Here is a 220,013-nt window from a genome sequence, read left to right as displayed (position 1 = left end):
GGCCAGCCGCGAGATGGAGGCGGACTATACCCCCGCCGAGGCGCCCGTCTTCGACGCCGACCCGATGAACATCACCCTGGTGGTCGAGACCGGCGACCACCACGTCAGCGTGCTCGACGGCGACACGCTGGACGTGCTCGACCGCTTTCCTACCCCCTATGCGGTGCATGGCGGGCCGAAGTTCTCGCCCGACGGGCGCTATGTCTTCATCATGTCGCGCGACGGCTGGGTGCAGAAATACGACATCTGGTCGCTGAAAGAGGTCGGGCGGGTGCGCGCCGGGCTCAACAGCCGTAACATCGCCATGAGCCATGACGGCAAATGGCTGGCGGTCGCCAACTACCTGCCGCACACGCTGACCATCCTGTCGACCGAGGACCTGACCCCGGTGAAGGTGCTGGAGGTCAAGGCCCGCGACGGCAGCGAATCCCGCGTCTCGGCCGTCTATCAGGCGCCGCAGCGGCGGTCCTTCATCCTGGCGCTGAAGGACGCCCCGGAAATCTGGGAAGTCGCGACCGACCCCGAGGCCGGGCCGTTCCACGACGGTTTCGTCCACAGCCACGAGAAGGGGATGGAGGAATCGGTCGGCGCCCAGAAGGGCCTGTTTGCCCGCCGCCGCATCGTCATCGAAGAGCCGCTGGACGATTTCTTCTTCGACCCCGACTATCGCCACCTGATCGGCACCAACCGCGAGGGCACCAAGGGCGTGGTCGTCAACCTCGACGTCGGCCGCGAGATCGCCGAGCTGCCGCTGCCGGGAATGCCGCATCTGGGATCGGGCATCACCTGGGACCGCAACGGCCACAAGGTCATGGCCACCCCGCACCTGAACGAAGGCGTGCTGTCGGTGATCGACATGACCGACTGGTCGCTGGTCAAGGCGATCAAGACCAACGGCCCCGGCTTCTTCCTGCGCAGCCACGAGACCAGCCCCCATGTCTGGGCCGACGTGTTCTTCGGCCCGCACAGGGACGAGGTGCATATCATCGACAAGCAGACGCTGGAAATCGTCAAGACGCTGAACCCGGCGCCGGGCAAGACCGTGGCCCATACCGAGTTCACCCGCGACGGCAAATACGCGCTGGTGTCGATCTGGGAAGACGACGGGGCGGTGGTCGTCTATGATGCCGCCACGCTCGAGGAGGTCAGGCGCCTGCCGATGCGCAAGCCTTCGGGGAAATACAATGTCTGGAACAAGATCACCTTCTCGGACGGGACCAGCCACTGAGGCGGCCCGACCGCAGCCGCGCAGCCGCCTGCGGCTGGCGCTGATCCTCGCGCCCTTCGTCTGGGGGGCGGTGGCGATCAACCTGTTCATGCTGGCGCTGATCGGGCGGGCGCTCGGCTGGCCCAGCCTGTCGCCGGTGGCGACGATCCTGGTGGCGCTGCCGCTGACGTTGCCGGCGACCTGGCTAGCCACGCGCTGGATCGGCGGGCTGATCGACGAGGCCGAGCGCGACAGCTGACCGCTGCCGCTCTCACGCTCTCACGCTCTCACGCTCTCACGCTCTCACGCTCTCACGCTCTCACGCTCTCACGCTCAGACGGCCATGCATCGCCGCTGCCCGGCAAGCCCGGAAGCGGCAGCGGCTTTCTTCCTTGCAGAAATATCCTCGGGGGCGTGGGGGAGCGGAAAGCCCCCCGGCTCCGGGGTCGCGCAAACGGCGCGGCGGATTATGCCTTGGGCCGGCGCACCAGCGGCCGGGCCAGCGACTGCGCGGTATAGACCAGGATCGCGATCCCCACCGCGCCCATCGCCGCCACCCCCAGCAGCGCGATCACGTCGATCGGCCCGCCGATGTCGCGCAGCCCCGAGCGGGTGATCCACAGCACGAACGCGACCGCCGCCACCGCGCCGAAGGGCATCGAAATCTGCGCCCACAGGAACTTGTGCATCGACATCGCGCGGTCGCGGACCAGCACATACAGATAGGCCGCAGTCACCAGCAGCGCCGCCGCGACCATTGCCCAGAACAGCCCGCGGCCGAACATTTCCTCGAACACCGCGATCAGCGTGCCCAGCGTCATCTCTTGCATGGCGCGTTCCTCCTCAGGCCTTGCCGCGCAGCATGGCGTTATAGGTGGCCTTCAGCGCCACCTCCTTCATCAGCCAGCTGATCCACAGCTCTTCCAGCGGCGCAATCAGGCCGGGGAACGAGGGGACCAGGTTGTTGTCATAGTCGAACTCGACCAGCATCGCGCGGCCGACGCGGGTGATCATCGGGCACGAGGTATAGCCGCCATAGACCGCCGTCCCCTCGCGCCCCTGGATCGCGGCGACCAGATGGTCCTCGACCACCGGCACCTGCCATTTCACGCTGGCGGCGGTCTTGCCCTTGGGCACACCGGCGATGTCGCCCAGCGCGAAGATCTCGGGGTAGCGCAGGTGGCGCAGGGTCTTCATGTCGCATTCGACCCAGCCCTGATCGGTCCATTTGTCGGCCCAGCTCAGCCCGGACTCGCGGATCACCTGCGGGGCGCGCTGCGGCGGGATGACGTGCAGGTAGTCGTAGGGCATCTCGACCGTGGATTTCGTGACCTCGCCGGTCGCGGCGTCGGTGGCCGAGGTCTCGAACCGGGCGATGCGGCGGCCCGGCTCGATCCCCTTCAGCGTGTGGCCGTAATGGGTGGCGATGCCGCGTTCGCCGAACAGCATCCGCACCTTTTCCGACACGATCGGCACCGAGAACAGCACCGGCTGCGGGCAGACGTAATGCGCCTCGTACCTTCCCGCGGCGCCGTTGCGGCTGGCGATGTCGTCGATCAGAAAAGTGTGTTTCAGCGGCGCGCCGGCACATTTCATCTCGGTCGCCGGGCGGGTGAAGATGCCGACCCCGCCGGTTTCGGTGAACTGCGAGGCCGCCTGCCAGGTCCGCTGCGCGTAGTCCGGCCCGGCGTAAAGCGCGCCAAGCCCGTCCCTGCCGACCAGATCCAGCGAGAACCCCTCAATCGCGTCGTGGTCCAGCACCAGCCCCGGCGCGACGATCAGGAAATCATAGTCCAGCCGCTGCCCGCCCGCGGTGGTGACGGTCTTCGCCTCGGGGTCGATTTCCGCGGCCTGTTCGGTCACAAGCGAGATGCCGCGCGGCAGCCAGTCGGCGGTGCGCGACACCACATAGCCCGGCGGCTTCAGCCCCGCCGCCACCAGCGACAGCCCGGGCTGGTAAAGATGTTCGGCCCGCGCATCGACCACGGTGATCTGCGCCCCGTCCAGCCGCTGCACCAGCCGGTTGGCAAATGCGGTTCCCGCCGCGCCCGCGCCGATGATCACGATCCGGGCGCTGGTCTGGACCCTGGCGGCCTGCGCCGGGGCGGCGCCCAGCCCGGCCGCGGCGGCACCGGCCAGCGCCATGCCCAGCACCCCGCGGCGCGAGGTCATCAGTTCCACCCTTCGGTTCATCGCGCCATTCCTCCGTGCATTCATTTTCGCCTGTCCCGGACGGCAGGGATTCCCCGTCGCCGATGCATTGAGCATACATATCACTTACTTTCGATGTTATGAAGATACAGGATTGCGGCCATTTGTCCCACAGACCCGGATTCTCGCAACAAATCCTTGTCGTTAGCACAGCCGCCGGCGCTTTGCCGGCCGCGCCCGCCCCGGCGAATTGACACTCCTCAAATACGCGGGTCCGCCGGTCTGCTAAGTCCGGCCGGAAACAGCCGGATTGCCAGCCATGAACATTCTTCGCCTGATCGTCCTTCTTTGTGCCTGGCTGGCGATAACCGGCCCGGCACATGCCGAATCGGTGCTGGCGCAGTTCCTGCCCGAGCAATCCGCGGGTGAGCTGGTCGAGGGCGCCGACGGCTTCGGCCCGATCCGCGACGACCTGCCGGTCGCGCCGGTACTGCGCGGCGGCGAACGGGTGGCGTGGGCCTTCATCACCACGGATTTCGTCGGCACCACCGGCTATTCCGGCAAGCCGATCCACACGATGGTCGCCGTCGACGACGAGGCCAGGATCGCCGGCGTGCAGCTGGTGCACCATTCGGAACCCATCGTGCTGATCGGCATCCCCGAGGCGAAGGTGCAGACCATGGTCGAGGGCTACCGCGGGCTGGACCTGATCGCCGAGGCCAAGGCCGGCGGCACCGGCCATGATGTCGAGATCATCTCGGGCGCCACGGTGACGGTGATGGTGATCGACGATTCCATCGTCCGCTCGGGGCTCAAGGTGGCGCGCACGCTGGGGCTGGGCGGGCTGGCCGCGCCGGTGGCGCAGGCCGGTCCCAGCTTCGAGATCAACCCCGAGGCCCCCGCCCCGTCGAGCTGGACCGAGATGGAGGGCGACGGCACCCTGCGCCGGATGGTGATCGAGGTGGGCCAGGTCAACGAGGCCTTCGCCACCAACGCCGACCCCCGCGCCGTCCGCCGCGCCCTGACCGAACCGCCGGAAACCACCTTCATCGAGATGCAGGTGGCGCTGGCCTCGGTCCCCTCGATCGGGCAGGCGCTGCTGGGCGAGGCGCAGAACACCAACCTGCAAAGCTGGCTGAAACCCGGCGAACAGGCGATCGCGGTGGTCGGGCGCGGGCTCTACAGCTTCAAGGGCTCGGGCTATGTGCGCGGCGGCATCTTCGACCGGATCGTGCTGATCCAGGACGACGTGTCGGTGCGTTTCCACGATCGCGACCACCGGCGGATCAACGGGCTGGCCCCCGAGGACGCGCCGGATTTCCCGGAAATGGACCTGTTCAAGATCCCGGCCGAGTCGGGCTTCGACCCCGGCAAGCCGTTCCGCATCCAGCTGCTGGTGCACCGCGATGTCGGGCCGGTGGAAAAGGTCTTCACCACCTTCGACCTGGGCTATCAGCTGCCGCAGCAATACCTGCGCGCCGTCGCACCCCCGCCCGCCCCGCCCGAGGCCGTGGCCGCGGCGGATGCCGCAGCCGCCATCGCCGAGCCCTCGGAAAGCCGGGCCCAAGCCGAGCTGTGGAAGCGGATCTGGATGGATTCCGAGGTCAAGATCGCCATTCTCGGTGCGATGCTGGCCGTGCTGACGCTGGTGTTCTTCTTCCAGCATTTCGCGGTCAGGAACGAGCGGCGCTTCTACATCTTCCGCATGGCCTATCTGACCGTCACGCTGGTGGTGCTGGGCTGGATGTTCAACGCGCAGCTGTCGGTGGTGAACATCATGGCGCTGACCGGCAGCTTGGTGTCCGGCTTCAGCTGGCAGGCGTTCCTGTTGGACCCGCTGACCTTCATCCTGTGGTTCGCGGTGGCGGCGGCGCTGCTGTTCTGGGGCCGCGGCGCCTATTGCGGCTGGCTGTGCCCGTTCGGCGCGCTGCAGGAACTGACCAACCAGATCGCCCGCAAGCTGCGCATCCCGCAATGGACCCTGCCCTGGGGGCTGCACGAGCGGCTGTGGCCGATCAAATACATGATCTTCCTGGGGCTGTTCGGGGTGTCGCTGGCCTCGATCGAGCAGGCCGAGCGCCTGGCCGAGGTCGAGCCGTTCAAGACCGCGATCATCCTGAACTTTGTCCGCGCCTGGCCCTTCGTCGCCTATGCGGTGGCGCTGCTGGTGGCGGGGCTGTTCGTCGAACGCTTCTACTGCCGCTACCTGTGCCCGCTGGGTGCGGGGCTGGCGATCCCGGCGCGGCTGCGGATGTTCGACTGGCTCAAGCGCTATCGCGAATGCGGCAACCCCTGCCAGACCTGCGCCAATGAATGCCCGGTGCAGTCGATCCACCCGACCGGAGAGATCAACCCCAACGAGTGCATCAACTGCCTGCACTGCCAGGTGCTCTACCAGTCCGAAACGAAATGCCCGGTGGTGATCCGGCGGCTCAAGCGGCGGGAATCCGTCGCCGCCAGCCCCGCGCCGCGGCTGGGGCCGGCCCCTGCGGGCCATCCCAACGCAACCCCCCGACTCAAGACCTGAAACAGAGGAGGTCGAACATGGAAACCAACGACAAGAAGGGCGTCAGTCGCCGCGCGCTGCTGGGCGCTACCGCCGGCGGCGCCGCCGTCGCGGGCGCTTTCGGCGGCAGGCTGGCGCTGGGGCCGGCCGCACTGGGGCTGGGCACGGCCGCGGCCGTGACCGGCGGCACCGCCGGTGCGGCGGGCGCTGCGGAAATCAACGTCGCCCCCGGGCAGCTCGACCAGTACTACGGCTTCTGGTCCTCGGGGCAGACCGGCGAGGTGCGCATCCTCGGCATCCCCTCGATGCGCGAGCTGATGCGGATCCCGGTGTTCAACCGCTGCTCGGCCACCGGCTGGGGCCAGACCAACGAGTCGCTGCGGATCCTCGAGCGCTCGATGACCGAAAAGACCCGCAAGCATCTGGCGGCCAACGGCAAGCGCATCCACGACAACGGCGACCTGCACCACCTGCACATGTCCTATACCGAGGGCAAGTACGACGGTAAGTACCTGTTCATGCAGGACAAGGCGAACACCCGCGTCGCCCGGGTCCGCTGCGACGTGATGAAATGCGACGCCATCCTGGAAATCCCGAACGCCAAGGCGATCCACGGGATGCGGCCGCGGAAGTTCCCCAGCTCGAACTATATCTTCTGCAACGGTGAGGACGAGGCGCCGCTGATCAACGACGGCACCACGATGGAAGATATCTCGACCTACGTGAACGTGTTCAGCGCCGTCGACACCGAGGCGATGGAAGTGGCGTGGCAGGTGCTGGTGTCGGGCAACCTCGACAACACCGACTGCGACTACGAAGGGAAATGGGCGTTCTCGACCTCGTACAACTCGGAAATGGGGATGAACCTCGCCGAGATGAGCGAGTCCGAGATGGACCACGTGGTCGTCTTCAACATCGCCGAGATCGAAAAGGCGATCGAGGCCGGCCAGTACGAGGAAATCAACGGCTGCAAGGTGCTGGACGGCCGCAAGGACGCCAACAGCCAGTTCACCCGCTACATCCCGATCGCCAACAACCCCCATGGTTGCAACATGGCGCCGGACAAGAAGCACCTGGTGCTGAACGGCAAGCTGTCGCCCACCGTCACGGTGATCGACGTGACCAAGCTGGACGCGATCTTCTACGAAGGCGCCGAGCTGCGCAGCGCCGTGGTGGCGGAACCGGAACTGGGGCTGGGCCCGCTGCACACCGCCTTTGACGGGCGCGGCAACGCCTATACCTCGACCTTCATCGACAGCCAGGTCGTCAAGTGGAACATCGAGGACGCGATCCGCGCCTATGCCGGCGAGGACGTGGACCCGATCAAGCAAAAGCTGGACGTGCACTACCAGCCCGGCCACCTGAAGACCACGATGGGCGAGACGCTGGACGCGCAGAACGACTGGCTGGTCGTGCTGTGCAAGTTCTCGAAGGACCGCTTCCTGAACGTCGGCCCGCTGAAGCCGGAAAACGATCAGCTGATCGACATTTCCGGCGACCAGATGGTGCTGGTCCACGACGGCCCCACCTTTGCCGAGCCCCACGACGCCATCGCCGTCGATCCGGCGATCCTGTCGGGCGTCATCAAGTCGGTGTGGGACCGCAACGACCCGATGTGGGCCGAGACCCGCAAGCAGGCCGAGGCGGACGGCGTCGACATCGACGAATGGACCGACACGATCGTCCGTGACGGCAACAAGGTCCGCGTCTATATGTCCAGCGTCGCCCCCAGCTTCTCGATCGAGAGCTTCACGGTGACCGAGGGCGACGAGGTGACGGTGATCATCACCAACCTGGACGAGATCGACGACCTGACCCACGGCTTCACCCTGGGCAACCACGGCGTCGCCATGGAGATCGGGCCGCAGATGACCGCGTCGGTGACCTTCGTCGCGGCCAATCCGGGCGTCTACTGGTACTATTGCCAGTGGTTCTGCCACGCGCTGCACATGGAAATGCGCGGCCGGATGCTGGTCGAGCCGAAGGCGGCCTGATCCGATGCGCTGGCTGTCCCTGATCCTTGCCCTGGCCCTTGCCCCGGCCGCCACCCTGGCGGCCGAGCATGAGGTCGCGCCGGGTGCGGGCAGCCTTGCGCGCGCCATTGCCGGGGCTGCCCCCGGCGACGTGCTGAAACTGGCGGACGGGGTCCATGCGGGCCCCGTCACCATCGACCGCCCCCTGACCATCACCGGCAGCCGCGATGCCGTCGTGGACGGCCAGGGCCAGGGCACCGTCATCACCATCGAGGCGCCCGACGTGCGGCTGGAAGGGTTTTCCGTCACCGGCTCGGGGATGGTGAACCAGGACCTCGATTCAGGGATCAAGATCCGCAAGGGCGCCGACCGGGCGCAGGTGCTGCGGCTGGCCCTGACCGGCAACATGCACGGCGTCGACGTCCACGGCGGCCACGACGCGCAGGTGATCGGCAACGAGATCACCGGCACGCAGGTGCTGCACATGAACGAGCGCGGCAATGGCGTCTATGTCTGGAACAGCCCCGGCACGGTGGTCGAGGGCAACACCATCCGCTATGGCCGCGACGGCATCTTCTCCAACACCAGCGCCGACAGTTTCTATCGCAACAACCTGTTCCTGGACCTGCGCTTCGCGGTGCATTTCATGTACACCCGCAACACCGAGGTGTCGGGCAACATCTCGGTCGGGAACCACCTGGGCTATGCGATCATGTTCTCGGACCGGCCGGTGATCCGGGGCAACCTCAGCCTGGGCGACCGCGAACACGGGATCATGCTGAACTATGCCAACAGCGGCGATGTCAGCGGCAACCTGGTCCGCGGCGGCGCCCGCAAGTGCCTGTTCATCTACAACGCCCACAAGAACCTGATCTACGACAACCGCTTCCAGGACTGCGGCATCGGCATCCACTTCACCGCCGGGTCCGAGCGCAACGTGCTGACCGGCAACGCCTTTCTGGGCAACCGCGAGCAGGTGAAATACGTCGGCACCAAGCACATGGAGTGGAGCCTCGAGGGCCGCGGCAACTACTGGTCCGACCACCCCGCCTTCGACCTGAACGGCGACGGCATCGCCGACGGCAGCTATCGCCCCAACGACCTGATGGACCATATCCTGTGGTCGCAGCCCGCCGCGGCGCTGCTGACCGGGTCGCCCGCCGTCCAGCTGATCCGCTGGAGCCAGAGCAACTTTCCCGCCACCCTGCCCGGCGGCGTGCGCGATTCCGCGCCGCTGATGCAGCCGCTGGCCATTCCTGTCCCCGATGACGTCGCCGCCATGGAGGCCGCCGTCGCCGGGCGCTGGGACAAAGGTAACTTCGATGACTTCGACGCTGAAAATCTCACATCTCACTAAACGCTACGAATCGGTCGAGGCGCTGCGGGATGTGTCGCTGACCCTGGAACCGGGGATGCGCATGGCACTGCTGGGCCACAACGGCGCCGGCAAGTCGACGATGATGAAGATCATCCTGGGGCTGATCCCCTTTGACGGGGGCGAGGTCTCGGTCTGCGGCGGCGCCCCCGGCTCGGCCGCGGCGCGGGCGCAGGTGGCCTATCTGCCCGAAAACGCGGCCTTCCACCCGGCCCTGACCGGCGAGGAACAGATCCGCCATTACCTGGCGCTGCGCGGCGAGGATGCCGGGCGCGCGGGCGAGCTGCTGGAACGGGTCGGGCTGGGCCACGCCAAGCGCCGCCGCATCGGCACCTATTCCAAGGGGATGCGCCAGCGCGTCGGGCTGGCGCAGACGCTGATCGGGCGGCCGCGGCTCTTGGTGCTGGACGAACCCACCTCGGGGCTGGACCCGGTGTCGCGGCGCGATTTCTATGCGCTGCTGGACGGGCTGGCAGCCGAGGGCGCCTCGATCCTGCTCTCCAGCCACGCGCTGACCGAGGTCGAGGCCCGCACCGACCGCATCCTGATCCTGGCGCGCGGCCGACTGGTGGCCGAAGGCACCCTGCCCAGCCTGCGCCACGAAGCGGCGCTGCCGGTGACGCTGCTGGTCACCCCCGCCGCCGGCGCGGCCGAGCCGCTGGCCGCCGCCCTGCCCGGCGCCGAGCCCACCGCCGACGGGCGCCTGCGGCTGGATTGCACGCAGGCCGACAAGCTGCCGCTGCTGGCGCGGATCACCGCGCAGGGCGAGCGCGTGGCCGACCTGGACGTGATCCCGCCCAGCCTGGAAGACATCTACACCCATTTCGGTCACGGAGAGGCGGCATGAACCGCATTCTTGCCACCGCGGCGTCCGAGTTCCGCATCGCCTTCCGCAACCGCTGGGTGCTGATCGCCACCGCGCTGATGGTGCTGTTCTCGCTGGTGCTGGCCGCCGCCGGGGCCGCGCCCACCGGCGACGTCGGCGTGGACCGGCTGTCGATCACCGTCGCGTCTCTGACCTCGCTGGCGGTCTATCTGGTGCCGCTGCTGGCGCTGCTGATGAGCTTTGACGCCATCGCCGGCGAGGTCGAGCGCGGCACCCTGCCCTTGCTGCTGACCTATCCGGTGTCGCGGCTGCAGATCCTGCTGGGCAAGCTTCTGGCGCATCTGGCGATCTTGGCCTTGGCGCTGGTGCTGGGCTACGGCGCCGCCGGCGTCATGGCCTTTGTCACCGATCCCGCCTCGATCACGGCGCTGCCGTCGCTGTGGCGGCTGATCTGGACCTCGGTCCTGCTGGGCGCGGCCTTCCTGGGGCTGGGCTACACGCTGTCGTCGCTGTCGCGGCGGCCCTCGGGGGCGGCGGGGCTGGCGATGGGGCTGTGGCTGCTGTTCGTGGTGCTTTACGATCTGGGCCTGCTGGCGCTGGTCGTGACCGACAGCGGCGGCGCGCTGACCACCCATGTGCTGCCGGTGGCGCTGCTGGCCAACCCGGCCGATGCGTTCCGCCTGTTCAACCTGTCCGCAGCCAGCGCCGTGGCCGAGGCCGGCGGCATCGGCGGCGCCGCAAGCGCCATCGCGCTGTGGAAATCCGCGGCCTCGCTGGTGCTGTGGCCGGTGGCGGCGCTGCTGCTGGCCTGGGCCGCTTTCCGCAAGGTGACGCCATGAAGCTGCTGCCGCTTGCCCTGCTGCTGGCCGCCCTGACGCTTTCCGCCTGCAAGGAGGAGGTGGCGCAGGACATCGGCCCGCAGGAGTTCACCGCCGAATCGCTGGGGCATTACTGCCAGATGAACCTGCTGGAACACCCCGGCCCCAAGGCGCAGGTGGTGCTGGAAGGCATGCCGACGCTGTTCTTCAGCCAGGTCCGCGACGCTATCGCCTATACCCGCGCGCCCGAGCAGATGGCCCCGATCCTGGCGGTCTATGTCAACGACATGGGCGCGCCCGGCGCCACCTGGGACGTGCCCGGAGAGGGCAACTGGATCGACGCCAAGACCGCGTTCTATGTCGTGGGCTCGGGCCGCGAAGGCGGCATGGGCGCCCCTGAAACGGTGCCGTTTTCCACGCGCGAGGCCGCGCAAGGCTTTGCCGATGCCGAGGGCGGCACCGTGCTGCAGCTGGACGCGATCCGCGACGACATGGTGCTGGCCCCCGTCGACATGGGCGACGAGGACGAAGACGATTACCTGCGGCGCCTGCGCGCCCTTTCCCAACCCGCCGGAGGTTGAACATGCTGACCCGCCGCCGCCTGCTGACGATTTCCGCCGCGCTGGCCCTGACCCCCGCGGCCCTGCGCGCGGGCACCCCGCCGCCCGCCGCGCGACTGTGGTCCGGGCAGGCGCTGGGCGCGCGCGCCTCGATCCGGCTGGCCCATCCCGACGCCGAGGCGATCTCGGGGCGGGTGCTGGCCGAGATCGACCGGCTCGAGGATATCCTCAGCCTCTATCGCGAGGACAGCGCGCTGGCGCGGCTGAACCGCGACGGGCAGCTGGACGCCCCGCCCTTCGAGCTGCTGGAATGCCTGTCGCTGGCCGGTGCCGTGCATGGCGCGAGCGGCGGGCGTTTCGACCCCACGGTGCAGCCGCTGTGGGCGCTGTGGGCCGAAGCGGCCGCGGCCGGACACCAGCCCGCCCCTGCCGAGATCGCGGCGCGGCGCGCCGTCGTCGGGTGGGAGGGGGTGACGCTCGACAGCGACCGCATCAGCCTGCGCCCCGGTGCCGCGCTGACCCTGAACGGCATCGGACAGGGCTATGTCGCCGACCGCGTGGCGGCGCTGCTGACCGCCGAGGGGCTGAGCGAGATCCTGATCGACACCGGCGAGTTCCGCGCCCTTGGCGGCCAGCCCGGCGGCGGCCCCTGGCAGATCACCCTGGCCGCCGGCGGCCAGCTGGGGCTGTCGGGGCGGGCGCTGGCAAGCTCGTCCCCGCTGGGCACCACCTTCGACCAGGCGGGGCGCAACGGGCATATCCTCGAGCCCGCCAGCGGCCGCCCCAGCGCCGCGGCGTGGCGCGAGATCGCGATCTCGGCCCCCTCGGCCGCGCTCGCCGATGCGCTGAGCACCGCCGCCTGCATGATCCCCGACCGCGAGGAAATCGCGGCGATGGTCGCGCAATTCCCCGGCGCGCGGGTCGAGGCTGCGGTCTGAGCGCCGGGGCTAGCCCCCCACCGGCTCGAAGGCGCCGAAGCGGCCGGCGGCAAAGACCAGCGGGTGATCGTCCGGTCCGGCGATGGTCACCTGCGCCACCCGCCCGACCAGGATCGAGTGGTCGCCGCCGTCATGCACCGCATGGGCGTGGCAGTCGAACCGCGCCGCCACCCCCGGGATCTCGGGCGTGCCCAGCAGGGTCCGGCCCAGCGCGATGCCCTGGAACCCTGCCCCGCCGCGGGTAAAGCGCAGGCAGATGTCCAGCTGCTCGGCGCCCAGCACGTGGATGGACCACGCCGGCGCCTGCGCAAAGATCTCGTGCCGCCCCGAGGCCCGCGCCGGGCACCACAGCACCAGCGGCGGGTCCAGCGACACGCTGGTGAAGCTGTTCACCGTCATCCCCTGCGGCCCGTCCGGGCCCTCGGCGGTGACGATGGTGACGCCGGTCGCGAACCGGCCCAGCGCCTCGCGGAACAGGCGGGCGGCCTCGGTGTCGGGGCGAAAGCTGATGGCGTCGGCCAGCCGGTCCAGCGTCTCGGGGGTCAGTCTCGTCATTCGGCGGTCCCTTCATTCCGGCCGGGCGGCAGCACCACCAGCGCGCCCAGGATTTCCGCGTGCAGCGCCGGCGCCGCCACGATCAGCCCGTCGCCCAGCGGCGGCGCCTGGTTGAAGCGGAAGCGCTGCCCGCGCCGGTCGGTCACCACGCAGCCCGCGCATTCCGCGATCAGCGAGGCCGCCGCCACGTCCCATTCCCACACCGGCCGCATCGACAGCACCGCATCGAACTGCCCGTCCGCCACCATGCAGAACCGCGAGGCGAGCGAGGGGCGGAAGCCCCGCTTGACCGCAGGCACCACGCCGTCGCGCCAGAACCCCGGGTCCAGAGAGGATTTTGCAGTCAGCACCCGGGCGCCTGCCAGCGGCACGGCGGCGGCGTGAATGGGTTCGTCGTTGCGGGTGGCCGGGCCGCCCGCGGCGGCGGCATAGGTGACGCCGCGCGCCGGCTGGTGGACCACCCCGGCGATGGGACGGCCGTTTTCCACCACCGCCACGGCGACGGCGAAACCGTCCTGCCCCTCGATAAAGGCGCGGGTGCCGTCGATCGGGTCGATGATGAACACGCGGGCGGCGGTGGCGCGGGCGGGGTCCTCGGGGCTTTCCTCGGACAGCCAGCCGTAGTCCGGGCGGGCGGCGCGCAGCACCCGCTCAAGCTCGGTGTTCACGGCCAGGTCGGCCTCGGACACCGGTCCCGCGCCCTGCGGCTTTTCCCAATGCCGGAAGCGGCCGCGCCAATGGGCCAGCGCGATCTCGCCGGCGTCCACGGCCGCCTGCCGGATCAGGGCAAGGTCACTCTCCGGCAACGGTCATGCCCTCGACAAGCAGGCTGGGCACCCGCAGGCTGCGCCAGTCGGGCAGGTCGTTGGCGGCGACCATCAGCATCAGCATCTCGCGCAGGTTCCCGGCAATGGTGCATTCGTTGACCGGATAGGCGATCTGGCCGTCTTCCACCCAGAACCCGGCGGCGCCGCGTGAATAATCGCCGGTGGTCGCGTTGATCGAGGCGCCCAGCATCGAGGTCACCACCAGCCCGCGCCCCATCTCGCGGATCAGTTCCTCGGGCGTGGCCTCACCTGCGGACAGCGTCACGTTGCTGGTCCCCGCCGACGGCGGCGACGAGGTGCCGCGCATGGCGCTGGCGGTCGAGGCCATGCCCAGCTTGCGCGCGGTGGCCAGGTCCAGCGTCCAGCCCTGCAATTCGCCCGCCTCGACGATCAGCCGCGGCGCGGTGCGCAGCCCCTCGCCGTCGAAGGGGCGCGAGGCGGCATGGCGGGGGCGGCGCGGATCCTCGGTCAGGTTCATGCCCGCGGGCAGTACCTGCTGGCCCAGGTCGTTGCGCAGCCAGCTGGACCCGCGCGCGACCGCGCTGCCGTTCACCGCCCCCAGCAGGTGCGAAATCAGCGTGCCCGCGACGCGTTCGTCGTAAAGGATCGGAAAGGCGCCGGTCGGCGGCTTGCGCGCGCCCTGCCGCGCCACGGTGCGTTCGCCGGCCAGCCGCCCGATCTCTTCGGGGGTAGGCAAGTCCTCGGCCCAGACCCGCGATTCGCCGGCCCAGTCGCGTTCCATCCCCAGCCCCTCGCCGGTGATGGCAACGGCGGAAATCCCGTGGCTGCTGCGCCCGTAGCCGGCCGAAAACCCGTTGCTGGCCGCCAGCCAGATGCGGCGCTGCACCGCCGAGGCGCTGGCCGATTCGGCCATGCTGACCCCCTTGACCGCCAGCGCCGCCGCCTCGGCCCGCAGCGCAAGTTCCAGCAGCGCGGGCGGTTCGGGCAGCGGCTGCCCGTCGTCCAGCTGCAACGGGCCCGCGTCGGTATCGCCGTCGCTGGCCAGCTGGTCGGGATGGGCCAGCCCGACATGATCGTCCACCGGCGCCTCGCGCGCCATGGCGACGGCGCGTTCCGCCATCTCGGCCAGGGTGCGATCCGAGGTATCGCTGGCCGAGACGCAAGCCTGCCGCCCGCCCAGGATCACGCGCAGGCCGATCTCGATCCCCTCGGCGCGCTCGGCGTGTTCCAGCGCCCCCTGCCGCACCTCGACCGACAGCGCGGTGCCTGAGGTGGCGATGGCGTCGGCCTCGTCCGCGCCGGCGGCGCGCGCGGCCGCGATCAGCGCATCGGTCAGCCGGGCAAGATCAGAGGCAGAATCGGATCTGGTCATGAGAGGGCGCCTTCCTTCCGAAGCGAAAGGGCCGGACACGCGCCCGGCCCCCGCAATTTTCGCCATGATGGCGCGGTGTTATTTCACCTGCTGCCCGTTGGCAAAGATTTCGCCGCCTTCGCGGAACTCGAACTCGCTGACCAGCGCGTCGCCGCCTTCGGGCGCGGGGCGGGCGAACATCGCCAGCATCATGCGATAGCCGGCCACCTCATCGCTGTTCAGCACACCCAGCTGCACCAGCCGGTCGATCAGCCCGTTCACCCCCTCGATGCGGGCATTCAGCGTGCCCACCGGCTGGGTCATGTCGCCGCTCTCGGGGACCCGCAGCTCGCCCGAGCTGTCGAAGCTGGCCCCGACCGCCGACAGCGCGATCTTGTTCAGCGAGATCTCGGTCGGCTCGAAGGGGTTGGGCGTGGCGTCATCGCCGGTCGCGTCCATGCCGTCGCTGCCCGCCGCGTCGTCGCCCGCGGCCTCGGCCGCCTTTGCCAGCGCCGGGTCGAACAGGTCCATGGTCAGCCGCATCAGCCCGGTGATGTCGATGTCCAGGCTGGCGGGGTCGCGGGGCAGCACCTTCTGGGGGTCGAACATGTCCCAGATGCCGTCGGCCAGGGACAGCCCGCCGATCGAATAGGCCAGCTTGAAGGGCGCCGGCTCGTCCGATTTCAGCACCGGCATCTGCACGTCAAAGGTGGTCTCGGCCATGGAATAGCTGATCGGCGCGGGCAGCCCGGTCACGGTGAACTCGGCCGCGGTCGAATCGATGGCGCCCTGATATTTCAGCCCGTCGGCGCCAAAGCCGAAGGAGACGTCGGTCCCCTCGACCGTGTAGTGCCCGGCAACGTTTTCGGGCTGGCCCTCGGCGTCGGTGCCGGCCACGTCCAGTTCGAACCTTCCCGCACCGGCGGCAAGGTTGCCGCTGACGTCCAGACCGGCGCGCAGCGCCGCCGCCATGTCCGTGCCCGGGTCGGCATCCAGCGGCATCACCCCGGTCGAGGCGCCGCGCAGGTCGTTCACCACCCCCGACAGCTTGACGCGGGTCGGCCCGTCGCTGCCCTCGCTGCCGTCATCGCCGGTGCCGGCATCGCCCGTGCCGGCGTCGTCGAGGTCGGCCAGGTCGGCCTCCAGATTCAGCCGCTCGGCCGCCATCTCGACGTCGAAGCGCATCGCGTCGGTGCGGGTCACGTTCTGGCGGCTGGTCAGGTTGGCGATGGTCAGCGTCACCGGCAGGTCGCGGGTGGTGGCGCCGGTCTGCATGGTCTGCAACGCCAGGCTGACCTCGCCCATGCGGCTGTCGTGGGTCATGTCCTCGGCCGAGCCGCTGGTGACGATCTCGCTGTCGCGCAGGGTCAGCGCGCCGGTCAGGGTGACGTCCTCGCCATCCTCGGTGAAGCGGACGCTCATCGGGATGGTGTCCGCCAGCGTGGTGCGCACCCGCCCGTCGCCGGTGGCCAGCAGCGAGATCTCGGGCGCGACGAAGCGCAGGTCCAGTTCGTCGCCGGGGGCGGCATAGGTGATCGCGACATCGCGCAGGATCAGCGTATCGCCGGCTTCCTCGCGCGTGCCCTCGGTGACGTTGTATCCGTTCGCCTGGTAATATTCGATCCAGTTCTGCCACACTTCCGCGGGCGACACGTCGCCGAATGCAGGCACCGTCAGCGCAAGGACGGCAAGGGTCGAGGTGGCGGTCCGCAAAAACATGAATCCTATCCTTTGGAATGTGTGGCGTTGCGACGCGGGGCGAACATCGCATAATCCGGCGCCGTGACCAAGGGAGGCAGTCTTGATTCAAACACACGGCCCGCAGGATGGGTTCACCACGATCACGCTGGACCGCGCGGACAAGGCCAATGCGCTGACCGCAGCGATGATCGCCGATCTGACCGAGGCGTTTCGCGCCGCCATCGCGCAGGGCGCGCGCGCGATCATGCTGACCGGCCGCGGGCGGGTGTTTTCGGCCGGCGCCGATCTTGAGGCGGCGCGGGCCGGGCTGGCGACCTCGCCCCTGTGGGAGGAGCTGTCGGCCACCATTGCCGAGGCCCCGGCGCTGACCATCGCGGCGCTGAACGGCACCGCGGCGGGGGGCGCGCTGGGGATGGTGCTGGCCTGCGACCTGCGCATCGCGGTGCCGGGGGCGAAGATCTTCTACCCGGTGATGAAGCTGGGGTTCCTGCCGCAGCCCTCGGACCCGGCGCGGCTGCGGGCGCTGGTCGGTCCGTCGCGGGCGGCGATGATCCTGATGGCCGGGCAGCGGATCGAGGCGGAAACCGCGCTGTCCTGGGGGCTGCTCGACCGCATCGTCCCCGAGGACGGGCTGGAGGCCGCGGCCCGCGAGCTGGCGGCGGATGCGCTGGCGGCGTCCAGCACGCATGTCGCGGGGATCAAGCGGCTGATCCGGGGGCGTTGAGCGCGCTGCGGTTCTTTGGAGGGGGCGGGTTGCGCCGTCCCCTGCCCATGCGGGCGCGGCGTAGATGGCGCGGCCGCATGGGTATTTGGGCCAGAAAGAAGTCCCTGCCGGGGTTTAAGCGGGTGGCGCGTTGCGGCGCCCGCGCGGGACTACATCGCCGGCGGGGGGTTGGCGCGGGTCAGCACGAATGCGGCCGCCACCGCCAGGATCGACAACTGGATCGTCCAGTAGAAGGGCGGCAGGATGAACCAGCTGATGCTGAGCCCGACCACCATGCTGGCCACCGCGATCAGCTTGACCCGCGGGTCGATGGCGCGGTGTTCCTGCCATTCGCGAATCTGCGGGCCGAGGATGCGGTGGCGCATCAGCATGTTGTGGAAGCGCGGCGACGAGCGGTTGAAGCTGAAGGCCGCCAGCAGCGCAAAGGGCACGGTGGGCAGCACCGGCAGCACCATCCCGGCAAAGGCCAGGATGACGCCCAGAACTCCGACCGTGCCCCAGAAGATCCGCATCAGTAGCGGTAATGCTCCGACTTGAAGGGGCCCGCGACCGGAACCCCGATGTAATCCGCCTGCTCTGGCCGCAGCTCGGTCAGCCGCACCCCGATCTTGTCGAGATGCAGCCGCGCCACTTTCTCGTCCAGCGCCTTGGGCAGGATATAGACGCCCGGGCGGTATTCGTCACCCTTGGTCCACAGCTCGATCTGCGCCAGTACCTGATTTGTGAAGCTGGCTGACATCACGAAGCTGGGGTGGCCGGTGGCGTTGCCGAGATTCAGCAGCCGGCCCTGGCTCAGCAGGATGATGCGGTTGCCCGAGGGCATCTCGATCAGGTCCACCTGGTCCTTGATGTTGGTCCATTTATGGTTCTTGAGCGCGGCGACCTGGATCTCGTTGTCGAAATGGCCGATGTTGCCGACGATCGCCATGTGCTTCATCTCGCGCATGTGCTCGATGCGGATCACGTCGCGGTTGCCGGTGGTGGTGACGAAGATGTCGGCGGTGGCGGCCACGTCTTCCAGCCGCACCACCTCGAACCCGTCCATCGCCGCCTGCAGCGCGCAGATCGGGTCGATTTCGGTGACTTTCACCCGCGCACCCGCGCCTTGCAGCGAGGCGGCCGAGCCCTTGCCGACGTCGCCGTAGCCGCAGACCACCGCCACCTTGCCGGCCAGCATCACGTCGGTGGCGCGGCGAATGCCGTCGACCAGCGATTCCTTGCAGCCGTATTTGTTGTCGAACTTGGACTTGGTGACGGAATCGTTGACGTTGATCGCCGGGAACGGCAGCTGCCCCTGCTTGTGCAGCTCATACAGGCGATGCACGCCGGTGGTGGTTTCCTCGGACACGCCGCGGATGGCGTCGCGCTGGCGGGCGAACCAGCCGGGAGTTTCGGCCAGGCGCTTGCGGATCTGGGCGAACAGCGCCTCTTCCTCTTCCGAGGTGGGGGTGGCGATCAGGGCGGTCTCGCCGGCCTCGACACGGGCACCCAGCAGCACATACATGGTGGCGTCGCCGCCGTCGTCGAGGATCATGTTCGCGGTGCCTTCCGCGAACTGGAAGATGCGGTCGGTATAGGACCAGTATTCCTCCAGCGTTTCGCCCTTGATGGCGAACACCGGCACCCCCGATTCCGCGATGGCGGCGGCCGCATGGTCCTGGGTCGAATAGATGTTGCAGGAGGCCCAGCGCACATCCGCGCCCAGCGCCACCAGCGTCTCGATCAGCACGCCGGTCTGGATGGTCATGTGCAGGCTGCCGGCGATGCGCGCGCCTGCCAGCGGCTTTGCCGTGCCGTATTCCTCGCGCAGCGCCATCAGCCCCGGCATCTCGGTTTCGGCGATGTCCAGCTCCTTGCGGCCGAACGCGGCAAGCGACAGATCGCGGACGATGTGATCTTGGGGGGCAGCCTGGCTCATCTGGACCTCGCACAATGGAACTGCGGCGGCATTGTCACAGACGGGCTGCGAAAGCAACGCGGCTGCGCTCAGCCCAGCCCCACCCTTGCGTAAAGCGCGCCCGGGTCCACCCCGTCGCGATAGCCGATCCCCGAGGCGATGACGCATTGCGTGGCGTCGGCCCGTTCCAGCAGCACCGTCCAGGTGCCCATGGTGTCCGAGCCCCACAGCTGCGTGCCGTCGGCGCGGCGGGCGACCATCGCTTCCTCGAACTCGGCGCTCAGCGCGGATTGCACCACCGGCGCGGCGTCGCACCAAGGCTTGTCGCCAGCGGGGTCGGTCTCGACCGGCAGGTGGCGGGCCAGCTGGACCACCTCGGGGCCGCTCATCCCGGCGACGGCGGTCCAGCCGCGCACCAGCGCGGTCTCGGCCGGGGCGGCCAGCAGCGCCGCGCGGGCTTCGGGGACCGTCAGAACTACCGCCGGCAGCGCTGCTGCGGCGGCGATCAGGGCGAGGGCGGGGCGCAGCAGGGGGCGCATGGGACAGGTCCTTCCTTGGGCGGTGCGGCCAGGGGGGCGCAGGATCGCGCCCGGCGGCCGCATGGCTTGCAATGGGTTACCGGGAAAACGCCTCGCCCGCCGCAGGGTTCCGCCCCGCCCCGACAACGCGGTCTGACAGCCGCGTGAGGGAGCGGCGCTGCGGTCGCCCGGTCACAGCCGCGCGCTATCGCCAAAAGTTAACCCGGCCGAGGGTGGAAATCCTTGCGCCACCCTGCAACACTCGCGCAAAACCCCGGCGCGCGGCGACGGCACGGAAGACCAAAGGGGGGGCAGGAGATGGCCGGTTTCGTGAACAGGGCGGTCGCGGCCGCAACGGCGGGCATCCTGCTGGCCGGCCCCGCCCTGGCGCAGACCACGGGCAGCGGCTCCTCGGCCTCGTCGCCGTTCTCGGGGCTGTTTTCCGGGGCGGACCCTGTGAAAAATTCCCCCGTCGACCTGCAATTCCGCGTCAGCAACGGCGATGCCGGGCTGGAGCGGCGGCTGAGGAACGCCTCGCGCATCACCGGGGCGCTGGCCGAGGGGCGCTATACCGCGCAGGACGTGCTGGCAGCGGCGCGGGCGGATTATTCGCGGCTGCTGGGGCTGCTTTACGACGAAGGCTATTACGATTCGGTCATCGACATAAGGCTGGACGGGGTCGAGGCGGCTGGGATCGCGCCGCTGGACGCGCCGCAGATCGTGCGGCAGGTGGTGGTCACCGTGAACCCGGGCAATGCCTTTCGCTATTCGCGCGCCGATATCGCCCCGATTGCCCCCGATACCGAGCTGCCCGAGGATTACCGCGTGGGCGAGATCGCCCGCACCTCGGACATGCGCAATGCGGCGCGGCGCGGGGTGGACGGCTGGCGCGAGCACGGCCACGCCAAGGCCGATGTCGCCGCGACCGAGATCATCGCCGACCATGCGGCGCGGCGCATCGACAGCCGCATCGCGCTGACCCCCGGCCCGATGGTCCGCTTTGGCCAGCTGCACGCCACCGGCAACCAGCGGCTGAGCACGCGGCGGCTTTACAAGATCGCCGGCTTCCCCGAGGGTCAGCGCTTCGACCCCGAAAAGATCGAGACCGTCCGCCGCCGCCTGCGCCGCTCGGGCGTGTTCTCGGCGATCACCCTGGAAGAGGCCGAGGCGCTTGGCCCCGGCAACACGCTGGACGTGAACCTGACCGTGGTCGAACAGAAGCTGCGCCGCGCCGGCGCCGGGTTCGAGATCAGCAGCAACGACGGCGCCATGATCTCGGGCTACTGGATGCACCGCAACCTGCTGGGCGGGGGCGAGCGGCTGCGGGTGGATACCGAGTTGAAGGACATCGGCTCGGGCACGTCAGAGCGCGACTTCAAGGCCGGGGTGCGTATCGACCGCCCGGCGACGCTGAACCCCGACATCACCGCCTCGGTCGAGGCGCGGGGCGAAAGGCTGCGCGAAGAGGATTACGACCTGGACCTGGGGGTGTTCGGCTTTGGCCTGACCTGGCTGCCCAGCGAGCGGCTGACCGGGGAAACCAAGCTGGAATACCGCCGCTCGCGCGTGCGCGACGACAGCGGCACCACCAACTTTGAAATCCTCGCGCTGCCGACCACTGTGACCTGGGACCGCCGCGACGTGCCGACCAACGCCAAGCGCGGCTTCTGGCTGTCGGGGACGGCGACCCCGTTCACCGGGCTGGACGACACCGGCTCCGGCCTGCGGGTGGTGACCGAGGGCCGCGGCTATCGCAGCTTTGGCGAGGACGAGCGGGTGACGCTGGCCGCCCGCGCCCGCGTCGGCACCATCTGGGGCCCCGAGATCGAGGAAACCCCGCGCGACTATCTGTTCTGGTCGGGGGGCGGCGGCTCGGTCCGCGGACAGCCGTTCGAATCGCTGGGGGTGCGCGCCATCGCCGGCGGCCCCGAGGGCACGATCCGCACCGGCGGGATGAGCGTGGCCAACGTGACCGGAGAGGTCCGCTTTCAGGTCCGCCCCCGCATCGGGGTGGTGGCCTTTGCCGACGCCGGCCGGGTCTGGGCCGACAGCGGCTTTGGCGGCGACACCGACTGGCACGCGGGCGCCGGGCTGGGGGTGCGCTACGACACCCCGGTCGGGCCGCTGCGGCTGGACGTGGCCGGGCCGGTCGGCGGCGACACCGGCGAAGGGGTGCAGCTTTACCTTGGTCTGGGGCAGGCGTTCTGATGCGTAAGCTGTTTGCCGCCGCCGCTCTGGCGCTGTTGCTGCCCGCCGCCCCCCTGCCGCTGGCCGCGCAGGATGCCGCGCCGCCGCCCCCTGCCGCCGAGCAGCCCGCCGATCAGGACATCGCCGCCGCCGCCGCCGAAATCTCGGCCGAGGTCGAGGATGACCGCGGCTTCATCACCCGTTTCCTGGAACGCAACCTCTCGGACGCCGGGCGGCAGGTGGTGATCCGCGGCTTTCAGGGGGCGCTGTCCTCGCGCGCGACCTTCGAAGAACTGACCATCGCCGACGACAAGGGCGTCTGGATCACCCTGCGCAACGGCGCGATCCAGTGGGACCGCTCGGCGCTGTTCGCCCGCCGCATCCAGATCCGCGAGCTGTCAGCCAGCGAGATCCTGCTGCCGCGCCTGCCGGGGGATCAGGGCGACGACGGCCCCACCCCCGAGGTGCGCGAATTCGCGCTGCCCACCCTGCCGGTCGCGGTCGACATCGCCCGCATCGCCGCCGAGCGCGTCGAGATCGGCGAGGCGGTGATCGGCGAGGCCGCGGCCGTGCGGCTGGACGGCGCCATGAACCTAGCCGGGGGCGAGGGCACCGCCAAGCTTTCGGTCGAGCGGCTGGACGGCAAGCGCGGCCTGTTCACCGTCGATACGGGCTATTCCAACGCCACCACCAATCTGGACCTGGACCTGACGCTGGACGAGGACCGCGACGGGCTGTTCGCCAATCTGGTCGGGCTGTACGGCCGACCCTCGGTGCGCGCGGAAATCCAGGGCAGCGGCCCCTTGCGGGATTTCGCGGCCCAGTTCCGGCTGGCGACCGACGGGCAGGACCGGGTGACCGGCCTGGCCTCGGCCCATGCCGAGCCGGGCGAGGACGGCGCCCCCGGCACCGGCTTCCGGCTGGAGCTCAGCGGCGACGTGGCCAGCCTGCTGCCGCCGGACAACCGCGCCTTTTTCGGGCCGGAATCGCTGCTGCTGGCGCAGGGCTGGCGCGGCGAGGACGGGCGGCTGTCGCTGCCGGCGCTGATGATCGACACCCAGGCGCTGAAGCTGACCGGCTCGGCCCGGATCAGCGACGAGGGCGCGCCGCAATCGCTGGTGCTGCTGATGACGCTGGGCGCGGACGCGGGCGCCACCACCCTGCCTGTGCGCCTGCCGCTGCAGGGCGACCCCGAGGTCCGCTCGGGCAGCCTGCAGATCAGCTATGACGCGGAAAAGGGCGACGAATGGACCCTGCGCGGCCGCATCGAGGAGCTGGCGACCGGCGGCAACCGCATCGGTGCGCTGCTGCTGGACGGCGGCGGCAGCGTGGAGCTGGCGGGCGACGAGTTGCGCGAGGTGCTGGGCCGCATCAGCTTCGGCGCCGAGGGGCTGGCGCTGGCCGATCCCGGGCTGCAGGCCGCGCTGGGGCAGGACATCCACGGCGACACCGGCTTTGAGTTCGCGCCGGGCAATGCGCTGGAACTGGCCGGTTTCAGCCTGTCGGGCCGCGATTTCGGGCTGTTCGGCGACATCCGCGCCGACGGGCTGCGGTCCGGGATCACCATCTCGGGGGCGCTGGATGCGGCCTATGAGGATGCCTCGCATCTGTCCACCCTGGCCGGGCGGCCGCTGAGCGGGCAAATTTCGGCCGAGATTTCCGGGCTGTACACGGTGCTGTCGCGCGGCTTCGACGCAGAGCTGGCCGTGAACGGGCTGGACGTGACCGTCGATCAGGAGCAGCTGGACCGGCTGCTGGCCGGCGAAACCACCATCACCGCCAGCGCCCGCCGCGACGAGACCGGAATCGAGCTGCGCGAGCTGTCGGTCGATGCGCAGCGGCTGGTGGCGCAGGCGCAGGGGACGATCAGCTCCACCGCCACCGACCTGCGGGCCTCGCTGCGGCTGGCCAGCCTGACCGACGCCGACCCCGCCATGGCCGGCTCGCTGACCGCCGAGGCCGCGGTGACCGGCGCCCCGGGCACCCGCCGCGTGACTCTGACCGGCGAGGCAGCGGATCTGGTGCTGGGCATCGCCGAACTGGACCGCGCCCTGCAGGGCCGCACCGACCTGGACCTTGCCGCGCAGGAACGCGAAGACGGCTTCGTGGTCGAGCGTTTCCGGCTGGGCAACCCGCAGCTCACCGCCGAGGGCCAGGGCAGTTTCGGCACCGAGCTTGACGCCGCGTTCACGCTGGACATCCCCAGGCTGACCGCGCTGCGCCCCGAGTTTTCCGGCGCCCTGCACGCCACCGCCCGCGCCACCGGGCAGGCGGGCGAGCGCCGCATCGAGGTCACGGGCAGCGGCGAGGACCTGCGGCTGGGCCAGCAGGATCTGGACGGCGCGCTGACCGGCACCACCGATTTCCGCCTTGCCGCCCTGCAAAAGGGCGATGTGATCACAATCGACGAGCTGCGACTGACCAATGCGCAGATGGCGGCGAATGTCGCCGGGGTCTGGGGCGAGAACGTCGCGGACCTTGCCGGCCATGCCGAGATCCGCTCGCTCGCCGCCTTCGGGCGCGGCTGGCGCGGGGCGCTGGAACTGGACGGCAGCCTGCGCGACGACGGCACCGGGCAGCGGCTGTTCCAGCTGGACGGCACTGGCCAGGACCTGTCGCTGGGGCAGGACGCCGTGGACGGCGCATTGGCGGGCGAGACGCGGCTGTCGGTGCGGGGCAGCCAACGCGGCGAGGTCGTCACCATCGAGCGCGCGGTGCTGGACAACGCCAGCGCCTCGGCCGATGTCGCGGGCAGCATCGGCAACGGCCAGACCAATATTTCCGGCAAGATGGACCTGCGCGACCTGTCGGCCTTTGGCATGGGCTGGCGCGGGTCCTTTGCCGCGACCGGCAGCTTTGCCGACGATGGCACCGGGGTGCGGCGGCTGGTGGTGGACGGGCGGGGCCGCGACCTGTCGCTGGGCCAGGCGCAGGCCGACGCCGCGCTGGCGGGCGAGACCCGGCTGACCCTGCGCGGGTCCGAGCGTGCGGGCGTGCTGACGCTGGAGCAGGCGGTGCTGGACAACCCCAGGCTGCACGCCACCGCGCAGGGGACGGTGGGCGGCGGCGGCACCGATGTGACGGCCGATCTGCGCGCCGACAGCCTGGCGTTCCTGGGCAACGGCATCGGCGGCTCGGTCACCGCCACGGGGCGGCTGACCGACACGCAAGGGGGGCGGCGGATCACCGCGAACGGGCAGGCCGACGGTCTGCGCGTCGGCAATCCTCAGGCCGACCTCCTGCTGGCCGGGACCACGATCTTTGACCTGGCCGCGCTGCTGCCCGAGCGCGGGCCGGTCGCGATCGAGCGGCTGAACGCCCGCAACGGCCAGCTGAGCATCCGCGCCGAGGGCTCGGCCCAGGCGCTGAACCTGGACGCCTCGCTGGCCAATCTGGCGCTGCTGGTGCCGGGGCTGCCGGGCGCGGCCACGGTGACCGGCAGCGTGCGGCAGGGGACCGGCGGCTATGCGCTGGACCTGGCGGCGACCGCGCCGGGCGGCACCCGCGCCACCATCGCGGGCACGGCGGCGGCGGACCTGTCCACCGCCGATATCCGCGTGGCCGGGGTCAGCGACGCGGCGCTGGTCAACCCGATGCTGCGCACCCGCTCGGTCGAGGGGCCGGTGAATTTCGACCTGCGGCTGAACGGGCGCCCGGCGCTGGAAAACCTGTCGGGGCAGGTGCGGCTGCCGGGGGCACGGCTGGCCGACCCCAACCTGGGGCTGCGGGTGGAAAACCTGACCGGCATCGCCGATATCGCCGGGGGCGTGGTGTCCATCGACGCGACCGCGGCGGTGGCGGCGGGGGGCACGCTGCGGGTCACCGGCCCGGTGGACCTGCGCGGGGGGGCGATTTCGCTGGACCTGCGCGCGGTGCTGCAGCGGGTGGTGCTGCGCGACCCGAATCTTTACGAAACCATCGTGGACGGCGCGGTCTCGATCACCGGCAACCCCGCCGACGGGCCGCTGGTCACGGGCGAGGTCAACCTGGGCCCGACCGAGTTCCGCATTCCGACCAGCAGCCTGGGCGGCCACCCGATCCCCGACATGGTGCATCTGAACGACGGCGCCGAGGTGCGGGCGACGCGGGCCAAGGCCGGGCTGTTGCCCTTTGCCAGCGCCGACGCCCGCATCGCCGGGATGGTGGCCCCCGCCGCCACCCCGCCCGCCAACCCGGCGCGGCTGGACCTGACCATCAACGCGCCGAACCAGGTGTTCGTCCGCGGCCGCGGCGTCGATGCCGAGCTGGGCGGCCAGATCCGCCTGACCGGCACCGCCCGCAACATGGTTCCCATCGGCCAGCTGGAACTCATCCGCGGCCGCGTCGACCTGCTGGGCCGCCGCTTCACCCTGACCGAGGGGCTGATCGAGCTGCAGGGCTCGATGGTGCCGGTGCTGCGGCTGGTGGCCGAGACCACCCGCGACGCGATCACCACCCGCATCATCATCGACGGCGACCTGCGCGACCCGGAAATCCGCTTTGAATCCGTTCCCGGGATGCCCGAGGAAGAGGTGCTGTCGCAGCTGCTGTTCGGGCGCGGCCTGGACAGCATCTCGGCCCTGCAGGCGGCGCAGCTGGCCAATGCGGTGGCGGTGCTGGCCGGCCGCGGCGGCGAGGGGCTGGTCGGCAACCTGCGCAACGCCGCCGGTCTGGACGACCTCGACCTGACCACCGACGAGGACGGGCAGATCTCGGTCCGGGCCGGGCGCTACCTGTCGCGCAACCTCTACACCGACGTCGAGGTCGACGCCGAGGGCAAGTCGCGCATCAACCTGAACCTTGACGTGAACGACGCGGTGACCGCCCGCGGCTCGGTCAGCAGCGAGGGCGAAAGCACCATCGGCATCTTCTACGAGCGCGACTATTGAAAAACCCCGCCCCGGCGGCAGCCGGGACGGGGGGTGAGGGAGGCCGAGAGGGAAGCAGCCGCCCCCGCCGGGCGGTTCAGAAATCCATCTTCACGCCCAGGGTCACGGTCCGCCCGGGGGCGTAAACAGGCTGCACGCCGCGCGGGTCGAACTGGACGTAGCTGGACCGCTCGTAATAGGTCTCGTCCAGCAGGTTATCGACATTCAGGTGAACCGCGATGTTCTGGTAGTTCTGCGGTCGCCATTCGCCATACACATTGACCACAGTATAGGAGTCGTGGTCCTCGAACCCGGCTGCCCGCATCTCGGCAGTGGACAGCTTTCCGGCCCACTCGAGCGTGGCCCCGACCTTGAGATTGTACTGCGGGATCTCCTGGTCGACGAACAGCGTCGCCAGCTTGCCGACCGGCACCACGGTCCCGCCCTGCGGCAGGATGCCGTTGCCGTCATAGCTCACGTCCGCCTTGGTGAAGCTGGCGCCGACACGCCCGGTCCCCCAGCTGTAGTTCCCTTGCAGGGTAAAGCCCTTGCTGCGGTATTCCTCGGCATTTTCCAGCCGGTAGTCGCCCGGCGTCGGGCTGGTCGGGCGGGCTGTGTCATAGATGCCCAGCCCCCGCAGCCTGGTGTCGAAGAAGGTCAAGTTCCCGGTCCAGTCGCCTTGGTTGACGTTCAGCCCGACCTTGGCGTTGGTAGCCGTGGCCGGCTCGAAATCGGGATCCACGCCGAAATCCGCCTCACGCGCGTGCAGCAGCCCGTATTCGCCGATGCTGTAGCCCAGCCAGGTCCGCGACGCGCCGCCGAAGACCTCGTATCCTTCAGCGAACTCATAGGCCACGGTGCCGTTCACGCTAGCGCCGCTGTCGGTGTGGCGCGCGCCGTTCCAGTCAGTGAAACGGTGGTGGTCCAGCCGCAGGCCGGTGGACAGGTCGATGCCGTTATCGAACTCGAAACGACCTTGGACGAAGGCGCCGATCTGCATGGTCTCGATCGACCACAGCCGGCGGTTGGTGGCACCGTAGTTGTCGATGTCGTAATCGTCATAGGCCCAGTCCAGCCCGGCGGTGATCTTGCCCTGGCCCATGGTGTAGGTGTTCTTCAGCACCCCGCCGACGGAATGCGAATCCAGGATCATGTCGCCGTTGAAGCCCGTGGCATAGTCGTTACGCCAGTATTCGTTGCGGGCGAAATACAGCATCGCTTCGGGGTCCCAGACATCGGTGGGCGCGGTCGAGCTGTATCTCAGCGACACGGTACTGCGCGTCACCTTCAGCGGATAGACATTGCGATCGACCGGCCGCTCGGGGCTGGTCGGATACAGGTCCATGTTCATCTTGATGACGCGATCGGCGTCGTCCTTGCTGTATTCATAGGCCAGCTCGACGCGATGGCTGTCGACCTCGTAGCCCAGCTTGGCCACGGCGCCCTGGGTCGCCGGCTCGCTGCCCAGAACCTCGTAGCCGTCGCCGTTCTCGTAGTTCTTGCCGTTGGCGGCGTGGAGCATCACGAACCAGTCGAAGCCGGCATGAATCCCGTAACCGGCAAGTGAGCCCGCGACGCCGCGCCCGTTCGAGCCGTAGGAGAGGCCCGCCCGGCCACCTTGGGTGCGGCCATCGGTCAGCATGTCGCGCGCGCCGACGGTTTCATAGCGCAACGCCCCTGCCGCCGCGGCGAAACCGGCATCGGCAGCGGCGGCCCCTGCCTCGACCTCGACCGACCTCAGGAACGCCGGGTCGATCACGTTCGAGCCGGTATGGTGCCAACTGGTGACGCCCTGCGGTACCCCGTCCACGGTCACGGCGAGGTTCGACTGTTCCATCCCGAACACGTGGATGCGCTTGGACGGGCCGGCGCCGCCGGACACCGTCACCGCCGATTCGCGGGCGAACAGCTCGGACGGGTCGGCGGGTTGCAGCGCCTCGATGTCCTCGCGGGTGACGACCACGCCGCCGGTGGCCTCGATGTTTTCCTCGCCATCCGCGACCAGCGTGATCGGGGCCAGGACGATCGGCGCGCCGGTGGCGGGCTCTTGCGCGAGCGCCGCGCTTTGGACCAGCGCCAGGGTCGAAACCCCCGCCAGCGGCAACAGTCGGTGAATCAGCATGACTTCCCTCGTCGTTGTGATGGAAGGCGTGGCTGGAAACCCGTAGCTGCGTATTCCTGATTGATTGTGTCAGATACAGATGCAAGGGACGCGGCGCAAGAAATTCCTGCAGGCGCGGAACCCGGCTGATTTCCGCCGGTTAGGGCTGCGTGCGGCGGCGTTTCGTTGCCGTCCGGCGCCGGACTCAGCGGCAATCTTGCGGCCATGGGGGGCATTCACTAATGGTCGCGGGCGGTTGTGAAATTGCAGGCAGGATTCGGGTGAAGCGGCGTTATTTCCTGGGCAGCATGACAGCGGCGTTTGCGGGCGCCGCCCTGTCGCCGCAACTGGCGGCGGCGCAGGATGCGGCGCTGGACGCCGCACCCGCCCCGGCCCCCGACCCCTTCGGCTTCGAAGAGGTGGCGCGGATCGCCGGCGACCTGGCGCGCGCGCCTTATGTCGAACCGCCCTCGACCCTCGCCGCGCCCTTTGCCGATCTGGGCTATGACGCCTATCGCGGCATCCGCTTTCGCCGCGACGCCGACCCCTGGGCCGGGATCCCCGGCTTTGGTCTGGACCTGCTGCCGCCGGGGATGCTGTTCACCCGTCCGGTGCGCATCAACCTTGTGGACAAGGGCGTGGCGCGGCCGCTGCCCTTCGACCCCTCGGTCTTCGACTTCGACGCCAACAGCTTTCCGCCCGACGCCGCGCAGATGCCGGCCGGCGACATGGGCTGGTCGGGGTTCCGGCTGCGTTCGGCGCTGAACCGGCCGGGCTATCTGGACGAGCTCGCGGTGTTCCAGGGCGCCAGCTATTTCCGCGTGCTGGGCCGGGGCAACCGCTACGGGCTGTCGGGGCGCGGGCTGGCCCTTGGCACCGCCAGCCCCGAGGGCGAAGAGTTTCCCGCCTTTGACGAGTTCTGGATCCACACCCCCGACACCGATGCGGGCACCGTCACCGTGCACGCGCTGCTCAACAGCCGCTCGGTCGCCGGCGCGTTCGAGTTCGTGATCCAGGGCGGCACCGACACGCTGGTCGCCACCCGCGCCGCGCTGATTCCGCGCCGGGACCTGACCGAGGTGGGGATCGCGCCGCTGACCTCGATGTTCTGGTTCGGGCCGGGCGACCGCGGCAATTTCGACGACTATCGCCCGGCGGTCCACGACAGCGACGGGTTGCAGATGCTGACCGGCACCGGGCAGCAGCTGTGGCGAGTGCTGGCCAACCCCGCGACATTGCAGATGTCGGCCTTTGCCGACCGCGATCCGCATGGGTTCGGGCTGATGCAGCGCGGCCGCGACTTTGCCCTCTATCAGGACGCCGAGGCGCGGTATGAGCTGCGCCCCTCGGCCTGGATCGAGCCCTTGGGCGGCTGGGGCGAAGGCTCGGTGGTGCTGGTCGAGATCCCGCTGCATTCCGAGTTCCACGACAACATCGTGTCCTTCTGGCGCCCCGCGCAGCCGCTGGCCGCCGGGGTGCGCCATGATTTCGCCTATGTGCAGCATTTCGGCGCCGCCCCGGGCGAAGGTCCGCCGGTGGCGCGGGTGGTGCAGACCCGCTCGGGCCGGGCGATCAACGCCGAAGGCGCGCGCAGCTTCATCATCGACTTCGAACTGGCAGCGTTCGAGGGGCAGCCCGATCCGGTGGCGGTGGTCAGCGCCTCGGCCGGCACGGTGGAACATCCCTATGTGATCCGCCTGCCCGAACAGGGGCTGATGCGGCTGGCCTTCGAGTTCCGCCCCGAGCGTGCCAACCTGGCCGAGCTGAGCGCCCGGCTCGAGGTCGACGACTACGCGGTCAGCGAAAGCTGGCTGTTCCGCTGGACGAGGGAATGACGCGGTGGCGCGCCTGCCGCCCGACAGACCGGCCGCGCCGGCCGGCCGGGCCCGCCCGACGGGGCCGGGGCAGGACGGGTCCGGCCCGGATGGCGCCGCCCGCCGCGCGGGGGCGATGATGTCCGCAATGCCGCTCAACCCGGCGCCCCTGCCGGGGGCGCCGCTGCCGACGATGCTGCCGCCGGTGCCGCCGGAATCGCCGCTGCCGATGCCGGTGCAGGATTTCCGCGCCCTGCCCCCGCCCGGGGCCGGCCCCGCCGGCACCATCGGCCGCGCCCCCCCGCGCCCCGAGGTGCTGGCCGCCCGCACCATCGTCTTTGGCGGCACCGCGCTGATCTCGGCCATCGGCTGCTGGCAGATGCTGGTGGTCTTCGGCAGCGAGATCCAGCCGCTGCAATGGCTGCTGCTGGTCCTGTTCACCCTGACCTTCGGCTGGATCGGCTTCAGCTTCTGCTCGCTTCTGTCCGGACTGGTGGCGCGGCCCCCGGTCACGCCCGCGGACCCCGGCGCCGCCCGCATCGCCATCGTGATGCCGGTCTATCACGAGGACCCCGCCGACAGCCTCGCGCTGCTGGGGGCCCTGGCCGATGAGCTGGCGGCCGAGGGCATGGCTGGCCGCGCCGAGATCTTCGTGCTGTCCGACAGCCACGACCCCGAGGTGTTCGCCGCCGAGACGCTGGCGGTTGCGACGTTGCGCGAGACCTGCCCGCTGCCGGTCTGGTATCGCCGCCGCCCGGTCAACACCGGCCGCAAGCCCGGCAATATCGCCGATTTCATCCGCCGCTGGGGCGGGCGCTACGACCAGATGGTGGTGCTGGACGCCGACAGCGTGGTCAGCGGCCGCATGGTCGCGGAAATGAGCGCGCGGATGTCGGCCGACCCGGCGCTGGCGCTGATCCAGACCATCCCGATGCTGGTCGGCGGGCAGACGCTGTTTTCGCGGGTGATCCAGTTCGCCGGCCGCGTCTACGGCCCGCCCATCGCCCGCGGCGTCGCCGCCTGGTCGGGCGACAACGGCAATTTCTGGGGCCATAACGCGATGATCCGCGTGGATGCGTTCGCCGCCTGCTGCGGCCTGCCCGACCTGCCGGGCGCGCCCCCGTTCGGCGGATCCATCCTGTCGCATGATTTCGTCGAGGCCGCGCTGCTGCGCCGCGCCGGGTGGAAGGTGCGGCTGGACTGGGACCTGCGCGCCAGCTTTGAGGGCAGCCCCCCCACCCTGCTGGACATGGCGCTGCGCGAGCGCCGCTGGGCGCAGGGCAACCTGCAGCACCTGCGGCTGCTGGGCGCGCGCGGCTTTACCGCCGTCAGCCGGGTGCATTTCATCGTCGGCATCCTCGGGTTCCTGATGAGCCCGATCTGGCTGGCCATGATCCTGGTCGGGCTGGCGCTGACCGCCAACGTGATCCTGTCGCGGCCGGAATATTTCCCGCACAGCTACCAGCTGTTCCCCGACTGGCCAACCTTCGATTCCCGGCGGATGATCTGGATCTTTGCCGCCTCGATGACGCTGCTGCTGCTGCCCAAGCTGGTCGCGGTGATCCGGGCCTGGAGCAGGCCGCTCGCCTCGAACGCCGGCGGCCGCTCGCGCGTGCTGGCCAGCGCGCTGTTCGAAACCGTGATGTCGGCGTTGATCGCCCCGGTGCAGATGCTGATCCAGACCCGCCAGATCGCCGAGATCCTGCAGGGGCGCAACTCGGGTTGGGAAAGCCAGGTGCGCAAGGGGGTGATGCCGCCTTGGGGGCTGGTGCTGCGCCGCCATGCCATCCACGTCCTGTCGGGGCTGGCTACGCTGGTGGTGGTGGCGATGCTGTCGCCGGGGTTGGGGATCTGGCTGTCGCCGATCCTGGCCGGGCTGATCCTGTCGCCCGCGATCTCGCGCTGGACGGCCTCGCCGGTGTTCGGCCGCTGGGCGCGGATGGCCGGGCTGCTGGTCACGCCCGAGGAACGCACCCCGCCCGAGGTGATGGCCGCCGCCGTCGCCCATGCGCGGCGGCTGCGCCAGGCCGAGGGCTCGACCGCGCTGCTGGGCCGCGACCCGCAGGCGATGGCGCGCCATGTCGCGATGCTGCCGCCGGTCCCCGAGCTGCCGCCGGCCGAGCGGCTGCCCGCGATCTCGGCCGCCGCCAAGATCGCCGCGGCGGATTCGCAGGCACAGGCGCTTGGCTTTCTTGACCGCAGCGAACGCGCAGCGCTGCTGTCGGACCCGGAACTGCTGCAACGCTGGGCGGCCCTGCCGGCATGAAGCGGGTTCTGGCGCTGGATATGCTGCGCGGCTACGCGCTGGTCTGCATCATGCTGGACCACATGCCGCTGGGCTATCTGCGGCAGGTGACGCTGACCAATTTCGCGCTTTACGACGCGGCCGAGCTGTTCGTGCTGCTGTCGGGGTTCCTGGTCGGGCTGGTCTGGATCAAGGTCGAGGCCGAATCCGGCCTGCGCACCGCGCAGTGGCGGTTTGTCCGCCGCGCCGGGCAGGTGTGGCTGGCGCTGGTCCTGGGCGGCATCCTGCTCGCGCTGGTGTCGCGCGGGCTGCTCGAGGCCGGGCTGCCGCACAAGGCGATCTGGAACCGCTATGCCGAATGGGTGATCGAGGCGCCGCTGAACTATGCTGCGGTGCTGGCAGTGATGTGGCTGCAGCCCAACCTGCTGGATGTGCTGGCGCTTTACGTGGTGCTGCTGGCCTCGGCGCCGGTGCTGGTGCCGCTGCTGCTGCGCTGGCCCTGGGCGTTTGCCACCGGATCGCTGGCGCTGTGGTGGGTGGCAGTGCCGCTGAACGCCATGCTGCCCAACCACCGGGTGCAGGGCGGGCTGCTGTTCAACCCCTTCGGCTGGCAGCTGCTGTTCTATAGCGGGGTGGCGATGGGGGCGTTCCGCCACCGCTTCATGCCGGTGCTGCGCCGCCATTCCGGCTGGCTGACCGCGGTGTCCGCGGTGATCACCCTGTGGTCGCTGGCCATGGTGGCGCTGTGGCGGCTGGGCCCCGAGGGCAAGCAGCTGGCCGACACGATGTGGGAGATGGTCGGGCGGGTCGACAAATGGTCGCTGGCCGGGGCCCGCTTTGTGGCGATCATGGCGGCCAGCTGGCTGGTGGCAGTGCCGCTGGCGGGAATCTTCGCCTGGATGGCGGCGAGCCCGCCGGGGCGGGCGCTGGCCCGGATCGGCCGCGGCGGGCTGCTGGCCTTTGTCGCCTGCGTGATGCTGTCGGTGCTGGGCGATGCGGTGGCGGGCGCCCTGCCCCGGACCATTCCCGCGCGGCTGGCGGTCGACCTGTGGACGATCGCGATCCTGTGGCTGTGCGCGGATCTGTGGCTGACGCTGCGCGAACGCCGCGCGTGCCGGGTAAGGCCCGGGAACCCAGGGACGCGGGACTCGATGTCGCGGGGGTCCGCCTCTTAAAGCCCCGGGCCGCGAGGGCCCGGATCCTCCGGATCAGCGCCTAGTGTTCCCGGAACGGCTTCCGCCCGGCCATAGACGCCCGGGCCAGCTGCGGGCTTTGCTTTCCCACGCTTGGGCCGCCCGCCGGCACCGGCCGGGATCGCAGGAACCAACTGAGTGTCGCGACGCCCAGACAGGCCACGGCGCCGCCCAGCCCATATGCCACCAGCACCCAGAACCACCCCGCCCCCAGAAGCCAGGCGACGAGGGCGGACAGGATTCCGACGGGGATACTGGCCAGCAAGGCAGCCATCAGCGTCTCCGATTCATTCAAGCTCTGGAACAAGACTAGGCAACTGGAGGATGGCTTTACAACTGCTGCTTGAGTAGGATATTAAATATATTGCGCAATTTATCATTCTGACTGTTGCAGTGGTGATACATACGCAAAAACGGCCCGGTAACACCGAGCCGAAACCATCCGAAATCTTGCGATCTGGTGGAGCCGAGGGGAATCGAACCCCTGACCTCATCATTGCGAACGATGCGCTCTACCAACTGAGCTACGGCCCCACAGGCGCGCTATGTGGCGCAAGCCGGTGCCCATGTCAAGCGCCTGTCTTTCGTCGCGATGCGGGGGCTTTCCGCCCCCCACCCCCGAGGATATTTCCCCACCAAAGACGCCCCGCCGTTAACCGGACGTCAAGGAATCGCTGCTAGAGAGGAAGGGCGGTACAGGCGGGGACGCCGATGACCGCCACCGAAGACGCCACTGTCCGCGGGAACGCGTGCCCGCGCGGACAGTGTGCGACTCCGGCCCGTCTTTGGTGCCCCAAATATCCCCGCCGGAGGCATCGCCGGAACGGCGATATCCTCGCGCCGGGACGGTGGTCAGCCCTGCTGGCGCACCCACTCGACCAACTGGCCCGCGGGGCCGGCGCCGGACAGGCGGGCGCGCTCTCGCCCCTCGCGAAACAGGATGAAGGCGGGGATGCCGCGGATGTTCCAGCGTACCGTAGCATCCGGGTTGCGTTCGGTGTCGATCTTGGCCAGCCGCGCCTGGCCCTTGAGCAGGCCGGCGGCCTTTTCGAACTCGGGCGCCATCATCCGGCAGGGGCCGCACCACGGCGCCCAGTAATCCACCAGCAGCGGCAACTCATCGGATTTCGCCGCCTTTTCCAGCGTCTGAAAGTCGACGGAAACCGGTTTTTCCGGGATCAGCGGCGCACCGCAGACCCCGCATTTCGGCCCGGCGGCCAGCCGCTCTTCGGGCAGGCGGTTCATCTGACCGCAGCTCAGGCAGGTGAGTTTCAAATTACCCTCAGAAAATACCGACCAGGTAAAGAAGAATGATCACGACGATCGGAACGCCGAGAAGCCAGGCGATGATCCCCTTCATGTCCGCTATCCTTTTGTTTTCCCATGTCACTCAGGCGCAACGCGGGACCGGACCGGCGGTTCCGCGGGGATCACTCGGCACCCTCTGCATAGGCCTCGACCGGCGGGCAGGTGCAGATCAGGTTGCGGTCGCCATAGGCATTGTCCACCCGCCCGACCGGGGGCCAGTATTTGTCCACCCGGAACGCCCCGGGCGGGAAACAGCCCTGTTCGCGCGAATAGGCGCGGTCCCAGTCGGCGACCAGATCCTCGACCGTGTGCGGGGCATGGCGCAGTGGGCTGTCCTCGGCGGTGATGCGGCCGTCGGCGACCTCGGCGATCTCGTCGCGAATCGCCAGCATCGCGGTGATGAAGCGGTCCAGCTCGGCCTTGGTTTCCGATTCGGTGGGCTCGACCATCAGCGTGCCGGGCACGGGCCAGCTCATCGTGGGGGCGTGAAAGCCGTTGTCGATCAGGCGCTTGGCAATATCATCGACGGTGACGCCATGGTCCGCGAACACCCGCGTGTCCACGATGCATTCATGCGCGACCCGGCCGCGATTGCCCATGAACAGGATCGGGTAAGCATTGCTTAACCGGCTGGCGATATAGTTGGCGTTGAGAATCGCCACCCGCGTCGCCTGGGTCAGCCCGGCCCCGCCCATCATCAGGATATACGCCCATGAAATCAGCAGGATCGAGGCAGAGCCCCAAGGCGCCGCCGACACCGCGCCCTCACCCAGCCGCGGGTCCGCCGGCAGATAGGGCGCCAGATGCGCCTTGACCCCGATCGGCCCCATGCCGGGCCCGCCGCCGCCGTGCGGAATCGCAAAGGTCTTGTGCAGGTTCAGGTGGCTGACGTCGCCGCCGATCTCGCCCGGCTTCACCAGCCCGACCAGCGCGTTCATGTTGGCGCCGTCGATATAGACCTGCCCGCCATGGTCATGGGTGATGCGGCAGACCTCGCGCACCGTGTCCTCGAACACCCCATGGGTCGAGGGGTAGGTGATCATCACCGCCGCCAGCCGCTCGCCGGCCTTGGCCGCCTTGTCGGTGAAATCCTCAAGGTCGATGTCGCCGTTCGGGGCGGATTTCACCACCACCACCTTCATCCCCGCCATCTGCGCGCTGGCCGGGTTGGTGCCATGGGCGCTGGTCGGGATCAGGCAGATGTCGCGGTCCTCGCCGCGGGCCTTGTGATAGGCGGCGATGGTCAGCAGCCCGGCATATTCGCCCTGCGCGCCGCTGTTAGGTTGCAGGGAAAACGCGTCATAGCCGGTGATCTCGCACAGTTTCGCGGTCAGGTCGGCGAACATGCGGTGATAGCCCGCCGCCTGCGATTCGGGCGCAAAGGGATGCAGCGCGCCGAACTCGGGCCAGGTCAGCGGCATCATCTCGGCCGCCGCATTCAGCTTCATCGTGCAGGAGCCGAGCGGGATCATCGCCCGGTCCAGCGCCAGGTCGCGGTCGGACAGGCGGCGCATATAGCGCATCATCTCGGATTCCGCCCGGTTCATCTGGAACACCGGATGGGTCAGGAAATCGCTGTCCCGCAGCAGCTCATCGGGAATCGCGGGCGCAGTGGCGGGCGTGGCCGGGTCCGAGATCCCGAACGCATCCAGCACAAGCGCGATCACCCCCGCGTCGGTGGTCTCGTCGACGCTGATTCCCACGCGGTCGCGGCCGACGCGGCGCAGGTTGATCCCGCGCTGCTCGGCGGCGGCAAGGATGCCAGCCTGCCCCACCCCCACGCGCACGGTGATGGTGTCGAAGAACGCCTCGGGCGCAACCTCGGCCCCCGCCTCGCGCAGCGCATGGGCCAGCGTGACCGCGTTCAGATGCACCCGCTGCGCGATGGCCCGCAGCCCCACAGGCCCGTGGAACACCGCATAGAAGGACGCCATCACCGCCAGCAGCGCCTGCGCCGTGCAGACGTTCGAGGTCGCCTTCTCGCGGCGGATATGCTGCTCGCGCGTCTGCAGCGCCAGCCGATAGGCCTGCCGGCCCGCCGAATCGATGGACACGCCCACGATCCGCCCGGGCATCGCCCGCTTCATCTCGTCGCGGCAGGACATGAAGCCGGCGTGCGGACCGCCATAGCCCATCGGCACCCCGAACCGCTGGGCCGAGCCCACGCAGATATCCGCCCCCATCGCGCCCGGTTCCTTCAGCAGGCACAGCGCCAGCAGGTCGGTCGCCACCACCGCCACCGCGCCTGCATCATGCAGCGCCGCGCAATCGGCGGTCAGGTCGCGGACATGGCCGAAGGTGCCGGGATACTGGAAGATCGCGCCGAACACCGCAGAGGGGTCGCAGTCGCCGGGCTGGCCGCGGATGATCTGAATCCCCAAGGGCGCGGCGCGGGTCTCGATCACGCTGATGGTCTGCGGGTGCAGATGCTCGCTGACGAAGAACGCACGCGCCTTGGATTTCGCGACCCGCTGCGCCATCGCCATCGCCTCGGCCGCCGCGGTGGCTTCGTCCAGCAGGCTGGCATTGGCCACCGGCAGCCCGGTCAGATCCGCGACCATGGTCTGGTAGTTCAGCAGCGCCTCGAGCCGGCCTTGCGCGATTTCCGGCTGATAGGGGGTGTAGGCCGTGTACCAGGCCGGGTTTTCCAGAATGTTGCGCTGGATCGCGGGCGGCGTGACGGTGCCGTAATACCCCTGCCCGATCAGGCTGGTCATCACCTTGTTCTGCGCGGCCACCTCGCGCATCAGTGCCAGCAACTCGCGCTCCGACAGCGCCGGCCAGTCCAGCCGCGCCTGCTGCCGGATCGAGCCGGGCACCGTCTGCTCGATCAGCTGGTCGAGGCTGTCGGCCCCCACCACCTTCAGCATCTCGGCCATCTCGGCGGGCGAGGGGCCGATGTGGCGGCGGTTGGCGAAATCGTCGGGGTCGTAAGAGGTGGGGTTCCAGCGGCTCATGTTTCACTCGCGCAGACAGGCCAGCGGCCGGTTCGATCACGACGGGCACCTGGTCGCGCCCGCCCCTTCTTCCTTGCCGAAATCTCCCGGGGCTGGTGAGCGCCCGGAATAGCAGGCGGATCGGAAAACAGTCCACGAGGCTGTTTTCCCGCCGAACGGTCCGGTGGACTGTTCCCAGCGAACCAGGCGACGGCAGCGCCCGGTCCGGCGGCCCGCTCAGCCGATCAGCGCCTGATAGGCGGCCTCGTCCATGAAGCCGTCCAGCGTCACGCCATCGGCCGGCTTGATACGGAAGAACCAGGCGGCCAGCGCGTCCTCGTTCACCTCGCCCGGCGCATCGGCCAGCGCGTCGTTGACCGCGGTGATCACCCCGGCGATCGGGGCCGCGATGTCGGATGCGGCCTTGACCGATTCGATCACCACGATCTCTTCGCCCGCCTCGACCTCGCGCCCGACCTCGGGCAGCTCGATGAACACCACGTCGCCCAGCTGCTCGCTGGCATGGGGGGTGATGCCGACGACGATCTCGTCGCCCTCGGCGCGCAGCCATTCGTGGTCTTCGGTGTATTTCAGCATGTCTCGCCTCGGGTTGGATCAGCGTTTGTAGGTGGTCTTGACGAAGGGCATGGGCACGACACGCAGCTTCTGCCGCTTGCCGCGCAGCTCGGCGTAAAGCACGGCGCCGTCGGGGATCCCGGAGGGCAGCGTCGCCATCGCGACCGGCCCGCCGACCGAGGGGCCGAAGCCGCCCGAGGTGACATGGCCCAGGGGCTCGCCGCCCTCGGCCCCGGCAAAGATCGCCACCCCCTCGCGGATGGGGGCGCGGCCCTCGGGCATCACCCCGCGGCGGGAATGGGCGGCCGCGCCCAGCTCCGGCAGGATCACATCGGCGCCGGGGAACCCGCCCGCCCGCACCCCGCCCGCCCGGCGGGCCTTGGGGATGGCAAAGCTCACCCCCGCCTGCGCCGGCGTCACATCCTCGCCCATGTCGTTGCCGTAAAGCGGCAGCCCGGCCTCGAGCCGCAGCGAATCGCGCGCCCCCAGCCCCACCGGCGCCACCTCGTCCAAGGCCAGCAGCGCGCGGGCGAAATCGACGGCGCGATCCTCGCGCAGGCTGATCTCGAACCCGTCCTCGCCGGTATAGCCCGAGCGGCTGACCCACAGCCGCGCCCCGTCCCATTCCAGATCCGCCACGTCCATGAAGCGCATCTCGGCCACCCCCGCCACCAGCGAGGCCAGCGCCGATTCCGCCGCCGGCCCCTGCAGGGCCAGCAGCGCGCGGTCGCCAACCACCTCGGGGTGCAACCCGTGGGCGGCCAGATGCGCGATGTCCTTGTCGGCGCAGGCCGCGTTCACCACCAGCAACAGGTGGTCGCCCTTGTTGGCGATCATCAGGTCGTCGATGATCCCGCCGCGGTCGTTGGTGAACAGTCCGTAACGCTGCCGCCCGGGGGCGAGGCCCACGATATCGGCGGGCACCAGCCGCTCCAGCGCCTCGGCCACGCCGGGGCCGCGCAGGATCAGCTGGCCCATGTGACTGACGTCGAACAGCCCGGCGGCGGCGCGGGTGTGCTGGTGCTCGCCCAGAACGCCCAGCGGATACTGCACCGGCATTTCCCAGCCGGCATAGGGCACCATGCGGGCGCCCAGTTCGATATGCAGGTCGTAAAGCGGCGTCCGGCGCAGCTCGGTCATGGCATCCCCCTTGGCGGCCAGCGGCCGCGTGTCGATGCCCCCTCTGTCCCTGCCCCGGTCAAGGACCGCGGGGCGCCTGAGATCGTTATCCCTTCGGCGGGCCGGACGGCCGCTCTTCAGAGTTCTATGCGGAAACGGTCTTTTTGCCTGAGAGTTTACCGGGGCGGTTGCTCCTTCGGCCCTGGCCTGCGCCAGCGTCTCCCGATTTCCACGACTTTGGTATCAGCCGAACTGCCGCTGTGGCAAGGTTTTTTTAGGCGCCCCGCGCCAAGCAGAGCCTGCGGCGCGCCCCCGCCGCAGGGCTTCTTTCTGGTCCAAATACCCAACTTGGGCACCCCCGGGGCCGGCCGCACCGCGGCGGCACCCCGGGCAGGATGGTCACGGATAGATCACGATCGGGACCCCGACCCGCACCATCGAGAAGATCTCTTCGATCTCGTCGTCGTTCACGGCGATGCAGCCGGCGGTCCAGTCGCGCGCCTTTTGCTGGCGCCCCCAGGGGCCACGGCCGTGAATCATGATGTCGCCGCCCGGCGGCTGGCCCAGCAGCATGGCGCGGTCGCGGTCGTCCTGCTGCGGATAGGAAACCCCCAGCGACAGGTGATACTGGCTGTTGGGGTTCTGGCGGTCGATGAAATAGACCCCCTCGGGGGTGCGGCCATCGCCCTCGCGCTGCTTGTGCCCGACCGGCTGGAACCCCAGCCCGATGTCGTACTGCTTGATCGCCTTGCTGCCGCTGAGCAGATACATCTTTCGCTCGCCCTTCTTGACCGTGATCTGCGTCACGGGCGGGCCGTCATAGCTGCGGAACTTGCCCTGCGGCTGCGACTTGGAGGAACAGGCCGCCAGCCCGCCAAGCGCCGCCAGCGCAATAAAACTGCGTCGTGTGGTTCTCATCACTGCCCCAGATTCGCTTTATGCGAGTTATTGGTTCAGGGAATACCACGACCGGCGGTTTTTCGCCAACGACAACTCGTCGCAATTTTCACTATCTCGACGGGCGCTGTCGCATGAAGGCCGCAGTCAGCTCGACATGCGGCGACCAGCGGAACTGGTCCACCACCCCCACCGGGCCGATCGCATAGCCGCCCTCGATCATCCGCCGCGCGTCGCGGGCGAATGTCACCGGGTCGCAGCTGACCCAGGCGACCAGCGGCACCAAGGATTCGGCCAGTGCTGCCGCCTGCGCCGCCGCCCCGGTCCGCGGCGGGTCGATCACCACCGCGTCGAACCGGGCCAGTTCGTCGGGCAGCAGCGGGCGGCGGGCAAGATCGCGGGTCTCGGTCGTCACCCGCCGCAGCCCCGGCGCCGCGCGCCAGCCCGCATCCAGCGCAGACAGCGGCGCGGCCAGCCCCTCGACCGCATGGACCTCGGCCCGCTCGGCCAGTGGCAGGGTGAACGTGCCCGCCCCGGCGAACAGGTCGGCGATTCGCGCCGCATCGCCGACGATGGCGCGCACCGCGGCCAGCAGCGCCGCCTCGCCCTCGGCGGTCGCCTGCAGGAACCCGCCCGGCGGCAGCACCACCCTTGCCCGGCCGAACTGGACCTCGGGCGGGCGCAGCAGCAACGGTTCATCCCCCCAGACCAGCCGCGCCCAGCCGGCCTCGCGCGCGAGCGCCGCCAGCTGCGCAAACAGCCCCGGCTCCATGGGTTTGCCGCCCTGGACCGCCACGTCCAGCCCAGCCAGCGTCTCGGTCACCGTCAGCGCCAGCTCGGCCGAGCGCGAGCCGCCCATCACCACCAGCCGCCGCAGATCCGGCAGCGCCGCGATTATCGCCGGCCGCAGCACCATGCAGTCGGCCAGATCGACCACCACATCCGAAAAACGCCGGTGAAACCCCAGCAGAGCGCCCTTTTTCGTGCGCCGTCCCGACAGCACCGCCCGCCGGCGCGAGCGCGGGGGCGAGACATGGGCCAGCGCGACCGGCGCCGCGATCCCCTGCGCCGCCAGCGCAGCCTGAACCACCCCAACCTTCCAGCTCGCCACGAAATCGTTGCTGCCGTGCATCAGCGCGCAGCCGCCGCAGGCGCGGTAATGTGGACAGGCCGCCGCCACCCGCTGGGCCGAGGGCGCCACGGTCCGCGGCGCCGCGATGCGGCCGTCCTCGGCCTCGCCCTCGATCTCTTCGCCGGGCAGGGTCAGCGGCGCCAGCGCCCGCGCCTCCCCCGCGACCGCGACCGCGACGCCATCGCCGCGCCTTCCCAGCCGCTCGATCCGCCAGCGGGTCATTCGGCGGCCCGGCTGTCCGCCTCGGCCGCAGCAGCATCCTCGTCCGGCTCGGTCCCCAGGAACCCGCCCGACTGCCGGTTCCAATAGCGCGCGTAAAGCCCGCCCAGCGCCAGCAATTCCTCGTGCGTGCCCTGCTCGGCGATGCGGCCCTCGTCCATCACCACGATCCGGTCCATCTCGGCGATGGTGGACAGGCGGTGGGCGATGGCCAGCACGGTCTTGCCGCGCATGACGCGGGCCAGCGAATCCTGCACCTGCGCCTCGACCTCGCTGTCCAGCGCGCTGGTCGCCTCGTCCAGCACCAGGATCGGCGCATCCTTGAGGAAGGCGCGGGCCAGCGCGATCCGCTGCCGCTGCCCGCCCGAGAGCTTGACCCCGCGTTCGCCCAGATGCGCGTCATAGCCCTGGCGTCCGGCCGAATCCTGCAACCGCAGGATGAAGTCATGCGCCTCGGCCGCGCGGGCGGCGGCGATCATCTCGTCCTCGGTGGCGCCGGGGCGGCCGTACAGGATGTTGTCGCGGGCCGAGCGGTTGAACATCGCGGTTTCCTGGGTGACCATGGCGATGTTGCGGCGCAGGGATTCCTGGGTGACCTCGCGCACATCGGCGCCGTCCACCCGCACCGCGCCACTTTCCACGTCATGCAGCCGCAGCAGCAGCGATACCAGCGTCGATTTCCCCGCCCCCGAGGCGCCGACGATGCCGATCCGCTCGCCCGGCGCGACATGCAGCGACAGATCGTCGATCCCGCCAGAGCCGCGGCCATAGGCAAAGCTGACGTGATCGTAGACCACATCCCCACGCAGCCGGTCCAGCCCGACGGCATCGGGGGCATCGACCAGCGTATGCGGGGGCGACAGGGTCTGCATCCCGTCCTCGACCTCGCCGATCGAACCCCAGATCCCCATCAGCGCCATGCTGACCCAGCCGGTCATCTGCGCCAGCCGCATGGCAATGGCGCCCGAGGCCGCGACGTCGCCCGGCGTCGCCAGCCCCTGCCGCCACATCAGCACCGTGCCGCCGACCAGCAGCACCGGCAGGAACCCCGCCACCACGGTCAGCGACAGGCGGAACCAAGTGTTCAGCCGGCCAAAGTCGATGGCGCGGTCGCGGAACGTCTCCATCGCGCCCAGCGCCACCTGATCCTCATAGTCGGCGCTGGCGAACAGCTTGACGGTCTTGATGTTGGTGATGGTGTCGACGACCTGCCCGGTGATCATCGCCCGCGCGCTGGCCCGCCCCTTGGACTGCGCCCGCACCCGCGGCAGGAAGAACCGGATCAGCGCCAGATAGGCCAGCAGCCACACCACCAGCAGCAGCGCGCCCCAGCTGTCCACCGACACCAGATAGATCGCCGAGCCCAGCACCGCCGACAGCGCAAAGGTGGCGGTGTTGACCATCTCGCTGGCCACGTCGGTCACCGCGCGAGCGGTCTGCATCTGCTTTTGCGCGATGCGTCCGGCAAAGTCGTTGTCAAAGAAGGTGACCGAATGGCCCATCGTCCAGCGATGCAGCCGCGACAGCACCAGCGGCAGCACGTTCGGCCCGATGATCACGTTCGAGGTCGCAGAGGAAAACCCCATGATCGCCGGGCGCACCACCAGGAAGAACCCGGCAAAGGCGGCCATGATCCAGAAATGCCGGGCGCCCAGCGCCCCGCCCGCCTGCGCCACCGAATCGACGACCAGCCCCAGCAGCATAGCCGAGGCGACCTCGGCCGCCCCCGACAGCGCCGAGGCCAGCGCCGCCACCCCCAGCCCCGGCCAGGCCCCCGACAGCGCCCAGCGAAAGAACGCCAGCAGCGTGCGCGGCGGCGGGCCGTCGGCGGGACGGAAGGCGTCGATCAGCCGCTCAAAGGTGGCGTGCAGCTTCATGTCCCGTCTCCTGCCTGCAAGGCCACATCCACCAGCGCCGCGGCGGGCAGCCGGAACCCCGAGCCGATCCACGCCACCTCGGCAGCCTTGAGCCCGCGCCCCAGCGCCGGCCCCGACAACCGCCCCGCAAGATCGGCGGCCGAGATCGGCAGCACCTGCGCCGCGGCAAAACCGATGCGCTCGCGCCAGTCCGCGGGCAAGCCCTCGCCGCGCGACGCGCGCAGCAGCGCCAGTTGCACCGCCCGCGCCTCGCCCAGCCGATAGGCGGCCTCATCCAGCGGCAGGGTCGAGTGCAATTCTTCCTGCACCCGCGCCTCGGCCCGCGACAGCCGCAGGGCGCCGGCCGCGTCCTCTGCCCCCAGCGCCGCCAGCCGCAGCTGCCAGTCCATCTTCTGTCCGGAAATATCCCGGGGCTTCCGAGCGCCAGGAAAACAGTCCGGTGGACTGTTTTCAGGGAGGAAGGCCGCGGCAGCGGCCCGAGGGCAGCGCCCCGGTCCGGCGGCGCCGTCAAGCGCCACCGCCTCCAACGCGGAAAGCCTCGCGGCGTCCGCCCCCGGCAGCAGCTGCGCCAGCACCCCGGCCGCCTGCATCAGTGCCACCGCCTCGACCGGATCCGGTGCCGACAGCAGCTTGCGCATCTCGGCCCCGATCCGCTCGCGCGAGATCCTTGCCAGACCCGCCGCGTGGCGGGCGCAGGCGGCCAGCGCCGCCGGGTCGGCGCCGCCCTTGCGCCCATACCAGGCGTGGAAGCGGAAGAAGCGCAGGATGCGCAGGTAATCCTCGGCGATGCGCTGGTCGGGGTCGCCGACAAAGCGCAGCCGGCGCGCGGCCAGATCGGCGAGCCCGCCCACGGGGTCGATCACCTCGCCCTCGGCATCAGCGTAAAGCGCGTTGATGGTGAAGTCGCGGCGCGAGGCGTCGTCCTCGAGCCGGTCGGAAAACGCCACTTCGGCACGGCGGCCATCGGTCGCCACATCGCGGCGAAAGCTGGTGACCTCGAAGCCGCGGCCGTCCGCCACCACCGTGACGGTGCCGTGGTCGATGCCGGTCGGCACCGGCTTCAGCCCGGCGGCGGCGGCGCGTTCCATCACCAGTTCGGGGCGGGCATCGGTGGCGATGTCGATGTCGCTGACCGGCTCGCCCAGCAGCGCGTTGCGCACGGCGCCGCCGACGATCAGCGCCCGCGCGGGCGCCAGCGCCGCCAGCACCCGGCGCAGCGCCGGATCGCCGGTGATCGCCTCGGGCAGCGTCGTGCCAGCCGGGGTCGCGCCCGCAGTCGTCATGCCCGCAGCCTTCGCGCCAGCGCCAGCAGCACCCGCGCCGTCGCGCCCCAGATGTAATGCGGGCCATAGGCGGCGACGTGGTAGGAGCGCCAGTCGCCCCGCCACTGCCGCCGTTCCAGCCGATAGCGCGCGGGGTCGGCAACGTGGTCGAAGGGAACGGTGAACACCTCGTCGACCTCGCCCGCCTCGGGGATGGGGGTGAAGGGGCCGCGGATCATCGCCAGCACCGGGAACATGGCGAATCCGGTGACGGTGCGGTGGGGGGACAGCACACCCAGCACCTCGACCTGCGCCGGGTCCAGCCCGACCTCTTCCCGCGCCTCGCGCAGGGCGGCGGCGACCACATCGGCGTCGCCGGGATCGACCTTGCCGCCGGGCAGCGCGATCTGGCCGGGGTGGTGGCGCAGGCCGCTGGCGCGCTTGGTCAGCACCAGCCGCCCGTCGTCATGGAACGCCGCCAGCACCCCCGCCGGGCGCTCGCCCAGATCCGCGGGGATCGGCCAGTCGGTATCGAAATCCGAGGTCGGCCCCACCGCCGACGAGGCCGCCGTGGACAGCGCCGTCAGCAGCCTGTCGCGGACCGCCGGCGGCCGGAAAGCGGGCGGACTGGCAGGCGGCGACATCAATCCCGCCCCTCCTCCTGCATCGCGGGCAGGGGGTTGCCGTCGGCGTCCACCGTCGCCTCGAACCCCAGCGAGGCCGGGTCGAATTCGTAATGCGCGCCGCAGAACTGGCAGTCGGCGGTGACGGTGCCGGCGTCGGTGGTCATGTGGGCGATGTCCTTGGCCGAATAGATCGACAGCGTGCCGCGCACCCGGTCGGCGGAGCAGGAACATCCGAATTCGACCCGTTGCGGGTCGAAGACGCGCGGGGTTTCCTCGTGGAACAGCCGCACCAGCAGATCGGTGGGCGCGACGGTGGGGCCGATCAGCTCCATCGGCTCGACGGTGGCCAGCAGGTGGTTGGCGCGGTTCCAGTCCTCGGATTCCGCGCCCTGCAGGATGTCGGCGGCCTCGATCAGCCCGCCCTCGCCCGAGCCGCCCTCGCCCGCCGGCATCGGCTGCGCCGGCAGCGTCTGCAGCATCACCCCGCCCGCACGCCACTGCGTCGATACATCCCCCGCCATCCGGCTTTCCCCATAAGCCAGCGTGAAGGTCGAGGGCAGCTGCTCGGACTGCGCGAAATAGCTGGCCGCGCAGGCCGAAAGCGAGCCCCCGGCCAGCGGCGTGATCCCCTGATAGGGCAGATTGCCCGCGCCCTGGTCGATCAGGATGGCGAAATACCCCTCGCCGATCTGTTCAAAGGGCGGGCGGCCGTCCAGCCGCTCGGCGTCGAAGCTGGCCCAGCCGCGGATGCGCGCGGGCTCGCCCTCGCCCGTGGGGGCGTAGTAGTCGGCGGCCAGCGTGCGGATCGCGCCATTGCCCCGCACCTGGATCGACAGTTTCCAGCGCAGCTTGATGGTCGGGCCGATCAGCGCGGTCAGCAGCGCGACCTCGGCCACCAGCGCCGCCACCTGCGGCGGATAGTCGTGGCGGGTCAGCACATGGTCCAGCACCCCGTCGAGCCGGGCCACCCGGCCCCGCACCCCCGAACGGTCGAGCTGGAACGGCAGGACGGTATCGTCCCAGGCGATCTGGTTGATGCTGCTCATTCTGGCCTTTCGGAAATCCTGCGCGCCCGGCGGGCGCGGCGTCGCTGCCCTATATAAGCGACTTGCGCGCGATCCCAAGCCGGGACGTATCCGCAGCCGCGGCCAGACCCGCCGCAGCTGCGTCCGCCCCGGGGCCTACTCCACCCAGCCGGCCAGATTTTCCGCGATGACCTCGGTCAGCACCTGGATATGCGCATCGTCGTCGTTCAGGCAGGGGATATAGGTGAAGCCATGCCCGCCCGCGGCCTCGAACGCCTCGCGGATCTCGCCGTTGATCTCCTCCAGCGTTTCGATGCAGTCGGCGCTGAAGGCGGGCGAGATCACCGCGATGTCGGTGATGCCGCGCCGCGCGAGTTCCGCCACATGCTCGACCGTATAGGGGCGCAGCCATTCCTCGGACCCGAAGACCGACTGGAAAGTAGTGTCGATGGCATCCTCGTCCCAGCCCAGCCGCTCGCGCAGCAGCCGCGTGGTCTTGTGGCACTGGCAGTAATAGGGGTCGCCTTCGTGCAGATAGCGCACCGGCATCCCGTGATAGGACGCTACCAGCTTTTGTGGGCGCCGCCCGGCCAGCGTGCGTTCCACCGATTGCGCCAGCGCCTCGATATAGTCGGGGCGGTCGAAATAGGGCGGGCAGACCCGGGCCGAGGGCTGCCATTTCTGCGTCATCAGCGCCCGGAAGAACTGGTCGTTCGCCGTGGCCCAGGTGGCGCCCGCATATTGCGGATACATCGGCAGGAACACGATGCGGTCGCAGCCTGCCTCGACCATCCGGTCCACCACGGATTGCGTCGAGGGGTTGCCGTAGCGCATGCAGAAATCGACCATCACCCGGTCGCCCCAGCGCGCGGCCGCGGCCTGTTCCAGCTTGGCGACCTTCTGCTTGGTGATGGTCATCAGCGGGCTTTCGTCCGCCTCGTTGTTCCAGATCAGCTTGTAGTTCGCGCCCGAGGTGAAGGGGCGCTTGGTCAGGATGACGGTCTGCAGCAGCGGCTGCCACTTCCACGCGGGATAGTCGATCACCCGCTTGTCGGACAGGAACTCGTTCAGATAGCGGCGCATCGACCAGTAATCATGGCCGTCGGGGGTGCCCAGATTGGCGACGAGGACCCCGATCTTCGGCTGCGGCAGCGCCGGGTGGTCGGGGGGGGCGTGCTCGGGTCGGCGGGCGTCGTGCGGGCGCGATGGCTGGCTCATGTCGTCCTCTTGCTCAGCGCATCGGCAAGGCGGATCTGGGCCGAGCCGGGGCGCAGGGGTTTTTGCTGGTTCTCGGCCGGCGCCCAGCCGGTCAGGAACACCAGATCGAGGCCGAGGCGGATTCGCCCCGGGTTGTCGGGGTCGGGCGCGGTGGTGGCAAGGATCTCGGCCGCGCGCAACATCACCGCGCGCGCGGTCGGGCGGCGCAGGCGGCGGTCCAGCGCGTTGCCCTCGCCCATGGCGCGCAGGTCGCGGGCCAGGTGGAACAGGTCGCGATAGCTGACCGCCTGGGTGATCTGGTCGGCGACCGGTAGCGCCAGCCCGCTGCGCTGGACCAGCGCGCCCAGATCGCGGATCTCGCCAAAGGGGGCGATGCGCGGCGACAGCCCGCCGGTGACCTCGACCTCGGCCTGCGCCAGTGCGGCGCGCAGCGGCGCCAGCGTCTGCCCGCCCGGCAGCACCGCCAGGAACAGCCCGTCGGGACGCAGCGCCCGCGCCGCCTGCACGATCTGCCCCACCGGGTCGTCGGCCCAGTGCAGGGCCAGCGCATGGATCACAAGGTCGTGCGCGGCAGGGTCAAGGTCGAGTTCCGGCCCATCCGCCACCACCCGCGCCCCCGGCATCGCTGCGTGCCAGAAATCCGGATTTCCGGTCACCACGGCGGCGGCGGTAAACCTTCTGTTAATGTCTGCGAGTCTATCCTGCACCTCGGCCAGGGCCAGCTCGTGCAGCCAGTCCTCGCGCCCGGCACGGTCGGCGCGGGCGCGGTTGCGCAGCAGCGCGGCGCGGTCGGTCAGGCGCGGCGGGGCCGTGGGTTGTGAGGGGTACGACGCAGACATGAGGCTGGACATTAAGGCGCTTCGCCCGGCGATGAAAGCCACGGTCGCGACAGTGTTTCCACCGCAATGCCTTGATTGCGGCGGGCCGGTGGCCGATTCGGGGGCGCTTTGCCCGACCTGCTGGGGCGAGGCCGATTTCATCGGCGGCTGCATCTGCGACCGCTGCGGGGCGCCGCTGCCCGGTCTCGCGGCCGAGGGGGAGGAGCCGCTGGCCTGCGACGAATGCCTGGCGACGCCGCGGCCCTGGGCGCAGGGCCGGGCGTCGCTGGTCTATGCCGGCACCGGCCGGCGGCTGGCGCTGGCGCTGAAACACGCGGACCGCCCCGACCTGGCCCCGGCCCTGGGGCGCTGGCTGGCGGTGGCAGCCGCGCCGCTGGTCGGGCCCGAGACGCTGGTCGTGCCGGTGCCGATGCATCCGCTGCGGCTGCTGCGGCGCAAATACAACCAGGCCGCGCTGCTGGCCGCCGCGGTGGCGCGGGCACATGGGCTGCGCGTGCTGCCGGCGGCACTGCGCCGCCAGCGCCACACCCCGATGCAGGACCACCGCTCGGTCGCCGACCGCTTCGCCAATGTCAGCGGCGCCATCACCGTGGCGCGACGGGCGCAAGCGGCACTGGCCGGGCGGCCGGTGCTGCTGATCGACGACGTGATGGCCTCGGGCGCAACACTCGCCGCGGCGGCAGAGGCGCTGGAGGCCGCAGGCGCCGGGCCGGTCGCGGTCGCAGTGCTGGCGCGGGCGGTGAAGGACGGCGCGATGCGCCACGACTCGCTCGGCCATGGCCGAGCGGCCTGAGCATGTGCGCTTGGGAAATCCCGGCTTTTCCGGCGCCGTCCGTACTCGCGCCGCCCGGCTCTGCAGCCGCCGCATGGCCGCCCCTGCGCCGCGGCCTTTCCGGATCGCCACCGCTGGGCCTACACCGCGCGCCCGGCCCGGGGGCTGCCGATGTCCCTCTCGCACATCCCCGCCCGACCCGACCTTCCAGAACCGTTCGCCGGCATGCGCCCACGCTCTCCCCCATGTCCGTCGCACTTCAGACCCCCGGCACCACACCGGCTCCACGCCGCTCCCGGCGCCCTGCCGCCCGCTGCGCCCGCCCGGCCGCAGGCGCACAGATTGCCGCCCGCCTGCCCAGCCCGCACAATATTCCCCGCCGCGCCCCTTTCCATTGTCACGGCGCGCCCGCATCTTGCCTCCATGCTGCGCATCAACGACACCATCACCCTTGCCGATTGGGAGCTTTCCGAGCAGTTCACCCGTGCCCAGGGGCCGGGCGGGCAGAACGTGAACAAGGTCTCGACCGCCGTCGAGCTGCGGTTCGAGGCCGAGCGCTCGCCGCATCTGCCCGCGCCGGTCAAGGCGCGGCTGCGGCGGCTGGCCGGGCGGCGCTGGACCTCGGACGGGGCGATCGTGATCGCGGTGCAGGACACCCGCAGCCAGGCCCGCAACCGCGAGATCGCGCGCGAAAGGCTGGCCGAGCTGATCCGCAAGGCGCTGGTCGCGCCCCGCCCGCGCATCCCCACCCGGCCGACGCTGGGCAGCCAGCGCCGCCGGCTGGCCGCCAAGACGATCCGCGGCACCATCAAGTCGCTGCGCGGCCCGGTCGAAAGGGACGGCGAATGAAGTCCTGGGGGCGCCGTCTGCGGCGGCTGCTGGCGGGGCGCGACCGCGCCCTGCAGGTCGGCGCGATCTGCCATGATCCAGAAACCGGACAGGTGCTGATGATCACCAGCCGCGGCACCGGGCGCTGGATCATCCCCAAGGGCTGGACCATGCCCGACCGCAGCCTGGCCGAGGCCGCGCTGCAAGAGGCGTGGGAGGAAGCGGGCGTCCGCGCCGAGGACGCGCAGGAGATCGGCAGCTACCGCTATGACAAGATCCCGGACGACGGCCAGGGGCCGCCGATCCCGGTCGAGGTGCGCAGCTTCCTGGTGCCGGTGCTGGAACTGGCCGAGGACTTTCCGGAACAGGGCCAGCGCACCCGCCGCTGGATGCCGCCCTCCGAGGCCGCGACGCTGGTGGCCGAAGCCGAGCTGGCCGAGTTGCTGCGCAGCCTCGACGCGCCTGGCCCCGAACGCGCGGCCTAGAACGCCCGAAAGGTCATGGTGGTCAGCGTCCGGCTGATGCCGGGAATGTCGAACAGCCGCTCGGACAGGTAGTGGCCGACGTCCTGATCCTCGGGGACATAGACCTTGGCCAGCAGGTCGTATTCACCCGAGGTCGAATAGAGCTCGCTGACGACCTCGCGGTCGTAGATGGCGTCGGCAACCTCATAGGTCTTGCCGGGGGTGCAGCGGAACTGGACGAAGACGGGGCGCATGGGAACCTCGGATGGCGGGACGCGCCCAGTCTAGCGGGGTTGCACGCCCCGGACCAGAGCGGCGGCGCCATCGAGCCGCGGCGCCGCGCGCCAGAACCGCGTCATCAGCAGCACCGCCGCCGCGCTCAGCCCGCACAGCAGCCCCAGCCACAGGCCGGGCGGCCCCATCCCCAGCAGAAACGCCAGCGCCCAGCCCGCGGGCAGCCCGACCAGCCAGTAGCTGAAGATCGCCAGCCACATCGGCACCCGCGTGTCCTGCATCCCGCGCAGGATCCCCAGCGCGATCGCCTGCATCGCATCGACCAGCTGGAACAGCCCCGCATAGACCATCAGCGAGGCTGCCAGCGCCACGATCTGCGGCGCCCGCGGGTCGGACGGGTTCAGGTAAAGCCCGGTCAGCAGCTCGGGGATCGCGAGGAACGCGGTCATCGGCAGCACCGCGAACCCCGCCGACAGGATGATCGCCGCCAGCGCCGCCTGCCGCAGCCCGGCCGCGTCGCCGCCGCCATGCGCCGTTCCCACCCGGATCGTCGCGGCGTTCGAGATGCCCAGATGCACCATGAAGGTCAGCCCGGCGATCTGCAGCGCGATGCCATGGGCGGCCAGCGCCTCGGCCCCGAACCAGCCCATCAGCACATTGGCGCCGGTGAACATGCCGGTTTCCGCCACCAGCGTCAGCCCGATCGGCAGCCCCAGCGCAAGGACGCCCCGGAACGCGGGCCAGTCGGGGCGCCACAGCCGCTGGAACAGATGATATTCGCGCCCCTCGGGCAGCCAGGCGGCACAACCCGCCAGCGCCGCCAGCTGCAGCCAGTTGACCGTCAGGCTGGCCAGGCCAGAGCCGCGCACCCCCAGTTCCGGCAGGCCCCAGTGGCCAAAGATCAGCAGCCAGTTCAGCAGCGCATTGACCGGCAGCCCGATGACGGTGATCGCCAGCACCAGGTTCGGCCGCCCCAGCGCCGCGAGGTAGCTGTTGAACACCATCCCCGCCAGCACCGGAGGCATGGCAAACAGCATTACCCGCAGCCACAGCTGCCCCAGCGCCGCCACCTGCGGTTCCTGCCCCAGCGCGATCAGGATCGGCCCCGACCACCACATCAGCGGCGCGATCACCACGCAATGCAGCACCGACACCCACAGCGCCATGCGGGTGGCGCGGCGCAGCTCGGTCGCCTCGCCTTGCGCGCGGGCGCTGGCGATCACCCCCATCACCCCCAGCGCATAGCCCGAGCCGAGCATCACCAGGATGAAGAAATACGAGGTCGCCAGCACCAGCGCCGCCAGCTCGACCACCCCGTAGCGGCCGATCAGCACGGTGTCGGTGACGCCGATCAGCATCCGGCCGACGTGGGTGCCGACCAGCGGCAGGCCAAGCAGGAAGGTGGCGGTCAGATGGGGGCGCAGGCTCATGCCTGCCCGATAGCCCGGAACGCGCGGCGCGGGAAGCCCGCCGCCATCAGTCCAGCCGTCAGTCCAGCCTGGGCGGCAGCGCCATGCCGCGCAGCGCCTCGGCAGCGGGGACGGCGCGCCGCCCCTCGCGCTGAACCTCGGTAATGTCGACCGCGCCCTCGCCGCAGGCGACGGTGAAGCCGCCCAGAACCTCGCCCGGCGCGCCCGACCCCGCCACCACGCGCGAACGCAGCAGCTTCAGCCGCTCGCCCGCCGCCAGGCACCAGGCGCCGGGAAAGGGCGACAGGCCGCGGATCAGCCGGTCCACCTCGGCGGCCGGGCGGGTCCAGTCGACCCTGGCCTCGGCCTTGTCGATCTTGGCAGCATAGGTCACGCCCTCGGCCGGCTGCGGCAGCGCGGGCAAGGGCAGCCGGTCCAGCACGTCGACGATCAGCGCCGCCCCCATCGCCGCCAGCCGGTCGTGCAGATCGGCGGTGGTTTCCTCGGCCCCGATGGCGGTGCGTGCCTCGGCCAGCACCGGGCCGGTGTCCAGCCCGGCCTCCATCTGCATGATGGCGACGCCGGTTTCGGCATCGCCCGCCATTACCGCGCGATGGATCGGCGCCGCCCCCCGCCAGCGCGGCAACAGCGAGGCGTGGATGTTCAGGCACCCCAGCCGCGGCGCGTCCAGCACCGGCTGCGGCAGGATCAGCCCGTAGGCCACCACCACCGCCACATCGGCGCCCAGTGCCGCAAACTCCTCCTGCGCCTCGGCGTCCTTCAGCCGCAGCGGCGTGCGCACCGCGATCCCCAGCGTCTCGGCCGCCGCCTGCACCGGCGAGGGCCGCGGCTTCTGCCCGCGCCCGGCCGCCCGCGGCGGCTGCGAATAGACGCAGACCACCTGATGCCGCGCGGCGATCGCACGCAGGGCGGGGACGGAAAACTCCGGCGTTCCCATGAACACGACGCGCATCGCCCGCTCCTTCTTCATCATGAAAATATCCCGGGGTCCGGGGCAGCGCCCCGGTCCGACAGCACCTATCCGCGCGAAAACTTCGCCGATTTCGCGACCAGCATCCGCCGGCGCAGCGGCGACAGGTGGTCCACGAACATCCGCCCGTCCAGATGGTCGATCTGGTGCTGCACGCTGGTCGCCCACAGCCCGACGAAATCGCGTTCCTCGACCTCGCCCTCTGCGTTCAGGAACCGCACCGTCACCGCCCGCGGCCGCTCGATTGTCGCCGAGACGCCGGGCAGGTTGGGCGAGGCTTCCTCATGCGCGCGCAGCTTGACCGATTCGTGCAGCACCTGCGGATTGGCCATGCGCACCGCCTGCCCGCGCTCGGCCGAGGCATCGACCACCGCCAGCCGCAGCATCACCCCGATCTGCGGCGCGGCAAGGCCCACGCCCGGCATCGCTTCCATCGTGTCGATCATGTCGGCCCAGATGGCGCGGATCTCGTCCGTCACCGCCTCGACCGGCGCGGCCGGGCGGTGCAGGCGCCGGTCGGCATAGGGGATGCAGGCGCGGACGCTCATCAGGCGCGCGCCAGTTCGCGCTTCATCTTGGTCATGCGGCGCGAGATCATCTGCCGCTTCATCGGGCCGATATGGTCGATGAACAGCCGCCCGTTCAGGTGGTCGAGCTCGTGCTGGGCGCAGGTCGCCCACAGCCCGTCAAAGTCGCGCTCATGCGTCTTGCCGTCGAGCCCGGTCCAGCGCATCCGCACCTCGGCCGGGCGGGTGACCTCGGCATATTGATCGGGGAAGGACAGGCAGCCCTCCTCATAGGCGTTCAGCGCCTCGGATGCCGAAACCACCTCGGGGTCCACCATCACCACCGGCGCGCGCGGCGCCTCTGGGTCCTTGTTGCAGTCCATGACGAACAGCCGGCTCAGCACGCCAACCTGCGGCGCGGCCAGCCCGACGCCGGGCGCGGCATACATCGTCGCCAGCATGTCGGCGGCAAGGGTTTCGATCTCGGGCGTGATCCGGCCCACGGGGGCACAGGGCTTGCGCAGGCGGGGGTCGGGGAACAGAAGAATGGGGCGCGTCATGCGTGGCAGATAGGCCATGGCTTCCGGCCGCGCAACAACCCGCTATGCTCGGACCGCGACAGGAGAAGCCGATGACCCCCCAGAACCGCCCCGTTCACGCCGAATCCGATTTCCCCGCCCCCGATTTCGACACGCCGATCGAGCGCCGCGGCACCATGTCGAACAAATGGGACGACATGGCCCATGTCTTTGGGCTGGACACGCCCGACGCGCTGCCGATGTGGGTGGCCGACATGGATTTCGCCGCACCTGCCGGCGTGCGCCGGGCGCTGGAACGCACCGTCGCCCATGGGGTCTACGGCTATCCGGGCGAGAATGCGCCCTATCTGGACGCGATCCGCTGGTGGATGCGGACCCGCCACCACTGGCAGATCGGGCGCGAGGACATCCTGACCGTGCACGGGCTGGTCAACGGCACCGCCCTGGCCGTCGACGCCTTCACCCAGCCGGGCGAGGCGGTGGCGCTGATGACGCCGGTCTATCATGCCTTTGCCCGCGTCATCAAAGCCGCGGGGCGGCAAGTGACGGAACTGCCGCTGGCGCTGCGGGACGGGCAATATGCGCTGGACTGGCAGGGCTGGGCCGCGCGGCTGAGCGGCCGTGAAAAGATGCTGATCCTGTGTTCGCCGCACAACCCCGGCGGGCGGGTCTGGTCCGCGGATGAGCTGCGCGAGATCGCGGATTTCTGCCGCGAGCGCGACCTGATCCTGGTCTCGGACGAGATCCACCACGACCTGGTGTTGCCCGGCGCGCCGCGCCACACGGTGACCGCGCTGGCCGCGCCGGGGGTCGCGGACCGGCTGGTGACGCTGACCGCGGCCACCAAGACCTTCAACATCGCGGGCGCGCATACCGGCAATGCCATCATCACCGATCCCGGTCTGCGGCAGCGATACGTGGCGCGGATGATGGCGCTGGGGATTTCTCCGGGGTTGTTCGGGCTGCCGATGGTCACCGCGGCCTATTCGCCCGAGGGCGCGGCCTGGGTCGATGCGCTGACGGGCTATATCGCCGGAAACGCCGAGATTTTCGACCGCGGGCTGGCCGGGATTCCGGGGGTGCGGCCGATGCAGTTGCAGGCGACCTATCTGTCCTGGGTCGATTTCACCGCCACCGGCATGCCCCCCACTGAGCTGCATCGCCGCATCGAGCAGGGCGCGCGCATCGCCGCCAACCACGGCGAAAGCTTCGGTCTGGGCGGCGCGGGGCACATGCGCTTCAACCTCGCCACGCCGCGGGCACGGGTGGTCGAGGCGGTCGAGCGGCTGCAGGCGGCATTCGCCGATCTGCAATAGCGGTCACGTCCCCCGCGGCTTGGCGCGCAGCGTCGGGTCGGCGGCGGTCGGGTCCTCGGGCCAGGGGTGGCGCGGATAGCGGCCGCGCATGTCCTTGCGCACGTCGCCATAGCCGCCGCGCCAGAACCCCGGCAGGTCGGTGGTCACCGCCACCGGCTTGCCGCCCGGCGACAGCAGCTGGATGCGCAGCGGACGGCTGCCGGCCATGGGGTGGGTGGTGACGCCGAACAGCTCTTGCAGCCGCGCCTCGATGGTGGGCGTCTCGGCGTCATAGTCGATGGGGATGCGCCGGCCCAGCGGCGTGGTAAAGGCAGCGGGCGCGGCGTGGTCCAGCAGGCGCTGGCCATCCCAGCCGATCAGCGCCTTCAGGGCGTCGGTCAGGTCCAGCGCCCGCAGATCGGCGGCGCTGCGCATCCGCCCCAGCCACGGCAGCAGCCAGCCGGGGTCGGCCAGCAGCGCGGCGTCAGAGACATCCGCCAGCCCCTCGACCAGCGCGATCCGCGCCCGCAGCCGCGCGGCCGGGCGGGTCCAGGGCAGGCCGAGGTCAACCAGCCCCTGCCACGCCGCCAGCGCCACCGCATCCGGGTCGGGGTCGTCCAGGGCGCGGTCCGACAGCACCAGCGCACCGAAAACCTCCTGCCGGCGGGCGAGGATGCGGCCCTCGCGCCGCGACCAGCTGACCGATTCGACGGTCTCGATCCGGTCGCCGTAAAGCGCGCGCAGGTCGGATTCCGCCAGCGCCACCCCGCCCCGCACCCGCGATTCGCGGGGATCTCCATCAAGGTCGGTGGCGACGATCAGCCGCTCGGCCCCCAGCGGGTCGCCCTCGGCCAGCACCGCGCCCTTGCCGCCCGACAGCACGTAGCGCGGCGCCTCGCCCTTGCGGCGCAGGCCGATGCGGTCGGGATAGGCCAGCGCCGCCATGGCGCCCGCGGGCATCGGGGGGCGGTCGGGAACCAGCCGGCGCAGCCGTGCAGCCTCGGCCCGGATACGCTCCAGCACGCTGCGATCCAGCGGCCAGGGGTGGCGGTCGGCATAGGCGCGCGGGTCGCGCAAGGCTGCCAGCCGCAGCGCCAGATCGGCGGGCGCTCCGCGCAGCGGGTCACGCTCGGCCAGCAGCGCGGCCAGATCGGCGGCGCGACGGCCCGCGCGCAGCAGCATATGCACCAGCCGCGGATGCACCGGCAGCGCCACCAGCGCCCGCCCGTGGCCGGTGATCCGCCCGTCCCGCAGTGCGCCCAGCCCGGTCAGCAGCGCCCGCGCCTCGGCCAGCGCGGCGGCGGGCGGCGGGGTCAGGAACGCCAGCCCGCTGTCGGAACCCCAGGCCGCCAGCTCCAGCGCCAGGGCGGCCAGATCGGCGGTGGCGATCTCGGGCGGCGCGAAGGCAGGCAAGACGCCCTCTTCGGCCTGCGCCCACATGCGATAGCAGATGCCCGGCGCCACCCGCCCGGCGCGGCCGCGGCGCTGTTCGGCCTCGGCCCGGCTAACCCGCTCGGTCACCAGCCGCGTCATGCCGGATCCCGGATCGAACCGCGCCCGCCGCGCCCGCCCGGCATCGACCACCACCGTCACCCCCGGAATGGTCAGCGAGGTTTCCGCAATCGCCGTCGCCAGCACGATCCGCCGCGCCTTTGCAGGGGCCAGCGCCGCCCGCTGCGCCGCCAGCTCCATCGCGCCATAAAGCGGCACCACCTCGGCCGGCACGTCCAGCATGGCGGCGACACGGCGGATTTCGCCCTCGCCGGGCAGGAAGGCGAGGATGCTGCCGCCAAGCGCGCGGGTCTCGGCCTCGGCCTGCGCGATCAGCCGCGCCGCCTCCGGCACCAGCCGGGCGCCAGCGGGCAACGGGCGGGGCAGAAAGCGGGTTTCCACCGGAAACGCCCGCCCGTCGGATCGCACCACCGGCGCCCCGTCCAGCAGCGCAGCGACCGGCGCGGCATCCAGCGTCGCGGACATCACCAGCAGCGCCAGATCGGGGCGCAGTGCCGCGCGGGATTCCCAGACCAGCGCCAGCCCCAGATCGGCGTTCAGGCTGCGCTCGTGGAACTCGTCAAAGATCACGCAGCCGATGCCCGAGAGTTCAGGGTCGGACTGGATCATCCGGGTCAGGATGCCCTCGGTCACCACCTCGATGCGGCTGCCCGGCACCGATTCGCCGCGGATGCGATAGCCGACGCGCCCGCCCACCGCTTCGCCCAGGGTCGCGGCCATCCGCTCAGCCGCCGCCCGCGCCGCCAGCCGCCGCGGCTCCAGCATGACGATGCGGCCGGGGATCATGTCCAGCAGCGCCAGCGGCACCCGCGTGGTCTTGCCCGCACCCGGCGGCGCCACCAGCACCGCCCGCCCCTGCGCGGACAGCGCCGCCCGCAGCGCGGGGATCACCTCGTCAATGGGCAGTCTCTCGTCCATCCGCCTCTGGTGACGGAAATCGCCCGCGGCTGCAAACCGGCGAGCATCTTCTGTCTGTAAATATCCCGGGCTCCCGAGCGCCCGGGAAATGGTCCGGCGGACCATTTCCAGCGAGGAAGGGGCAAAGCCCCCGGGGCAGCGCCCCGGTCGCACCGTCGCAACCCGCCGCGGCATCTGGCCGTTACCCCCGCGACCGCCTATCTGAAACCCATTGATTTGACCGGAGCACCGCATGGCCCTGACCGATACCGCCGGCAATCTGATGCGCGGCCTCGGCCTGTCCGACCCGGTGATCCGGCTGGGGGTCACCGGGCTGTCGCGCGCGGGCAAGACTGTGTTCATCACCTCGCTGGTCGCCAATCTGCTGGACCGCGGCCGGATGCCGGGGCTGCGGGCGGCGGCAGATGGCTCGATCACGGCGGCCTGGCTGCAGCCGCAGCCCGACGACACCGTGCCCCGCTTCGACTTTGAACGCCACCTGGCCGCGCTGACCGGCCCCGACCCCCACTGGCCCGAGGGCACCCGCCATGTCAGCGAGCTGCGGCTGTCGTTGCGCCTGCAACCACGCGGCGTGCTGTCGGGGTTGAAGCGCACGCGGAACCTGCATCTGGATATCGTGGACTATCCCGGCGAATGGCTGCTGGACCTGCGGCTGATGGACCGCAGCTTTGCGCAATGGTCGGCCGAAGTGCTGGAACGGATGCAGGGCCGGCCCGGCGCCGACGCCTTCCTTGCTGAAATTGCCCGCATCGACCCGGCCGCGCGGTTCGACGAACCGGCCGCCCAGCAGCTGAACCGCGCCTATGTCGCCCATCTCGCCGCCGCCCGCGACGCCGGGTTTTCCGACACCACCCCCGGCCGCTTCCTGCTGCCCGGAGAGATGGAGGGCTCGCCCGCGCTGACCTTTGCCCCCTTGCCCGAGCAACCCGATTCGCCCCTGTGGCGCGAGTTCCGCCGCCGGTTCGAGGCGTATAAGTCCCGCGTCGTGCGCCCGTTCTTCCGCGACCATTTCGCCCGCATCGACCGGCAGGTGGTGCTGGTCGACGTGCTGGGCGCCGTCCACGCCGGCCCCCGCGCGGTCGAGGACATGCGCCGCGCCATGGCCGACATCCTGTCCGCGTTTCGCCCGGGCCGGGCGGGCTGGCTGGCGCAGCTGCTGGGCACGCGGCGGGTGGAACGCATCCTGTTTGCGGCGACCAAGGCCGACCACCTGCACCACACCCAACACCCGCGGCTGGCCGCGATCCTGACCGCGATGCTGCGCGAGGCCCGCGACCGCGCCGATTTCCAGGGCGCCCGGACCGAGGCGCTGGCCATCGCCGCCCTGCGCAGCACGACTGAGGAGATCCTCCACCAAGACGGCCAGGATTTCCCGGCGGTCCGCGGCACGCTGATGGACGGGCGGCAGGCCGCGCTCTACCCCGGGGAACTGCCCGACAACCCCGCCGAGCTGCTGCGCCCGGCGGCCGAGGGCGCCAGCCACTGGCTGGACGCGGATTACGAGGTGATGAACTTCGCCCCCGCCCCCGACACGCTGCGCCCCGGCGCCGGGCCGCCGCATATCCGCATGGACCGCGCCGCCGAGTTCCTGATCGGCGACCGGCTGTAGAGGGGAGCAACTCACATGGAAATGATTTCCGTATCCGGCATCGACAAGGCAGGACGGCGCGCCCATGGCTGAGCCCTCCGCCCCCCGCCGCGGCCCGCTGCTGGTCGAGTACACCCCCGGGGCTGCCCCCGACGCCGGCCACGGCGGCGCCCCAGGTGCGGCCCCCGGCGCCAGCCCAGCTGCACCGGATTCTGCGCGACATCCGGCTCCACATGACAGCGATGCGCCCCCGGCCGGCTCGCCCAACTCCCCGGCCGGCGCAGCGCCCGCACCCTCCGCACAGCCCCCTCTTCTGTCCCCAAATATCCCCGCCGGAGGCTCCGGCCGCACCACAGAAAACCCCGGCGCAGACCCTGCCACCACCGCCCCGCAACGCGCCCGCAACGCGCGCGCGCCGCGTCTCAAGGATGCGCCGCCCGGCCCCTCCCCCGCCGATGCGCCCGCGATCGACGACGGGCCACTGCCCCTGCCCGATCCAAGGGCGATGCAGGTTATGATGCGGATCGCCGGCACCCGCTCCTCGGCGGTGACGCGGTTCTTCCTCAACAGCCTCGCCGCACTGCTGACCTTCGTGCTGTCGATGGCGGCGCTGCGGTTCTTCGACGGGCTGCTGGCGCGCTCGCCCATCCTGGGCTGGATCGGGGTAGGGCTGTTCGCCGCCTTCACCGTTGCCACGCTGATGGTGGCGGTGCGCGAATATGCTGCCTGGGCGCGGTTCGGCCGCATCGACGCCATCGCCCGCGACGCAGGCGCGGCGCTGGCCGCGGCCGATCTGGCACAGGCGAATGCGGTGGTGGACCGGCTCGACGCGCTCTATGCCCGCCGCCCGGAACTCTCCCGCGCCCGCGAAACCCTCGCCGCCCACCGCGCCGAGCCGGTCGATGCCGAGCTGGTGCTGGCCCAGGCCGAGGCCGCGCTGCTCGCCCCCCTCGACCAACAGGCGCGGCGCGAGATCGAGGCCGCCGCCCGCACCGTCGCCGCCGCCACCGCGCTGATTCCGCTGGCGCTGGTCGACATCCTCGCCGCGCTGGCCGCCAATCTGCGGATGATCCGGCGGATGGCGGAAATCTATGGCGGCCGCGCCGGGGCGGTGGGCGGCTGGCGGCTGGCCCGCACCGTCATCGCGCATCTGGTCGCGACCGGCGCGGTGGCCGCGGGCGACGACCTGATCCACACCGTCGCCGGCGGCGGCATCCTCGCCAAGGTCAGCCGCCGCTTTGGCGAGGGCGTGGTCAATGGGGCGCTGACCGCCCGCGTCGGCATCGCCGCGATGGAGGTCTGCCGCCCCCTGCCCTTCATCCGCCAGCCCCGCCCCCGGGTCGGCAATCTGATCGCCCGCGGGCTCAAGGGGCTGTTCGGGGACGACGATGTCGCGACGAAGAAGTGATCGAGGGGACTTTCGTCCCCGCCGCCAAGGCACTAGCCTGTCGCCATGAGATGGACCGTACCCAATATCCTGACCCTGCTGAGGCTGCTCGCAGCCCCGGGCGTGCCGCTGATGTTCTTGTACTTCAGCCGTCCCTTTGCCGATTTCGCGGCGCTGGCGCTGTTCGTGGTCGCCGCGATCACCGACTGGATCGACGGGCATCTGGCGCGCAGCTGGCAGCAGGAAAGCCGCTTCGGCGCCGCCATGGACCCGATCGCCGACAAGGCGATGGTGGTGATCGCGCTGGTTGTGATCACAGGCTATTCCGGCATGAACCCCTGGCTGATCCTGCCCGCCACGGTGATCCTGTTCCGCGAGGTCTTCGTCGCCGGGCTGCGCGAGTTCCTCGGCTCGGATTCCCGGCATCTTGCGGTCACCCGGCTTGCGAAGTGGAAGACCACCGCCCAGATGATCGCCATCGCCACCATGTTCATGGGCACGGGGCTGGACTACTATGAAACCGGGCACCCGCCGCGGGTCGGCGAACGCAGCCTGCCCTGGTCGACCGACTGGTCCGACCTCGCGACCCAGGCCGGGCTGCTGCTGATGTGGATCGCGGCGATCCTGACCGCGATCACCGGGTGGGATTATTTCCGCAAGGCCCTCCCCTGGTTGAAGGACGCGAAATGACGCTGGATATTCTTTACTTCGCATGGCTGCGCGAACGGATCGGCGCCCCGCGTGAGCGGGTCGAGACCTCGGCCGAAACCGTCCGTGAGCTGGTGGCCGAGCTGATCGCCCGGGGCGAGCGCCACGCTGCGGCGCTGTCCGACCTGGGCGCGGTGCGGGTGGCGGTGGACCAGGTGCTGTCCGACCTCGACGCCCCCCTGGGGGGCGCGCGCGAGGTGGCGTTCTTCCCGCCGATGACGGGGGGCTGATGCGGATCCTCGTGCAGACCGAGCCCTTCGACGCCGCAGCGCTGACGCAGGGCTTTGGCGCCGGCGCCGGCGCGGTCGTCACCTTCACCGGGCTGGTGCGCGGCGATGACGGGCTCAAGGCGCTGGAAATCGAGCATTATCCGGGCATGACCGAGGCCTCGCTGGCCCGCCACGCCCAGGCGGCGGTCGAACGCTTCGGCCTCAGCGACGTGCTGATCGTGCACCGCCACGGCCGCATGGCGGTGGGCGAGCCGATCATGATGGTGGCCACCGCCGCCCGCCACCGGCGCGCCGCATTCGACGCAGCGGATTTCCTGATGGACTGGCTGAAATCCCGCGCCCCGTTCTGGAAACAGGAAATCAGCCCCGACGGCCCGCGCGGCTGGGTTGCCGCCCAGGAAGCGGACGAAGCTGCGCTGGACCGCTGGGCCGACGCCAGATGACCCGCCGGCCGGGACCTGCCCCCTAGAGCGCCCGCGCGCCCGATTGCCGCGTGCCCGGCGATGCCGGGCTCTTGCGTTGCAATCCGCGCCCGGGGCCATCATAAAACCAGCCGACCACCGAGAGGCGCGACGATGACCTATCTGGAGTTCGAACGGCCGCTGGCCGATCTCGAAGGCAAGGCCGAAGAGCTGCGTGCGCTGGCCCGCAAGGGCGAGGGCGTGGACCTGGAAAAAGAGGCCGCGGCCCTCGACCTCAAGGCCGAGGACATGCTGCGCAGCCTGTACCGCAACCTGGATCCCTGGCGCAAAACCCTGGTCGCGCGCCACCCCGACCGGCCGCATTGCATCGACTATATCAAGGCGCTGATCACCGAATGGACACCGCTTGCCGGCGACCGCGCCTTTGGCGACGACCATGCGGTGATGGGCGGGCTGGGGCGGTTCCGCGACCAGGCGGTGGTGGTGATCGGGCATGAAAAGGGCAACGACACCCGCTCGCGCATCCACCGCAACTTCGGGATGGCGCGCCCCGAGGGCTATCGCAAGGCGATCCGGCTGATGGATCTGGCCGACCGTTTCGGCCTGCCGGTGATCACGCTGGTCGACACGCCCGGCGCCTATCCGGGCAAGGGTGCCGAGGAGCGCGGCCAATCCGAAGCGATCGCCCGCTCGACGGAAAAATGCCTGCAGATCGGGGTGCCGCTGGTCAGCATCATCATCGGCGAGGGCGGGTCCGGCGGCGCGGTCGCCTTTGCCACCGCCGACCGCGTGGGAATGCTGGAGCATTCGATCTATTCGGTGATCTCGCCCGAGGGCTGCGCCTCGATCCTGTGGAAGGACGCCGACAAGATGCGCGAGGCGGCCGAGGCGCTGAAGCTGACGGCGCAGGACCTGCGCAAGCTGGGCGTGGTCGATTCGGTGATCCCGGAGCCGACGGGCGGCGCGCAGCGCGACCCGGAGGAGGCGATCAGGCAGGTCGGCGACGAGATCGCGCGGCTGCTGGGCGACCTGCGCAAGCTCAAGCGCCCCGAGTTGATCCGCAAGCGGCGGCAGAAATACCTCGAGATGGGGGCGCGCGGCCTGGCCGCCTGAGGCCGGCGCCATCACCCGCCCCCCTGATAGCCGCGGACCAGCGCCGCGGCGATCAGCCCCCAGCCGTCGACCGCCACGAAAAACGCCAGCTTGAACGGCAGCGACACCACCACCGGCGGCACCATCATCATCCCCATCGACATCAGGATCGCCGACACCACCAGGTCGATGATCAGGAACGGCAGCGACACCAGAAACCCGATCGCAAAGGCGCGCTCGATCTCGGTCAGCATGAAGGACGGCACCAGCAGCGACAGCGGCGCCGTTTCGGGGTCAAGGCTGGCCGGCTGGCCTGCGGCGGGCCGCGGCGCGACCTCGGCCAGCGCCAGCATGGTGTCGGGGTCGATGCGCTCGGCCATGAAGCGGCGAAAGGGCTCGATCCCGCGCTCGAAAGCCGCGTCCAGTGCGATTTCGCCGCGCTGCAGCGGCGCCCCGGCCAGCTGCCAGGCATCGCGCAGCACCGGGTCCATGACGTACCAGCTGAGAAACATCGCCAAGCTGACGATCAGCATGTTCGGCGGCGACTGCTGAAGCCCGATCGACTGGCGCAGGATCGACAGCACCGTCACGATGAAGGGAAAGCAGGTCACCATGATCGCCAGTCCTGGCGCCAGCGACAGCAGCGTCAGACCGGCCAGCAGCAGCACGGCGTTCTGACCGATCCCGTTAGCGGCGCCGGCGGCGAAATTGCCGAACTCCTGCGCCGCCGCGGGTGCAGCCGCCAACAGCAGCATCGTCAGCAGGGCCGGAACACGCAGCCGGGCCCGAGGGCTCATGGCTCGACCGGGCCGAGGATCCGCACCCCCAGCCGGCCCTCGCCGCCGTGGTCGACCAACTCGCCGCGCGCGACCACGCGGTCGCCGACGCAGATCTCGACCCCGTCCATCGCGTCCTGGTCCAGCGGCAGCACGTCGTCGGCCTGCAGCCGGGCGAGCTCGGCCACCGACAGCCTTGTGCGGCCGATGCGGATCGCGATCTCGACCTGGATCTGATGCGTGGGGATGAGCGTGTGTCCAAGGTCCATGTCAGTCCGTCTCCATCATGTCTTCGATCAGCCGGCGCAATTGCCCGGCCAGCGCGGCCTCGTCCCACAGGATCTCTCCGCCGGTCATCTCGGCCTCGACGCTGCCGTCGGTGCTGGTGTCGTCGACCTGCACGGCGGATAGCCCCAGCCGCGCCAGGTTCGCCGACAGGAAGGCCCCGGTGTCAGGGCCGCAGCGAATCCTGACGCCCAGCGGCGAGACCGTGCCGGCAAGCTCGGCAAGCTGCGCCAGCACCGCATCGCGCAGCCTGATCCGCGCCACTGCCGGCAGCAGCTGGTCGAACAGCGCGTCCAGCAGCGGCGCCAGCGCCCGCATCTGCTCGGCCTGCGATTGCGCCCGCAGCGCCCGGCCGGTGTCGAGGCTGGCGGAAAGCTCGGCCAGCACCTCGCACAGCCGGTCGGCGCGCTGCGATTCCGCGCGGCGCAGCCCCTCGGCCACGCCCTCGGCAAAGGCCGCGTCCAGTTCGGCCTGCCGAAAGACCGGGGTCGCCATCGCATCCCGGTCGAATCGTTCGAGTTGCAGGACGGCGCCCATCACGCTTCTTCCTTCTGCCGGATCCAGCCCGAGAGGATGCGGACGCTTTCCTCTTGCCGCTCGCGCATCAGCTCACGCAGCCGCGCCACCGCATCGGCCTGGGCCACGGGGGGCGGCAGCTCGAACTCGGCCGGGGTGATGGCGACGCTGGGGGCCGGCAGCCGGGCCGCGCCGTCGCCAAGCTCCGCAGTTGCGGCGGGCAGCGCCGGCGCCAAGGCCGCGCGCGGGGCGGGGCCCGAATCATCCAGCGCAACCAACGGCGCCCGCGCGCGCAGCACCGGGCGCAGCACCACCAGCGCGACCGCCAGCGCGAACAGCCCGATCAGCGCCAGCCGGGCCAGGTCGTTCAGCGCCAGGCTGGCCAGGATGCCGCGCGGCTCGGCCAGGGTGCCGTCGCCGCCGATCGCCGAGAACGGCAGCGACTTGACGGTGATCACATCCCCCCGCGCCTCGTCGAACCCCACCGCCGAGGCCACCAGCTCGCGCAGCGCCTCCAGCTCGGCCTCGCTGCGCGGGACGATGGCTGCAGTGCCGTCGGCGGCCTTCTGCTCGGTGCCGTTCACCAGCACCGCCACCGTCAGCCGCCGCGTCGCGCCGGGCTGGCGCAGCACCTCGCGGGTGACGCGGCTGACCTCGAAGTTCTGGCGCTGCCGGGTTTCCGAGCTGCTGGTCTTGCTTTGCTCGCCGCCGGCGCCGGTGCCCTCGGGCAGGTTCGAGGACGCGGTCACCGCCCCCTGCTCGGCGTTCGAGGACTGGTCGCTGGTTTCCTCGCTTTCCTGCGAGACCAGCGCGCGCGCATTCGGGTCGAAGGTCTGCTCGGACAGCTGCTCGGTCTCGGTGACCAGCTCCAGATTCAGTTCGACGATGGCATTGCCGGGGCCGACGTGAGGCTCGAGAATCCGCTCGACATTGCGCTTCATCTCGCTGGCGCGGTCGGCGGCCACAGTTTCCTCGCCGGTCGAGACGATGCCGCGGGCGCTGTCGATGACCTTGACCCGCTCGGGGTCGAGCCCCGGCACCCCCGAGGACACCAGGAATTGCAGCGAGCGCGCCTGCCGCGCGTCCAGCGTGCCTGCACCCATGGTCACGGTGACCGAGGCCGCGCCCCCCGCCTGGCTGCGATAGCCGCGCACCGCGGGGGGCGCGATATGCACCCGCGCCGCCTTGACGTTGGGCACGGTCAGGATGGTGCGCGCCAGCTCGCCCTCCTTGGCGCGCCAATAGGCCGCGTCGAACATCTGCGAGGTGGTGCCGAAACCGGACATCCCGTCCAGAATCTCGTAGCCCGCGCCCCCGGCCGAGGGCAGCCCCATTCCCGCCAGCGTCATCCGCATCCGGTCGCGCTGCCCCGCGTCGACCCAGATCGAATCGCCGCGGATCTCGGATTTCACCCCGGTACGGTCCAGTTCGGCCATCACCTCGCCCGCGCGCGCCGAATCGAGCCCGCCGTAAAGCAGCGCCATCGGCGTGCGGTTGGCCAGCCAGGCAAACCCCGACACCGCCAAAAAGGTGATCAGGAACGCAGCGACGATCAGCTGTTTCTGGCTGCCGCTGCGTTCATTCCAGTATTCGGCCAGCTTCTGCATTCCCCGGCGCCCTTTCGAATCGTTTCTCGCTTCGACGGGATGGTGATTGCACGGCGCCGATTAAGAATCGGTTAGTGGGAAGCTGTTATCCGTTCCTCACAGGACGGAGAATCAGATGACCGACATCAGCGAACCGATCGAAGACTCGCCGCCGCGGCCGCTGGGCAGGCGGCTGCTGCCGATACTGCTGCCGGTGCTGGCACTCGCGGCGGGATTCGGCGTCACCTATACGGGGCTGCTGTCGCCCCTGTCCCTGCTGGCCCCCGCAGCGTCGCCCCCGCAGGCCGCGCCGGTCGCGGTGTTCCTGGACGTGCCGCGAATCATCCTGACCATCCCGGGCGAGCGCACGCAGACCTTGGCGCTGGCGGTGGTGGTCGAGATCGACCCCGCCGCAGCCGACACCGCCCGGCTGCTGATGCCGCGAATTGCCGACAGTTTTAACGGCTTTCTTTCCCAGGTCGATCCGGTGGCGTTCAGTCGCCGCGGCATCCTGGAAATCATCCGCGAGGAGCTGGCCACGCGGACCGGCTTCATCCTGGGCGAGGCCGCCGTCCGCGACCTGCTGATCACCGAGTTCCGAATCCAATGACCATGACGCTTTTCATTCAGGCCGCGCTGGTGGTCGCCGGGCTGTCGGTCGCGGGCTTCTGCCATCTTCTCGCGCGCAGGCTGCGCAAGCTCAACGATCTCGAGACCGGGCTGGGCGGGGCCATCGCGGTGATGGCGGCCGAGATTTCCCGGCTGGAAACCGCGCTGGCCGCCGCGCAGGCGGGGGCCACCCACGCCTCGGACGGGCTCGCGCGCGAGATCGAGAAGGCGAAATCCGAACGCGCCTATTGGGCGCTGCAACAGCAATTCATGCCGCCGGCCGCCCAGTCGCGCAGACTGCGCCGCCGCCGCGCAACGGAGGTGGCGGATGCCTAGCCGGCTGTTCTGGACCTGTCTCACCCTGCTGGCCGTCGGCATGACCGCGGCGGCCGGCGGCTGGCTTGCACGCGCGCCGATGGCGCAGGCGGCGCCCGGCGCGCTGCTGGGCGGCTGCACCGACGTACCCGAGGCGGTGGCGCTGTCCGAGACGCTGCGGCTGCGCGGCATCGCCGTGGACCGGGTGCTGGCCGATCTCGACCGCCGCAAGGATGATCTGGCCGCCGCCGAGGAACAGCTGCTGCGCCGCCTGGCGGCGCTGAAACAGGCCAAGGCGTCGATGGGCGATGCCCGCACGGCCCGCGACAGCGGCACCGCCGCTGGAATCGAGCGGCTGATCGCCGTCTATGACGCGATGAAACCCGCCGATGCCGCGCTGATCCTGGCCGCGCTGCCCCCCGATTTCGCCGCCGAGATCCTGGCCCGGGTCCAGCCCGACGCCGGCGCCCGCATCATCGCGCGGATCGAGCCGGCCCATGCCGCGGTGCTGACCGCGCATATGGGCTCTCGCCGCCTGGGCGGGAACTGAGCCATGGCCGGGTTTATCGGAATCGCGCTGACCTTCGCCATGGTCTTCGGCGGCTATATCCTCGCCGGTGGCAAGATGGCGGTGATCACCCACGCGCTGCCCTTCGAGATGATGATCATCGGCGGCGCCGCAATCGGATCCTACCTGCTGTCGAACAGCGGCGGGGTGCTGAAACACACGATCCCCGGGATCATCCGCGCCTTCAAGGGCCCCCGCTGGACGGAATCGGACAACACGCAGATGCTTTGCCTGCTGTTCCGGCTGCTGAGGATCGCCCGCGCCAACCCCATCGAGCTGGAGGAGCATATCGAGGGCCCGGCCGATTCGGCGATCTTCCAGGCCTATCCCTCGATCCTGGCCGACGAAAACGCGGTGACGCTGATCACCGACACGCTGCGCTCGGCCAGCCTCAACTACGACGACCCCTATCAGGTCGAGGACATGCTGAGCCGCCGCCTGAACCTGATGAAGGAAGAGGCGATGCACGTTCCCCATGCGCTGCAGCACATGGCGGATGCGCTGCCCGCGCTGGGAATCGTCGCGGCGGTGCTGGGGGTGATCAAGACCATGGGCTCGATCGACCAGCCGCCCGAGATCCTCGGCGGCATGATCGGCGGCGCCCTGGTGGGCACCTTTCTGGGGGTGTTCCTGGCCTATGGGCTGGTGGCGCCGCTGTCGCAGCGGCTGGCAGCGGTGATGAAGCAGGACCTCGCCTTCTACGACGTCATCAAGTCGGTGCTGATCGCGGGGCTGCACCAGCACGCCACCACGCTGTGCGTCGAGGTCGGCCGGCAGGCCGCGCCGGAACATCTGCGTCCCAGCTTCCTCGAGGTCGAGGATGCGCTGCGCGAACTGAAAAAGGTGGCATGATGCTTCAGGCGCTGGTCCTTGCGGTTGCGCAGGCGCTGAGCCCCGCCACCGCCGAATTCATCGAGGATGCGACCACACGGCTGCTTGCCGGGGAAGAGCTTGCCGCGGACTTCCCGGTCCGGCTGCAGGCGCTGCCGCCCGACCAGCGGCTGCTGGCGATCGTGCATCTGCGCCGCGCGGGCTATCTCTCCGACGTGGTGATGCCGCTCGACTGGATCCTGTCGCCCGCCAGTCCTGCCGAGGTCGCCGAATGACCGCCGTCGCCCCGATCAGCCGCATCCCCGCCTCGGCCCGGCCGCTGGCCATCACCGGCGGGCTGGTGCTGGTGGTGATGTCGATGGTGATCCCGATTCCCGCGGGGCTGCTCGACGTGGGATTTGCCCTGTCCATCGCCACCTCCACGCTGATCCTGGTCATGGCCAGCGTGGTGAACCGGCCGACCGATTTCCTGGCGTTTCCGGTGATGCTGCTGATTTCGCTGCTGATCCGGCTGTCGCTCAACGTCTCTTCCACGCGGCTGATCCTGACCGAGGGCCACACCGGCCCCAACGCTGCCGGAGAGGTGATCCTGGGCTTCTCGCGCTTCGTCGCCGGCGGCTCGCTGATGGTCGGGATCACCGTGTTCGCGGTAATCTCGATCGTGAACTTCATGGTCATCACCAAGGGCTCGGGCCGGATGGCTGAGGTCTCGGCCCGGTTCGCGCTCGATTCGCTGCCCGGCAAACAGCTGGCCATCGACGGCGACCTCAACTCGGGCGCGATCACCCACGAGGAGGCCAAGCGCCGTCGCGCCCAGGACCAGCGCGAGATCAGCTTCTACGGCTCGCTGGACGGTGCCTCGAAATTCGTCAAGGGCGACGCCGTCGCCGGGCTGCTGATCACCGCGGTAAATTTCTTCGTCGGGCTGGGCGTCGGGCTGTTGTCGCACGGGATGCCGATGGCCGAGGCGCTGTCTACATACTCCAAGCTGACCATCGGCGACGGGCTGGTCACGCAGGTGCCGGCGCTGATCACCTCGATGGCGGCGGCGCTGCTGCTGTCTCGGGGCGGGGCGACGGAATCAACCGCCGACATGCTGTCGGGGCAGCTGGCCCAGGGCTGGCATGCGCCGGCGCTGGCCGCAGCGGCGATGGCGGTACTGAGCCTGGTGCCCGGAATGCCGACGCTGGTGTTCCTGGCGATCGCGGCAATTGCCGGGCTGTTTGCGTGGCGCAACGCCACAAGGCGGGCCAGCGAGGTGTCCGAGGGCGACGCGGCGCCGGCCGCACCCCCCGCAGATCCCCGCCCCCGCATCGGCGACGTGATCGACACCGACGAGATCAGCGTCGAGATCGGCACCGAGCTGATCGCCGCGGCGCTCGATCCGGCACGCGGGCTGGGCAGCCGCATCAACAACCTGCGCATCCACATCGCCCGCAGCTACGGGGTGATCCTGCCCGAGGTGCGGATCACCGACGGGCCCGGGCTGGCAGGGGGCGAATATGTCATCCGCATCCACGGCGTGATCCGTGCCCGCGGCCTGCTGGTACCCCACCAGATCCTGGCGCTCGGCAGCGAAGAAACGCTCGCCCCGATCGCGGGCGAGCGGACCCGCGAACCCGTCTACGACAGCCCCGCCCGCTGGATCGACGCCGCGCGCCAGGACGAGGCCGCGATTGCCGGCGCCAGCGTGGTTACCCCGATGGAGGTGCTGTCCACCCATCTGATGGAAACGGTCAAGGCGCAGATGCCGGCGCTGCTGACGCTGGGCTCGATGCAGCGGCTGATGCAGGAGCTGCGCTCGCTCAGCGACGACAGTCGCGCGCAGTCCTATCAGCGCGTCTTCGACAGCCTGATCCCCGACAAGGTCACGCCCGAGCAGCTGCTGTCGGTGCTGCGGCTCCTGCTCGAGGACCGGGTCTCGATCCGCAACCTGCCGCTGATCGTCGAGGCGATCCACGAAAGCCGCGCCCCCGACCCCGGCACGGCGGCCGAGTTCGTCCGCCGCCGCCTGCGCGGGCAGATCACCGAGCAGCTCTCGGACCCGGACGGGCGGCTGGACGTGATGCAGCTGCATCCCGGGTGGGAGGCCGAGTTCCACCGCGCCGAATCCGAGCCCGGCCGTGCGCAGGGGGCCCTGCCGCCGCCGCTGATGCAGAAGCTGGCCGAAAGCCTGCGGCTGGCGGCGGGTGCGCTTTCGCCGGGGGCAATGCCGGCGCTGGTGGTGCCCGACCACCGCCGCCGGCTGGTGCGGGCGGTGATGGCCGGCACCGGGCTGGGCTGGCCGGTGCTGGGCATCGACGAGGTCGATCCGCAGGCGCGGATCCGGCTGGTCGGGACCGTCGAGCCATGACGGACATCCCCCTGCCGGCGGGGCTACCGGACTGGCTTGCCCCGCTTCTGCTGATCTACGCCCGCATCCAGGCCTGTCTGATGACGATGCCGGCCATCGGCGAACGGGTGCTGCCGGTCCGGGTCCGCGTCGCGGCCGCCGTGGCGCTGGTGCCGCTTTACGCGGCGGCGGCCCCGCCCTTGTCCTCGCCCGCGCCGCTGGCCCTGGCGGCGCTGATGGGGGTCGAGATCCTCTCGGGCCTGGTGCTGGGGCTGTTGGTCCGGGTGGTGGCCATGGCGCTTGACGTCGCCACCACCGCGATCGCGCAAAGCGCCTCGCTATCGGCGATGCTGGGGGTGTCGGACGAGATGGCGCCGCATCCGATCGGCAACCTGCTGCACATGGCCGGGATGGCGCTGCTGATGGCGCTGGGCCTGCCGCTGCTCATCTGCCAGGTGCTGACCGACAGCTTCGCGCTCAAGCCCGCCGGGCTGTGGCCGGATATCACGGTGATCTGGCCCGAGTTCTGGCAGCTGGTGATCCATAGCTTCACCCTGTCGATGCTGATCGCGGCGCCCTTCATCCTGGGCGGGCTGCTGTTCCAGATGCTGTCGGGAGTGGTGGCGCGGGTGATGCCGGCGATGCCCATCGTCTTTGTCGCCGCCCCCGCGGCGATCCTGCTGGCGCTGGCGGCGCTGGCGCTGCTGGTCCCCGGGCTGCTGGGCATCTGGGCGCGCGACGTGCTGTCGCTGCAGCCGGCGGTGCTGCGATGAGCGAGCCCGACAAGGACGACCGCCAGCACGAACCGACCGAGCAGAAGCTGCGCAAGGCCCGCGACCAGGGCGACATCCCCCGCTCGACCGAGCTGACGGCGGCATTGTCGTGGCTGGGCTTCCTGCTGGCCTTCATGGGCGGCTCGGCGCTGATCCTGCCGGCCTGGCTGGGACTGGCGCAGCGGCTGATGGGCGGCGAACGCTTGCCAGAAGGCGGCGCGGCGGTGGTCTGGTCGCTGGGGCTGTTGTCCTCGGGCTCGGTGGTGGGGGTGGCGCTGGCTGCGGCCGCGGTGGTGCTGACGGGACTGGTGGCGCAGCGCGGGCTGGTGTTCACGCCGTCGAAACTCGCGCCGGATCTCAAGCGGATCAACCCGGTGAAGAATTTTGGGCAGAAGTTCGGCAAGTCCGGGCTGGTCGCCTTTGCGATCTCGGTCGCAAAGCTGGCGGGGGTCGGTGCCGGGGGGGTGATGCTGTTCACCAGCCTGGGCCGGACCATCGCGCAATCGTCCAGCATGGGCAGCGCCGCCTGGATCACCGCGATCCCGCTGCTGATCCGGCAGGTGCTGGTGCTGGCGCTGGCCGTCGCCGTGGTGTTTGCGGCCGTGGACCTGCTGTGGAAGCATTACGATTTCCGCCGCCGCAACCGCATGACCCGCAAGGAGGTCGAGGACGAGCACAAGGACTCCGAGGGCGATCCCCACATGAAGGCGGCGCGGCGGCAAAAGGCGGTGGATCTCGCGCTCGGCTCGATGCTGGCCGATGTCGAGCGGGCCGACGTGGTGATCGTCAACCCGACGCATTACGCAGTGGCGCTGGAATGGAAGCGCGGCAGCGGCCGGGCGCCGGTCTGCCTGGCCAAGGGCGTGGACGAGATCGCCGCCCGCATCCGCGAGCGGGCGCGCGACCATCGGGTACCGATCTGGTCCGACCCGCCCTGCGCCCGGGCGCTGCACGCCACCACCCGCCTCGGCGAGGAAATCCCGCACGAGCAATTCGGCCCGGTCGCCGCCGCCATCCGCTTTGCCGAGGCCATGCGCGCCAAGGTCCGCCGCGGCTACGAGGGTGGGCTGGAGGGGACGGCGAGATGAGGGGGTTCTGGCGCGGGAGGATGATCGGACCAACGCCGGCGTCGAGGCGGCTGGCTTGTGCGCGCCTGGACTGGGTTCCGCTCCGGCAACATATGGCCTCGCTCTACCGGCACCGGTGGCCGATCCCGGCGTCACAGAGTCCGAGTTGGCTTTGGGAAGGCCGGAACCTGGCCGTAATGCATACGGCTGCGCATGAATCTGCGGCTGTCTGCCGCCGCCTGGCGGCGAACAACGCGCCGCTCACGGGGCGCTTGACATGACCCGTGGCGCAGAGCGGCTGGGGCAGCTTGCCCGGATCGCGCGGGTCAAGGCCGACGGGGAATTGCGGGCCTATTCCGCCCGCCGCGCGCAGGCCGAGGCCATGCAGCGCCAGCTCGATGCCGTTCGCGCCGAGCTGGCGCAGGCGATTGCCGCGCCCACCGCCCCCGACGCGCCGGCTGAGTGGCGGCAGACCGCGGCGCTGGTGGGCTATCGCTCGGAACAGCTGCGGCAGGCGGAAATCGCGCTGGCCCGGATCCGGCCGGGACTCGAGGCGGCGCGGCAGGCCGCGGTGCGGGCCTTCGGCCGCTCCGAGGCGCTGGCGCAGTTGCAGGCGCTGACCCGCGCGCAGGCACAGCTCGACCGGCAGCGGCGCGAGGAACGGTGATGGGTTCAGTCCAGATCGTGGCGCATCACCAGCGCGTCCAGCCCCGGCGCGTAATAGCTGCGCCGCTGCCCGACCTGGCTCCAGCCGGTCGCCCGATACAGCCCGATCGCCGCGGTATTATCCGCCGCAACTTCCAGAAATACGGCCGCCGCCCCCCGGACCGAGCAATCCTTGAGGAAACGGCGCACCAACGCGCGGCCTTCCCCCTGCCCCCGCGCCTCCGGAGCGACGGCGAGGGTCAGCAACTCGGCCTCGTCCCCGGCGATCCGGCCCAGCAGGAAACCCTGCGGGCTTGTATGGAGCATGGTGCCCGAGTCCGGCAGCAGCGAGGCGAATTCGGCGGCGGTCCAAGGGCGGGGCACGGTGAAGCAGCGGCAGTGCAGCGCGGCAAGTTCCTGTGGAGTCACCAAGACGGCCCCCGGGGAACACCGGCCCGGCCGTGGTCCTGCGCGGAAATGCCGCGCCTTGGCGCCCCCGTTTCCGCACGCCTGCTCCAGCCGCGGCAGGAAACAACCGCGCGGCGCTTCGCAGCGACGGCCCGTTCCCGTCCATCACCCAGGAATCGCTCTCCTCTCCTGCCCCCGAGAGTCACGGCAGGATCACCGGCGGCGGATCGCGGGGCGGGGCAGCGTCGGCCGGGCGCAGATACAGCGGGGCCGGCCGCGCGATTTCCGCATCCGCGGAGGCCCCGCGCTCGGCCACAGCGGCCACGCGTCGGGCGGCCAGAAGCGCGATCGCCACCGGCAGGGGATGCGGCGAGCAACAGGGGGCGGGCCCCGGGGGCAGTGCTTCGCGCCGGGCCAGTGCCGGACCTGCCGGGGTCCCGTCCTGCCTTGGATCTAATGCAGCCGGGGCTTTCGCTGGCAGTGCTGGGAAATCTTGCCAGACCACCTCGTCGCCGCGCAGCGCCACGATGGCGCGGCAGGGACGCGGGGCGTCGCAGGCCGCGGCCTCGGTCACCGTCACCCCGACCGCGGGGATGCCCAGCGACAGCGCCAGCCCGCGCGCCGCCGCGACCGAGATGCGGATGCCGGTGAAATTGCCCGGCCCCTCGCCCACGCCGATGGCGTCGAGATCGGACCAACCCAGACCGGCCTGGGCCAGCAGCTCGGCCAGCAGGGGAAACAGCCGCTCGGCTTGGCCCCGCGCCATCGGCTCGATCCGCTGCGCCAGCACCCGGCCGCCGCAAACGACAGCGGCCGCGCAATGCGCGGCCGACGTATCGAACCCGAGGACCCGCAGACTGTCAGGCAACGGGGCGGACCTCGACCACCTCGGGGATATAGTGGCGCAGCAGGTTCTCGATCCCCATCTTCAGCGTCAGCGTGGACGAGGGGCAGCCGGCGCAGGCGCCCTGCATGTGCAGATAGACCACGCCGCGGTCAAAGCCGTGGAAGGTGATGTCGCCGCCGTCCTGCGCCACCGCCGGGCGCACGCGCGTGTCCAGCAGCTCCTTGATCTGGTTGACGATTTCGGCGTCCGGCCCGTCGTGGTCAGCATGGCCGCCACCCGCGGGCTGCGCCTGGCTCATCACCGCGTCGCCGGACTGGTAGTGGTCCATGATGGCGCCCAGGATCGAGGGCTTGATCTGGTCCCAGGCCGCCGCGTCGGTCTTGGTCACCGTCACGAAATCCGAGCCCAGGAACACCCCCGCCACCCCCGGCACCGCAAAGATGCGCCGCGCCAGCGGACTGCCCGCGGCCTGTTCGGCAGCAGGGAAGTCGGCGGTGCCGCTGCCCAGCACGGTTTCCCCGGGCAGAAATTTCAGCGTCGCGGGGTTGGGGGTCGTCTCGGTCTGAATGAACATGGGAGGCTCCTCGGTCCCGGAAGATATGGTTGCGAGGGGGGGCACAAGTCAAGGTCGGCCCGGGTTCCGCCGGCCCGCGGGTCAGGTGATCTGCTCGAGCCGCTCGCGCGAGATGTCGCCCGGCACGATGGTCAGCGGGCAAGGCAGTGAGGTCAGTTCCCGGGTCAGCCGCGTCACCAGCGGCCCCGGCCCGCCGCTGTCGACCGCGGCCGCCAGCACCACCGCGGCGATGTCGGGGTCGGCCGAGATCTGCGCGACCAGCTCGGCCCCCGGGTCGCCCTCGCGCACGACCAGCTCGGGCTCGACCCCGGGGCGGTCGCGCATCCATTTGGCAAAGACCTCGAACTGCGCCTCGATCCGCTCGCGCGCCTCGGCCCGCATCACCTCGGCCACGCCCATGCCGTGCTGGATCTCGCTGGCCGGGATCACCGAGAGCACCTGCACCGTACCGCCGGTCGCGGCCGCCCGCAGCGCGGCAAAGCGAATGGCGTTCAGGCATTCCTTGCTGTCGTCCAGCACCACCAGAAACTTGCGCATCGACTGCTCCTTCTGCGGCGCAGAGGCCGGCCCGTCCGCCAGCGTCGCAAAACCGCCGGGCTGCGACAAGGCCGGAATCTGCCGCGGATTAGCGATTCCTTCATGACTCTGCGTTACGCCGGACAGGAAACGGCGTGGAATCAGGGTGGCGCGGATGGCGATCCATCACGGCTGGCAGGCGGGGGCGGTGCGGGAGCCGCCGGGCATCGGCGTGCGGGCGCCGGACGGCAAGCGGCTGTTCGACATCCTGCTGGCGCTGGCGCTGCTGCTGCCGCTGTCGGCGGTGATGCTGGCGGTGGCCGGGCTGCTGCTGCTGATGCAGGGGCGGCCGCTGCTGTATCTGTCCAGGCGGATGGGGGCGTCGGGGCAATCGTTCCGGCTGCTCAAGTTCCGCACCATGGTCCCGGTCGCCGAGGATGGCGGCGCCACGGGCGGGCATAAATCCTGGCGGATCACGCGGCTCGGCCATCTGTTGCGACGCAGCCGCATCGACGAATTGCCGCAGCTTTTCAACATCCTGGCCGGCGACATGAGCTTTGTCGGCCCGCGCCCGCCGCTGCGCGAATATGTCGAGCGTTTCCCGCACCGCTATGCGCTTGTGCTGCGGATGCGGCCGGGCGTGACGGGGCTCGCGACGCTGGTCTGCCACGCGCATGAGGATCGGATCCTCGCCCGCTGCCTGACGCAAGCCGCCACGCAGGCCGCCTATGACCGGCGCTGCCTGCCGCGCAAGCTGCGGCTGGAGATGGTCTATCAGCAGCACCAGTCGCTGGCGCTGGACCTGTGGATCATCGCCAATACCCTGGCGACGGTCATCCGCCCGGGGTGGCGGTATTGGCGGCGAAGGGGTCGGCCGGGTAATCCGCGCCCAGCAGATACAGCCCATGCGGCGGGCTGACCGGGCCGCAGGCCGCACGGTCGCGCGCCGCCAGCGCCTGGGCCACCCGCTCGGGCGGCCAGGCCCCGGCGCCGACGCGCTCGAGCGTGCCGACGATCGAGCGGACCTGGTTGTGCAGGAACGACCGCGCCGCCAGGTGAAAGCGGTATTCCGCACCATGGGGGACGGCGATTTCCTCGATCTCGATGCGGTCGAGCGTCTTCACCGGGCTTGCCGACTGGCACATGGTCGAGCGGAAGGTGGTGAAATCATGCAGCCCGACCAGCGCCGCGGCGCCGCGGCGCATCGCCTGGGCGTCGAGCGGGTGCACGACCTGCCAGACCCGGCCGCGGTCATGGGTCGCGGGCGCCTGGCGCGACAGCAGCCGGAACAGATAGCGCCGCCCGATGGCCGAGAATCGGGCGTGGAAATCCTCCTCCACCCGCGCCACCGCCAGCACTGCCACCGGCGCCGGTTTCAGGTGCCAGTTCAGGGCGCCCGCCAGCCGGAACGGGTCCCAGTCGCGTTCCAGATCGGCATGGGCGACCTGCCCCAGCGCATGGACGCCGGCGTCGGTGCGCCCGGCGGCCGCGATCCGCGCCCCCGCGGCAAAGCCGGGATCGAGCCGCGACAGCGCCGCCTCGACCGTCGCCTGGACCGAGGGCTGCCCGGCCTGCGCCTGCCAGCCCGCAAAGGGGCCGCCGTCGTATTCGATCTTCAGGGCGAAACGCGGCATTGCCTAGCGGGTGCGCTCTTTGGCCTGCAGCAGCTCGGCGGCGGTGGGCTCGCCGCTGCGGTCCTCGAGCGCGGCGCTGGCGGGCGGGCGCACCCCTTCGCGGGCAAGCCGTTCGCGCAGCACCTCGATCTCGATATCCATATCGGTGCGCACCCCGTCGTGCAGCCGCTGGCTCAGCGCCTGAAAGCTGGTTTCCAGATCCGCCAGCAGCGCCTCGTAATCGCGCTGCGCCGCGGGGTAGGGGCTTTGCGCATAAAGATCGACGAACTTCACCGTCGCGTCGCGGGCGCCGATCAGATAGACGCCCAGATAGCGCCGGGCCGAGGCCAGCGCGCCGGGGTTCTGCTCGACCCGCTCGAACAGCGCCCGGGCGGTGGTCGCAAACGAAGCCACCCGCGCCTGCAGCTTGCGGTCGCGGGTGCGCTGGATCGCGTCGGTCATGCCGCGCAGATGGGTCTCGGCCTCTTCGATCATGCGGGCGGCGCGGTCCTGCTGGAAACTGTCGACACCCTCCATCCCCTTGTCGCGCATCGGGTCGGGGCCGAAGGCCAGCCAGTGCAGCACCGCGCCGGTGAAGCCCAGCACCGCCGCCCCGGCAAAGGCGCCCGGCTCCGAGGCGCCGATCGCGATGCCCAGCCCGGTCAGGATGCCGCCGAACAGCTTGCGCGGGATCGCCGGGCGGCGCGCAACGCGGCGGGCGTCATAGGCGGCCTCGGCCTGCAGCCCCTCGCGCGTCATCCACATGCCGCCGGCAAGGATGCCAAAGCCCAGCAGGCTCGTCGCCATGCCCAGCGGATCGCCCTGGAAGAACGCCCCCAGAAGCAGCGGCGCCCCCATCAGCGTCACCCATTTCGTGCGCGATTCCAGCGGGTGGCGCGCCTGACCCGGCGCGGGACGTCCCATCCCTGCCCCGGCCTCGCCACCTGCCGCGGGCCGCCCGCCGGGCGAATATTTACCGCCGAACCTGATCGCCATCGCCCGCCGCCCCTCAGCCCGCGCCCACCAGCGAGGCATAGAGCGTCACCCCCATCAACAGGAAGAACGACAGGCGCTGCATCGCGGGACGGGACATGGGCAGGGTCTTTCGGTAGCGGTCAACGGGCCTCTTTGCGGTCGCACGGGTCCGGCCGCACGGTCAACCCCCGCAAGCCACAAGTCGTTCCGCAACGGAGAGGGAGGGAGGTGGAGCGGGTGATGGTCACACGCCGGCAAAGACCTTGGAGGTCTATACAGAAGGGGGCGAGCGCCTACCCATGGCGCGAGCCGCCACCTCCGAGATGGAGGCCATGGATTGGCGATGTGTTCCATGGACGTTTCCGGCGCGGGACACATCCGCATCTACGCGATTGCTGCTGCTCGACAGTCTGGAGGATATTGGAGCGGGTGATGGGAATCGAACCCACGTATTCAGCTTGGAAGGCTGCTGCTCTACCATTGAGCTACACCCGCGTTCGGGCAGGATTACCCGACCGCGGATCATGGCGCAAGCGGCGCGCTTGACCGGCGGCGGCGGCGGGGGCACTGAGGCGGCATGATCGACATTCGCCCCGTGGTCCACGCGATCTCGAAACTCTGCGTTGCGATGGGCGTGCTGATGCTGGCGCCCGCGGTGATCGACTGGGCGAATGGCGACCCGAACTGGCGGGCCTTTGCCATGGCCGGCGGCGCCACCATCGTGCTGGGGCTGCTGGTTGCGGTGGCGACGCCGGGCGACGGCAGGCCGCTGGTGGTCGAACAGGCGTTCCTGCTGACCACCGGGCTGTGGGTGGTGCTGCCGCTGCTGGGGGCGATGCCGTTCATGCTGGGCGCCCCGGCGGCGGGCTGGACCGACGCGATGTTCGAATCGATGTCCGGGATGACCACCACCGGCACCACCGCCTTTCCCCGGCTGGACCACCTGCCGCTGGGCACGCATCTGTGGCGCGGCATCCTGCAATGGTCGGGGGGGCTGGGCATCGTGGTGGTGGCGATGGTGTTCCTGCCGGTGATGCGGGTGGGCGGGATGCAGTTCTTCCGCTCCGAGGGGTTCGACACCATGGGCAAGGTCATGCCCCGCGCCGGTCAGATCGCCGCCGAGATGACGCAGCTTTACCTGGGCATCACGCTTGCCTGCGCCGCGACCTATACGGCGCTGGGGATGGGCGGCTTCGACGCGGTGATGCACGCGCTGACCACCTGCTCGACCGGCGGCTTCGGGCGCTATGACGCGAGTTTCGCAGCCTTTCCCGGCTCGATCGAGCTGGCCGCCTCGTTCTTCACCATCCTCGCCTCGATCCCCTTCGTGCGGATGCTGCAGCTGGTGCATGGCGACCCGGCGCCGCTGTGGCGCGACAGCCAGATCCGCGCCTATCTGGGCATCATCGCCGCCGTCTGCCTGGTGATCCTGGTCTATGAGGCACTGTGGCGCTCGGTCCTGCCCTCGGCCGATCTTGCGCGCGAGGTGATCTTCCACGTCGTCACCATCACCTCGGGCACCGGCTTCGCCTCGACCGACGTGACGCAATGGGGGTATCTGCCCTTCGTGCTACTGTTCTTCATCGGGCTGATCGGGGGCTGCACGGGATCCACCGTCTGCTCGATCAAGGTCTTCCGCTACCAGGTGCTGTTCGAGGCGCTGCGCGGGCAGCTGACCCAGATGCAATCGCCCCACCGCGTCCGGCCGCTGCGCCTGCAGGGACGGCGGCTGGACCCCGAGGTGGTGAACTCGGTCATGGCCTTCTTCACCATGTTCGTGCTGAGCTTCGGGGCGCTGATCGTGGCGCTGGCGCTGACCGGGCTGCACCCGCGCACCGCGCTGACCGCCGCCTGGACGGCGATCGCCAACATCGGCCCGATCTGGGGCCCCGAGGTCACCGCCAACGGCAGCGTGGCCGATTTCCCGCCCTCGGCCAAGTGGCTGATGATCGCAGGGATGTATCTGGGCCGGCTGGAGCTGATCACCGTGTTCGTGGTGCTGATGCCGCGGTTCTGGAGGCAATAAGGCGCGGCAGTATCAGCCACTCCGATCGCGGGCAGCGGTGCCGGGTGGGGTGATCCGGCGCGTGGGCGCTGGCCTGCAAGCCGCGGGGCTGGCGGATCAATCCGCAGCGGCGTCTGCGGTGGACCCGGGCGTCTCTTCCGCCGCGCCCCCGTCTGCCGCATCGTCGGCCGAGGCATCGCCTGCGACAGGGGCATAACGCAGGCTGTCCAGCATCTCGGCGGCGATGCGGGGCTGGTCCTCGGCGTCCAGCACCGGCCAGATCAGCACCAGCCCCTCGACATTGCCATCGACGACCCGCGCTTCGGCTTGGCCGATATGGGTGTCGTTGCGGCCGATCAGGCTGGCGCTGCCCTGCGAGACCTGGCGTTCCGGCGAGGGCACCCAGCCCAGTGCCGTCACCAGCCCGGTGAAATCCAGCATCTCCTGCTGGCCGCCGGGGGCGCGATAAAGGATCAGCGCCGCGCCCGATTCATTGCGCGGGCCATAGATCGACAACCCCTGTTCGTTGCGCAGGAACTCAAGCCGGTCCATCGGCGCGGTCAGGCTCAGCCCCGATTGCGGGTCGTGCAGCGTGGTCAGGCCCATCTCGTCGCGCCAGGCCGCCCGGCGCTCGATCAGCGCCTGCATCGCCGAACCCGCGTCGGGGGCGGCGCGCAGCGCCAGCACCTCGGCGGCGATGGCGGCGTTGGTCTGCGGCCCGGCGGTGCCGTCGATCTCTCCGTCATAGCGCCCGGCCCAGCGCAGGGCGCGCTGCACCTCGTCCAGCGGCGGCATCGCGGCCTCGCCCGCGGGGGGCAGCTGCGGATCGGCGCCCTCGTCCAGCACCTCGCCCAACTCGGCCGCGGGCAGCACGGCGGCAAAGCGCCCGACCCGCTCGGCGGCACGGAACGCCTGCAGCCAGGCCTCGCCCACGCCGGACGCCACCGGGCCCAGCGTGATCGCAAACCCGCCGTCGGGCTGCTGCCAGAGCCCCGCCTCGGGGAAATCCGCGCGCCACTCGGCCAGCGCCGCATCGGCCGATTCCCGGGTGTCATAGCGCTGAAGCCGCAGGTAGTCGCCGGCCGGCAGCTCGGCCGGTGCCTCTGCCGCAGGCGGTTCCCCTGCCTGGGATGCGGGCGCAAAGGTCGAGGCGCCGGCCGCCAGTCCCGCCCGCGGGCTGGCATCCTCTACGGCCGCGTCCTCTGCATCGGCCCCGGGTGCTTCCGCATCGGCGCCGCCCGCGGCCGCGGCCACGGGAACCGCTCCGGCCGGCACCGGCACGATGAAACTGTCCCGTGGAATCCGGCCCGCCGCCTTCAGCCGCGCCATCTCGGCCTGCGCGTCCTCGCGTTCCATGGGGCCAAGGCCGATGCCGGTCCAGCCGCCCGACAGCGGGAATGTCATCACCTCGGGGAAGCGTGCGGCCCAGCTTTCGACCACCGCGGCGGTGTCGGGGCCGCGCTTGGCCTCGACCCGCAGCACCACCGGCTCGGCCCAGGCGAGGCCCGGCAGCATGGCGACGATCAGAAACCCAAGCCTGCGCATTGGCGGTCCCCCTGTTCCGGCGGTCTGATTGACCCGGCCCCGGCCGCCCCCTATTAGCGGCCTGCATTCGCGTCAGATATGCGAAAGGACGCAGGGATGACCAGCCCCGACCCGACCCGCAGCGCAACCATCGGCAATTCCGCCCCCCCCCCGGCTGCGGACCGGCCGCGCTGTTTCCAGGACGTGATCCTGCGCCTGCAGGGCTATTGGGCGGCCGCCGGCTGCGCGGTGCTGCAGCCCTATGACATGGAAGTCGGCGCCGGCACCTTCCACCCGGCGACGACGCTGCGATCCCTGGGCGCGCGGCCCTGGGCGGCGGCCTATGTGCAGCCCTCGCGCCGGCCGACCGACGGGCGTTACGGCGAAAACCCCAACCGGCTGCAGCATTACTATCAGTATCAGGTCATCATCAAACCCTCGCCGCCCAACCTGCAAGAGCTGTATCTGGGCAGCCTGCGCGCCATTGGACTGGACCCGCTGCGCCACGACGTGCGCTTTGTCGAGGACGACTGGGAATCGCCCACGCTGGGCGCCTGGGGCCTGGGGTGGGAGGTCTGGTGCGACGGGATGGAGGTCAGCCAGTTCACCTATTTCCAGCAGGTCGGCGGGCATGACTGCCGCCCCGTCTCGGGCGAGCTGACCTACGGGCTGGAGCGGCTGGCGATGTATGTGCTGGGGGTCGAGCATGTGATGGACATGCCCTTCAACGCCCCCGACGCGCCGATCCCGCTGAGCTATGGCGACGTCTTCCGCCAGGCCGAGCGCGAATATTCCCGCTGGAACTTCGAGCAGGCCGACACCGACATGCTGTTCCAGCATTTCAAGGACGCCGAGGCCGAATGCCACCGCATCCTCGATGCCGCCGAAACCGACGCCGCCGGCCGCCGCATCCCGATGGCGCACCCGGCCTATGACCAGGCGATCAAGGCCAGCCATCTCTTCAACCTGCTGGACGCGCGCGGGGTGATCTCGGTCACCGAGCGGCAGGCCTATATCGGCCGGGTGCGGGCGCTGGCCAAGGGCTGCGCCGACCTGTTCCTGACCACCGAGGCCGCCACCGGCGCCGACAAGGAGGATGCGGCATGAGCACCGGCAAGATCATGGTTTCGATGCTGCTGCTGGTCGCGGTGCTGACCGGCGCGGCGATCTGGTATCTGCAGGTCTACGGCTTCTACGAAGAGGTGGACGAGATCACCGGCGCCAGCGAAATGGTGGTGACCCTGCCCGACGGCGTCACCCGCCAGGTCGCGGTCGAGGGATTCCGGGCGATCGACGCGCAGTCCTCTCCGATCCGCTGGCGGGCGTGCTTCACGCTGGACCCGGCGCAGATCACCGACGCCGTGCCCTATGAGGGCGCGACGCCGCTGAACGGCCCCGGCTGGTTCCGCTGCTATTCCGCCCGCGCGCTGACCGCCGATCTGGCCGCCGGCAACGCGGTCGCGGTGCTGGGCCAGTCCGAGATCCGCCCCGACGTGGACCGGGTGATCGTGGTCTATCCCGACGGCCGCGCCTTTGGCTGGCACCAGTTCAACGAAAAGAACCCTCCGCGCGGAGTCATGGACTGATGGACCTGCTGATCGAGCTGTTTTCCGAAGAAATCCCCGCCCGGATGCAGCCCCGCGCGCGCGAGGACCTGAAGCGCCTGGTCACCGACGGGCTGGTCGAGGCCGGGCTGACCTACGTATCGGCCGGGGCGTTTTCGACGCCGCGCCGGCTGGTGCTGGCGGTCGAGGGGCTGACCCCGGAATCGAAACCCGTGCGCGAGGAACGCAAGGGTCCGCGCACCGATGCGCCGCAGCAGGCGATCGAGGGTTTCCTGCGCGCGACCGGCCTGACGCTGGAGCAGCTGGAACGCCGCCCCGAGAAAAAGGGCGAGGCGTATTTCGCCGTCATCAAGCGCCCCGGCCGGGGCGCCCCCGAGATCGTGGCCGAGGTGCTGGACACCGCGATCCGCAACTTTCCCTGGCCCAAATCGATGCGCTGGGGCAGCGGCAGCCTGCGCTGGGTGCGGCCGCTGCATTCGATCCTCTGCATTCTGAGCGACGCGGCGGGCACGCAGCTGGTGCCGCTGACCGTGGACGGCATCACCGCCGGCGACACCACGCGCGGCCACCGCTTCATGGCCCCCGACCCCATCCGCGTATCCAGCTTTGACGATTACGCGGCCAAGCTGCTGCGCGCCAAGGTCATGCTGGACCCCGCCCAGCGCGAGGCCGCGATCCGGCAAGAGGCCGCCAATCTCGCCTTTGCCCGCGGCTGGGAAATCGTCCCGGACGATGGGCTGATGACGGAACTCGCCGGTCTGGTCGAATGGCCCGTGCCGCTGATGGGGGTGATCGAGGACCGTTTCCTCGACCTGCCGCCCGAGGTGCTGCAGACCTCGATGCGCGAGCACCAGAAGTTCCTCTCCGCCCGCAACCCCAAGACGGGGCGGATCGAGGGCTATGTCACCGTCGCCAATATCGAGACCCCCGACCACGGCGCCACCATCCTGCACGGCAACCAGCGGGTGCTGGCCGCCCGCCTGTCGGACGCCGCGTTCTTCTGGGAGAACGACCTGCGGGTCGCAACTAAAGACATAAAATCTTGGCAAGACGGCCTTGCGGCGATGACCTATCATCGCGAGCTTGGCTCGCAGCTTGAGAGAACTGGTCGGGTAACAGCACTTGCGGTTGAAATTGCCAACCGCCTTGGAGCCGACGCCGAAGATGCGCAGCTTGCTGCTGCGTTTTGCAAGTTAGACCTTGTGTCTCAAATGGTCGGAGAATTTCCAGAGCTGCAAGGAATTATGGGCGGGTATTATGCTAAAGCCTATGGTTTAAGTGACGTGGTTTCAAAGGCCGTCGCCGAGCATTACGCACCCAAAGGCGGCTCTGATGCTGTCCCCACCTCTGCAATCAGCAGAATTGTTAGCTTGTCTGATAAGGTCGATAGTTTAGTTGCTCTTTGGGCGGCGGGAGAGAGAGTAAAAGGATCCGGTGATCCATTTGCTCTTCGCCGGCAGGCGCTGGGCATTATTCGCATGATCCTCACCTCCGAATTTCGTTTAGAGCTGAAAAACGCTATATCGATATCCAACAGAAGAGCGTGGGCTTCGATGCTCCGTACTGGTGTTAAGCGCCTCAACCATGTTTTGCCACTTTCGCTACTTCGCAGCCTCAATTTGTTAGCCACAGATACACCTATTGAGAAGGCAGAAGTTGACGCCGCCAAAGCGGCCGATCTATTGGAGAAGGGCTTCGGCTCTGGTGTTCCGTTACAAGAGTGGGAAATTGCCGTAGCGTCGGAGATACTCGCCTTCCTCCACGACCGCCTCAAAGTCCATCTGCGCGACCAGGGCATCCGCCACGACATCATCGACGCGGTGCTGACCATGCCCGGCAGCGACGATCTGGTGCTGGTGGTCAAGCGGGCCGAGGCGCTGGCGGCGTTCCTCAAGACCGAGGACGGCACCAACCTGCTGCAGGGGCTCAAGCGCGCCGCCAACATCCTCGCGCAGGCCGAGGACAAGGACGGCGTCGAATACTCCTTCGGCGCCGACCCGAAATACGCCGACACCGATCAGGAACGCGCCCTCTTCTCCGCGCTCGACGCGGCAGAACCGGCAATCCGCGCCGCCGTTCAGGCCGAGGACTTCCCCGCCGCCATGACCGCCATCGCCGCGCTGCGCACCCCCGTCGATGCGTTCTTCGAGGCCGTGCAGGTCAACAGCGACAATGCGATCCTGCGCCGCAACCGGCTGAACCTGCTGTCGCGCATCCGCGAGACCGGCCGCCTGATCGCCGATTTCGGCCGGATCGAGGGGTAACCCGCAGCTCCGCCGGACGGGGGCCGTCTGCCCCCGCGAGGCCTGCGGCCTCTTCCCCCGAGGATATTTCAAAACCGCCCGAAGCTCCCTTTCGGGCGGTTCTCAAATATCCTGGGGGAGGCCCGGCACGGGCCGGGGGCAAAGCCCCATCTTGCAGCGGCGCCACAGGCTGCTAGCGTCCGGGCAGGAGGAACCGCATGACCGATTTCACCGCCACCCGCCGCGCCTTTCACCTGCCCCCGGGCATCACCTATCTGGACGGCAACTCGCTGGGGCCGATGCCGCGCCACGCGGTGGACCGGGTTGCCGCGATGATGCGGGACGAATGGGCGGAAATGCTGATCACCGGCTGGAACCGCGCCGGCTGGTATGTGCAGCCGCGCCGCGTCGGCGACCGGATCGCGCGGCTGATCGGCGCGGGCGAGGGGCAGCTCGTCATGGGCGACACGCTGTCAGTCAAGGTGTTTCAGGCGGTGTCCGCCGCGCTGCGGCTGCGTCCGGGACGGCGGGTGATCCTGTCGGACAGCGGCAATTTCCCCTCGGATCTCTATGTCGCGCAGGGGTTGGCCGATGCGGTAGGGGCCGAGCTGCGGGTGGTAGCCCCCGAGGATGTCGCGGCGAATATCAACAGCGATCTGGCGGTGCTGATGCTGACCGAGGTCGATTACCGCACCGGCCGGCGCCACGACATGGCCGCACTGACCGCCGCCGCGCATGACGCCGGCGCGCTGGCGGTCTGGGACCTGGCGCATTCGGCGGGGGCGGTCGATGTCGACCTGCTGGGCGCGGACGCGGATTTCGCGGTGGGCTGCACCTATAAATACCTCAACGGCGGGCCGGGGGCGCCTGCCTTCATCTGGGCGCATCCACGCCACGCCGATGCGGCGCAGCCCTGCCTGCAGGGGTGGATGGGACACGCGGCGCCCTTTGCCTTCGACCAGAGCTACGCCCCCGCCCCGGGGATCGAGCGGATGCGGGTCGGCACGCCGCCCGTGATCGCGCTGGCGGCGCTGGACGCGGCGCTGGATGTGTGGGACGGCGTGGCGCTGCCCGACCTGCGCGCCCGCTCGGTCGAGCTGTCCGAGGCGTTCATCCGCGGGGTCGAGGCCGCCTGCCCCGGCGTGACGCTGCATTCCCCGCGCGACCCCGCCCGGCGCGGCAGTCAGGTGGGGTTCCGCCATCCCCATGCCTATGCGGTGATGCAGGCGCTGATCGCGGAAAGGGTGATCGGCGATTTTCGCGCCCCCGACGTGCTGCGCTTTGGCTTCGCGCCGCTTTACAACGATCTGGACGACGTGGCGCGGGCGGTCGACACGCTCGCCGCGATCCTGCGCGACGGGCGCTGGGACCGGCCGGAATACCACCAGCGCGCCGATGTGACCTGATGCGGGGCCGGGCATTGCATATCCGCCGGGCGACGCTGGCGCTGCTGTGGGCCGCCGCGGTCCCGGCCGCCGCGGCGGCGCAGCCCGCGCACCAGCCGGTTGCGGTCGAGTTCGTCGAGGTCCGCCAGCAGCCGCTGGTGCTGGACCTGCGGCTGGTCGGCACCATCGCGGCCAGCGACAGCATCGACCTGTCCTTCCCCGCCGGCGGGCGCATCACCGAGATCACGGTCCGCGCCGGCGACCGGGTGCAGGCGGGCGATCCGCTGGCGCGCACTGACGGGGTGCAGCAGCAGCAGGCGCTGAACCAGGCGCTGGCCGCCGTCGCCGCCGCCGAGGCGACGCTGCAGCAGGCCGAGCAGGCCGCGATCCGCGCCGCCGAGATGCTGCGCCGGGGCGTCGGCACCCGCGCCGAAAGCGACATGGCCAACCAGGCGCTGTCAGCCGCGCAGGGCCAGCTGGCCGCGGCGCGGACCGGCGCCGACCAGGCGCAGCGCGCGGTCGAGGACACGGTGATCCACGCCCCGCAGGCCGCGGTGGTTACCGCCCGCATGGCCGAGCCGGGGCAGGTGGTGGGCGCGGCGCAGCCGATCCTGACGCTGGCGGCGCTGACCGGGTTCGAGGCGGTGTTCAACGTCCCCGATTCGCCGCATCTGGACCAGGCGCACGGGGCGCTGGTGTCGCTGGTGCCGCTGGACCGGCCGGAAACCCGGCTGTCGGCGACGGTCACCGAAATCGCGCCGCTGGTCGATCCGGCCACCGCCGCGGTCACCGTGCGGGCCGAGATCAACCCGCGGCTGATCAACAGCGTGCTCGAGGCCGGGCTGCTGGGCGCCGCGGTCGAGGGGGTGGTCCATCTCAAGGCCGGCACCGGCATCGAAATTCCCTGGACCGCGCTGACTGCAACGGGTGACGGCCCGGCGGTGTGGCGCATCGAGGAGGGCGTGGTGGCGATCACCCCGGTCGAGATCGAACGCTTCGCCAACGGCCGGGTGGTGCTGAGATCCGGGGTCGCCCCGGGCGATACCGTGGTGGGCGAAGGCTCGCAGCTGATGTTCCCCGGGCGCCAGGTCCGGCCCGGCAAGGGACGCTGACCATGCGCAACACCCGCCCTGCCCCTTCCCGGCCCTGCCCGGCCCTGCTTCGTCCGGCGCTGGCGCTGGCGCTCGCCGTTGGGCTGGCCGCCCCCGCCGTGGCGCTGGAGCTGCCCTTCGGCCGCGACGCCGCCCCGGCCGCCGCCCCCGCCCCCCGCCCGGTGGTGACCGAGATCGTGGCCCCGAACGACAGCGCCGCGGGGCGCAGCGTCCCCGGAGTCATCACCGCCGCGACCGAGGTGCAGATGGCGTTCCAGACCCTTGGCCGGATGATCGCGCGGCCGGTGGATGTCGGCGACCGGGTGGACGCCGGGCAGGTGCTGGCGCGGCTCGACCCCGAGGACCTGGCCGGCAACACCCGCGCCGCCGAAGCCTCGCTGGCCGCGGCGCAGGTCAACCTGACCACCGCCCGCAACACCGCCGAACGCGCGCGTTCGCTGTCGGAACGCAACGTCGCCTCGGCCGCGCAGCTGGAACAGGCGGAGCAGGCGCTGTCGGCGGCGCGCTCGGCCGTCGACCAGGCGCAGGCGCGGCTGGAAAGCGCCCGCGACGCCGAGGGCTATGCCGTGATGACCGCGCCGATTTCGGGGGTGGTCAGCGCGGTGCGCGCCACCCCGGGCGCGGTGGTGGCGGCGGGTGACCCGATCCTCACCCTGTCGTCCGAGGATGAGCTCGAGGCCACCATCGACCTGACCGAAGCGCAGTTGCAGGGGATCGAGCGCGGCACCGAATGCCTGATCTTCCGCGACGATCAGGCAGAAGAGCCGGTGCGCGGCCACGTCAGCCGCATCTCTCCGGTCGCGGACCGCCAGACCCGGACCCGGCGGGTCTATATCACCCTGCCCCCCGGCAGCAGCTTCCGGCTGGGCAGCCTGGTGCGGGTGCGCCGCGCCGATGATTCCGCCGCCGCGCTGACCATCCCGGCCGAGGCGCTGGTCGCCGAACCCCCGGGCGGGGTCGCGGTCTGGATCGTGCGCCGCACCGGCCCGGACGCCGCCACCGTGATGCGAAGGCCAGTCACCATCGGCGCCCGCATCGGCGCCCGGATCGAGGTGACCGACGGGCTCGCCCCCGGCGACGAGGTGGTGATCCGCGGCGTCCATTCCCTGGCCGAGGGCCAGCAGGTCGGCAGAAAGGTCGAGCCGTGACAGAACGCCGTTCCTTCAACCTGTCCGACTGGGCGCTGCACCACCGCTCGCTGGTGTGGTTCCTGCTGATCGTGTCGATGGTCGCCGGCACGCTGGCCTATCGCGGCCTGGGCCGCGAGGAAGACCCCAGCTTCACCGTCAAGATCATGGTGATCTCGGCCGCCATGCCCGGCGCCACCACCCCGGAAACGCTGGAACAGGTCACCCACCGCATCGAGACCAAGCTCGAAGAGCTGGACGAGCTGAAGTTCACCCGCTCGGTCACCATGCCGGGGCAGGCGGTGGTCTATGTCGAGCTGCTGCCCACGGTGCGCGGCGACGACGTGGCCCGCACCTGGCAGCAGGTGCGCAACATGATGAACGACCTGCGCCCCGAGTTCCCGCAGGAGTTCGCCGGCTTCCAGTTCAACGACCGCTTCGGGGACGTGTTCGGGAATATCTACGCCTTTACCGCCGACGGCTTCACCCAGCGCGAGCTGCGCGACCGGGTCGAGGCGATCCGCAAGCAGGTGCAGGCCCTGCCCGCCGCCGGCAAGACCGCGCTGCTGGGGGTGCGGGACGAGGAAATCTACCTCGAGTTCTCGTCGGCGCGGCTGGCGGCGATGGGGCTGAACGAACAGCAGGTGCTGCAGACGCTGGCCGCGCAGAACGCCATCGCGCAGTCGGGCATCGTGCAGGCGGGGCCCGAACAGGTGCTGGTGCGGGTCGGCGGCCAGTTCGACACCGCCGAGGCCATCGCCGCCGTCAACCTGCGCGTGGGCGACCGCTTCTTCAACCTGGGCGAGGTGGCGCGGGTGCGGCGCGGCTATGCCGACCCGCCCTCGACCCTGTTCCGCCATAACGGCGCCGAGGCCATCGGGCTGGAAATCGCCATGCGCCAGGGCGAGAACATCCAGAGCTTCGGCGCGGAACTCGACGCGCTGATGGTAGGCATCGCCGCCGACCTGCCGGTGGGCATCGAGATGCACAAGTTCGCCGACCAGCCGAAGGTGGTGGAAAAGGCCGTCGGCACCTTCGTCAAGGCGCTGGCCGAGGCGGTGGCCATCGTGCTGCTGGTCAGCTTCGTCAGCCTGGGGCTGCGGGCCGGGTTCATCGTCACCCTGACCATCCCCTTGGTGCTGGCGATCACCTTCGTCATCATGGAGATCTGGGACATCACCCTGCAGCGGGTGTCGCTGGGGGCGCTGATCATCGCGCTGGGGCTGCTGGTCGACGACGCGATGATTGCCATTGAAACGATGATCTCGCGGCTGGAACAGGGGGCGAGCCTCGAGGACGCGGCCAGCTATGCCTGGACCTCGATCGCCTTCCCGATGCTGACCGGGACGCTGGTGACGGTGGCGGGGTTCATCCCGATCGGGCTGAACAACTCGATGGCGGGCGAGTTCACCTTCTCGCTGTTCGTGGTGATCGCGGTGTCGCTGCTGGTCAGCTGGATCGTCGCGGTGCTGTTCGCGCCGCTGCTGGGCGTCACCCTGCTGCCCGCAAAGTTGAAGCACCACAGCGGCCGCGCCGGCCCGCTGCGGCGCGGCTTTCACGCGCTGCTCAAGCTGGCGATGCGGTTCCGCTGGACCACGGTGCTGGCGACGCTGGCGCTGTTCGTGCTGTCGGTGGTCGGCATGGGCGGGGTCGAGCGGCAGTTCTTCCCGACCTCGGACCGGACCGAGGTGCTGATCGACATTACCGAACGCCACAACGCCTCGATCGCGCGCACCGACGCCTCGATCGCGGCGCTGGACGAGTTCCTGTCGCAGCAGCCCGAGCCGCTGTTCTGGACCAGCTATGTCGGGCGCGGCGCGCCCCGCTTCGTGCTGGCGATGGACGTGCCGACGCCGGGGCCGTTCATGGGGCAGATGGTGGTGCAGACCGCCGACATCGCCGCCCGCGATGCGCTGAAGCTGAAGCTGGCCGAATTCGCCGAGACCTCGCTGGTCGGCACCGACATCTACGTCAAGAACCTGGAAATCGGCCCCCCGGTCGGCAAGCCGGTGCAATACCGGGTCAGCTCGACCGACCCGGATGCGGCCCGCGACGCCGCCCGCGGGCTGGCGGCGGTGCTGGCGACCGAACCGCGGCTGCGCGACATCGCGATGGACTGGAACGAGCCGGCCCGCGTGGTGCGGGTCGAGGTCGACCAGGACCGCGCCCGCCAGCTGGGCCTGTCCAGCCAGGACGTGTCGAACGCGCTGGCGGCGCTGTTTTCCGGCAAGATCGTGACGCAGCTGCGCGACGGCATCTTCCTGATCAACGTGATCGCCCGCGGGGCCGAGGCCGACCGCCAGTCGCTCGAATCGATCCGCAACCTGGAACTGGCGCGCCCCACCGCCTCGCCCATCCCGCTGGGGGCGCTGGCGCGGCTGAGCTACGAGACCGAGCCGCCGCTGGTCATGCAGCGCGACGGCGTGCCCACGGTGACGGTCAAGGCGGCGGTGGCGACCGCCGACCAGCCGGCCACGATCGTGACGGCGCTGGCCCCGCAGGTGGCGGAATACGCCGCCGGGCTGCCGCCCTCGGTCCGCATCGTCGTGGGCGGCACGGTCGAGACCTCGGGCGAAAGCCAGGCCCCCATCGCGGCGGTGGTGCCGATGATGCTGCTGGCCATCGCCACGCTGGTGATGATTCAGATGCAGGGGTTCCGGCTGTCGCTGATCGTCTTTGCGGCGGCACCGCTGGGGCTGATCGGGGTGGTGGCGACGCTGCTGCCCTTTGGCGTGCCGCTGGGGTTCGTGGCGATCCTGGGGATCCTGGCGCTGGTGGGGATCCTGATCCGCAACTCGGTGATCCTGGTGCATGAGATCCAGGTGCTGATCGCCCGCGGCCATTCGCGCTGGGACGCGGTGTTCGAGGCCTCGGACAGCCGCGCCCGCCCGATCCTGCTGACCGCGGCGGCGGCGAGCCTGGCGCTGATCCCGATCTCGCGGCAGGTGTTCTGGGGGCCGATGGCCTATGCGATGATGGGCGGCATCATCGCCGGAACGCTGATCACCCTGCTGTTCGTGCCCGCGCTTTACTGCGTGGTGTTCGGCGTGCGCCCGCCCGCGCCCGATCAGGCACCGCCGGCCTGAACGTCAGCGCCGCAAGCGGGGGTTTTCCACCCCCGCACCCCCGGAGGATATTTCGGACCGCCCGAAATCCTGCGCGTGGTCTTCGGGCGGTTTCAAATATCCCGGGGGTTCGGGGGCTGGCCCCCGATCCCGCGGTGACGTTCACGCCTCAGCGATGAGTTCCGCAAAAGCCGCGCCAAAGCGTTCCAGCGCCGGGGCGTCCAGATAGCGTGCAAGCTCGCGCGGGCGGTCGGTGGCGATGCGGCGCAGTTTCGCGGCGGGCAGCGACAGCGGTTTCTGCGTGCCGTCCTCGCCGCGCACCAGACGTTGCGCGGCCTCGGCCAGACGGTCGTAGAGGGCGCCGGCCTCCTGCCCCGCCAGTGCGCGGCGGGCGGGGTGCATCGGCGCGACCTCTCCGGCGATCACCGACAGGAAGGCCTCGCCATAGCTTTCCAGCTTTTTCGCGCCGACGCCGCTGACGCGGGCCATGTCGTCCAGCGTCTGCGGCCGGGTCTCGGCCATCTCGATCAGGGTGCGGTCGGGAAAGATCACATAGGCGGGCACCCGCTGCGCCTCGGCCAGCGCCCGGCGCTTGGCCTTGAGCGCGGAAAGCAGCGGCGCATCCTCGTCCGAGACCTGGGTGCGGATCACCGCCGCCGGTTTCGCGCGCCGGATCAGGTCGCGGCGCAGCGTCACGGTTTCCTCGCCCCGCAGCACCGGATGCGCGGCGGCGGTGATGCGCAGCCCGCCGTGGCGTTCCGGGTCGGGGCGGATCAGGTCGCGGCCCAGCATCTGGCGCAGGATCGCCTGCCATTCGCCCTTGGGCGTAGCCTTGCCGACGCCAAAGGTCGGCAGCTGGTCGTGGCCGCGCGCGGTCACCTTTTCGGTGGCGTTTCCCAGCAGAACGTCGATGACATGGCCCTGCCCGAACCATTCGCCTGTGCGCAGGATCGCCGACAGCGCCATCCGCACCGGCTGGGTGGCGTCGAAGATATCGGGCGGGGTGTCGCACAGGTCACAATTACCGCAGGGCTCGGCGGTTTCGCCGAAGTACCCTAGCAGGTGCTGGCGGCGGCACGAGATCGCCTCGGCCAGCCCCAGCAGCGCGTTCAGCCGCGCGTGGTCGGCCTCTTTCCGCTCGGGAGGGGCCAGCCCCTCGTCGATCTGGGTGCGGCGCAGGCGGATGTCGTCAGGGCCGTACAGCGTCAGCGTTTCGGCCGGCGCGCCGTCGCGGCCGGCGCGGCCGATTTCCTGGTAATAGGCCTCGATCGACTTGGGCAGGTCGGAATGGGCCACCCAGCGGATGTCGGGCTTGTCGATGCCCATGCCAAAGGCGACGGTGGCGGTGACGATCAGCCCGTCCTCGCGCTGGAACCGCGCCTCGACCTCGCGGCGCTGATCGGCCTCCATCCCGCCGTGATAGGCGACGGCGGCGATGTTTTCGGCGTTCAGCGCGGCCGAAAGGGTCTCGGTGCGGGCGCGGGTGGCGCAATAGACGATGCCGGACTGCCCGCGGCGGGCGCGGGCGAAATCCATGATCTGCCGGCGCGGGCCGTCCTTGGGCTGGAACGCCAGATGGATGTTTGGTCGGTCAAAGCCGCGCAGGAACACCTGCGGCGCCCGCCCGTCGAACAGCCGCGCCACGATCTCGTCGCGCGTCTCGGCGTCGGCGGTGGCGGTGAAGGCTGCCAGCGGCACCCCCAGTGCCCGGCGCAGCTCGCCCACGCGCAGGTAATCGGGGCGGAAATCATGGCCCCACTGGCTGACGCAATGCGCCTCGTCCACGGCAATCGCGGTGACGCCCGCGCGCCTGAGCATCGGGACCGTCGCACTCGAGGCCAGCCGCTCCGGCGCCATGTAGAGCAGCCGCAGGCTGCCGTCGCGCAGGGCGGCGAAGACCTCGTCGCTTTCCTCTTCGGTATTGCCACTGGTCAGCGCGCCCGCCGCCACCCCGGCCTCGCGCAAGCTGCGCACCTGGTCGCGCATCAAGGCGATCAGCGGCGAGATCACCACCGTGACCCCCTCGCGCATCAGCGCCGGCAGCTGGTAGCACAGCGACTTGCCGCCGCCGGTGGGCATGATCGCCAGCACGTCGCGGCCCGCGGCCACGGATTCGACGATTTCCTGCTGGCCGGGGCGGAATCCGTCGAACCCCCAGACTTGCCGCAACAGATCGGCGGGCATCAGTAGCCCAGGAAGAACCCGGCGTTGTTCGCCAGCGCCCGTTGCAGGATGATGATGCCGATGAACACCACCAGCGGCGCCAGATCCAGCCCGCCCATGTTCGGCAGCACGTTGCGGATCGGGCGGTAGATCGGCTCGAGCAGCCGCGACAGCCCGTCCCAGACCTGCGCGACCAGCGGCTGGCGCAGGTTGAGCACGTCGAAATTGATCAGCCACGACATGATGATATGCGCGATCATGATGAACCAGACCACGTCGAGTATCAGCATCAGCGCCTGGAACAGCGTCGTCATTCCTGCCAGCCTTCCCTTGCAACCCGCGCGTCCGAGGTAGGGCAGCGGGCGCGCGTGCGCAAGCGGTCGCGGACGTGCGCCCCGCCGCCCGTGCCCGTTTCCGCAGCGTTGCGGTTGACGCCCCCGGCCCGGTTCACTACCGCCCCAAGGTCAAAGGAGCCGTCATGTATCCCATCCTGCGCTTCATCCACGAGATCCGCTCCGCCCGCCGCGCCACGCCGCTGGGGCCGCTGGACGCGCATGTCTCGACCCACCGGATCTCGCCGCTGGACATCGACCCGTGGCGCGAGCTGAACAACGGCCGCACCCTGACGCTGTACGACTTGGGGCGGATCCCGATGGCGGTGCGGCTGGGCATCATCGACACGCTGAAGCGCAACGGCTGGGGGTTCACCGTCGCCGGCAACACCGTGCGCTATCGCCGCCGCATCCGGGTGTTCCAGCGCATCACCCAGGTGTCGCGGGTGCTGGGCTGGGACAGCCGCTTCGTCTATATGGAACAGTCGATGTGGAGCGGGGGCGACTGCGCCAACCACATACTGCTGCGCGTCGCCATCGTCGGCGGCGCCGCGCGCAAGGGGATGATCCCGCCCGAGGTCTTCATGGAAGCCCTGGGCCACCACGGCCCCAGCCCCGAGCTGCCCGCCTGGGTCGCCGCCTGGATCGAGGCCGACGCCCTGCGCCCCTGGCCCCCGGAACTGCCCGGCGGGATCGCGGGGCAATCGCCCGACCTGCCCGCCACGCAGCCCGGCTGAACGCAGGTCGGCCCCGGCGTCACCACGCGGGGCGCTGCCCCCTAGGGCTCTGCCCCTTTCTCACTGAAAACAGTCCACCGGACTGTTTTCCGGGCGTTCGAAAGCCCGGGGTATTTGGCCCAGAAAGAAGCCATGCCGCCGGCTTGCGGTGCGGGTGTTCTTGCGGTCTTATGTCGCCGGCATTGGCCCGGAGGAGGCATGAACCGCAAACGCATCTGGGGCTGGTGGTTCTTCGACTGGGCGAGCCAGCCCTATGCGACGCTGCTGCTGACCTTCATCTTCTCGATCTATTTCTCGGAGGTCGCGCGCGGGCATTTCATCGCGCAGGGCGCCGATCCGATGCAGGCCGGCGCGCAGGCTCAGGCGCTGTGGGGCTGGGCGCTGGCGGGCGCGGGGGTGATCATCGCCGGGCTTGCGCCGGTGCTGGGGGCGGTGGCCGACCGCTCGGGGCGCCGGCTGCCGTGGATCTGGCTGTTCTCGGGATTCTACGTCGCAGGCTCGGCCGGGCTGTGGGTGCTGCATCCCTCCGGCGCGGGGCTGGTCCCGGCGCTGGTGCTGTTTGGCATCGGGCTGATCGGGATGGAGTTCGCGACCATCTTCACCAATGCGCTGATGCCCTCGCTGGGCAGCCGGGAGGAGATCGGGCGCATCTCGGGCTCTGGCTTCGCCTTTGGCTATCTGGGGGGCGTGGTGGCGCTGGCGATCATGCTGGCGCTGTTTGCCGATGGCGCGGGCGGGCTGACCCTGCTGGGGCGGCCGCCGGCGCTGGGACTGGACGGGGCCGCGCGCGAGGGCACCCGCTTTGTCGGCCCCTTCACCGCGATCTGGTATGCGCTGTTCATGGTGCCGTTCTTCCTGTGGGTGCGCGAACCCGCAGGCGCGCGGCGCGGTGGCGTGCAGCTGGGGGCGGCGCTGCGCGACCTGGGGGCGCTGCTGCGCAGCCTGCCGCGGCGGCGCTCGCTGCTGGCATGGCTGGTATCTTCGATGTTCTCGCGCGATGCGCTGAATGCGCTTTACGGGTTCGGGGGCGTCTATGCCGGCACGGTGCTGGGCTGGCCGGTGATCCTGTCGGGGATCTTCGGCATCGTCACCGCGGTATCGGCCGCGATCATCAGCTGGCTGGGCGGGCGCACCGACCGGCGCTGGGGGCCGCGCCCGGTCATCGCCGCCTGCACGCTGGTGCTGGTCGCGGTCTGCGTGCTGGTGGTGGGGATGAGCCGCGAGCAGATCTTCGGCCTGCCGCTTGCCCCCGGATCGCGCCTGCCCGATGCGCTGTTCTTTGCCTGCGGGGCGGCGATCGGCGGCGCGGGTGGCGTGCTGCAATCGGCCAGCCGCACCATGATGGTGCGCCACACCTCTGCGGCCCGCGCGACCGAGGCCTTCGGCCTTTACGCGCTGTCGGGCAAGGCCACGGCGTTCCTGGCGCCGATGCTGATCGCGCTTGTCACTACGGCCAGCGGCAGCCCCAGGCTGGGCATCTCGCCGCTGATCGTGATGTTCCTTCTGTCGCTGTGGCTGCTAGGGTGGGTAAAACCAGAGGGAGAACCCGAGCAGTGATCCGCAGATTTCTGGCCGCAGTGGCCCTGTCTTTCCTTGCGCTTCCCGCCCAGGCCGAGCCGCTGGCCAAGGATGTGTTCGGCGCCTTCCGCCAGTCGAACGGCGGCCCCGCCGGCGCCTTCGGCGGCTATTCGCGCGGCTGCGCCACCGGCAATGTGCAGCTGCCCGAGACCGGACCCACCTGGCAGGCGATGCGCCTGTCCAGGAACCGCAACTGGGGCAACCCGCAGCTGGTCGATTTCCTGATCGGGCTGTCGCGAACCGCCACCCAGCTGGGCTGGCCGGGGCTGTATATCGGCGACATGAGCCAGCCGATGGGCGGGCCGATGCTGACCGGCCACGCCAGCCACCAGACCGGGCTGGACGCCGATATATGGATGCTGCCCCCGCGCTCGCTGAGCCTGACGCGGGCGCAGCGGGAAAACATCTCGTCGCAGTCGGTGGTGGCCCGGGGCGGGTTGGCGCCCAGCCCGCTGTGGTCGGCCAGCCACCATGCGCTGCTGCGGGCGGCGGCCTCGGACCCGCGGGTGGCGCGGGTGTTCGTCGATCCGGTCGCCAAACTGGTGATGTGCCAGAACGAACGCGGCAACCGCGCCTATCTGCGCAAGATCCGGCCGCTGGGCGGGCACGACTATCACTTCCACGTCCGGCTGGCCTGCACCAACCGCGGCTGCGAGGATCAGGCGCCCCCGCCCCCCGGCGACGGCTGCGAAGAGGCCGCGCAGTGGATCCGCAACCGCATCGACCCGCCGCCTCCCGCCCCCGCCGACCCCAACTATCGCCACCCGCGCAGCTACCGGCTGAGCGAGATGCCCCGCACATGCCAGGCGCTGGCCGGGCGCTGAGCGGCGCTGCAAGAGCGGCGGCGGCAGCGGCGCTGCTGCTGGCCGCCTGCGCGCCGCCGGCCGCGGCGGCGCCGGTGGTGGACTATCTCGGCACCTATGTCTGGGCCGAGGCGGACGAAGATTTCGGCGGCTTCTCGGGGCTGGAGCTGTCGGCCGACGGCAGCGGGTTCTGGGCGCTGTCGGACCGCGGCACTCTGCGCTGGGGCAGCATCCACCGCGACCGGCAGGGGCGCATCGCCGAGCTGACCACCGCCGGCCACGCACGGTTGCAGGACAGCAGCGGCACACCGCTGAAGCCGGGCTATCTGGGCGATGCCGAGGGGCTGGCGATCGACGCGCAGGGCCGGATCTTCGTCAGCTTCGAGGGGCTGGACCGGATCGCGCGCTACGACGATCCCGACGGCCCCGCCACCCGCATCCTCAAGGCGGGCTGGTTTTCCCGGCTGAAGCGCAACCAGGCGCTCGAGGCGCTGGCAATCACCGCGGCGGGCGATCTGCTGACCATTCCTGAATCCTGGCCCGACGAGGGCAAGGGCTTTCCGGTCTGGCGCTTTCGCGACGGGACCTGGAGCAACCCCTTCCATCTGCCCCGCGACAACGCCTGGGCGCCGGTGGGCGCGGACGTCGGCCCGGACGGGCGGCTCTACGTGCTCGAACGGCAGTTCCGCGGCCTGCGCGGCTTTCAAAGCCGGGTGCGGCGCTACGAGTTCGGCGAGGATCACATCAGCCCGCCCGAGACCCTGATCGAGACCAGCCTGCTGCAATTCGACAACCTCGAGGGCATCGCGGTGTGGGAGGACGGCCAGGGCATCCGCATCACCATGATCTCGGACGACAATTTCCTGTTCCTGCAACGCACGGAACTGGTGGAATACCGCATCCGCGACTGACCCCGGCCCGGCTTCATCGCAGCAAGGGGGGCCGTCTGCCCCCGTCGCCTGCGGCGACTCCCCCGAGGATATTTGTGACCGCCCGAAACCCCGGCATGATTCGGGCGGTCACAAATATCCTCCGGGGGTCCGGGGGTGGAAAACCCCCGGTTGCGGCGGCGAAGGACGGGCGGCGTTTCCTTGACTCTGGCCGAGGCGGGCGCTAGCGACCCTGCGTCCCGCATCGAGCGGGGCCGAGTTGTTCCGCCACCTTGTAAAACGGAAAAAATCCATGCGCCCGCTTGTCCCCGCCATTCTGGCGATGGCCGCCACCGTGCTGGCCTCGAACATCCTCGTGCAGTTCCTGCTGGGCGACTGGCTGACCTGGGGGGCACTGACCTATCCGTTTGCGTTCCTGGTCACCGACGTCACCAACCGGGTTCAGGGGCCGGCGGCCGCGCGCAAGGTGGTGATCGCGGGGTTCGTCGTCGGCGTGCTGTGTTCGCTGACCGCGGCCGCGCTGGACGCCACCACGCTGCGGATCGCGGTGGCCTCGGGGACCGCCTTCCTGCTGGCGCAGCTGCTGGACATCAGGATCTTCGACTGGCTGCGGCAGCGCGACTGGTGGCAGGCGCCGTTCCTGTCCTCGCTGCTGGGGTCGGTGCTGGACACGGTGCTGTTCTTCACCATCGCCTTTGCCGCATTCCTGCCCGCCGACGCCAATACCGGCTGGGCGAACGAGGCCGTGCCGATGCTGGGTGCGGGGCCGCTGGCGCCGCTGTGGGCCTCGCTCGCGGTGGCGGATTGGGGGGTCAAGATCGCGCTGGCGCTGCTGGCTCTTGTGCCCTTCCGCCTGATCGTCCGCAAAATCTTGTTATCGCCGCTTCGAAACTGATTGACTTGTGGCCGGCCTGTGGCACCCTCGCCTTACGAGCAACATTGAAAGGAGGTGGTCCAGTGTCGAGAGTGATGTTGGAGAACGGAGCCGGGACAGTCAGGGGGGTCAGCGCCTGAGGGCAGCCCCAAGGGTGCCAAACCCTGTCTGGGACGGATCGAACCATCCCTAACCGGACCATCTTCCTGATCTCGCGGGCCGTCCCCAGGGGGCGGCCCGTTCGAGTTTCCGGGGCTGCGTCAGGATGCAGCGCGCGCCACGGCGATGGCATTCTCGATGGCGCGCCTTGCCTGCGGGCTGTTGGCCCAGCAGGTGGTGCCCAGGCTGGCCGCAACTTGGGCGCAGATCACGCCCGCATCCGCCCGCGCCAGGGTGGCGAGATCCGAAAACCCCGCCTCTTCCAGCCGCTGGACGACCCTGGGACCGACAAAGGGCGCCGCAATCAGCGACGCCCTCTCATTGGCGGGAAAACCCGTCAAAGGTTTTCTCAGATCTTTTCGATCGCCAGCGCGATGCCCTGGCCGCCGCCGATGCACATGGTGATCAGCGCCTTTTTCCCGCCGGTGCGGTCCAGCTCGTACATCGCCTTGACGGTCAGGATGGCGCCGGTGGCGCCGACCGGGTGGCCCAGTGCGATGGCGCCGCCGTTCGGGTTCACCTTGGCGGGGTCGAGCCCCAGTTCCTTGCTGACCGCCAGCGCCTGCGCGGCAAAGGCCTCGTTCGATTCGATGACGTCGAAATCGCCGACCGACAGGCCGGTGTTTTCGCACAGCGCCCGGACCGCCGGGATCGGGCCATAGCCCATCACCCGCGGCGCCACCCCGCCCAGCGCATAGCCCAGCACGCGGAAGCGCGGCGTCAGCCCCGCGGCCTCGGCCGCCGAGGCGGTGGCCAGCACCACCGCCGCCGCGCCGTCGTTGATCCCCGAGGCGTTGCCGGCGGTCACGCTGCCGTCCTTCTGGAAGGCGGGGCGCAGCCCGGCCAGCTTGTCCAGGGTGGTGGCCTTGGGGTGTTCGTCGGTGTCAAAGGTCACCACGCCCTTGCGGGTCTTGATCTCGACCGGAACGATCTGGTCCTTGAAGCGGCCCTCGGCGATGGCGCGGGCGGCGCGCTCCTGGCTTTCCACCGCAAACGCGTCCTGATCCTCGCGCGAGATGCCGCTTTCCGAGGCGACGTTTTCCGCGGTGATCCCCATGTGGCCGGTGCCCATCGGGCAGGTCAGCGCCCCGACCATCATGTCCAGCGCCTGGGTGTCGCCCATGCGCGCGCCGTGGCGCAGCGCGGGAATCGCATAGGGCGCGCGGCTCATCGATTCGGCGCCGCCGCCGATGGCAAATTCCGCGTCGCCCAGCATCAGCATCTGCACCGCCGAGACGATCGCCTGCGCGCCCGAGCCGCACAGCCGGTTCACGTTCATCGCGGTGGCGGTGTCGGGGATGCCGGCGTTCAGCATCGCCACCCGGCCCAGATACATGTCGCGCGGCTCGGTGTTGATGACATGGCCGAACACGACGGTGCCGATCTTGTCCGGGGATACGCCCGCGCGCTCCATCGCCGCCTTAGTCACCGTCGCCGCCAGGTCGATCGGCGGCACGCCCGCCAGGCTGCCGCCAAAGCCGCCGATGGCGGTGCGTGCGCCCGCCAGGATCACCACGTCGTTCGTTGCCATTCGTCCAATTCCCCAAACACAGAAATGTCCCGGGGACATTAACGAGCGCGTTGCCCGCGTGACAAGAGCCGTTGCTGCGATGCGACGGTCCCCGCGTCATCGCGCCCCATCGGGCCGACATGACGCAAAGGCGATTTCACCTTGGGCCCGGAATCTCTACAGTGGGGAAAAAACGACAAGAACCGGGGCAGAGGCATGAACAACTATCTCAAGCTCGCCATCGTGATGCTGGTGGCATCCTGCGGCGGCGGGGGCAGCTACAAGGCGCCGCGCAACCTGGAAAATGCCTGCGCGATCACGGCCGAACGCCCGGCCTATCTGCGCGCCATGCGCGAGACCGAGCGGCGCTGGGGCATTCCGATCGCGGTGCAGATGGCGACGATCCACCAGGAATCGCGGTTCGTGGGCAATGCGCGGACGCCGCATCAGTTCGCGCTGGGAATCATCCCGATGGGGCGGCAAAGCTCGGCCTTTGGCTATTCGCAGGCGCTGGACAACACCTGGGACGAATACCGCCGCGCCACCGGCAATCGCCGCGCCCGCCGCGACAACATCCGCGACGCCACCGATTTCATGGGCTGGTACATGGACGGCACCACCCGCCGGCTGGGAATCTCGAAACGCGACGCGGCCAACCAGTACCTGGCCTATCACGAGGGCCGCGGCGGGTTTTCGCGCGGCAGCCACTTGAACAAGTCCTGGCTGCTGCGGGTCTCGGGCGACGTCCAGCGGCGGTCGGAAATGTATCACGCGCAGCTGCGCTCCTGCGGGCGGCTGTAGGCGCGGCACGGGCGGAAGCGGGGGCCAGCCCCCGCACCCCCGGGGTATTTCCGCCAGAAAGAAGCAGCGGGGCCGCGGCTAGCGGCGCCGGTTCACCTCTTGCGTGATCGAGAATGCCGACGAGGGGATGCTGACCCCCTTCTGCATGTCGCCAAGGATTACCGTGGTGCGCTTGCCGGTGTCGTCGGTGACCACCCATTGCCGCAGCTCGGTCGGGTTGGCGGTGAACACCATCTGGATATTGCCGTACTCGGGGTGCTGCGGGTCCTGCGCCGTCACCACGGTGGTGTTCTTGCTTTCCGCGTGTTGCGTCACCATGCCGCTGCGGCCCAGGTTCACGTTGTCGGCCAGAATGATCGACAGCGGCGTCTTGGCCAGCGGATATTGCTGCGCGCCGCCGTTCGACTTGCGGTCGAAGATGGCGACCGTGCCGCTCGACGCCAGCACCAGCGTGTTGTCGCCGCGGTATTCGAAGCGCACGCGACCGGGGCGGTGGATATAGACCTTGCCCGGCACCACCGACCCGTCCGGGTTCACCTGGGTGAAATCACCCGCCACAGTCTTCAGACTATTGAGATAGCGCGAGATCTCGTTGAGCGGGATTTTCTCGGCCAGCGCGGGCAGCGCGAGGCCAAGGACGATGACGGGCGCAAGAGCGAGAGAGCGAAGGTTCATGTTCAGGATCATACTGCCGTTCCAGACGGTTGCACGTCACGATACCGGGACGGCTGCGCCCCGAACGCTCGCGCCGGGTTGAGGGTTCCGTGTACGAAACGCCGCTACAGCGGCCGCCCGGTCAGCAGCCGCGGCATCGGGTCCAGCCCCAGCCCCGCCGCCTGCCGCATGAAGCCGCGCCGCAGCGCCGGGATCGCGGTGACCAGCCCCATGCCCAGCCCGCGGGCCGCGCGCAGGACCGGGATGTCGTTGGAAAACAGCGCGTTCACCCGGTCCATCCCCAGCCCCATCGCAGTGGCGTCGAACCGGCGCCAGCGCTGATAGCGTTCCAGCACGTCGGGCGCGCCGATATCCTCGCCGCGGCGGGCGGCATCGACCACCACCTCGGCCAGGGCGGCGACATCGCGCAGCCCCAGGTTCAGCCCCTGCCCGGCGATGGGGTGCACGCCATGCGCGGCGTCCCCCACCAGCGCAATGCGCGGGGCGACATAGGAATCGGCCAGGCTGAGGCTCAGCGGATAGGAAAACCGCGGCCCGGCCAGGGTGATCCCGCCCAGGAAATCGCCGAATCGGGGGCGCAGCACCTCCAGGAAGTCGGCATCCGGCAGGGCGGCGATGGTGCGGGCATTGGCGTCGGTTTCCGACCAGACGATGGACGAGCGGTTGCCCGGCAGCGGCAGGATCGCCAGCGGCCCGGTGGGCATGAAATACTGCCAGGCGATGCCCTGGTGCGGCTGTTCGTGGTCCAGCGCGCAGACCAGCGCCGTCTGCCCATACCCCCAGCCGCGCCGCGCGATCCCGGCCCGCGCCGCCACGCCCGAGCCGCGCCCGTCCGCCCCGACCAGCAGCCGCGCCGACAGCGTGCGTCCGTCGTCCAGCGCGACCTCGACCCCGCCGGGCGCCACCGCCTGCCCCACCACCTGCCGCCCCGGCAGATGCGTCACCCGCCCCGCCATCGCGTCGACCAGCGCCGCGTAAAGAAAGCGGTCCTCGAGCATGTGGCCCACGGGGCCTTCCTCGATCTCGGCCGAATCGAAGATCAGGTGGAACGGCCCCGCGCCCTCGCCCGGCTGGCCCTGCGCGGTCTCGACCCGGTTGATCGGCTGCGCATGGGGTTCCAGCCCGCGCCACAGGGCCAGCGCCGACAGCAGCCGCCGCGACACCAGCGCCAGCGCATAGGCGCGCCCGTCAAAGCCTTCCTGCGCGCGGTCGCGCAGGGGGCGGGCGTCGATCACCGCCACCGACAGCCCCGCCTGCGCCAGCGCCAGTGCCAGCGCCGGGCCGTTCAGCCCGCCACCCGCGATGATGATATCGTGATCCACTGCCATGTTGCCCGCACCCTAGCGCGGTCGCCGGCGCCGGTCCATCCGCGGCAGAGGTTTCCCGCTTGCGAAACGCAGATCCCGCCCTCTCCCATTGCCGCGCGGGGACCAGAGGGCTAGCCTGATCCCCGGACAACCCGAAAGGCAGCGGATGGACTGGCTCAAGGCACCGGCGACGGAACAGGGGCGCGCGATCATGGCCGGGCTGGTCAGCCCGGTGGACCTGACCGAGGGCTATCTGGACGCCGCCGCCCGCGCGCCGCTGACGCCGCGTATCTACGCAAGGCTGACCCCCGACCGCGCCCGCGCCGAATCCGTCGCCGCCCATGACCGCGCCCGCGCCGGGCTGCGCCGGGGGCTGCTGGACGGGGTGGCGCTGGCGTGGAAGGACAATATCGACAGCGCCCATGTCGGGACCGAGGCCGGATCCGCCCTGCTCAAGGGGCGCGTCCCCCAGCGTGATGCGGGCATTCTTGATACGGCGACGGCACAGGGCGCGGTGTGCCTGGGCAAGACTCACATGACGGAACTGGCGTTTTCCGGGCTGGGGCTGAACCCGCCGGTCGCCACCGTGCCCAACGCCTATGACGCAGCGCTGGTGGGGGGCGGCTCGTCGGGCGGCTCGGCGGTGGCGGTGGCGCTGGGGCTGGCGGCGGCGGCGATCGGCACCGACACCGGCGGCTCGATCCGCCTGCCTGCGGCGTGGAACGGGCTGGTCGGGTTCAAGCCCACCCCGGGCGCCGTCGACATGACCGGGATCGTGCCGCTGTGCCGCCGCTTCGACGTGGCCGGCCCCATCGCCCGCAGCACCGAGGATTGCGCCGAAATCTTCGCCCTGATCCGCGGCGCCACCGCCCCCGACCTGCGCGGCGCCGAGCCCTCGCGCCTGCGGCTGATGGTGCTGGACGGGCTGCCGTTCGCGCAGGCGCGCAAGGAACCGGTCGCGGCCTTTGAATCCGCCGTGGACCAGCTTGCGGCCGCCGGCGCCAGCATCACCCACGCAGCACCGCCCTGCGTGGAACAGGCGGCCACACTTGCCCCCCTGCTCTTCGCCCCCGAGGCTTACGGGTTGTGGCGCGACCAGATCGAGGCGGCGCCCGAGCTGATGTATCCGCCGATCCTCGAGCGTTTCCGCGGCGGCCGCGACGTGCTGGCCGCGGATTACGTCGCCGGCTGGGACCAGCTCGAGCAGCTGCGCCGCGAATGGGCGGCAGCAGTTGCGGGGTTCGACGCGGTGCTGCTGCCCACCGCCCCGATCCTGCCGCCGGAAATCGCGCGGCTGGAAACCGACCCGGCGTTCTTCGCTTCGGAAAACCTGCTGTCGCTGCGCAATACCCGCATCGGCAACCTGCTGGGCCTGCCGGCGATCAGCCTGCCGACCGCGCAGCCCGCCTGCGGGATCATGCTGCTGGGCGCGGCCGGGGGCGATCTGGCGCTGCTGCGCACCGCCGCCGCCGCGGAAACCGCCCTGCGCGACTGACCGCCGGGGGACCCGCAAAGGGGCTTCTTTCTGGCCCAAATACCCACCGCAACCGCGCCACCCTGCGCGGCGATGCCAAACTGGGCGCCCCCGCCCACCGATTCGCCTTTATCTGGACGCATCCGCGCTTTGCCGATACTGTGGGCGCAAACGGGGCGGCACGACCCCGAATGTGAGGCGCCATGACACCCCCCGAGCGGTTCTCGAACCTGCCGGATTACGCGTTTCCGCGGCTGCGGAAGCTGTTGTCCGATCTGACTCCCGGCCCCGATCCCGTCGTGATGACGATCGGAGAGCCGCGCCATGGCGTGCCGTCCTTCGTCGCCCCGATCATCACCGAAACCATGGGCGAGCTGGGCAAATACCCGCCGAACGAGGGCACGCCGCAGGCGCTGGCGGCGATCTCGGGCTGGCTGGAACGCCGCCACGGTCTGATCGCCACCCCCGAGGAAATCACCTTGCTGAACGGCACGCGCGAGGGGCTGTTCAACGCCGCGCTCGCGCTCTGCCCCGAACGCAAGAACGGCGCGGCGCCGCGGATCCTGGTGCCGAACCCGTTCTATCAGGTCTATGCCGTCGCCGCCGCCGCCGTGGGAGCCGAGCCGGTGTTCGTCAACGCCACCGCCGAGACCGGGCATCTGCCCGATTTCGCGTCCCTCCCCGCCGAGACGCTGGATTCCGCCGCGATCTGCTATCTGTGCTCGCCCGCGAACCCGCAGGGCGCCGTCGCCGGGCATGATTACCTAGAACAGCTGGTGCTGCTGGCCGAGCGGCATGATTTCCTGATCTTCGCCGACGAATGCTATTCGGAAATCTGGCGCGACGAACCCCCGCCGGGCGCGCTGGTCGTGGCGCGCGCGCTGGGGCTCGGGCATCGGGTGGTGATGTTCAATTCGCTGTCCAAGCGCTCGAACCTGCCCGGGCTGCGCTCGGGCTTTGCGGCGGGCGCGCGCGAGCATATCGCCCGGATGCGCACCCTGCGCAGCTATGCCGGCGCACCGATCCCCCTGCCCCACCAGCGCGTGACCGAGGCCGCCTGGGCGGACGAGGATCACGTCGCCGCCAACCGCGCGCTCTACCAGGAAAAATACGCTATCGCCGACCGGGTGCTGGGCAATGTCCCGGGCTATGTGCCGCCGCAGGGCGGGTTCTTCCTGTGGCTGCCGGTCGCGGATGGCGAGACCGCGGCCCGCACGCTCTGGACCCGCGCCGGCGTGCAGGTGCTGCCCGGCGCCTATCTGTCGCGCGACACCGGCGCGGGCAATCCGGGCGCAGGCTATGTGCGGGTGGCGCTGGTCGGCCCGGCCGCGGAAACCGAGGATGCGCTGACCCGCATCCGCGACACGTTGTATCAAGAGGGGTAGCCGACCCATGGCGAGCTGGCAGGCCAAGCAACGCGATCCGCTGTTCGACCAGACCACCCAGGCAGCGCTGGAACGCCGCGTCAAGGAACTGATCGGCGCCGGGCTGATCGTGGCCGGCGTGCTGGTCGCGATGATGCTGCTGTCCTACACGCCCGACGACCCCGGCATCGGCACCGCCACCGACCAGCCGGCGCAGAACTACCTGGGCCGGGTCGGCGCCTATATCGCCTCGGCGCTGAACATGATCCTGGGGCTGGGCAGCTGGGGGCTGGCGGTCGCCGCCGTGGTCTGGGGGCTGCGGCTGATGCTGCACCGGGGCGAAGAACGGCTGATGCGCGGGGTGTTCACCCCCATCGCGATGGTGCTGGTGTCCGCGCACGCCACCTCGATGGTGCCGCCGCAGGACTGGACGCAAAGCTACGGGCTGGGCGGGCATCTGGGCGACATGCTGATGGGCGCCATGCTGGGGCTGATGCCGTTCAGCCCGGCAGTGGGGCTGAAGATCCTCGCGCTGCTGACCGCAGTGGCGGCGGTGGCGCTGGCGGGCTTCGTGCTGGGCTTCGACCGGCGCGAGGTGACTGCGATCGGGCGGTTCCTCTCGGCCGGGCTGGTCACCGCGCGGCAGCTGCTGATGGCGGTGCTGCGGCGCACGGGCTGGGCGCTGGCCACGGCATCCTCGGCCGCCGCGGGCGAGCTGCGCCGACGCGCCGACGCCCGCCGCGACCGCACCGCCGCCGCCCCCACGGCAGAAGAGGCAGAGCTGCCCGGCGGGCTGTTCTCGCGCCTGCGCCGCACCGCTGCCGCGGCGCCGGATGCGGCCGAGCCCTTCCCCTCGGAACTGGTCGAGCCCGACCGCCATTACGACGACGACGCCCGCGCCCCCGACGCGGATGCGGTCAGCGCCCGCATCACCGACGCCATCCGCCACCGCACCGAACCCGAGGCGGACGCCGAGGACGACACCGAGACCCGCTCGGTCCTGTCGGCGGTCACCGCGCGGCTGACCGGGCGCGCGCAAAGCGTGCCGCCGGCGCCGCCCACCGACACCAGCCGCGTGGTGATCCCGCCCGCGCGCAAGCCCGCGCCCTCGCGCCAGGCGGTGGCCGAGGCGCAGCCCAGCCTGGCCTTTGACGCTGCCGCCAGCGGCTATGAACGGCCGCCGCTGGCGCTGCTGGCCTCGCCCGGGACGGTGGAACGCCACGCGCTGTCGCCCGAGGCGCTGGCCGAAAACGCACGGCTGCTGGAATCGGTGCTGGACGATTACGGGGTCAAGGGCCAGATCACCGCCGTCCACCCCGGCCCCGTGGTCACGCTGTATGAGCTGGAGCCCGCGCCGGGGCTCAAGGCCAGCCGCGTCATCGGCCTGTCCGACGATATTGCGCGCAGCATGTCGGCGCTGTCGGCCCGGGTTTCGACCGTGCCGGGCCGCACCGTCATCGGGATCGAGCTGCCCAACCAGCGCCGTGAAAAGGTGGTGCTGCGGGAAATCCTGTCCTCGCGCGCCTTCGGCGACAGCTCGATGCCGCTGCCGCTGGCGCTTGGCAAGGACATTGGGGGCGAGCCGGTGGTGGCCAACCTCGCCAAGATGCCCCACCTGCTGATCGCCGGGACCACCGGCTCGGGCAAGTCGGTGGCGATCAACACCATGATCCTGTCGCTGCTTTACAAGCTGACCCCCGAGGAATGCCGGCTGATCATGATCGACCCCAAGATGCTGGAGCTGTCGGTCTATGACGGCATCCCGCATCTGCTGTCGCCTGTCGTGACCGACCCGAAAAAGGCCGTGGTGGCCCTGAAATGGGTGGTCTCGGAAATGGAGGACCGCTACCGCAAGATGTCCAAGATGGGCGTGCGCAACATCGAGGGCTACAACGGCCGCGTGCGCGAGGCGCTGGACAAGGGCGAGCTGTTCCGCCGCACCATGCAGACCGGCTTCGACGAGGACACCGGCGAGCCGATCTTCGAGACCGAAGAGTTCCAGCCCGAATCCTTCCCCTATATCGTCGTGATCGTGGACGAGATGGCCGACCTGATGATGGTCGCCGGGAAAGAGATCGAGGCCTGCATCCAGCGGCTGGCGCAGATGGCGCGGGCCTCGGGCATCCATATCGTGATGGCGACGCAGCGCCCCTCGGTCGACGTGATCACCGGCACGATCAAGGCGAACTTCCCGACCCGCATCAGCTTCCAGGTCACCTCGAAAATCGACAGCCGCACCATCCTGGGCGAACAGGGGGCGGAACAGCTGCTGGGCATGGGCGACATGCTGTACATGGCCGGCGGCGCCCGCATCACCCGCGTCCACGGCCCCTTCGTCAGCGACGAAGAGGTCGAGGAGGTCGTCAACCACCTGAAGAGCTTCGGCCCGCCGCAATACATGTCGAACGTGGTCGAGGGGCCGGACGACGACGTGGCATCCGACATCGACGCGGTGCTGGGGCTGGGCAGCAGCGACAATTCCGACGACCAGCTTTACGACATGGCGGTGGCGATCGTGGCCAAGGACCGCAAATGCTCGACATCCTATATTCAGCGCAAGCTGGCGATCGGCTATAACAAGGCCGCGCGGCTGGTCGAGCAGATGGAGGATCAGGGCGTGGTCAGCCCCGCCAACCATGTCGGCAAGCGCGAGGTGCTGATCCCCGAGGTGTGACACCCCGGGGCTGCAAGATCGAGGTCGCGATGCCCTATTGGCAGGTCCATTTCCTGAACGCGCGCCACGCGCTGACCAGCGTCATGCCGGAAATCCGCGCCGCCGTGGCCGAGTCGGTGGCGCTGGTCGCCAGCCACGCCGAGCTGCCCGATTTCGACGTGGTGGTGCGCGCGGAAGAGGGCATCCCCGACTGGGGCGTGCTGGCGCATTCACCCGCGCCGGGGGTGGTCGAGCTGGCGCTGAGCCCCTCGCGCTTCGATTCGGCGCTGGTGGTGCGGCGCATGGTGCGGGCGCTGTTTCTCGTCATCCGCGGCGACCGGCCCGGCTATGGCCGCTCACTGGGCGAGGCGCTGGTCAGCGAGGGGCTGGCCGGGCATTTCGTGCAGGCGGTGCTGGGCGGGCGCCCCGACCCCTGGGACGCGACGCCGCTGACCGCGGGCGTGGCCAAGCGGGCGATGACGGAATGGGCCTGGCTCGATTACGACCGCGCGCTGTGGTTCGAGGGCCGCGGCAATATCCGCAAATGGGCGGGCTACGGGCTGGCGCACCGGCTGGTGGCCGAGCATCTGGCCCGCAGCGAAGGGGCCGACGTGCTGTCGCTGGCCGCCGTGTCAGCCGAGGCGCTGCGCCCCGCCATGCGCCGGCTGAGCGGGGCGGATGCGGAGCCTGAGGTTGAGGGTGACGCGGAGGCCGAGCCGGGAACGCCGCAGGCCGAGGCGCCGGAGCAAGAAGGGGGCGCTGCCCCCGTCACTTCGTGACTCCCCCGGGATATTTCCGTGATGAAGAAGGGCGGGCGCCGGGTCAGCGCCGCCGGCGCCGCGGCTGGTAGAGCGCGCCCATCGCCACCCCGGCCAGCGCGCCGCCCAGATGGGCCTGCCAGGCGATGTTCGGCACGGCCAGCGTCAGCGCCACATTCAGCAGGATGAATTGCGCGACCGGCCCGGCCAGCGGGCGCAGGCTGCCGCCCCGCGCCAGCAGGATCCGCCCGGCAATGGCGATTTCCGCCCCCGCCAGCCCGAAGATCGCCCCCGAAGCGCCCACCACCGGCAGCTGGCTGTCCGACAGCCACAGCTGCACCGCCCCTGCGACCAGCTGCGACAGCGCGTAAAGCGCGACCATCGCGCCCCCGGGCATCGCCACCGCCAGCGACCGCGCCAGCACATACAGCGCCAGCATGTTCATCCCCAGATGCAGCAGCCCGCCATGCAGGAAGCCGTAGGTCAGGAACATGGTCACCTGCTGGCCGGGAAACATCGGCCGCACGCCCTCGAACAGCTGCGGCCACAGGGCGCCGTGCAGCAGCAGCCATTCCCGCAGGGCCGGGGCGGCATCGGACAGCAGCTGGATGGCGACACACAGCGCGATCACCGCCAGGAATACGGGCGGCACGGGCGGGCGGTAACGGACGGCGTCGGTCATGGCGCCAGCATAGGGGCGGCAGCGGCGGCGGAAAGACCTATTCCTATTGCCGCTGCGCCACCGCCGCGCGGCGGCCCAGACGGCCAGCCAGCGCGCCCGGCACCAGCAGCCGCGTGCCCGGCATGGCGCGGGCTGCCAGCCACAGCAGGTCGGCGCGGGAAAAGGCGATGCAGCCGGCGGTGGGATGGCGCGGGCGCCGCCACTGGTGCAGGAAAATCGCCGAGCCCAGCCCCGGCTCGGCCCGAGGCCAGTTCCAGTCGGTCAGCAGCACCAGGTCATACAGCGGATCCGCGCGCCGCAGCGCCTCGTGGCTGGCGGGCAGCGGGACGCGGGCCGGCTGGTTGTAAAGCGGATGGCCGGATTCGTCGCACCACAGGTCGCCCGGCAGGATCGGCCGAGCCCAGGGCGCGGGCCGCGGCAGCCGGTCGGGACGATAGAGCAGCCCCACCACCCGGTGCACCCCGGCCGGAGTCGCCCCGTCGCCCTCGCGCTTGTCGGCCACCACCCCGCCCCGCCCCACCGCGCAGGGCAGCAGCCGCCCCCGAAACCGCAGCCCCATCGGGGTCAGCACCATGTCGGCGGGTCCGACGCTCCTTCGGGCTTCTTCATCATCCAAATATCCCGGGCTTCCGAGCGCCCGGAAAACAGTCCGGTGGACTGTTTTCAGCGAGGAAGGCCACGGCAGTGGCAAGGGGGCTGGCCCCCGCTCCGGCGACGAAGCCGATCCAAGGCTCACAGCATGTGACCCGACTTGTCGCGCTTGACCGCCAGATAGGCGTCGTTCCACCGGTTGCGGCCGACGATCAGGGGGACGCGCTCGGTCACGTCGATGCCGTGCGACTGCATCATCTCGACCTTGCGGGGGTTGTTGGTCATCAGCCGCACCGCACTGAAGCCCAGCCGGCGCAGCATCGCCGCGCCCAGGCGGAAGTCGCGCTCGTCATCCTCGAACCCCAGCCGGTGGTTGGCCTCGACCGTGTCGAACCCCTGCGATTGCAGGTCATAGGCGCGCATCTTGTTGGCCAGCCCGATGCCGCGGCCTTCCTGGTTGAGGTACAGCAGCACCCCCCCTCCCTCGGCCCCCATGGCGTTCAGCGCCGCGTGCAGTTGCGGGCCGCAGTCGCATTTCAGGCTGCCCAGCACGTCACCGGTGAAACAGGCCGAATGCAGCCGCGCCAGCACCGGGCGGTCGCGGGGCGGGTCGCCGATCTCGATGGCGTAATGCTCTGCGCCGCCCGCCGCCGGGCGCAGGATATGCAGCCGCGTGCGCTCGGCCGCGGCGATGGGCAGGTGGGCTGCGGCGACCGGGGACAGCGCGGTTTCCGCGGCCAGCTGCGCGATCACCGGCGCGGCGGGCAGGCGGCTCAGGCCCTGCGGGATCTCGCCCAAGGGACCCTCGACCAGCAGCACCGCGGGCAGCAGCTGCGCGGATTTCGCCAGCGCGATGGCGGCCCGGTGGGGCACGACGTCCATCCCGCCCCGCCGTGCGGTCAGCGGCCCCTTCAGCGGCACCCGCAGATCGTCCGAGGGGTCGGCCACCGCCCGCAGCCAGGCCACATCCGCGCCCTCGGGCAGCTCGATCCGCGCCAGGTCGCCGTCATAGGCCGGTACCTTCAGCGTGCTGGCCCGGCGCGCGGTCAGCACCAGCACCGGGCGGCCGAAGGCGCGCAACGCCGCCAGCCGGTCGGGGCTCAGCGTCTCGACCGCGGCGGCCAGGTTTCCGTCGATCACCACCGGCAGGCCGATTCGCAGATCGGTCCGCGCGCGGCTGATGGTTTCGGGCAGGGTGGGCAGCAGGGTCATGGCGGCGCTATTCCTGAAACAATCCGTAACATAAGCCCCGCCCCCGACAACAGCTTGTGAGAAAGATTGCAAGCCGCTGGACCTCACCGGCCTGCGCGCCATCTTGACCGCAATGTGAACCCCCGGGAATGGAGGCTCTGATGGCCGGACTGAAAAAGATCCTGCTTGTGGACGACGAGGACGACCTGCGCGAGGCCCTGGCCGAGCAGCTGGTCGCGACCGAGGATTTCGACGTGTTCGAGGCCGGCACCGGCGCCGAGGCCGTCGAAAAGACCAAGGGCGCGATCTTCGACCTGGTGTTGCTGGACGTGGGCCTGCCCGACACCGATGGGCGCGAGCTGTGCAAGCGGCTGCGCAAGCAGGGGGTGAAATGCCCCATCGTCATGCTGACCGGGCACGACACCGACGCGGATACCATCCTTGGCCTCGATTCCGGGGCGAACGACTACATCACCAAGCCGTTCAAGTTCCCGGTGCTGCTGGCCCGGCTGCGGGCGCAGCTGCGCACCCATGAACAGTCCGAGGACGCAATCTTCCAGCTTGGCCCCTATACGTTCAAGCCGGCGATGAAGATGCTGATCGACCAGAAGGACCGCAAGATCCGGCTGACCGAAAAGGAAACCAACATCCTCAAGTTCCTGTACCGGGCGCAGGATGCGGTGGTGCCGCGCGACGTGCTGCTGCACGAGGTCTGGGGCTACAACGCCGGGGTGACCACCCACACGCTGGAGACCCACATCTACCGCCTGCGCCAGAAGATCGAGCCCGAACCCTCGAACGCGCGGCTGCTGGTGACGGAATCGGGCGGGTATCGGCTGGTGGCGTGATTTCGCCGGGAACCACCGCGCGGCTGCGGCGTTACGCCTGCCGAAGCCCAGTGGTCCGGGGATACGGCCACACCCCCCTCTCTCTGCGGTATCGGGAACCCCGGCATTTCGGTGCCGGGGTTTTTGGTCTGCGCGGGAGTCGCCGGGGGCTCACGCCAAGGCGGCGCGATTCAGCCCCGCCCGTGGGGTTCGTCCCAGTCGATGATCGGGTTGATCGGGATCAGCCCGTGCGGGTTCAGGTCGGGGTGGCTGCGGTAGTAGTGGTGGGTGATGTGATCCTGGCGCACCGTGGGCGCGACGCCCGGCATCTGGTACAACTCACGCGTCCAGGCCCACAGGCTCGGGTAATCGCGCAGCCACTGCCGGTTGCACTTGAAATGGGTGTGATACACCGTGTCGAAGCGCACGGCGCTGGTGAACAGGCGCCAGTCGGCCTCGGTCAGCTGGTCGCCGGCCAGGTAGCGGCTTTGCGACAGCACCCCGTCCGCCCATTCCATGGTGTGGAAGACCGGACCGATGGCCTCGTCGTAAGCCGCCTGGGTCGAGGCGAAGCCGGCCTTGTAGACCCCGTTATTGAAGTTCGGATAGACGCGGGCGTTCACCGCCTCGATGCGGTCGCGCAGCTCCTCGGGCCAGAAATGCACGGCGCTGCCGGTCAGGCCGTCAAAGGCGCTGTCGAACATGCGGATGATCTCGCTCGATTCGTTCGACACGATGGTGCCCCGGGCCTTGTCCCATAGCAGCGGCACCGTGACCTTGCCGGTCATATGGGGGGCGGCGCGCAGATAGATCTCGCGCAGATGGGCGGCGCCGAACAGCGGGTCGCCGGTGGCGCCGTCGAAGTCGGTTTCAAACGTCCAGCCCTCGTCTCCCATCACCGGATGCACCACCGAGACCCCGATGTGATCCGCCAACCCCTTGAGGTCGCGGAAGATCAGCGTCCGGTGCGCCCAGGGGCAGGCGTAGGAGACATAGAGGTGATAGCGCCCACTTTCGGCCGCAAACCCGCCCTGCCCCGACGGGCCGGGGCTGCCGTCCGGGGTGATCCAGTTGCGGAAACCCGCGTTCTGGCGGCGATAGGCGCCCTCGCCCTTGGCGGCGCCGACGCTGCCTTTCACCCAGGCTCCATCCACAAGCTGGTTCATCGGCTTTCCCTTCGTCGCGTGGCAGGTTACATGGACCCCCATGTTCACCATTGCCACCTGGAACATCAACTCGGTCCGTCTGCGGGCCGGTCTCGTCGCCCGCCTGCTGGGGGAAGAGGCGCCCGACATCCTGTGCCTGCAGGAATGCAAGTCGCCGGTCGAAAGCATCCCGGCCCAGGTGTTCCACGAGCTCGGCTATCGCTGGATGGTCGCGCGCGGCCAGCGCGGCTACAACGGCGTCGCGATCCTGTCGCGGCTGCCGATCACCGACGCGGGCGACCGCGACTATGCGGCGCTTGGCCACGCCCGCCACGTCGCGGCGCGGCTGGAAAACGGCGTCACCATCCACAACGTCTATGTGCCCGCCGGCGGCGACATCCCCGACCGCGAGGTGAACGAGAAGTTCGGGCAAAAGCTCGATTTCCTGACCGACATGCGCGACGCCTTCCACGCCGACCGGCCGGAACGCTCGATCCTGGTCGGCGACCTGAACATCGCCCCGCGCGAGGATGACGTCTGGTCGCACAAGGCGCTGCTGAAGGTGGTCAGCCACACCCCCGTCGAGGTCGCCCAGCTGGCCGAGACGCAAGAGGCCGGCAACTGGGTGGACATCACCCGGCAGGACATCCCGGAAGGGCAGCTCTATTCGTGGTGGAGCTATCGCAACCGCGACTGGAACGCCTCGGACCGCGGGCGGCGGCTGGATCATGTCTGGGCCAGCCGCGACATCGCGGCGGCGGGCCATGGCAGCCGGGTGCTGCGCCCGGTGCGGGGCTGGGACCAGCCCTCGGACCACGTGCCGGTGTTCGCAAGCTTCGATCTGGCGCCCTAGCGCCGCGGCCTTTTCCCGCTGCCCCTTTCCGTCCGCCCGCGCAGCGCCCATATTGCGGCCCAAGCGAAAGTAACATTCCGGGGATCAGGACGAGATGCTGCTGCAAGGCTCGGGCGAGACGCCGCCGACCACCGCCGATTTCATCAAGGACGTGTCCGAGGCGGACTTCATGGCCGAGGTGATCGACGCCTCGATGCAGGTGCCGGTGATCGTCGATTTCTGGGCGCCATGGTGCGGCCCCTGCAAGACGCTGGGCCCGCAGCTGGAGGCCGAGGTCGCCCGCCACAAGGGCCGCGTGCGCATGGCCAAGGTCAACGTGGACCAGAACCAGATGATCGCCGGGCAGCTGCGGGTGCAGTCGATCCCGACGGTGTTCGCGTTCTTCCAGGGCCAGCCGGTCGATGCCTTCCAGGGCGCGATCCCGCCCAGCCAGATCAAGCAGTTCGTCGAAAAGCTGGCGGCGATGGGGGGCGACGACGGGGGCCTGGGCGCCGCGCTGGAAGCGGCCGAGGCGATGCTGGCCGAAGGCGCGGCCGAGGACGCGGCCGAGACCTTTGCCGCCATCCTGGGCGAGGAACCGGAAAACGCCGAAGCCTGGGGCGGGCTGATCCGCGCCCGCCTGGCCCTGGGCGACACCGAGGGCGCCGAGTCCGCGCTGGCGCAGGTGCCTGCCGCCGCTGCAAGTTCTGCCCCGGTCGAGGCCGCGCGCGCGCAGCTGGCGCTGGCGCATCAGGCGGCCAACGCCGGCCCCCTGGCCGAGCTTGAAGCGCGGGTGAACGCCGATCCCGCCGACCAACAGGCCCGCTTTGATTACGCCGGGGCGCTGCACGCCGCCGGGCGGGTGGAAGAGGCGATCGAGCAGCTGCTGGAATGTTTCCGCCGCGACCGCGACTGGAACGACGGCGCCGCCAAGGCGCAACTGTTCACCATCTTTGACGCAATGAAGCCCACCGACCCGCTGGTACAGAAGGGGCGGCGGCGGCTGTCGTCGCTGATCTTCGCGTGAAAGGCCCCCTGTCATGAGCGCCGTGCTGGGCGCCGGGCCCCTGCCCGACACCATCCCGCTGTTCCCGCTGCCCGGCGCGGTGCTGCTGCCGCGAACCCGGCTGCCGCTGCATATCTTTGAACCGCGCTACCTGCAGCTGGTCGAGGATGTGCTGAAATCCGGGCACCGGCTGATCGGGATGATCCAGCCGGTGGGCGACGGGCTGGCCGCGGTCGGCACCGCCGGGCGGCTGACCATGTTTTCCGAAACCGACGACGGCCGCTTCATGGTGTCGCTGCGGGCGGTGTCGCGATTCCGGCTGGTCGAGGCGATCGAGGGCTTTACCCCCTATCTGCGCGGCCGGGTCGACTGGTCGGACTGGCGCGGCGACCGGCTGTCCTCGGTCCCCGCCGATCCGGGCTTTGACCGCCCCGCCTTCATCGCGCGGCTGGGCCGCTATATGGAGGAACGCGGCCTGTCCACCGACTGGAACGCCGCCGAAGAGGCCGACGACGAATTGCTGGTCAACAGCCTGTCGATGCTGCTGCCGCTGGGGGTCGAGGAAAAACAGGCGCTGCTGGAAGCCCCCGACCTGGCCGCACGGCGCGCGATGCTGGACGGGCTGCTGGAATACGCGCTGCACGGCGGCGGTGACGACGACGAGGAGACGCTGCATTGACCCAAGACTCCACTGCCGGCACCCCGGCCGCCCCCGGCTTCGACCGCCACATGCTCGAGGCGCTGGTCTGCCCGGTGACCCACGCCACCCTGCATTACGACGCGGCGAAGCAGGAACTGGTGTCGCGCGCCGCCGGGCTGGCGTTCCCGATCCGCGACGGCATCCCGATCATGCTGGTGGGCGAAGCCCAGCAGATTAAGGCGGACTGAGGCGGGACAACGGCATGGGGGCCGCCTGCCCCCCATCGCCTGCGGCGAGCCCCTCGGGGATATTTGCGCAAGGAGGAAGCAGCGGGCGGGGGTTACGTCTCGGCCTTCAGCCGTTGTCGCGCGGCCCGGCCGGTCCCTTGTCATCCGGCGGGGGCAGGCGCTGTGCCAGTTCCTCGATCCGGGTCGCGAGCCGGGTAAGGTCGTCGCGCATCCCGATCAGCTCCAGATGGCGCATCTCGTCCAGCTTTTCATGCAGCGCCATGATCTCGATTTCCGCCTTGAGGTTGACCTCATAGTCATGGGCGGCGTCGATGCGGTCGCGCCGGGCCTGGCGGTTCTGGCTCATCATGATGATCGGGGCCTGGATCGCCGCCAGCATCGACAGCACCAGGTTGAGGAAGATGAACGGATAGGGGTCGAAGGCCTGCCGCCCCAGCAGCCAGGCGTTGCCCACGGTCCACAGCACCATCAGCACGCCGAACCAGATGATGAACGGCCACGAGCCGCCGAACGCCGCCACCGCATCCGCCAGCCGCTCGCCAAACGTACGGTTCGCCCGATAGTCGTGGCTGGTGTCGCGCGCGATCGGGCTGCGCGCGACCGCGCTTTCCAGCACCCGCTGTTCCGTGGCCCCAAGCGCCGAGGGATGCCGCTTCAGCCAGCGCCGCGCCAGATCCTCGACCGAACGGGTCATGGCCGGATCCTTCCGCTGGCGGGCGCCGCTGCCATGCTACAGCCCCGCGGCCTCGTCGGCGCCGATCATCAGGTTGAGGTTCTGCACCGCCGCCCCCGAGGCGCCCTTGCCCAGGTTGTCCAGCACCGCGACCAGCACCGCACAGCCGTTTTCATCGCTGCCGTGGACCGACAGGTGCAGCTCATTCGTGTCGTTCAGCGCGGTGGGGACGACGCGGGGGGCGGGCTCGACCACCCGCACGAAGCGCGCGCCCTGATAATGGGCGGCCAGCGCATCGTGCAGGTCGGCGATGCGGCGGCCGTTCAGGTGCAGCGGGATCTGCACCGTCATCCCCTGCGCGAACTGCCCGACCGAGGGCGCGAACACCGGCCGCCTTGTCAGCCCGGCATGGCGCATGATTTCCGGCAGGTGCTTGTGGCCCTGCGCCAGCGCATAGGTGAAATGCGCAGGCGCGCCGGGGGCCTCCATTTCCGCGATCAGCTCTTTCCCGCCGCCGCTATAGCCCGACACCGCGTTGATCGAGGCAATCTCGTCCGGTGCGACCAGCCCCGCCGCGACCAGCGGCGCCGCCAGCGCGATGGCGCCGGTCGAATAGCAGCCGGGGTTGGACACAAGGGCCGCGCTTGCGATGGCCTCGCGCGCGCCCGGGGCCAGTTCGGGGAAGCCGAACACCCAGCCCGGCGCCACCCGATGCGCGGTCGAGGCGTCGATGAAGCGCACCGGCAGCCCCGCGGCCAGTTCCACCGCCTCGCGCGCGGCGGCGTCGGGCAGGCAGAGAATGGCGATGTCGGCCTCGGCCAACGCATCGTGGCGCGCCAGCGGGTCCTTGCGCCGAGCGGGGTCGAGCTGCACCAGCTCGATATCGCGGCGCGGCGCCAGGCGGTCGCGGATCTGCAGCCCCGTGGTGCCGGCCTCGCCGTCGATGAACACCTTGTGCGCCATGTCGTCCCCTTTCATCCACTGGCCTGCGATGTGGCCTGTCGGGTCAGCGGGTGCAAGTGGGCGGCCGCAGCACGAAATGCCGGTCCAGCACATTGTCGAGGCTGAAGGCCGCCCCCCGCCCCGGCACCGCATCCACGATCAGGTCCGTATCCGCCCATGCGGCGGCCTGCGCGCCGCCGGTCCAGAAGGGCGCGTCGCCGATCTGTCCCAGCTGCACGTCATGGCTGCCGATGCGGAACTCTCCGGCCGGATAGACCATCGGCGCGCTGCCGTCGCAGCAGCCGCCCGACAGGTGGAACAGCACCGGCCCGTGCTGGGCCTCGATCTCGGCCAGCAGCTCCTGCGCGGCCCTGGTGGCGGTGATGCGGTTCATGCGAGGCTTTTCCATGCTCAGTCCCATTCCATCTCGGCATAAGCGGTAGCGGCGTTGCGGGCAGTGGTGGCGGGAAAATCCTGCCAATGACCGGCCAGCGGCTGCATCGCCGCCAGCACTGCGGGCACCGCGTCAGACAGCCCCAGCCCCGCGTCCAGCGCCGCCTGCACCGCGTCGCGCAGCCCCGCCAGATAGTTCGACTGCGCCGCCGCGGCCTCGGCAAACGACGCCGCCACCGGCCCGTGGCCGGGGATCACCGGCGCGCCCTGTGGCGGGGCGTCCAGCCAGCCCAGCCAGCCCTTCAGCGAGCCGTCCACCACCGGGGTCAGCCCGCGAAACACCAGATCGCCGGTGAACAGCGCCCCCGTGGCATCGTCGCGCACGGTCAGGTCGGCGTCGCTATGGGCGCGCGGCGCCGGGGTCAGGGTCAGGCTGCGCCCGCCAAGCTCCAGCGTCTCGGGCGCCGCGATGGTGCGGTCGGGCTGGACCAGCACCGTCCCCGCCCAGGCCTCGGCCCCGATCTGCGCGGGGATCGATTCGGCCCAGGCCTCGCTGCGCGCGGCCAGCGCCTCGGGCAGGCGGGCGTCGGCGATGATTTCGGCCCCCGCCTCGGCAAAGACCTCGGCCCCGGCGATGTGGTCGGGGTGCGGATGGGTCAGGATCACCGGGCCGACGGGCAGGTCGGTCAGCCGGGCGATGGCGGCAAACAGCGCCTCGCCCTGCTCGCGAGAGCCGCCGGGGTCGATCACCGCCACGCGCTCCTGCCCGACGACCACGCCCAGATTGGCGATCCAGCCGCGGTTTTCGGGGGTGAAGCCGGCATCGGCGCCGCGGTGGACATGGACGCCGGGGGCGACCTCGGCCAGGTCCAGCGCCGGCGCCTGAGACAGGGGGGCGCAGCGCCAGCCCTGCCCGGTCAGCGCGGGATGCGCCGCTAGCCAGCGGGCGGAAAGCGCCTCTGCCCCCGCCTCACACGCCGCGGCGTCGGGGGCGCTGCCTGCCGGCAGCAGCCGCGGCGCGCAGCTGTCGGGGGCGGCGGCAAGGCAGGCGGTCAGGATCAGCGCATACATGGGGGCGCAGTCTATGCCGGCCCGCGCGCCTGCCGCCCCCGTTGTCCGCCGCTTACGACTTTCGTCGGGGTCGCGCAGGCGGGCGGCGGGGGTCACCATCGGCAGAGCAGCCGCCAAAGGTTCGCCATGTCCGCCCTGTCCATCCTGCGCAACACCCTTGCCCTGCTGGCGGTGGCCGCCGCCCCGGCGCTGGCCGAAAACCCCCTGCAACCCTCGCCCGCGTGGGAGGATATGCGTTCCGCCGTGATCGGGACCGAGGCGGAACCGCCGCTCGACCCCGCGATCCTGACGCTGGAAGCCCCGCCCCGCGCCGACAATCCGGCGCTGGTCCCACTGCGCATCACCCAGCCGCCGGACGCGCCGCGCATCGTGAAACTGGCGCTGGTGATCGACCAGAACCCCGCCCCCGTGGCCGGCGAGTTCAGCTTTGGCCCCGCCACCGCACCGCTGGATTTCGAGCTGCGCGTCCGCGTCGACGCCTATTCCGACATCCGCGCCATCGCCACGCTGGAGGATGGGCGCCAGATCATGGCCGGGCGCTTCGTCAAGGCCTCGGGCGGCTGCGCGGCCCCCGCGGGCGGGGGGCCCGACCCCTATGCCGGGATCGGAGAGATGCGGTTCCGCAGCGAACCCGCCGACGGGCGCGCCATGGGCACGCTGATGATCCGGCACCCCAATTTCTCGGGGTTGCAGCGCGATCAGGTGACGCTGCTGAACATCCCGGCCGAGTTCGTGCAGACCGTGGTGCTGGAGCAGGGCGGCGAGACCCTGATGACGATGGAGGGCGGGATCTCCATTTCCGAAAACCCGGTGTTCCGGCTGGGCTACCGCCCCAACGGAGCCGAACTGACCGCACGGGCCGAGGATACCGAGGGCCGGGTCTTTCAGGCGACATTCCCCGGCGCCGGCGGCTAGGCCACATGGTTGCGTCCTTGCGTCGCGGCTGACAGGTTGCAGCCGCAACAGACAGGATGAACCATGCTCGACCCCCGCAAGCTCGGCGCGCTGACCATCAGCGGCGTCTGCCTTGGCACGATGACCTTTGGCCGCGACACCCCGGAACCCGAGGCGTTCGCCCAGATGGACCGCGCGCTGGCCGCCGGGATCACCTTCTGGGACACGGCCGAGATGTATCCGGTCAACCCCGCCGTGGCCGAGACCCATGGCCGGACCGAGGAGATCATCGGCGCATGGATCGCCAGCCGCGGCCGGCGCGAGGATGTGCAGATCGCCACCAAGGCCAGCGGCCCCAACGGCGGCCACACCCGCGACGGCCGCGGCTTTACCCAGGACACCATCGCGCAGGCGGTGGACGATTCGCTGCGCCGGCTGCGCACCGATCGGGTCGAGCTTTACCAGCTGCACTGGCCCGCCCGCGGCAGCTACGCCTTTCGCCAGAACTGGACCTACGACCCGCGCAAGACCGGCAAGGCCGAGGTGCAGGACCATATGGACGGCATCCTGACCGCGCTGCGCGACATCGTGGCCGCGGGCAAGGTGCGCGCCTTCGGGCTGTCGAACGAATCGGCCTGGGGCACGATGTCCTGGCTGGCGGCGGCTGAACGCACCGGCGGGCCGCGGGTGGTGTCGGTGCAGAACGAATACGGGCCGCTCTGCCGGCTCTACGATACCGACATGGCCGAGCTGGGCCAGAAAGAGGACATTACCCTGCTGGCCTATTCGCCGCTGGCGGCAGGGCTGCTGACCGGGAAATACGCAGGCGGCGCGGTGCCCGCGGACAGCCGCGCCGGCGGCGATCGCAGCCGCGGCGGCGACGGGATGCTGGGGGGCCGGCGCACCGCGCGGGGCATCGCCGCCGCCGACGCCTGGGGCGAGATGGCGCGCGGGCTGGGGCTCGACCCGATCCACGCCGCCATCGCCTTTGTCCGGCAGCGGCCGTTCCCGGCGGTGCCGATCATCGGCGCGACCCGCCCGGCGCAGCTCGACCACCTGCTTTCCGGCCTCGACCTGCGGCTGGACGACGAGGCGCTGGCCGCCATCGACGCCTTCCACCGCGCGCACCCGCTGCCCTACTAGCGGGCGCGGACTTTCCTCTTGCCGGAAATATCCCCGCGGGCTTCCGAGCGCCCGGAATAGGAGGCGGATCAGAAAACAGCCCCCGAGGCTGTTTTCCCGCCGGATGGTCCAGTGGACTGTTTTCAGCGACGAAGGCCACGGCAGTGGCCGGGGCTGGCCCCCGCTCCGGCTGCACCGCCGGGACTGCGGCTTCCGCAACGTCCCCCCGCCCGCACGGTTGCAGTCCGCCCCCGCCGCGCCATGATCGCGCCAACGCCACATGCAAGGAACAAGCGATGCTGCCTCCGATCCTGTCGAACCTGCGTATCCCCGTCGTCGCCTCGCCCATGTTCATCGTCTCGGGGCCGGAACTGGTCATCGCCCAGTGCAAGGCCGGGATCGTCGGCTCGTTCCCCGCGCTGAACGCGCGCGAAAAGGACGGCGAGCCGCCGCTGCTCGACGCCTGGCTGACCCGCATCCGCGAGGAACTCGACCGCCACAACCAGCAAAACCCCGACCGCCCGGCGGCGCCCTTTGCGGTCAACCAGATCGTTCACCGCTCGAACGCGCGGCTGGAACGCGACATCGAGATCTGCCACCGCCACAAGGTGCCGATCTGGATCACCAGCCTGGGCGCGCGGGTCGAGGTGAACCAGGCCGCCCATGACTGCGGCGGCATCAGCCTGCACGACGTGGTGAACGCGACCTTTGCCCGCAAGGCGCTGGAAAAGGGCGCCGACGGGCTGATCGCGGTGGCGGCGGGCGCGGGCGGCCACGCAGGCGTACAGTCACCCTTTGCGCTGCTGCAGGAAATCCGCGCGTTCTTCGACGGGCCGCTGCTGCTGTCGGGCGCCATCGCCACCGGCCGCGCGGTGCTGGCCGCGCAGGCGGCGGGGGCGGACCTTGCCTATATCGGCAGCCCCTTCATCGCCACGGTCGAGGCGAACGCCCCTGCCGACTACAAGCAGATGATCGTGGATTGCGGGGCCGAGGACATCATCTATTCCCCCGCCTTCACCGGCATCCCGGGCAACTATCTGAAACCCTCGATCCGCGCGGCGGGGATCGACCCCGACGGCCTTGGGGACGCCATCCCCGAGGCGATGGATTTCGGCAAGGACCAGCGCAAGGTCAAGGCATGGAGCCAGATCTGGGGCGCCGGCCAGGGCATCGGCGCGGTTGACGCCATCCAGCCGGTGGCGGGGCTGGTGGACCGGCTCGAGGCCGAATATCTGGCCGCACGGCGCGAGCTGGCGCTGGCCTGACCCGGCGGCGCGGTCGGAGCGGGGGTTTTCCACCCCCGCGCCCCCGGAGGATATTTCCGCCACGATGAAGGGGCGCCGACTGCGACGCCCCTTTGCTTTCAATGCGTATCGGCCTGGGCGGCGGCGCGTGAGACTTCGGCCTTGTCCAGATGGGCGGCGCCGTTCAGGAACCAGTTCAGCGCCACGGCGGCCACCGCGGCCAGCAGGATGCCGGAATGGGTCAGCACCCGGGTCGATGGCGGCAGCCACTGGTCGAAGCTGCCGGCGATCATCGGGATCATCCCCATGCCCAGCGACACCGCCACCACGAACAGGTTGTTGCGGTTGCCGGCGAAATCGACGCGCGACAGCACCCGGATGCCGGTCGCCGCGACCATGCCGAACATCACCAGCCCGGCCCCGCCCAGCACCACCGTGGGCAGCGCCTCGACCAGCGCGCCCATCTTGGGGATCAGCCCCAGCACCACCATGATCGCGCCGCCCGCCACGCAGACATGGCGCGAACGCACCCCGGTCACGCCCACCAGCCCGACGTTCTGGCTGAACGAGGTATAGGGGAAGGTGTTGAATATCCCGCCCAAGAGCGTGCCGACCCCGTCCACCCGCAGCCCGGCCGCCAGCCGCGGCTGGTCGATCTTCTGGTCCACCATGTCGCCCAGCGCCAGGAACATGCCGGTCGATTCGATCATCACCACGATCATCACCATGGTCATGGTCAGGATCATCACCGGGTCGAAACTGGGCATCCCGAAATGGAACGGCCGAATCGGCGCGAACCAGGCCGCGGCGGCGACCTTGTCGAAATGCATCAGCCCCAGCGAGGCGGCCAGGATACCGCCGACCACGATCCCCACCAGCACCGCGATATTGGACAGGAACCCGCGGGCGAAGCGCGCGATCAGCATGATCGTGGCCAGCACGATCCCCGCGATCACCATGTTCCCCGGCGCCCCGTAAAGCGGGTTCGGCACGGTCGGCGCCAGCGCCAGCCCGGCGGGGGCGCCGCCCTCGGCCATGTGCTGTTCCAGCCAGGCTTGCATCACCGGATCGACCAGCCGCGGCGCGGTCGGACCCTGCGGCAGGCCAAAGATCCAGTTGATCCCGATCGGCATCAGGCTGACCCCGATCACCAGGATCACGGTCCCCGTCACCACCGGCGGAAAGAACCGCAGCATCCGGCTGACCAGCGGCGCCATCAGGATCGAGATCACCCCCGCCCCGATCACCGCGCCGAACAGCGCCCTGGCCCCCTCGATCCCCGGCATGGAATTGGCGATGGCGACCATTGGCCCCACCGCGGCAAAGGTCACCCCCATCATCACCGGCATCCTGACCCCCAGCCACGGACCCGCGCCCAGCGACTGGATGATCGAGACCACGCCGCAGACGAACAGGTCGGCCGAGATCAGGAAGGCCACGTCCTCGGGCGGCAGCTGCAGGGCGCGGCCGACGATCAGCGGCACGGCAATGGCGCCGGCGTACATCACCAGCACGTGCTGCAACCCCAGCGCGAACAACCGCGGCGCGGGCAGCATCTCGTCGACCGGGTGGGTCCCGGCCCTGTGGGTCCTGTGCATGGTCTCCTCCCCGATGCATGGCGGTTTCAGGCAGTTTTGCGCATCGTGCGGAACCGACAAAGGCTTTCTTGCGCAATTCCACGATGCGGATGGACCGGGGTTCGGGCGGGGACCGCACCCGTTGCGGCGGGGCCGGGTTTGCGGCAGCTTGCGCGGATCATGGCGCAAGCAGGGGCATCTATGGAATCGACCTCTTCCCGCCCGCGCGGGCGGCCTTCGGGCGGGGGGCCTGCGGCGGGCTCGGCCGTGGTGGACCGGGCGCTGGCGCTGCTCGAGGTGCTGGCCGCGGGCGACGGAGCCTCGCTGTCGGATCTGGGGCGGCGGCTGGGGCTGGCGCCTTCGACCACGCATCGGCTGCTGGCGGCGCTGGCGGCGCGGCGGCTGGCCGAGGCCGATCCCGTCACGCAGCTGTGGCACGTCGGGCCGGGTGCGTTCCGGCTGGGCGCGGCCTTCCTGCGCCGCGGCGGGCTGGCGGAACGCGCCCGCCCGGTGATGGCGCAGCTGGCGGCCGAGAGCGGCGAGACCGCGGTGCTGGCGGTGGCCGATGGCGATGCCGCGCTGGTGGTGGCTGAAGCGCAGGCGGCGGCCTCGCTGCGGGTGGTGCTGCCGGCGGGGACGCGGCTCGCCTATCACGCCACCGCGCCGGGCAAGGCGCTGATCGCGCATCTGCCGCTGGCGCGGGTGCGGGCGCTGCTGGGGTGCGATGCCCTGCCCGCGCTGACCCCGCGCAGCTTCACCGACCAGGGCGAGCTGACCGCCGAGCTTGCCACCCTGCGCCACGGCGGCTGGCTGGCCGAGCGGGGCGAGGCGGTGCCCGGCCAGAACGGCATCGCCGCCCCGGTCTTCGGCGGCAGCGGCGACCCGGTGGCGGCGCTGGGGATCATCGGCCCCGAGGTGCGGCTGGACGAGGCGGCGCTGGCCCGGCTTGGCCCTGCCGTGGCCGCGGCCGCCGCCGGGCTGGGCGCGGCGCTTGGCGGCCCCGCCGCCCTTTCCCCGCAAGCCGCCAGGGGTTAGGCTGCGCCGCGATGGACAGCGCCCCACTTGTGACCGCCTGCATGAGCGAGAATCTCTCCGTGATCGACAGTGCTGACGAGGCCCTGACCGCCGGGCTGGCCCGCGCGCTGGCGGCGGTGCTTGCCCCTGGCGACACGCTGCTGCTGGACGGGCCGGTCGGCGCCGGCAAGACCCATTTCGCCCGCGCCCTGATCCGCGCCCGGCAGGGGGACGCGCCCGAGGACGTGCCCAGCCCGACCTTCACCCTCGTGCAGAGCTATCTGGACACGCGCGGGGTCGAGATCTGGCACGCCGATCTCTACCGCCTCACCGATCCGTCCGAGCTGGTCGAGCTGGGGCTGGACGATGCAATGGACCACGCGATCACCCTGATCGAATGGCCCGACCGGATGGTGCCGCCCCCGCCGGGCGCGCTGACCGTGACGCTGGCAGCCACCGCCGACGACCGCCGCCGCATCACCCTGTCGGGCGATCCTGCCCGCTGGGCGCATGTGCCACGCATGGCGCAGATCGCGCAGTTCCTGCATGGCACAGGCTGGGCGGGCGCGCGGGTCGAACCGCTGGCGGGCGATGCCTCCTCGCGCCGCTATTTCCGGCTGATCGGGGACAGCGGCACGGCGGTGCTGATGGATGATCCGACCAGCAGCGGCCAGCCCGGCAGCGACATGGCGCGCTATCTGGCAATGACCCACTGGCTGCGGGCGCGCGGCTTCCACGCCCCTGAAATCCTTGCCGTTTCGGAACCCGAGGGCCTGCTGCTGGCCGAGGATCTGGGCGACGATCTGGTCGCCCGCGTCCTTGACCGCGACCCGCAGGCGGCGGCGCCGATCTATGACCGCATCGCCGATCTGGTGGCGGAACTGCACCGCCACCCGCCGCCCGATTTCGTCCCGGCGCTGGACGGCCCGGCGCTGGCGCAGCAGTCGGAACTGTTCGCCGCGTGGTATCCCGCCGCCGCCGGCCGTCCCGGCGCGGGCGCCAAGGTCGCCGCCACCATCGCCGCCCTGCACGCGCAGCTTTGCGCCGATGCCTCGCCGGCGCTGTCCCTGCGCGACTTCCACGCGGAAAATCTGGTCTGGCGCGGCGATGCCCCCATCGGGCTGCTGGATTTTCAGGACGCGGTGGCGGTGCATCCGGCGTATGAGCTCGCCTCGGTCCTGCAGGACGCCCGCCGCGACGTGGCGCCCGAGATCGAGGAACGCGCGCTGTCGCGCTATATCGCCGCCACCGGGCAGGATGAGGCGCGGTTCCGCGCCGCCTATGCGCTGCTGGGCGCGGCGCGGAACCTGCGGATCATCGGCATCTTTACCCGGCTGTGCCTGCGCGACGGCAAGACTCGCTATCTGGATTTCATGCCGCGGGTCTGGGACGCGATCGCCCGCGACATCGCGCACCCGGCGCTGGCGCCGCTCTCCGCCGCGCTGCGCGAGGTGCCGCCGCCCTCGCCCGACATCATCGCCGCGCTGCGGGCGCAGGCGGGGGACGTGAGATGACCGAGACCCTGATGCTGTTCGCCGCCGGCAAGGGCACCCGCATGGCGCCCCTGACGGACACCACGCCGAAGCCGCTGATCCCGGTCGCCGGGCAGCCGCTGCTGGACCGCGCGCTGGACCTGGCGCGGGCGGGCGGCGCACGGCGCATCGTGGTCAACATCCACCATCTGGGCGACCAGATCGCCCGGCATCTCTCCGGCAGCGAGGTGATGGTTTCAGATGAAACCGACCTGCTGCTGGATACCGGCGGCGGGCTGCGGCGGGCGCTGCCGCTGCTTGGCCCCGGCCCCGTTTTGACGCTGAACCCCGATGCGGTCTGGACCGGGCCGAACCCGGTCGCCGCGCTGCGCGCCGCATGGGACGCGGCGCGCATGGACGCGCTGCTGATGCTGGTGCCGCTGGACCGCGCCCGCGGCCGCATCGGCGGCGGCGATTTCACGCTGGACGCGGGCGGGCGCATCAGCCGCGGCGGCGATCTGGTCTATACCGGCTGCCAGATCATCCGCACCGAGGGGCTGGCGGCGATCCCGGAACAGGTGTTCTCGCTCAACCTGCTGTGGGACCGGCTGCTGGCGCAGGGTCGGGTATTCGGCATGGTCCACAAGGGCGACTGGTGCGACGTCGGCCGTCCCGACTGCATCCCGCTGGCTGAGGCAATGCTGGCCGGGGGCGGCTGATGCGCGGCCTTTACGCCCTGCCCCCCGGCGCGGATTTCGCCGCCGGTTTCGTGCGCGGCCTGCTGGCCCGGATGCAAGGCAGCCCGCCCGAGGCGCTGGCCGCGGTCACCGTCTGGTGCAACTCGGGCCACACGCTGCGGGCCATCGAATCGGCGCTGCGCGGCAGTGGCCCGCTGCTGCTGCCCCGGCTGCGGCTGATTGCCGAACTGGGCAGCGGCGCCGGGTTTGCGCCCCCGGCCCCGCCGCTGGCACGGCAGCTGGACCTGGCGCAGCTGGTCGCCCGCGCGCTGACCGGGGATGCGACCGGGCAGTCGGTGCCGACACTCGCGGCCTCGCTGTCGGCGCTGATGGCCGAGATGCAGGCCGAGGGGCTGGGCCCGGACGCGCTGGAGCGCATCGACGCCGGCGCCCATGCCGCGCATTGGCAGCAGGCGCTGGCGTTCCTGCGCATCGCCGCCGGTTTCCACCTGCACGGCCCGCCCGTGGACCGCGAGGCGCAGCAGCGCGCGGCGGCGGAACGCTTGGCCTCTGACTGGCAGCAGGGGCTGAACCTGCCCGAGGGGCCGGTGATCGTCGCGGGCTCGACCGGCTCGCACGGGGCCACGCGGCTGTTCATGCAGGCGGTGGCGGCGCTGCCGCAGGGCGCGGTGGTGCTGCCCGGCTATACGCCGATGCCCGAGGGCGCCGCGGCCGCCATGCACGAGGATCACCCGCAGGCCCGCTTCGCGCCGCTGGTCGCCGCCTGTGGGGAACCGGCGCTGTGGGACGATACGCCCGCGCCCGACCCCGCCCGCAATGCGCTGGTGGCGCTGGCGCTGCGCCCCGCCCCGGTCACCGACCAATGGGTGGCCGAGGGGCCCTCGCTGGGCGATCTGCCCGCCGCCACCGGGCGGATGACGCTGATCGAGGCCGACAGCCCCGCGGCCGAGGCCAATGCGCTGGCCACCCTGATCCGCGGCGCCGTGCATGAAAACCGACCCGTGACGCTGATCGCCGCCGACCGCAGCCTGACCCGGCGCGTGGCGGCGGCGCTGGACCGCTGGGGGATCATCCCCGACGACAGCGCCGGGGTGCCGCTGCCGCTGACCGCGGCCGGGCTGTTCCTGCGCCATGTCGCGGAACTGCCGGGGCAGCCCTTTGGCATCGACAGCCTGCTGGTGCTGCTCAAGCACCCGCTGACCGCCACCGGCGCGGGCGACGCGGCGCGGCGCAGCCACCTGCTGCACAGCCGCGAGCTGGAGCTGCATCTGCGCCGCCACGGCCCCGCCTTTCCCGACGGCGCGGCGCTGCGCGCCTGGGGGGAGCGGCCCGCGCGCGGCACCGGCGAGGCCAGCCCCGAACGCGCCGCATGGGCCGGGATGATCGCCGCCGCGCTGGACGTAACCCTGCCGCTGATCGCCGACCCGGCCCCGCTGCCCCTGACCGAACGCGCCGCCCGCCACCGCCGCATCGCGGAAACCTGGGCCGCGGGCGCCGGCACCCCCGATGCTTCAAGGCTTTACGCCGAGGCCGCGGGCGAGAAAGCCCGCGCCGTGCTGGATTATCTGGCCCTGCACGCCCCGCGCGGCCCGGCGATGACGGCGCGCGATTTCGCCCGGCTGCTGGCCGACCAGTTGCAGGCTCAGGCGGTGCGCATGGACGTGGCCGCGCATCCGCTGGTGCGCATCCGCGGCCCGCGAGAGGCGCGGACCGAGGCGACCGGGCTGGTGATCCTGGGCGGTCTGAACGAGGGCGGCTGGCCGCAAGCGCTGGACCCCGACCCCTGGCTCAGCCGCCCGATGCGCGAGGCCGCCGGGCTGACCCTGCCCGAACGCCGCATCGGGCTGGCGGCGCATGATTTCCAGATCGCCATCGCCGCGCCGCAGGTCGTGCTCAGCCGCGCGCGCCGCAATGACGAGGCCGAGACGATCCCGTCGCGCTGGCTCAACCGGCTGGTGAACCTGCTGGGCGGTCTGCCCGGGCAAGGCGGGCCGCAGGCGCTGGCGGCAATGCGCGCGCGCGGGCAGCTGTGGCTGGACCGCGCCCGCGCCGTCGAGGCCCCGGCTCAGGCCGACCTCGCCCCCCTCGCGCCGCGGCCCTCGCCCCGCCCGCCCGCACCGGCGCTGCGCGAGCTGTCGGTGACGGCGGTGCAGACGCTGATCCGCGACCCCTACGCGATCTACGCCCGGCAGGTGCTGGGGCTGTCGCCGCTGGACCCGCTGCGCCCCGAACCCGACGCGGCCGAGCGCGGCAACGTGCTGCACGCGATCATCCAGCGCTTCCTGACCCCGCCGCCCTCGCCGCAGGACCCGCCGCAGGCGTTGCAGGAGCGGCTGCTGGCCGCGGCGGACGAGGTGCTGGCCGCGCAGGTGCCCTGGCCCACCAGCCGCCTGTTCTGGCGCGCCCGCATCGGCGGCATCGCCGCGCAGCTGTGCCGCGACGAACACGCGCGGTTGCAACAGGGCGCGCCGCTGGCGGTAGAAACGCAGCGGCGGCTGGCGGTGGCGGGGCTCGACTTCAGCCTGACCGCGAAACCCGACCGCATCGACCGGCTGCATGACGGCACGGCGGTGATCTATGACTACAAATCCGGCACCCCCGCGACCCGCCCACAGATCCTGCAATTCGACAAGCAGCTGCCGCTGACCGCCGCCATGGCCGAACGCGGCGCCTTTGGCGAGCAGATGCGCGTGGCCGACCTGCGCTATATCCGCCTGGGCGGCGAGGGCGAGACCCGCAGCCACGGCTGGGACGCAGAGATGCAGGCGACCTGGGACCAGTTCGTCGAACTGATCTCGGCCTATCTGCGCGGCGAATACGGCTTTACCGCCCGCCGCGCGATGGAGCGGATGACCCACGGCTCCGACTACGACCACCTGTCGCGCCACGGCGAATGGTCCGAGGCCGATCCCCCGCAGCCGCAAGAGGTGGGCCATGGCTGACGCGATCCCCCACCCGGATGACGCGACCCGCGCGCAGCACATCGCCGCCGACCCCGAGCGCTCGACCTGGCTGACGGCCAACGCGGGCTCGGGCAAGACCAGCGTGCTGACCGACCGGGTGGCGCGGTTGCTGCTGGGCGGCACCCGGCCGGAACGCATCCTGTGCCTGACCTATACCAAGGCCGCCGCGACCGAGATGCAGAACCGCCTGCTGGGCCGTCTGGGCGAATGGGCGATGCTGGACGACACGGCGCTGACCGCGCGGCTGGCGCGGATGGGCATCGCGGCCGGCGCCGACCTGCCCGCCGCGCGCCGGCTGTTCGCGCAGGCGATCGAGGCGCCGGGCGGTCTCAAGGTCCAGACCATCCACAGTTTCTGCGCCGGTGTGCTGCGCCGCTTTCCGCTGGAGGCCGGCGTCCCCCACGGCTTTGCCGAGTTGGACGACCGCAGCGCCGCCATCCTGCGCGCCGAGGTGCTGGACCGCATGGCGCGCGAGAACGTCCCCGAGATGGCGGACCTGCTGTCGCTGCGCTCGGACCACGGGCTGGACGAGTTCCTGTCCTCGCTGACCGGCCATGACGCGCCCCCCGACGTGGCGGCGCTGTGGCGCTGCTGCGACCTGCCGCCCGGTTTCGACGATGCCGCGCTGCTGGGCGATTGCTTCGACGGCGGCGAGGTCACGCTGATCCCGGCGCTGATCCCGCTGCTGGAACAGGGCGGCAAGACCGATCAGGGCGCCGCTGAAAAGCTGCGGCGCGGCAACTGGGCGGCGGCAGCGGTCGAGGAGCTGGAGATCCTCGAATCCGTGCTGCTGAACGGGGGGGGCGCGAAGGAACCCTATTCCGCCAAGCTGGGCAGTTTCCCGACCAAGGCACTGCGCACCGGCGCCTGCGCCGCACTGGTGGACGATCTGGAAGAGCTGATGAGCCGGGTCGAGGCCGCCCGCCCGCTGCGGCTGGCCTTGGCGCAGGCGCGGCGCACGCTGGCGTTGCAGCGGTTCGGCCACGCCTTCTGCACCCGCTACGCGGCGGCGAAACTGGCCGGGGGGTGGCTCGATTTCGACGACCTGATCGCCCGGACGGCGCGGCTGCTGGACAGCTCGTCCATGGCGCAATGGGTGCTGTTCCGGCTGGACGGGGGCATCGACCATATTCTGGTGGACGAGGCGCAGGACACCTCGCCCCTGCAATGGCAGGTGATAAGACGACTGACGGACGAATTCACTGCTGGCGCGGGCGCCGCCGACCGGCCGCGCACGCTGTTCGTGGTGGGCGACCCGAAACAGTCGATCTATTCCTTTCAGGGCGCCGACATCGCGGTGTTCGAGGACCGCCACCGCCAGTTTGCCGAAGATTTCGACGCCGCCGGGGCACCGATGCAGGACGCGGCGCTGCGCCATTCCTTCCGATCCTCGCCCGCGATCCTGCGGCTGACCGACGCAGTATTTTCGGGTGACGCCGCGCAGGGCCTGGGCGACGCGCCGACGCATATCGCCTTTCACGCCGGGCTGCCGGGGCGGGTGGATCTGTGGCCGCCGGTCCCCGAACCCGACAAGCCCGACCCCGCGCCCTGGCACGCGCCGGTGGACAGCGTGGCGGGGAACGCCGCGTCGAAAGTGCTGGCGCAGCAGGTGGCGCTGGCGGCAGCGGATGCGATCGGCACCCCGATCACCCTGCGCGGCGGCCAGACCCGCGCGGTGCGGCCGGGCGATATCCTGATCCTCGTCCAGCGCCGCAATGAAATCTTCCACGAGGTGATCCGGGCGCTGAAACAGGCCGAACTGCCCGTCGCCGGCGCTGACCGGCTGCGGCTGGGGGGGGAACTTGCGGTCAAGGACATCCGCGCACTGCTGTCAGTGCTGGCCCTGCCCGAGGATGATTTGTCGCTGGCCGCCGCCCTGCGCTCGCCCCTGTTCGGGCTGGACGAGGACCAGCTTTACCGGCTGGCCGCCGGGCGCCGCGGCTATCTGATCGAGGCGCTGCGGAAATCCGGGCATGAGCGGGTCAAGGCGATCATCCAGGATTTGCAGGCCCACGCGGATTTCCTGCGCCCCTATGACCTGATCTCGCGGCTGCTGGTGCGCCACGGCGGGCGGGCGCGGCTGGTCGGACGGCTGGGCCCCGAGGCCGAGGACGGCATCGACGAGCTGCTGTCGCAGGCCCTGACCTATGAGACGGCCGAGACGCCCTCGCTGACCGGGTTCCTGGTGTGGCTGGCCGACGACACCGCCGAGGTGCGCCGCCAGCCCGGCAGCGCCGGCGACGGGCAGGGGCTGATCCGGGTGATGACCGTGCACGGCGCCAAGGGGCTGGAAAGCCCGGTGGTGATCCTGCCCGACTGCGCCGCCCGCAAGGGGCCGGGGCGCACCGGCGCCACCATCCTGCCCGACGACGGCCCCCCCGCGCATTGGCGCGCACCCAAGGCGCAGCAGACCCCGCGTCTGGCCGAATGGGTCGAACGCGACCGCCAGCGGCAGGACGAGGAACGCCGCCGCCTGCTGTATGTGGCGATCACCCGGGCCGAAAGCTGGCTGATCGTGGCGGCGGCGGGCGACACCGGCGACGGGCTGGACAGCTGGCACGCAATCGTGGCCGCCGGCTGCACCCGCGATCACGGGCTGGCCGAGACGCATCTGGACTGCGCGTGGAGCGAACAGCCGATCCGCCGGCTGAGCTTCGGCGACTGGCCGGTGGCGGCGCCTACGGCCGAGGTCAGCACGCCCGCAGCCGAGGAACTGCCCGACTGGCTGACTGTCCCGGCACCCCGGCCGCCGCGCCCCCCCGCCCCCGTCGCCGCGACTGCACTGGGGGGCGACAAGGTTCTGGCCGCCGCGGCGGGCGGGGCGCAGGGGGACCAGCAGGCGACGGCGGCGGCCGATCCGGGGGCACAGCCGGCCGACCGCGAGGCAGCCTTGCTGGCGGGCACAAGGCTGCATCTGCTGCTGGAACACCTGCCCGGCCTGCCGCCGCAGGACTGGCCCGCCCGCGCCGCCGACCTGCTGGCCGGGGCCGAGGGCGGGCTGCCCACCGCCCCGGAACTTACCGCGCTGCTGGACGAGCTGGACGAGATCGCCGCGGCCGAATCGCTCGGCCCCCTGCTCTCTCCGCCCCCCGGCGCCACCGTGCTGCGCGAGGCGCCGCTGTCGGCGCCGCTGCCGGGGGGAAGGGTGCTGTCGGGGACCATCGACCGGCTTGTGATCGCAAGCGACCGCATCACCATCGTCGATTACAAATCCAACGCCGCCGTACCCGACACCCCCGAAGCCACGCCCGAGGGCTATCTGCGCCAGATGGCCGCCTATCGCCACGCCGCACGGGCGATCTGGCGGGGGCGCGCGGTGGAGTGCGTGATCCTGTGGACCCGCACGCGGCAGGCGATGCCCCTGCCCGAGCCGCTGCTCGACCTGGCCTGGGCCGCGGCGCTGCGCGGGCTTGAACCCGCCGCGGCCGGGCCATAGCTGTCTGGTGACCCGTCTTATCCCCTCAAGGAGTTTTCCCATGGCCACAGTGAACGCCACCGACGCCGATTTCGACAGTGTCGTGCGCCAGTCCGACATCCCCGTGCTGGTGGATTTCTGGGCCGAATGGTGCGGGCCCTGCCGTCAGATCGGCCCGGCGCTGGAAGAACTGTCGGACGAATACGCCGGCCGGATCAAGGTCGTGAAGGTGAACGTGGACGAAAGCCCCGACACCCCGGCCTCGCTGGGCGTGCGCGGCATTCCGGCGCTGTTCATGTTCAAGGGCGGTGAGGTGGTGTCGAACCGCATGGGCGCGGCGCCCAAGGCCTCGCTGAAATCCTGGATCGACGAATCGGTCTGATCCCACCAGTCCGCGGCGGTCACGAGGCCGCCGCAGCGACCTCGGCCAGTTCCGCCAAGGGGCGCGGGCGGTCGAAATAATAGCCCTGCACCAGCCGCACGCCCGCGCGGCGCAGCACGGCAAGCTCGGCGTCGGTCTCGATCCCCTCGGCCACGACGCTCATCCCCAGATCCTCGCACAGGTTGACGACGTGGCGCAGCACTAGCCAGGCGCGGCGGCTGGCGCAGCAATCGGCGATGAACTCGCGCGACAGCTTGATCCCGTCGAACCGCCCCGAGCTGACCTGCGACAGCGCCGCGTATTCGGTGCCGAAATCGTCCAGCACCAGCCGGAAGCCATGGGCGCGCAGCCGCTCGACCTCGACCCCCAGGGCCACCGTGCTGGCCGACAGGCTTTCGGTCAGTTCGAGCGTCAGCCGGCCGGGGTCCAGCCCGTGGCGGCGCAGGGTTCCGGCGGCGGCATCGGCGAACCCCGGCTCGGCCAGCTGCCGGGCCGAGACATTGACGTTCAGCCGCAGATGCGCGGCGCCGCTGGCCAGATCGTCGCAGGCGCGGTCCAGCACCCAGCGCCCCAGCTCTCCGATCAGGCCGTTTTCTTCGGCCAGGCGGATGAACAGCGCCGGCTCGATGCGGCCGTATTGCGGGTGCTGCCAGCGCAGCAGCGCCTCATACGCTTCGGTGGCGCCGCCATCGACGCGGACGATGGGCTGGTATTCCAGAAAGAACTCGCCGTTGCGGCTGGCGGCGCCGATCGCGTGCAGCAGCTTCTGGCGGGCGTCGGCTTCCTCTTGCATGGCGGGTTGGAACCGCGCCAGCCCGCTGTTGTTGCGCTTGGCGTGATACAGCGCCAGATCGGCGCGGCGCAGCGCGGTGGACACCGGGTCCGGCGCCGCCCAGTCCGCATCGGCGATGCCGGCGCTGATCCCGGTGCGGCAGTTGCTGTCCCCGATCATCAGCCCGGCGCCGCAGATCGCCCCCAGCCGTGCGGCCAGCGCCTCGGCCTCAGCCTGATCGGCGACCACGGCGCAGAACTCGTCCCCGCCCATGCGCGCGCAGACGGCATGGGCGGGGGCGCTGGCGGTCAGGCTTTGCGCCAGCCGCAGCAGGAAGCGGTCGCCTATCTGGTGGCCGTGCAGGTCGTTGACCGCCTTGAACCCGTCCACGTCGATCATCACCACCGTGGCCGAGGCGTCCATCCAGCGCAGCCGGTTGAGCTGTTCGTAGAGGGTGCGGCGGTTGCCCAACCCGGTCAGCGCGTCGCGTTCGGCCAGATAGCGGGCGCGTTCCAGCGCCAGCCGCTCGTCATGGATATCCTCGAAGGTGCCGACCCATTCGGCCGGAAACGCCCCCGAGGCGGCGATCCGCACCCCCCGCGCCCGCATCCACCGCCAGCGGTCGTTGGCGTCGAGCACCCGGCATTCCAGTTGCAGCGTATCGCCGATGTTGCGGCCGCGGAAATCGGCCAGCGGCCGGTCCTCGGGGTGGACGCGGTCCAGCGCCGCCCGCCCCAGCGCCTCGGATTCCGGACGGCCGGTCAGCGCCCCCCAGCCCAGCGTGGCGAGGATCCGCCCGCCGAGGTCGGCGTGCCACAGCACCACCGAACCGGCCTGAAGCGCCGCGGAATAGCGTTCGCGGCCCCGCGCGATGAAGTCCCCGGCCGAGGCCGCGGCCTGTCCCCCTGTCCCGGGGTCGGGGTCGACCCAAGGGTCAGGCCACGTCTTCTTCATCGATTCGCCAACAGAATGACTGCAATATCGCGGCCTTGTCGGATTTCCGCTTCACCGGATTGTTATCGGCAAAAACCTGCCGGTCAACCACGAAACTGCACAAACGGACAGGAGGGCGCCCGGTTGACAAAACGCTGCATCCATGGGCCGCGGGGGCAGAATAAAAAAGGGCGCCGCAAAATGCGACGCCCCCGTGGTTCAGCAGCGGCTGCCCTTGGTCAGCCGCGCAGCGTGCCGCCGGTGGCGCGCGCCACCTTGTCGACGATCTTTGCCGCCACCGCCTCGATCTCGGCATCGGTCAGGGTCTTGTCGCGGGGTTGCAGCCGCACGGTCAGGGCGACGGATTTCTTGCCCGGCCCCATCTGCGCCGCGGCACGTTCGCCCCGGAACTCGTCGAACACCGCGACGCGGGCGATCAACGCCTTGTCGGCGCCCTGCGCGGCATTGACCAGCGCCGCGGCCTCGACCCGCTCATCCACGACAAAGGCAAAGTCGCGCTCGACCGCCTGCAGGTCGCTGATCGCCAGCGCCGGGCGGGTGGGGGTGCGGGTCTTGGGCAGAGGCACGTTGCCGACATGGACGGTAAAGGCGACCGCCGGCCCCTTGATGTCCAGCGCCCGCAGGATGCGGGGATGCAGTTCGCCGAAGCTCGCCAGCCGGTTCGGCCCCAGCGCGATGTTCCCGGCCCGGCCGGGGTGCCACCACGGGTCCAGCTTGCGGTCGATCTGCGCCCGCGCCGGTGCGCCGACAGCAGACAGGATCGCCTCGGCATCGGCCTTGGCGTCGTAAAGATCGACCGGGCGGCGCGAGCCGTAAGGGTCGCGCGGGGCCGAAGCGCCGACCAGCAGGCCAGAGATCAGGGTGGTCTGCTGCCCCGGCTCGCCGCCGGCAAACACCGGCCCGATCTCGAACAGCGCCAGGTCCATGAAGCCGCGGGCCTGGTTGCGCGCCGCCGCCGCCAGCAGCCCGGGCAGCAGGTCGGGGCGCAGATGGGTCATTTCCGAGGAAATCGGGTTCTCGATCCGCACCGCGTCAGAGCCGCCGCCGAACAGCGCCGCCGCCGGCTGGTCGATGAAGCTGTAGGTGACGCATTCGTTGTAGCCCAGCGCCGCCGCCGCCCGCCGGGCAGCAGATTCGCGGCGCTGCAAGGGGGTCAGCACCGGCTGCGGCACGCCCGCGCGGGGACGCGGCAGCGGCTGGCCCGTGAGCCGCGACAGGCTGGCGATGCGGGCGATTTCCTCGACCAGATCAGCCTCGCCCTGCACGTCGGGGCGCCAGCTGGGCACCTGCGCCATGTCGCCTTCCAGCCGGAAGCCCAGGGCCTCCAGCGTGGCGCGCTGCTCGGCCTCGGGGATGTCCAGCCCGACCAGGCTTTGCGTCCGCGCGGGGTCCAGCCGATAGGCGCGGGACTGGTCGGGGGCGGCCCCCGCCTCGACCACATGGCTGGCCTCGCCCCCGCACAGATCGAGGATCAGCCGCGTCGCCAGTTCCAGCCCGTCGCGGGTGAACTCCGGGTCCACGCCGCGCTCGAAGCGATAACGCGCGTCCGAGTTGATGCGCAGCGCCCGCCCGGTCGCCGCGATGCCGATGGGCTGCCAGTAGGCGCTTTCAAGGAACACCTCGGTGGTATCCTCGGTCACGCCCGAGGCCTCGCCCCCCATGATGCCCGCAAGGCTTTCGGGGCCGTGGTCATCCGCGATCACCAGATCGCCCGGGCGCAGGGCATAGGTCTTGCCGTCCAGCGCCAGCAGCGTTTCCCCCGGCGCGGCCCCGCGCACGGTCAGCTCGCCCGCGACCTTGCCCGCGTCGAACACATGCAGCGGCCGGTTCAGGTCATAGGTGAACAGGTTGGTGATATCGACCAGCGTCGAGATCGGCCGCAGCCCGATCGCCTTCAGCCGCCGTTGCAGCCACTCGGGCGAGGGGCCGTTTTTGACGCCGCGGATCAGCCGCCCGGCGAAATGCGGCGCGCGGTCACGCACATCCGCCGCGATGGAGACGCCAAGCGGGCTGTCAAAACTGCCCGCAACCGGCTGGATTTCCAGCGGCTTGAGCGTGCCCAGCCCCCGCGCCGCCAGATCGCGCGCGATCCCCCGCACCCCCAGCGCATCGGGGCGGTTGGGGGTGATCTTGATGTGGATCATCGGGTCGATCTTTTCGGGCGCGTTCTGCGCCAGCCAGTCGGTGAATTTCTGCCCGACCTCGCCCGAGGGCAGCTCGATGATGCCGTCATGTTCGTCCGACATCTGCATCTCGCGTTCCGAGGCCATCATGCCGTGCGATTCCACGCCCCGGATCTTGCCCACGCTCAGCGTCAGGTCGATGCCGGGGACGTAATCGCCGGGCTTGGCCAGAACGCCGATCAGCCCCGCCCGCGCATTCGGCGCGCCGCAAACGATCTGCCTTTCGCCCTCATCCGTCGCGACCCGCAGGACGCGCAGCCGGTCGGCGTCGGGGTGCTGCTCGGCATGGGTGATGCGGGCGATGGTGAACGGGGCCAGCGCCGCCGCCGGGTCGTGGATATCCTCGACCTCAAGCCCGAGATCGGTCAGCGCGTCGGTGATCTCGGTCAGGGTGGCCGTGGTGTCGAGATGCTCACGGAGCCAGGAGAGGGTGAATTTCATCGTTGCTCTTTCAATCCAGCCCCGCCGCCTTGCGGAGCGCCTGATTCATCCGGCTTTGCCAGCCTGCGCCGCCCGCCTTGAACCAGTCCAGAACGTCGGGGTCCAGACGCAAGGTGGTGGAAATCTTCGGCGCATCCGCCGGGGGACGGCCCCGCCGCACCGGCACGGCCTCGAACCGCTCGACCCATTCGGGTGCCGAGAGGTCGGGAATCTCATCCTCATCGAAGCCGGGGGGCATAGGCTTTCTGTTCGCGCTCATTGGCCTTCCTCATGCTGATGACGCGCCTGGCATCACGGCGGGGCGTCCAGACCAGAACGACCATACGTTCGTCCAGACAGCCGATGGTGATGAACCGCGCCTCGCCATAATCGAACCTGTCATCCTCGACCGTCAGGGTCGGCCCGGCGAACACCTCGCCCGCGCGGGCCATGTCCACGCCGCGCTGCACAAGGGTCGTCGCCCGCTTGTCCGGGTCGTAGTCGATGAACAATTTATGTTACTACATTAATTCGATCAAGATGGATTGCGCGAAAAAGACCAAGGCCACAGGTTTCGTGCCGCCTTAACGCGACAATCCCCCACTCACCGACGGCACATCCCCCGCTGCAAACCCGTAATGACGCAGCCAGCGCAGGTCGCTCTCAAAGAACGCCCGCAGGTCCGGGATGCCGTATTTCAGCATCGCCAGCCGGTCGATGCCCATGCCGAAGGCAAAGCCCTGCCACTCAGCCGGGTCGATGCCGCCGGCGGCCAGCACCTTGGGGTGGACCATGCCGCTGCCCAGGATCTCCAGCCAGCTTTCCCCCTGCCCGATCTTCAGCTGGCCGCCGGACCAGTCGCAGCGGATATCGACCTCGGCGGAGGGCTCGGTGAAGGGGAAATGCGAGGCGCGGAAGCGCAGTTCGACCTCGTCGACCTCGAAGAACGCCCGGCAGAATTCTTCCAGCGTCCATTTCAGGTTCGCCATGGAAATGTCGCGGCCGATGGCCAGCCCCTCGACCTGGTGGAACATGGGTGTGTGGGTCTGGTCCATGTCCATGCGATAGACGCGGCCGGGGCAGATGATGCGCAGGGGCGCGCCCATCGCCTCCATCGCGCGGATCTGCACCGGCGAGGTATGGGTGCGCAGCACATGCGGCGGGCGGTCGTCGCCCGCGGCCCGGTGCATGAAGAAGGTGTCGTGTTCCTGCCGCGCCGGATGCTCGGGCGGGATGTTCAGCGCGTCGAAATTGTACCAGTCCGATTCGACCTGCGGGCCCTCGGCAACCGAAAACCCCATGTCGGCAAAGATCGCCGTGACCTCGTCCATCACCTGGCTGACGGGGTGGATGCTGCCCGCCGGTCGCGGCCGCCCGGGCAGGGTCACGTCCAGCCATTCCGCCGCCAGCCGCGCATCCAGCGCCGCATCGTCCAGCGCCAGCTTGCGGGCGCGCAGGCTGGCGTCGATTTCGTCGCGCAGGCGGTTCAGGGCGGCGCCGCGGGTCTGGCGCTCTTCGGGCGTCATCCGGCCCAGCTCCTTCATCAGGGCGCTGATCTCGCCCTTTTTCCCCAGCGCGGCCAGCCGCACCTCTTCCAGCGCGGCGGCGTCGGGGGCCTCGGCCACGCGGGACAGCCATGTGGAACGCAGGGTATCGGTATCGCTCATCTCGGGCCTCGGCTTGGTGCGGGCCGGGCCTAGCACGGGACGCGGGGCGTTTCTAGCGGGCGGGACTAACGCGGCGTGGCGCGCAGCCAGACGCCCCCCTCCGGGCGCAGGGTCAGGATCATCCGCGGCCGCGGCACCGCGCCCGGAACCCGCGCGAAATCGAACCGCGCCAGCAGCGTGGCCAGGATGATCGCGGCCTCTTGCAGGGCGAAATTGGCGCCGATGCAGATGCGGGGGCCGCCGCCAAAGGGCAGGAAGGCAAAGCGGTCGCGCTCGATCCCCGGGGCAAAGCGCTCGGGGTCGAAGGCGTCGGGGTTGTCCCACAGCAGCCGGTGGCGGTGCAGCGCATAGATCGGCAGCATCACCGTGTCGCCGGGGCGGATCTCGCGCCCGCCCAGGGTGTCGGCGCGGCGGGCGGTGCGCGACAGGAACGCGGCCGGAGGATACAGCCGCAGCGTTTCCTGCACGATCTGCTGGATATAGGGCAGCCGCGGCAGCTCGGCCGCGCCGATGCGAGGGCCGGCGGCCTGCGCCTCGGCCGCGGCGCGCGCCTGTACCGCGGGGTCGAAGGCGCAGAGATACAGCGCCCAGGACAGGGTCAGCGCCGTGGTCTCGTGCCCCGCGACGATGAAAGTCAGCAGGTTGTCGCGCAGCTCGGCGGGGTTCATGCTGCGGCCGGTTTCCGGGTCCACGCCTCCCCGCAGCAGGTCCAGCAGGTCCGGCGGCACCCGCGGCCCGCGGCGGGCGCGTTCGGCAATGGCGCGGTCGGCCAGCAGCTTGGTCCGCCGCAGCGCGCCGCCCGACACCAGCCGCCCGGGCCGCGGTACCCATGGCGGCGCGCCCAGCACATCCAGCAGCGACACCCGCGCGGTCGAGGCGATGTAGCGGTCGATCGCCAGATGCACGGCCTCGCGGTCGAACCCCTCGTCGCCGGAAAAGGTCACGTCGCTGATCACGTCAAAAGTGGCGGCGACCATCTCGGCATAGGCGTCGAAGGGCTGCGGCGCGGCGGCGATGCGTGCGGCGGAAGCCTCGGCCGCCGCCGTCATCACCGGGGCCAGCGCCTCGACGTTGCGGGCGGCAAAGGCGGGGGCGGCGGCCAGCCGCTGCCAGCGCCACTGCGCGCCCTCGGCCACGAACAGGCTGTCGCCGATGGCGGGTTCGAGGATCAGCCGCGTCACGTCGGATTTCGGATAATCCTCGACCCGATCCTTCAGCACCCGCCGCAGCGCCGCCGGGTCCATCACCATATGCCAGCGAATCCCCAGCCGCCCCGAGACCATCGGCTGGCGCAAGGCGAGCTCGGGGATCAGTTCCAGCACATTGCGCCGCGCGGTCAGGGCCGAGCCGATGATGCCCAGCGGGCGGCTAGCCAGCGGCACCCGCGGCGGCAGATCGGACGAATGCGCGGTGTCGGTCATGCGCCCTCAACCCCCGTTACCGGACAAGGGTTGCACAGCCCGATGCCAGAGGCCACTCGCCCATGCCGCACCACCTCGCCAAGGCACCCGCTCCATCTTCTGTCAAAAAATATCCTCGGGGGAATCGTCGGATACGACGATGGGGGCAGACAGCCCCCGGCCTTGGGGCACAGCGTCCAGAAACGAAAAAACCCGCGCCACAGGGGCGCGGGTCCATCCATTCCGAACTGCCGAAAGCCCTCAGGCCGCGGCTTTCGCCTGCGCCACGATGGCGTTGAAGGCGTCGGGTTCGTGCACGGCCAGGTCGGCCAGGACCTTGCGGTCCACCTCGATCCCCGCCTTGGTCAGCGCGGCGATGAAGCGCGAATAGGTCATCTCGGCGTCCACCGCGCGCACGGCGGCGTTGATCCGCTGGATCCACAGCGCGCGGAAATTGCGCTTGCGGGTCTTGCGGTCGCGGGTCGCGTACTGGTTGGCCTTGTCGACGGCCTGGGTCGCGGTGCGGAAGTTCCGCGAGCGGTTGCCGTAATAGCCCTTGGCCTGATCCAGGATCTTCTTGTGGCGGGCGTGGGTGACCTTGCCGGATTTCACTCGTGCCATGGTTCAGGTCCTCTCAGCGGTCGTAGGGCATGTATTTCTTGACGATCTTCGTGTCCGCCGCGGACAGGATCATGGTCCCGGTCACGTCGCGGATGAATTTCGTCGAGCGCTTGATCATGCCGTGGCGCTTGCCCGCCGGGCCGGCCTTGACCTTGCCGGTCGCCGTCATCGAGAACCGCTTCTTCGCGGCCGCCTTGGTCTTCATCTTCGGCATTTTCGTCTCCTTGTCAGAGTGAGCGCGCGACTCGGCAATGCCTTACCGGCCGGCCGCGCGGAGTCTTGAAGCGCGCCTGATAGCGGCGCGCCGGCGGATTGGCAAGGGCGGAACCGCCTACAGCCGGATTTCACCGCTCAGCAGCCGCTGCCAGGCCAGGCCCAGGTCCTGCACGCGGAAGGGCGTCGGTTCAAGCCAGGCGCCGGCGAACAGCGCGGCCACCCCGATCACGAAGGCGATGGCGGCGCCGCGCGGCGGTTCGGTCCGCGCCAGCGAGGCGATGGCCAGCACGACCGACAGCGCCATCAGCACGGTGCCCAGAAGGATAAGAAGATCGGACATGCTCGCTCGCTTGCTTGGGGTCCCGGATGCGGGGGCTTTAGTCCGTGTCGCTGCCCGAAAGCAACCTTTCGCCGCAGGAAGCGACGCGCAGGATGTTGGTCGATCCCGCAGTGTTGAACGGAACGCCGGCGATCACGATCACCTTGCGGGTGACGTCGGCGAACTCGAAATGCTGGGCAGCGGTGACCGCATTGTCCACCGCCTGCTTGAAACGCTCCAGCGCCGGGGTCAGCACGCAATGCGCCCCCCAGACCAGCGCCATACGCCGCAGCACCGGCAACTCGGAGCTCATCGCCATGATCGGCACCTTGGGGCGTTCGCGCGCCACCAGCCGCACCGTGGTCGAGGACTGGGTATAGGCGCAGATCACCGCGATATCGGTGGTCTCGGCGATCTCGCGCGCCGCCACGGCCATCGAATCGGCGACGCTGGTGCGGTTGGCGGTCCCGCGCGAGGCGTCGATCACGTCGCGATAGACCGGATCCACCTCGACCGAGCGGGCGACGCTGTCCATCGTCTGCACCGCCTCGACCGGATAACGGCCGGCGGCCGATTCGGCCGACAGCATGATGGCATCGGCGCCCTCATAGATGGCGGTAGCGACGTCGCTGACTTCGGCGCGGGTGGGCATCGGGCTTTCGATCATCGATTCCAGCATCTGGGTGGCGACGATCACCGGCTTGGCCGCCTGCCGGCAGGCCCGCACCAGCCGCTTCTGGATCGGGGGGACCGAGTGCACCGGCAGTTCCACCCCCAGATCGCCGCGGGCGACCATGATCCCGTCCGAGACGGCGAGGATCTCGGCAAAGGCATCGACGGCGGCGGGTTTCTCGATCTTGGACAGGATCGCGGCGCGGCCGCGGACCAGATCGCGGGCCTCGGCCACATCCTCGGGGCGCTGGACGAAGGACAGCGCGATCCAGTCCACCCCCAGCTCGCAGGCGAACTCCAGATCGGCGCGGTCCTTGTCGGACAGCGCCGCCAGCGGCAGCACCACGTCGGGCACGTTCACGCCCTTGCGGTTGGAAATCGTGCCGCCGGTGGTCACCACGCAATCGGCGAAATCCTCGCCGCAATCCTCGACCCGCAGGCGGATCTTGCCGTCGTTGACCAGCAGCCGCGATCCGGGCTTCAGCGCCGCAAAGATCTCCCGGTGCGGCAGCTGCACCCGCTCCGGCCCGCCCGGCGCCGGGTCGAGGTCGAAGCGGAAGCGGTCGCCCTCGTTCAGCTCATGCGCGCCGGCGGCAAAGACGCCCACCCGCAGCTTGGGCCCCTGCAGGTCGGCCAGAACCCCGATGGGGCGGCCGGTCTCAGCCTCGATCCGGCGGATCATCTCATAGCGGGCGCGCTGCTCGGACTGCTCGCCATGGCTCATGTTCAGGCGGAACACGTCGGCGCCCGCGTCGAACAGGGCGCGGATGGTGTCGAGGTCGTTCGACGACGGCCCCAGAGTCGCCACGATCTTGACATTGCGATGACGTCTCATCCCGGTTCCTTCCTGCAAGTTGCGGGCAAGCCGCGCTGTTTGCGCTATCACTACCCCCCCGCAGCGGGACGGGCAACTGGCGGCGGACGTGGCCGCGGGGTATATGGAGCCGCACCATGAGCCCGCACGTCCCCTGTCCCGCCGACCCCGCCGCCTTTACCACCGAGGGCGAGGATCGCCCCTCGCGCTGGCTGGTCACCTGCGACCATGCCACCAACCGGGTGCCGGGGTGGGTGAACGGCGGCGATCTGGGCATCGCAGCGGCGGACATGGCGCGCCACATCGCCTTCGACGTGGGCGCACGGGGGCTGGCCTCGGCGCTGGCGGCGCGGCTGGGGGCGCCGATGATCGCCTCGGATTTCTCGCGGCTGGTGATCGACCCGAACCGGGGCGAGGACGACCCGACGCTGCTGATGCGGCTTTACGACGGCACGGTGATCCCGGCGAACCGCCATGCGGATGCAGCGGAACGCGAGCGGCGGCTGGACCGGCTCTACCGCCCCTATCACCGCGAACTGGCGCGCCTGGCAGCGGCGCATCCGGCCCGCGCGATCTGCGCGATCCACAGCTTCACCCCGCAGCTGCGCGGGCGGCCGCCGCGGCCGTGGCTGGTCGGCATCCTCTATTCCCACCGCGATGAGCGGCTGGGCCCGGCGATGGTGCGGGCCTGCCGGGCGCAGGGCTGGGTCACCGGCGACAACCAGCCCTACAGCGGCCATCTGCAAGGCGATTCGATCGACACCCACGCGCTGGCCCACGGCCGCCCGAACCTGCTGATCGAGGTCCGAAACGACCTGATCCGCACGCCCGAGGCACAAGGGGAATGGGCCGGGCATCTGGCCCCGGTGCTGGAACGGGTGCTTTCCGACAGTGGCCTCTGACGCGGGGCGCTGCCCCGCAACCCGGGGTATTTCCACCAGAAAGAAGACCGGAGGCTGCTTCTTTCTGGCCTAAATACCCATCCGGCAGCACCATCCGGCGATCAGGGCGCACTCGGGGCGCGTCAGAGAAAGCTCTGCGGATCGATGTCCACCGCCAGCCGCAGATTGGCGGGCGCTTTCGGCGCGGTGGCCAGCCAGCGGGCGATGGCGGATTGCAGCGGCGCCTGGCGGGGGGCGCGGATCAGCATCCGCACCCGGAACCGCGCCCGCACCCGCGCGATGGGGGCGGGCGTGGGACCGAACAGCTCGGCCCCGATCTCTGCCAAGGGTGCGGCGCGGCGGGCGAGTTCCTGCGCGTAGCCCTCGACCACCGACTGTTCAGGGTGCGACAGGATGATCCCCGCCAGCCGCGAAAACGGCGGCATCCCGGCGGCGCGGCGCGATTCGGCCTCGGCGTCCCAGAACGCCTCGTCGTCGCCCGACAGGATCGCGCGGATCACCGGGTGTTCGGGCTGGTGCGTCTGCAGCAGCGCCAACCCCGGGCGGTCGCCCGCCTGCCGCCCGGCCCGCCCCGCCACCTGTCGCATCAGTTGAAACGACCGTTCCGCCGCGCGCAGGTCCGCGCCTTGCAGCCCCAGGTCGGCGTCGATCACCCCGACCAGCGTCAGTGCCGGAAAATTGTGCCCCTTGGCGACGATCTGGGTGCCGATGATGATGTCGGCACCCCCCGCGGCGATGGTGGCGATGGTATCCTTCAGCGCCCGGGCCGAGCCGTAGAGGTCCGAGGACAGCACCACCGCGCGCGCGTCGGGAAAGCGGGCGGAGACCTCTTCGGCCAGCCGCTCGACCCCCGGGCCGATGGCGGCCAGCTTGCCCTCGGCCCCGCAGGCGGGGCAGGCGGTGGGGATGGGACGCGAGGCGCCGCATTGGTGGCAGACCAGCCGCCGCTGGAAACGGTGTTCCACCATCCGCGCGTCGCAATCGTCGCAGCCGATCTGATGGCCGCAGCCGCGGCAGGTGGTCACCGGCGCGTAGCCGCGGCGGTTCAGAAACAGCAGCGACTGTTCGCCGCGGCCCAGCCGCTCGGTCACCGCCGCGGCGAGCGTCGGGGAAATCCACTGTCCCGGGGCCATCTGCTCGCGCCGCAGGTCGATGGCGCGCATGTCGGGCAGCTCGGCCTCGCCGTAGCGGGCGCGCAGGTCCAGCCGGTGGTACTTGCCGCTGGCTGCGTTCACCCAGCTTTCGACCGAGGGCGTGGCCGAGGCCAGCACCACCTGCGCGCCCTCGATGCTGGCGCGCAGCACCGCCATGTCGCGGGCGCTGTAATGGACGGTCTCGTCCTGCTTGTAGGAGCCGTCGTGTTCCTCATCCACCACGATCAGGCCGAGGTCGCGGAAGGGCAGGAACAGCGCCGAGCGGGCGCCGACGACCAGCCCGACCTCGCCGCGCCCGGCCATGTGCCACAGGCGGCGGCGTTCGCTGCGGGTGATGCCGCTGTGCCATTCGCCGGGGCGGGCGCCGAAGCGGGCCTCGACCCGGTCCAGGAACTCGGCCGACAGCGCGATTTCCGGCAGCAGCACCAGCGCCTGCCGTCCCAGCCGCAGGCATTCGGCGACGGCCTCGAGGTAAACCTCGGTCTTGCCCGAGCCGGTGACCCCGCGCAGCAGCGTCGTGGCATAGCCGCCGCCGCGCAGCCCCCCGCGCAGCGTCTCGGCCGCCGCCGACTGGTCGGGGGCCAGCGGCTTTCCCGGAAGCGCGGGGTCGAGCCGCGGATAGGGCGCGTCCTTGGGCGCCATGGTTTCCACCAGCGTGCCGGCGGCAACCAGCCCCTTGACCACCGACACCCCCACCCCCGCCAGCTGCGCCAGTTCCGAGGGCGCGAACCCCGCCCCCCCGTGGTCGTTCAGCACCCGCAGCACCGCGGCGCGGGCGTCGGTCATCCGCACGGGCGGCGGGCCGGCACGGTGGATCACCCGGCGCGCGGCCGGCGGCTGGTCCAGATCCGGCGCCCGCAGCGCCATGCGCAGCATCACCGGCAGCGGTGTCAGCGTGTAGTCGGCGGCGCGCTGGATGAACTCGAGCATCGCCGGGGACAGCGGCGCGGCCTCGACCAGCCGCGCGATTGGGCGCAGCTTGGCCGCGTCGAACCCGCCCTCTCCCTTCCCCCAGACCACGCCCAGCACCCGGCGCGGGCCCAGCGGCGCCACCACCGGCTGGCCCAGCGCCACGCCGCCCTGAGGGGAGAGATAGTCGAGCAGCCCCACCGGCTCGGTCGTCAGCACGCCGATGCGGGCGCCTTGGGGGAAATGGGTGGCCATGCGGGTCCTGTCGCCCGGCCGCGGCCGGGCGTCAACGGTCAGATCTGCGACAGGAAAGACCGCTTGACCACGAAGATCGTCACCGCGATGCCGATCACCGCGGGAACCATGGCGCCTTCGGAAAACGCCCAGACGGTCAGGCCGATCGCCACCGCCGTTGCGAGCAGACGCAGGGACAGGGGCCAGTCGGACATGGTCGCCTCCTTTTGCCGGGCTTGCTTCCAGCCTGCACCGGGAGGGGGGTGAAAGGCAAGCCATGCGCCCGGCGCGGGGTGGAAAGCGGGGCTCTGCCCCGCACCCCGGGATATTCGGGGCAAGATGAAAGAGGCGGGCCGGAGCGAGGGCGAGCCATCAGGCGTCAGGCGTCAGCCGTCAGCCGTCAGCCGTCAGCCGTCGACCGGGACCATGGTTCCCAGCAACGTGGCAACGTGCTTGCGGCCGCCGGAATGGGCGGCGCCCTCGGCGAAGACGTCGGCCGCGACGGTGACGATGCGGCGGCCGGGGCGCAGGACGCGGCCCTCGGCGACCAGCCGCTCACCCACGGCGGGCGAGAGCAGGTGGATCTTCATTTCGGCAGTAACGACCTCGGCGCCCTCGGGCAGGGTGGTCAGCGCCGCGTAACCCGCAGCGGTGTCGCCGATGGCAAAGCTGACCGCGGCATGGGCAAAGCCCTGCTGCTGCAGCACATGCGGCGCGATCGGGGCGGCGATGCGGGTGCGGCCGGGGCCGATGTCTTCCAGCGTCGCGCCCAGCGTCTGCATCATGGTCTGGCGCGCGAAGCTGTCGCGCAGGCGGCGCTCGATCGCCTCGGGGGCGCGGTCGGGTGCCTCGCCCAGCCCCTGCCCCTGCCCCTGACCCGTTCCCGGCGTCGCGTCATTCATTCGAACAATCCTCCCTGCGTGCTGTCCTGCGGGCGCGGCGCATCCAGCCCCAGATGCCGCCAGCCCGCTTGCCCCAGCATCCGGCCACGCGGAGTCCGCTGAATCAAGCCCTGTTGCAGCAGATAGGGCTCGATCACCTCTTCGATGGCATCGCGGCTTTCGGACAGCGCTGCGGAAAGGGTTTCCACGCCGACCGGGCCGCCGCCGTAATGCTGTGCCATCAGCGTCAGATAGCGCCGGTCGGCGCCGTCCAGCCCCAGATCATCCACCCCCAGCCGGGTCAGCGCCATGTCGGCCAGCTCGCGGGTCAGCCGGCCGTCGCCCTCGACCAGCGCGAAATCGACCACCCGGCGCAGCAGCCGCCCGGCGATCCGCGGCGTCCCGCGGGCGCGGCGCGCGATCTCGCGCGTGCCGGCCGGCTCGGCCGCGACCCCCATCAGCCGCGCGCCGCGGGCGACGATCAGGTCAAGCTCGTCCACGGTATAGAACTGCAGCCGCGTCGGGATGCCGAAACGGTCGCGCAGCGGGGTGGTCAGCAGCCCCAGCCGAGTGGTGGCGCCGACCAGGGTAAAGGGCTGCAGCTCGATCCGGACGGTGCGCGCGGCCGGCCCCTCGCCGATCACCAGGTCCAGCTCGAAATCCTCCATCGCCGGGTAAAGGATTTCCTCGACCGCCGGGTTCATGCGGTGGATCTCGTCGATGAACAGCACGTCGCGGGATTCGAGGTTGGTCAGGATCGCGGCCAGATCACCGGCCCGCGCCAGCACCGGCCCCGAGGTCATGCGGAAGTTTACCCCCAGTTCGCGCGCCATGATCTGCGCCAGCGTGGTCTTGCCCAGCCCCGGGGGGCCGTGGAACAGCGTGTGGTCCATCGCCTGCCCGCGCATCCTGGCGCTGTCGATGAAGACGCGCAGGTTGGCGCGGGCCTCGGCCTGGCCGACGAATTCTTCCAGCCGCTGCGGGCGCAGGGCGCGGTCTTCGGGCTCGCCCTCGATCGCCTCGCCGCGCAGGGCGGGGTCGGGGGTGGTCGCGGCGGGGATCATGCGCGCGGCACCCGCGGGATGCGGCTGCCGGCAGGCTGCATCTGCGCCAGAAGGTCGATGCGTTCCTGCGTCGACGGGTGGGTGGCAAACAGCCGGTCCATGCGCATCGCCCCCAGCGGGTTGATGATGAACAGCGCGGCCGAGGCCGGATTGCGTTCGGCCGGGATGTTCACCGTGCGCCCGGCGGCATTGGCGATCTTGGCCAGCGCCGAGGCCAGCGCCATCGGGTTGCCGCTGATCTCGGCCCCCGAGCGGTCGGCGACATATTCGCGCGAGCGCGAGATCGCCAGCTGCACCAGCGTCGCCGCCAAGGGCGCCAGGAACATCGCCAGCAGCGCCCCCAGCGCGCCGCCCTGCCGTTCCCGGTTGCCCATGAACAGCATCATGTTGCCCAGCATGGCGATCGCGCCCGCCATGGTCGCGGTCACCGTCATGGTCAGCGTGTCGCGGTGGCGGATATGGGCCAGCTCATGCGCGATCACGCCGGCCAGTTCGTCGCGGTCCAGGATACGCAGCAGCCCCTGCGTCACCGCCACGGCTGCGTGCTGCGGGTCGCGGCCGGTGGCAAAGGCGTTGGGCTGGTCGGTCGCCAGCACATAGACCGCCGGCATCGGCAGCCCGGCGCGGTCGGCCAACTGGCGCACCAAGGCTACCAGCTCGGGCGCCTGCGCCTCGGTCACCGGGGTGGCGCCGTGCTGGCGCAGCACCGCCTTGTCGCTGTTCCACCATGCCCAGACGTTGCCGGCCCCCGCGACCAGCAGCGCCAGGATCGCGCCGCCCTGCCCGCCGATCAGCCAGCCCATCCCCATCAGCAGCGCCGTCATCGCCGCCATCAGCAGGAATGTCCGCAGATTGCCCGTCATCTTGCCGCCCCCGATCCTCGCCTGCCTATTCCTTCGGCGCCAGCAGCCGCAGCGCCGCGCGGATCAGCGAGGGCGTGGCCGCGCCGGGATCCAGCGCCGCGGCCTGCGCCACCGCCGCCGCCGCCTCGGAGGCAGCATAGCCGAGATTGGTCAGCGCCGACAGCGCATCCGCCATCGCCGCCGCCGAGACCGCCGGCGCCGCCGCCGGGGGCTGCGCGGCCGGGGCGGCCGCGGCGGCGGGGGCGGGCTCGACGCCCGGCCCCGCCGCAATCTCTGCCCCGCCGGCGCCCGCGTCCACGGTCAGCGCGCCGCCCATGGCGATGATGCCGGGGGCCTTGTCCTTCAGTTCCAGCACCACCCGCTGCGCCAGTTTCGGCCCGACGCCGGGGGATTTGCGCACCGCTGCCCAGTCGCCCAGCGCGATGGCGCGGCCCAGCCCCTCGGGGCCCAGCGTACCCAGGATCGCCAGCGAGACCTTGGCCCCGATCCCCTGCACACTGGTCAGCAGCCGGTGCCATTCCTTTTCCAGCAGCGACGAAAAGCCGAACAGCTGCAGCAGATCCTCGCGCACCAGCAGCTCGGTATACAGCGCCGCCGCCTGGCCCACCGGGGGCAGCGCCGCCGCGGTGCGTTCGTTGACATGGACGATATAGCCCACGCCGCGCACGTCGATCAGCACATGGTCGGGGGCGCGGTGCAGGATCACCCCGGCGATACGGCCGATCATGCCACCACCTTGATGCGCAGGCTGCGGCCCTGCAGGTGGCGGGCGTGGCAGATGGCGATGGCCAGCGCGTCGGCGGCGTCGGGGCCGGCGATCTCGACCCCCGGCAGCTGAAAGCGCACCATATGCTCCACCTGTCCCTTTTGCGCGTGGCCGACCCCGACCACGGTCTTTTTCACCGCGTTGGGGGCGTATTCCCCGACCTTCAGCCCCGCCTGCGCCGGGGCCAGCAGCGCCACCCCGCGCGCCTGCCCCAGCTTCAGCGTGCCCACCGCGTCCTTGTTGACGAAGGTCTGTTCCACCGCCGCCGCCTCGGGTGAATGCGCCGCGATCACCGCGACCAACCCGGCGTGCAGCTCGCACAGCCGCGCGGCAAGGCTGTCCGCGCGCGAGCGGATGATCCCGTTCGCCACATGCCGCAGGCGCGAGCCGTCGGCGACGATCACCCCCCAGCCCGTGTTGACCAGCCCGGGGTCGATGCCCAGGATTCTCATGCGCCCATCCTCATGCGCAGCAGCCTTTCCTGTGCGGCGCGGCTCCTGCCCAAAGCCCCGGCGCGACCCCGTGCCGCGCCCTTGGGATCGAGTTGCCGCAAAGCCCTGCCGGGTCCGCCCTCATGCCTGCTGCCTTGTGTTGCGTTTTTCCAAGCCGCTAGCACGAAACGCGAACATCGGCCAGCAATTTCGCCCGTGCGCTTGACATTCACCACACAGGTCTGTGACTCACGCCCGAAACGGGGGAACAATGACGCCAGCCTTGATCGTCGCGCTGCCGTTCCTGGGGGCAGCGCTGCCGGGTTTGATGGTCCGGACCAGCCGCAACGCGGCCGCCCTCGCCTGCGGCACTTTCACCCTGCTGGCGCTGCTGGGGCTGATCGTCAACATCCCCGCGGTGCTGGCCGGAGAGGTGGTGGCCACCCGCATCCCGTGGATGTCCCAGATCGGGCTGGATGCGGATTTCATGCTGGACGGGCTGGGGCTGCTGTTCGGGATCCTGATCCTGGGGATCGGGCTGCTGATCATCCTCTATGCGCGGTTCTACCTGTCGCAGGCCGACGCGGCGGGGCCGTTCTTCACCTATCTGATGCTGTTCCAGGGCGCGATGACCGGCATCGTGCTGTCCGACAACATCCTGATGCTGCTGGTGTTCTGGGAACTGACCTCGCTGTCCTCGTTCCTGCTGATCGGTTTCTGGAAGCACCTGCCCGAGGGGCGGCAGGGCGCGCGCATGGCGCTGAACGTGACCGCGATGGGGGGGCTGGCGATGATCGCGGGCGGCCTGATGCTGGGGCAGGTCGCGGGCAGCTATCGCCTGTCCGACATCATCGCGCAGCGCGAGGCGATCCAGTCCTCGGCGCTCTACCTGCCGGCGCTGTTGCTGATCCTGCTGGGCGCCTTCACCAAATCGGCGCAATTCCCGTTCCATTTCTGGCTGCCGCGCGCCATGGCGGCGCCGACGCCGGTCAGCGCCTATCTGCACTCGGCCACCATGGTGAAGGCCGGGATCTTCCTGATGGCGCGGCTGTGGCCGGCGCTGGCGGGCACGCCCGAGTGGTTCGGCATCGTCGCCACCGTCGGGCTGGTCACCATGCTGATCGGCGGCGTGATTGCGCTGTTCCAGGACGACCTCAAGGGGCTGCTGGCCTATTCCACCGTCAGCCACCTGGGGCTGATCACCATGCTGCTGGGCTTCGGGACCGAGGCCGCGACCACCGCCGCCATGTTCCACATCATCGCCCACGCCAGCTTCAAGGCGGCGCTGTTCATGGGCGCGGGCATCATCGACCACGCCGCGCATACGCGGTCGATCCGGCGGCTGGGGGGGCTGCGCACGCTGATGCCGCTGACCTTCGGGCTGGTGCTGATCGCCTCGCTGTCGATGGCGGGGATCCCGCCCTTCAACGGCTTCCTGTCCAAGGAGATGATGCTGGAACAGGCCGGCCGCGCCGATGTGCTGTTCGGGGCGGTGGCGACGCTGGCCTCGGTGTTTTCGGTCGCCTATTCGCTGCGGCTGGTGGCGCATGTATTCCTGGGGCCCGTGCGCAGCGACTATCCCACCGCGCCGCACGACCCCGGCGCGGGGCTGTGGCTGGGGCCGGCGCTGCTGGTCGCGGTGGTGATCCTTAGCGGGCTGTTCCCGAACACCATGCTGGGCTGGATCGTCACCCCGGCGGCCTCGGCCGTCACCGCGCAGGCACTGCACCCGCATTTCGCGCTGTGGCACGGCGTGAACCCGGCGCTGCTGATGTCGGCGCTGGCCGTCGCCGGGGGCGCGGCGCTGCTGCTGCTGTGGCAGCCCGCCGACAGGCTGCGGAGGGTCCTGCCGCGTATCGACGCCAAGGCGATGTTCGACGCCATCGTCGGCGCGGCCGAGCGTCTGGCCGGCGCCTTCACCGACGGGTTTTCCAACGGCTCGATGTCGCGGGCACTGGCCGCGCAGCTGCTGCTGGCGCTGATCTGCGGGCTGGCCGCCTGGCACAGCGGGCTGGCAGGCCCTGCCGCGCGCCCGATGCTGCCGGTCACGCCGGTGGCGCTGGTCGGCTGGGTGATGATGCTGGTCGGCATCGGCACGCTGGTGGCGCTGCACCGCCGCCGCATCCTGGCGCTGGTGCTGGTCGGGATCGTGGGGCTGATCGTCTCGGTCACCTTCGTCTATTTCTCGGCCCCCGACCTCGCGCTGACCCAGATCTCGGTCGAGGTGGTCACGGTGATCCTGCTGCTGCTGGCGCTGAACTTCCTGCCCAAGCGGACGGTGCTGGATACCTCGGACCTCAAGCGCGGCAGCGACGCCTTTGTCGCGGCGCTGGCGGGGCTGGGGGTCGGCGGGCTGGCCTTCGCCATCATGCGCCGCGATTTCGCATTCCCGTCGATTTCCGGCTACATGGTGGAAAACAGCTACAAGCTGGGCGGCGGTGACAACGTGGTCAACGTGATCCTGGTCGATTTCCGCGGCTACGACACCTATGGCGAGATCACCGTGCTGGGCATCGCCGCCCTGACCATCTTTGCCCTGACCGAGACACTGCTGGGCGGGCGCGGCGCGCGCCGGCTGCACCAATGGGTGCGCGACATGCGCCGCGCCGGCGACCGCCACCCGCTGATGCTGGGGGTGGCAACGCGGGCGCTGCTGCCGCTGACGCTGGTGGTCGGGCTCTACATCTTCCTGCGCGGGCACAACGCCCCGGGCGGGGGCTTCGTCGCCGGGCTGATCGTGTCGGTGGCGCTGGTGATGCACTACATGGCCTCGGGCTTCGCCTGGGCGATGCAGCGCCAGTCGATCCCCTATCACGCGCTGATCGCGCTGGGGGTGCTGGCGGCCGGTGTCACCGGCGCAGGCGCATGGTTCGCGGGACAGCCGTTCCTGACCTCGGCCTTCGGCTACGTGCATCTGCCGGGGATCGAGCCGATCGAGCTGGCCACCGCCATGGGCTTCGACACCGGGGTGTTCCTGTGCGTGGTGGGCGCGGTGATGCTGGCGCTCAATTCGCTCAGCCGGATCGCGCGCGAGGCGGGGCGGGACCATGCCGCCGCCGATGCCGCCGCGCCCATTCCAGCAACCCAAGCGTAAGGAGGCCGACAGGATGGAGTTCCTCATCGCCTCGGCCATCGGCAGCCTGACCGCGGCCGGAGTCTATCTGTCGCTGCGCAAGCGCAGCTTTGCCGTCGTGCTGGGCATGACGCTGCTGACCTATGCCACCAACCTGTTCCTGTTCGTCACCGGCCGGCTGGTGATCGACCAGCCGCCGGTGCTGCGTGACGGCGTCACCGCCTATACCGACCCGCTGCCGCAGGCGCTGGTGCTGACCGCCATCGTGATTTCCTTCGGCATGACCGCGGTGGTGGTGATGATGGCGCTTGGCAGCTTCATCGAGGGCGGCGACGACCGCATCGACCTGCCCCGCCGCGACCGCGAGGGGCCAAGCGCATGAACCACTGGCTTGTCGTCCCCGTGGTGCTGCCGGCCTTTGCCGGGCCGCTGATCGTGCTGGCGATGCGGCACGATCTGGTGCTGCAACGGGTGTTTTCCACCGCCGCCACCGCCGCGCAGCTGTTGCTGGCACTGTGGCTGCTGCTGCAATCCATGGGCGGAGAGATCCAGGTCTATCGCCTGGGCAACTGGGCCGCGCCCTTCGGCATCGTGCTGATGCTGGACCGGCTGGCGGCGCTGATGCTGGTGCTGGCCGGGGTGCTGGGGCTGGTAATCCAGCTTTACGCCATCGGTTCCGGCTGGGACCGGCGCGGGCGGCATTTCCATTCGCTGTGGCAGTTCCAGCTGATGGGGATCAACGGCGCCTTCCTGACCGGCGACGCCTTCAACCTGTTCGTGCTGTTCGAGATCCTGCTGATCGCCAGCTACGGGCTGATGATCCACGCGGGCGGAGAGCTGCGGCTGCGCGCCGGCGTGCAGTATGTGGTCTACAACCTGCTGGGATCGTCGCTGTTCCTGGCGGCGCTGGGGACGCTTTATGCCGTCACCGGCACGCTGAACATGGCCGACATGGCCGCCAGGATCGCCCTGCTTCCGGCCGAGGATACCGCCTTGCTGCGGGTGGGCGCGGTACTGCTGATGCTGGTGTTCGCGGTCAAGGCGGCGCTGGTGCCGCTGCATTTCTGGCTGCCGGCCACCTATGCGCGGGCGCCGGGGCCGGTGGCGGCGCTGTTCGCGATCATGACCAAGGTCGGCATCTACGGGATCATCCGCTTTTTCACGCTGGTCTTCCCCTCGGACGACGCGCTGATGCGGCTTGCCGCCGACATCCTGTTGCCGGCGGCGCTGGTCACGCTGATCGTGGGCCAGCTGGGGGTGCTGGGCGCGCGCCACATGGGGCGGATGACCGCCTTCGCCGCGCTGGGGTCGGTGGGGACGGTGATGGTGGCGGTGGCGCAGTTCCAGCCGGCCGGGCTGGCGGCGGGGATCTGGTATCTGGTGCATTCGACGCTGGCCACCGCGGCGCTGTTCCTGGCGGTGGACCTGATCGGCACCCGCCGGCAGGGCGGCAGCCTCTGGCTGCGCCCGGCGCCGCCCATCGTGCAGGCGGGCATCGTCGCCGCGATCTATTTCGCCGCCGCCATCGCCATGGCCGGGCTGCCGCCGCTGTCGGGGTTCCTGGGCAAGCTGGCGGTGCTGCAATCCGTGCGCGAGGGCGACCTGACGGCGCTGATCTGGACGGTGATCCTGGTCACCTCGCTGTTCGGGATCGTGGGGCTGACGCGGGCCGGCTCGATTGTGTTCTGGAAGGCGCATGAGGACGGCACCCCCGCCCCCCACCCCGCCGAAGAGCCGCAGCCGGATGCGCCCGGCTTCCCCTCGGCCGCGCTGGCGCTGACCTCGGTCGGGGCGCTGATTGCCGCGATGGTGGTGCTGACCGTGCTGGCCGGGCCGATGATGCGGTTCGCGCAAGACACCGCCGCGCAGCTGAGCGACCCGCAGCCCTATATCGAGGCCGTCCTTGAACGGCAGGAGGGGGTGAAATGATCCGCCGCATCCTTCCGCATCCGCTGCTGTCGCTGTTCGTGGCGCTGATCTGGATGCTGCTGGTCAACCGCTTCGCCTGGGGCTCGCTGCTGTTCGCGCTGGCGCTGGGGGTGATCATCCCCATCGTCACCGCAAGCTACTGGCCCGACCGCGCCCGCATCCGCAATCCCTTGGCGATCGCGGGCTATGTCGCGATCGTCCTGCACGACATCATCAAGGCCAATATCGACGTGGCGAAAATCGTGCTGTTCAAGCCCTCGCGCGATCTGCAGCCGGCCTGGCTGGTGGTGCCGCTTGAGATCACCACCCCCGAGGCCATCGCCGTCCTGATGGGCACCATCACCCTGACCCCCGGCACCGTCAGCTGCGACCTGGCCGAGGACGGCAGCGCGCTGCTGGTCCACGCGCTGCACTGCCCCGATCCGGCCAGCAGCATCGACGAGATGAAGACCCGCTACGAGGCCCGCCTGAAGGAGATCTTCCTGTGAGCATCCTCAACCTGGCGCTGCTGTTCGCCTTTGGCTGCTTTTCGCTGGCGCAGCTTCTGTGCCTGTACCGGGTGGTGCGGGCCACCGGCTTTTCCGACCGAGTGCTGGCGCTGGACACCATGGCGATCAACATGATCGCGCTGCTGACGCTGTTCGGCATCCAGCGCGGCGCGCAGGTGTATTTCGAGGCCTCGATGCTGTTCGCCATGGTCGGATTCATCTCGACCGTCGCCTTTGCCAAGTTCATCCTGCGCGGGGACATCATCGAATGAGCATCCTCGGCGAAATCCTGATCGCGGCGCTGCTGGTGTCGGGCGGCGTCTTCGGGCTGGTCGGCGCCTGGGGGCTGGTGCGGCTGCCCGACATGATGACGCGGCTGCACGGGCCGACCAAGGCGGCGACGCTGGGGGTGGGGTCGGTGCTGATCGCCTCGATGCTGCATTTCTGGCTGCACCACGGGGTGCTCAGCTGGCACGAGCTGCTGATCACCATTTTCGTGCTGATCACCTCGCCCATTACCGGGCTGTTCATCGCCAAGGCGCATATGCACCTGTCCTGGCAGCGGGGCGAGCTGCCACGCCCGCCCTCGGGGGTGGAGTGGTGCACCTATGGCAGGGGCGCGGAGAACAGCCCCATCGTGACCGTGGACGGGCCGGAGAAACCCTGCGAGTGACGGGCGGCGGCACTGTGTCTGCGCATCTTCGGGCGCGGAGCCGCTTTCCCTGAAAACGCTTCAGCGCCGCGGATGCGCGGCGCGGTGCACGGCCAGCAGATGCGCGTCATCGACGCCGGTATAGACCTGCGTGGTGGACAGGCTGGCGTGGCCCAGCAGCTGCTGGATGGTGCGCAGATCGCCCCCCGCGGCCAGCAGATGCGTGGCGAAACTGTGGCGCAGCGCGTGGGGGGTGGCAGTCTCCGGCAGCCCCAACGACTGCCGCAGCCGGGCCATGGCCCCCGCCACCGCCCCCGGGTTCAGCCGCCCGCCACGCACACCCCGGAACAGCGGCCCATCCGCCGCCAGCGGCCAGGGGCAGAGCCGCAGATATTCCGCCACCGCCTCGCGGGCCACGGGCAGGACCGGCACGATCCGCTCCCGCCCGCCCTTGCCGCGGATCAGCAGCGATTCGCCCAGCGGCCAGTCGGCGCCATCCAGCGCCAGCGCCTCGCCGATGCGCAGCCCCAGCCCGTAAAGCAGCGTCAGCACCGCCACGTCGCGGGCGGCGACCCAGGGGGTGGGGTGCTGCGCACCCGCCAGGTCCAGCACGGCGCGGGCCTGTTCGGGGGCGATGGGGCGGGGCAGGCTGCGAAGGTAGCGCGGGCTGCGGGTGGACAGCGCCCGGCTGGCGTCGAAGCCCTCGCGGTCGCTCAGCCAGCGCAGGAAGCTGCGCACCGCCGACAGCCGCCGGGCCAGGCTGCGCGCCGACAGGCCGCGCCGGCGTTCCTCGGCGGCAAAGCCGCGCAGGTCGGTCTGGGTCAGCCCGGCCAGCGTGCGGGGCAGCGCCGGCGTGCCGTGGTAGAAGCCCAGAAACCCCAGAAATGCCAGCAGATCGGCCTGATAGGCGGTGATCGTGTGTTCGGACCGCCCGCGCAGCGCGCGTTCGCTGTCCAGCCAGCGCGCCAGCGCGTCGGCCATCGCAGGGGCCAGCGCCAGCGGCCCCTGCCCGTTCATTCCCGCAGCCAGCCGATCAGCACCAGCCGCAGCACCTGCGCAAAGAACCGCAGCAGGTCGGTGGCCTGTGCCGGGGAAAACCGCGACGGGTCCAGCGAGCCCATCACCAACAGCGCCGGCCGCGTGTCGGGGCCGAGGTCCAGCGGCAGCAGCGCCTCGGACGCGACCTCGGTGCCGTGGATGCCGCGGGTTTCGGCGCTGGCGCGGCGCAGCACGATGTCGTCGCCGCGCGGGGCCTTGCGCCCGGCGGCGATGATCCGCCCGACGCTGCCCGCGGGCACCACCACCAGCGGCCCGCCGTCGCCGGCCACCGGCGCCGATTCGGCCGATTCCATCACCAGCCGCAGCGTCTCGACCCGCAGCACCGGGGCCACGTCGGTTTCCAGCGCTTCGAGGAAGCTGGCGAAGTCCACCGGCTCCAGCAGCGACAGCACCGCGCGGTGGATGGTCTGCGTCCCCGCCTGGTTTTCGTAGGCGGCCGAGATCACGCTTTCATGCGCCGATTCCAGCCGGTCGAGGCGATGTTCCAGCGCCTCCATCGCGCGGCCGCGGATGTCGATGACATTCTCGCCCAGTTCGGCCTCGCGCGCCGCGACCAGCGCCCGCATCAGGTCGCGGTCCGACAGGATCAGCGCCGGGTCGGCCAGCAGCCGCGCGCGGGTGGCGTCGTCCAGCGGGTCGGTCATGCGCCGATCTTCTGGCCGGTCTTGGCCCAATCGGCGTTGAACAGGTCCAGCCCCTTGTCGGTCAGCACATGGCTGGCCATCGCCTTGATGACCGAGGGCGGGGCAGTGATCACATCGGCGCCGACGCGGGCGCATTCGATCACATGGTTGATCGAACGGATCGAGGCCGCCAGCAGGTTGGTTTCATAGCCGTAGTTGTCATAGATCTGGCGGATGTCGGCGATCAGCTCCATCCCGTCCAGGCCGATGTCGTCCAGCCGGCCGATGAAGGGGCTGATGAAGGTGGCGCCGGCCTTGGCGGCCAGGATCGCCTGCGCGGGCGAGAAGCACAGGGTCACGTTGACCATGTGGCCGTCGTCGGTCAGCGCCTTGCAGGCTTTCAGCCCGTCCCAGGTCAGCGGCACCTTGACGGTGACGTTGGGGGCGATCTCGGCCAGGTGCTTGCCCTCGCGGATCATCCCCGCGGCGTCCGAGGCGACGACCTCGGCCGAGACCGGGCCGGGGACCAGGTCGCAGATCTCGCGGGTGACCTCGGCGATGTCGCGGCCGGACTTGAGGATCAGCGAGGGGTTGGTCGTCACCCCGTCCACCATGCCCAGTTCGTGCAATTCGCGGATCGCGGCGATGTCGGCGGTGTCGACGAAGAATCTCATGGGGGCACCTGTGCTGGCCGGAAGGGTTGGCAGGGGTTTATCGCAGAAGCGGCCGGGCGGGAAGGGCGGCGGCCGGCGGGTTCGGGCATAACTTCGCCGGTCCGCCAAAGCGGCCGGCACGCGCCCGCCCGCCCCACGGCGGGCGCGTTGCGCCCACCCGGGCGGACGCGTGCCTGTGTCGTGCCGGCTTGGCGGGGGTGCCCGGAAACCGGGCCCCACCCCCGTTTCCTTCCGCTCAGGGCGTCAGCCCCTGCGGTTCCGCCAGCCCGTTGACCCGCGCGGTCGCGGTCAGGGTGTTGGCCAGCAGGCAGGCGATGGTCATCGGCCCGACGCCGCCCGGCACCGGGGTGATCGCCCCCGCCATCTTGCGCACCGATTCAAAATCCACGTCGCCGACCAGCCCCGCCTCGGTGCGGTTGATGCCGACGTCGATCACCACCGCGCCTGGCTTGATCCACTCGCCCTGCACGAAGCGCGGCCGCCCCACCGCCGCCACCACGATATCGGCGCGACGGCACAGCGCCGGCAGGTCGCGGGTGCGCGAATGCGCCACCGTCACCGTGGCGCTGTCGGCCAGCAGCAGCTGCGCCATCGGCTTGCCGACGATGTTGCTGCGCCCGATCACCAGCGCATCCTTGCCGGAAAGCGAGCCCAGCCGGTCGCGCAGCAGCATCAGGCAGCCCAGCGGCGTGCAGGGCACCATCGCCTTTTGCCCCGTCGCCAGCCGCCCGGCGTTCAGCACGGTGAACCCGTCCACGTCCTTTTCCGGCGCGATGGCGTTGATCACCGCGGTCTCGTCCAGATGCGCGGGCAGCGGCAGCTGCACCAGAATCCCGTTCACCGCCGCATCCGCATTCAGCCGCGCGATCAGCGCCAGCAGCTCTGCCTGCGATGTCTCGGCCGGCAGCCGATGCTCGTAGCTGTTCATCCCGACCTCGACCGTCGCGCGGCCCTTGGAGCGCACATAGACCGCAGAGGCCGGATCCTCGCCCACCAGCACCACCGCCAGGCCGGGCGTGACCCCGGGGTCGGCCTTGATCCGCGCCACCTCCTGCGCGATCCGCCCGCGCAGCCGTGCCGCAAAGGCCTTTCCGTCGATCAGCGTTGCAGGTTGTGCCAGTTCAACCGTCATCGTCTTCCCCCAGCGCGCGTGCTTCCTGCGCGATGAAATGGTCCATCATCAGCCGCCACAGCGCCTCGGCCAGGTCGGGGTCGTAGCCCGCCTGCAGGGCATTGCGGCGGGCGTTGGCGGCGACTTCCTCGACGCGGGCGTCGATGCGGGCGGGCAGCCCGGCCCCGGCCTTGATCTCGGCCGCGCGGTCGATCAGCCGCGAGCGGCGGCCCAGCAGCGCCGCAAGCTCGCGGTCCAGCCGGTCCATCTCGGCCCGCAGCGCGGTCATGTCGGTCAGATGCGCATAGTCGTCCGTCATGGCGCGCTGATTGCCCTTGTGGCGCGCCCGGCGCAACCCCCGACGCCGCCGCACCCCGCGCGGTCGCCGCGACGGAAACGAAAAACCCCGGCACGGCGGCCGGGGTTTTCGCGGATCGGATGCAGCCTCAGGCGCTGGGGATCGGCTGCGGGCCGCCGGCGGCCGGGGGCACCCGCGGCACCGCCGGGACCGAGGGGATCACCGTCCCGCCCGCAGCCCCGTCGTCGCTGCCGCCCACATCCTCGCCCCGGATCACCCGGCCGATTTCCTCGCCGGTCAGGGTCTCATGCTCAAGCAGGCCCTTGGCCAGACGCTCGAACTCCTCGGATTTCTCGGTGAGGATGCGATAGGCGGTCTCATACCCCTCGTCGATCAGCTCGCGGACCTCCTGCTCGATCAGCTCCTTGGTGGCGGTGCTGACCGAAAAGCCGCCGGTATTGCCGGAATAACCCTCATGCGCCTCGGCGTAATCGACAGCGCCCACCTTGTCGGACATGCCCCAGCGCATCACCATGGCGCGAGCCAGCGCGCTGGCCTGCTGGATATCGCCGGCGGGGCCGTTGGACACACCTTCCTCGCCATATTTGATGATCTCGGCGGCCTTGCCGGCCATGGTCATGGCGATCTTCTGCTTGGCCTCGTCCTTGTGGTAGTTCAGCCGGTCCATCTCGGGCAGGGAAACCACCATCCCCAAGGCCGAGCCGCGCGGGATGATCGTCGCCTTGTAGACCGGATCGCATTTCGGCAAGCTCAGCCCGACGATGGCGTGGCCGGCCTCGTGATAGGCGGTCTTTTCCTTCTGCTCGGGGGTCAGCACCATGCTGCGGCGCTCGACGCCCAGCATCACCTTGTCCTTGGCGTTCTCGAAATCTTCCATGGTGACAAATCGACGGCCGATGCGGGCGGCCATCAGCGCGGCCTCGTTCACCAGGTTCATCAGGTCGGCACCCGAGAACCCCGGCGTGCCGCGGGCGATCAGCCGCAGGTCGACGTCGGGCCCTTGCGGCACCTTGCGGGCATGGACGCCCAGGATCTTTTCGCGGCCCTTGATGTCGGGGTTCGGCACGTGGATCTGGCGGTCGAAGCGGCCGGGGCGCAGCAGCGCCGGGTCCAGCACGTCCTTGCGGTTGGTGGCGGCGATGATGATGATGCCCTCGTTCGCCTCGAACCCGTCCATTTCCACCAGCAGCTGGTTGAGGGTCTGCTCGCGCTCGTCGTTACCGCCGCCGATGCCGACGCCGCGGGCACGTCCCACCGCGTCGATCTCATCAATAAAGACGATGCAGGGGGCGGATTTCTTGGCCTGCTCGAACATGTCGCGCACGCGGCTGGCGCCGACGCCCACGAACATTTCGACGAAGTCCGAGCCCGAGATGGTGAAGAACGGCACCCCGGCCTCACCCGCGATGGCGCGGGCCAGCAGGGTTTTCCCGGTGCCGGGCGGGCCGACCAGCAGCGCGCCTTTCGGGATCTTGCCGCCCAGGCGGCTGAACTTCTGCGGGTTGCGCAGGAACTCGACGATCTCTTCCAGCTCTTCCTTGGCCTCGTCGATGCCGGCCACGTCGTCAAAGGTGACGCGGCCGTGTTTTTCGGTCAGCAGCCGCGCCTTGGACTTGCCAAAGCCCATGGCGCCGCCCTTACCGCCGCCCTGCATCCGGTTCATCATGAAGATCCAGACCCCGATCAGCAGGATGAACGGCAGCCACACCCCCAGCAGCGACATGAAGCCGGACTGCTGCTGGCGTTCGACCTTGACCTCGATGTTCTTGTCGATCAGCCGGTCGGCGATGTCTTCGCCCAGCGGCCGCACCGTCGAATAGCGCCGCCCGTCCGAGCCGGTGATCAGCACGTTCTCTCCGTCGATGGTGACGGCGCCGACCTGATCGTTCTGGACCCGGTGGATGAAATCCGAATAGGGGATCTGCGTGCTGTTCATCTGCGCGCTGTTGCCGCCAAAGGCGTTGAACAGGGCCAGAATCATCAGGAACAGGACCACCCAGAAGGCGATGTTGCGCGCGTTGCCCAAGGGCTTGTCCTCCGCGGGATGGAAAGTCTTTCGGTCAAAATAGGGGCTGGCGGGGCCGGTATCAATGCGATCGCAGGATCGCCGCGAACTCGGGCAGGCCGCGCAGCGGGATGGCGCTGATTTCCCGGCAATCCAGCAGCGGCAAGATCGCCCGCCCGCCCACGGTGACCAGCGGCGAGGACGCCAGCGCCGCCAGCGGCAGCCCGGGCGCGCGCCAGTCCCGCGCCACCACCTCGGCCTCGCCTGCCGCGGAGACCTCGGCCCCCTCGGGCAGCCCCTCCAGCCGCCAGCGCCGGTCCCACAGCAACGTCTTTGGTGCACGAATATCCCCGGGCTTGTGAGCGCCCGGAAAACAGTCCGGTGGACTGTTTTCAGCGAACAAGGCCACGGCAGTGGCTCCGGGGCAGAGCCCCGGTGCAACCCCGCCACCACGCGCGGCGGCGGCGGGTTCGCGCAGGAACTCGACCACGCCGCCCCGCACCCGCGCAATCACCCCTTCCAGCGTCCCCTGCCCGCCCGCCAGCAGCGCCGCGAGCAGCCGCGCCGCATCCTCGCCGCGCGGCGGGTAGTCGGCGCCGGTCACCCAGCGCAGCGCCGCCAGCAGCAGGCGGCGGCGGATCTCGGGGGCGCTGTCCTGCAACGCCGGCAGCGGCAGGCGCAGCATCCCGCGGTCGGCGCTGGCCCCGGCGGCGGCGGCCACGGCGGCTTCGGCCAGCGCCGCGCGGGCATCGGCCAGATGCGCGGCCGAGCGCGCCAGCGCCGGCACCGGCAGCGCCAGCGCGGCGATGGCGCGGCGAACCCGCACCCGCTCATACCCCGGATCGTCGTTCGAGGGATCGTCGGCCCAGGCGATGCCCTGCCCGCGCAGCCAGTCGCGCAGGGCCTCGCGCCGCAGCCCCAGCAGCGGCCGCAGCCACAGGATCCCGCCCTGCTGCCGCGAGTCGGCCATGCCGGACAGCCCGTCCAGCCCCGCGCCACGCGCCAGCCGCATCAGCAGCGTCTCGGCCTGATCGTCCTGGGTATGGCCCAGCGCCACCGCCCCCAGACCGCGCGCCGCGGCCCAACCGGCCAGCAGCCGCAGCCGCGCGCGGCGGGCGGCGTCCATCAGGTTGCCGGGCACGTCTCCGCCATGGTCCCAGACCAGGACCTCATGCGCGATGTCCAGCGCGGCGCAGCTGCGGGCGACGGCCTCGGCCTCGGCGGCGGATTCGGGGCGCAAGCGGTGGTCGACGGTGGCGGCCTCGATGCGCAGGCCCCGGACGCGCGCCCAGGCGGTCGCCAGATGCAGCAGCGCCAGCGAATCGCTGCCGCCGGAGACCGCGACCCCCAGCGCCGGCAGATCGCCGGCCAGCCGGTCCAGCGCAGTCGCCGCGGCCTGCGGCACCGCATCGGCCGAAGAAGCGGGCACGCGCTAGGGCTGGCCCGCCGCCGCCGCGCAGCCGGCCGAGGCGCTGCGGCGCGCGGCCTCGTCGGCCTGCGGCGTGCCCGGGAAGCGCGCGATCAGCTCGTCCAGATACACGCAGCCTTCGGTGGCCGGACGGCCCGCAGCCGACACCCGCGACAGCCCCAGCAGCGCATCCGCGGCGCGCGGCCCGGTGGGGGCGGCGGCGAACGCCTGCAGCCAGGCGGCGGTGGCGCCCTTGGCATCACCCGCGCTGTCCAGCGCCGCGCCTTGCAGATACAGCGCCTCGGTCGCGGCGGGGCTGCCGGCGTGGGTGCTGGCGAAACCGCCGAACAGCTCGGCCGCGCGGGGGAAGTCGCCCGCGTCCAGTGCCGCGCGGGCGCGGTCCAGCTCGGCCTGTTCCTGCGCGGTCAGCGCGCCCGACACCCCGGCCCCCGCAGGCGCCGCCGTGGGGGCCGCGTCGAAGGCCGAGCCCATCAGCGCCGCGCCGCCGCCGTCCAGATCGCCCAGCTGCGTGGTGGTCAGCGCGCCCAGGTCGCAGCCCTCCTCCATCTCGCACAGGCGGAACTCGATGTCGCCGATCCGGTTCGAGCCGTCGCGGACGATGCGGTCGATGCGGTGGCGCAGGCGCTCGGTCTCGCCAGTCAGGCGGGTGATCTCGCGCTCCATGGCGTTCATGCGGTCGATGGCGCTTTCGCCGCCGGCGGCGCGGAACCCCTCGGCGCCCGAGGCGCTCAGCTCTGCCCGCAGCGCCCGCAGATCGGCGCCGACCGCGCGCAGGTCGGCGCGCAGGTCGGCCAGAGTCCGGGCGGCCCCTTCGCCCGCAGCCGCCGCCGCCGGGGCCTCGGGCGCCGCCTGCTGGGCCAGCGCCGCGCCGGCACCCGCCAGCGCGACCGCGGCGCCGAAGATCAGCCCCCGCAGCATCAGACCCCCGCCCCGGGCATCACCACCGTGACCGCACGGCGGTTGCGCACCTGGCAGTCGGGGGTGGAGCAGACCTCGACCGGGCGTTCCTTGCCGTAAGAGCTGGTGCGGATGCGGCCGGGTTCCAGCCCTTGCAGGATCAGGTATTCCTGCACCGCGCTCGCCCGCCGCGCCCCCAGCGCGAGGTTGTATTCACGGGTGCCCTGCTCGTCCGAGTGCCCCTCGATCACGGTCGAGAAACTGCCGTGCTGTTTCAGCCAGGCCGCCTGCCGCGCCAGCGTCGCCCGCGCCGTTCCGTCCAGCGTGGCGTCGTTTTCGGGGAACAGCACGGTGTCGCCGGCGGTGCGGCGGAAGTCCTCGGCCGAGCCGCCGGGCAGCGCGCCGGGCGGCACCGCGCCGGTATAGCGCCCGCCCGCATAGGGGTCGACGGCAGTGGCCGCGGGCGGCGCGGCACAGGCGGCCAGCGCCGCAAGCATGGCCGCGGCAGCGGCGATGCGATACCCGTTCATCGGCAGACTCCTCATGGCAAAAGCGGGCCCCAGTCGGGGTCGGAGGCGGCGCCCTCGATGTCCAGCGGGCGCATGTTGCGGCCGGTGACATCGACGGAATGCAGGCGCGGCGTGCCGTCCCCGCCCGGCGTCTGGCGGGTGAACATCACGACGCGGCCATTGGGCGCCCAGGTCGGACCCTCGTCAAGGAAAGATTCCGTCAGCAGTTTTTCCTCGGTCCCGTCGGGGCGCATCACCCCGATGTGGAACTTGTCGCCGTTGCGGCGGGTAAAGGCGATCAGGTCGCCCTTGGGGGACCACGCCGGGGTGCCGTAGCTGCCCTCGCCAAAGCTCAGCCGCGTGGGCTCGGCCGATCCGTCCGCGGGCATCACGTAGATCTGCTGGCTGCCGGACTGGTCGCTTTCAAAGACGATGCGGCGGCCGTCGGGGGAATAGCTGGGCGAGGTCTCGATCGCCGCGGTCTCGGTCAGCGGCCGCTCGGCCCCGGTCGCCACGTCCATCTGCCAGATGTCGGTATTGCCGCCCTGTTCGCGGGAATAGACGATCCAGCGCCCGTCCGGCGAAAACCGCGGCGCAAAGCTCATGGTGCCGGCATCCTGCTTGAGCGGCCAGGCCGACAGCGTGGCCACATCCATCAGCATCACCTGCGGCAGCCCGTTCTGGAAACTGGTGTAAAGCAGCTGCGAGCCGTCCGGCGAGAACCGGGGCGACACCACCAGCGCGCTGTCGTCGGTCACCCACAGCGGGTTGGCGCCGTCGTAATCCATGATCCCGATGCGCTTGAGCCGCGCGTCCTTGGGGCCGGTTTCCGACACGAACACCACCCGGCTGTCGAAATAGGGCGATTCGCCGGTGATCCGCGCATAGACCTGATCGGCGACCTTGTGCGCCACCCGCCGCCAGCCGGCCTGGTCGGCGTCGAACTGCATCCCGTCGCCCAGCGGCTGCCCGGAAAACACGTCATACAGCCGGAACTTGGCGGTGACCCGCCCGTCACGCAGCGACACCGCGCCGACGATCAGCGCCTCGGCGTTGATCGCGCGCCAGTCGGGATAGGCGACGGGCGCGTCGAAGCCCTCGGGGCGGGCGACATGGGCCGAGACCGGGATTTCCCGGAACAGGTCGGTGCCGGTCAGGTCGGCGGTCACCACCTCCTGGATCCTTGCGGCCAGATCGCCGGCGCCGCCCTCGTCAAAGAACGGCGCCACCGCGACCGGCATCGCCTCGACCTGCCCGCCGGTAATCTCGATGCGCAGCGGGCCGTCGGATTCCTCCTGCGCCATGTTGGTCATGTCAGAGGCGGTCAGCCCCTGCGCCAGCGACGCCATGGGCGCGACCGCCAGCAGCAGCGCCGCCGCCAGCGGGGCCAGCAGCGCGGGCCGGAGGGGGGCGGATCGGGTGATGGCGGGTCGGGCGAGCGGTGACATGGGGAAAACCTAGACTGATTGTCGCATAAAGACCATGCGCGGCCTAACGGATCGCTGCACCGCCCTGCGGGCGGAAATCGACGATGGTATCGCGCCAGCGCGCGTATTTCTCGGCGGGCAGGTCATAGCCCTGCCCCTGCATGGCGCAACGCAGGATGGCGCGGCGGGCGGCCTCGAACGCCTGCGCGGCGGCGGCCTCGGACCCGCCCTGCGATTCGACCAGCCGCACCGAATCAGGTTCCGGCATCCCGTCCGGCGTCATGGAAAACTGCACCGAGACCGAGGTCCGCTGCGCCTCGCGCGACAGCGAGCCGATGTTCCAGCACGCCTCGATCCGCAGCCGCAGCCCGTCCTTTTCGCCCTGGCTCAGCGGCGGCCCCATCGCCGCGCGCCCGCCGCCCCCGTCCGAGCCGGCGCCCTCGGGCAGGTCCATCGCCTCGGCCAGCGCCTGCAGCAGCGGGTCGGGGTCGTCGGGGGCTTGCCGCGCGGCCTCGGCCTGCTCTCGGGCCTCTGCCTCGGCACGGGCACGGGCAGCCTCTTCCGCGGCTTGCGCCAGGGCGCGGGCGGCCTCGGCGGCGGCGGCCTCTTCCTCGGCACGGCGGCGGGCGGCCTCGGCCTGCCGCTGTTCTTCGGCAAGCTGTTCTTCCAGCCGGCGCTGCTCTTCGGCGGCGCGCTGCTCGGCAAGCCGCTGTTCCTCGGCGGCGCGCGCGGCTTCGGCTTCGGCTTCAGCCTGGCGGCGGGCTTCTTCCTGCTCGGCCTCCAGCGCCGCCTGCCGCTCGGCCTCAAGCGCGGCGCTTGCCTCGGCCGCGGCGCGGCGTGCGGCCTCGGCGGCGGCTTGTGCGGCGGCGCGTTCGGCCTGTTCACGGGCGGCGGCTTCGGCGGCGATGCGCGCCTGCTCTGCCTGCCGGGCAGCCTCGGCGGCCTCGGCCTGCCGCTGCGCCTCGGCCGCGGCGGCGGCAGCTGCGGCGGCGGCTTCGGCCTGCGCGATCCGGTCGGCGCGGCGCTGGCGGGCGGCGGCGACGTCGAAGGGCGCGGCCGAGGTGGTCAGCAGCGGCGGCGCCGGCGGGGCCTCGGGCGGCGGCTCGTCAGGAGAAACCGCACCCGGCACGCGCAGCGAAGGCGCGGTGGCGGTGCGCTGCGGATCGGGCATCGGCTGGGGCGGCACCGGGGCGTCGGGCAGCGCCTGCGCATCCGCCGGGGCCGAGGGCTGCTGCGGCGCGGGCGCCACCGTTGCCACCGTCACCGGCACCTGCGGGGTCTGCAGGTCGGACAGGTTCGGCGCGGCCTCGCCCGCGAACTCGGGCGCGGGCAGCGCCAAGGGATCGGCCTCGGGCACGGGCGGCGCCATGGCGGTCGGGCCACCGGCGATCACCTCGGCCGAAGGCGGGCGCGGCTGCGCGGGGGTGGCGGCGGAGTCCTCGCCCAGCGGCCCGGCCCCGCGCGAGGCCGCGGCCATCGCCTCGAAATCGCTGGCCGACATGGTTTCCACCGGCGCCATCCGCAGCGTCGGCGCCTGGGGCGCGCGAAACAGCGCGCCGCCCAGCGCTACCCACAGGATCAGCGACCCGTGGGCGGCGGCCGAGACCCACAGGCCGATGCGACGCTCGCGCGTCTCGAGCGGGGGAAAGGGATCAGCCATCCATCCGCGGGCCACCGGCGTCGGTGACCAGAACGATGTCGTGGAAACCGGCCGCGTTCAGTGCGCCCATCACCTCCATCACGCGGGCATAGGCGACGGCGCCGTCGGCGCGCAGATAGATGCGGCTGGACCGGCGTTCCGCCGCGACCGAGCGCAGGCGGGTGACCAGCTCGTCCGCGGGGACCTCGGTCGTCATCAGCACCAGCGGCCCTTCCGCGGGCAGCGAGATGGTCAGCGGCTCTTCGGGTTCGGCGCGCACGGCCTCGGCCGCGGTGCGGGGCAGTTCCAGCGGCACCCCCACGGTCAGCAGCGGCGCCGCCACCATGAAGATGATCAGCAGCACCAGCATCACGTCGACAAAGGGCGTGACGTTGATTTCCGCCATCGGCGCCATGCGGCGGTGGCGTCCCCGCCCGCGTCGAGAAGCCCCGGCCGCCATCATTCGGCCTCGATCTGGCGCGACAGGATGGTGGTGAATTCGTCGGCGAAGGCCTCATGCCCGGCGCTGATGCGGTCAGCGTCGGTGGCCAGCTTGTTGTACATGATCACCGCCGGGATCGCGGCCAGCAGGCCCAGCGCGGTCGCGACCAGCGCCTCGGCGATGCCGGGGGCGACGACGGCAAGGCTGGTGTTCTGCGACAGCGCGATCCCCTCGAACGCGGTCTTGATGCCCCAGACGGTGCCGAACAGCCCGATGAAGGGCGCGGTCGAGCCGACCGAGGCCAGGAACGGCAGCCCGCGGGTCAGACGGTCGCTTTCGCGCCCGATCGCCACGTTCATCGCCCGCTCCACCCGCGACAGCACCCCCGGGATCAGCCCGCCGTCATCGGTCTGCGAGCGGCGCCATTCCGCCATCCCCGCCGCAAAGATCCGCGCCGCCGCGCCCGAAGGCCGCCCGTTCATCCGGTCGAACACGTCGTCCAGCGGATCGCCCGACCAGAAGCGGCGGTCGAAATCCGAGGCATCGCGGCGCGCGGCGGTCTGCACCATCAGCTTTTGCACGATCAGCGCCCAGGACCAGACCGAGGCCAGCACCAGCAGAGCCATCACGATCTTGACGGTGAGCGAGGCGCGCAGGAACAGCGCGATCAGCGAGAAATCGGCCGGGGCGCCGATTGCGAGGTTTTCCATCGGATTTGCCTGTCCTTGCGCTGGTCGCGCCTCGTGCTTGTCTGCGGTCGGGCGCGTTTGGCATCAAACTAGCAGCAAAGGCCAGTCGCGGCGACAACAAGATTCTGTGCGCCGCGCGTGTGGGGGCCGGGTCAGCGGGACAGCGCCGCCAGCACATCCGGCGGCAGGCGCTGCGGGCGCATGGTGGCCAGATCGACGCAGACCACGGTAACCATGGCCCGGAACAGGGCCGTGCCGTCGCGCTCCACCGCCTGCGCCACGGTGATGCGCGGGCCGGCGGCGTGGTCGAGCGTGGTGACCACCTCGAGCGCGTCGTCGAAGCGGGCGGGGCGCAGGTAATCGGCCTCGACCCGGCGCACGACAAAGGCGAGCCCGCGTTCCAGCAGCACGGACTGGTCCACCCCGGCCGCGCGCAGCCATTCGCTGCGGCCGCGTTCGATGAACTTCAGGTAGTTGGCGTAATAGACGACCTGGCCGAGGTCGGTGTCCTCGTAATAGACGCGGACGGGGAAGCGGTGGGTCAAGGCGGGCTCCTGTAGAATGGGGGCGCTGCCCCCGCCGCCTGCGGCGGCTCCCCCGGGATATTTGCGTGATGAAGAAAGCATCAGAGCCGGGCGGCAAGGCGCAGCGCGTGGCTGGGATCGCGGGCGCATCCGGGCAGCAGCGGGTCATAGGCGGCGCGGATCAGTGCCGCCAGCGGCGCCGAGGGGGTCACGGGGCGCGCCCAGCTGAGCAGTGCGTTGACCGCCACCGATTCCGCCAGCTGCGCCGGATGCGCCTGCGCCAGCGCGCCGCCCAGCCGCAGGAAGGTCAGGCAGGCCCTTATCGCACCCGCGCCGTCAAAGCGCAGCAGCCGGTAGCGGTCGGCGTCTTCTGCCGTAAGACGATCCGGCAGCCCGGTCATGCCGGTCAGCCGGTCGAGATCGGGGATACCGTCCAGTTCCGCCCAGTCCCGGACCGCAAAGATCATCAGATTGGCGCCGGTGTCCGGGTCGGTATCGGTCAGCGGCTGCCGTGCATGGGTGAACGGCGCGATCAGCGCGGCCCGGAACACGGTCAGCGTGGCATCGTCCAGCCCGAACACCACCGGCGCGACGGGGCGCCCCCAGCGGGCGCAGAGAAAGCCGCCGTCCGCCGCGGTGAACAGGGCGGCGATTTCGTCGGCGGTCAGCGGGGCATCGGCGGGCGCTTGCGTCATGGGTCCCAACTAGCGGGTGGCAGCGGCGGGATAAAGTCCTCGGCTGCGGCACTCCGCCCCCGGGCGCGTCGCGCGGCGGAACGAAAAAGGCGCCGCGAAAACGCGGCGCCTCGTGAAGGCTCCGAAAAGCCGGTCAGTCGACGATGGTGGCCTCGGTGGCGGCGCGCAGTTCGGCCTCGGTCACGCCGTCGGCGACCTCGACGATCTTCAGCCCGCCCGGCACCACGTCCAGCACGCCCAGGTTGGTGATGATGCGGTCCACCACCCCCTTGCCGGTCAGCGGCAGGGTGCAGGCCTTCAGCACCTTGGATTCGCCGGCCTTGTTGGTGTGGTCCATCACCACCACCACCCGGCCGACGCCGGCGACCAGGTCCATGGCGCCGCCCATGCCCTTGACCAGCTTGCCGGGGATCATCCAGTTCGCCAGGTCGCCGTTTTCCGCCACCTCCATCGCGCCCAGGATCGCCATGGCGATCTTGCCGCCGCGGATCATCGCAAAGCTGGTGGCGCTGTCGAAATAGGCGGAATGGGGCAGTTCGGTGATGGTCTGCTTGCCGGCGTTGATCAGGTCGGGGTCTTCCTCGCCCTCATAGGGAAAGGGCCCCATGCCGAGCATCCCGTTTTCCGATTGCAGCGTCACGTGGACACCCTCAGGAATGTAGTTCGACACCAGGGTCGGGATGCCGATGCCAAGGTTCACATACCAGCCGTCCTGCAGTTCCTGCGCGGCGCGGGCGGCCATCTGGTTACGATCCCATGCCATGCTCAGGCCTCCTCGCGCTTGCGGGTGGTGCGCTGTTCGATGCGCTTTTCGTGTTCGCCCTGCACGATGCGGTGCACGTAGATGCCGGGCAGGTGGATGCAGTCGGGGTCCAGGCTGCCGGCGGGGACGATTTCCTCGACCTCGACCACGCAGACGCGGCCGCAGGTGGCGGCGGGCACGTTGAAGTTGCGCGCGGTCTTGCGGAACACCAGGTTGCCGGTCTCGTCGGCCTTCCATGCCTTGACGATGGACAGGTCGGTCACGATGCCGCGTTCGAGGATATAGGTTTCCCCGTCGAAGTCCTTGTGCTCTTTCCCCTCGGCGATGACGGTGCCGACGCCGGTTTTCGTATAGAAACCGGGGATGCCGGCGCCGCCCGCGCGCATCCGCTCGGCCAGCGTGCCTTGGGGGTTGAACTCCAGCTCAAGCTCTCCGCTCAGGTACTGGCGCATGAACTCGGCATTCTCGCCGACGTAGGAGGACTGCATCTTGCGGATCTGCTTGCTGTCCAGCAGCACGCCCAGCCCGAACCCGTCCACCCCGCAGTTGTTCGAGGCGATGGTCAGGTCCTTGATGCCCGAGCGGTGGATCGCGGCAATCAGCAGCTCGGGGATGCCGCACAGCCCGAATCCCCCCGCCGCGATCGAGATCCCGTCCTTCAGCAGACCGTCGAGCGCGGCATCTGCCGTTTCATATACCTTGCGCATGGCTCCCCCGTGCAACCGTTCCTCGCCGGTTCTGCACGGGGTGGCTGCGGCTGTCAACGAAGGGCCAGCCGGCCCCGGAATCAGCCCGCCGCGGTGCAGCCGCTGCGCAGCGGCGTTTCCGCGTCGCCGTCCAGCGCCACCAGATCGGCGGTATCGCCCTTGGTCCACAGCTGATAGCGGCCCTCGGGCGCAATCGACAGATAGCGCGCCCCCGAAGCCGAGACCGCGATCTGCATCGGGATCATCCGGCCCTGTTCCAGCACGATGGCATAGCTGGCGCCGGCGGCGGTGTTGACGAACACCACCTGCATCGAGGTGTCGCCGTCGCAGGCATAGCTGACGTCGGTCAGGCTGTCCTGATCCATGGTTTCGGGCTTGGGGGCGGGTTCCGTCACCGGCGGCACCGCGGGTTTCGCGGCGGGGGCCGCGGACTGGGCCGGGGCCGCGTCGGCGGGGGCGGGTTCGGGCGCCGGGCTTTGGGCCAGCGCGGGGGCAGCAAGCAGCAGCGTGGCGGACAGGACGGTGACAAGACGCATGGCGGATCCCCTGATGATACTGGCCTTTCGGGCTACGGCGGACGCGCGCCCCGGACAAGCCGGGGTCCCGTCACCGCCAGCCACAACTGCGCGAGCGGGGCGAGAGTTGCCACCCGCCCCGGGATCAGCCCTCGGCTGGCGCGTCCTTGGCCGTGGATTTCTTGGCCGCAGTCTTCTTGGCGGCCGGTTTCCTGGCCGCCTTGGCCCCGGGCTCTTTCGTGGCGGTCTTTTTCGCCGGCGCCTTCTTGGCCGCGGGTTTGGCCGCGGCCTTGCGGGCGGGCTTGCCGCCCTTGGCCTGCTTGGCGGCGATCAGTTCCAGCGCGCGTTCCATCGTCACCGCGTCGGGTGCAAGGTCGCGGGGCAGCGTCGCATTCACCTTGCCCCATTTGACATAGGGGCCGAAGCGGCCGTTCAGCACCTGCACCGCGCCGCCCTCGGGGTGTTCGCCCAGTTCGGCCAGCGGCGCGGCAGAGGCCGCGCGCCCGCGCTGGGGTTTCGAGGCCAGCACCTCGACCGCGCGGTTCATGCCGATGGTGAACACCTCGTCGACCTCGGGCAGGTTGGCGTATTTCGAGCCGTGCTTGACATAGGGGCCATAGCGCCCGATCCCGGCCTCGACCGGCACCCCGTCCTCGGGGTGGGGGCCGATCTCGCGCGGCAGATCCAGCAGCATCAGCGCCTTTTCCAGATCCATCGCCGCCGGGTCCCAGCCCTTGGGGATCGAGGCGCGGGGCGGTTTCGGCGCATCGGCCGTGGCATCGCCGCGCTGGACATAGGGGCCGAAGCGGCCGTTCTTGAGGCTGATTTCCAGCCCCTGCGCATCCAGCCCCAGCACTGTGTCGCCCATCGCCTCGCCCTCGGGGCCGGACAGCGGGCGGGTATAGCGGCATTCGGGATAGTTCGAGCAGCCGATGAACGCCCCGCCCGAGCGCGCGGTCTTGAGGTTCAGCCGCCCTGCCCCGCAGAGCGGGCATTCCCGCGGATCGCCGCCATCGGCGCGCGCGGGGTAAAGATGCGGGGCCAGCGCCTCGTCGATGGCGGTCAGCACCTCGGAAATCCGCAGCTCGCTGGTGTCGGCCAGCGCGGCGGCGAAATCGCGCCAGAACCGCCGCAGCACCTCGCGATACTCGCGCGAGCCCGACGAGATGTCGTCCAGCTCGCCCTCGAGATCGGCGGTGAAGTCGTAGCTGACGTAGCGCGGGAAATATTTCACCAGAAACGCGGTGACCAGCCGGCCCTTGTCCTCGGGGATCAGGCGGTTCTTGTCCTTGCGGACATATTCGCGGTCCTGGATCGTGGTCACGATGCTGGCGTAAGTGGACGGCCGGCCGATCCCCAGCTCTTCCATGCGCTTGACCAGCGTCGCCTCGGTATAGCGCGGCGGCGGCTGGGTGAAATGCTGCTCCGGCGTCACGCCGCGCTTGTCGGCGGGCTCGCCCTGCTCGATCGCGGGCAGGCGGGCGCTGTCCTCGCCATCCTCGTCGTCGGTGCCCTGGTCATAGACCCGCAGGAAGCCGTCGAACAGCATCACCTGCCCCGTCGCGCGCAGCCCCACCTGCCCGTCGGCCGAGCCGATCTCGACGGTGGTCCGCTCCATCCGCGCGGCCTCCATCTGGCTCGCCAGCGTGCGCTTCCAGATCAGCTCGTACAGCTTGCGCTGTTCGGGTTCGACGTTCAGCCGGTCGGGCGACAGCATCATGTCGGTGGGGCGGATACACTCGTGCGCTTCCTGCGCGTTCTTGGCCTTGTTCTTGTACATCCGCGGCGATTTCGGGACGTAATCGGCGCCGAACCGCGCCTTGATCGCATCGCGCGCCGCCATCACCGCCTCGGGCGCCATGTCGATGCCGTCGGTTCGCATATAGGTGATGTAGCCCGCCTCATACAGCCGCTGCGCCGCAGACATGCAAGCCCGCGCGCCCAGCCCCAGCTTGCGGCTGGCCTCTTGCTGCAGGGTCGAGGTCATGAAGGGTGGCCACGGGTTGCGGCTGGCGGGCTTGCTGGCAACCGAGGTCACCGCCAGATCGCGGCTTTCCACCGCCGAGACCGCCAGCCGCGCGGCCTCTTCATTCGCCAGATCGTAGCGTTCCAGCTTTTTCCCGGCGTAAGAGACCAGCTGCGCGCGGTATTCCTGCCCGCGGGGTGTCGCCAGAACCGCATGGACCGACCAGTATTCGCGGGCGCGGAACGCCTCGATCTCCATCTCGCGGTCGACGATGACGCGCAGGGCCACCGACTGCACCCGGCCGGCGGATTTCGCGCCGGGCAGCTTGCGCCACAGCACCGGCGACAGGTTGAACCCGACCAGATAATCCAGCGCCCGCCGCGCCAGATAGGCGTCGACCAGCGGCTGGTCGATCTCGCGCGGGTTGGCCATAGCCTCGGTCACCGCGGCCTTGGTGATGGCGTTGAAGGTGACGCGGCTGACCTGCGCGCCCTTTTTCAGCACCGGCTCGAGCGCCTCGCGCAGATGCCAGGAAATCGCCTCGCCCTCGCGGTCGGGGTCGGTGGCGAGGATCAGGTTCGGGTCCTGCGCCAGCGCGTCCTTGATCGCCTTGACGTGTTTCCTCGAATCCGCCGCGACTTCCCATTTCATGGCGAAATCGGCGTCGGTATCGACCGAGCCGTCCTTGGGCGGCAGGTCGCGGACATGGCCGAAGGACGCCAGAACCGTGTAGTCGTCGCCAAGATATTTGTTGATCGTCTTGGCCTTGGCGGGGGATTCGACGACGACGACGGGCATGTGCAGACCTTTCGGACGATTCGGGCCGCGAACATGGGCAGGCCGGCGGGGGCTGTCAATGACGGCCCGGCCGGGGCCCTGCGTCCAGCGGCAGGCTCAGGCCGCCGCTTCGGTCGAAAGCTCGACCAGATTGCCGTCCGGGTCCCGGACATAGACCGAGACCAGCGCCGCCGCCGCCCCGGTCCGGGGAACGGGGCCAAGCTCAATCGCGATTCCCTGCTGTTCAAGATGAGCGGTCAGCGCCTCGGGCGGCAGATCGACCAGAAAGCACAGATCGGCGCTGCCCGGTCCGGGGTGGCGCGCATGGGGCGCAATCTCGGCCCCCGCCTGGTGCAGGTTGAGCTTTTGCCGGCCAAACGTCATCGCGACCCGGCCGCCGCTAAAGGTCACGCGCTGCATCCCCAGCGCCTGGTAAAAGGCGACCGTCGCCTCGATGTCGGCGACGGTCAGCACCAGATGGTCCAGCGCCAGGACGCGCATCAGATCCCGTCGCCGACAAAGGCCTTTTCGACCACGAACTCCTTGGGGTCGGAATTGGCGCCCTCGCGCAGGCCGAAGCCTTCCAGCACCTTGGTCACGTCGATGTTCAGCGCCATGCTGCCGCAGACCATCGCGCGGTCGTCCGCCGGGTTCATCGGCGGCAGGCCGAGGTCCGCGAATACCTTGCCCGAGGCGAGGTTGTCGGTGATCCGGCCGCGGCGGGGATAATCCTCGCGCGTGGCGGTGGGGTAATAGAGCAGCCGCGAGGCGAAGCTGTCGCCGTAGATCTCGGTCAGCAGCGGGTCGTCCTTGAGCGCCTCGACCAGCTCGCGGCCGTATTCCAGTTCCGCGACCTTGCGGCAGGTGTGCATCAGGATCACCTGCTCATACCGCTCATAGGTTTCCGGGTCGCGCAGCAGCGAGGCAAAGGGCGCGATGCCGGTGCCGGTGGCCAGGAACCACAGCCGCTTGCCGGGCAGCAGCGCGTCCAGCACCAGCGTGCCCACGGGTTTCGGGCGCAGGATGATCTGGTCGCCGGGCTTGATGTGCTGCAGCCGCGAGGTCAGCGGCCCGTCCGGCACTTTGATCGAATAGAACTCCAGCTCGTCGTCCCAGTTGGGCGAGGCGATGGAATAGGCCCGCAGGATCGGCTTGCCGCGTTCGTCCGGCAGCCCGATCATCACGAACTCGCCCGAGCGGAAGCGCAGGCTGGGGGGCCGCGTCACCCGAAAGGAAAACAGCGTGTCGGTCCAGTGGCGGACCGAGGTGACGGTCTGCGCATCCGGCATCAGGTTGGCAGTCGATTTCGGGGCGTCGGCCACGGGAATATCCAGCGTCATCGTCAGGGTTCCGCAATCAGATAGGTGAAAAGAGCGGCAGGGACTAGCCCGCCAGCCGCGACCTGTGGTCCCAGTCCTGCCAGTCGGCGCGGGCAAGCCATTGCTCTTGCGGCTGGCGACGGGCCAGCTCCGCGGGAATCTGCACCTCGTCGATGCCGACGCGGCGGGCCATGGCATACTGGTCGGCGATCAGCCCGCCGGTGGCGCGGATGCGCCCGGCGAAGCCCTGTTCGCGCAGCAGTCGCGCCAGCGTAAAACCGCGCCCGTCGGTCATCGCCGGGAACTCGACCGCGACAAGCTTTGCGCCCAGATACGGCGCCAGCGCGGCCGGGTCGCTGTCGGGCGGCAGGGTCACGTCCGGGGCGGCATCGACCGGGTGGAACCCGTCGTCGCGGACCAGCACGGGCGCATCGGCGGGGGACTCGGCGGCGGGTGCGGGCTGGGGCGCGGGGGCCGGAGGTGCGGCAGGGGTCATCTCGTCGTCCTTGCTGAGCGGGCCGGGACCGGCGCCGCGCAGGGGCAGCGGCGCGGCCGATGGGCGGGCGGCGGGAACAGCCGCGGCAGGCGCGGCCGGAACAGGGTCGGCAGGCGCCGGCGCCGCGGGGCGGGCCTTGCCGCCGATGAAATGGATGCCGCATTCGGTCTTTTCCGCACCCCGCCAGCGGCCCGCGCGCGGGTCCTCGCCCGGCTTCACCGCCGAGGTGCAGGGCGCGCAGCCGATCGAGGGGAAGCCGCGCGCCACCAGCGGATGCCGGGGCAGCGCGTTTTCCTCCATGTATTCGGCGACGTCCTGCGGGCGCCAATGCGCCAGCGGGTTCACGCGCAGCCGCAGCGGCGGCTCGGGTTCAAAGAAGTCCAGCCCGGTCCGCTCGCCGCCCTGAAAGCGCTTGCGGCCGGTGATCCAGGCGTCGAACCCGGACAGCGCCCGTTCCAGCGGCACCACCTTGCGGACATCGCAGCAGGCGTCGGTGTCGCGCTGGTGCAGCCGGCCGTCGGGGTCCGCCTCGGCCACCGCGGCCGCATCGGCGCGGATCACACGGATATCGGTCAGCGGCAGGGCTGCGGCGATCTGCCGCTGATACTCCAGCGTCTCGGGAAACAGCATCCGCGTGTCGACGAACAGCACCGGCGTGTCGGGCGCGGCCACCGACAGCATGTGCAGCAGCACCACCGATTCCGCCCCGAACGAGGACACCAGCGCCACCCGCCCCAGTTCCGGGTCGGCCAGCGCATGGCGCAGCACCTGCACCGCGGCGTGGTTGCGATAGCGGGCGTTCAGCCTGGCGGCGCGCGCGGCAAGATCCGGGTCGGTCATTTCGCGGCCTTCCCTTCGGGAGCATCGGGGTAAAGCGCGGCACGGAACGGCCCCACGCCCAACCGGCGCAGCGCGTCGATGAAGCGCTCCTCGGGCGATTCGCGCAAGGCGAGATAGGCGTCCAGCAGCCGCCCGATCGCCGGCACCACCTGGTCATAGGGGAAGCCCGCGCCGGCGCGCTCGCCGATGGCGGGGATTTCGTACCCGTCGCCGCCCAGGGTGATCTGGTAGTTTTCCACCCCCGCCCGGTCCAGCCCCAGGATGCCGACATGGCCCAGATGGTGATGGCCGCAGGCGTTGATGCAGCCCGAGATCCGCAGGTCGAAGGGGCCGATGTCGTCCTCAAGATCGCGGGCGCGGACGTAATCGGCCAGCTCGCGCGCGATGGGGATCGAGCGGGCGGTGGCCAGGGTGCAGAAATCCATCCCGGGGCAGGAAATCAGGTCGGTGATCCGGCCCTTGTTCGCCGTGGCCAGCCCGGCATCGCGCAGGGCCGCGTACAGCGCGGGCAGTTCGCTGCGGTGGACATGGGGCAGCACGATGTTCTGGTCATGCGCGATACGCAGGTCGGAATGGGCGTGGCGCTCGGCCAGATCGGCCAGCAGCCGCATCTGCGCGGCGGTGCAGTCGCCCGGCGTCATGCCGGGGGCCTTCAGGGTGACGGTCACGCTGGCATAGCCCGGCACCCGGTGCGGCGACAGGTTGGTGTCGGCCCAGGCGCGGAACGAGGGGTTGGCGGCGCGGGCGATCTCATACCCTGCATCGTCGGGCGCGCGGAACCGCGGCGCGGCGAAACGGGCGCGCAGCTCGTCCAGCAGCGCCTCGGCAGCGCCGCTGCTGAACACGGCCTTGCGGCGGAGGAACTCGGCCTCGATCTCCTCGCGCAGCACCTCCAGCCCGCGCTCGGCCACGGTGATCTTGAGCCGGGCCTTGAACTTGTTGTCGCGCCGGCCCGAGAGGTTATAGGCAGCCAGGATCGCCTCGACATAGGGCAGCAGGTCGGCGGCGGGCAGGAACTCGCGCACCACCTTGCCGATCAGGGGCGTCCGGCCCAGGCCGCCGCCGATCCAGACCTCGAAACCCACCTCGCGCCCCTGCCGGCGCAGGCGCAGGCCGATGTCATGGGCGGGGATCACGGCGCGGTCGCGCTCGCCCCCGGAAATCGCGATCTTGAACTTGCGGGGCAGGAACTGGAACTCGGCGTGGTCGGTGGACCAATAGCGCAGCAGCTCAGCCCAGGGGCGCGGATCCTCGATCTCGTCCGCGGCGGCGCCGGCAAAGGCGTCGGTGGTGACGTTGCGCACGGTGTTGCCGCTGGTCTGGATCGCGTGCAGCCCGACATCGGCCAGCGCGTCCAGCATGTCGGGAATGTCGACCAGCGCCGCCCAGTGGAACTGGATGTTCTGCCTTGTGGTGAAATGCCCGTAGCCGCGGTCCCAGCGCTCGGCGATACGCGCCAGCCCGCGCATCTGCGCCGGGCTGATCGTGCCGTAAGGGATCGCCACCCGCAGCATATAGGCGTGCAGCTGCAGATAGACCCCGTTCATCAGCCGCAGGGGGCGAAACTCGTCCTCGGTCAGGCTGCCGTCCAGGCGGCGGGCGACCTGGGCGCGGAATTGCGCGGCGCGGTGGCGCAGATAGCTGCGCCCGTCGGTGGCGGCGTCAAACATGGGCGGCCTCTTGCGGATGGCGGGAGTTTTGGGCGCGGGAATGGGGGGCGCTGGTCTCGACCGAGGGGCCGGACTGGCGGAATGCCTCGCGGAAATGCACCGGCACCGGCAGGCCGTCGGCATCGCGCCCCGACTGGGTCAGATAGGGACCGACCACGACGCCCGGCTGCGCCTCGGCCGCGGCCAGCGCCGCGTCGGCGCCTTCCGCATCCTCGAACAGCACCGCGGCGCGGGGGTCGGTGTCCCAGCCACAGGGCGTCATCCACACGGACAGACCGTCACGCAGACGGTTGGCCGTCAGCACGGCCGGGGTCGAGGGCGAGGGGACAAAGCTTCTGGACATGGCGTCGACCTGTTAGGGATTGCCGCCATTCTAGAAAATACATGTTGCAAAGCGCTAGATACCGGCGGAAATAAGGACGCAGTATCCTCTGATCCGCCACCGCAAGGAAAATCCGCCCAGATGAGCGACCCGCAACAGAACCCGGTCCGGCTGGATGCGCTGGACCGCAAGATACTGTCCCTGCTGCAGCAGGACGCCAGCCTGCCGCTGGAGGAAATCGCCGCCCGCGCCGGGGCCTCGCGCACGCCGGTGTGGAACCGGATTCGGCGGATGCGCGAGCAGGGGGTGATCCGCGGCCAGGTGGCGCTGCTGGACGCCGAATCGCTGGGGCTCGAGGCCTGTTTCTTCGTGCTGGTCCGCACCACCGAACACGACGCCGACTGGGCCGGCCGCTTTCTGGCCGCCGTCCGCGCCCGCCCCGAGGTGGTCGAGGCGCACCGGCTGGCCGGGGACATCGACTATATCCTCAAGGTGGTGGTGCGCAATGCGCGCGCCTATGACCGCTTCTACCAGTCGCTGATCTCCGAGGTGCGCATCCAGAACGTCACCGCGCTGCTGTCGATGGAAGAGATGAAGGCGACCCACGCGCTGCCGATCCCCCCCGGCTGACCGCAGCGCCGCCCATTCCGGGCACCCTGCCCCGCACCCATCCCGCGGCCCGGCGCGTGCTGCGACGCAAGGGCGGTTGCGCCTCATCCGCGGGAATGCGAAACAGCCGCCCATGAATCTGCGCTACAAGGCCCTTGGGGTCCACCTGCTTACCGCCACCGGTGCCGTCCTGTCGATGCTGGCCCTGCTGGCCGCGGTCGAGGAAAACTGGTCGGCCATGTTCAGCTGGCTGATCGTGGCGCTGGTGGTGGACGCGGTCGACGGGCCGCTGGCGCGCCGCTACCTGGTCAAGGTCAACTGGCCGACCTACGACGGCGTGCTGATGGACCTGATCATCGACTACCTGACCTATGTGTTCATCCCGGCATTCGCGCTGTTCAAGTCGGGGCTGCTGACCGGCTGGACCGGCTGGCTGGCGATCATCGCCATCGTCTACGGCTCGGTCGTCTATTTCGTCGACACACGGATGAAGACGGTGGACAACAGCTTTTCCGGGTTTCCGGCCTGCTGGAACATGGTGGTGCTGGTGCTGTTCGCGCTGAAGCCGCCGGAATGGGCGATCCTGCTGGTGGTGGTGGTGCTGACCGTGGCGATGTTCCTGCCGGTGCGCTTCATCCACCCGGTGCGCACCGCGCGCTGGCGGGCGGTGTCGCTGCCGGTGGCGATGGCCTGGGTGGTGTTTGCGGCCTGGGCGATCGCAGTCGGGTTCCACCCGCAAAGCTGGGCGCTGTGGGGGCTGACGCTCAGCTCGCTGTGGCTGATCGGCGTCGGCGTGGCGCAGCAGCTGCTGCCGCCGCCGGCGCTGCGGGTGCGCTAGGCCGCCATCCTTCTGCGCCGGGCGTTTTCGAGCGCCCCCCGGCGGCTAGTTCTTCAACACCATGCAGCGGCCGCCAATGGCGCGGAACTGGTTGCAGAAGGCGTTCGCCTCGCCGCGCGAGGCATAGCCGATCTGCGCGGTATAGACCCGCCGCCCGCTGCCCGACAGCGTCTTGCGCACATAGCTGACCCGCTTGCCGCCCAGGATCGGGCGCAGCTGCCGGTTCAGCCGGTCGATCTGCTGCTGCGCCCCCGACTGCCTGGGGTGCGAGGCGAGGATCACCCCCCATGGCCAGACCCGGTCGGCCGGCGTGAACTCCTTGAGGCCGCGGTTCGCCGCCAGCTTGACGCAGGCCTCGGCAAAGGGGACGGTCTTGTCCAGCCGCAGGTCGATCTGCGCCGGCGGCTCGTCGCGCCATTTCCAGGCGTTGTGGCCGGTGATCGACTCGACGTAATCCTGCGTCTCGTAAGGCAGCACCTGCCCGCCGCCGACGAAATTGCGTGCCCGCCGCTCGCCGCCGTTATAGGCGACCGCGGCCAGCCCGATATTGCCGAAGCCGTCGATCAGGAACCGCAGGTAGTCGGCCGAGGCATGGATCGCCTTGGCCGGGTTCATCGGGTCGTCCAGCCGGCGGATGCGGGCGGTGCCGGGCATGAACTGCGCGATCCCCAGCGCCCCGGCCGGAGAGATCGCCGAGGGCTCGAACAGGCTTTCCTTCCACAGCAGCCGGGCCAGGAAATTCGGGTCCAGCGCATTTTCCCCGGCCGCGCGCTCGATGGTGGAACAGACATCGGCGACGTAGCTGGCGGCGGAAATGCAGCTGCGCTCGTCCACGGTACAGCGGCGGTCGGCGGTCTCGGGACGGGGCAGGCGCGGGCCGATGAAATCCGCCGGGATCTCGGGCAGGGCCGCGGCGGCGGTGTCGGTCCCGGCCGGGGTCCCGGCAGCCGGATCAGCCAGCGCCATCACCCGCGGCGCATTCGCGGCCCCGGCTGGGGGATCGGCCAGCGCCGGACCGGCAAGGGCGACCATGCCGGCAACCGCGGTCGCAACGAGATCGAGGCAGCAGCGCACCGGGTCCACCCTCTTTCGCCCATCTCTGGCCCGCATAGCAAAACCGGCGGCGAAAGTGAACTGCGCCCGCGCGGTCTGGGCCGGGTTCGGCACCGCCCCGAACGGCAAACGCCCGGCACCAAACGGCCGGGCGTTGCGATCAGCGGCGGCGCAGGATCGGCCGCAGGGCGGCAGCCTTACCAGGCGGCGGGCACGGGCTCGAGCGCGGCGCTTTCGGCAAAGGCGATCGGTTGCGCCTCGGCGGCCACCGGCTCCAGATACCCGTCGGGGGTCTGGCGCAGCGGCCCTTCCAGCCGGCGCGATTCATCGGCGGTGCGTACCTTGACCACGGTGCCGTTCGGGATCCGGTCGTACAGGTCCATCACGTCCTGGTTGAACAGGCGGATGCAGCCGGCCGAGGTCGCCTTGCCGATGGACGAGGGGTCCATGGTGCCGTGGATCCGGTACATGGTGTCGCGGTTGCCCTCGTAGAGGTAAAGCGCGCGCGACCCCAGCGGGTTCGACGGGCCGCCCGGCACGCCCTTGGCGAATTGCGCGTAAAGCTCGGGCTCGGTCGCGACCATGTTGGCGGTGGGGGTCCAGGACGGCCAATGCGCCTTGCGCTTGATGACCGCGGTGCCGGAATAGCCCAACCCGGCCTTGCCGACCGCGATGCCGACCCGGGTCGCCATGCCGCCATCCTCGACCAGATACAGCAGCCGCGCATAGGGATCGACCACCACCGTTCCCGGCGCGTCGGGGCCGTTATAGGGCACGCGGGTGCGGGTGTTGCGGTCGCGCAGATAGGCGGCCTTGATGGCGGGGATCTGGATCGGCTCGCCATTGGGGCCGGTATCGACGCGGGCCTGATAGATCTCGGGGACGAAATTGCTGGTGCTGGGAGCCGCACCCTCGGTCGGAGGAGGGGTCGGGCCGCAGGCCGCAAGGCCCAGCGCGCAGGCCATGAGGGCAGCAGAGGCGAAACGCATCGCGGATAATCCTTCAGTGGTGGCAGGGCAGAAGTGCCGCCGGACGGCCACCGGGTTGGCAACACTGTGGAACCGATTCGCAGGCTGCCCTGCCAACCGCTTCCGATCAGCCCATACGCCGCGAGAGCCGGGACGGCGTCAAGAAACGCCCCAGCGAGCACAACGGATCGTGGCAAAAATGCCGCGCACGCGGTTTTTTGATCACGCGTCATCTTGCCGCGAACGGGGTGCGCTTCCCGCGCATCGGAAAGGCAGCAGCAAAAACAAGGCGGCACGGAACCAAATGGGGGGAAGTCGCCGTTCCTTCCTCATCCGGGCGGCGCCCAGGGCGTTGCCGCACCATGAAAGGACAAGACATGGGCTTTATCGTCGCCATCATCATCGGCGCCATCGCCGGCTGGCTGGCCGGGCAGATCGTCAAGGGCCATGGCCAGGGCGTGGTCATGAACATCGTCGTCGGCGTGGTCGGCGCGCTGATCGCCACCTTCCTGTTCCCGGCCATGGGCTGGAACATCGGCGCCGGCCCCGCAGTGGGCAACACCGTCGCCGGACCCAGCTTCCTGGGATCGGTGGTCTTCGCCACCATCGGCGCGGTGATCCTGCTGCTGATCCTGCGGCTGTTCAACCGGGGCTGACCCGGCGGCCCGCGGAAAGCGCGCCCGGCAGAGCGTCGGCGCCAGAGCCGATCTGGCGCTCGACCTCGGGGCCGATGTCGAGCAGCCCCGCCGGCGCCAGCCGGGCGACAAGCAAGGCCAACGCGTCGGCGTCGATCCAGCCGCCCTCGTATCCCAGCCGACAGCCCCGCCGCAGCAGCCCTGCCGCCCCCGGCCAGAACGGCCACGGGGGATCCCCTTCCCCCGCAAACGCCGCCACCGGCTGCGCCGCCTGTGCGGTCACCACCAGCAGCTCGCCCGGCGCCATCCCGCCATAATGGGCCAGGCTTGCCGGGGCCGAGAGGATCACCGAATCGACCCCGCGCCCATCCATGATCGCGCGCAACGCCATCTGCCGCATCGCCAGCGCCCCCCGCGGCGGAGGGGCGGGCGGCAAAACGGGGGTATCGTCGTGCATCAGGCTCTCCATCAAGGCGCGGCCCAGCATGACCAGGGCCGCCGCGGCGTCAATCGCGCAGGGCCGCAACAGGTGGATTGTCCTTGCCGCCGCATCCGCTAGCTTGAGCAGGCAATGCCGTCCCCAGCCCCCCGCCCCTCTGCCCTGTCCCCGTTCCGCCACAAGGCGTTCCTGACCCTGTGGTCGGCGACGCTGATTTCCAATTTCGGCGGCATGGTGCAGGCGGTGGGCGCGGCCTGGCTGATGACGCAGCTGACCGACAGCGCCACGCTGGTGGCGCTGGTGCAGGCCTCGAACACCCTGCCGATCATGATGTTCGCGCTGCTGTCGGGGGCGCTGGCCGATATCTTCGAACGCCGCAGGCTGCTGTTGATCGCGCTGGCGATGATGGCCTCGGTGTCGCTGCTCCTGGCGGTGGTGGCTTGGGCGGGCGGGCTGAACCCCTACAGCCTGCTGGCGCTGACCTTCCTGCTGGGGGTCGGGCAGGCGCTTTACAACCCGCCGTGGCAGGCGAGCATGGGCGATCTGGTGCCGCGCGCCGACCTGCCGGCGGCGGTCACGCTGAACTCGGTCGGGTTCAACCTGATGCGCTCGGTCGGGCCGGCGGCGGGCGGGCTGATCGTCGCCGCCTTTGGCGCCGCCGCGGCGTTTGCGGTCAACGCGGTCAGCTATGTGCCGCTGATCGGGGCGCTGCTGCGCTGGCGGCCGCCGCCGCCCACCGGCCCGAAGATCCCGCCCGAGCCGCTGGGCCCGGCGCTGGCCGCGGGTCTGCGCTATGTGGCGCTGTCGCCGAACCTGCTGCGGGTGCTGCTGCGGGCGATGCTGTTCGGCTTTGCCGGGGTGGCGGTGCTGGCGCTGCTGCCGCTGCTGGCGGCGCAGCACCCCTCGGGCGGGTCGCTTCTGCTGGGGCTGCTGCTGGGCTGTTTCGGGCTGGGCGCGATCCTGGGCGCGGTGATCAACGCCCGCATCCGCGAGCGGCTGAACAACGAAAACGTGGTGCGGGTGGCGTTCATGGGCTTTGCCATCGCCTGCCTGGTGCTGTCGGTCGGCGGCAATTTCGCCTGGCAGGCGCTGGCGCTGCTGGTCGCCGGGGCCTGCTGGGTGCTGGCGCTGTCGCTGTTCAACGTGACCGTGCAGCTGTCGACGCCGCGCTGGGTGGTGGCGCGCGCGATGGCGCTGTATCAAAGTGCGACCTTCGGCGGCATGGCGGCGGGCGCCTGGCTGTGGGGCGGCATCGCCGGGGCGCGCGGGCTGGACACGGCCTTTGCCTGGGCGGCGGGGATGCTGATCCTGGGCGCGATCATCGGCCGCTGGTTCAGCCAGCCCGAGTTCGGCACCCTCGACCTCGACCCCGCCAACCGCTTCCGCGAGCCGTCGCTGGCCCTGGACCTGCGCGGACGTTCCGGGCCGATCGTGGTGATGATCGACTTTGAAATCGACCTGGAGGACGCGCCCGAGTTCCTGCGGCTGATGTCCAAGCGCCGCGCCATCCGCCGCCGCGACGGCGCCCGCAACTGGTCGCTGATGCGCGACCTGGAAAACCCGCGGCAGTGGACGGAAAGCTACCACATCGCCACCTGGGACGAATATGTCCGCCACAACCTGCGCCACACCATCGCCGATTCCGAGGTGACCGAGGCGGTGCAGGCGCTGCATCGCGGCCCCGGCAAGCCGGTCGTCCACCGCATGATCGAGCGCCACAGCATCAGCCCCGCCGACGACATGCCGCTGCTGGGCAAGATCGAGGTGCCGGGGTCCTGACGAAAAGGGGCGCTGCCCCTCGGCCCCTGCGGGGCCTCACCCCGGGATATTTGGACAAGGAAGAAGGGGCTTGCGGGGGGTTGCGCGGACGCGCCGGCGCCCTAACTGAGGGGAAGCAAACGGAGGACAACGGCAATGAAATGCCCGATGGACGGCGAGACCCTGGTGATGACCGAGCGCAGCGGGGTCGAGATCGACTACTGCCCGAAATGCCGCGGGGTGTGGCTGGACCGGGGCGAGCTGGACAAGATCCTCGAACGCGCCGCCTCGCCCGCCGCTGCCCCGGCCCCGCAGGCCGCCCGCCCGGCCGCCGCCCCCGACCTGCATGTGCCCCGGCAGTACGACCGCGACGACGACCGCTATCGCAAGGACGACGACCGGTATCGCAAGCCCAAGCGCCGCGAATCGTTCCTGTCGGACCTGTTCGATTTCTGAGGCCTTCGGGGTGCGCGGCCTAGCGACCGCCTGCCCCGCTACCGCCTGACACCGGCGGAAACGGGCCCCCAGAATAGGGACAGGCCCCGGGCGTGTGCACGGGACCTGTCGCTCCTCCCCCGAAAACGGCGGCCTCCCCGCCGGCCGTTCCCGGAATGTCAACGTCGGCTTACGCCTCGGCGGCGATCATTTCCGCCTGACGCACGATCACTTCTGCCTGACGAATCGATGCGATGTCAACCAGTCTACCTTTGTATACCGCGGCCCCGGCCCCGGATTTCTGCGCCTGATCCATGGCGGCGATGATCTCGCGCGCCTCGGCCACCGCGGCCTCGCTGGGGGAAAACACCTCATTCGCCAGCGCGACCTGGCTGGGGTGAATCGCCCATTTCCCGACCATGCCCAGCGTGGCCGAGCGCAGCGCCTGCGCGCGGAACCCCTCTTCGTCGCTGAAATCGCCGAACGGCCCGTCCACCGGCAGCACCCCGTGGGTGCGGCAGGCGGCGACGATGGCGGCCTGCGCCCAGTGCCACGGGTCGGACCAGTATTTCTGCCCCTGCCGCGCCATGTAGTAGTTTTCCTGGGTGCCGCCGATGCCGGTGGTCGCCATCCCCATGCTGGCCGCGAAATCGGCAGCGCCCAGGCTCATTGCCTGCAGGCGCGGGCTCGAGGCCGCGATTTCCTCGACATGGGAAATCCCGGCCGCGGTCTCGATGATGACCTCGAAGCTGATCGGCTTCTTGCGGCCCTTGGCGCGCTCGATCGCGGTGACCAGCGCGTCGACGGCATAGATGTCGGCGGCACAGCCGGCCTTGGGGATCATGATCTGGTCCAGCCGGTCGCCGGCCTGTTCCAGCAGGTCCACCACGTCGCGATACCAGTAGGGCGTGTCCAGCCCGTTGATGCGCACCGACAGGGTCTTGTTGCCCCAGTCGATATCGCCGATTGCCTGGATGATGTTCTTGCGCGCCTGTTCCTTGTCGTCGGGCGCCACCGAATCTTCCAGGTCGAGGTTGATCACATCCGCCGCCGAGGCCGCCATCTTGGCAAACAGCTGCGTGCGCGAGCCGGGTCCGAAAAGCTGGCAGCGGTTCAGGCGGGCGGGCGGGGCGGGCTGAAGCCGGAAGGACATGGGCACCTCGGGGCAATGATGTTTCGTCTCGTGCTGGGCGGGTGATAGATTATTGCTGCGCGCGCAGCAAGGCTTTCTGCACCTGCACCGCGCGGCGGCGGTTGATCCGCCAGCCGCATTGGCGCAGAACACCCCGGCAGCTTTCCCGGAGAGACCCATGACCCGCACCGTATTCGTCAACGGCAGCTACCTGCCCGAGGACCAGGCCACCGTTTCCATCTTCGACCGCGGGTTCCTGATGGCCGACGGTGTGTACGAGGTCGTCAGCGTGCTGGGCGGCAAGCTGCTGGACTTCGACGGCCACATGGCGCGGCTGGCGCGCTCGCTCGATGCGCTGGGGATCGCGCAGCCGATGACCGACGCCGACTGGCTGGCGGCGCAGCGCAGGCTGGTCGCCGACAACGCCGTCACCGACGGGCTGGTTTATCTGCAGGTCACCCGCGGCAACCCCGGCGACCGCGACTTTGCCTATCCGCCCGAGGATACCGCCCCCACGGTGGTGATGTTCACCCAGTCGAAACCGGGGCTTGCCGAAAACCCGCAAGCGCGGACCGGACTGCGCATCTGCACCGTCCCCGACATCCGCTGGGCGCGGCGCGACATCAAGACGGTGCAGCTGCTCTACCCCTCGATGGCCAAGATGGAGGCCAAGGCGCGCGGCTGCGACGACGCCTGGCTGGTCGAGGACGGGCCCTCGGGCCAGGTGGTGACCGAGGGCACCTCGAACAACGCCTATATCGTCAAGGGCGGCAGCATCGTCACCCGGGCGCTGTCGAACGACATCCTGCACGGGATCACCCGCGCCGCGGTGCTGCGTTTCGCGCGCGAGGCGCAGATGACGGTCGAGGAGCGCAGCTTCACCGTGGACGAGGCCAAGGCCGCGGACGAAGCCTTCGTCACCTCGGCCTCGGCCTTCGTGATGCCGGTGGTGGAAATCGACGGCACCACGATCAGCGACGGCCGCCCCGGCCCCGTCGCCCGCCGCCTGCGCGAGATCTATCTGGAGGAAAGCCGCAAGGCCGCGATCTGACCTTCCCCGGCCGCGCCCGCCCGGCGCGGCCCGCCTGCCCTGCACCGGCAGGGACTTCTTTCTGGCCCAAATACCCCTGCGACCGCGCCGCCGACGCGGCGCCGCCCCTTAGCGGAACGGCATCGCGTACATCAGCCCGCCCTGGGTCCACAGCGCATTCAGCCCGCGCGGCAGCCCGATGGGGGTCTGTTCGCCGATATTGGCGGCAAAGATCTCGCCATAATTGCCCGAGGCGGCGATGGCGCGCTTGGCCCATTCCCGGTCCAGCCCCAGCATCGCGCCGTAATCCTCGGCGCTGCCCAGCATCCGCTGCACATCGGGGTTGTTCGAGGATTTCGACAGCTCTTCGAGGTTGGCCGAGGTAACGCCGTATTCCTCGGCCGAGATCAGCGCGAAGATCGTCCAGCGCACGATGTCGCCCCAGTTGTCGTCGCCATGGCGGACCGCCGGGGCCAGCGGTTCCTTGGAAATGATCTCGGGCAGGATCACGTGGCTGTCGGGATCGGCAAAGGCCGCGCGGGTCGCCGCCAACCCCGAGGCGTCGGTGGTATAGGCGTCGCAGGCGCCCGCCATGTATTGCTGCTCGCCTTCCGAGTTCGAATCCACCTGCACCGCCTGATAGGTCAGGTTGTTGGCGCGGAACCAGTCGGCCAGGTTCATTTCCGTCGAGGTGTCGGACTGCACGCAGATGGTCTTGTCGTCCAGATCCATCGCCGAGGTCACGCCCAGCTCCTTGCGGACCATGAATCCCTGACCGTCATAGTAATTCACCGCGGTGAAGTCGAACTTCATCGCGATGTCACGCTGAAAGGTCCAAGTCGAGTTGCGCGCCAGCAGGTCCACGTCGCCCGACTCCAGCGCGACAAAGCGGCTTTGCCCGGTGGTGGGGACGTATTTCACCTTGGAGGGATCGCCCAGCACCGCCGCCGCCACCGCCTTGCAGATCGCCACGTCGAAGCCCGACCAGTTGCCGTTGGCGTCCGGGGCGGCAAAGCCGACCAGCCCGGTGTTGACCCCACAATTCAGCACCCCGCGTTCCCTGACCTGCGCCAGCGTGTCGCCGTCGGCGGCGACTGCGGTAGCGGGGCCGATCGCCAGCGCCACCGCCATCAACGGGGCCATCGCTGCGGCCGGGGCCGGGAATAGCTTGTCTCGCATGGACACCCTCTCTGTTGCCGGCCGGATCTGCGCCCGGCGCGTTATGTGCGGACCCGACCGCAGGTGCGACCAGCCGCGCTGGCGCTGAAACAATTTCTCGGGTTCAGGCCATCCGTCAAGCGTTATGGCAAGCGGGCGGATCGCCGCACAATAGACCCAGCAGCCGCTCGGCCACAAGCATCGCGTCCAGCCGCGCGGCAGCGGCGGCATCGGCCTCGGAGTCGCGGCCCCAAAGCGCGGCCTGATGCTCGTCGTCCAGCCGCGACAGCGCGTGCGCCGCCGCCGCATCCAGCCGCCCGTGCAGCACCGCCAGCCCCAGGACCAGCGAGCCGGGCAGCGTCACCAGATCGTGCACCGCCGTCAGCTGCCAGGGCGACAGCGCATCCAGCCGCGCCCGCAGCCGCGCCAGCGCGCCCGGGTCCTGCGCGACCGGGATCACCCCTTGCGTGACCCGCAGCGCCGCCCCCAGTTCCTGCGCTGCCCAGTCGAGCAGCGGGTCCCACTGCGCCGCCTGCTGCGCGGCCAGTTCCGCCGGATGGGCGGCGCGATAGCACAGAAGATCGGTGCCGCCGTATTCCGCCAGCATCCCCGCGACCTGTGCAAATTGCGGCGCGACCCGTTCGACGGCCGAGTTCGCGGCGCGGGTCAGCGGCATCGTTGCAGGTGCAATCACATCCTGCTGCGCATCCCATTCGGCGGCCACCGCCTGCGCCAGCGCCTGCGTCGGCAGCACCAGCGGCAGCTTTCCCGGGGTGCGCAGCGCGCGGTCGTCCAGCCGCAGCTGCCAGCCGTCGCCCACGGGCTCGACGGCGGTGGTCGTCCAGAACCGCCGCGCCTTCCACTCGCCGCTCATGCCGCCCACTCCTCGATCAGCGCGTGCAGCTGCGGGAAATCTGTCGCGACCGAGCGCGCACCGGCGGCGAACAGCTCGGCCGCCGGGTGGTGGCCCCAGCCGACGCCCAGCCCGGCGATGCCGGCATTGCGCGCCATCAGCATGTCGAAGCTGGTGTCCCCGATCATCACCGCATCCCGCGCGCCGGTGTCCGACAGGCAGGACAGGATCATCCCCGGCGCAGGCTTCGACGGATGCCCGTCCGCGCAATGGGTGGCGGCGAAATATCCGCCCAGCCCATGCGCCGCCAGCAGCCCGTCCAGCCCGCGCCGCGATTTGCCGGTCGCCACCGCCATCAGCAGGTCGCCCCGCCCGGCCAACTGCCGCAGACAGTCCAGCGCCCCCGGGAACAACGGCGATTCGGCGGCCGAGCGGGCGGCGAAGTAATGGCTGCGGTAGCCCTCGACCACCTCGGCGCGGGTGGCGGGGTCGGCATCGGGCAGCAGCGTCGCCACCGCCACCGGCAGCGACAGCCCGACGATGCTGCTGACCTGCGCCGCCGGCAGCGGCGGCAGCCCGGCGCGGGTGGTGCCCGCCTGCATCGCAGCCATGATCTGCGCGTGGCTGTCGACCAGCGTGCCGTCGATGTCCCAGATGACCAGCTTCATGTATTCCCCATCAGATCGGCGAACGGGTCGGCCGGCACCTCGTTCTCGTGCCAGCCCAGCGTCTTCCACGTCCGCGCCATGTGTTCGGGCAGCGGCGCGGTGATGGTGATGCGCTGCCCCGTCACCGGGTGATCAAAGGCGATCGAGCGCGCGTGCAGATGCAGCTTGCGGCTGATTTCCCCGCCCAGCTGCGCGCCCCAGCCGTCGCCCAGGTTTTCCTGCCCCGAGCCGCCGTATTTCCCGTCGCCGATGATCGGGTGCCCCAACTCGGCCATATGGGCGCGCAGCTGGTGGGTGCGGCCCGTGACCGGCACCAGCGCACACCAGGATACCCGGCTGCCAAGGCTGTCGAGCACCGCGTAATCGGTGGTGGCGCGCTTGGCGCCCTCGGTCTGGTCCACCTTGGCGGGGTGGACGCAGATCATCTTTTCGCCCTCGCCACCGCGGCCGTGGCCGGGCGCCTTGACCAGGCCAAAGCGGATCGTGCCCAGCTTGGGCGAGGGCACGCCGGCCACCGCCGCCCAGTAGATCTTGCGGGTGGTGCGCGCCCGGAACGCCTCGGACAGGCGGCGCGCCACCCGGTCGGTGCGCGCCAGCAGCAACACCCCCGAGGTGTCCTTGTCCAGCCGGTGCACCAGCTTGGGGCGTTCCTTGTAGCCAAACATCAGCGCCGCGCTGAGCCCGTCCACATGCCGGTCCCCCTGCCCCGAGCCGCCCTGCGACGGCAGCCCGGCGGGCTTGTTCAGGGCGATGACATGTTCGTCCTTCCACAGCACCGCCGCCTGGATCATCTGCGCGTCGGTTTCGCGGATCGCCGCGCGGGGCTGTGCCGGAACCGGCGCAGCAGCCGGCAGCGGCGGGACGCGGATTTCCTGCCCGGCCTCGACCCGTGTCGCGGGCTTGACGCGGCCGCCGTCCACCCGCAGCTGCCCGGTGCGGCAGAGTTTCTCGATCGCGATCTGGTTCAGCTGCGGGAACCGGCGCCTGAGCCAGCGGTCCAGCCGCTGCTCGCCCTCGTCCGCGCCGACGCGGATCACCTGCACCCCGCTCATGCCAGCACCTTTTGCCCAACGGCCAGCCCCGCCAGCAGCGCCGCCAGCGACAGCCCGACGCTGGCCGCGACATAGGCCAGCGCCACCGCGCCCTGCCCGCGCTGCCACAGCGTCACCGTATCCAGCGAGAACGCCGAAAACGTGGTGAACCCGCCCAGAAGCCCGGTCATCAGCAAGGGCGCCAGCGCATTGCCGCGGCCCGCCAGCACCACCACCAGCAGCCCCATCAGGAACGAGCCCGCGACATTCACCGCCAGCGTCCCCGCCGGGAATCCCGGCCCCAACAGCCGCCCCGCGCCGATATTGACGCCGTGGCGCGCCACGGCCCCCACCGCGCCGCCAAGCGCCACCTGTAAAACCGGATGCATCATCGCGCTGACCTGTAGCCGCGCGGGGGCAAAGTCAACCGATCCGCCATCAGCCCCCTCGCTTCAGCCGCTGGCTGACGAACCAGTCCAGCCGCTTTTTCAACTCGCGCTCAAAGCCGCGCTCGACGGGGGTGTAAAGCACCGGGCGGCGCATCCCCTCGGGGAAGTAGTTCTGCCCGGAAAACCCGTCCTCGGCGTCGTGGTCATAGGCGTAGCCGGCGCCGTAGCCCTGTTCCTTCATCAGCCGGGTCGGCGCGTTCAGGATATGGGCGGGCGGCATCAGGCTGCCGGTCTTGCGCGCCTCGGCCCGCGCGCCCTTGTAGGCGGCGTAGCTGGCGTTCGATTTCGGGGCAAGCGCCAGATAGATCACCGCATTGGCCAGCGCCAGCTCGCCCTCGGGCGAGCCCAGCCGTTCGTACATCGCCCAGGCGTCCAGGCAATGGCGCTGCGCGGCGGGGTCGGCCAGGCCGATATCCTCGATCGCCATGCGGGTGATGCGGCGGGCGAGATAGCGGGGATCCTCGCCCCCCTCGAGCATCCGCGCCAGCCAGTAGAGCGCCGCATCCGGGTCCGAGCCGCGCACCGATTTATGCAGCGCCGAGATCAGGTTGTAATGTTCATCCCCCGACTTGTCATATTTCGCCGCCCGCCGCATCAGTCGCTGCGACAGCTCGGCCGGGCCCAGCGGGTGGTCGGTCTTCCACGCCATCACCTGCTCGATCAGGTTCAGCACGGCGCGGCCGTCGCCGTCGGCCATGGAAAGCAGCGATTCGCGCGCCTCGCCGGTCAGGGGCAGCGCGCGGCCCAGCTCGCGCTCGGCCCGCTGGGCGAGCAGCTCCAGATCGGACAGCTCCAGCCGCTTGAGCACGACGACCTGCGCGCGCGACAGCAGCGCGGCGTTCAGCTCGAAACTGGGGTTTTCGGTGGTGGCGCCGACCAGCAGGATGGTGCCGTCTTCCATATGGGGCAGGAAACTGTCCTGCTGCGCCTTGTTGAAACGGTGGATTTCATCGACGAACAGCAGCGTGCCCTGGCCGGTGGCATGGCGCTGGCGGGCGGCGTCGAACAGCTTGCGCAGCTCGGGGACGCCGGAAAAGATTGCGGAAATCTGCACGAACTCGCGATCGGTCTGGTCGGCCAGCAGCCGCGCGATGGTGGTCTTGCCGACCCCGGGCGGGCCCCAGAGGATCAGCGAGGACAGGCTGCCCGCGGCAAGCATCGCGCCCAGCGGGCCGTCCGGCCCCAGCACATCGCCCTGGCCGACGACATCGCCCAGACGCTGCGGGCGGATGCGGTCGGCCAGCGGTCGATGCGCCGGGCGGGCGGATGCGGACCCGCGCGGGGCGTCGCCCCTGTCGCGAGGGTCACGGTCGTCAGGGGCTGGGTTGTCGAACAGGTCGGCCATGGCGGGCAGATTACGCTGCCCGCCACGCGGAGGGTATCCCCCACACCCTACCCCGGCCACCTCAGTGCATCTTGCTGGCGAGGTTGATCGCAACGCACTGGAAATCGCCGTCGTCGATCCACATCACCCGGCCGATGGCCTCGGCCTCGACACCGCAGCGGCCGTACCAGCGGGGCCATTTCGCGTCGGTCAGCGCGACCAGCCGGGTGGCGCCCAGCTCGCGCGCCGCCCGCGTCATCGCCCCGGCCATGGTCATGTGCACCCGGCGGCGAATCGCCATCGGCGTCGCATGGTTCACGAACACCCGCGTGCATTCCCACACCTGCGGATCGACCGGAGCCTCCTCATACAGCAGGTCCTGCGGGATCGACCCGCCCAGAATCCCGCGCTGCGCGTCGCGGATCATATAGGAATAGATCCCGCACTGGGCGGTCGTGGGGGTCAGCCGGAAGCCCCCGAGCACATGGTTTTCGCCATCATGCACGGCCACCCAGCGGCTGGCCGGGGTGTCATACTGGTCGAACTCCATCCCGTCCGCCTGCGGCAGGTCCCAGTTCTTCTGGACGATGAAGCTTTGGCGGCGGGCGCGGAACAGATTGGCGAACAGGTCTCCGTGGTTGTGAAGGTTGCTGAAGGAAAGCGTGGTGGTCTGCATGGTTTTCTCCTGGGGTTGTAAGGGTTGAGCCCCCCCGGAGCGAACGCGGTGAAAGGAACTTTCGAGGCGAACGGTTTACAGCAGACGGTAATCCTTTGCTCGTTGCAGCGCCTCGGCAGTCGTCTTGGCCATCAACCTTTCACGGGCCGAGATCAGACGCGCCTTGAACGCACTTTCGGTAATGCCGAGCTTAGCGGCCGCCGCTGCGTGGCGATCACCCTCCGCGATGCACCGAAGGGCCTCTTGCTGAGCCTTCGTCAGGCTCTCCGGCGGCTCGGTGATGTCATGGAGCCGTCGTACCAGCGCCGAGATCGCTTCGATCTCGTCATCCGTGAATTCGCGGGTGCCGTGGGCAAAACTGGCGATGGTGCGCGACTTGATCGGGCCGCAGGACACCGTCAGACCATAGGTCAACCCATGCCGACCCGCGTCTGCCATGATGCCGAACGGGTCGGGGATCGGCATTGCAGACCACCGGACGGTTCCGGTGGTCGAAAACCCCCAGGCGATGGTCGGATCGCGCAGGGCAAAGGCGTTGGCCGTATAATGTTCCGCCCAGGCTTCGGGGTAGGTCTGGAACATCATGATCGGCGAGGTGAACCGAATATGCAGCCCGATCGAATAGCCGGATTGGGCCAGCTTTTGCAGGCGGGACAGGGTCGCGGTAATCTCGGCTCTCAAGGACATGGCTTTTTAGACAGATTGCTCGGAACTAGATCTCTGTTAACTATGCAGAATGGGAAGGACTATGCCAGAGATGTGGCGTAAATCATGTGCTTTCCACCGAACATTCACGCAGATAAGTGTTAAAAAAGCCCGCACAGCAAACTGTGCGGGCGCGCATGTGACGCAACGTCACTGGACAAATCATGCCGCGCCCGACGGCCGGAGCCACCGGGCGCGCAGTCCGGCCTAGTCTTCCAGCTCGGCTTCCAGGCGGGCGCGGTCGCCGGCGCCCTTGGCCGAGACGTCGCGCTCGACGAACTCGATGATCGCCATCGGCGCCATGTCGCCATAGCGGAACCCGGCCTTCAGCACGCGGACATAGCCGCCCTGGCGGTCCTTGTAGCGCGGGCCCAGCTGCTCGAACAGCTTGGCAACAGGCGCATCCTGCTTGAGCTGGGCAGCCGCCAGCCGGCGGGCGTGCAGGTCGCCGCGCTTGGCCAGGGTGATCAGCTTTTCGATGATCGGGCGCAGTTCCTTGGCCTTGGGCAGGGTGGTCTTGATCTGCTCATGCTCGATCAGGCTGCAGGCCATGTTGGAAAACAGCGACTTGCGGTGCTCGTGGGTGCGGTTGAGGCGGCGATAGCCGCGGGCGTGACGCATGGTGGTCTCCTATCAGCGTTTTGCTTTGTCCGGCGGCCGTGCGTTGCGGACGCTCTCCTTGGGGCGGTATGCCCGGGTGTCGAAGGTGCGTCCACAGGACGCACCTTACGCCGTTATCAGAACTGGTCGTCGAAGCGCTTGGCCAGGTCCTCGATGTTCTCCGGTGGCCAGTCGACCACGTCCATGCCCAGATGCAGGCCCATGCCCGACAGCACTTCCTTGATCTCGTTCAAGGACTTGCGGCCGAAGTTCGGGGTCCGCAGCATCTCGGCCTCGGTCTTCTGGATCAGGTCGCCGATATAGACGATGTTGTCGTTCTTGAGGCAGTTGGCCGACCGGACCGACAGCTCCAGCTCGTCGACCTTCTTCAACAGGCGCGGGTCGAACTCCAGCCCGTCCTCGGCGTCCTGGGTGCGGGCCGATTCCGGCTCCTCGAAGTTGACGAACACCGCCAGCTGATCCTGCAGGATGCGGGCGGCATAGGCCACCGCGTCCTCGGGGGTCAGCGAGCCGTCGGTCTCGATGCGCATGGTCAGCTTGTCATAGTCCAGCACCTGCCCTTCGCGGGTGGGGGTGACTTCGTAGCTGACCCGCTTGACCGGCGAAAAGATCGCGTCGATCGGGATCAGCCCGATCGGGGAATCCTCGGCGCGGTTCTTGTCGGCGGCAACGTAACCCTTGCCCACGGAAACCGTCAGTTCCATGTTCAGCTCGGCGCCCTCGTCGAGGTTGCAGATCACATGGTCGCGGTTCAGCACGGTGATGCCGGCGGTCTCGGCGATCTGGCCGGCCTTGACCTCGCCCGGGCCCTTGGCTGACAGGGTCAGCCGCTTGGGGCCCTCGACGTCCATCTTCAGCGTCACGCCCTTGAGGTTCAGGACGATGTCGGTCACGTCCTCGCGGACGCCGGGGACGGACGAGAATTCATGCAGCACGTTGTCGATCTGCACGCTGGTGATGGCGCCGCCCTGCAGCGAGGACATCAGCACGCGGCGCAGCGCGTTGCCCAGCGTCAGGCCGAAGCCCCGCTCCAGCGGCTCGGCGACGATGGTGGCGACGCGGGCCGCGTCGGCGCCCGGCCGGATATCCAGCTGCAAGGGCTTGATCAGTTCGGCCCAGTTCTTGTGGATCATGCGATTGCCTCCATTCCTGTTCCCGGCCCCATGACCAGCCGCCGGAAACGCCCGAGGTAAAATGCGAAACCCGGCCCGCACCAATCGGCGCGGGCCGGCAGAAAATCCGGTGGATCAGACCCGGCGGCGCTTGGGCGGGCGGCAGCCGTTATGCGCGATCGGGGTCACGTCGCGGATCGCGGTGATGTTGAAGCCGACGGCGGCCAGCGCGCGCAGCGCCGATTCGCGGCCCGAGCCGGGGCCCTGAACCTCGACCTCGATGGTGCGCATCCCGTGTTCCTGCGCCTTCTTGCCGGCGTCCTCGGCGGCCATCTGCGCGGCATAGGGGGTCGATTTCCGCGAGCCCTTGAAGCCCATGGTGCCGGCCGACGACCACGAGATCGCGTTGCCCTGCACGTCCGAAATCAGGATCTTGGTGTTGTTGAACGAGCTGTTCACATGCGCCACGCCGGTGGCGATGTTCTTGCGTTCCTTGCGCTTCATGCGCGTCTTGTCGCGTGCCATGGTCCCAAGCCCTCCTTACTTCTTCTTGCCGGCGATCGGTTTCGCCGGGCCCTTGCGGGTGCGGGCGTTGGTGTGGGTGCGCTGGCCGCGCACGGGCAGGCCGCGGCGGTGGCGCAGGCCGCGGTACGAGCCGAGGTCCATCAGGCGCTTGATGTTCATCTGCGACTCGCGGCGCAGGTCGCCCTCGACGGTCAGGTTGGCGTCGATGTATTCACGGATCTGCAGGACTTCGGCGTCCGACAGTTCGTTCACGCGGCGGGTCGGGTCGATGCCGACGGCCTGGACGATCTGTTCGGCATACATCGGGCCGATGCCGTGGATATATTGCAGCGCGATCGGGACGCGCTTGCCGGTCGGGATATTGACGCCAGCGATACGGGCCAAAGCCGTTCTTCCTTTACGTTGCGGTTCCGTAGTGCCGGAACCTTTTTTCACAACCAATGGCCCTCGGCATCACGCCTCGGGCCATCGCTTCACCCCGAATGGGTGATTCTCGGATGAGATGCCTGCGGTTAAAGTATCGCGCGCCCCGCGTCAACATGCCGCCCGGACGCCCGAGCCGGTTTCAGCCGCCGATCCGGTCCACGATCGCCGCGACCTGGCGCCCGACCTCGTCCATTTCCGCCATGCCGTCGACGGGGGCCAGGGTCTTCTTGGCATAGTAATACCCCACCAGCGGCGAGGTCTTCTTGTAGTATTCCATCAGCCGCGTCTTGAGGCTTTCGGGATTGTCGTCGGCGCGCCGCTTCATGTCGGTGCTGCCGCAGACGTCGCATTTGCCGGGCTCTTTCGTTGGGCGGGTGGTGTCGTGATAGACCTCGCCGCAGTTGCCGCAGGTAAAGCGGCCGCTGATGCGGTCGACCAGCGCCTCGTCGTCGACGCGCATCTCGATCACCGCGTCGATCTTGCGGCCCATGCCGTCCAGCAGCTCCTCGAGCGCGTCGGCTTGGGCCAGGGTGCGCGGGAAGCCATCGAAGATGAAGCCGGGAGCCTCGACCGTATCCAGCTTTTCGCGGATCAGCCCGATCACGATCTCATCGGTGACCAGCTGGCCGCGGTCCATCACATCGGCCACGATCTTGCCCATCTCGGTGCCCGAGCTGCGCGCATCGCGCAGCATGTCGCCGGTGGAAAGCTGCACCAGCCCCCGTTCTTCGACCAGGGTGCGGGCCTGGGTGCCCTTGCCCGCGCCGGGCGGGCCCAGCAGGATGATGTTGATCGTCACGCGGCGTCCCCTTTCCGTAATCTCAGCTGGCCCGTTGAAAGGCTCCGTTATCAATAGGTCGTCAGCGCCGCGCCGGCAGGCGGCGGGGCTTGGGCTCCCCCGGCTTGCGCTTGCCGCGCAGTTGGGATTTCTCGATCAAAGCCTCATACTGATGGGCGAGCAAGTGGCTTTGGATCTGGTTGATCGTGTCCATCGTCACCGAGACCACGATCAGCAGCGAGGTGCCGCCGAAATAGAACGGCACCGAGAACCAATCGCGCACGATTTCCGGCATCAGGCAGACGGCGGTCAGGTAGATCGAGCCGATGACCAGCACCCGGTTGACCACATAGTCCAGATATTCCTCGGTCCGCTTGCCCGGCCGGATGCCGGGGATGAACCCGCCCTGGTTCTTGAGGTTCTCGGCCACGTCGTCGGATTTGAACGACACGTTCTGCGTGTAGAAATAGGTGAAGAAGACGATCATCGCCGCGAAGAACAGCAGATACAGCGGCTGTCCCGGGCCGAAATAGGCCAGGATCGTGGACATCACCGGCCCGGTCTCGTTCCCCGAAAAGGTCGAGATGGTGATCGGCAGCAGCAGCAGCGAGCTGGCGAAGATCGCCGGGATCACGCCCGCCGGATTGACCTTGAGCGGCAGGTGGCTGGACTGGCCGTCATAGACCTTCATCCCGACCTGGCGGCGGGGATACTGGATGCGGATCTTGCGCAGCGCGCGTTCCATGAACACGACGAAGGTCATCACCACCGCGACCAGAACGATGATGCCCAGCACCACCGGGGTCGAGACCGCGCCCGTCCGTCCCTGCGCCAGGAACTGCGCCAGGCTGCCGGGAATCTCTGCCAGGATGCCCACGTAGATGATCAGCGAGATGCCGTTGCCGATCCCGCGCGAGGTGATCTGTTCGCCCAGCCACATCAGGAACATGGTGCCGCCGACCAGCGTGATGATCACCGACGCCTGGAAGAACAGACCCGGGTCCTGCGCCATGCCGCCGGCCTCGAGGCTGACGGCGATGCCATAGGCCTGGAACAGCGCCAGCAGCACCGTGCCGTAGCGGGTGTACTGGTTGATCTTCTTGCGGCCCTGCTCGCCCTCTTTCTTCAGCTGCTCGAGCGAGGGGACCATCGCCGTCATCAGCTGCACGATGATCGAGGCCGAGATATAGGGCATGATCCCCAGCGCGAACACGCCCATCCGCCCCAGCGCGCCGCCGGTGAACATCGACAGGATGCCGCCGATGCCCGACTGCGCCTGTTCCATGAAGTTGCGCAGCGCGCCGCCGTCGATGCCGGGAACCGGGATATAGGTGCCAAGCCGATAGATGATCAGCAGCCCCAGCGTGAACCAGATGCGTTGGCGAAGCTCGGTCGCACGGCCCAGCTGTCCCCAGCTGAGATTCGCGGCCATCTGTTCTGCGGCTGACGCCATGACTGCCCCTTTGTCTGTCGCACGGCCCGCCCCGGCGGGGCCGGATTTGACAGCGCCGCCGACCGTTGCCGGTTCGGCGGCGCTGGAAAAACCTGTCCGCTATCTAGGCGGCGCCGCGCGCCGCTTCAACAGCTATTCCGCCGCTTACTCGGCCGCAGGCTCTGCCGCCGCAACCGGGCGGGTCAGGGTCAGCGAACCGCCCGCGGCCTCGACCGCCGCAGCCGCCGCAGCCGAAGCCCCGGCCAGCGTCAGCTTCAGCGCGGTCTTCAGCTCGCCCTTGGCCAGCAGGCGGATGCCGTCGCGCTTGTGCTTGGTGGCACCGGCCGCGACCAGCGCGTCCTCGTCCAGTTCAGCACCGGCGGCGAATTTGCCCGCCTCAACCATCTTCTGCAGCTGGCCCAAGTTGACCACCGCGAACTCCAGCCGGTTCGGCTTGGAGAAGCCGCGCTTGGGCAGGCGGCGGTACAGCGGCATCTGGCCGCCTTCGTAACCGTTCAGCGCCACGCCGGACCGCGAGGTCTGGCCCTTGATACCACGGCCGCCCATCTTGCCCTTGCCCGAACCCGGGCCACGGCCGATGCGCTTTTTCTTGCGGCTGGCGCCGTCGTTGTCGCGAAGCTCGTTCAGTTTCATGTCGCTATCTCCCTTGCCGGAAACACCCCCAACAGCGACAAAGGGGTGCACACGGACATTGAATCACTCGGACGCCGGGGCACGGGGCCGCGGCGACTGCCGGGGTCTATAGCGCCCGCGCCGGCGATGCAAGCCCCCGGCCGGGCCGCCCTGCCCCTTGCTAGGCGCCGAAGGGCTCGAGCGGCAGGTCCTCGGCCTCGGCCAGGGCGCGGCATTCCGCCATGGTCAGCGCGGCAAAGAACCCGGCCGGGTCGTCGCCGGCCAGCGCGTCCAGCCGCGCCTTGAAATGCGGCTCGAACGCGGCGCAGGCGACATGGCCGTCGGCCAGCGGATAGATCGCATATTCCGGCCGCGCCCCGGACAGGATCCCGCCCGCCACCGTGGCACGGTGCCGCACCGGGGCGGCGAAACGCTCGGCCGCCTGCCGCAGCCCGACCGCGGCGTGACGGCCCGGCCGCCCGCGTTCGCGCCCCAGCAGCAGCGCCGCCGCGGCGCCGGCCGCGGCCTCGGCGCCGGCCAGATCGGCGATCAGCGTGCGCGGCATCGCCTCGCCCTGCAGCAGCCCGACGGCAGCCTGATAGGTCAGGTCGTGGCCGGGCACGTCGGGGGCCTGGGTGTCGCCCACGATCTCGACCCAGCACAGCGCGGGGTTCAGCGCCGCCAGCTCCGGCACGGTGATTCCCAGCCGGGCCAGCGCCGTGCGGCGGTGGCTGGAAATCAGCAGATCCGCCCCGCGCAGCAATTCGTGGAACCGCGCCGTGCCGTCCCCCGAACGCAGGTCCACCGTCTCGACCGTGGCGGCGCGGTTGAGCTCGGCATACCAGCCGGGCATGGCGTGGCCGGTCAGGTCGCCGGCGGGGGGCTCGATCTTGATGATCTCCATTCCCTGCGCGGCAAGGATCGCGGCGGCGGCCGGGCCGGGGACGTTGATCGCCATGCAGATGGCGCGCAGGCCGGAAAGGGGCAGGTCGTCTTGCATCGTCGTCTCCGCTGGGTTTTCCGGCAGCTTGCACGGGCCGGCTGCGGGTTCAACCGCGCGCCGCCGTTCCCCGGCAGGCCGCCCGCAAACCCGCACCCTGCCCATGATGGGCAGGCGGCCGGTCCGGACCTTGCGTCACAGTGGCGCGGGACCTTGCGGCGACCCGCCCGCCCTGCGCAATGTGGCCGCTATCACAGAAGGCAGAGGAAGAGGGAAACCATGCTTCTGGGCAAGATGATGCACCAGCCGCTGACCGTGGGCTCGCTGATCGACCACGCCGCGCGCTATCATGGTGAAACCGAGATCGTGTCGGCGCTGACCGAGGGCGGGTTCGAGCGCAGCACCTGGGCACGCGTGGGCGAAAACGCCCGCCGCATCGGCTCGGCGCTGCAGGGCCGCGGGATGGAGCCGGGCGACCGGATCGGCACGCTTGCCTGGAACAACCGCCGCCATCTGGAACTGTATTTCGGCGTGCCGGGCATGGGCATGGTCTGCCATACGCTGAACCCGCGGCTGGCGCCCGAGCAGCTGGCCTATATCGTGACCCACGCCACCGACCGGATGCTGTTCATCGAGCGCACCTTCGTCCCGATGATCGCGGCGATTCGCGACCAGCTGACCACCCTGCGCGGCGTGGTCATGCTGGGGCCGCGCGACGAGGCGGCGGCGGCCGAGCTGCCGGGGCTGCTGTTCTACGAGGACCTGCTGGCCGAGGGCGACCCCGCCGCCCCCTGGGCCGAGATCGAGGAAACCGCACCCTCGGCGCTGTGCTATACCTCGGGGACCACCGGCAACCCCAAGGGAGTGCTGTATTCCCACCGCTCGACGCTGCTGCACGCGCTTTGCGTCAACAACCGCGACGGGCTGGCGATCGGCGCGGCCGATTCGCTGATGCCGGTGGTGCCGATGTTCCACGTCAACGCCTGGGGCACGCCCTATGCCGCCGCCGCGGTCGGCGCGCGGCTGGTGCTGCCGGGGCCGCGGCTGGACGGCGACAGCCTGGCGCGGCTGATCATCGACGAATCGGTGACCATCGCCGCCGGGGTGCCGACGATCTGGCTGGGGCTGCTGAACGCGCTGGACGGGATGGACGAAAAGCCGGTCAGCCTCAAGCGCACGATCGTCGGCGGCTCGGCGCTGCCGCCCTCGATGCGCGCGGCCTTCCGCGACCGTTACGGGGTCGAGCTGATCCACGCCTGGGGGATGACCGAGACCAGCCCGCTGGGCACGCTGAACGCACCGCTGGCCAAACATGCCGCGCTGAGCCACGCCGAACAGGACCAGATCGGCAACGGCCAGGGCCGCCCGCCCTTTGGCGTGCAGCTGCGCGTGGTCGACGCCGACGGCACCGTGCTGCCAGACGACGGGGTGACCGAGGGCCAGTTGCAGATCCGCGGCCACTGGATCGTGGACCATTACTTCGGCCACGAGAAAACGGCGCTGACCTGGGACGGCTGGTTCGATACCGGCGACATTTCCACCATCGACCCCGACGGCTACATGGTGATCCGCGACCGCGCCAAGGACATCATCAAGTCGGGGGGCGAGTGGATTTCCACCGTCGACCTGGAAAACATCGCCGTCGCCCACCCCAAGGTCGCCAACGCCGCCGCCATCGCCGCCCGGCATCCGAAATGGGACGAGCGCCCGGTGATCTGCGCGCAGAAACGCCCGCAGAGCGATCTGACCGAGGAAGAGCTGCTGGCCTTCTACGACGGCAAGGTGCCGCGCTGGCAAAGGCCCGACCGGGTGATCTTCGTGGAATCCCTGCCGCTGGGCGCGACCGGCAAGGTGGTCAAGGCCAGCCTGCGCGAGATGTATGGCGATGTGCTGTGGGACGAGGCCATGGCCGAGCTGGAGGCCGAAAAGGGCTGAGGCCCCGCCCCGCGGCGTGGTCGGAGCGGGGGGTTTCCCCCCCGGCCACCGCCGCGGCCTCCTCGCTGAAACAGCCCACCGGACCATCCGGCGGGAAACAGCCTTGGGGCTGCTTTCTAATCCGTCTCCTATTCCAGGCGCGCGGAAGCCCGAAGGATATTTGCGGCAAGATGAAGCCGCGGATCAGGGTACAGAGGCCCGTTGGAAGGGGTTCGGGATGCGCGGAAGACTCCGCGCATTGCCGCTTTGGGTGATGCGTCCGACCTCATGCGCGGGACTAAATGTGCGCGATGTGCGAAAGGGTCCCACGCATTACCGCTTTGGATCAGGCGTCCGGTTTCAGCGGAAACCAAGGAGCCGGGATGCACGGAAGGCTCCGCGCATCGCCACCTTGGGTCCGGTGCCCGGGTCCCAGCGGGGAACCTAACGCCCGGAATGCGCGGAGGGGGCCGCGCATCGCCACTTGGGATCAGGCGTCGGGGTCCCAGCCCGAGATCTGCTTGGAGTCCATGAACTCCTCGAGCCCCCAGATCCCGCCCTCGCGGGCGCGGCCCGAGGCCTTGACGCCCCCGAAGGCCGAGCCGCGGCCGCGGCTGGCCCCGTTCATCTCGACCATCCCCGATTGCAGCTGCCTTGCCAGCCGGTTGCGGCGCGCCCCGTCCGCGGTCTGCACGTAGTTGGTCAGCCCATAGGGGGTGTCGTTGGCCATGGCGACGGCCTCTTCCTCGCTGTCGAAGGGGATGATCGACAGCACCGGGCCGAAGATTTCCTGCTGCGCGATGGTCATGTCGTTGCTGACATCGGCGAACACGGTCGGGCGGACGAAATAGCCGCGGTTGACGCCCTCGGGCAGGCCGGGCCCGCCGGCGACCAGCCGCGCGCCCTCGTCGATGCCCTTCTGGATCAGGTCCTGGATCTTGTCCCACTGCTGCTTGCTGACCACCGGGCCGATGTGGCGCCCCTCTTCATGGGCGCTGCCGACGCGGGTGCTTTCGGCGACCGCGCGGGCGCGCTCGATCGCCTTTTCGTAAAGCGGGCGCTCGACCAGCATCCGCGTGGGGGCGTTGCAGGACTGGCCGCTGTTGTAGAAACAGTGCTTGGCGCCGCGTTCCACCGCCTTGTCGTCGGCATCGGCAAACACCAGGTTTGCGCCCTTGCCGCCCAGTTCCAGCGCCACTTTCTTCAGCGTGTCAGCCGCCGCCTTGGTGATCGCGATGCCGGCGCGGGTCGAGCCCGTAAAGGACACCATGTCCACGTCCTTGTGGGTCGACAGATGCGTACCCACCCCTGCCCCGTCCCCGTTCACCAGGTTGAATACGCCCTTGGGAAAGCCCGCCTCGTCCATCATCTCGGCGAACACCATCGAGGACAGCGGCGCGATCTCCGACGGCTTCAGCACCACCGTGTTGCCCGCCAGCACCGCCGCCACCACCTTGAGCGTGACCTGGTTCATCGGCCAATTCCAGGGGGTGATCAGCGCCGTCACCCCGATGGGTTCCCACGCCACCATCGAGGTCGGGGCGTGCGGGCCCAGCGGCCGGATGAACTCGAAATTGCGGAAAGCGTCGATGAAGGTCTCGATATGATACGAGCCCGAGCCGGCCTGGTCGGCCTTGGACATCGAGGTCGGGGCGCCCATCTCGCAGGTCATCGCCCGGGCCACGTCGTCGTTGCGGCGCTTGTAGACCTCGAGCAGGCGCTCGACATGGGCCAGCCGCTCGGCCGGCGGCGTCGCCGACCACGCGGGGAACGCCGCCTTGGCCGCGGCCACCGCGCGGTCGGTATCCTGCTGCCCGCCCAGCGAGATCACCGCAAAACCCTCCTCGGTCGAGGGGTCGATCACCTCGAGATCTTGCGGCGCCGCGGGGTCTACCCATGCGCCGCCGATGTAGAATTTCCGCTTGTCCTCCAGCCCGGCCATCGCCTGCCCTCCGCTATGGGTCTCTGTCGGCGGGCAGGGTCGCACCGCAACCGGCCCGGCGCAAGGTCGGCCGAGCCGGCGATATGGCCGGCATACCGGGCAATCCGACCGAAGACCTCTGGTAATCGGGGTCGCGGGCCCTATCTGGAAAGGTTGGCTCACAAGAACAAGGATCACTGAATTGTCCCTGCGCATCAATGATATCGCCCCCGATTTCACTGCCGAGACCACCGACGGCGAGATCAGCTTCCACGAATGGCTGGGGGACAGCTACGGAATCATCTTCAGCCATCCCAAGGACTTCACCCCCGTCTGCACGACCGAGTTCGGCGCCGTGGCCCGTCTGGCCGAGGAATGGGAAAAGCGCGGCACCAAGGTGGTGGGCGTGTCGGTGGACAGCGCCGACGACCACCGCAAGTGGAAGCGCGACATCGAGACCTTTGCCGGCTGCCCGGCCAACTTCGCCATCATCGACGATACCTCGCTGAAGGTGGCCAAGCTTTACGACATGCTGCCGGCCGAGGCCTATCTGCCCGACGGGCGCACCGCCAACGACAGCGCCACCGTCCGCACCGTCTATATCATCGGCCCGGACAAGAAGGTCCGGCTGATGATGACCTATCCGATGTCGGTGGGCCGCAACTTTGCGGAAATCCTGCGGGCGCTGGATGCCGTGCAGGCGACCGACGGGGTGCCGATCGCCACCCCGGCCGACTGGCGCCCCGGCGAGGACGTGATCGCCGCGCTGTCGCTGACCGACGAGCAGGCCGAGGCCAAGTTCGGCAAGGTCGACCGCAAGCTGCCCTATCTGCGCTTCGTGGCCCAACCGCAGCGCTGAGCCGCACCGCACCAAAGGGAAACGCCCCGGCCGTTGCCGGGGCGTTTTCTTTGGGCGCTCCGTATCGGGCGCCGGGTCCGGTCAGCCGCAGGTGACGTTCACCAGCCGGCCCGAGCGGTTGTATTCGAAATTGACCCGGTTCGGGTTGAAGTCCGCGGTGACCGGATCGCCGGTGCGATAGTGGCGATAGACCGTCCCCGCCGGCAGAGTGATCGCGGGCGACTGCTGGCCGACATACTGCTGGTAATCGGCAGCAACGCAGGTCTCGGGCCCGTCGGGCACGATGACGGTGGTGGTCTGGGGCGGCGGCGCACAGGCGGCAAGCGCGGCAGTTCCCCCGACGGCAGCGATGATGACAGGCAGGCGCATGGCAGACTCCTTTGTTTCCATTACCTCTTCAAGCGTGGCTGCGGGCGGTTGGTTCCATGGCGCGGATTTTTCGGCAGGCTTGCGCCGGTGGAGAAAATGGCGCGGTGGCGCACGGTGGTGGCGGGGGGCTGTCTGCCCCCCATCGCCTGCGGCGATTCCCCCCGAGGATATTTCGGGCAAGATGAAAGAGCGCCGGCAAGGCGGCACGGAGGGCGCCGCTGAACGCTTCCGCGCCGTGCGTCATACGGCGGCCCCGGAGTGGATCAGAACCTGAAACCGGCGACCATCTGGGTGCTTTCGCCGGTGGCGCGCAGGCCAAGGGTGAGCCGGTCGACCGAAACGGTCAGGACGCCGCCGAAATTGCCCTTGTAGTCGGTATCGGGATCGGTGTCGGCGTAGCACTGGAAGCCGAGATAGGAATCCGGGCAATCCGCGGCCGCTTCCCGCACGCCGGCCAGCAGCGCCGCATCAGGGCTTTGAACATCTTCGCAGGATACTCCTCGATACGACTGGAGTATCTGCTAGGCCGTTCCCGCGGGCTTTCCCACTGGAGAATAAGGACAATTCTCGGTAAAAACTAAGGGCGCCGCAGCGCCCCCTTGTCTTATTTCTTTTCTTCGATGATCTGCACCAGATGCGGGATCGAGTTGACCATGCCGCGGACCGCGGGGGTATCCTCGAGCTCGCGGGTGCGATGCATCTTGTTCAGCCCCAGGCCCTTGAGCGTGGCACGCTGGACGGCAGGGCGGCGGATCGGGCTGCCGATCTGCTTGACGACGATGGTTGCCATGCTCAGGCCTCCGCGGTTTCGGCCGCAGGCGCCGCGGCGGGTTTGTCGTGCTGCGGCAGGATGTCGGCGACTTTCTTGCCGCGGCGGCTGGCCACCGAGCGGGGCGAGGCCTCGGCCTTGAGCCCGTCGATGGTGGCGCGGATCATGTTGTAGGGGTTCTGCGACCCCAGCGACTTGGCCACCACGTCCTGCACGCCCAGCATCTCGAACACGGCGCGCATCGGGCCGCCGGCGATGATCCCGGTCCCCGGAACGGCGGTGCGCATCACCACGCGGCCGGCGCCGTGGCGGCCCTCGATGTCGTGATGCAGGGTGCGGCCGTCGCGCAGCGGCACGCGGATCAGGCCGCGCTTGGCCTGTTCGGTCGCCTTGCGGATCGCCTCGGGCACTTCTTTCGCCTTGCCCTTGCCGAAGCCGACGCGGCCGCGCTGGTCGCCCACGACGACGAGCGCCGCAAAGCCGAAGCGCTTGCCGCCCTTGACGGTTTTCGACACGCGGTTGATCGCGACCAAGCGGTCGGCGAATTCCGGGGTTTCCTCGCGCTCTTCGCGGCGGCCCCGGCGGTTGTCACGTTCTGCCATGCGGCATTCCCTATCCTGTGGCGCGCTGCGCGCCGTCAATACCGATCCAAGTGGGCCGCCGCTGAGACGGCCCCCGGATCATCGGGGCGGCGCGCCGCTTGCACGACGCGCCGCCCGCAACCGATCAGAACTTCAGACCGCCTTCGCGGGCCGCATCGGCAAGCGCCTTGATCTTGCCGTGGAACAGGAAGCCGCCACGGTCGAAGACGACCGTATCGACGCCCTTGGCCTTGGCCCGTTCCGCGATCGTGGCGCCGATCTTGGCGGCGGCCTCGACGTTGTTCTTGCCGACCAGACCCAGATCCTTTTCCAGGGTCGAGGCCGAAGCCAGCGTCACGCCCTGCGCGTCGTCGATCAGCTGGACGCTGATGTTCTTGGACGAGCGGTGGACGGACAGGCGCGGACGACCATCGGACATCGCGTGCAGCTTGTTCCGAACGCGCATACGGCGCTTCTGGAACAGTTCTCTCTTGTTCAGTGCCATCTGCGTGATCCTTACTTCTTCTTGCCTTCCTTGCGGAAGACCTGCTCGCCCTTGTAGCGGATGCCCTTGCCCTTGTAGGGCTCGGGGCGGCGCCACTCGCGGATGTTCGCGGCGACCTGGCCGACGACCTGCTGGTCGATGCCTTCGACCACGATCTCGGTCTGCTTGGGCGCGTTGACGGTCACGCCCTCGGGCGCCTCGAAGTTCACGTCATGCGTATAGCCGACCGACAGCTTGAGGGTCTTGCCCTGCATCGCCGCACGGTAGCCGACGCCCTGGATCTCCAGCTCTTTCTTGAAGCCCTGGCTGACCCCGGTGACGAGATTCGCGACCATCGACCGCGACATCCCCCATTGCTGGCGGGCGCGCTTGGACAGGCCGCGCGGCTTGACGCTGACGGCGCCGTTTTCCAGCACCAGGTCCACGTCGTCGGTCGCAGTGAAGCTGCGCGTGCCCTTGGGCCCCTTGACCGAGATGGTCTGGCCCTTGATTTCGGCCGTCACGCCCTGGGGCAGTTCGACCGGTCTTTTACCAATCCGAGACATCCTGCCCTCCTTAGAACACCGTGCAGAGGACTTCGCCGCCGACATTGGCGCTGCGAGCCGCTGCATCCGACATCACCCCGCGGGGCGTCGACACGATCGAGACGCCCAGCCCGTTGCGGACCTGCGGCAGCTCTTTCGCGCCGGCGTAAACGCGGCGGCCGGGTTTGGACACCCGGGCCAGTTCGCGGATCACCGGGGCGCCCTCGAAATACTTGAGGCTGATTTCCAGTTCGGTGTGACCGGCCTCGGTCTTCACCTCTTCATAGCCGCGGATGTAGCCCTCGGCCTTCAGCACGTCCAGGACCCAGGCGCGCAGCTTGCTGGCCGGGGTGCGGACGGTGGATTTCCCGCGCATCTGAGCGTTGCGGATGCGGGTCAGCATATCGCCGAGCGGATCGTTCATCGACATCTTTCCTGCCCCCTTACCAGCTCGATTTCACCAGGCCGGGGATCTGGCCGAACGAGCCCAGCTCGCGCAGCATGATCCGCGACAGTTTCAGCTTGCGATAATACGCCCGCGGACGGCCGGTCAGTTCGCAGCGGTTGTTCAGCCGGGTCGGCGACGAGTTGCGCGGCAGCTCGGCCAGCTTCAGCGTGGCCTTGAAGCGCTCTTCCATCGGCTTCGACTGGTCGTTGATGACTTCGTTCAGAGCAGCGCGCTTGGCGGCATACTGGGCCACCAGACGCTCGCGCTTCTTCTGACGTTCGATCATGGATTTCTTTGCCATATCGTTCTTCCTCGCGCGATCAGCTGTTGAACGGCATGTTGAACTGCTTCAGCAGCGCCTTTGCCTCGGCGTCGGTCGCGGCGGTGGTGCAGATGATGATGTCCATCCCCAGCACCTCGTCGACCTTGTCGAATTCGATCTCGGGGAACACGATCTGTTCCTTGAGACCCATGGCATAGTTGCCGCGGCCGTCGAACGACGTGCCCTTGACGCCGCGGAAGTCGCGGACGCGGGGCAGCGCGATGTTGATCAGGCGATCCAGGAATTCATACATCCGGTCGCCACGCAGCGTGACCTTGGCACCAAGGGGCATCTCCTCGCGCAGGCGGAAGCCGGCGACGGATTTCTTGGCCTTGGTGATCACGGCCTTCTGGCCGGCGATCAGCGACAGTTCTTCGGCGCCCTGGCGGACCTTTTTCGTGTCCTTGACCGCTTCGCCGATGCCCATGTTCAGGACAATCTTGTCCAGACGCGGGATCATCATGTCGTTCTTGTAGCCGAACTCTTCCTTGAGCGCGGCCCGGATGCGGTCACGATATTCCGCCTTGAGGCGCGGGGTGTATTTCGCGGCGTCCAGCATCAGATCACGTCTCCGGTGGTCTTGGCGAAACGGACCTTCTGGTCGCCTTCCATGCGGAAGCCGACGCGGGTCGGTTTGCCGTTCTTGTCCAGCAGCGCCAGATTCGACAGGTGGATCGGCATGTTCTTGGGGATGCGGCCGCCCTGGCTGGTCTGCGACTGGCGGGTGTGGCGCAGCGCGACGTTCACGCCATCCACGATCGCCTTGTCGTCCTTGGGCATGACCTGCAGGATCTGCCCCTGCTTGCCCTTGTCCTTGCCGGTCAGCACGACGACGGTATCGCCCTTTTTCAGCTTCGCAGCCATCACAGCACCTCCGGCGCCAGCGAGATGATCTTCATGAAGTTCTTGGCGCGCAGCTCGCGCACGACCGGCCCGAAGATACGGGTCCCGACCGGCTCGCCCTGGTTGTTCAGGATCACTGCGGCGTTCGAATCGAAGCGGATCGAGGTTCCGTCCTCGCGCTTCACTTCCTTGGCGGTGCGCACGACGACGGCCTTGCGGACGTCGCCCTTCTTCACGCGGCCGCGCGGAATCGCCTCTTTCACCGACACCACGATGATGTCGCCGACGGAGGCGTAGCGGCGGTGCGAGCCGCCGAGAACCTTGATGCACTGCACCCGGCGAGCGCCGGAGTTGTCAGCGACATCCAGATTGGTCTGCATCTGGATCATGGTTTGCTCCCGACCTATGGGGACCGGTTGCAGGCCCGGCCCCAGGGTTTCGATATGTCACGGACGGACCGGATGGCCCGCCGCGGTTGGCGTTCAGGCCTCGGCGGCCTGAGACGCGCTGTCGTCGGTCAGGACGGTCCAGCGCTTGGTCTTGGAAATCGGCGCGCATTCGATGATGCGGACGGTGTCGCCGACCTTGAAATGGTTTTCCGCGTCATGCGCCCGGTATTTCTTGGTCGAGCGGACGATCTTGTTCAGCAGCGGATGCTTGAAGCGGCGTTCGACCAGAACGGTGACGGTCTGGGCGTTCTTGTCGCTGGTCACCTTGCCTTGCAGGATGCGTTTGGGCATGGGTCCGGCTCCTTACTGCGACGCCGCGGCATCGGCCGCTTTCTGGTTCATGACGGTCAGCACGCGGGCCACGTCCTTGCGGACCGAGCGCATGCGCGCGGTCGATTCGAGCTGGCCGGTGGCCTGCTGGAAGCGCAGGTTGAACGCTTCCTTCTTCAGCGCGACCAGCTGCTCGCGCAGCTGCTCGGGGGTCTTGTCTCTCAGTTCCTGCGCTTTCATGCGCCTTTTCCTTTCAACATCACCGGAGGGCCCCAGAACCCTGGGCCACCCTGATTCCCGGTGGAGTTCGAGATGAAGGCCTGCCCATACGCGGGATTTCCCCGGCTGGCAAGCGTTTTCGGCGGGAAACGCCGGGGTGGGCTACATCACCTCTGGGGGCAGGCGGCTGGCCTGGGCCACCCAGTCGACGAACTGCGCCTCGTCCCAGTCCTCGCCCTCGTGGATGTGCAGATAGCGGGTGTCGCCGCTTTTCGAGGGCTCTGGCGGGACCGGCTCCAGCAGCGCCCCGCGGAAAAAGGCGATTTTCACATAGCGGTCGTAGCAGTGGTAGCTGAGAAACCAGCCTTCACCCTCTGGCGCGCCGTAGAAGGGCGAGTTCCATTTCACCGCCTTGCGCACCCCTGGCACCGTCCGGGCGATCAGCGCATCCAGCCGCTCGCCCACCCCGCGCTTCCAGCCTGGCATGGCGGCAATATAGGCCTGCACCGGCGCGTCGCCCTGCCCTTTCGGGATCTGGGGATTGCCGCCGGACAGCAGCTTGGGTTTTCCGTCCTTTGCCATGTCGACACTCTAACATGAAACGCGCGGCGGTGGTACGGCTCCCACTGCGCGAGGCTGCCAGTGGAACCGCGGCACCCTACTGCCCGGCAGGTAGCATCCCGGGGTTCCAGACGATTTCCCACAGATGCCCGTCGGGGTCCTGGAAATACCCCGCATAGCCGCCGTAGAATGTATTCTGTGCCGGCTTCACGATCGAAGCGCCGGCATGTCTTGCGGTCTCGATGATATCATCGACCTCTTCCCTGCGGCTCACATTATGACCGATCGACATCGAGGTCGGGCTTACAGGCAGCGTCGGCAGTCCCGTGTCATGCGCAAGATCCTCCTGCGCCCAGATTGCCAGCTTGAGGCCCCCGGACAGGTCGAAAAATGCGACGGCCCCATGGTCGAACTCACGCCCGACAATGCCGGCGGTCGGCAAGCCCAGCCCGTCACGATAAAAGGAAAGCGAGCGCTCAAGATCGGCGACCGCAAGCGTCAAAACGGAAACACAGGGTTTCATGTCGATGCCCTTCTACCGGTGTCGGCACCATGCCGTCACCTTGATAGTCCTGGGCCGTCACCGTGGTGACAGAAGGACCCGCTTGCGCGGGGGCCGGGCCAACCGTCCCGAGCCTGACCTGTTTCAGACCAATGAAATCTGGGGGGCGCCGCAAGGGATGTCAACAACGGCCTTCGGGAAGTCCGGCAAGAAAAAGCCCCGCCATATTCGGCGGGGCTTCCTGTTTCCGTGCGGCCGGAGACACGCCCGAGAGGGCGCGCCGCATCACCAGTCTTCGCGATGCACGATGCGGGTCAGGACCGGCAGCTTCATCGCGCCAAGGCGCAGCGCCTCGCGGGCGATCTCGTCGTCGACGCCGTCGATCTCGAACATGATGCGGCCGGGATGGACGCGGGCGGCCCAGAAGTCGACCGAGCCCTTGCCCTTACCCATCCGCACTTCCGTCGGCTTGCCCGACACCGGCACGTCCGGGAAGATCCGGATCCAGACCCGGCCCTGACGCTTCATGTGGCGGGTGATCGCGCGGCGGGCCGCTTCGATCTGGCGGGCGGTGACGCGCTCGGGTTCGGTCGCCTTGAGGCCGTAAGAGCCGAAGTTCAGGTTGAACCCACCCTTCGCCTCGCCGTGGATCCGGCCCTTGTGCTGTTTGCGGAACTTGGTCCGTTTCGGTTGCAGCATTCCTGTTTACTCCTCAGCGCGCGTCGCGGTCGCGGCGCGGGCCGCGGGGGGACGGGCCTTCCTGCGCCTCGGCGGCCTTGCGGTCGTGGGCCTGCGGGTCGTGCTCCATGATCTCGCCTTTGAAGATCCAGACCTTGACGCCGATGATCCCGTAGGGGGTCGAGGCTTCCGACAGCGCATAGTCGATGTCGGCCCGCAGCGTGTGCAGCGGCACCCGGCCTTCACGATACCATTCCGTCCGCGCGATCTCGGCACCGCCCAGGCGGCCGCCGACATTCACCCGGATCCCCAGCGCGCCCATGCGCATGGCGTTCTGCACCGCGCGCTTCATGGCGCGGCGGAACGATACCCGGCGCTCGAGCTGCTGGGCGATCGATTCGGCCACCAGCTGCGCGTCCAGCTCCGGCTTGCGGACCTCGACGATGTTCAGGTGCAGTTCCGAATCGGTGAAGTTCGCCAGCTTCTTGCGCAGCGTTTCGATGTCGGCGCCCTTGCGGCCGATAATGACGCCCGGGCGGGCGGCATGGATCGTCACGCGGCACTTCTTGTGCGGACGCTCGATGATGACGCGGCTGACGCCGGCCTGCTTGGCATCCTTGTGGATGAACTCGCGGATCTTGAGATCCTCGAGCAGCAGGTTGCCATAGTCCTTGCTGTCGGCGAACCAGCGGCTGTCCCAGGTGCGGTTGACCTGCAGGCGCATCCCGATGGGGTTGACCTTCTGACCCATTACGCGAGCTCCTCGGCAGCGGCGGCTTGATTGGTGGCGGCGGCACGCTTCTGCGACTTGGCGGCCTTCTTGGCAGCCTCGGCCTCGGCGTCGATCTCGCGCACCTTGATGGTGATTTCCGAGAACGGCTTCATGATCTTGCCGAACCGGCCGCGGGCGCGCGGACGGCCCCGCTTCATCACCATGTTCTTGCCGACCCACGCCTCGGCGACGACCAGCTGGTCGACGTCCAGGTTGTGGTTGTTCTCGGCGTTGGCGATCGCCGACTGCAGGCATTTCTTGACGTCGCCCGCAATGCGGCGCTTCGAGAAGGTCAGGTCGGCGAGCGCCTTTTCCACCTTCTTGCCGCGGATCATGGCGGCGACCAGATTCAGCTTCTGCGGCGAGGTGCGCAGCATGCGGGTCTTGGCCATCGCCTCGTTATCCGCCACGCGGCGCGGATTCTGTTCCTTACCCATGACGGTTTACTTCCTTTTCGCTTTCTTGTCGGCCGCGTGACCGTAATAGGTCCGCGTCGGCGAGTATTCACCGAACTTCTGGCCGATCATTTCCTCGGTCACGTTGACCGGGATATGCTTCTGCCCGTTGTAGACGCCGAAGGTCAGCCCGACGAACTGCGGCAGGATGGTCGAACGGCGCGACCAGATCTTGATGACGTCCGAACGCCCCGATTCGCGCGCCTTCTCGGCCTTGCGCAGCACATAGGCGTCGACGAACGGGCCTTTCCAAACTGAACGTGCCATGGATCAGCGCCCCTTCTTCTTGGCGTGGCGCGACCGCAGGATGTACTTGTCGGTCGACTTGTTGGAACGGGTGCGCTTGCCCTTGGTGGGCTTGCCCCACGGGGTGACCGGGTGGCGGCCGCCCGAGGTCCGGCCCTCACCACCGCCATGCGGGTGGTCGATCGGGTTCATCGCGACGCCGCGGACGGTCGGGCGCACGCCCAGGTGCCGCATCCGGCCGGCCTTGCCGAAGTTCTGGTTCGAGTGGTCGGGGTTCGACACCGCGCCGATGGTCGCCATGCATTCCTGGCGCACCAGCCGCAGCTCGCCCGAGGACAGGCGGATCTGCGCATAGCCGCCGTCGCGACCCACGAACTGCGCATAGGTGCCGGCCGAGCGCGCCAGCTGGCCGCCCTTGCCGGGCTTCAGCTCGACGTTGTGGACGATCGTGCCGATCGGCATCCCCGAGAACGGCATCGCGTTGCCCGGCTTGATGTCGGCCTTTTGCGAGGCGACGACCTTGTCGCCCACGGCCAGACGCTGCGGCGCGATGATATAGGCCTGCTCGCCGTCGTCATAGCGCAGCAGCGCGATGAAGGCGGTGCGGTTGGGATCGTATTCGATCCGCTCGACCGTCGCCGGGACGTCCAGCTTGTTGCGGCGGAAATCGACGATGCGGTAGAGCCGCTTGGCCCCGCCGCCCTTGTGCCACATGGTGATCCGCCCGGTATTGTTCCGGCCACCCGACTTGCTCAACCCGACGGTCAGCATCTTGACGGGGCGGCCTTTCCAAAGCTCCGAACGGTCGATCAGCACCAGCCCTCGCTGGCCAGGCGTCGTCGGCTTGTACGACTTGAGTGCCATGGTTCCTGTCTTCCGTTTGCCTTGGACCAAAGGTCCGTTTCAGTCCGAACTGCGGCCCCCGGACGAACCGGGGGCCGCATCTGCAATCACAGCCCGGTGTTCACGTCGATGCTGTTGCCAGCCTCGAGCATCACATAGGCTTTCTTGACGTCGCTGCGCACGCCGGGGCGGCCGCGGAAACGCTTGGTCTTGCCCTTGGTCACGACGGTGTTGACCGCCTTGACCTTGATGTTGAACAGCGCCTCGACCGCGTCCTTGATCTGCGGCTTGCTGGCCGATTTCGCCACTTCAAAGGTCACCGCATTGGCCAGTTCCCCGGCCATGGTCGCCTTTTCGGTGATGATCGG

Annotated in this window: 218 protein-coding genes, 2 tRNA genes, 2 pseudogenes and 1 riboswitch (2 of these 223 only partly in view); of the genes and pseudogenes, 82 read left to right on the top strand and 140 right to left on the bottom strand. The window is 70.0% G+C overall.

The window, feature by feature from the left end; all coding sequences use genetic code 11:
- Positions 1-1,228 carry the 3' portion of a cytochrome D1 domain-containing protein gene (locus tag RSP45_RS13805; protein WP_415392366.1) on the top strand. Its footprint begins 317 nt before the window's first position, so only the last 1,228 of its 1,545 coding nucleotides appear in the window; its start codon lies beyond the left edge, outside the window; its stop codon occupies positions 1,226-1,228.
- Positions 1,229-1,298: 70 nt separating this feature from the next.
- Positions 1,299-1,466: a hypothetical protein gene (locus tag RSP45_RS13800; protein WP_415392365.1), complete on the top strand. Its 168-nt coding sequence runs from the start codon at positions 1,299-1,301 to the stop codon at positions 1,464-1,466.
- 208 nt (positions 1,467-1,674) lie between these two features.
- On the opposite strand, the gene RSP45_RS13795 is transcribed toward RSP45_RS13800, so the two are convergent.
- Both RSP45_RS13795 and RSP45_RS13790 read right to left on the bottom strand, forming a co-directional pair.
- The gene (locus RSP45_RS13795; RefSeq protein WP_415392364.1) at positions 1,675-2,037 is read right to left on the bottom strand and encodes a DUF5368 domain-containing protein; all 363 of its coding nucleotides are present in this window, start codon (positions 2,035-2,037) and stop codon (positions 1,675-1,677) included.
- Positions 2,038-2,050: 13 nt separating this feature from the next.
- Positions 2,051-3,400 (bottom strand): FAD/NAD(P)-binding oxidoreductase, encoded by a 1,350-nt coding sequence (locus RSP45_RS13790; RefSeq protein ID WP_415392363.1) that lies wholly within the window; start codon positions 3,398-3,400, stop codon positions 2,051-2,053.
- A gap of 277 nt (positions 3,401-3,677) precedes the next feature.
- On the opposite strand from RSP45_RS13790, the gene RSP45_RS13785 reads away from it, so the two are divergent.
- Genes RSP45_RS13785 through RSP45_RS13755 form a run of 7 tightly spaced genes read left to right on the top strand, consistent with a single transcriptional unit; the run spans position 3,678 to position 12,354 of the window.
- Positions 3,678-5,885 (top strand): 4Fe-4S binding protein, encoded by a 2,208-nt coding sequence (locus RSP45_RS13785; RefSeq protein ID WP_415392362.1) that lies wholly within the window; start codon positions 3,678-3,680, stop codon positions 5,883-5,885.
- Between the two features lie 17 nt (positions 5,886-5,902).
- Positions 5,903-7,858 (top strand): TAT-dependent nitrous-oxide reductase, encoded by a 1,956-nt coding sequence (gene nosZ, locus RSP45_RS13780; RefSeq protein ID WP_415392361.1) that lies wholly within the window; start codon positions 5,903-5,905, stop codon positions 7,856-7,858.
- Positions 7,859-7,862: 4 nt separating this feature from the next.
- A complete protein-coding gene (locus RSP45_RS13775; protein WP_415392360.1) occupies positions 7,863-9,194 on the top strand; it encodes a nitrous oxide reductase family maturation protein NosD in 1,332 nt (443 codons plus the stop codon).
- The gene (locus tag RSP45_RS13770; protein ID WP_415392359.1) at positions 9,160-10,059 is read left to right on the top strand and encodes an ABC transporter ATP-binding protein; all 900 of its coding nucleotides are present in this window, start codon (positions 9,160-9,162) and stop codon (positions 10,057-10,059) included. The genes RSP45_RS13775 and RSP45_RS13770 overlap by 35 nt, the downstream gene beginning before the upstream one ends.
- Positions 10,056-10,877, top strand: a complete 822-nt coding sequence (locus RSP45_RS13765) for an ABC transporter permease (RefSeq protein WP_073067328.1) — start codon at positions 10,056-10,058, stop codon at positions 10,875-10,877. The genes RSP45_RS13770 and RSP45_RS13765 overlap by 4 nt, the downstream gene beginning before the upstream one ends.
- Positions 10,874-11,437, top strand: coding sequence for a nitrous oxide reductase accessory protein NosL (locus RSP45_RS13760; RefSeq protein ID WP_073067326.1), 564 nt, complete (start codon positions 10,874-10,876; stop codon positions 11,435-11,437). Before RSP45_RS13765 ends, RSP45_RS13760 begins: the two co-directional genes overlap by 4 nt.
- 2 nt (positions 11,438-11,439) lie before the next feature.
- Positions 11,440-12,354 (top strand): FAD:protein FMN transferase, encoded by a 915-nt coding sequence (locus RSP45_RS13755; RefSeq protein ID WP_415392358.1) that lies wholly within the window; start codon positions 11,440-11,442, stop codon positions 12,352-12,354.
- Between the two features lie 9 nt (positions 12,355-12,363).
- Here RSP45_RS13755 and RSP45_RS13750 read toward each other — a convergent pair whose 3' ends face one another.
- The 4 genes from RSP45_RS13750 to RSP45_RS13735 form a co-directional block, all read right to left on the bottom strand.
- On the bottom strand, positions 12,364-12,909 hold the full coding sequence (locus RSP45_RS13750) for a flavin reductase family protein (RefSeq protein ID WP_073067324.1): 546 nt from the start codon (positions 12,907-12,909) through the stop codon (positions 12,364-12,366).
- Entirely contained in the window at positions 12,906-13,715 is an 810-nt protein-coding gene (locus RSP45_RS13745; RefSeq protein ID WP_415392357.1) for a 3'(2'),5'-bisphosphate nucleotidase CysQ, read from the bottom strand. Before RSP45_RS13745 ends, RSP45_RS13750 begins: the two co-directional genes overlap by 4 nt.
- A complete protein-coding gene (locus tag RSP45_RS13740; protein WP_415392356.1) occupies positions 13,702-15,069 on the bottom strand; it encodes a TldD/PmbA family protein in 1,368 nt (455 codons plus the stop codon). Before RSP45_RS13740 ends, RSP45_RS13745 begins: the two co-directional genes overlap by 14 nt.
- A 78-nt stretch (positions 15,070-15,147) precedes the next feature.
- Positions 15,148-16,767, bottom strand: coding sequence for a DUF2125 domain-containing protein (locus tag RSP45_RS13735; RefSeq protein WP_415392355.1), 1,620 nt, complete (start codon positions 16,765-16,767; stop codon positions 15,148-15,150).
- 82 nt (positions 16,768-16,849) lie between these two features.
- On the opposite strand from RSP45_RS13735, the gene RSP45_RS13730 reads away from it, so the two are divergent.
- Positions 16,850-17,473, top strand: a complete 624-nt coding sequence (locus RSP45_RS13730; protein WP_415392354.1) for an enoyl-CoA hydratase/isomerase family protein — start codon at positions 16,850-16,852, stop codon at positions 17,471-17,473.
- Positions 17,474-17,622: 149 nt separating this feature from the next.
- Here RSP45_RS13730 and RSP45_RS13725 read toward each other — a convergent pair whose 3' ends face one another.
- From RSP45_RS13725 to RSP45_RS13715, 3 genes are all read right to left on the bottom strand, one after another.
- Entirely contained in the window at positions 17,623-17,985 is a 363-nt protein-coding gene (locus RSP45_RS13725) for a YbaN family protein (protein WP_073067316.1), read from the bottom strand.
- Positions 17,985-19,391, bottom strand: coding sequence for an adenosylhomocysteinase (gene ahcY, locus RSP45_RS13720; RefSeq protein ID WP_415392353.1), 1,407 nt, complete (start codon positions 19,389-19,391; stop codon positions 17,985-17,987). The genes RSP45_RS13725 and ahcY overlap by 1 nt, the downstream gene beginning before the upstream one ends.
- 68 nt (positions 19,392-19,459) lie before the next feature.
- A complete protein-coding gene (locus tag RSP45_RS13715; protein WP_415392352.1) occupies positions 19,460-19,909 on the bottom strand; it encodes a hypothetical protein in 450 nt (149 codons plus the stop codon).
- A 297-nt stretch (positions 19,910-20,206) separates the two neighbouring features.
- Here RSP45_RS13715 and RSP45_RS13710 point away from each other — a divergent pair, with 297 nt between their 5' ends.
- Both RSP45_RS13710 and RSP45_RS13705 read left to right on the top strand, forming a co-directional pair.
- Positions 20,207-22,096, top strand: coding sequence for an autotransporter assembly complex protein TamA (locus RSP45_RS13710; protein ID WP_415392351.1), 1,890 nt, complete (start codon positions 20,207-20,209; stop codon positions 22,094-22,096).
- Entirely contained in the window at positions 22,096-26,943 is a 4,848-nt protein-coding gene (locus RSP45_RS13705; protein ID WP_415392350.1) for a translocation/assembly module TamB domain-containing protein, read from the top strand. Before RSP45_RS13710 ends, RSP45_RS13705 begins: the two co-directional genes overlap by 1 nt.
- A gap of 76 nt (positions 26,944-27,019) precedes the next feature.
- On the opposite strand, the gene RSP45_RS13700 is transcribed toward RSP45_RS13705, so the two are convergent.
- A complete protein-coding gene (locus tag RSP45_RS13700; RefSeq protein WP_415392349.1) occupies positions 27,020-29,044 on the bottom strand; it encodes a TonB-dependent receptor domain-containing protein in 2,025 nt (674 codons plus the stop codon).
- A 260-nt stretch (positions 29,045-29,304) separates the two neighbouring features.
- On the opposite strand from RSP45_RS13700, the gene RSP45_RS13695 reads away from it, so the two are divergent.
- The 3 genes from RSP45_RS13695 (at position 29,305) to opgC (ending at position 34,257) form a co-directional block, all read left to right on the top strand.
- A complete protein-coding gene (locus tag RSP45_RS13695) occupies positions 29,305-30,858 on the top strand; it encodes a glucan biosynthesis protein (RefSeq protein ID WP_073067306.1) in 1,554 nt (517 codons plus the stop codon).
- A 127-nt stretch (positions 30,859-30,985) separates the two neighbouring features.
- The gene (gene mdoH / locus RSP45_RS13690; RefSeq protein WP_415392348.1) at positions 30,986-33,103 is read left to right on the top strand and encodes a glucans biosynthesis glucosyltransferase MdoH; all 2,118 of its coding nucleotides are present in this window, start codon (positions 30,986-30,988) and stop codon (positions 33,101-33,103) included.
- A complete protein-coding gene (gene opgC, locus RSP45_RS13685; RefSeq protein ID WP_415392347.1) occupies positions 33,100-34,257 on the top strand; it encodes an OpgC domain-containing protein in 1,158 nt (385 codons plus the stop codon). Before mdoH ends, opgC begins: the two co-directional genes overlap by 4 nt.
- 476 nt (positions 34,258-34,733) lie before the next feature.
- Here opgC and RSP45_RS13680 read toward each other — a convergent pair.
- The 13 genes from RSP45_RS13680 to RSP45_RS13620 all read right to left on the bottom strand — a co-directional run bounded on the left by RSP45_RS13680 (position 34,734) and on the right by RSP45_RS13620 (position 49,309).
- Positions 34,734-34,809, bottom strand: a tRNA-Ala gene (locus RSP45_RS13680).
- Positions 34,810-35,127: 318 nt separating this feature from the next.
- A complete protein-coding gene (locus tag RSP45_RS13675; protein WP_415392346.1) occupies positions 35,128-35,520 on the bottom strand; it encodes a thioredoxin family protein in 393 nt (130 codons plus the stop codon).
- A gap of 185 nt (positions 35,521-35,705) precedes the next feature.
- Positions 35,706-38,540 carry an aminomethyl-transferring glycine dehydrogenase gene (gene gcvP, locus RSP45_RS13670; protein ID WP_415392345.1) on the bottom strand — a complete coding sequence of 945 codons (2,835 nt, stop codon included), beginning with the start codon at positions 38,538-38,540 and terminating at the stop codon, positions 35,706-35,708.
- 216 nt (positions 38,541-38,756) lie between these two features.
- The gene (gene gcvH, locus RSP45_RS13665) at positions 38,757-39,116 is read right to left on the bottom strand and encodes a glycine cleavage system protein GcvH (RefSeq protein WP_415392344.1); all 360 of its coding nucleotides are present in this window, start codon (positions 39,114-39,116) and stop codon (positions 38,757-38,759) included.
- 18 nt (positions 39,117-39,134) lie between these two features.
- The gene (gene gcvT / locus RSP45_RS13660) at positions 39,135-40,235 is read right to left on the bottom strand and encodes a glycine cleavage system aminomethyltransferase GcvT (RefSeq protein WP_415392343.1); all 1,101 of its coding nucleotides are present in this window, start codon (positions 40,233-40,235) and stop codon (positions 39,135-39,137) included.
- A gap of 125 nt (positions 40,236-40,360) precedes the next feature.
- A riboswitch (glycine riboswitch) is annotated at positions 40,361-40,449 on the bottom strand.
- 164 nt (positions 40,450-40,613) lie between these two features.
- Positions 40,614-41,132 (bottom strand): L,D-transpeptidase family protein, encoded by a 519-nt coding sequence (locus RSP45_RS13655; protein ID WP_073066884.1) that lies wholly within the window; start codon positions 41,130-41,132, stop codon positions 40,614-40,616.
- A 91-nt stretch (positions 41,133-41,223) separates the two neighbouring features.
- Positions 41,224-42,465 (bottom strand): class I SAM-dependent RNA methyltransferase, encoded by a 1,242-nt coding sequence (locus RSP45_RS13650; protein ID WP_415392342.1) that lies wholly within the window; start codon positions 42,463-42,465, stop codon positions 41,224-41,226.
- Complete coding sequence (locus tag RSP45_RS13645; RefSeq protein WP_415392341.1) at positions 42,462-44,339, bottom strand: ABC transporter ATP-binding protein; 1,878 nt, start codon at positions 44,337-44,339, stop codon at positions 42,462-42,464. The genes RSP45_RS13650 and RSP45_RS13645 overlap by 4 nt, the downstream gene beginning before the upstream one ends.
- Positions 44,336-45,622: a CCA tRNA nucleotidyltransferase gene (locus RSP45_RS13640; protein ID WP_415392340.1), complete on the bottom strand. Its 1,287-nt coding sequence runs from the start codon at positions 45,620-45,622 to the stop codon at positions 44,336-44,338. Before RSP45_RS13640 ends, RSP45_RS13645 begins: the two co-directional genes overlap by 4 nt.
- Complete coding sequence (locus tag RSP45_RS13635) at positions 45,619-46,245, bottom strand: NUDIX hydrolase (RefSeq protein ID WP_415394073.1); 627 nt, start codon at positions 46,243-46,245, stop codon at positions 45,619-45,621. Before RSP45_RS13635 ends, RSP45_RS13640 begins: the two co-directional genes overlap by 4 nt.
- Complete coding sequence (locus RSP45_RS13630) at positions 46,245-47,273, bottom strand: Hsp33 family molecular chaperone HslO (RefSeq protein WP_415392339.1); 1,029 nt, start codon at positions 47,271-47,273, stop codon at positions 46,245-46,247. The genes RSP45_RS13635 and RSP45_RS13630 overlap by 1 nt, the downstream gene beginning before the upstream one ends.
- A 135-nt stretch (positions 47,274-47,408) precedes the next feature.
- Positions 47,409-48,470 carry a ferrochelatase gene (hemH, locus tag RSP45_RS13625; RefSeq protein ID WP_415392338.1) on the bottom strand — a complete coding sequence of 354 codons (1,062 nt, stop codon included), beginning with the start codon at positions 48,468-48,470 and terminating at the stop codon, positions 47,409-47,411.
- On the bottom strand, positions 48,467-49,309 hold the full coding sequence (locus tag RSP45_RS13620) for a class I SAM-dependent methyltransferase (protein WP_415392337.1): 843 nt from the start codon (positions 49,307-49,309) through the stop codon (positions 48,467-48,469). The genes hemH and RSP45_RS13620 overlap by 4 nt, the downstream gene beginning before the upstream one ends.
- Here RSP45_RS13620 and RSP45_RS13615 point away from each other — a divergent pair.
- The 3 genes from RSP45_RS13615 to RSP45_RS13605 all read left to right on the top strand — a co-directional run bounded on the left by RSP45_RS13615 (position 49,308) and on the right by RSP45_RS13605 (position 51,394).
- Positions 49,308-50,102, top strand: a complete 795-nt coding sequence (locus tag RSP45_RS13615) for a double zinc ribbon domain-containing protein (protein WP_415392336.1) — start codon at positions 49,308-49,310, stop codon at positions 50,100-50,102. The two genes, RSP45_RS13620 and RSP45_RS13615, sit on opposite strands and share 2 nt — an antisense overlap.
- A 402-nt stretch (positions 50,103-50,504) precedes the next feature.
- The gene (gene arfB, locus RSP45_RS13610; protein ID WP_303730232.1) at positions 50,505-50,930 is read left to right on the top strand and encodes an alternative ribosome rescue aminoacyl-tRNA hydrolase ArfB; all 426 of its coding nucleotides are present in this window, start codon (positions 50,505-50,507) and stop codon (positions 50,928-50,930) included.
- Positions 50,927-51,394, top strand: a complete 468-nt coding sequence (locus RSP45_RS13605; RefSeq protein WP_415392335.1) for an NUDIX hydrolase — start codon at positions 50,927-50,929, stop codon at positions 51,392-51,394. Before arfB ends, RSP45_RS13605 begins: the two co-directional genes overlap by 4 nt.
- Here the strand turns inward: RSP45_RS13605 and RSP45_RS13600 are convergent.
- From RSP45_RS13600 to def (RSP45_RS13580), 5 genes are all read right to left on the bottom strand, one after another.
- Positions 51,391-51,627: an Lrp/AsnC ligand binding domain-containing protein gene (locus tag RSP45_RS13600; protein WP_090847912.1), complete on the bottom strand. Its 237-nt coding sequence runs from the start codon at positions 51,625-51,627 to the stop codon at positions 51,391-51,393. The two genes, RSP45_RS13605 and RSP45_RS13600, sit on opposite strands and share 4 nt — an antisense overlap.
- A 30-nt stretch (positions 51,628-51,657) precedes the next feature.
- Positions 51,658-53,037, bottom strand: coding sequence for an MATE family efflux transporter (locus RSP45_RS13595; RefSeq protein WP_415392334.1), 1,380 nt, complete (start codon positions 53,035-53,037; stop codon positions 51,658-51,660).
- 58 nt (positions 53,038-53,095) lie between these two features.
- The gene (gene fmt / locus RSP45_RS13590) at positions 53,096-53,989 is read right to left on the bottom strand and encodes a methionyl-tRNA formyltransferase (protein ID WP_415394072.1); all 894 of its coding nucleotides are present in this window, start codon (positions 53,987-53,989) and stop codon (positions 53,096-53,098) included.
- A 65-nt stretch (positions 53,990-54,054) separates the two neighbouring features.
- Positions 54,055-54,555 (bottom strand): peptide deformylase, encoded by a 501-nt coding sequence (gene def / locus RSP45_RS13585; protein WP_415392333.1) that lies wholly within the window; start codon positions 54,553-54,555, stop codon positions 54,055-54,057.
- The gene (gene def, locus RSP45_RS13580; protein WP_415392332.1) at positions 54,555-55,073 is read right to left on the bottom strand and encodes a peptide deformylase; all 519 of its coding nucleotides are present in this window, start codon (positions 55,071-55,073) and stop codon (positions 54,555-54,557) included. Before def (RSP45_RS13580) ends, def (RSP45_RS13585) begins: the two co-directional genes overlap by 1 nt.
- A 71-nt stretch (positions 55,074-55,144) precedes the next feature.
- On the opposite strand from def (RSP45_RS13580), the gene RSP45_RS13575 reads away from it, so the two are divergent.
- Positions 55,145-56,368 carry a MalY/PatB family protein gene (locus RSP45_RS13575; protein ID WP_415392331.1) on the top strand — a complete coding sequence of 408 codons (1,224 nt, stop codon included), beginning with the start codon at positions 55,145-55,147 and terminating at the stop codon, positions 56,366-56,368.
- 3 nt (positions 56,369-56,371) lie between these two features.
- Here the strand turns inward: RSP45_RS13575 and hrpB are convergent, their stop codons facing one another.
- A complete protein-coding gene (gene hrpB, locus RSP45_RS13570) occupies positions 56,372-58,777 on the bottom strand; it encodes an ATP-dependent helicase HrpB (protein WP_415392330.1) in 2,406 nt (801 codons plus the stop codon).
- A 232-nt stretch (positions 58,778-59,009) separates the two neighbouring features.
- On the opposite strand from hrpB, the gene RSP45_RS13565 reads away from it, so the two are divergent.
- From RSP45_RS13565 to RSP45_RS13540, 6 genes are all read left to right on the top strand, one after another.
- Positions 59,010-60,386 carry a YcjX family protein gene (locus tag RSP45_RS13565; RefSeq protein WP_415392329.1) on the top strand — a complete coding sequence of 459 codons (1,377 nt, stop codon included), beginning with the start codon at positions 59,010-59,012 and terminating at the stop codon, positions 60,384-60,386.
- A 484-nt stretch (positions 60,387-60,870) separates the two neighbouring features.
- Positions 60,871-61,773: a YcjF family protein gene (locus tag RSP45_RS13560; protein ID WP_415392328.1), complete on the top strand. Its 903-nt coding sequence runs from the start codon at positions 60,871-60,873 to the stop codon at positions 61,771-61,773.
- Positions 61,774-61,818: 45 nt separating this feature from the next.
- Positions 61,819-62,442: a CDP-diacylglycerol--glycerol-3-phosphate 3-phosphatidyltransferase gene (gene pgsA, locus RSP45_RS13555; RefSeq protein WP_073066939.1), complete on the top strand. Its 624-nt coding sequence runs from the start codon at positions 61,819-61,821 to the stop codon at positions 62,440-62,442.
- A 2-nt stretch (positions 62,443-62,444) separates the two neighbouring features.
- The gene (moaD, locus tag RSP45_RS13550; protein WP_073067258.1) at positions 62,445-62,690 is read left to right on the top strand and encodes a molybdopterin converting factor subunit 1; all 246 of its coding nucleotides are present in this window, start codon (positions 62,445-62,447) and stop codon (positions 62,688-62,690) included.
- Positions 62,690-63,133 (top strand): molybdenum cofactor biosynthesis protein MoaE, encoded by a 444-nt coding sequence (locus RSP45_RS13545; protein ID WP_415392327.1) that lies wholly within the window; start codon positions 62,690-62,692, stop codon positions 63,131-63,133. The genes moaD and RSP45_RS13545 overlap by 1 nt, the downstream gene beginning before the upstream one ends.
- Positions 63,134-63,265: 132 nt before the next feature.
- A complete protein-coding gene (locus RSP45_RS13540; RefSeq protein WP_303728766.1) occupies positions 63,266-64,225 on the top strand; it encodes an acetyl-CoA carboxylase carboxyltransferase subunit alpha in 960 nt (319 codons plus the stop codon).
- A gap of 11 nt (positions 64,226-64,236) precedes the next feature.
- On the opposite strand, the gene fliP is transcribed toward RSP45_RS13540, so the two are convergent.
- From fliP to fliF, 4 genes are read right to left on the bottom strand one after another with little or no spacing between them, the layout of a single operon-like run.
- Entirely contained in the window at positions 64,237-65,001 is a 765-nt protein-coding gene (fliP, locus tag RSP45_RS13535; protein ID WP_415392326.1) for a flagellar type III secretion system pore protein FliP, read from the bottom strand.
- The gene (locus RSP45_RS13530) at positions 64,998-65,249 is read right to left on the bottom strand and encodes a FliM/FliN family flagellar motor C-terminal domain-containing protein (protein WP_073066950.1); all 252 of its coding nucleotides are present in this window, start codon (positions 65,247-65,249) and stop codon (positions 64,998-65,000) included. Before RSP45_RS13530 ends, fliP begins: the two co-directional genes overlap by 4 nt.
- A gap of 1 nt (position 65,250) precedes the next feature.
- Positions 65,251-65,805, bottom strand: coding sequence for a hypothetical protein (locus RSP45_RS13525; RefSeq protein ID WP_415392325.1), 555 nt, complete (start codon positions 65,803-65,805; stop codon positions 65,251-65,253).
- On the bottom strand, positions 65,802-67,388 hold the full coding sequence (gene fliF / locus RSP45_RS13520) for a flagellar basal-body MS-ring/collar protein FliF (protein ID WP_415392324.1): 1,587 nt from the start codon (positions 67,386-67,388) through the stop codon (positions 65,802-65,804). Before fliF ends, RSP45_RS13525 begins: the two co-directional genes overlap by 4 nt.
- A 115-nt stretch (positions 67,389-67,503) precedes the next feature.
- On the opposite strand from fliF, the gene RSP45_RS13515 reads away from it, so the two are divergent.
- From RSP45_RS13515 to RSP45_RS13475, 9 genes are all read left to right on the top strand, one after another.
- Positions 67,504-67,977 carry a flagellar basal body-associated FliL family protein gene (locus tag RSP45_RS13515; protein WP_415392323.1) on the top strand — a complete coding sequence of 158 codons (474 nt, stop codon included), beginning with the start codon at positions 67,504-67,506 and terminating at the stop codon, positions 67,975-67,977.
- Between the two features lie 2 nt (positions 67,978-67,979).
- Entirely contained in the window at positions 67,980-68,312 is a 333-nt protein-coding gene (locus RSP45_RS13510) for a hypothetical protein (RefSeq protein WP_234952052.1), read from the top strand.
- Entirely contained in the window at positions 68,305-68,841 is a 537-nt protein-coding gene (locus RSP45_RS13505; protein WP_415392322.1) for a MotE family protein, read from the top strand. Before RSP45_RS13510 ends, RSP45_RS13505 begins: the two co-directional genes overlap by 8 nt.
- A 3-nt stretch (positions 68,842-68,844) precedes the next feature.
- Complete coding sequence (motA, locus tag RSP45_RS13500) at positions 68,845-69,711, top strand: flagellar motor stator protein MotA (RefSeq protein WP_415392321.1); 867 nt, start codon at positions 68,845-68,847, stop codon at positions 69,709-69,711.
- Entirely contained in the window at positions 69,708-69,965 is a 258-nt protein-coding gene (locus RSP45_RS13495) for a hypothetical protein (protein WP_415392320.1), read from the top strand. Before motA ends, RSP45_RS13495 begins: the two co-directional genes overlap by 4 nt.
- Positions 69,962-72,043 carry an FHIPEP family type III secretion protein gene (locus tag RSP45_RS13490; protein WP_415392319.1) on the top strand — a complete coding sequence of 694 codons (2,082 nt, stop codon included), beginning with the start codon at positions 69,962-69,964 and terminating at the stop codon, positions 72,041-72,043. The genes RSP45_RS13495 and RSP45_RS13490 overlap by 4 nt, the downstream gene beginning before the upstream one ends.
- Positions 72,040-72,795 carry a flagellar biosynthetic protein FliR gene (locus RSP45_RS13485; protein ID WP_415392318.1) on the top strand — a complete coding sequence of 252 codons (756 nt, stop codon included), beginning with the start codon at positions 72,040-72,042 and terminating at the stop codon, positions 72,793-72,795. Before RSP45_RS13490 ends, RSP45_RS13485 begins: the two co-directional genes overlap by 4 nt.
- A complete protein-coding gene (gene flhB, locus RSP45_RS13480) occupies positions 72,792-73,883 on the top strand; it encodes a flagellar type III secretion system protein FlhB (protein WP_415392317.1) in 1,092 nt (363 codons plus the stop codon). Before RSP45_RS13485 ends, flhB begins: the two co-directional genes overlap by 4 nt.
- 256 nt (positions 73,884-74,139) lie before the next feature.
- Positions 74,140-74,529, top strand: a complete 390-nt coding sequence (locus RSP45_RS13475) for a hypothetical protein (protein WP_415392316.1) — start codon at positions 74,140-74,142, stop codon at positions 74,527-74,529.
- A 5-nt stretch (positions 74,530-74,534) separates the two neighbouring features.
- Here RSP45_RS13475 and RSP45_RS13470 read toward each other — a convergent pair whose 3' ends face one another.
- From RSP45_RS13470 to RSP45_RS13455, 4 genes are all read right to left on the bottom strand, one after another.
- A complete protein-coding gene (locus RSP45_RS13470; protein ID WP_415392315.1) occupies positions 74,535-74,834 on the bottom strand; it encodes a GNAT family N-acetyltransferase in 300 nt (99 codons plus the stop codon).
- Positions 74,835-75,117: 283 nt separating this feature from the next.
- Positions 75,118-75,783, bottom strand: coding sequence for a tRNA (adenosine(37)-N6)-threonylcarbamoyltransferase complex dimerization subunit type 1 TsaB (gene tsaB / locus RSP45_RS13465; RefSeq protein ID WP_415392314.1), 666 nt, complete (start codon positions 75,781-75,783; stop codon positions 75,118-75,120).
- Positions 75,776-76,336, bottom strand: a complete 561-nt coding sequence (locus RSP45_RS13460) for a NifU family protein (protein ID WP_073067008.1) — start codon at positions 76,334-76,336, stop codon at positions 75,776-75,778. Before RSP45_RS13460 ends, tsaB begins: the two co-directional genes overlap by 8 nt.
- Before the next feature lie 81 nt (positions 76,337-76,417).
- Positions 76,418-76,873: a universal stress protein gene (locus RSP45_RS13455; protein WP_073067265.1), complete on the bottom strand. Its 456-nt coding sequence runs from the start codon at positions 76,871-76,873 to the stop codon at positions 76,418-76,420.
- 154 nt (positions 76,874-77,027) lie between these two features.
- Between RSP45_RS13455 and RSP45_RS13450 the strand changes: the two genes are divergently transcribed.
- Positions 77,028-77,771, top strand: a complete 744-nt coding sequence (locus RSP45_RS13450) for a sugar transferase (RefSeq protein WP_415392313.1) — start codon at positions 77,028-77,030, stop codon at positions 77,769-77,771.
- Here RSP45_RS13450 and truA read toward each other — a convergent pair.
- From truA to RSP45_RS13435, 3 genes are all read right to left on the bottom strand, one after another.
- Complete coding sequence (truA, locus tag RSP45_RS13445) at positions 77,686-78,486, bottom strand: tRNA pseudouridine(38-40) synthase TruA (protein WP_415392312.1); 801 nt, start codon at positions 78,484-78,486, stop codon at positions 77,686-77,688. The two genes, RSP45_RS13450 and truA, sit on opposite strands and share 86 nt — an antisense overlap.
- Positions 78,487-78,489: 3 nt before the next feature.
- A complete protein-coding gene (locus tag RSP45_RS13440) occupies positions 78,490-79,461 on the bottom strand; it encodes a 5-bromo-4-chloroindolyl phosphate hydrolysis family protein (protein WP_415392311.1) in 972 nt (323 codons plus the stop codon).
- Between the two features lie 400 nt (positions 79,462-79,861).
- Positions 79,862-79,935, bottom strand: a tRNA-Gly gene (locus RSP45_RS13435).
- Positions 79,936-80,017: 82 nt separating this feature from the next.
- Here RSP45_RS13435 and RSP45_RS13430 point away from each other — a divergent pair.
- On the top strand, positions 80,018-81,466 hold the full coding sequence (locus RSP45_RS13430) for a TrkH family potassium uptake protein (protein WP_415392310.1): 1,449 nt from the start codon (positions 80,018-80,020) through the stop codon (positions 81,464-81,466).
- 96 nt (positions 81,467-81,562) lie between these two features.
- On the opposite strand, the gene RSP45_RS13425 is transcribed toward RSP45_RS13430, so the two are convergent.
- The gene (locus RSP45_RS13425; protein ID WP_415392309.1) at positions 81,563-82,990 is read right to left on the bottom strand and encodes a peptidoglycan-binding protein; all 1,428 of its coding nucleotides are present in this window, start codon (positions 82,988-82,990) and stop codon (positions 81,563-81,565) included.
- A 96-nt stretch (positions 82,991-83,086) separates the two neighbouring features.
- Here RSP45_RS13425 and RSP45_RS13420 point away from each other — a divergent pair, with 96 nt between their 5' ends.
- The 7 genes from RSP45_RS13420 to RSP45_RS13390 all read left to right on the top strand — a co-directional run bounded on the left by RSP45_RS13420 (position 83,087) and on the right by RSP45_RS13390 (position 93,487).
- Complete coding sequence (locus tag RSP45_RS13420) at positions 83,087-84,076, top strand: glycine--tRNA ligase subunit alpha (RefSeq protein WP_415392308.1); 990 nt, start codon at positions 83,087-83,089, stop codon at positions 84,074-84,076.
- Positions 84,073-84,555, top strand: a complete 483-nt coding sequence (locus tag RSP45_RS13415; RefSeq protein WP_415392307.1) for a DUF6446 family protein — start codon at positions 84,073-84,075, stop codon at positions 84,553-84,555. The genes RSP45_RS13420 and RSP45_RS13415 overlap by 4 nt, the downstream gene beginning before the upstream one ends.
- A complete protein-coding gene (gene glyS, locus RSP45_RS13410) occupies positions 84,552-86,798 on the top strand; it encodes a glycine--tRNA ligase subunit beta (RefSeq protein WP_415394071.1) in 2,247 nt (748 codons plus the stop codon). The genes RSP45_RS13415 and glyS overlap by 4 nt, the downstream gene beginning before the upstream one ends.
- Positions 86,799-86,995: 197 nt before the next feature.
- Positions 86,996-88,183 carry a kynureninase gene (gene kynU / locus RSP45_RS13405; RefSeq protein WP_415392306.1) on the top strand — a complete coding sequence of 396 codons (1,188 nt, stop codon included), beginning with the start codon at positions 86,996-86,998 and terminating at the stop codon, positions 88,181-88,183.
- Entirely contained in the window at positions 88,183-89,274 is a 1,092-nt protein-coding gene (locus RSP45_RS13400; protein WP_415392305.1) for an efflux RND transporter periplasmic adaptor subunit, read from the top strand. The genes kynU and RSP45_RS13400 overlap by 1 nt, the downstream gene beginning before the upstream one ends.
- Before the next feature lie 2 nt (positions 89,275-89,276).
- Positions 89,277-90,422, top strand: coding sequence for an efflux RND transporter periplasmic adaptor subunit (locus RSP45_RS13395; protein ID WP_415392304.1), 1,146 nt, complete (start codon positions 89,277-89,279; stop codon positions 90,420-90,422).
- Positions 90,419-93,487, top strand: a complete 3,069-nt coding sequence (locus RSP45_RS13390) for an efflux RND transporter permease subunit (protein ID WP_415392303.1) — start codon at positions 90,419-90,421, stop codon at positions 93,485-93,487. Before RSP45_RS13395 ends, RSP45_RS13390 begins: the two co-directional genes overlap by 4 nt.
- A 141-nt stretch (positions 93,488-93,628) precedes the next feature.
- Here RSP45_RS13390 and recQ read toward each other — a convergent pair whose 3' ends face one another.
- Both recQ and RSP45_RS13380 read right to left on the bottom strand, forming a co-directional pair.
- Positions 93,629-95,650: a DNA helicase RecQ gene (recQ, locus tag RSP45_RS13385; protein ID WP_415392302.1), complete on the bottom strand. Its 2,022-nt coding sequence runs from the start codon at positions 95,648-95,650 to the stop codon at positions 93,629-93,631.
- Positions 95,650-95,943 carry a YggT family protein gene (locus RSP45_RS13380; RefSeq protein WP_073067036.1) on the bottom strand — a complete coding sequence of 98 codons (294 nt, stop codon included), beginning with the start codon at positions 95,941-95,943 and terminating at the stop codon, positions 95,650-95,652. The genes recQ and RSP45_RS13380 overlap by 1 nt, the downstream gene beginning before the upstream one ends.
- Positions 95,944-96,107: 164 nt before the next feature.
- Here RSP45_RS13380 and RSP45_RS13375 point away from each other — a divergent pair, with 164 nt between their 5' ends.
- From RSP45_RS13375 to RSP45_RS13355, 5 genes are all read left to right on the top strand, one after another.
- Entirely contained in the window at positions 96,108-96,698 is a 591-nt protein-coding gene (locus RSP45_RS13375) for an acyl-CoA thioesterase (protein ID WP_415392301.1), read from the top strand.
- A 198-nt stretch (positions 96,699-96,896) separates the two neighbouring features.
- Positions 96,897-98,255, top strand: coding sequence for an MFS transporter (locus RSP45_RS13370; protein ID WP_415392300.1), 1,359 nt, complete (start codon positions 96,897-96,899; stop codon positions 98,253-98,255).
- Entirely contained in the window at positions 98,252-99,100 is an 849-nt protein-coding gene (gene mepA / locus RSP45_RS13365; protein WP_415392299.1) for a penicillin-insensitive murein endopeptidase, read from the top strand. Before RSP45_RS13370 ends, mepA begins: the two co-directional genes overlap by 4 nt.
- The gene (locus RSP45_RS13360; RefSeq protein ID WP_415392298.1) at positions 99,076-99,990 is read left to right on the top strand and encodes an esterase-like activity of phytase family protein; all 915 of its coding nucleotides are present in this window, start codon (positions 99,076-99,078) and stop codon (positions 99,988-99,990) included. Before mepA ends, RSP45_RS13360 begins: the two co-directional genes overlap by 25 nt.
- A gap of 271 nt (positions 99,991-100,261) precedes the next feature.
- Positions 100,262-100,864, top strand: a complete 603-nt coding sequence (locus RSP45_RS13355; protein ID WP_415392297.1) for a queuosine precursor transporter — start codon at positions 100,262-100,264, stop codon at positions 100,862-100,864.
- A gap of 239 nt (positions 100,865-101,103) precedes the next feature.
- Here the strand turns inward: RSP45_RS13355 and RSP45_RS13350 are convergent, their stop codons facing one another.
- Complete coding sequence (locus RSP45_RS13350; RefSeq protein WP_415392296.1) at positions 101,104-101,343, bottom strand: hypothetical protein; 240 nt, start codon at positions 101,341-101,343, stop codon at positions 101,104-101,106.
- An 8-nt stretch (positions 101,344-101,351) separates the two neighbouring features.
- Positions 101,352-102,533 carry an acetyl-CoA C-acyltransferase family protein gene (locus tag RSP45_RS13345; RefSeq protein WP_415392295.1) on the bottom strand — a complete coding sequence of 394 codons (1,182 nt, stop codon included), beginning with the start codon at positions 102,531-102,533 and terminating at the stop codon, positions 101,352-101,354.
- Between the two features lie 195 nt (positions 102,534-102,728).
- On the opposite strand from RSP45_RS13345, the gene RSP45_RS13340 reads away from it, so the two are divergent.
- Complete coding sequence (locus tag RSP45_RS13340; RefSeq protein WP_073067048.1) at positions 102,729-103,313, top strand: lytic transglycosylase; 585 nt, start codon at positions 102,729-102,731, stop codon at positions 103,311-103,313.
- 78 nt (positions 103,314-103,391) lie between these two features.
- Here RSP45_RS13340 and RSP45_RS13335 read toward each other — a convergent pair whose 3' ends face one another.
- Positions 103,392-103,988 carry a LolA family protein gene (locus tag RSP45_RS13335; RefSeq protein WP_073067277.1) on the bottom strand — a complete coding sequence of 199 codons (597 nt, stop codon included), beginning with the start codon at positions 103,986-103,988 and terminating at the stop codon, positions 103,392-103,394.
- A 104-nt stretch (positions 103,989-104,092) separates the two neighbouring features.
- Positions 104,093-105,316 carry a UbiH/UbiF/VisC/COQ6 family ubiquinone biosynthesis hydroxylase gene (locus RSP45_RS13330; RefSeq protein WP_415392294.1) on the bottom strand — a complete coding sequence of 408 codons (1,224 nt, stop codon included), beginning with the start codon at positions 105,314-105,316 and terminating at the stop codon, positions 104,093-104,095.
- A gap of 145 nt (positions 105,317-105,461) precedes the next feature.
- Here RSP45_RS13330 and RSP45_RS13325 point away from each other — a divergent pair, with 145 nt between their 5' ends.
- The 4 genes from RSP45_RS13325 (at position 105,462) to RSP45_RS13310 (ending at position 111,565) form a co-directional block, all read left to right on the top strand.
- The gene (locus RSP45_RS13325; RefSeq protein ID WP_415392293.1) at positions 105,462-106,790 is read left to right on the top strand and encodes an amidase; all 1,329 of its coding nucleotides are present in this window, start codon (positions 105,462-105,464) and stop codon (positions 106,788-106,790) included.
- A 182-nt stretch (positions 106,791-106,972) separates the two neighbouring features.
- On the top strand, positions 106,973-108,154 hold the full coding sequence (locus RSP45_RS13320) for an aminotransferase class I/II-fold pyridoxal phosphate-dependent enzyme (protein ID WP_415392292.1): 1,182 nt from the start codon (positions 106,973-106,975) through the stop codon (positions 108,152-108,154).
- A gap of 7 nt (positions 108,155-108,161) precedes the next feature.
- Entirely contained in the window at positions 108,162-110,807 is a 2,646-nt protein-coding gene (locus RSP45_RS13315) for a DNA translocase FtsK (RefSeq protein ID WP_415392291.1), read from the top strand.
- A complete protein-coding gene (locus tag RSP45_RS13310) occupies positions 110,804-111,565 on the top strand; it encodes a DUF2268 domain-containing putative Zn-dependent protease (RefSeq protein ID WP_415392290.1) in 762 nt (253 codons plus the stop codon). Before RSP45_RS13315 ends, RSP45_RS13310 begins: the two co-directional genes overlap by 4 nt.
- 43 nt (positions 111,566-111,608) lie before the next feature.
- Here RSP45_RS13310 and RSP45_RS13305 read toward each other — a convergent pair whose 3' ends face one another.
- The 3 genes from RSP45_RS13305 to ribA all read right to left on the bottom strand — a co-directional run bounded on the left by RSP45_RS13305 (position 111,609) and on the right by ribA (position 114,029).
- Positions 111,609-112,226 carry a rhomboid family intramembrane serine protease gene (locus tag RSP45_RS13305; RefSeq protein WP_415392289.1) on the bottom strand — a complete coding sequence of 206 codons (618 nt, stop codon included), beginning with the start codon at positions 112,224-112,226 and terminating at the stop codon, positions 111,609-111,611.
- A 43-nt stretch (positions 112,227-112,269) separates the two neighbouring features.
- Positions 112,270-112,800 (bottom strand): L,D-transpeptidase family protein, encoded by a 531-nt coding sequence (locus RSP45_RS13300; protein ID WP_415392288.1) that lies wholly within the window; start codon positions 112,798-112,800, stop codon positions 112,270-112,272.
- Between the two features lie 158 nt (positions 112,801-112,958).
- Entirely contained in the window at positions 112,959-114,029 is a 1,071-nt protein-coding gene (gene ribA, locus RSP45_RS13295; RefSeq protein WP_415392287.1) for a GTP cyclohydrolase II, read from the bottom strand.
- 140 nt (positions 114,030-114,169) lie between these two features.
- Here ribA and RSP45_RS13290 point away from each other — a divergent pair, with 140 nt between their 5' ends.
- Positions 114,170-114,856: a response regulator transcription factor gene (locus RSP45_RS13290; protein ID WP_073067279.1), complete on the top strand. Its 687-nt coding sequence runs from the start codon at positions 114,170-114,172 to the stop codon at positions 114,854-114,856.
- A 170-nt stretch (positions 114,857-115,026) separates the two neighbouring features.
- Here RSP45_RS13290 and RSP45_RS13285 read toward each other — a convergent pair whose 3' ends face one another.
- Positions 115,027-116,001: a glutathione S-transferase family protein gene (locus RSP45_RS13285; protein ID WP_415392286.1), complete on the bottom strand. Its 975-nt coding sequence runs from the start codon at positions 115,999-116,001 to the stop codon at positions 115,027-115,029.
- Positions 116,002-116,041: 40 nt separating this feature from the next.
- Between RSP45_RS13285 and RSP45_RS13280 the strand changes: the two genes are divergently transcribed.
- The 4 genes from RSP45_RS13280 to RSP45_RS13265 all read left to right on the top strand — a co-directional run bounded on the left by RSP45_RS13280 (position 116,042) and on the right by RSP45_RS13265 (position 118,706).
- On the top strand, positions 116,042-116,833 hold the full coding sequence (locus tag RSP45_RS13280; RefSeq protein WP_415392285.1) for an exodeoxyribonuclease III: 792 nt from the start codon (positions 116,042-116,044) through the stop codon (positions 116,831-116,833).
- Positions 116,834-116,927: 94 nt separating this feature from the next.
- Positions 116,928-117,839: a tetratricopeptide repeat protein gene (locus tag RSP45_RS13275; protein WP_415392284.1), complete on the top strand. Its 912-nt coding sequence runs from the start codon at positions 116,928-116,930 to the stop codon at positions 117,837-117,839.
- Positions 117,840-117,861: 22 nt separating this feature from the next.
- Positions 117,862-118,497 (top strand): LON peptidase substrate-binding domain-containing protein, encoded by a 636-nt coding sequence (locus RSP45_RS13270; protein WP_415394070.1) that lies wholly within the window; start codon positions 117,862-117,864, stop codon positions 118,495-118,497.
- A gap of 50 nt (positions 118,498-118,547) precedes the next feature.
- A complete protein-coding gene (locus RSP45_RS13265) occupies positions 118,548-118,706 on the top strand; it encodes a Trm112 family protein (RefSeq protein WP_415394069.1) in 159 nt (52 codons plus the stop codon).
- A gap of 106 nt (positions 118,707-118,812) precedes the next feature.
- On the opposite strand, the gene RSP45_RS13260 is transcribed toward RSP45_RS13265, so the two are convergent.
- From RSP45_RS13260 to RSP45_RS13245, 4 genes are read right to left on the bottom strand one after another with little or no spacing between them, the layout of a single operon-like run.
- Positions 118,813-119,400 carry a DUF1003 domain-containing protein gene (locus RSP45_RS13260; protein WP_415392283.1) on the bottom strand — a complete coding sequence of 196 codons (588 nt, stop codon included), beginning with the start codon at positions 119,398-119,400 and terminating at the stop codon, positions 118,813-118,815.
- Between the two features lie 36 nt (positions 119,401-119,436).
- A complete protein-coding gene (gene argC, locus RSP45_RS13255) occupies positions 119,437-120,357 on the bottom strand; it encodes an N-acetyl-gamma-glutamyl-phosphate reductase (RefSeq protein WP_415392282.1) in 921 nt (306 codons plus the stop codon).
- 28 nt (positions 120,358-120,385) lie between these two features.
- Positions 120,386-120,730 carry a DUF779 domain-containing protein gene (locus RSP45_RS13250; protein WP_415392281.1) on the bottom strand — a complete coding sequence of 115 codons (345 nt, stop codon included), beginning with the start codon at positions 120,728-120,730 and terminating at the stop codon, positions 120,386-120,388.
- A 2-nt stretch (positions 120,731-120,732) separates the two neighbouring features.
- Complete coding sequence (locus tag RSP45_RS13245; RefSeq protein ID WP_415392280.1) at positions 120,733-121,785, bottom strand: quinoprotein relay system zinc metallohydrolase 2; 1,053 nt, start codon at positions 121,783-121,785, stop codon at positions 120,733-120,735.
- A 126-nt stretch (positions 121,786-121,911) separates the two neighbouring features.
- Between RSP45_RS13245 and RSP45_RS13240 the strand changes: the two genes are divergently transcribed.
- The 3 genes from RSP45_RS13240 (at position 121,912) to RSP45_RS13230 (ending at position 125,066) form a co-directional block, all read left to right on the top strand.
- A complete protein-coding gene (locus RSP45_RS13240; protein WP_415392279.1) occupies positions 121,912-122,700 on the top strand; it encodes a quinoprotein dehydrogenase-associated SoxYZ-like carrier in 789 nt (262 codons plus the stop codon).
- Positions 122,701-122,763: 63 nt separating this feature from the next.
- Positions 122,764-123,822 carry an aldo/keto reductase gene (locus RSP45_RS13235; RefSeq protein WP_415392278.1) on the top strand — a complete coding sequence of 353 codons (1,059 nt, stop codon included), beginning with the start codon at positions 122,764-122,766 and terminating at the stop codon, positions 123,820-123,822.
- Between the two features lie 275 nt (positions 123,823-124,097).
- Positions 124,098-125,066 carry an NAD(P)H-dependent flavin oxidoreductase gene (locus tag RSP45_RS13230; protein WP_415392277.1) on the top strand — a complete coding sequence of 323 codons (969 nt, stop codon included), beginning with the start codon at positions 124,098-124,100 and terminating at the stop codon, positions 125,064-125,066.
- Positions 125,067-125,164: 98 nt separating this feature from the next.
- Here RSP45_RS13230 and RSP45_RS13225 read toward each other — a convergent pair whose 3' ends face one another.
- Complete coding sequence (locus tag RSP45_RS13225; RefSeq protein ID WP_415392276.1) at positions 125,165-126,643, bottom strand: nucleobase:cation symporter-2 family protein; 1,479 nt, start codon at positions 126,641-126,643, stop codon at positions 125,165-125,167.
- Positions 126,644-126,823: 180 nt separating this feature from the next.
- Between RSP45_RS13225 and RSP45_RS13220 the strand changes: the two genes are divergently transcribed.
- Genes RSP45_RS13220 through trxA form a run of 6 tightly spaced genes read left to right on the top strand, consistent with a single transcriptional unit; the run spans position 126,824 to position 136,566 of the window.
- On the top strand, positions 126,824-127,657 hold the full coding sequence (locus RSP45_RS13220) for an IclR family transcriptional regulator (protein WP_415392275.1): 834 nt from the start codon (positions 126,824-126,826) through the stop codon (positions 127,655-127,657).
- 41 nt (positions 127,658-127,698) lie between these two features.
- Positions 127,699-129,150: a tRNA (adenosine(37)-N6)-threonylcarbamoyltransferase complex ATPase subunit type 1 TsaE gene (gene tsaE, locus RSP45_RS13215; protein WP_415392274.1), complete on the top strand. Its 1,452-nt coding sequence runs from the start codon at positions 127,699-127,701 to the stop codon at positions 129,148-129,150.
- Positions 129,147-129,827, top strand: coding sequence for a nucleotidyltransferase family protein (locus RSP45_RS13210; RefSeq protein WP_415392273.1), 681 nt, complete (start codon positions 129,147-129,149; stop codon positions 129,825-129,827). Before tsaE ends, RSP45_RS13210 begins: the two co-directional genes overlap by 4 nt.
- Complete coding sequence (gene addB / locus RSP45_RS13205) at positions 129,827-132,748, top strand: double-strand break repair protein AddB (protein WP_415392272.1); 2,922 nt, start codon at positions 129,827-129,829, stop codon at positions 132,746-132,748. The genes RSP45_RS13210 and addB overlap by 1 nt, the downstream gene beginning before the upstream one ends.
- Entirely contained in the window at positions 132,741-136,205 is a 3,465-nt protein-coding gene (addA, locus tag RSP45_RS13200) for a double-strand break repair helicase AddA (protein WP_415392271.1), read from the top strand. Before addB ends, addA begins: the two co-directional genes overlap by 8 nt.
- A gap of 40 nt (positions 136,206-136,245) precedes the next feature.
- Positions 136,246-136,566, top strand: coding sequence for a thioredoxin (gene trxA, locus RSP45_RS13195; protein ID WP_073067090.1), 321 nt, complete (start codon positions 136,246-136,248; stop codon positions 136,564-136,566).
- A gap of 19 nt (positions 136,567-136,585) precedes the next feature.
- Here trxA and RSP45_RS13190 read toward each other — a convergent pair whose 3' ends face one another.
- The 10 genes from RSP45_RS13190 to pyk form a co-directional block, all read right to left on the bottom strand.
- On the bottom strand, positions 136,586-138,292 hold the full coding sequence (locus tag RSP45_RS13190) for a putative bifunctional diguanylate cyclase/phosphodiesterase (RefSeq protein WP_415392270.1): 1,707 nt from the start codon (positions 138,290-138,292) through the stop codon (positions 136,586-136,588).
- Between the two features lie 218 nt (positions 138,293-138,510).
- Complete coding sequence (gene pheT, locus RSP45_RS13185) at positions 138,511-140,916, bottom strand: phenylalanine--tRNA ligase subunit beta (protein ID WP_415392269.1); 2,406 nt, start codon at positions 140,914-140,916, stop codon at positions 138,511-138,513.
- A 10-nt stretch (positions 140,917-140,926) separates the two neighbouring features.
- Positions 140,927-141,154, bottom strand: a complete 228-nt coding sequence (locus RSP45_RS13180; RefSeq protein WP_415392268.1) for a BrnA antitoxin family protein — start codon at positions 141,152-141,154, stop codon at positions 140,927-140,929.
- Positions 141,135-141,407: a BrnT family toxin gene (locus tag RSP45_RS13175; RefSeq protein ID WP_415392267.1), complete on the bottom strand. Its 273-nt coding sequence runs from the start codon at positions 141,405-141,407 to the stop codon at positions 141,135-141,137. Before RSP45_RS13175 ends, RSP45_RS13180 begins: the two co-directional genes overlap by 20 nt.
- Before the next feature lie 72 nt (positions 141,408-141,479).
- Complete coding sequence (gene pheS, locus RSP45_RS13170; protein ID WP_415392266.1) at positions 141,480-142,562, bottom strand: phenylalanine--tRNA ligase subunit alpha; 1,083 nt, start codon at positions 142,560-142,562, stop codon at positions 141,480-141,482.
- 65 nt (positions 142,563-142,627) lie between these two features.
- A complete protein-coding gene (locus tag RSP45_RS13165) occupies positions 142,628-143,983 on the bottom strand; it encodes a cytochrome P450 (protein WP_415392265.1) in 1,356 nt (451 codons plus the stop codon).
- 240 nt (positions 143,984-144,223) lie between these two features.
- Positions 144,224-144,583 carry a 50S ribosomal protein L20 gene (gene rplT, locus RSP45_RS13160; protein WP_073067102.1) on the bottom strand — a complete coding sequence of 120 codons (360 nt, stop codon included), beginning with the start codon at positions 144,581-144,583 and terminating at the stop codon, positions 144,224-144,226.
- Positions 144,584-144,596: 13 nt separating this feature from the next.
- Positions 144,597-144,797: a 50S ribosomal protein L35 gene (gene rpmI, locus RSP45_RS13155; RefSeq protein WP_073067104.1), complete on the bottom strand. Its 201-nt coding sequence runs from the start codon at positions 144,795-144,797 to the stop codon at positions 144,597-144,599.
- Between the two features lie 117 nt (positions 144,798-144,914).
- Positions 144,915-145,139: a hypothetical protein gene (locus RSP45_RS13150; protein ID WP_073067106.1), complete on the bottom strand. Its 225-nt coding sequence runs from the start codon at positions 145,137-145,139 to the stop codon at positions 144,915-144,917.
- Positions 145,140-145,176: 37 nt separating this feature from the next.
- On the bottom strand, positions 145,177-146,625 hold the full coding sequence (gene pyk, locus RSP45_RS13145) for a pyruvate kinase (protein WP_415392264.1): 1,449 nt from the start codon (positions 146,623-146,625) through the stop codon (positions 145,177-145,179).
- A 116-nt stretch (positions 146,626-146,741) separates the two neighbouring features.
- Here pyk and RSP45_RS13140 point away from each other — a divergent pair, with 116 nt between their 5' ends.
- Positions 146,742-147,506: an N-formylglutamate amidohydrolase gene (locus RSP45_RS13140; RefSeq protein ID WP_415392263.1), complete on the top strand. Its 765-nt coding sequence runs from the start codon at positions 146,742-146,744 to the stop codon at positions 147,504-147,506.
- Positions 147,507-147,628: 122 nt separating this feature from the next.
- Here RSP45_RS13140 and RSP45_RS13135 read toward each other — a convergent pair whose 3' ends face one another.
- The 7 genes from RSP45_RS13135 to ruvC all read right to left on the bottom strand — a co-directional run bounded on the left by RSP45_RS13135 (position 147,629) and on the right by ruvC (position 153,829).
- Positions 147,629-149,824: a primosomal protein N' gene (locus tag RSP45_RS13135; RefSeq protein ID WP_415392262.1), complete on the bottom strand. Its 2,196-nt coding sequence runs from the start codon at positions 149,822-149,824 to the stop codon at positions 147,629-147,631.
- A 38-nt stretch (positions 149,825-149,862) separates the two neighbouring features.
- Positions 149,863-150,018 (bottom strand): hypothetical protein, encoded by a 156-nt coding sequence (locus RSP45_RS13130; RefSeq protein ID WP_415392261.1) that lies wholly within the window; start codon positions 150,016-150,018, stop codon positions 149,863-149,865.
- A 192-nt stretch (positions 150,019-150,210) separates the two neighbouring features.
- The gene (locus tag RSP45_RS13125; protein ID WP_415394068.1) at positions 150,211-150,588 is read right to left on the bottom strand and encodes a PaaI family thioesterase; all 378 of its coding nucleotides are present in this window, start codon (positions 150,586-150,588) and stop codon (positions 150,211-150,213) included.
- 113 nt (positions 150,589-150,701) lie between these two features.
- Positions 150,702-151,748, bottom strand: coding sequence for a Holliday junction branch migration DNA helicase RuvB (gene ruvB, locus RSP45_RS13120; protein WP_415392260.1), 1,047 nt, complete (start codon positions 151,746-151,748; stop codon positions 150,702-150,704).
- Complete coding sequence (locus RSP45_RS13115) at positions 151,745-152,611, bottom strand: M48 family metalloprotease (RefSeq protein WP_415392259.1); 867 nt, start codon at positions 152,609-152,611, stop codon at positions 151,745-151,747. The genes ruvB and RSP45_RS13115 overlap by 4 nt, the downstream gene beginning before the upstream one ends.
- A 25-nt stretch (positions 152,612-152,636) precedes the next feature.
- Positions 152,637-153,338 (bottom strand): Holliday junction branch migration protein RuvA, encoded by a 702-nt coding sequence (ruvA, locus tag RSP45_RS13110; protein WP_415392258.1) that lies wholly within the window; start codon positions 153,336-153,338, stop codon positions 152,637-152,639.
- Positions 153,335-153,829 (bottom strand): crossover junction endodeoxyribonuclease RuvC, encoded by a 495-nt coding sequence (gene ruvC, locus RSP45_RS13105; RefSeq protein WP_415392257.1) that lies wholly within the window; start codon positions 153,827-153,829, stop codon positions 153,335-153,337. Before ruvC ends, ruvA begins: the two co-directional genes overlap by 4 nt.
- 250 nt (positions 153,830-154,079) lie before the next feature.
- On the opposite strand from ruvC, the gene RSP45_RS13100 reads away from it, so the two are divergent.
- From RSP45_RS13100 to RSP45_RS13075, 6 genes are read left to right on the top strand one after another with little or no spacing between them, the layout of a single operon-like run.
- Complete coding sequence (locus RSP45_RS13100) at positions 154,080-156,902, top strand: monovalent cation/H+ antiporter subunit A (protein WP_415392256.1); 2,823 nt, start codon at positions 154,080-154,082, stop codon at positions 156,900-156,902.
- Between the two features lie 13 nt (positions 156,903-156,915).
- Positions 156,916-157,263 (top strand): Na+/H+ antiporter subunit C, encoded by a 348-nt coding sequence (locus tag RSP45_RS13095; protein WP_415392255.1) that lies wholly within the window; start codon positions 156,916-156,918, stop codon positions 157,261-157,263.
- Positions 157,260-158,810, top strand: a complete 1,551-nt coding sequence (locus tag RSP45_RS13090) for a monovalent cation/H+ antiporter subunit D (protein WP_415392254.1) — start codon at positions 157,260-157,262, stop codon at positions 158,808-158,810. Before RSP45_RS13095 ends, RSP45_RS13090 begins: the two co-directional genes overlap by 4 nt.
- The gene (locus RSP45_RS13085; RefSeq protein ID WP_415392253.1) at positions 158,807-159,298 is read left to right on the top strand and encodes a Na+/H+ antiporter subunit E; all 492 of its coding nucleotides are present in this window, start codon (positions 158,807-158,809) and stop codon (positions 159,296-159,298) included. Before RSP45_RS13090 ends, RSP45_RS13085 begins: the two co-directional genes overlap by 4 nt.
- Positions 159,299-159,300: 2 nt before the next feature.
- Complete coding sequence (locus RSP45_RS13080) at positions 159,301-159,570, top strand: K+/H+ antiporter subunit F (protein ID WP_415394067.1); 270 nt, start codon at positions 159,301-159,303, stop codon at positions 159,568-159,570.
- Positions 159,567-159,971 carry a Na+/H+ antiporter subunit G gene (locus tag RSP45_RS13075; protein WP_415392252.1) on the top strand — a complete coding sequence of 135 codons (405 nt, stop codon included), beginning with the start codon at positions 159,567-159,569 and terminating at the stop codon, positions 159,969-159,971. The genes RSP45_RS13080 and RSP45_RS13075 overlap by 4 nt, the downstream gene beginning before the upstream one ends.
- 60 nt (positions 159,972-160,031) lie before the next feature.
- Here RSP45_RS13075 and RSP45_RS13070 read toward each other — a convergent pair whose 3' ends face one another.
- The 25 genes and pseudogenes from RSP45_RS13070 to RSP45_RS12950 all read right to left on the bottom strand — a co-directional run bounded on the left by RSP45_RS13070 (position 160,032) and on the right by RSP45_RS12950 (position 183,388).
- Positions 160,032-160,967, bottom strand: coding sequence for a tyrosine recombinase XerC (locus RSP45_RS13070; RefSeq protein WP_415392251.1), 936 nt, complete (start codon positions 160,965-160,967; stop codon positions 160,032-160,034).
- Positions 160,964-161,653, bottom strand: a complete 690-nt coding sequence (locus RSP45_RS13065) for a DUF484 family protein (protein ID WP_324331560.1) — start codon at positions 161,651-161,653, stop codon at positions 160,964-160,966. The genes RSP45_RS13070 and RSP45_RS13065 overlap by 4 nt, the downstream gene beginning before the upstream one ends.
- Entirely contained in the window at positions 161,650-162,306 is a 657-nt protein-coding gene (gene fsa / locus RSP45_RS13060; protein WP_415392250.1) for a fructose-6-phosphate aldolase, read from the bottom strand. Before fsa ends, RSP45_RS13065 begins: the two co-directional genes overlap by 4 nt.
- A gap of 235 nt (positions 162,307-162,541) precedes the next feature.
- Positions 162,542-163,438, bottom strand: coding sequence for a bifunctional methylenetetrahydrofolate dehydrogenase/methenyltetrahydrofolate cyclohydrolase FolD (gene folD / locus RSP45_RS13055; protein WP_415392249.1), 897 nt, complete (start codon positions 163,436-163,438; stop codon positions 162,542-162,544).
- Positions 163,428-163,736: a chorismate mutase gene (locus RSP45_RS13050; RefSeq protein ID WP_415392248.1), complete on the bottom strand. Its 309-nt coding sequence runs from the start codon at positions 163,734-163,736 to the stop codon at positions 163,428-163,430. The genes folD and RSP45_RS13050 overlap by 11 nt, the downstream gene beginning before the upstream one ends.
- A gap of 127 nt (positions 163,737-163,863) precedes the next feature.
- Positions 163,864-165,762 carry an ATP-dependent zinc metalloprotease FtsH gene (gene ftsH / locus RSP45_RS13045; protein ID WP_415392247.1) on the bottom strand — a complete coding sequence of 633 codons (1,899 nt, stop codon included), beginning with the start codon at positions 165,760-165,762 and terminating at the stop codon, positions 163,864-163,866.
- Positions 165,763-165,823: 61 nt separating this feature from the next.
- Positions 165,824-167,170 carry a tRNA lysidine(34) synthetase TilS gene (tilS, locus tag RSP45_RS13040; RefSeq protein ID WP_415392246.1) on the bottom strand — a complete coding sequence of 449 codons (1,347 nt, stop codon included), beginning with the start codon at positions 167,168-167,170 and terminating at the stop codon, positions 165,824-165,826.
- A 3-nt stretch (positions 167,171-167,173) separates the two neighbouring features.
- A complete protein-coding gene (locus tag RSP45_RS13035; protein ID WP_415392245.1) occupies positions 167,174-168,088 on the bottom strand; it encodes a tol-pal system protein in 915 nt (304 codons plus the stop codon).
- Positions 168,088-168,597 (bottom strand): OmpA family protein, encoded by a 510-nt coding sequence (locus tag RSP45_RS13030; RefSeq protein WP_415392244.1) that lies wholly within the window; start codon positions 168,595-168,597, stop codon positions 168,088-168,090. The genes RSP45_RS13035 and RSP45_RS13030 overlap by 1 nt, the downstream gene beginning before the upstream one ends.
- Before the next feature lie 11 nt (positions 168,598-168,608).
- Positions 168,609-169,925 (bottom strand): Tol-Pal system beta propeller repeat protein TolB, encoded by a 1,317-nt coding sequence (gene tolB / locus RSP45_RS13025; RefSeq protein ID WP_415394066.1) that lies wholly within the window; start codon positions 169,923-169,925, stop codon positions 168,609-168,611.
- 142 nt (positions 169,926-170,067) lie between these two features.
- Positions 170,068-171,663, bottom strand: a complete 1,596-nt coding sequence (locus RSP45_RS13020) for a protein TolA (protein WP_415392243.1) — start codon at positions 171,661-171,663, stop codon at positions 170,068-170,070.
- Positions 171,656-172,102: an ExbD/TolR family protein gene (locus RSP45_RS13015; RefSeq protein WP_073067145.1), complete on the bottom strand. Its 447-nt coding sequence runs from the start codon at positions 172,100-172,102 to the stop codon at positions 171,656-171,658. The genes RSP45_RS13020 and RSP45_RS13015 overlap by 8 nt, the downstream gene beginning before the upstream one ends.
- Entirely contained in the window at positions 172,102-172,794 is a 693-nt protein-coding gene (tolQ, locus tag RSP45_RS13010; RefSeq protein ID WP_415392242.1) for a protein TolQ, read from the bottom strand. The genes RSP45_RS13015 and tolQ overlap by 1 nt, the downstream gene beginning before the upstream one ends.
- A gap of 131 nt (positions 172,795-172,925) precedes the next feature.
- Positions 172,926-173,318, bottom strand: a complete 393-nt coding sequence (gene ybgC / locus RSP45_RS13005) for a tol-pal system-associated acyl-CoA thioesterase (protein WP_415392241.1) — start codon at positions 173,316-173,318, stop codon at positions 172,926-172,928.
- 80 nt (positions 173,319-173,398) lie between these two features.
- Positions 173,399-173,992 (bottom strand): hypothetical protein, encoded by a 594-nt coding sequence (locus tag RSP45_RS13000; RefSeq protein ID WP_415392240.1) that lies wholly within the window; start codon positions 173,990-173,992, stop codon positions 173,399-173,401.
- 133 nt (positions 173,993-174,125) lie between these two features.
- Complete coding sequence (locus RSP45_RS12995; protein WP_073067152.1) at positions 174,126-174,755, bottom strand: CoA transferase subunit B; 630 nt, start codon at positions 174,753-174,755, stop codon at positions 174,126-174,128.
- A gap of 2 nt (positions 174,756-174,757) precedes the next feature.
- Entirely contained in the window at positions 174,758-175,462 is a 705-nt protein-coding gene (locus RSP45_RS12990; protein ID WP_415392239.1) for a CoA transferase subunit A, read from the bottom strand.
- A gap of 80 nt (positions 175,463-175,542) precedes the next feature.
- Positions 175,543-175,998, bottom strand: coding sequence for an MliC family protein (locus RSP45_RS12985; protein ID WP_415392238.1), 456 nt, complete (start codon positions 175,996-175,998; stop codon positions 175,543-175,545).
- 124 nt (positions 175,999-176,122) lie between these two features.
- Positions 176,123-178,741, bottom strand: a complete 2,619-nt coding sequence (gene topA / locus RSP45_RS12980; protein ID WP_415392237.1) for a type I DNA topoisomerase — start codon at positions 178,739-178,741, stop codon at positions 176,123-176,125.
- A gap of 96 nt (positions 178,742-178,837) precedes the next feature.
- On the bottom strand, positions 178,838-179,221 hold the full coding sequence (locus tag RSP45_RS12975) for a VOC family protein (RefSeq protein WP_415392236.1): 384 nt from the start codon (positions 179,219-179,221) through the stop codon (positions 178,838-178,840).
- Positions 179,221-180,060 (bottom strand): ferredoxin--NADP reductase, encoded by an 840-nt coding sequence (locus RSP45_RS12970; RefSeq protein WP_415392235.1) that lies wholly within the window; start codon positions 180,058-180,060, stop codon positions 179,221-179,223. The genes RSP45_RS12975 and RSP45_RS12970 overlap by 1 nt, the downstream gene beginning before the upstream one ends.
- A gap of 43 nt (positions 180,061-180,103) precedes the next feature.
- Positions 180,104-180,535: a DUF934 domain-containing protein gene (locus RSP45_RS12965; protein ID WP_415394065.1), complete on the bottom strand. Its 432-nt coding sequence runs from the start codon at positions 180,533-180,535 to the stop codon at positions 180,104-180,106.
- Positions 180,536-180,667: 132 nt separating this feature from the next.
- Positions 180,668-181,375 (bottom strand): annotated as a pseudogene (locus tag RSP45_RS12960) (phosphoadenylyl-sulfate reductase); the annotation flags it as partial.
- Entirely contained in the window at positions 181,372-183,045 is a 1,674-nt protein-coding gene (locus tag RSP45_RS12955; protein WP_415392234.1) for a nitrite/sulfite reductase, read from the bottom strand. The gene RSP45_RS12955 and the pseudogene RSP45_RS12960, both read right to left, overlap by 4 nt.
- Positions 183,038-183,388, bottom strand: a complete 351-nt coding sequence (locus RSP45_RS12950; RefSeq protein ID WP_073067162.1) for a DUF2849 domain-containing protein — start codon at positions 183,386-183,388, stop codon at positions 183,038-183,040. The genes RSP45_RS12955 and RSP45_RS12950 overlap by 8 nt, the downstream gene beginning before the upstream one ends.
- Before the next feature lie 120 nt (positions 183,389-183,508).
- Between RSP45_RS12950 and RSP45_RS12945 the strand changes: the two genes are divergently transcribed.
- Positions 183,509-183,997 carry an Lrp/AsnC family transcriptional regulator gene (locus RSP45_RS12945; protein ID WP_073067164.1) on the top strand — a complete coding sequence of 163 codons (489 nt, stop codon included), beginning with the start codon at positions 183,509-183,511 and terminating at the stop codon, positions 183,995-183,997.
- Positions 183,998-184,109: 112 nt separating this feature from the next.
- The gene (locus tag RSP45_RS12940; RefSeq protein ID WP_073067165.1) at positions 184,110-184,814 is read left to right on the top strand and encodes a CDP-alcohol phosphatidyltransferase family protein; all 705 of its coding nucleotides are present in this window, start codon (positions 184,110-184,112) and stop codon (positions 184,812-184,814) included.
- A 45-nt stretch (positions 184,815-184,859) separates the two neighbouring features.
- Here RSP45_RS12940 and RSP45_RS12935 read toward each other — a convergent pair whose 3' ends face one another.
- Positions 184,860-185,846, bottom strand: coding sequence for a lytic transglycosylase domain-containing protein (locus RSP45_RS12935; RefSeq protein WP_415392233.1), 987 nt, complete (start codon positions 185,844-185,846; stop codon positions 184,860-184,862).
- Between the two features lie 218 nt (positions 185,847-186,064).
- Positions 186,065-186,856 carry a L,D-transpeptidase gene (locus RSP45_RS12930; RefSeq protein ID WP_415392232.1) on the bottom strand — a complete coding sequence of 264 codons (792 nt, stop codon included), beginning with the start codon at positions 186,854-186,856 and terminating at the stop codon, positions 186,065-186,067.
- Between the two features lie 356 nt (positions 186,857-187,212).
- Between RSP45_RS12930 and RSP45_RS12925 the strand changes: the two genes are divergently transcribed.
- Positions 187,213-187,491, top strand: coding sequence for a GlsB/YeaQ/YmgE family stress response membrane protein (locus RSP45_RS12925; RefSeq protein ID WP_073067170.1), 279 nt, complete (start codon positions 187,213-187,215; stop codon positions 187,489-187,491).
- On the opposite strand, the gene RSP45_RS12920 is transcribed toward RSP45_RS12925, so the two are convergent.
- Positions 187,478-187,957: a hypothetical protein gene (locus RSP45_RS12920; protein ID WP_415392231.1), complete on the bottom strand. Its 480-nt coding sequence runs from the start codon at positions 187,955-187,957 to the stop codon at positions 187,478-187,480. The two genes, RSP45_RS12925 and RSP45_RS12920, sit on opposite strands and share 14 nt — an antisense overlap.
- An 84-nt stretch (positions 187,958-188,041) precedes the next feature.
- On the opposite strand from RSP45_RS12920, the gene RSP45_RS12915 reads away from it, so the two are divergent.
- A complete protein-coding gene (locus RSP45_RS12915; RefSeq protein WP_415392230.1) occupies positions 188,042-189,688 on the top strand; it encodes an MFS transporter in 1,647 nt (548 codons plus the stop codon).
- Between the two features lie 135 nt (positions 189,689-189,823).
- Positions 189,824-190,123, top strand: a complete 300-nt coding sequence (locus RSP45_RS12910) for a zf-TFIIB domain-containing protein (protein ID WP_415392229.1) — start codon at positions 189,824-189,826, stop codon at positions 190,121-190,123.
- 169 nt (positions 190,124-190,292) lie between these two features.
- Here RSP45_RS12910 and RSP45_RS12905 read toward each other — a convergent pair whose 3' ends face one another.
- Positions 190,293-191,255, bottom strand: a complete 963-nt coding sequence (locus RSP45_RS12905) for an L-malyl-CoA/beta-methylmalyl-CoA lyase (RefSeq protein ID WP_415392228.1) — start codon at positions 191,253-191,255, stop codon at positions 190,293-190,295.
- 157 nt (positions 191,256-191,412) lie between these two features.
- Between RSP45_RS12905 and RSP45_RS12900 the strand changes: the two genes are divergently transcribed.
- Entirely contained in the window at positions 191,413-192,285 is an 873-nt protein-coding gene (locus tag RSP45_RS12900) for a D-amino-acid transaminase (RefSeq protein ID WP_415392227.1), read from the top strand.
- A gap of 108 nt (positions 192,286-192,393) precedes the next feature.
- Here RSP45_RS12900 and RSP45_RS12895 read toward each other — a convergent pair whose 3' ends face one another.
- The 16 genes from RSP45_RS12895 to RSP45_RS12820 all read right to left on the bottom strand — a co-directional run bounded on the left by RSP45_RS12895 (position 192,394) and on the right by RSP45_RS12820 (position 205,655).
- Positions 192,394-193,407: an amino acid ABC transporter substrate-binding protein gene (locus RSP45_RS12895; RefSeq protein ID WP_415392226.1), complete on the bottom strand. Its 1,014-nt coding sequence runs from the start codon at positions 193,405-193,407 to the stop codon at positions 192,394-192,396.
- A gap of 151 nt (positions 193,408-193,558) precedes the next feature.
- Positions 193,559-194,296 (bottom strand): ATP12 family chaperone protein, encoded by a 738-nt coding sequence (locus RSP45_RS12890; protein ID WP_415392225.1) that lies wholly within the window; start codon positions 194,294-194,296, stop codon positions 193,559-193,561.
- Positions 194,293-194,943 carry an HAD-IA family hydrolase gene (locus RSP45_RS12885; protein WP_415392224.1) on the bottom strand — a complete coding sequence of 217 codons (651 nt, stop codon included), beginning with the start codon at positions 194,941-194,943 and terminating at the stop codon, positions 194,293-194,295. The genes RSP45_RS12890 and RSP45_RS12885 overlap by 4 nt, the downstream gene beginning before the upstream one ends.
- Complete coding sequence (locus RSP45_RS12880) at positions 194,940-195,995, bottom strand: RluA family pseudouridine synthase (RefSeq protein WP_415392223.1); 1,056 nt, start codon at positions 195,993-195,995, stop codon at positions 194,940-194,942. The genes RSP45_RS12885 and RSP45_RS12880 overlap by 4 nt, the downstream gene beginning before the upstream one ends.
- Positions 195,992-196,366, bottom strand: coding sequence for a fluoride efflux transporter CrcB (gene crcB / locus RSP45_RS12875; RefSeq protein WP_415392222.1), 375 nt, complete (start codon positions 196,364-196,366; stop codon positions 195,992-195,994). Before crcB ends, RSP45_RS12880 begins: the two co-directional genes overlap by 4 nt.
- 46 nt (positions 196,367-196,412) lie before the next feature.
- Positions 196,413-197,768, bottom strand: coding sequence for a replication-associated recombination protein A (locus tag RSP45_RS12870; RefSeq protein ID WP_415392221.1), 1,356 nt, complete (start codon positions 197,766-197,768; stop codon positions 196,413-196,415).
- 61 nt (positions 197,769-197,829) lie between these two features.
- Entirely contained in the window at positions 197,830-198,423 is a 594-nt protein-coding gene (locus tag RSP45_RS12865) for an acyl-homoserine-lactone synthase (protein ID WP_073067190.1), read from the bottom strand.
- 75 nt (positions 198,424-198,498) lie between these two features.
- Entirely contained in the window at positions 198,499-199,110 is a 612-nt protein-coding gene (locus RSP45_RS12860; RefSeq protein ID WP_415392220.1) for an autoinducer binding domain-containing protein, read from the bottom strand.
- Positions 199,111-199,335: 225 nt separating this feature from the next.
- Positions 199,336-199,749 (bottom strand): 50S ribosomal protein L17, encoded by a 414-nt coding sequence (gene rplQ / locus RSP45_RS12855; RefSeq protein ID WP_415392219.1) that lies wholly within the window; start codon positions 199,747-199,749, stop codon positions 199,336-199,338.
- A 116-nt stretch (positions 199,750-199,865) separates the two neighbouring features.
- A complete protein-coding gene (locus RSP45_RS12850; RefSeq protein ID WP_090848046.1) occupies positions 199,866-200,882 on the bottom strand; it encodes a DNA-directed RNA polymerase subunit alpha in 1,017 nt (338 codons plus the stop codon).
- Positions 200,883-200,996: 114 nt separating this feature from the next.
- A complete protein-coding gene (gene rpsK / locus RSP45_RS12845) occupies positions 200,997-201,386 on the bottom strand; it encodes a 30S ribosomal protein S11 (protein ID WP_073067198.1) in 390 nt (129 codons plus the stop codon).
- A gap of 15 nt (positions 201,387-201,401) precedes the next feature.
- Complete coding sequence (gene rpsM, locus RSP45_RS12840) at positions 201,402-201,770, bottom strand: 30S ribosomal protein S13 (RefSeq protein ID WP_415392218.1); 369 nt, start codon at positions 201,768-201,770, stop codon at positions 201,402-201,404.
- Positions 201,771-201,951: 181 nt separating this feature from the next.
- Positions 201,952-202,611, bottom strand: coding sequence for an adenylate kinase (locus RSP45_RS12835; RefSeq protein WP_303731057.1), 660 nt, complete (start codon positions 202,609-202,611; stop codon positions 201,952-201,954).
- 61 nt (positions 202,612-202,672) lie between these two features.
- On the bottom strand, positions 202,673-204,043 hold the full coding sequence (secY, locus tag RSP45_RS12830) for a preprotein translocase subunit SecY (RefSeq protein WP_073067202.1): 1,371 nt from the start codon (positions 204,041-204,043) through the stop codon (positions 202,673-202,675).
- Between the two features lie 144 nt (positions 204,044-204,187).
- Entirely contained in the window at positions 204,188-204,676 is a 489-nt protein-coding gene (gene rplO / locus RSP45_RS12825; RefSeq protein ID WP_415392217.1) for a 50S ribosomal protein L15, read from the bottom strand.
- A 160-nt stretch (positions 204,677-204,836) separates the two neighbouring features.
- Positions 204,837-205,655 (bottom strand): CoA transferase, encoded by an 819-nt coding sequence (locus RSP45_RS12820; protein WP_415392216.1) that lies wholly within the window; start codon positions 205,653-205,655, stop codon positions 204,837-204,839.
- A 219-nt stretch (positions 205,656-205,874) separates the two neighbouring features.
- On the opposite strand from RSP45_RS12820, the gene RSP45_RS12815 reads away from it, so the two are divergent.
- Complete coding sequence (locus tag RSP45_RS12815; RefSeq protein ID WP_415392215.1) at positions 205,875-207,530, top strand: long-chain fatty acid--CoA ligase; 1,656 nt, start codon at positions 205,875-205,877, stop codon at positions 207,528-207,530.
- Positions 207,531-207,999: 469 nt separating this feature from the next.
- On the opposite strand, the gene RSP45_RS12810 is transcribed toward RSP45_RS12815, so the two are convergent.
- On the bottom strand, positions 208,000-209,442 hold the full coding sequence (locus RSP45_RS12810; RefSeq protein ID WP_415394064.1) for an aldehyde dehydrogenase family protein: 1,443 nt from the start codon (positions 209,440-209,442) through the stop codon (positions 208,000-208,002).
- Between the two features lie 190 nt (positions 209,443-209,632).
- Between RSP45_RS12810 and RSP45_RS12805 the strand changes: the two genes are divergently transcribed.
- Positions 209,633-210,289: a peroxiredoxin gene (locus tag RSP45_RS12805; protein ID WP_073067212.1), complete on the top strand. Its 657-nt coding sequence runs from the start codon at positions 209,633-209,635 to the stop codon at positions 210,287-210,289.
- 81 nt (positions 210,290-210,370) lie between these two features.
- Here the strand turns inward: RSP45_RS12805 and RSP45_RS12800 are convergent, their stop codons facing one another.
- The 21 genes and pseudogenes from RSP45_RS12800 to RSP45_RS12700 all read right to left on the bottom strand — a co-directional run.
- Positions 210,371-210,658, bottom strand: coding sequence for an I78 family peptidase inhibitor (locus RSP45_RS12800; RefSeq protein ID WP_303729019.1), 288 nt, complete (start codon positions 210,656-210,658; stop codon positions 210,371-210,373).
- A 263-nt stretch (positions 210,659-210,921) separates the two neighbouring features.
- On the bottom strand, positions 210,922-211,107 hold the full coding sequence (locus RSP45_RS12795; RefSeq protein ID WP_415392214.1) for a hypothetical protein: 186 nt from the start codon (positions 211,105-211,107) through the stop codon (positions 210,922-210,924).
- A gap of 155 nt (positions 211,108-211,262) precedes the next feature.
- Positions 211,263-211,448, bottom strand: coding sequence for a 50S ribosomal protein L30 (gene rpmD / locus RSP45_RS12790; protein ID WP_415392213.1), 186 nt, complete (start codon positions 211,446-211,448; stop codon positions 211,263-211,265).
- A gap of 2 nt (positions 211,449-211,450) precedes the next feature.
- Complete coding sequence (gene rpsE, locus RSP45_RS12785; RefSeq protein ID WP_073067219.1) at positions 211,451-212,029, bottom strand: 30S ribosomal protein S5; 579 nt, start codon at positions 212,027-212,029, stop codon at positions 211,451-211,453.
- Positions 212,030-212,153: 124 nt separating this feature from the next.
- Positions 212,154-212,513 carry a 50S ribosomal protein L18 gene (gene rplR, locus RSP45_RS12780; protein ID WP_303729017.1) on the bottom strand — a complete coding sequence of 120 codons (360 nt, stop codon included), beginning with the start codon at positions 212,511-212,513 and terminating at the stop codon, positions 212,154-212,156.
- Between the two features lie 11 nt (positions 212,514-212,524).
- On the bottom strand, positions 212,525-213,058 hold the full coding sequence (gene rplF / locus RSP45_RS12775) for a 50S ribosomal protein L6 (protein ID WP_303729016.1): 534 nt from the start codon (positions 213,056-213,058) through the stop codon (positions 212,525-212,527).
- A 10-nt stretch (positions 213,059-213,068) separates the two neighbouring features.
- Complete coding sequence (gene rpsH / locus RSP45_RS12770) at positions 213,069-213,467, bottom strand: 30S ribosomal protein S8 (RefSeq protein ID WP_415392212.1); 399 nt, start codon at positions 213,465-213,467, stop codon at positions 213,069-213,071.
- A 13-nt stretch (positions 213,468-213,480) separates the two neighbouring features.
- Positions 213,481-213,786, bottom strand: coding sequence for a 30S ribosomal protein S14 (gene rpsN, locus RSP45_RS12765; RefSeq protein ID WP_073067226.1), 306 nt, complete (start codon positions 213,784-213,786; stop codon positions 213,481-213,483).
- 19 nt (positions 213,787-213,805) lie between these two features.
- Positions 213,806-214,366: a 50S ribosomal protein L5 gene (gene rplE / locus RSP45_RS12760; RefSeq protein ID WP_073067228.1), complete on the bottom strand. Its 561-nt coding sequence runs from the start codon at positions 214,364-214,366 to the stop codon at positions 213,806-213,808.
- Positions 214,366-214,671 (bottom strand): 50S ribosomal protein L24, encoded by a 306-nt coding sequence (gene rplX, locus RSP45_RS12755; RefSeq protein ID WP_415392211.1) that lies wholly within the window; start codon positions 214,669-214,671, stop codon positions 214,366-214,368. Before rplX ends, rplE begins: the two co-directional genes overlap by 1 nt.
- The gene (gene rplN / locus RSP45_RS12750) at positions 214,671-215,039 is read right to left on the bottom strand and encodes a 50S ribosomal protein L14 (RefSeq protein WP_073067232.1); all 369 of its coding nucleotides are present in this window, start codon (positions 215,037-215,039) and stop codon (positions 214,671-214,673) included. Before rplN ends, rplX begins: the two co-directional genes overlap by 1 nt.
- A gap of 93 nt (positions 215,040-215,132) precedes the next feature.
- Positions 215,133-215,390, bottom strand: coding sequence for a 30S ribosomal protein S17 (rpsQ, locus tag RSP45_RS12745; protein WP_415392210.1), 258 nt, complete (start codon positions 215,388-215,390; stop codon positions 215,133-215,135).
- Positions 215,391-215,402: 12 nt separating this feature from the next.
- Entirely contained in the window at positions 215,403-215,609 is a 207-nt protein-coding gene (gene rpmC / locus RSP45_RS12740) for a 50S ribosomal protein L29 (protein WP_073067236.1), read from the bottom strand.
- A 141-nt stretch (positions 215,610-215,750) separates the two neighbouring features.
- Positions 215,751-216,170: a DUF1801 domain-containing protein gene (locus RSP45_RS12735; protein ID WP_415392209.1), complete on the bottom strand. Its 420-nt coding sequence runs from the start codon at positions 216,168-216,170 to the stop codon at positions 215,751-215,753.
- Positions 216,171-216,246: 76 nt separating this feature from the next.
- Positions 216,247-216,672: a VOC family protein gene (locus tag RSP45_RS12730; RefSeq protein ID WP_415392208.1), complete on the bottom strand. Its 426-nt coding sequence runs from the start codon at positions 216,670-216,672 to the stop codon at positions 216,247-216,249.
- A 264-nt stretch (positions 216,673-216,936) separates the two neighbouring features.
- Complete coding sequence (gene rplP / locus RSP45_RS12725; RefSeq protein ID WP_073067238.1) at positions 216,937-217,350, bottom strand: 50S ribosomal protein L16; 414 nt, start codon at positions 217,348-217,350, stop codon at positions 216,937-216,939.
- A 13-nt stretch (positions 217,351-217,363) separates the two neighbouring features.
- Entirely contained in the window at positions 217,364-218,080 is a 717-nt protein-coding gene (rpsC, locus tag RSP45_RS12720; protein WP_073067240.1) for a 30S ribosomal protein S3, read from the bottom strand.
- 80 nt (positions 218,081-218,160) lie between these two features.
- Positions 218,161-218,538: pseudogene (rplV, locus tag RSP45_RS12715) on the bottom strand (50S ribosomal protein L22); the annotation flags it as partial.
- A 6-nt stretch (positions 218,539-218,544) separates the two neighbouring features.
- Positions 218,545-218,823: a 30S ribosomal protein S19 gene (gene rpsS / locus RSP45_RS12710; RefSeq protein WP_085377616.1), complete on the bottom strand. Its 279-nt coding sequence runs from the start codon at positions 218,821-218,823 to the stop codon at positions 218,545-218,547.
- 3 nt (positions 218,824-218,826) lie between these two features.
- Positions 218,827-219,666: a 50S ribosomal protein L2 gene (rplB, locus tag RSP45_RS12705; protein WP_073067244.1), complete on the bottom strand. Its 840-nt coding sequence runs from the start codon at positions 219,664-219,666 to the stop codon at positions 218,827-218,829.
- 86 nt (positions 219,667-219,752) lie between these two features.
- Positions 219,753-220,013, bottom strand: the 3' portion of a protein-coding gene (locus tag RSP45_RS12700) for a 50S ribosomal protein L23 (protein ID WP_415392207.1). It continues 39 nt past the right edge of the window; the window shows 261 of its 300 coding nt (coding positions 40-300); the start codon falls outside the window, past its right edge — the gene reads right to left on this strand; the stop codon is at positions 219,753-219,755.

This window comes from Paracoccus sp. SJTW-4, assembly GCF_047716885.1.
Taxonomy (GTDB): Bacteria; Pseudomonadota; Alphaproteobacteria; order Rhodobacterales; family Rhodobacteraceae; genus Paracoccus; species Paracoccus solventivorans.
Note: the sequence above shows the minus strand (reverse complement) of the source record. Positions and strands in the feature narration are given on the sequence as shown.

What these genes read in the sequence shown, in the direction of transcription:
- RSP45_RS13795 (WP_415392364.1), bottom strand. Translation starts at nt 2,037, where the DNA reads ATGCAAGAGATGACGCTGGGCACGCTGATCGCGGTGTTCGAGGAAATG.
- RSP45_RS13790 (WP_415392363.1), bottom strand. Translation starts at nt 3,400, where the DNA reads ATGAACCGAAGGGTGGAACTGATGACCTCGCGCCGCGGGGTGCTGGGC.
- RSP45_RS13785 (WP_415392362.1), top strand. Translation starts at nt 3,678, where the DNA reads ATGAACATTCTTCGCCTGATCGTCCTTCTTTGTGCCTGGCTGGCGATA.
- nosZ (WP_415392361.1), top strand. Translation starts at nt 5,903, where the DNA reads ATGGAAACCAACGACAAGAAGGGCGTCAGTCGCCGCGCGCTGCTGGGC.
- RSP45_RS13775 (WP_415392360.1), top strand. Translation starts at nt 7,863, where the DNA reads ATGCGCTGGCTGTCCCTGATCCTTGCCCTGGCCCTTGCCCCGGCCGCC.
- RSP45_RS13770 (WP_415392359.1), top strand. Translation starts at nt 9,160, where the DNA reads ATGACTTCGACGCTGAAAATCTCACATCTCACTAAACGCTACGAATCG.
- RSP45_RS13765 (WP_073067328.1), top strand. Translation starts at nt 10,056, where the DNA reads ATGAACCGCATTCTTGCCACCGCGGCGTCCGAGTTCCGCATCGCCTTC.
- RSP45_RS13760 (WP_073067326.1), top strand. Translation starts at nt 10,874, where the DNA reads ATGAAGCTGCTGCCGCTTGCCCTGCTGCTGGCCGCCCTGACGCTTTCC.
- RSP45_RS13755 (WP_415392358.1), top strand. Translation starts at nt 11,440, where the DNA reads ATGCTGACCCGCCGCCGCCTGCTGACGATTTCCGCCGCGCTGGCCCTG.
- RSP45_RS13750 (WP_073067324.1), bottom strand. Translation starts at nt 12,909, where the DNA reads ATGACGAGACTGACCCCCGAGACGCTGGACCGGCTGGCCGACGCCATC.
- RSP45_RS13740 (WP_415392356.1), bottom strand. Translation starts at nt 15,069, where the DNA reads ATGACCAGATCCGATTCTGCCTCTGATCTTGCCCGGCTGACCGATGCG.
- RSP45_RS13735 (WP_415392355.1), bottom strand. Translation starts at nt 16,767, where the DNA reads ATGTTTTTGCGGACCGCCACCTCGACCCTTGCCGTCCTTGCGCTGACG.
- RSP45_RS13725 (WP_073067316.1), bottom strand. Translation starts at nt 17,985, where the DNA reads ATGCGGATCTTCTGGGGCACGGTCGGAGTTCTGGGCGTCATCCTGGCC.
- ahcY (WP_415392353.1), bottom strand. Translation starts at nt 19,391, where the DNA reads ATGAGCCAGGCTGCCCCCCAAGATCACATCGTCCGCGATCTGTCGCTT.
- RSP45_RS13715 (WP_415392352.1), bottom strand. Translation starts at nt 19,909, where the DNA reads ATGCGCCCCCTGCTGCGCCCCGCCCTCGCCCTGATCGCCGCCGCAGCA.
- RSP45_RS13710 (WP_415392351.1), top strand. Translation starts at nt 20,207, where the DNA reads ATGGCCGGTTTCGTGAACAGGGCGGTCGCGGCCGCAACGGCGGGCATC.
- RSP45_RS13705 (WP_415392350.1), top strand. Translation starts at nt 22,096, where the DNA reads ATGCGTAAGCTGTTTGCCGCCGCCGCTCTGGCGCTGTTGCTGCCCGCC.
- RSP45_RS13700 (WP_415392349.1), bottom strand. Translation starts at nt 29,044, where the DNA reads ATGCTGATTCACCGACTGTTGCCGCTGGCGGGGGTTTCGACCCTGGCG.
- mdoH (WP_415392348.1), top strand. Translation starts at nt 30,986, where the DNA reads ATGCCGCTCAACCCGGCGCCCCTGCCGGGGGCGCCGCTGCCGACGATG.
- opgC (WP_415392347.1), top strand. Translation starts at nt 33,100, where the DNA reads ATGAAGCGGGTTCTGGCGCTGGATATGCTGCGCGGCTACGCGCTGGTC.
- RSP45_RS13675 (WP_415392346.1), bottom strand. Translation starts at nt 35,520, where the DNA reads ATGAACCGCCTGCCCGAAGAGCGGCTGGCCGCCGGGCCGAAATGCGGG.
- gcvP (WP_415392345.1), bottom strand. Translation starts at nt 38,540, where the DNA reads ATGAGCCGCTGGAACCCCACCTCTTACGACCCCGACGATTTCGCCAAC.
- gcvH (WP_415392344.1), bottom strand. Translation starts at nt 39,116, where the DNA reads ATGCTGAAATACACCGAAGACCACGAATGGCTGCGCGCCGAGGGCGAC.
- gcvT (WP_415392343.1), bottom strand. Translation starts at nt 40,235, where the DNA reads ATGACCGAGCTGCGCCGGACGCCGCTTTACGACCTGCATATCGAACTG.
- RSP45_RS13655 (WP_073066884.1), bottom strand. Translation starts at nt 41,132, where the DNA reads ATGAGAACCACACGACGCAGTTTTATTGCGCTGGCGGCGCTTGGCGGG.
- RSP45_RS13650 (WP_415392342.1), bottom strand. Translation starts at nt 42,465, where the DNA reads ATGACCCGCTGGCGGATCGAGCGGCTGGGAAGGCGCGGCGATGGCGTC.
- RSP45_RS13645 (WP_415392341.1), bottom strand. Translation starts at nt 44,339, where the DNA reads ATGAAGCTGCACGCCACCTTTGAGCGGCTGATCGACGCCTTCCGTCCC.
- RSP45_RS13640 (WP_415392340.1), bottom strand. Translation starts at nt 45,622, where the DNA reads ATGACGACTGCGGGCGCGACCCCGGCTGGCACGACGCTGCCCGAGGCG.
- RSP45_RS13635 (WP_415394073.1), bottom strand. Translation starts at nt 46,245, where the DNA reads ATGTCGCCGCCTGCCAGTCCGCCCGCTTTCCGGCCGCCGGCGGTCCGC.
- RSP45_RS13630 (WP_415392339.1), bottom strand. Translation starts at nt 47,273, where the DNA reads ATGAGCAGCATCAACCAGATCGCCTGGGACGATACCGTCCTGCCGTTC.
- hemH (WP_415392338.1), bottom strand. Translation starts at nt 48,470, where the DNA reads ATGAGCCAGCCATCGCGCCCGCACGACGCCCGCCGACCCGAGCACGCC.
- RSP45_RS13615 (WP_415392336.1), top strand. Translation starts at nt 49,308, where the DNA reads ATGAGGCTGGACATTAAGGCGCTTCGCCCGGCGATGAAAGCCACGGTC.
- RSP45_RS13620 (WP_415392337.1), bottom strand. Translation starts at nt 49,309, where the DNA reads ATGTCTGCGTCGTACCCCTCACAACCCACGGCCCCGCCGCGCCTGACC.
- arfB (WP_303730232.1), top strand. Translation starts at nt 50,505, where the DNA reads ATGCTGCGCATCAACGACACCATCACCCTTGCCGATTGGGAGCTTTCC.
- RSP45_RS13605 (WP_415392335.1), top strand. Translation starts at nt 50,927, where the DNA reads ATGAAGTCCTGGGGGCGCCGTCTGCGGCGGCTGCTGGCGGGGCGCGAC.
- RSP45_RS13600 (WP_090847912.1), bottom strand. Translation starts at nt 51,627, where the DNA reads ATGCGCCCCGTCTTCGTCCAGTTCCGCTGCACCCCCGGCAAGACCTAT.
- RSP45_RS13595 (WP_415392334.1), bottom strand. Translation starts at nt 53,037, where the DNA reads ATGAGCCTGCGCCCCCATCTGACCGCCACCTTCCTGCTTGGCCTGCCG.
- fmt (WP_415394072.1), bottom strand. Translation starts at nt 53,989, where the DNA reads ATGCGCGTCGTGTTCATGGGAACGCCGGAGTTTTCCGTCCCCGCCCTG.
- def (WP_415392333.1), bottom strand. Translation starts at nt 54,555, where the DNA reads ATGAGCGTCCGCGCCTGCATCCCCTATGCCGACCGGCGCCTGCACCGC.
- def (WP_415392332.1), bottom strand. Translation starts at nt 55,073, where the DNA reads ATGACGCGCCCCATTCTTCTGTTCCCCGACCCCCGCCTGCGCAAGCCC.
- RSP45_RS13575 (WP_415392331.1), top strand. Translation starts at nt 55,145, where the DNA reads ATGACCCCCCAGAACCGCCCCGTTCACGCCGAATCCGATTTCCCCGCC.
- hrpB (WP_415392330.1), bottom strand. Translation starts at nt 58,777, where the DNA reads ATGGACGAGAGACTGCCCATTGACGAGGTGATCCCCGCGCTGCGGGCG.
- RSP45_RS13565 (WP_415392329.1), top strand. Translation starts at nt 59,010, where the DNA reads ATGGCCCTGACCGATACCGCCGGCAATCTGATGCGCGGCCTCGGCCTG.
- RSP45_RS13560 (WP_415392328.1), top strand. Translation starts at nt 60,871, where the DNA reads ATGCAGGTTATGATGCGGATCGCCGGCACCCGCTCCTCGGCGGTGACG.
- pgsA (WP_073066939.1), top strand. Translation starts at nt 61,819, where the DNA reads ATGAGATGGACCGTACCCAATATCCTGACCCTGCTGAGGCTGCTCGCA.
- RSP45_RS13545 (WP_415392327.1), top strand. Translation starts at nt 62,690, where the DNA reads ATGCGGATCCTCGTGCAGACCGAGCCCTTCGACGCCGCAGCGCTGACG.
- RSP45_RS13540 (WP_303728766.1), top strand. Translation starts at nt 63,266, where the DNA reads ATGACCTATCTGGAGTTCGAACGGCCGCTGGCCGATCTCGAAGGCAAG.
- fliP (WP_415392326.1), bottom strand. Translation starts at nt 65,001, where the DNA reads ATGAGCCCTCGGGCCCGGCTGCGTGTTCCGGCCCTGCTGACGATGCTG.
- RSP45_RS13530 (WP_073066950.1), bottom strand. Translation starts at nt 65,249, where the DNA reads ATGGACCTTGGACACACGCTCATCCCCACGCATCAGATCCAGGTCGAG.
- fliF (WP_415392324.1), bottom strand. Translation starts at nt 67,388, where the DNA reads ATGCAGAAGCTGGCCGAATACTGGAATGAACGCAGCGGCAGCCAGAAA.
- RSP45_RS13515 (WP_415392323.1), top strand. Translation starts at nt 67,504, where the DNA reads ATGACCGACATCAGCGAACCGATCGAAGACTCGCCGCCGCGGCCGCTG.
- RSP45_RS13510 (WP_234952052.1), top strand. Translation starts at nt 67,980, where the DNA reads ATGACGCTTTTCATTCAGGCCGCGCTGGTGGTCGCCGGGCTGTCGGTC.
- RSP45_RS13505 (WP_415392322.1), top strand. Translation starts at nt 68,305, where the DNA reads ATGCCTAGCCGGCTGTTCTGGACCTGTCTCACCCTGCTGGCCGTCGGC.
- motA (WP_415392321.1), top strand. Translation starts at nt 68,845, where the DNA reads ATGGCCGGGTTTATCGGAATCGCGCTGACCTTCGCCATGGTCTTCGGC.
- RSP45_RS13495 (WP_415392320.1), top strand. Translation starts at nt 69,708, where the DNA reads ATGATGCTTCAGGCGCTGGTCCTTGCGGTTGCGCAGGCGCTGAGCCCC.
- RSP45_RS13490 (WP_415392319.1), top strand. Translation starts at nt 69,962, where the DNA reads ATGACCGCCGTCGCCCCGATCAGCCGCATCCCCGCCTCGGCCCGGCCG.
- RSP45_RS13485 (WP_415392318.1), top strand. Translation starts at nt 72,040, where the DNA reads ATGACGGACATCCCCCTGCCGGCGGGGCTACCGGACTGGCTTGCCCCG.
- flhB (WP_415392317.1), top strand. Translation starts at nt 72,792, where the DNA reads ATGAGCGAGCCCGACAAGGACGACCGCCAGCACGAACCGACCGAGCAG.
- RSP45_RS13475 (WP_415392316.1), top strand. Translation starts at nt 74,140, where the DNA reads ATGACCCGTGGCGCAGAGCGGCTGGGGCAGCTTGCCCGGATCGCGCGG.
- RSP45_RS13470 (WP_415392315.1), bottom strand. Translation starts at nt 74,834, where the DNA reads ATGCTCCATACAAGCCCGCAGGGTTTCCTGCTGGGCCGGATCGCCGGG.
- RSP45_RS13460 (WP_073067008.1), bottom strand. Translation starts at nt 76,336, where the DNA reads ATGTTCATTCAGACCGAGACGACCCCCAACCCCGCGACGCTGAAATTT.
- RSP45_RS13455 (WP_073067265.1), bottom strand. Translation starts at nt 76,873, where the DNA reads ATGCGCAAGTTTCTGGTGGTGCTGGACGACAGCAAGGAATGCCTGAAC.
- RSP45_RS13450 (WP_415392313.1), top strand. Translation starts at nt 77,028, where the DNA reads ATGGCGATCCATCACGGCTGGCAGGCGGGGGCGGTGCGGGAGCCGCCG.
- truA (WP_415392312.1), bottom strand. Translation starts at nt 78,486, where the DNA reads ATGCCGCGTTTCGCCCTGAAGATCGAATACGACGGCGGCCCCTTTGCG.
- RSP45_RS13440 (WP_415392311.1), bottom strand. Translation starts at nt 79,461, where the DNA reads ATGGCGATCAGGTTCGGCGGTAAATATTCGCCCGGCGGGCGGCCCGCG.
- RSP45_RS13430 (WP_415392310.1), top strand. Translation starts at nt 80,018, where the DNA reads ATGATCGACATTCGCCCCGTGGTCCACGCGATCTCGAAACTCTGCGTT.
- RSP45_RS13425 (WP_415392309.1), bottom strand. Translation starts at nt 82,990, where the DNA reads ATGCGCAGGCTTGGGTTTCTGATCGTCGCCATGCTGCCGGGCCTCGCC.
- RSP45_RS13420 (WP_415392308.1), top strand. Translation starts at nt 83,087, where the DNA reads ATGACCAGCCCCGACCCGACCCGCAGCGCAACCATCGGCAATTCCGCC.
- RSP45_RS13415 (WP_415392307.1), top strand. Translation starts at nt 84,073, where the DNA reads ATGAGCACCGGCAAGATCATGGTTTCGATGCTGCTGCTGGTCGCGGTG.
- kynU (WP_415392306.1), top strand. Translation starts at nt 86,996, where the DNA reads ATGACCGATTTCACCGCCACCCGCCGCGCCTTTCACCTGCCCCCGGGC.
- RSP45_RS13400 (WP_415392305.1), top strand. Translation starts at nt 88,183, where the DNA reads ATGCGGGGCCGGGCATTGCATATCCGCCGGGCGACGCTGGCGCTGCTG.
- RSP45_RS13395 (WP_415392304.1), top strand. Translation starts at nt 89,277, where the DNA reads ATGCGCAACACCCGCCCTGCCCCTTCCCGGCCCTGCCCGGCCCTGCTT.
- recQ (WP_415392302.1), bottom strand. Translation starts at nt 95,650, where the DNA reads ATGCCCGCCGATCTGTTGCGGCAAGTCTGGGGGTTCGACGGATTCCGC.
- RSP45_RS13380 (WP_073067036.1), bottom strand. Translation starts at nt 95,943, where the DNA reads ATGACGACGCTGTTCCAGGCGCTGATGCTGATACTCGACGTGGTCTGG.
- RSP45_RS13375 (WP_415392301.1), top strand. Translation starts at nt 96,108, where the DNA reads ATGTATCCCATCCTGCGCTTCATCCACGAGATCCGCTCCGCCCGCCGC.
- RSP45_RS13370 (WP_415392300.1), top strand. Translation starts at nt 96,897, where the DNA reads ATGAACCGCAAACGCATCTGGGGCTGGTGGTTCTTCGACTGGGCGAGC.
- RSP45_RS13360 (WP_415392298.1), top strand. Translation starts at nt 99,076, where the DNA reads ATGCCAGGCGCTGGCCGGGCGCTGAGCGGCGCTGCAAGAGCGGCGGCG.
- RSP45_RS13355 (WP_415392297.1), top strand. Translation starts at nt 100,262, where the DNA reads ATGCGCCCGCTTGTCCCCGCCATTCTGGCGATGGCCGCCACCGTGCTG.
- RSP45_RS13345 (WP_415392295.1), bottom strand. Translation starts at nt 102,533, where the DNA reads ATGGCAACGAACGACGTGGTGATCCTGGCGGGCGCACGCACCGCCATC.
- RSP45_RS13340 (WP_073067048.1), top strand. Translation starts at nt 102,729, where the DNA reads ATGAACAACTATCTCAAGCTCGCCATCGTGATGCTGGTGGCATCCTGC.
- RSP45_RS13335 (WP_073067277.1), bottom strand. Translation starts at nt 103,988, where the DNA reads ATGAACCTTCGCTCTCTCGCTCTTGCGCCCGTCATCGTCCTTGGCCTC.
- RSP45_RS13330 (WP_415392294.1), bottom strand. Translation starts at nt 105,316, where the DNA reads ATGGCAGTGGATCACGATATCATCATCGCGGGTGGCGGGCTGAACGGC.
- RSP45_RS13325 (WP_415392293.1), top strand. Translation starts at nt 105,462, where the DNA reads ATGGACTGGCTCAAGGCACCGGCGACGGAACAGGGGCGCGCGATCATG.
- RSP45_RS13320 (WP_415392292.1), top strand. Translation starts at nt 106,973, where the DNA reads ATGACACCCCCCGAGCGGTTCTCGAACCTGCCGGATTACGCGTTTCCG.
- RSP45_RS13315 (WP_415392291.1), top strand. Translation starts at nt 108,162, where the DNA reads ATGGCGAGCTGGCAGGCCAAGCAACGCGATCCGCTGTTCGACCAGACC.
- RSP45_RS13305 (WP_415392289.1), bottom strand. Translation starts at nt 112,226, where the DNA reads ATGACCGACGCCGTCCGTTACCGCCCGCCCGTGCCGCCCGTATTCCTG.
- RSP45_RS13300 (WP_415392288.1), bottom strand. Translation starts at nt 112,800, where the DNA reads ATGGTGCTGACCCCGATGGGGCTGCGGTTTCGGGGGCGGCTGCTGCCC.
- ribA (WP_415392287.1), bottom strand. Translation starts at nt 114,029, where the DNA reads ATGACCCTGCTGCCCACCCTGCCCGAAACCATCAGCCGCGCGCGGACC.
- RSP45_RS13290 (WP_073067279.1), top strand. Translation starts at nt 114,170, where the DNA reads ATGGCCGGACTGAAAAAGATCCTGCTTGTGGACGACGAGGACGACCTG.
- RSP45_RS13285 (WP_415392286.1), bottom strand. Translation starts at nt 116,001, where the DNA reads ATGAACCAGCTTGTGGATGGAGCCTGGGTGAAAGGCAGCGTCGGCGCC.
- RSP45_RS13280 (WP_415392285.1), top strand. Translation starts at nt 116,042, where the DNA reads ATGTTCACCATTGCCACCTGGAACATCAACTCGGTCCGTCTGCGGGCC.
- RSP45_RS13275 (WP_415392284.1), top strand. Translation starts at nt 116,928, where the DNA reads ATGCTGCTGCAAGGCTCGGGCGAGACGCCGCCGACCACCGCCGATTTC.
- RSP45_RS13265 (WP_415394069.1), top strand. Translation starts at nt 118,548, where the DNA reads ATGCTCGAGGCGCTGGTCTGCCCGGTGACCCACGCCACCCTGCATTAC.
- RSP45_RS13260 (WP_415392283.1), bottom strand. Translation starts at nt 119,400, where the DNA reads ATGACCCGTTCGGTCGAGGATCTGGCGCGGCGCTGGCTGAAGCGGCAT.
- argC (WP_415392282.1), bottom strand. Translation starts at nt 120,357, where the DNA reads ATGAAAGGGGACGACATGGCGCACAAGGTGTTCATCGACGGCGAGGCC.
- RSP45_RS13250 (WP_415392281.1), bottom strand. Translation starts at nt 120,730, where the DNA reads ATGGAAAAGCCTCGCATGAACCGCATCACCGCCACCAGGGCCGCGCAG.
- RSP45_RS13245 (WP_415392280.1), bottom strand. Translation starts at nt 121,785, where the DNA reads ATGTATGCGCTGATCCTGACCGCCTGCCTTGCCGCCGCCCCCGACAGC.
- RSP45_RS13240 (WP_415392279.1), top strand. Translation starts at nt 121,912, where the DNA reads ATGTCCGCCCTGTCCATCCTGCGCAACACCCTTGCCCTGCTGGCGGTG.
- RSP45_RS13235 (WP_415392278.1), top strand. Translation starts at nt 122,764, where the DNA reads ATGCTCGACCCCCGCAAGCTCGGCGCGCTGACCATCAGCGGCGTCTGC.
- RSP45_RS13230 (WP_415392277.1), top strand. Translation starts at nt 124,098, where the DNA reads ATGCTGCCTCCGATCCTGTCGAACCTGCGTATCCCCGTCGTCGCCTCG.
- RSP45_RS13225 (WP_415392276.1), bottom strand. Translation starts at nt 126,643, where the DNA reads ATGCACAGGACCCACAGGGCCGGGACCCACCCGGTCGACGAGATGCTG.
- RSP45_RS13220 (WP_415392275.1), top strand. Translation starts at nt 126,824, where the DNA reads ATGGAATCGACCTCTTCCCGCCCGCGCGGGCGGCCTTCGGGCGGGGGG.
- tsaE (WP_415392274.1), top strand. Translation starts at nt 127,699, where the DNA reads ATGAGCGAGAATCTCTCCGTGATCGACAGTGCTGACGAGGCCCTGACC.
- RSP45_RS13210 (WP_415392273.1), top strand. Translation starts at nt 129,147, where the DNA reads ATGACCGAGACCCTGATGCTGTTCGCCGCCGGCAAGGGCACCCGCATG.
- addB (WP_415392272.1), top strand. Translation starts at nt 129,827, where the DNA reads ATGCGCGGCCTTTACGCCCTGCCCCCCGGCGCGGATTTCGCCGCCGGT.
- addA (WP_415392271.1), top strand. Translation starts at nt 132,741, where the DNA reads ATGGCTGACGCGATCCCCCACCCGGATGACGCGACCCGCGCGCAGCAC.
- trxA (WP_073067090.1), top strand. Translation starts at nt 136,246, where the DNA reads ATGGCCACAGTGAACGCCACCGACGCCGATTTCGACAGTGTCGTGCGC.
- RSP45_RS13190 (WP_415392270.1), bottom strand. Translation starts at nt 138,292, where the DNA reads ATGAAGAAGACGTGGCCTGACCCTTGGGTCGACCCCGACCCCGGGACA.
- pheT (WP_415392269.1), bottom strand. Translation starts at nt 140,916, where the DNA reads ATGAAATTCACCCTCTCCTGGCTCCGTGAGCATCTCGACACCACGGCC.
- RSP45_RS13180 (WP_415392268.1), bottom strand. Translation starts at nt 141,154, where the DNA reads ATGCCCCCCGGCTTCGATGAGGATGAGATTCCCGACCTCTCGGCACCC.
- pheS (WP_415392266.1), bottom strand. Translation starts at nt 142,562, where the DNA reads ATGAGCGATACCGATACCCTGCGTTCCACATGGCTGTCCCGCGTGGCC.
- RSP45_RS13165 (WP_415392265.1), bottom strand. Translation starts at nt 143,983, where the DNA reads ATGACCGACACCGCGCATTCGTCCGATCTGCCGCCGCGGGTGCCGCTG.
- rplT (WP_073067102.1), bottom strand. Translation starts at nt 144,583, where the DNA reads ATGGCACGAGTGAAATCCGGCAAGGTCACCCACGCCCGCCACAAGAAG.
- rpmI (WP_073067104.1), bottom strand. Translation starts at nt 144,797, where the DNA reads ATGCCGAAGATGAAGACCAAGGCGGCCGCGAAGAAGCGGTTCTCGATG.
- RSP45_RS13150 (WP_073067106.1), bottom strand. Translation starts at nt 145,139, where the DNA reads ATGTCCGATCTTCTTATCCTTCTGGGCACCGTGCTGATGGCGCTGTCG.
- pyk (WP_415392264.1), bottom strand. Translation starts at nt 146,625, where the DNA reads ATGAGACGTCATCGCAATGTCAAGATCGTGGCGACTCTGGGGCCGTCG.
- RSP45_RS13140 (WP_415392263.1), top strand. Translation starts at nt 146,742, where the DNA reads ATGAGCCCGCACGTCCCCTGTCCCGCCGACCCCGCCGCCTTTACCACC.
- RSP45_RS13135 (WP_415392262.1), bottom strand. Translation starts at nt 149,824, where the DNA reads ATGGCCACCCATTTCCCCCAAGGCGCCCGCATCGGCGTGCTGACGACC.
- RSP45_RS13130 (WP_415392261.1), bottom strand. Translation starts at nt 150,018, where the DNA reads ATGTCCGACTGGCCCCTGTCCCTGCGTCTGCTCGCAACGGCGGTGGCG.
- RSP45_RS13125 (WP_415394068.1), bottom strand. Translation starts at nt 150,588, where the DNA reads ATGATGCAGACGCTGGGCGCGACGCTGGAAGACATCGGCCCCGGCCGC.
- ruvB (WP_415392260.1), bottom strand. Translation starts at nt 151,748, where the DNA reads ATGATCCCCGCCGCGACCACCCCCGACCCCGCCCTGCGCGGCGAGGCG.
- RSP45_RS13115 (WP_415392259.1), bottom strand. Translation starts at nt 152,611, where the DNA reads ATGACGGGCAATCTGCGGACATTCCTGCTGATGGCGGCGATGACGGCG.
- ruvA (WP_415392258.1), bottom strand. Translation starts at nt 153,338, where the DNA reads ATGATCGGCCGTATCGCCGGGGTGATCCTGCACCGCGCCCCCGACCAT.
- ruvC (WP_415392257.1), bottom strand. Translation starts at nt 153,829, where the DNA reads ATGAGAATCCTGGGCATCGACCCCGGGCTGGTCAACACGGGCTGGGGG.
- RSP45_RS13100 (WP_415392256.1), top strand. Translation starts at nt 154,080, where the DNA reads ATGACGCCAGCCTTGATCGTCGCGCTGCCGTTCCTGGGGGCAGCGCTG.
- RSP45_RS13095 (WP_415392255.1), top strand. Translation starts at nt 156,916, where the DNA reads ATGGAGTTCCTCATCGCCTCGGCCATCGGCAGCCTGACCGCGGCCGGA.
- RSP45_RS13090 (WP_415392254.1), top strand. Translation starts at nt 157,260, where the DNA reads ATGAACCACTGGCTTGTCGTCCCCGTGGTGCTGCCGGCCTTTGCCGGG.
- RSP45_RS13085 (WP_415392253.1), top strand. Translation starts at nt 158,807, where the DNA reads ATGATCCGCCGCATCCTTCCGCATCCGCTGCTGTCGCTGTTCGTGGCG.
- RSP45_RS13075 (WP_415392252.1), top strand. Translation starts at nt 159,567, where the DNA reads ATGAGCATCCTCGGCGAAATCCTGATCGCGGCGCTGCTGGTGTCGGGC.
- RSP45_RS13070 (WP_415392251.1), bottom strand. Translation starts at nt 160,967, where the DNA reads ATGAACGGGCAGGGGCCGCTGGCGCTGGCCCCTGCGATGGCCGACGCG.
- RSP45_RS13065 (WP_324331560.1), bottom strand. Translation starts at nt 161,653, where the DNA reads ATGACCGACCCGCTGGACGACGCCACCCGCGCGCGGCTGCTGGCCGAC.
- fsa (WP_415392250.1), bottom strand. Translation starts at nt 162,306, where the DNA reads ATGAGATTCTTCGTCGACACCGCCGACATCGCCGCGATCCGCGAATTG.
- folD (WP_415392249.1), bottom strand. Translation starts at nt 163,438, where the DNA reads ATGACGGTTGAACTGGCACAACCTGCAACGCTGATCGACGGAAAGGCC.
- RSP45_RS13050 (WP_415392248.1), bottom strand. Translation starts at nt 163,736, where the DNA reads ATGACGGACGACTATGCGCATCTGACCGACATGACCGCGCTGCGGGCC.
- RSP45_RS13035 (WP_415392245.1), bottom strand. Translation starts at nt 168,088, where the DNA reads ATGCTGCGGGGGCTGATCTTCGGCGCCGCGGTCGCGCTGGCGGGTGCC.
- RSP45_RS13030 (WP_415392244.1), bottom strand. Translation starts at nt 168,597, where the DNA reads ATGAACGGGTATCGCATCGCCGCTGCCGCGGCCATGCTTGCGGCGCTG.
- tolB (WP_415394066.1), bottom strand. Translation starts at nt 169,925, where the DNA reads ATGGCGTCGCTGGCGCAGGGGCTGACCGCCTCTGACATGACCAACATG.
- RSP45_RS13020 (WP_415392243.1), bottom strand. Translation starts at nt 171,663, where the DNA reads ATGGCTGATCCCTTTCCCCCGCTCGAGACGCGCGAGCGTCGCATCGGC.
- RSP45_RS13015 (WP_073067145.1), bottom strand. Translation starts at nt 172,102, where the DNA reads ATGGCGGCCGGGGCTTCTCGACGCGGGCGGGGACGCCACCGCCGCATG.
- tolQ (WP_415392242.1), bottom strand. Translation starts at nt 172,794, where the DNA reads ATGGAAAACCTCGCAATCGGCGCCCCGGCCGATTTCTCGCTGATCGCG.
- RSP45_RS13000 (WP_415392240.1), bottom strand. Translation starts at nt 173,992, where the DNA reads ATGACGCAAGCGCCCGCCGATGCCCCGCTGACCGCCGACGAAATCGCC.
- RSP45_RS12995 (WP_073067152.1), bottom strand. Translation starts at nt 174,755, where the DNA reads ATGGCATGGGATCGTAACCAGATGGCCGCCCGCGCCGCGCAGGAACTG.
- RSP45_RS12990 (WP_415392239.1), bottom strand. Translation starts at nt 175,462, where the DNA reads ATGCGCAAGGTATATGAAACGGCAGATGCCGCGCTCGACGGTCTGCTG.
- RSP45_RS12985 (WP_415392238.1), bottom strand. Translation starts at nt 175,998, where the DNA reads ATGCGTCTTGTCACCGTCCTGTCCGCCACGCTGCTGCTTGCTGCCCCC.
- topA (WP_415392237.1), bottom strand. Translation starts at nt 178,741, where the DNA reads ATGCCCGTCGTCGTCGTCGAATCCCCCGCCAAGGCCAAGACGATCAAC.
- RSP45_RS12975 (WP_415392236.1), bottom strand. Translation starts at nt 179,221, where the DNA reads ATGCGCGTCCTGGCGCTGGACCATCTGGTGCTGACCGTCGCCGACATC.
- RSP45_RS12970 (WP_415392235.1), bottom strand. Translation starts at nt 180,060, where the DNA reads ATGACGCTGGATATTCCCGTGGCCGACGCCCCGAAATCGACTGCCAAC.
- RSP45_RS12965 (WP_415394065.1), bottom strand. Translation starts at nt 180,535, where the DNA reads ATGACCCCTGCCGCACCTCCGGCCCCCGCGCCCCAGCCCGCACCCGCC.
- RSP45_RS12955 (WP_415392234.1), bottom strand. Translation starts at nt 183,045, where the DNA reads ATGTTTGACGCCGCCACCGACGGGCGCAGCTATCTGCGCCACCGCGCC.
- RSP45_RS12950 (WP_073067162.1), bottom strand. Translation starts at nt 183,388, where the DNA reads ATGTCCAGAAGCTTTGTCCCCTCGCCCTCGACCCCGGCCGTGCTGACG.
- RSP45_RS12945 (WP_073067164.1), top strand. Translation starts at nt 183,509, where the DNA reads ATGAGCGACCCGCAACAGAACCCGGTCCGGCTGGATGCGCTGGACCGC.
- RSP45_RS12940 (WP_073067165.1), top strand. Translation starts at nt 184,110, where the DNA reads ATGAATCTGCGCTACAAGGCCCTTGGGGTCCACCTGCTTACCGCCACC.
- RSP45_RS12935 (WP_415392233.1), bottom strand. Translation starts at nt 185,846, where the DNA reads ATGGTCGCCCTTGCCGGTCCGGCGCTGGCCGATCCCCCAGCCGGGGCC.
- RSP45_RS12930 (WP_415392232.1), bottom strand. Translation starts at nt 186,856, where the DNA reads ATGCGTTTCGCCTCTGCTGCCCTCATGGCCTGCGCGCTGGGCCTTGCG.
- RSP45_RS12925 (WP_073067170.1), top strand. Translation starts at nt 187,213, where the DNA reads ATGGGCTTTATCGTCGCCATCATCATCGGCGCCATCGCCGGCTGGCTG.
- RSP45_RS12920 (WP_415392231.1), bottom strand. Translation starts at nt 187,957, where the DNA reads ATGCTGGGCCGCGCCTTGATGGAGAGCCTGATGCACGACGATACCCCC.
- RSP45_RS12915 (WP_415392230.1), top strand. Translation starts at nt 188,042, where the DNA reads ATGCCGTCCCCAGCCCCCCGCCCCTCTGCCCTGTCCCCGTTCCGCCAC.
- RSP45_RS12910 (WP_415392229.1), top strand. Translation starts at nt 189,824, where the DNA reads ATGAAATGCCCGATGGACGGCGAGACCCTGGTGATGACCGAGCGCAGC.
- RSP45_RS12905 (WP_415392228.1), bottom strand. Translation starts at nt 191,255, where the DNA reads ATGTCCTTCCGGCTTCAGCCCGCCCCGCCCGCCCGCCTGAACCGCTGC.
- RSP45_RS12900 (WP_415392227.1), top strand. Translation starts at nt 191,413, where the DNA reads ATGACCCGCACCGTATTCGTCAACGGCAGCTACCTGCCCGAGGACCAG.
- RSP45_RS12895 (WP_415392226.1), bottom strand. Translation starts at nt 193,407, where the DNA reads ATGGCCCCGTTGATGGCGGTGGCGCTGGCGATCGGCCCCGCTACCGCA.
- RSP45_RS12890 (WP_415392225.1), bottom strand. Translation starts at nt 194,296, where the DNA reads ATGAGCGGCGAGTGGAAGGCGCGGCGGTTCTGGACGACCACCGCCGTC.
- RSP45_RS12885 (WP_415392224.1), bottom strand. Translation starts at nt 194,943, where the DNA reads ATGAAGCTGGTCATCTGGGACATCGACGGCACGCTGGTCGACAGCCAC.
- RSP45_RS12880 (WP_415392223.1), bottom strand. Translation starts at nt 195,995, where the DNA reads ATGAGCGGGGTGCAGGTGATCCGCGTCGGCGCGGACGAGGGCGAGCAG.
- crcB (WP_415392222.1), bottom strand. Translation starts at nt 196,366, where the DNA reads ATGATGCATCCGGTTTTACAGGTGGCGCTTGGCGGCGCGGTGGGGGCC.
- RSP45_RS12870 (WP_415392221.1), bottom strand. Translation starts at nt 197,768, where the DNA reads ATGGCCGACCTGTTCGACAACCCAGCCCCTGACGACCGTGACCCTCGC.
- RSP45_RS12865 (WP_073067190.1), bottom strand. Translation starts at nt 198,423, where the DNA reads ATGCAGACCACCACGCTTTCCTTCAGCAACCTTCACAACCACGGAGAC.
- RSP45_RS12860 (WP_415392220.1), bottom strand. Translation starts at nt 199,110, where the DNA reads ATGTCCTTGAGAGCCGAGATTACCGCGACCCTGTCCCGCCTGCAAAAG.
- rplQ (WP_415392219.1), bottom strand. Translation starts at nt 199,749, where the DNA reads ATGCGTCACGCCCGCGGCTATCGCCGCCTCAACCGCACCCACGAGCAC.
- RSP45_RS12850 (WP_090848046.1), bottom strand. Translation starts at nt 200,882, where the DNA reads ATGATCCACAAGAACTGGGCCGAACTGATCAAGCCCTTGCAGCTGGAT.
- rpsK (WP_073067198.1), bottom strand. Translation starts at nt 201,386, where the DNA reads ATGGCACGCGACAAGACGCGCATGAAGCGCAAGGAACGCAAGAACATC.
- secY (WP_073067202.1), bottom strand. Translation starts at nt 204,043, where the DNA reads ATGGCGTCAGCCGCAGAACAGATGGCCGCGAATCTCAGCTGGGGACAG.
- rplO (WP_415392217.1), bottom strand. Translation starts at nt 204,676, where the DNA reads ATGAAACTGAACGAGCTTCGCGACAACGACGGCGCCAGCCGCAAGAAA.
- RSP45_RS12820 (WP_415392216.1), bottom strand. Translation starts at nt 205,655, where the DNA reads ATGCAAGACGACCTGCCCCTTTCCGGCCTGCGCGCCATCTGCATGGCG.
- RSP45_RS12815 (WP_415392215.1), top strand. Translation starts at nt 205,875, where the DNA reads ATGCTTCTGGGCAAGATGATGCACCAGCCGCTGACCGTGGGCTCGCTG.
- RSP45_RS12800 (WP_303729019.1), bottom strand. Translation starts at nt 210,658, where the DNA reads ATGCGCCTGCCTGTCATCATCGCTGCCGTCGGGGGAACTGCCGCGCTT.
- rpmD (WP_415392213.1), bottom strand. Translation starts at nt 211,448, where the DNA reads ATGGCAACCATCGTCGTCAAGCAGATCGGCAGCCCGATCCGCCGCCCT.
- rpsE (WP_073067219.1), bottom strand. Translation starts at nt 212,029, where the DNA reads ATGGCAGAACGTGACAACCGCCGGGGCCGCCGCGAAGAGCGCGAGGAA.
- rplR (WP_303729017.1), bottom strand. Translation starts at nt 212,513, where the DNA reads ATGGCACTGAACAAGAGAGAACTGTTCCAGAAGCGCCGTATGCGCGTT.
- rplF (WP_303729016.1), bottom strand. Translation starts at nt 213,058, where the DNA reads ATGTCTCGGATTGGTAAAAGACCGGTCGAACTGCCCCAGGGCGTGACG.
- rpsH (WP_415392212.1), bottom strand. Translation starts at nt 213,467, where the DNA reads ATGTCGATGAACGATCCGCTCGGCGATATGCTGACCCGCATCCGCAAC.
- rpsN (WP_073067226.1), bottom strand. Translation starts at nt 213,786, where the DNA reads ATGGCAAAGAAATCCATGATCGAACGTCAGAAGAAGCGCGAGCGTCTG.
- rplE (WP_073067228.1), bottom strand. Translation starts at nt 214,366, where the DNA reads ATGCTGGACGCCGCGAAATACACCCCGCGCCTCAAGGCGGAATATCGT.
- rplX (WP_415392211.1), bottom strand. Translation starts at nt 214,671, where the DNA reads ATGGCTGCGAAGCTGAAAAAGGGCGATACCGTCGTCGTGCTGACCGGC.
- rplN (WP_073067232.1), bottom strand. Translation starts at nt 215,039, where the DNA reads ATGATCCAGATGCAGACCAATCTGGATGTCGCTGACAACTCCGGCGCT.
- rpsQ (WP_415392210.1), bottom strand. Translation starts at nt 215,390, where the DNA reads ATGCCCAAACGCATCCTGCAAGGCAAGGTGACCAGCGACAAGAACGCC.
- rpmC (WP_073067236.1), bottom strand. Translation starts at nt 215,609, where the DNA reads ATGAAAGCGCAGGAACTGAGAGACAAGACCCCCGAGCAGCTGCGCGAG.
- RSP45_RS12735 (WP_415392209.1), bottom strand. Translation starts at nt 216,170, where the DNA reads ATGGCAAAGGACGGAAAACCCAAGCTGCTGTCCGGCGGCAATCCCCAG.
- RSP45_RS12730 (WP_415392208.1), bottom strand. Translation starts at nt 216,672, where the DNA reads ATGAAACCCTGTGTTTCCGTTTTGACGCTTGCGGTCGCCGATCTTGAG.
- rplP (WP_073067238.1), bottom strand. Translation starts at nt 217,350, where the DNA reads ATGCTGCAACCGAAACGGACCAAGTTCCGCAAACAGCACAAGGGCCGG.
- rpsC (WP_073067240.1), bottom strand. Translation starts at nt 218,080, where the DNA reads ATGGGTCAGAAGGTCAACCCCATCGGGATGCGCCTGCAGGTCAACCGC.
- rpsS (WP_085377616.1), bottom strand. Translation starts at nt 218,823, where the DNA reads ATGGCACGTTCAGTTTGGAAAGGCCCGTTCGTCGACGCCTATGTGCTG.
- rplB (WP_073067244.1), bottom strand. Translation starts at nt 219,666, where the DNA reads ATGGCACTCAAGTCGTACAAGCCGACGACGCCTGGCCAGCGAGGGCTG.